The following is a 230,686-nucleotide window of genomic DNA, read 5'->3' as shown; positions in this document are numbered from 1 at the left end:
GCTGGACGTTCGCCGAGGTGGTGCTGATCTACTCGGTCGTGGTGCTCTCCGACGCGGTCGGGCCGCTGCTGTTCGAGGGCGTGTGGCGGCTGCCGTGGCTGGTCAACAAGGGGGAGCTGGACTACAAACTGGTCCGGCCGTACCCGGTGGTGCTGCAGGTGCTCAGTGACGACGTCGGCATCAACGGGCTGGGCAACCTGGTCACCGGTGGGGCGATGTTCGGCTGGGCGCTGTGGCGGGTCGACGTCGCCTGGACCCCGGCGCTGATCATCGGCGGGCTGGGGTTGTTCGCCAGCGGCATGGCGGTCAAGCTGTCGATCAGCCTGGCCACCAACTCGTCGGCGTTCTGGCTGCAGAGTCCGCATTCGATCTTCGCGTACGCGGTGCACCAGATCGGTGACCTGGCCCGTTACCCGGTTTCGGTCTACACGTTCGGGGTGCGGCTGGTGCTGGTGGTCGGGCTGCCGTTCGCCTTCGTCGGATTCTTCCCGGCCAGCGCGGTGCTCGGTGCCGGTGGCGGCGATGCCGTCCGCGCCGGGGTCGGTCCGACCTGGCTGGGCTGGCTCACCCCACTGGTCGCCGCCTACTGTGTCGCCGTGGCGGCGCTGATCTTCCGATCCGGTCTGCGCCGTTACGAGTCCGCCGGCAACTGACCGGCCGGTCGGCTCAGCTCAGGCCCATCGACTCCACGTACCGCTCGGCGGTGTTCGGGTACGGCAACGCCAGCGCGTTGCGGCAGTACCGGCCGTCGGCCCGAGCCATCAGCTCGGCTTCGATCAGGTATCGGCGGACCGTTACGTGGTCCACCGCACCGCCATCACACCAGCGGCGTAACCGTTCGTCGACTGTCGACTCGTCGTAGACCACGTCGCGTTCGAAACACGCCTGCGCGATGTGCGCCAGCACCGCGCGGCGGCGCGCCTGCCGGGCCGGCAACGAGACGAGACGCCCCTCGCGGATAAACGGGCTCAACTCGGCGCTCATGCCGCCGGACGGTACGCAACCCGCCGCCATGGTCGCCATCGGTTTTCGTGTGGACGCAGGACACCGATGGGGCATCAGGCACCGTTTGCGAGGTTCAGCGAGGCGGGGCGGGCGGGTGGCTGAGGTGCCGGGCGCGGGGGAACATCGGCCGGCCGGGCGGCGTTGGATCCCGGCGTTGGACCGAGTAGGCGAGCGCCCGTGGTGCGGGGTCGCCCGGTCTGCCCGGTGCGGAATGCCGGGCACCCCCGGATGGTTGTATCCGGTGCGCCGGTGAGACCGCCTCCCGCCTGGACCGGTGGGTGTGCGCAGGTCGGAGCGCATCATTTGAGTTCGACTTTTTTGTGCGTGTTCTGTTCTGTCCCGTTCGTGACCGGTCATCGACCCGGTGTGGTCTGGCGTCCGGTTCATTCCCCTCGGAACGGAGATTCTGCTATGAACACGATCTTCCGTAATTCTTTGCTGTCGGTTGCTGGTGTGTTGACCGCTGGTGGTGTGGTGGCCGCTCCCGCCGTTGCGGCGCAGGCGGCTGGTCCGGGTGCCGATGGTGGTGCGCGTGAGGTGCGGGTGCAGTACGAGGCGCAGCCGAATTTCTACTACTGCGGGCCGGCGGCGACGCGGATCGCGTTGACGGCGCAGGGTCATGCTCCGTCGCAGGATGAGGTGGCGGGCAAGTTGGGGACGACCGAGGCCGGTACGGATTCGGCTGAGGAGACGACCCGGGTGCTGAACGAGGTGACCGGTGGCGACGAGTACGAGACGGTGTCGATCGGTGCGGCCGCGGCGAAGCCGGAGCATGTGGAGAAGTTGAAGGCTGATGTGCGGGAGGCGGTGGACGACGACCGGGCCGTGGTGGCGAACATCATGGGTACGGCGACCGACGTCGACGGGGTGGCGCACTCGTACGAGGGTGGGCACTACCTGACGGTGACGGGTTACCGCGATGGTGGTGACACGGTGAAGATCGCTGACCCGTACTTCGAGGGCCAGGAGTACTGGATGGACCTCGACGTGCTGGCGGACTGGACCGCCAAGCGCGGCTACTCCGCCTGATCGATGACAGGTGTGCTGGCCGGGTTCCCGTACGGGAACCCGGCCAGCGGCGTGTCGGGGACTGGGCCCTACCGTTGCAGCCGGGCGGGCTCGCCGGGGCCGCTGCGGCGGACGAGCCAGGCTTCGGTGATGTGCGTGAACATCGCCGCTGCTGCGCCTTCCGGGTCGTGTGCGGCGATGCGTTCGTAGATCCGTCGGTGGCCGCGGTTGGATGCCACGCACAGGGCGCGCTCGGTCCGGCCCATGTACCGGGCGGTGTTGACGACCTGGCTCTCCAGCGCCCGGATGACGCCTCGGGCGATGCGGTTCCCGGATGCCTGCATGACCGTGTCGTGGAAGGCCCGGTCATGCTCGTGGTACGTGACGTGGTCGTCGACGAGCTCGTCCATCCGCTCGACCAGGGCGTGCAGCCGGTCGATGGTGTCCTGGTCGGCCAGCCGGGCGGCGACGTTGGCCATGTCCGACTCCAGCACGCGCCGGGTCACGACGAGGTCGTCGAGGATCGCCAGGCTGTCGTCCTCCGCGATGGTCGCCCCGAGGACGTGTTCGTCGAGCATGTCCCACATCGACGTCGGCGTGACGATGGTTCCGCTGCCCTGGCGGATCTGTACCAGCCCTTTCTCCTGGAGGATCTTCACGGCTTCCCGGACGACCGTCCGGCTCACCGAGAAGGTCTCGCAGAGGACCGGTTCGGCCGGCAGCGTCGTACCCGACGGGTGCACCCCGCGCACGATTCGTTGCACGAGTTCCGCGGTCACCGCCGTGGCGAGGTTGGCCGGCCGTCGTGTCCAGGCCGGAGGCGTCGAAGCGTTCAAGGCGGTGTGCTGCGTTGCCGTCATCGTTCCCTCCGGGGTGGCCGCCGTGCCACGACCTCCGTGGTCAGTGTACGTCTCACTCTTGACGTCAGACGTCATACGAGTTACGTTCATGTTTCGCGCCCGATGACCGGTTCCGCCGGCCCCCTCTTCGAAAGCGAGCAGCAATGAAGCACCGAGCAGTGGTGTCGGCCATTCTCCTCGCGGGCCTGGCCCTGGCGGGCTGCGGGAGCGCCACCGGATCGCAATCCTCGTCCGGTGACCCGGACGGCAGACTGGTGGTCTGGGACTGGAAATCCGGCGACGCGAGTGCCGCCGCCTACATCGACAAGGCGAAAGCGGACTTCGCCAGCAAACACCCGGACGTCACCGTCGAGTTCGTCACCCAACCTTTCGACCAGTACTACACCCTGCTCGGTGCGGCCATCCAGGCCGGCAAGGGGCCCGACGTCGTTCTGTTCAACGGCGGCGGCCAGATCCGCGACCGGGTCGACGCGCTGCTACCGCTCGACGAGTACGTGGCCGATGACCGGCAGCGGCTGGCCGGGTGGGAGGCGTTCACCAGCGACGGCCGGACCTACGCCGCACCGGTGACCCTGCAGGGGCATCCGATCTACTACAACAAGGCGCTCTACGAGCAAGCAGGGCTCGACCCGGAGAGTCCGGCCACGACCTGGGACGAGTTCGTCAACGACTGCGCGGCGATCATCGAGTCCACCGGTGCCGACTGCCTCGCACTCGGAAACAAGGAAGGCTACGGCATCCAGTTCTTCATGTCGGGCCTGGCGTCCGGAATCCTCACCCCCGACGAGTACGACGCCTGGATCGACGGCAAGCGCGACTGGGAGTCGCCCAACGTCAAGCGGATCTTCCAACTGTGGAAGGAAGCCGGCGACAAGGGGCTCAACAACGAGGGCGCCAACTCGACGGCGATGTTCAACGACTCCTTCGCGCTCTTCCAGTCCGGCAAGGCCGCCCACGTGATCGGGCTGATGTCCGACGTCGGGCACTGGAAGGACTTCAGCGAGTTCCTGGCGGCCGACGAGCTCGGCGTCATGGCCGCCCCGGTGGCCACCGCCGGAGCCGTCCCGAGCCTGCCGTACGACGGGGGCATCGGCTACGGAGTGGCCAAGTGGACGACGGACCCGGATGCCGCCGCAGCCCTGGTCCGCTCCCTGACCTCGACCGAGGCCCTGAACGCCTTCTACGCCGAGGCCGGTGCGATCGCCTCGGACACCACCATCGACGTGTCGCAGGCCGGGCCGGCCGTCGCCGCGATGGTGCCGCAGCTCAGTTCCGGCAAACCCGCCCTGCACGTGGCGCTCTCCTCGCAGACCCTGGAGCTGATGGGCCGACTGTCCCAGCAGCTCCTCAGCGGCTCGGTCACCGTCGACGAAGCGGTGCGGCAGTTGGCTGACTCCGACCAAGCGGGCTGAGCCCATGGCGACACCCGCCGCGCGTCGGGGCGAACGGCTCGCCCCGTACGTCCTGGTGGCGCCGGCTGTGCTGACCATCGTCGTACTGCGGCTGTGGCCACTGCTGCTCGGGGTCAACTTCTCCTTCACCGGCGACGGCGAGCGAGACGGGACCGCGGTCGGCGTCGACAACTACCTCGAGTTGTTCGGTGATCCGCTGTTCCAGACAGCGCTCGGCAACGTGGTGCTGCTGGTGCTGCTCCTTCCGGTTGCCGTGGCGATTCCCGGCCTGATCGCGACGTTCATCTACCTGCGGGTGCCCGGGCACCGGCTCTACCGCAGCGTCTACTTCTTCCCGGCGGTGCTCTCGCCGGTCATCGTCGGCGCGATCTTCAATCTTCTGCTCGCCTTCGACGGCCCGGTCAACGCGGCCCTGTCGGCGGTCGGCATCGGCCGGATCGACTGGCTCGGTGACCCGGACGTTGCCATGTTCACGGTCGTCGGGGTGCACGTCTGGGCGACCTTCGGAATGGCCCTGGTGGTGTTCCTCGCCGGGTTCGCCACCCTGGACGGATCGCTACTGGACGCGGCCCGGGTCGACGGGGCATCGCTTCCCCAGGCCATCTGGCACGTGATCATCCCCAGTCTCATCCGTACCATCCAGTTCGTCTTCGTGACCACGATGGTCGGGATGCTGACCTCCATGTTCGGGCTGCTGTACGTGATGACCAGCGGTGGCCCGGAGGGCTCGACGTATCTGCCGGAGTACTACATCTGGATTCAGCAGGGGCAGATGAACCGGCCGGCACTCGCGTCGGCCGCGTCGACGGTTCTCTTCCTCATCATGCTCGTGGTGGGGATGCTGCAGATCAGCCTGCTCCGGCGGGCGGGGAGGGAGGACTGATGTCCCGCTTCCGGCTGGCCAGATGGGTGGTCGCCGTACCGATGGCACTGCTCGCCCTGGCGACGATCTACCCACTCGTCTTCACCGCGAACGTCGCCTCGAAGACCCGACGCGAGTACATCCTGGACCGGTTTTCACTGGCCGACGCCGTACGCGTGGAGAATCTTCACACAGCGTGGAGCTCGGTCGGAATGGGCCGCTACTTCGTCAACTCGCTCATCGTCGTGACGTTCTCGGTGGTCCTGCTCCTGCTGATCGGGTCGATGGCCGGGTTCGCGCTGAGCCAGCTGCGGTTCCGTGGGTCTTCGATGATCTTCCTGGGCTGTCTGGCGGCGCTCTTCGTTCCGTTCCAGGTGATCATGGTGCCGCTCGCCAGGACCATGGCGGACAGCGGCCTGATCGACACGTACCCGGGTCTGATTCTCGCCTACGTCGCGCAGTTCCTTCCGTTCACCGTCTTTCTCATGACGAGCTACTACCGGACGATCCCACCGGAGATCGTGGACGCCGCCCGGATCGACGGAAACAGCGTGTACGGCGTGTACCGGCGGATCATGCTGCCGCTCGGCACACCGGCGCTGTTGTCGGTCGGCATCCTCGACGCGTTGTTCTGCTGGAACGATGTGCTCATTTCCCTGCTGATGATGCCGTCGGCCGAGAACCGTACCCTCATGGTGGGAGTCACCTCGCTGCGTGGCCAGTACTCCGACGACATCCCCACCTTCGCCTCGGGAGTGCTGATCGCTGCCGTTCCCGTTCTGGTCGTCTATCTCTTTCTCCAGCGTCAGATCGCCGACGGCGTCGCCGCCGGTTCCACGAAGGGTTGACATGCGGATCACCGGCTATCGGACCCTGACGACAGTCCAGGAATGGGGCCGACCTGTCGGCGATGCCAACGGCGTCTTCGCCGACGGCGTCACCTCGGTGCCGATCGTCGTCGTGGAGACCGACGAGGGGATCTCCGGGGTGGGCATGGGGCCGCACGTCGACATCGAGCGGATCTTCCCGGCCATCGACAACGAGGACCCACGCGCGGTGACGGCGCTGTACGACCGGATGCTGCGCCAGGCGTTCAAAGCGGGCCACGCAGGCCCGGTCTTCGGCACCATCGGTGCCCTCGACACCGCGCTGTGGGACATCAAGGCACAGGCGGCCGGCGAGCCACTGTGGCGGCTGCTCGGCGGGCGCGACCGGCGGGTCCCGGCGTACGCCTCCGGCCTGGACATCGGCCTGACCGACGACGAGCTCGTCGCGGAGTACGCGGTCTACGCCACCCACGGCCTGCGGGCGGCCAAGCTCAAGGGCGGCCTCGACATCGAGCGGGACCGGCACCGCCTGTGCCTGGTCCGGGACGTCCTGACCGAGGCGGCGCACGGGCTGCGACCGGGGCTGATGCTCGACGTGAACGAGGCGTGGACCCGCAAGCAGGCCGTCCGGCACGTCTGCGAGCTCGAGCGCACCCTCGATCTCATCTGGATCGAGGAGCCGGTCCGACGGTGGGACGCGGAAGGTCTCGCCGCCGTCGGTCGGGGGATCCGCGCGTCGGTCGCCACCGGGGAGAACCTCACCGGCCTCGAACAGTTCCGGCCGCTGATCGCGGCGGGAGCGGTCGACGTGGTCCAGACGTCCGCGGTCTGGGGAGTGACCCACTTCCTCCGGGTCAGTGCCCTGGCGCACGCCAACGACCTGCCGGTCAGCCCGATCGGCAACAGCCCGGTCGGGCTGCTGCACGCCGCGACGTCGGTGCCCAACCACATGGCCAGCGAGCTGCAGGATCTGCGCCCGCCGCTCGGGATCGCCCTCGACCTGCACGTCGAGGGCGGGGCGTTCGTCCTGGGCGACGCCCCGGGGCTGGGGGTCCGGCTCGACGAGCACGCGATCACATCCTCGGGCCCGCACCCGAGCCCGCCGACCACCGACGGCCCGCACATCCGGCCGGAACGCGCCGGACGACAGCTGCTGGGGGCGGTCGACGGTACCCCGACCGGACCACGGCACCCCGCCGACCACCGACCGGTCGGACCTCCACCCAGCCGCAACGAGGTGTTCCCCACCGCCGCGAGCTGACCGTCCCGCGCGCCTCGGGGCGACCGGAACACCGACCATTGAGAGGGAGGACCGATGCAGGCAGTGGTCTACCGTACCGCTCGTCACCTCGAGGTCGAGGCACGTGCCGCGCGGCCGCCGGGTCCCGGCGAGCTGAGCATCGCGGTGGCCTACACCGGGATCTGCGGCACCGATCTGCACATCTACCACGGGGACATGGACGCCCGGGTCGGCGCGCCGGCCGTGATCGGGCACGAGATGTCCGGACGGGTCGCCGACGTCGGACCGGGCGTCGACGGCTGGTCCGTCGGCCAGGCCGTCACGGTCATGCCCACCCGGTCCTGCGGGCGGTGTGTCGCCTGCCGGCGCGGAAGTTCCCACGTCTGCCACGGGATGGACTTCCTCGGCATCGACTCGCCGGGCGCCATGCAGTCGTACTGGACGGTGCCGGCGGAGCTGGCCCTGCCGCTGCCGGAAGGGGTGCCACTCGACCACGCGGCGCTGGTCGAGCCGGTCGCGGTCGCCGTGCACGACGTCCGGCGGGCAAAGGTGACCCCCGCCGACCAGGTCGTCGTGGTCGGCGGCGGACCGGTCGGTGTCCTCATCGCCACCGTCGCCCAGCTGCACGGCGCGCGGGTCCTGCTCGTCGAACCGGATCCGTTCCGGCGGGCCGTCGCCGGTGAGATCGGGTTCGCGGTGGTCGATCCGCAGGCGACGGATCCGGTGGCGGTGGTGAACGAGTGGACCGACGGCGCGGGCGCGGACATCGCCTTCGAGGTGTCCGGCTCAGCCGGCGGCGTCGCCACCGCGGTCGACGTCCTGACCACCCACGGCCGGCTGGTGATGGTGGCGATCCACGCCCAGCCCCGGACCGTCGACCTGCACCGGTTCTTCTGGCGTGAGCTGGAGCTGCTCGGTGCCCGCCTGTACCGGCGCGACGACATGGTGGAGGCGATCCGGCTGGTGGCCGCGGGGGACATCCCGGCGCGCGCGCTCATCTCGCGGGTCATGCCCTTCGCATCGGTCGACGCCGCCTTCGCGGCGCTGGAGAACGGCGACGGCGTGCTGAAGGTGCTGCTCGACTGGCAGGCGGCGGCCCGGTGAGCGCCGCGTTCGACCTGACCGGGCGGACCGCGGTCGTCACCGGCGCGCGGCGCGGTATCGGCCTGGCCATGGCCGAGGCGCTCGCCCGGGCCGGCGCCGACATCGTCGGTGTCTCCGCCCGTCTCGAAGCGCGCGGCAGCGAGGTGGAGCGGCGGGTACGCGCCACCGGCCGCCGGTTCACCGCGCTGCGGGCCGACCTGGCCGACCGGGCGGCCGTGCGTCAACTGGCCGACGATCTCACCGCTGCCGGTCCGCCGGACATCCTGGTGAACAACGGCGGCACGATCGCCCGCGCCCCGGCCGTCGAGCATCCCGACGAGATTTGGGACCACGTCATCGAGGTGAACCTGACCAGCCAGTTCGTGCTGAGCCGCGAGATCGGTCGGAAGATGGTCGCCCGGGGGTACGGGAAAATCATTTTCACCGCCTCGCTGTTGAGCTTCCAGGGCGGCCTCAACGTCGCGGGCTACGCGGCGTCGAAGTCCGGCCTGGCCGGGCTCACCAGGGCACTGGCGAACGAGTGGGCGCCGCACGGGGTGAACGTCAACGCGATCGCGCCGGGCTACATCGCCACGGACAACACCCGGGCGCTGCGCGACGACCCGGACCGGAACCAGGCCATCCTGACCCGGATCCCGGCGGGCCGCTGGGGGCGGGCTGACGACATCGGCGGGGCCACCGTCTTCCTGGCGTCGTCCGCCTCGGACTACGTCAACGGGATCGTCCTGCCGGTCGACGGCGGTTGGCTGGGCCGTTGACTTCCTCCCCGCCCTGAAGGAACGGGGATTCCCTGGGTCGCCCCAGGGGGTTCCTGCTTCACCGACGACCGCCCCGTCCGAGAGGAGGACTCCCGGTGAGGTCTTACACCGCCTCCACAGGCAATCACGGAGAGCCCCTCCGCGAGGATGTTGCGGGCCGCGTTGACGTCCCGGTCGTGGGCCTGCCCGCACCGGCAGGTCCACGACCGGACCGCCAACGGCATCCGCTCGGCCAGTACGCCACACGCGGAGCACCGTCGGGTCGACGGGAACCAGCGGTCCACGACCACCAGATCGCGGCCGTACCAGCGCGTCTTGTACTCCAGCATGGTGCGGAACTGCCGCCAGCCCGCGTCGGAGATGGCGCGGGCCAGACGGTGGTTGGCGACCATGTTGCGGACGGTCAGGTCCTCGATCACGATCGTTTGGGTTTCACGAACGAGCCGAGTGGTCAACTTGTGCAGGTGGTCGCGGCGGCGGTCGGCGATCCGGGCATGAATCCGGGCCACCGACAGCCGGGCCTTGGCCCGGTTCGCCGAGCCTCTGGCCTTGCGTGCGAGGTTCCGCTGGGCGCGGGCCAGCCGCCGCCGGTCACGGCGTTCGTGCCTCGGGTTGGGGATCTTCTCCCCGGTGGAGAGGGTGAACAGGCTGTCGAGGCCGGCGTCGACCCCCACCACGGCAGTGGACGCCGGGGCCGGCTCGATCCGGTCGTCGCAGAGCAGGGACACGAACCAGCGGCCCGCCGGATCCTGCGACACCGTCACCGTCGACGGCGCCGCGCCCGGCGGGAGTGGCCGGGACCACACGATGTCCAACGGATCGGACATCTTCGCCAGGGTCAGCCGACCGTCGCGCCACCGGAACGCGCTGGCGGTGTACTCCGCCGACCGACGCGACCGCTTCCTCGACTTGAACGTCGGATACCGGGCCCGTTTGGCGAAGAAGTTCGTGAACGCGGTCTGCAGGTGCCGCAGCGCCTGCTGCAACGGCACCGACGACACCTCGCCGAGGAAGGCGAGGTCGTCGGTCTTCTTCCACGCGGTGAGCATCGCCGAGGTGGCGTTGTAGGTGATCCGTTGCCGGTGTTGGGTCCACGCCTCGCTGCGGGCGGCCAGCGCCATGTTGTAGACCAGCCGGACACAGCCGAACGTCCGGGCGAGCTCGGCGGCCTGCCCGGGGGTGGGGTGGAAGCGGTACTTGAACGCCCGCTTCACGGTCCTGGACACAGTCCACAGTCTAGCGATTCGGTCGTGAGCCGTGGGGTCGCGTGTGGGGTGGACGCCGATCCGCCTCGGCGGCGAACCGGCTTTCCCTGACCTGCTCCGCAGGGGTTCCGTTTCCTCCCCGGCCTGAAGGCCGGAGTATCCACGGAAGGACTCTGATGACGGGCGGTACGGAGCACCTGACGTCGGACCGGTCGCTGCCGCGTCGACCGGCGGTACGCCTGACCGGTATCGGCTTCGGCGCGTCCCAGGGCGGCAATCTGCACCGGGTGACGACCGACGAGGAGTTCGCCGCCGCCATCGACACCGCGTGGGACGGCGGTGTCCGGTACTTCGACACCGCGCCGCACTACGGGCTGGGGCTGTCCGAGCGGCGGCTCGGGGCCGCCCTGCGGTCCAGACCGCGCGACGAGTACGTGGTGTCGACGAAGGTCGGACGGATTCTCGTACCGTCGCCGGAGACCGCGGGTTCGCGCGACCCGGAGGGGTTCGACGTCGCCGCGAGCCACCGCCGGGTCTGGGACTTCAGCCGCGACGGTGTGCGCCGTTGTCTGGAGGCGAGTCTGGAGCGGATGGGTCTGGACCGGATCGACATCGCCTACCTTCACGACCCCGACGACCACTGGGAGCGGGCCGTGGCCGAGGCGTTGCCCGCCCTGACCGAGCTCCGTGACCAGGGCGTCCTGCGCGCGGTCGGGGTCGGCATGAACCAGTCGCGGCTGCTTGCCCGGTTCGTCCGGGAGTCCGACGTCGACCTGGTGATGTGCGCTGGCCGGTACACCCTGCTCGACCAGGCCGCGCTGGCCGACCTGATGCCCGCGGCGCAGGAGCGCGCGGTCGGTGTGGTGATCGCCGGTGTCTACAACTCGGGGCTGTTGTCGCGTGAGCGGCCACCGGACGACGCGCTCTACGACTACCGCCGGGCGGCGCCGGAGCTGATCGAGCGGGCCCGGCGGATCGCGGCGATCTGCGAGCGGCACGGTGTCACGCTTCCGCAGGCGGCACTCGCCTTCGCCCGATCGCATCCCACGGTGGTCTCGACGGTGGTCGGCATGCGCAACAGCCATCAGGTGACCGAGACCCTGCGGCGGGCGGACATCGAGGTTCCGGGCGAGCTCTGGTTGGCGTTGCGGGCGGCTGGCCTGACCGGCACCGGTCGGGCGGCCGGTGACGACCGATGACGATTTCCGACCGGGTGCCGGTGCTGTTTGTGACGGAGCGACCGGAGCCATGTTCATCCGATTCGTAGCAAACCGCGAAACAGTTCAATAACATTGACGCTAATCAACGTATGACGTATGCTCTATTTTTCGCAGGGCCCGCCGGGCAGGGCTCCTGTTAGCGCTAACAACCGTCCTGTTCGCGCACCGCACCGTCCCAAGGGTAAGGAGATCCACCGTGTCCAGATCCGCATCCTCCTCGGCGCGAAGCCGGGTGTTGGCCGGAGGAGTCGCGGCGTTGACCGCCGCAGCCGCAGTGACCGTCGTCGCGGCGGCTCCCGCGATGGCGGCCACCACCACCCTGTACGCGTCCCCGTCCGGCACCGGCACCAGTTGCTCCGCCGCCCAGCCCTGCTCGCTGACCTCCGCCCAGTCGGCGGTGCGCTCACTCAACGGTGCAATGTCCGGTGACATCGTTGTGCAACTGGCCGACGGGGTGTACCGGCTGCCGGCACCGCTGCGGTTCACCGCGGCGGACTCGGGCAACAACGGCTACCGGGTGCTCTGGCAGGCGGCGCCGTCGGCGAACCCGGTGATCAGCGGCGCGCGGGCGGTCACCGGCTGGTCGCTGGTCGACTCCGGACGCAACATCTGGCGCGCGAACGTGGGAGCCGGGACCGAAACCCGGCAGCTGTACGTCGACGGTGCCATCGCCACCAGGGCGCGCACCCAGGTCAACCGCGCCGACTTCACCCCCAGCAGCACCGGCATGAGGTTCAGCAACCCCGCGCTCGGCTACCTGAACAATCTGGCCAACCAGAACCGGATCGAAATGGAAAGCGTCGGCTCCTTCACGGACCGGTACTCTCCGGTGCAGAGCATCGCCGGCAACCTCATCACCATGGCGCAACCGGCGTGGAACAACAACAACTTCGGGTACGACACCTTCACCAGCCCGCACCGCGCCGGCCCGCTCTATCTGACCAACGCGTACGAGTTCCTGGACGCGGCGGGGGAGTGGTATCTCAACCGGACCACCGGCGACCTGTACTATATCCCACCCGCCGGCCGGAACATGAACGGCATCAGCGTCGAACTGCCGACGTTGCAGTCGCTGGTGAACCTGGGCGGCACCTACGACGCCCCCGCGCACCATGTGACATTCAGCGGAATCACCTTCACCGGCACCAGCTGGCTCGGACCCAGCAGCAACCAGGGCTACGTGGACCAGCAGACCGGCGCCTACATCGCCGGCAACTGGAACTGGCCCGGCTTCTCCTCCTGCCACAACGGCTGCCCGCAGTTCGAGGCCGCCCGCCCGAACTGGTACCAGTCGCCCGCCGCCGTGCAGATATCCGCCGCCAACGACATCACGATCACCGACTCGCGGTTCGTCAACCTGGGTCAGACGGCGCTCGGTATCGGCAACGACGCCAACGCCCACGCCAGCGGCGTCGGACTGGGCGCCAGCAACATCACGATCGAAAAGTCCGAGATCGCCCGTACGTCGGCCGGTGGCATCGTGGTCGGCGGGGTGCGGGCGGACGCGCACCACCCCAGCGACCAGCGGATGGTGAACCGGGACATCACCATCAGCGACAACCGGATCCACGACATCGGGGTCGAGCACCGGGGCATCGTCTCGGTCCTGACCACCTACGTCACCAACGCCACTGTCTCCTACAACGAGGTCTACAACATGCCGTACACCGGCATGTCGATGGGCTACGGCTGGGGCGCCAACGACGCGGGCGGCAGCAACCACTACGCCGACCGCGGCCTGTACAACTACCAGCCGCGCTACTCGACGCCCACCACCGCGTCGAACAACCGGCTCATCGGCAACTACGTGCACGACGTGATGCAGCAGATGAACGACGGTGGATGCATCTACACGCTGTCGGCGAACCAGGGCGGGCTGATCAGCGACAACTACTGCCTGCGGACCAACGGGTACTTCGGGGTCTACTTCGACGAAGGATCCCGGTACTGGACCGCCCGGAACAACGTCTTCTCGAACACCGGCACGTGGGCCACCGCCAACTACTGGTTCGCCGAGAACATGGGCAACTTCACCGTCACCAACAACTGGTCGACCAACGGCAGTACCAACGTGACGAACGGCGACCGGGGCAACGTCGTCAACAACAACACCACCGTCACCAACGGCAACTGGCCGGCGGGTGCCCGCGCGGTGATGGCCGCCGCCGGACCCCGCACCGGCGGCGGTGACGAACAGACCGTACAGATCGTCGGAGTCCAGTCCGGACGCTGCCTGGAGGTGCCGAACTCGAGCACCGCCAACGGCACTCAGACCCAACTGTGGGACTGCAACGGTGCCGCCGGCCAACGGTGGACCCACACCTCCGCCGGGCAGCTCATGATCTACGGCGACAAGTGCCTGGACGCGAACGGCCAGGGCACCACCAACGGCACAACGGTCATCATCTGGGACTGCAACGGGCAGACCAACCAGCAGTGGACCGTCGACGCCAACGGGACCATCCGGGGCGTACAGTCCGGGCTCTGCCTCGACGCCAACGGCGCCGCAACGGCCAACGGCACGAAGATGATCCTCTGGACCTGCCACACCGGCACCAACCAGCAGTGGAACCTGCGTAGCTGACCCCGGCCGCCGCCGACGTCGGACCGGTGCCCGCAACCGCCGGTCCGACGTCAACGGGGCAGGGCGACCCGCCACCGAGCTGCCTCAGTTGCCACCCGGTGGCGCAGGGTCGTCACACTCGGTGCCATGGCCGACGTGACGAAGCGAGCCGGCGGCGCCGGCATCGAAACGGAGCCGTCCGGACCGCCACCGCTGCTGGACATCTACGTCCTGACCGACGGAACCGTGCTGCACAGCGGTACGGCGCTGGCCGCAGCCGTCGTCGAGCTGGCCGAGGCCGGCTACCTCGACGTTCACGCCGGCCGGTCCAGCGAGTCGGTCACCCTGGTCCGCTCGGCCCGGCCCGGCGACGGTTTGCCGACCGGGCAGCGCGACATCCTGACCGCCCTGTTCGGACAACTCGACGGCGCCGGCCGGGAACTGACCCTGGACCGACCGGGGGACCGTCCGGTCGCGCCACTCATCGTGGCGACCACCCGGGCCCGACTCACCGAGACCGGATACCTGTCGGCGGTCAAGCCCCAGGAGATCTTCCGCCTCCTTAAGGTCGGGTATCTGTTGTTGTGCCTGTTCGTCCTCGTCCAGGTCTTCGAAGGCAGCGGAAACTTCGCCGCGCTGGTGTTCTCCGTCCTGGTCATGGTGCTCGCCGGGAGCCTGCTCGGCCTGGTGCGGTACGCGCTGCCGAAGCAGGTCATCCGCACCGGGACCGGCCGGGCCGCCTCAGCACGCCAGCGCCGCGCCCGTCGCCGGTACCGCCGGTACGGTCGCCACCGCCGGGGCCGCGCCCCGGCCGCCGTCGGCCTGCCCTACGAACTGCTCTGGCTCGCCGGCTCCCAGCGGGACCTGCCCAGCGCGCCGGTGACCCGTCCCGGGTGGTGGCACGACCACCGGCCGGACCCCGCGTCGGTCGCCGACGCGCTGCGGGCGGCGTTCACCGTGCTCGGCGAGGCGCTCGCCCCACCCCGGGCCGAGCTGCTCGCGATCAGCGCCGGCCAACGGACCGTACGGGACCGCGAGATCGACACCGACCTGTTCGACCCGGCCACCTGGGGGCTCACCGAGGTGGACCGACCGACCCTGCATTTCACCGACTGGTGCGCGGCGGAGGGCAGCGGCGGAACCGGTGACGGTAGCGGTGGTGGCGACGGTGCCGGTGGGAGCGACGGCGGCGGTGACGGTGGCGGTGGCGGTGGCGGTGGCACCGGTGGCTCCGGCGGGGGCGACGGAGGTGGCGGGGGCGGCTGACCCGGCGGCAGCACGTGGCAGGTCAGGACGGCATGCCGCTCGGCGGCGCCCCGCCGGGACCGCCTCCGGCCGGTCCACCACCCGCCGGCCCACCGGACGGGCCGCCACCGCCTGGAGCCGCGCCGCCGCCGGTCGGCTCCGTCGTCGTGTCGACCGGCACCACCAACGTCGCCGCGTAGCCGGCCGAGACGTCCCCGGTCACGGTGGCCAGCTGGCTCGCCCCGCCGTCGTCGCCGAAGACGTTGTCGGTGTCGAGGCTGAGCTGGGCGAGGTTGGTGACCGATGATTCGTAGCCGGGTTCGGCGTACACGGTGTCGCAGACATTCTGGGGGAGGGCGACCTGGGAGGTGGCGATGGCGTTGCCGGCGTCGGTGATGCTGGCCTCGTCGGGGTAGACCTCGAAGTGGATGTGCGGCCAGCGGCCGGTGTAGCAGGCGGGGAAGATGGTGGTGAAGGTGACCTTGCCGTCGGTGTCGGTGATCTGCACGCCGCGGAGGTAGTTCTGGTCGGTGACGCCTTCGGAGTACATGGAGTAGCGGCCTTCGCGGTCGCAGTGCCAGACGTAGACGGCGACGCCGGCGAACGGAGTGCCGCCGTTGGCCAGGTCGGTGACGGTGAGTTCCAGGGTCAGCGGCACTCCTTCGGCCGTACCGCTGGACTCGCCGAAGCTGGAGCGGATGTCGCTGCGGACGACACCGCTCTGTTCGAGGACGTCGGGCCCGTTGGAGCCGTCACCGGGGTACGGCCCGGCGGTCTCGTCCGGGATCTCGCCGGTCGCCGCAGCGGTCGCGGCCGCCGCCGAGGTGCCGCCGCTGGCGCCCGTGTTCGCGCTGCAGGCGGCGAGGCCCAGGGTCGCGGCCCCCAGGCCGAACGCCCGCAGCACCTGCCGGCGACCCAGCAGGGTGCCGAGGTCGAAGCCGAGGCCCTGGTCGACGATTTCCTCGTCCGGCCTGGGCAACGGGCGGCCCTGGTAGCGCGGGGTGGTGTCCCGGCGGGAGTCGCGTCGCATCCGGTTCTCCGTTCGTGCAGATGGCTCACTGTCAGGTGTCGTGCGTATCTGCGACCAACCCTCACCACCGTTGCCCGCAGCCCGCTGGATCCCAGCTGGGAGTTGGCTGTGCCAGTCGGTACGCGAGGATGGGGAACGTGACGACGATGGCGGTACGGGACAGGGTCGAGGCGACGCTGCGGGCGTGGGACGGCTACGAGCGCCGACGTGGCGCCACCCCGGTGATCGACTACGACTGCGCGCCGCTCGACCCGGCCGCTCCACCGCCCACCCCCGCAACCAGCAGGTTCGCCGTACTGGCCGAACTGACCGCCGTCTCCGACAAACTGGCCGCCGTCTCCGACGAGCCGGACTGCCGGGCCGACGACCGGCTGCGGGCCCGGATCGACGCGGACATCACCTACCTGCGGGCCATGCTCGGCGAGCGGCTGCCGCTGACCGACTACATCCGGCGGACCCAGGGCTGCGGCGCGGCGGGCTGGCCGGACGACCACCTGGCGGCGGTCGGCGACCGGGCCCGGACCAGCCTGGCCGACCTCGGGGTGGACTGGGACGACCGACTCCCCGGCCAACTGGCCCGCGCCGAAGGCGTCCTGCGCCGCCAGGACGTCCCGGACGCCATCGAGCAGGCGGCGGCCGACCTGGAACCCCTCGTACGGGCGGCGACCGGCACCACCGCGCCGTACCAGTTGACGATCGAACGGGTCGACGTCGACGCCTACTGGTCGTACTGGCTGGACGGGGCCGGCACCGCCGCCCGGCTGCGACTGAACCGGCAGCGCGCCGAGTTCACCGAGACGCAGGCCCGGGTGTTCGCGCTGCACGAGGTGCTCGGCCACGCCCTGCAGTCGGCCAGCTGGTACGCCCGATGGTCTACCGTGGACGATGGTGCCGTACGCCTGCTGTCGGTGCACACGAACACGCAGGTGCTGCTGGAGGGCTTGGCGCAGGCGCTGCCGCTGTTCGTCATCGGCGACGACCCGGCGGCGGTGGCGCGGGTGCGGCTGACGCACTACACCCAACTGGTCCGGGCCGGGCTGCACCGGGCGATCGACGACGGCGTGCCGGTCGCCGACTGCGTGGCGTGGGCCCGGCAGCGGGTGCCGTTCTGGTCCGACGAGGAGATCGGCGACGCGCTGACCGACCGTGGCGTCGACCCGCAGCTGCGGTCGTACCTGTGGGCGTACCCGGCCGGCGTCGACTGGTTCGTGGCGCTCGCCGACCGGGGCGACCCACAGACCCGTACGGCGGTGCTGCGGGCCGCGTACCAGGGCCCGTTGGCCCCGGCCGACCTGACGGCACTCTGGCCGACCGGCCCGACCATCGGCGGCACAGGTCACCCCGATGCCGTCGACAGGGTGGCACGGCACGTATGATCGGCTAATTATCCTCCGTGGACCGTCGGAATACGCTGGTCCGGTGGCGACAATCGCAGATGCTCTACAGGACGTCGTGGCCGATGTGGCATCCGACGAACTGGATCTTTTGGCAGCCGTGACCCACAGCTTCTACGGCAGCGACATTTCCCGCCGGGCCACCGTGCGCGGCATCCTGCTCGGCAAGGGCCGCGACGCCGCCCTCGGGTTTGGCGCCGTCGAAGCAGGCCAGCTCGTGGCGTCCCTTGCCCTCATCATCCTCAACGGGGTAGCGACCAATGTCCTCAGTGGCTACGCCGAACACCAGATCAACGACCTGGGTCGCTGGCTGGCCAGCCGTCGGCTCGCCCGTCAGCTGACCTCAGCGGCCCCGGCCGCCGAGGCCACGCCGTTGCCGAAGCTCACCCCAGGTGAGGCGGCGGCGGTCGGCGAACTTGCCAGGCAGCTGGCCCACAGCTGCGGTCTGTCCACCGACACCGGCACCCGGCTGTCCATCACCCTGGCAGCCAAACTGATGGAAGATCCAACCGGGCAATGACCGGGAACCCGCCCGGCCGGGCGCTCACCGCCGCCGACGCGTTCCGGCTGCCACCTGCCACCGCCGGCCGGTTCCTGCTGCTGATCCTGACCGCACTGGTCAGCTCCGGCTATGCCTACTACTGGATCGGTGTCGCCTACCAGCCCGACCTCGGCGCGAGTCTCTTCCAGTGCGGCGCCCGCGCCTACGAGACGGTGGAAGCGGTGGAGCCGGCGGCGTTGGTCGCCGCGTTCGACCGCTGCCAGTACGGCGTGAACCTGCGTATCGCCGCGTACCTGGTGGTGCCCGGGGTGCTCCTGGCGGTCGTCACCGCCATCATCTACCTGGCCACCCCCTGGTGGGTGCTCCGCCGGGGAGTCCTGCTACTCGACACGATGGCCGCCACGTCCGCTGCGGCACTGGTCCGCGAGGCCGTCGCCGCATCAGGACATCGGGTACGGGTCCATGTGAGCGTCGCACCACTGGTCGGTCTCGCCCGGACCTTCGGGCGGCTCCGGCACTACCGAATCCTGCTCGACGCACGTCTGCTGCGCGCCACCCCCCAGACACAGCGCACGCTGCGGGCGGTGCTCGATCACGAACTGGGCCACTTGGCGAACCGGGACGTCGACCTGACGTCGATGACCATCGCGGTCTGGTGGGCCTTCCTGGCCGTGGTCGGCGTCCCGTCGGCTGTCGCCGTCGCCCTACGACCAGCCGATCTGATCGGCCTGGTCTGGCCGATGACCGTGCTGATCGTGATGATGTGGCTGATCCGTGTCGCGGTGCTGAGGACCCGTGAGTACTACGCCGATCTGCACGTCGCCCGGTCGGCCCCGCCCGACGACCTGGTGGCGGTGCTGCGGACCATCCCCGACCGTCCCGTCAGCCGCACACCACTCGGCTGGCTGCGCTGGCAACTGCGGTCGGTGCACCACCCGCGCATCCGTAACCGGATCGCCGTACTGCACGGAGCACCCAGGGTGTACCGGCTGAGCCCGGCGTTGGGGGCAGCCGTCGGCCTGCTCCTTGGCTTCGGCTACCCACCCGCCTACTACGTCCTCACGCTGGTGGACGCGAGCAGCAGTGTGCATGTGCGGGGCTGGCTGGTCGCCCTGCTGTTCGGTGGTCTGGTGGCCGCCGTGGTGACTGGCGCGGTGTGGCGGGCGGTGCAGGGCAGCGTCGTGCTCGGCGAACCGCCGCCGCGTACCGGCCGGTTCGCGGTCGCCTTCACCGGCGGCGTCCTGGCCGCACAATATCTTGCCCCGCCGTTCCCGCTCGTGGGCAGCTGGCGCCCGATCGTCCAGTCCGCGCCGCTGATCGGTGTGGCCACCGCCCTGCTGCTGTTGCTGATGACCCTGGTCTACCTGCGCTGGACGGTGCTCGGTGCGTGGACCCGGATGCGGCACGACGCCGGCCGCCGTGCCTACTGGATCGGGGTGATCCAGTCGGCGATCCTCGTCGCGCTGTGGCTGGCGTTCTGGTTCCTCGTCAATGAGATGGTCGTCGTCGGCGTGCCGAGCCTGCGGTCGCTGACCCTGGTCATGTTCACCATTGCGTTGAACCCGGCGCTGCAGCTGACGATCCTGTGGGCGTGCGCCTACCTTGTCGTGGTGTGGCGTGGTCCCCGTACCCCGCTGTTGTCGGCGCTTGTGCTGAGCGGCGTGGTCACCGCCGGATTCGCCGTCGCCGGATGGCCGGTCTATCCGATGCTGAGACGGAGTCTGATCGAGTCGTACGTCACCGGCGAGCAGTCGGCCCTGATCGGTGCGCTGTTGCTGTTGAGTGCCGTGGCCGGTGCGGTCGCTGTCGTCGCCGGAGTAACCGTCGGCTGGACGGCTGGTGGCCGCCGCCGCACCGGTGTCGTCCTGGCAGCGAGTCTGCTGGGGATGGTCATTCCGGCGCTGGCCGCGGTCCCGCTCGTCTACCTGCACGTGGGTCTGGCGCTGTGCGGAGTCGACTCGTCCGGGGTCGACTGCATCTTGTCGTCAGACCTGCCGGAAGTGACCAACGGGGGCATGTCGATGCTCGCGTTCGCCGTGCTGGCGCTCGGCACCGGCACGGCGGTCCTGGCCGGATCTTCGCTGCGGGCGGTCACCGATCGGATGTCCAGCAATCGGCGTCAGGAACCACCGGCCCGTCGTCGAGCAGTGGTCCTCGCGATGTTCCTGCCCGTTCTGACCGCGATGGGGTTCTTTGCCTATGCTGGGACTCCGGTCTGGTTCACCGCCATGTTCACGTCGGCGGCGACGCCCGTCCCACAGGCCGTACTGGACCGGCTGGCGGACCCCGGCACCGAGCCGGTGGCGATGACCCAGGCATGCATCGCGCTGGTCGACGCGACCCGCACCGGAAGTCTCAGCGAGGTGATGGACGGCAGTTACGGCGTCCGGGAAGCCGACGTGACGATGGCCGCGCGGGCAACCCCCGATCTGGTGTTACGGAGCATGTCACGCGAAGCCGAAGCCGGGCTGCGCGCCGGCGACATGACCCGCGCCAGTACCGCGCTGGTGACGATGGCACGCTACTGCACCGCGCTTCCGCCGACCGCGTTCCAACCGGGAGCGTACGGCCCGACACCGCCGCCAGCGGTCGGGGCGCAACCGCCGTCCCCGGTTCCGTCGCCGTCGCCGTCGCCTGCGCCGCCCGATCCGGTCATCGTCGTTATCACCGATCCGGTCATCTTCGCCGCCCCGTCACACAACATCATCTGTCGGCTCGACCCCGCCACCGCGTACGACGGCGAAGCAGCCCGCTGTGACATCGTCGACAAGGAATGGGCGGTGCAGACCCCGCCGGACTGCGAACTCGACTATGGCCGCGCCGTCCAGGTCGAATCCGACGGTGAATCCTACTTCCTATGCGCTGGCGACGGCCCCGGCGGTCAGTACGACTTCGTCCTGGAGTACGGCCACGGGCTGCGGACCGGCGCGGTCGTCTGTATCAGCGAGCCGTCCGGTGTCGAATGCTACAGCGAGTACAGCGGCCATGGATTCCGGCTGTCGCGGGCCGAGTACGACATGTACTGAACACTCGAGTGCGAGAGGGCGCACCGGGCAGGGCCGGACCGAACCGGGTAGGGTGCCGACGTGTCGAAGCGGACAGATGACCTCGGCCAGCGTCGGGCGCGGATCGCCCTGCTGGCCGGCGGTGCCGGGCTGGTCGTCGTCGTGGCGGTGCTGCTGACGGTGGTGCTGTGGCCGGACGATCCCGAGGAGCCCCGCGCCCGCGAGTACCGTGACGTCACCGCCTGCCTGCTCACCGGATCCGCCGGGGTGGCCGACCCGGCCGCCGCACCGGTCTGGGCCGGCATGCAGGACGCCTCGTTGCAGACCCGGGCCAGGGTGCAGTTCCTCGAAGTGAACGGGCCGCAGACCGCCGACAACGCCGCCGGATACCTCGCCAGCCTGGCTGGCAGCCAGTGTCAGCTGGTCCTGGCCGTCGGCGAGGCGCCGACCGCCGCGACGGTCGGGGACGCCACCCGCTACCCGCAGGTCGACTTCGTACTCGTCGCCGAGGGCCAGCCGGCGGGCGACGCCGGCAACGTGACCGTGGTGTCCGACACCGATCCGGCCGCGATTCAGCAGCGGGTACGCGACCTGGTCGCGGCTGCGGTCGGTGACCCGGCTGACGACTGAGCCCGGGATTAAATCGCCGTCGGTTGATCTAAGTCAACCCTCCGTACGGATGCTTGTGCGCTCCGCTAGTGCCGTCGGAGACTGTCCGATGTCGGCGTGATCAACGTCGGACAGTCTTAGTACACGGGGGAGGGCGGCCATGCGCCGTGCCATCAGTCGTGCGTCCCGCCGGATCGCGACCCTGACGCTGCTGCTCTTCGGACTGACCGTGGTGGTGCCGGCCGGTGCCGTACCGGCCGACTCCTGGCCGACGTCGTGGCTGTGGTCGTGGGCCGTCAACCGTCCGCTGTGGTCGGCGGCGGCCGCCGCCCTCGGCGCGCCGGTGATGGCCGGACCGGCACCGTTCACCGGTGAGCACCACGTGCCGGCCGGGGAGACCACCGCAGCCGGCGGCGCGGGTCGCCGGGTCAGCCAGGCAGCCGACACGCTGCCGCCGTACCAGCCGCACGACCCGACGGTGCCGACCACCCCGACCGGTGTCGCCGAGCCCGGATTCGACGCGGCGACCAGCCGCCGGGACGCCGACGAGGCCACCGCCCGCACCGACGTCTACGACAACGCCGACGGTTCCACGACGGTGCGCACCTACAGCCGGCCGGTCAACTACCGGGCCGGCGACGGCAGCTGGCGCCCGATCGACACCGACCTGGTCGAGCGTCGCGACGGGCGGCTGCACATGCGGGCCAACAGCCTGCAGGTGAGCGTTGCCGGCAGCACCGGCGACGCCGACCTCGGGGTGCTGGCGCTGCCCGACGGCAAGCGGGTCGCCTACGAGCTGGACGGTGCCGCCGATGTCGTCGCCGAGACCGACGGCAACACCGCCACCTACCGGGACATCCTGCCGGACACCGACCTGGAGCTGATCACTTTCGACGCCGGGCTCAAGGAGACGTTGGTCCTGCACTCACCGCAGGCCCCGTCGACCTGGACGTTCCCGCTCGACCTGACCGGGCTGACGCCCCGGCTCACCGCCGAAGGCTGGGTGGAGCTGGTCGACGCCGACGGCGACGCCAGGGTCTGGTTCCCGCGCGGGTTCATGGAGGACAGCAACGTCGACCCGCACTCCGGCGCGCCGGCCCAGTCGCCCGACGTCGATTTCGAGCTGGTCGACCAGCCCGGCGGCGGCCAGGCGCTGAAGGTCACCGCCGACCGGGCCTGGCTGGACGACCCGGCCCGGGTCTACCCCGTCCGGGTGGACCCGACCGCCACCACCGGCACCACCGGCGACGTGTACGTCGACAGTGACAACCAGACCACCAACCACAACGGTGACAACCTGCCGGTCGGCACCTACGACGGCGGCGGCGTCAAGGCCCGCTCGTTCATCCACTTCGACGAGTTCGACGACGACGGGTTCATCGGCAAGCGGATTACCGCCGCCAAGCTGAAGCTCTACCTGACCTGGGCCTACAGCTGTTCCGAGCATCGGGCCTTCGCCGTGCACCGGGTCAACCAGGCGTGGACGGTGGCGAACCTGTCCACCGCCAGCCACCCCGGCCCGGCGATCTCCAGCTCGATCGGTTCGCTGACCGTCACCGACAACTATCCGTCCTGCCAGAACACCTCCGGCGACCGCAGTGTCGGCAAGTGGGTGACCGTGCCGCTGAACGTCGCCACCTTCAACGACTGGTCCACCGGAGGGGTCAACGAAGGGCTCGCGCTGACCGCCTCGGAGACCGACTCCAACGGCTGGAAGCGGTTCACCTCGGCCAACTACGGCGGCGGCGCCTACAAGCCGTACGTCGAGCTGACCTACACCGACAACGTCGCGCCGCAGGTCAACGTCCGCTACCCGGCGAACAACGCGGTGACTCCGACGCTGACCCCGGAACTGCTGGTCCGGTCCAAGGACCCGGACGCCTGGCCCAACCAGGGGCTGCGCCACCAGTACGTCGTCTACGACAGCACCGGCACCACCGTGGTGGCCAACTCCGGCTGGGTGACCAGCCCGTCGTGGCGGGTACCGAGCGGCACCCTGGCCTGGAACAAGACCTACCTCTACACGGTCCGGGTGCACGACCAGGTGAGCTACAGCGCCGTATACCCGGCGTACGCGTTCACCACCGGCGTGCCGCAACCGACCCTGGCCGGCAACCTCAGCCAGAACGCCGGCAAGGGCTACGACCCGGGCATCGGCAACTACACCACCTCGGCGACCGACGCGACGGTCGCCACCGTCGGCCCGTCACTGAGTATCACCCGCAGCTACAACAGTCTGGACACCCGGCGTACGTCGGCGTTCGGCACCGGCTGGTCGAGCCTGCTCGACGTGCGGGCCACCGCCGTGCCGGACGCCACCGGCAGCGTCCAGTCGGTGCTGGTCACGTATCCGACCGGGCAGGACATCGCGTTCGGCCGCAACGCCGACGGTACGTTCACCGCACCGTCCGGCCGGTTCGCCACCTTCACCGAGACCCGCAGCGGCACCACCCTGACCGGCTACACGCTGACCGACAAGGACGCCTCCGTCTACACGTTCGGGCAGTCCGCCGGCGGCGGCGTGTTCCGGCTGACCGCGGTCACCGACGCCAACGGCCGCACGCTGACCGTCGACTACACGGGCGGGCTGGCCAGCCGGATCACCAGCGCATCCGGCCGGTCGCTGTGGCTGACCTGGGACACCCCGACCGGTTCGGCGCACCCGCACGTCACCACCGTCGCCACCGACCCGGCCGATCCGGGCACCCCGGCCAGCGCCGAGACCTGGCAGTACGCGTACGGCCCGGACGACACCCTGACGCAGGTCTGCCCGCCGACCGGCCCGAGCGCCTGCCACGGGTACAGCCACACCAGCATCTCCCCGTACGCCAACACGGTGCTGGACACCGGGCCGTACTCGTACTGGCCGCTGTCGGAGCCGGCCGGGGAGACAGTGGCCCGCAGCGCGGTGCTCACCAACGCCGGCATCGACAACGCCCGGTACGCCGCAGTGACCCTCGGCCAGCCGGCGGCCCGCCCCGGCTCGACCGCCACCGTCGCCGCCTTCGACGGCGCCTCGTCGTACCTGCAGCTGCCGGGCGACCTGGTCGCCGACGGCCAGTACCAGACGGTCAGCATGTGGTTCCGCACCACCGCCGTCAACGGCGTGCTGTTCGGCTACAGCGCCGCACCGGTCACCGCCGGCACCACACCCACCACCTACGTGCCGGCCCTGTACGTCGGCAGCGACGGCAAGCTACGCGGCCAGTTCTGGCAGGGCAACGCCGCCGCCGCGATCACCACCGCCGCGCCGGTCAACGACGGCGACTGGCACCACGTGGCGCTCGCCGGGGCCGGCAGCACCCAGACCCTCTACCTCGACGGTGTCGCCCAGGGCAGCCTCGGCGGCATCATCATGCAGCTGCCCGACAACGCCGACAACATCCACGTCGGTGCCGGCTTCATCGGCGGCAACTGGCCCGGCCACCAGAACAGCGGGGTCAGCCCGGCGGCGGCCAGCTACTTCTCCGGCTCGATCTCCGACGTGGCGTTCCACAACCAGGCGTTGCCGGCGGCCACCGTCGCCGCCCTGCACACCGCCGGCACCCGTACCCATCCGGTGCTGTCGACGGTGACCCGGCCGACCGGCGGCGTCACCGCGCAGGTCACCTACCAGGGCACCACCGGCCGGGTCGCCACCGTCACCGACGAGAACGGCGGCGTCTGGACGATGGGCACCCCGACCGTCGCCGGCAGCGCCGACGTGTACGCCGCCTCGGTGCTCGGCGCGAAGCCGGCCGACTACTGGCGTCTCGGCGAGGTAGCGGTGACCGAGGCGGTCAACCAGGTCGACGGTGGCGTCGCCACCTACAACCAGGTGACCCTCGGCGCGGACGGCCCGTTCGCCGGTGCCACCGCCGCCTCCTTCAACGGCACCAGCTCGTACGTCGAGTTGCCACCGGAACGCATCGGCGGCACCGATCCGGCGTCGGTGTCGATGTGGTTCAGGATGCCGACCGGCGGCACCTCCAGCGGTGTTCTCTACAGCTTCCAGACCAACTCGATCACCAGCGGTCTCGTCGCCAACGAGCGGATTCCGGCGCTGTACGTCGGCGCCGACGGCAAACTGCGCGGCAAGTGGTGCTGGTGCGGCAACACCCATCCGCCGATCACCACCACCGGCAGTGTCCGTGACGGCAACTGGCACCACGTCGCGATGACCCTGTCCGCCAGCACCCAGCGGCTCTACCTCGACGGGAACCTCGTCGGCACGCTCAACTACGGAGGCCAGAGCACCCCGGCCGCCTACGCGTACCTCGGTACCGGTTTCACCCCGAGCACCTGGCCGTCGACCTCCGGGGACATCAGCTACTTCCCGGGGCAGATCGCCGAAGCGGCGTTCTTCAGCAGCGAACTCAGCCAGGCGCAGGTCACCGCCCACTACGCCGCGTCGCAGCAGACCGCCCCGGTCGCCGTCACGATGATCTCCGGGGTGGCCACCGCGATCCCGATGCCGGTGTCCCAGGTCGCCGTCACCGGCCCCACCGGCGAGACCCTCTCCTACAGCTACGACCTGGTCAACGGCGGCCGGCCGGTGGCGCAGACCGACGCGCTCGGCAACGTCACCAAGTTCGGCTACGACGTCGGCGGCTACAGCAGCCTCGTCTACGACCCGCGCGGGGTGTGGACGCAGACGTTCCAGGACGTGCGCGGCAACACCAAGCAGAGCGTCAGCTGCCAGGACCAGTCAGCCGACAAGTGCTCGTCGGTGTACTACACCTACTACCCGGACGCGACGACCACGACGCTGACTCCGGACGCCCGCAACGACCTGCTGCTCACCGTCCGCGACGGGCGGTCGGCGTCGGAGACCGACGACACCTACCGTACGTCGTACGGCTACGACACCAGCGGCAACCAGACCACCATCACCGACCCGCTGGGCCGGGTCACCACCACCGGCTACACCGACGGCACCAGCACCGCCGCGTACGGCGGTGGGATCGCCCCGGCCGGCCTGCCGACCCGGGTCACCACCCCGGGCGGCGCGGTGCAGACCGTCGAGTACTACGCCAACGGCGACGTCGCCCAGGTCACCGACCCGAGCGGCAAGATCGACCGGTTCACGTACGACGGGTTGGGTCGCACGCTGACCGAGACGGAGCTCAGCGACACCTTCCCGGCCGGGCTGACCACCACCTACACGTACGACGCGGCCGGGCGGGTGGCGACCGAGACCGGGCCGGCGGTCACCAACCGGGTCACCGGCGCGGTGCACACCGCCCGCACCACCTACACCTACGACGACGACGGCAACGTGCTCACCGAAACCGTCGCCGACCTGACCGGCGGCGACGCGCCGCGCACCGAGCAGCACACCTACAACCAGTACGGCCAGCAGGAGACCTCCACCACCCCGGGCGGCACGGTCACCACCCTCGGCTACGACGCGTACGGCCGGGTGGTCACCGAGACCGACCACGACGGCGGCGTCACCACCAACACGTACGACCACGAAGGCAACCTGCTGACCACGAAGGTGCTCGGCTTCACCGGTGACCCGGACGACCCGCAGCCCGCCACCGACGTGCTGATCTCGGCGAAGTCGTACGACCCGGCCGGGCGGCTGGCCGCCGAGACCGATCCGATGGGCTGGATCACCGAGTACACGTACACCGACAACGGGCTGATCGCCGACGTCACCCGCACCAACGGCAGCTCGTCGTTCGTCGTCGAGTCGAATGAGTACGACGCGGCCGGCAACCTGGTCCGCGAGGTCACCGACGACGGCGCGACTGTCGTCACGTACGCCTACGACGCCGCCGGCCGGCAGACGTCGACCACCGTCGACCCGGACGGGCTGAAGCGCACCACCCACTACGGCTACGACGCCGACGACAACGTGGTCACCGAACGGCAGACCGACGCCGGCGGCGCCACGGTCGGCTTCAGCGAAACCCTGTACGACCCGGCCGGTGAGGTGCTCGCCGAAACCGAGTACCCGTCGATCGCCGACCCCACCCCGGTGCTGCGCTGGCGGCTCGACGAGACCGCCGGGGTCGCCGCCGCCGACTCCGCCGGCAACAGCCCCGGCACGGCCGTCCCCGGCATGTGGTGGACCACCGGCAACGGCGGAGCCGCCGGATTCAACGGCATCAGCTCGGTCATCGAAAGCGACGGCCCGGTCATCGACACCGGACGCAGCTTCACCGTGGCCGCCTGGGTGTACCTGACCGACAAGGGTGACCTGCGCAAGGCGGTCGCCGCCAACGGCGAGCAGCAGACCCCGTTCGACCTGGCCTACGACAAGGCCGCCGACCGTTGGCGGCTGCGGACCAGCACTCTCGACGCGCCGGACGTGACGCAACCGGTCACCGTCGTGTCCACCAGCACCCCGGCGCTGAACACCTGGACCCACCTGGCCGGGACGTACGACGCGGCCACCGGCACCATCAGCATCTACGTCGACGGCACCCTGGAAGGCAGCCAGGGCGGCGCGAAGCCGTTCACCGCCCGCGGCACGTTCGTCGTCGGCGCTGGCATGTGGAACGGATCCCGGGGCAACTTCTGGCCCGGTGAGATCAGCGACGTGCAGGCGTACCAGAAGGCGCTCAGCCCGACCGAGGTCGCCGCCGTGCACGGCGGCACCGCACCGGCAGCCGACGCCCACGTGGTACGGGAGAGCTACCAGGTCGACGCCAACGGCGAGGTCGTCGCGGCCACCGACGCCAACGGCGACACCACGTACATCACGTACGACGAGGGCGGCAACGCGGTCAAGACCACCGCCCCGGCGGCGTACGCCCAGTCGGTCGACAGCCCGTCGCCGGTGCTGGCCAACGCCGCCTCCTGGGTCGGCTACAACACGTTCGATGAGGTCACCGACACCCTCGACCCGTCCGGCAACTGGTCGGTGACCAGCTACGACGCCGACGGCCGGGTGGTCGGTGAGCAGTTGCCGGCGTACACCCCGCCGGGGTCGGCCACCCCGATCACCCCGGAGATCACCTACGCCTACGACGCGTCGGGGCAGGTGGCCTCGGTCACCGACCCGTTCGACGAGACCACCGAGTACACCTACGACCAGCTGGGCCGGCTGACCAAGGTGGTCACCCCGAACGACGGCACCACCCGGTACGCGTACAACCTGGCCGGGGACCTGCTGACCACCACCGACCCGACCGGCGCGGTGGCCAGCTCCACCTACGACTACCTGGGCCGGCAGGAGACCAGCACGGACGTGGTCCGGCAGACCGGCACCAACCACACCACCACGTACAGCTACGGCCCGGGGGGCCGGCTCGCCCAGGTGACCGACCCGACCGGGGTGACCACCGCCGCGACGTACAACGCGGTCGGGCAGCCGCTGACCGTCACCGACGGGGCCGGCAACACCACCGAGTACACCTACGACGGTGCCGGCCGGATGACCCGGACCACCCTGCCCGACGACAGCTACAGCGACGTCGAGCACGATCTGACCGGCCGGGTCCTGGCCACCGCCATGTACGACGCGGCCGGCGTGCAGCTGGTGCGGGAGACCACCAGCTACGACCGGGCCGGCAACGTGACCGCCGCGACCGACGGGCGCGGCACCACCGCCACCTTCGAGTACGACGCCACCGGTGCGCTCACGAAGCACACCCAGCCGATCTCCGGCTCCGACGAGATCGTCACCACGTTCGGCTACGACCTGTCCGGCAACCGGACCCGGTTCACCGACGGGCGCGGCAACGCCTTCTGGACCGGGTACAACCCGTGGCATCTGCCGGAGAAGCAGATCGAGCCGTCGACCACCGCGCACCCGGCGGCGGCCGACCGGACGTTCAGCGTCGCCTACGACGCCGCCGGCCGACCGGTGACCCAGTTCCTGCCCGGCGGGGTCACCATCAGCAGCGAGTACGACGAGATGGGCCAGCTGCTGCGCCAGGAAGGCTCCGGCGCGGAGGCGACCACCGTCGACCGGGTCTTCGACTACGACCTCGGCGGCCGGATGACCGAGTTCTCCGGCGGCGGTGGCACCAACACGATCAGCTACGACGACCGGGACCTGCCGCTGTCGATCAGCGGCCCGGTCGGCAACTCGACGTTCACCTACAACGGCAGCGGGCAGCTGGCCAGCCGGCAGGACGCGGCCGGCACCACCAGCTACGGCTACGACACCGCCGGGCGGCTGGCCAGCCTGACCAACCCGACCGCCGGCGTGACCATGGGGTACGCGTACAACAACCTGTCCCAGGTTTCGCAGATCACCTACGGCGGCACCGGCAACCGTCGGGAGTTCAGCTTCGACGACCTGCACCGGCTCACCGAGGACAGGTTGGAAACCTCCGGTGGTACGCAGATCGCGGCGATCGGCTACGACTGGGACGAAAACGACAACCTGGTCTCGAAGACGACCACCGGGTTCGGTGGTGCCGCTGTCACCAACACTTACAGTTACGACCTGGCCGACCGGTTGACGTCGTGGAACAACGGTTCGGCGACGGTGGTGTACGCGTACGACAAGGCCGGTAACCGGGTGCAGAACGGCGCCAAGCTGTTCACCTACGACCAGCGGAACCGGCTGCTGACCGCCGACGGGACGGCGTACACGTACACCGCTCGTGGCACCCTCGCCGCCGCCGGCACGGTCGCCACGACCGCCGACGCGTTCGGCCAGGTGCACAGCCAGCAGGTGAGCGGTGGTGGGCCGGCCCGCACCTACGACTACGACGGGTTGGGTCGGGCGGTACGGCCGGGGTTCGCGTACACCGGGGTCGGTAACGACCTGGCGGCCGACGACACGGCGACGTATGTGCGGGGGCCGTCGGGTGAGGTGGTGGCCGGTACGGCGGGTGGGACGCAGCGGCTGGTGTGGACGGATCTGCACACCGACGTGGTCGGTCAGTTCACGACGACCGGCACCACCCTGGCCGGGGCGACCACGTACGACCCGCTCGGCAAGGTCCTCGCCAGCACCGGAATCGTGGGGAGTCTGGGCTACCAGTCGGAGTGGACCGACGCGGCCACGTCGCGGGTGAACATGCACGCCCGCTGGTACAACACCGACACCGGGCAGTTCGACACCCGCGACACCGCCGCGAACAGCCCGGTGCCGGACTCGATCGCGGCGAACCGCTACCAGTACGGCGACGGCACGCCGTTGACGACGATCGACCCGACCGGGCACTGGGGCAACCCGTTGAAGGCGGCGGCGAAGCTGGCGTCGAAGGCGACGTCGAAGGTGTCCAGCGTCACCCGCCGGGCGGTGTCCAGCGTGTCGAGTTACGGCAGCGCGGCCTACCAGAAGGCGAAGAAGGTCACGAAGACCGCGGCGAGGAAGGTCACCACCGCCGCGAAGAAGAAGGTCAACCAGGTCAAGGCCAAGGCCGCGAAGGTCAAGAACAAGGTCAAGAAGACGTACGCCAAGGCGAAGAAGAAGGTCAAGAAGAAAGTCAACCAGGCCAAGAAGTACGTGGCGAAGGAGGTCGCCAAGGCGAAACAGAAGGTGAAACAGAAAGTCGCCCAGGTCAAACAGGCGGCGAAGAAGGTCGCAGCGAAAGCGACCCGGGTGGTGAAGAAGACCGTCACCGTGGTGAAGGACGCGGCGAACGCCACCAAGAAGTGGGTGGTGGAACACAAGGACACCATCCTGGAGGTCGCCGCGATCGCCGGCGCCGTCGTCGCCGGGCTGGCGTGCACGGCGGTCACCGCCGGCGCCGGCGCGGTCGCCTGCATGGTCGGCGCGGGCGCGTTGATCAACCTGGCGAAGGACGTCGCGCAGGGCGACATCCACTCCGTCGGTGATGCCCTCGGCTCCCTCGGCACGGGGGCGATCATGGGCCTGGCCGGCGGCGCCGGTGGGGCGATCGCGGCGAAGGTCGGCACCGCGATCGCCGCCAAGGCCGGCTCCGGAGTGACCGCCCGACTGGCCAGCGACGCCGTCGAGAACGGCATCTCCGACGTCATCTCCCAGGCCGCCACCACCGGACGCGTCGACCTGAAAGCCGCCGCCCTCGGGACGGTACCGGGACTCAACCTCATCGGCCGCAAAGGCGGCGGAGCAGGCCCCGCACGCGCCCCACCCGGACGCGGCGGCAGCACCGCCGGTCCGTCCGCCTCAAGTGGTCGTGGCGGGTCGGGTCCGGGATGCCGTACGCACAGCTTCGCCCCCGACACCCGGGTGCTGATGGCCGACGGCACCACCCGCCCCATCACCGACATCAACATCGGCGACCAGGTCATAGCGACCGACCCGGTGTCCGGCACATCGCTGCCGAAACCCGTCACCCAACTGCACCGCAACACCGACCGCAAACTCACCGACGTACGGGTCCGCACCAGCGACGGCACCTCCACCGTGGTGGAGACGACACCGAACCACCCCTTCTGGGACGACAACCGGCAGACGTGGGTCAACGCCGGCGACCTCAAGCCGGGTGCCCGACTGCGGGTAGCCGGCCGCGGCGAGGCCACCGTCGTATCGGTCCAGACACGCCGCGACCAACGGGAGATGCGCGACCTGACAGTCGCCCACACCCACACGTACCATGTCATCGCGGGCGACCACGCCGTCCTCGTCCACAACATCGGCGGAAGGAAGGGCGGGTATGGAGATGCTTGCAAGCTCTTTGTCCCCGGACCCAATGCGCATGAATCGATCTCAGCACGCGGTCCGGAGCGTGATTTCACCGCCCAGGAGATCAGAGACGTCAACGCAATCGGTAACAAACGTGGGTGTCACTCATGTTCGGCGACCTCGTCGGGTTTCCCTAGTGGTACGTGGGTCAAGGACCATCAGCCGGTTTCGGCCTTCATTGTTCCTGCGCGGCCGCAGTTGATTGTCCCGCAGATCCTTCTTCCGCAATGCCGAGCTTGCAGTAGTGCGCAAGGCCGGGCGGCTGCCCAGATGAAGCGCGACGGGTTCAATCCCTATGAAGACTTGTGAGGTGGCTTCATGTCGGGTCAATCTGGGTTTTCTTCCACCTATCGACATGGCGTGCCTTGGAGTACGCTTCGAGTCGAAGGGCTAGGTGCGTCGAAAGATATTCCAGAGATCGATTTTTCTGAATCTTTTATGGCCCACAATGAAGGATGCATTACGCTGGCGGTTGCGCCCGCCGAAGTGGAAGTGGAAATGACGGTTGCGACTGAAGGTCCACCCGCTGACCAGACCATCACTTTCGTTGGATCGTTGTCGGTTCCGGACGGCGTTCTTGAGGTCGGTGACCTGGTCGGCGATGATTTTTCGTACCGGTTCCAAGTTCCGTCAGGCGTGGTCGAAGTGGTCGTGTCGGTTGATGTAGTGGAGGAGGCCACAAGGGTTAGCATCATCGTACCTGCGGTTGTGGGCCGGTTGCCATGACGGGCACCGATAGCATCCTGCGGACAGGAGCGAATTCAGGCTCATCGGTCGGCCGGCCCGTAGAGTTGGGCTGGGCGTTGGAGGTGGGTTCCGCTGACGCAGGTGCCGTTGGTGCGGAGGTGTCGGGTGGGTCAAATGTCGTTACTTATCGCGCACCTGGAGAGCCGGCTCGGAACGATCAGGTCGGGGTGGACGCGTGATCCGAACGGAATCGAGTTGCCTTTCCAGGTTGCTGAGTTTGGCGGTGGCGGGCAGCTTGTAGGATCTACCTCCTATGCCACGCTTGGTGTGAGCCGGCATTCTCTCCCGTCTCCAATTGACCAACGTGGTATTTCCCTGGAACTCGTGATGACGACGCACGCCGCGCTGGCTCCTGCTCGGTTTCCGCAAACTCTGCAGCTGATCGCAAACGATCTGCTGGCGCGCCACGCTCCGATCCTGCGCGGACAAACATTCGCGCTGCCGTGGCCGGTGGCGGAAGGTAGTGAGCTGTCATTTCTATATGCGGCTGTTCCGGGCTACTTTGACGAGGAATTCGATTCGGTTGAGATTGAGGACGGTTCTGGCGTTGCTATAGTGTGGATGGTCCCAATTAGTGTTCCCGAAGCTAATTTTGTGACGAGTAGTGGTTGGGACGTGTTTGAACGTAAGCTGGTTTCGGTGGATCCGGATTTGTTAGACTCGGGTAGGCGGTCGATAGTTTAGCAAGTCCGATTGTATGCGGTTCAGCTGATATGGTTTCGGACCGCAGGCGACTCTTGTGGTGCGGTATCTGTCGGTGTCAGCTCGGAGGTTTGCAGGAATGTGCGGAGGCCTGTGCCGCGCGAAACGTCGGTGGGGATATCGCTGATGTCCGCTTTACGCGGGCGGTGCGCCCGCGCGGATCGGGGAGACCTCCGACTGATCAACCGGTATGTGCCGCTTACTGTGAGCCCGCTTACGGGAGGGGCGCGTTTCCGGATCCCGAGACCAGATTCCAATCGGACTTGTAGGAGATGTTAAGTGTGGTGGGAGGTCTCCAGGTACGACTGGTCAAGCCTGGGCAACGCACAGGTTGGTGTGTGGATTGAAGAGCTCGCGGCGACGGAAGACGAGGCGCGGGCGAATGACCTGATGGTCCTGATCGAGGCCGAGGTTGTTCCTCCTAACGGGCCGATGCGTCAAGGAATTGCGTCTGCTGTGGCTGCTTGCATTGCCCAAGGGCTCGTCAGGGCGACTGTAGCCGCTCGGATCGAGCTGTTGTATCTAGCCTTTCAATTGGCAGGGGAGGCGGCTCGGGACCCTGGTGCGGTTACCGTGCGCCGCGAAGTTGGCAATTGTCTACCGATAGTTGCCGAAATCGCAGAGAGTGGATCGCATCTAGAGAGAATGCAATGCATAGATTTCCTATCTATGTTTGGTCGGCTGGATGATTATTGTTACGGCCGGGCGACGTACCTGCTGGGTATGATTGGGGAGACTGGCCGGGATGCGGCCGATGCTGTTGCGATCGAACTCGATGATCTTCGTAAATCGGTCAGTTTTTCGTCGATGGGTAGCGCTGGATTGCGTAGGTAGCGGTCGTAGGAGCTGAAGCTAACTTGGCTCGTTCCAACTTGCCGTCAGGTGGCCGCTGCTGGTGCGAGGCGGCTTCCCAGAGGAGGTCAACGTTCGCTCTTGCGCGGATCGAAGAGGATGTGGCGTGGGTTTCGGGAGATTTGACTGATGGTGGCGCCGAAGTGACTGACGGCGAAGTCTGTGGTGCTTCGTTTTCCGAGTTTTTGGCTGGAATAGGATGGACCCCCGGTCGGCAGGTAGGCGTTGGGCGGATCGTGTCGGAGTGGTGCGATCGGGGATACGTTCCATCGGCTGCGGCGACCGACTTCGTCGGTGGGTTTGATGGTATTTCATTCGAATATCTCAAACATGTCGTTGTGGGCGGTTTCGATGAGTGTGTGCTCGATGCGGTTCGTGCCACTGGGGCAGTAAGCCCAACCAGGCTTCATGGTTATGAAGGTCGCGTCGGACAAAGACTTGCGCCAGTTGGATTGGCTGCTTCGAACCACGTCATCCTGATGGTTGCCGTTTCTGGTCAGATTTTTGGGGCGTATGATGACTTCTTGGCGCTTTATGGCGAGAACGGAAAGGTGGCATTATGGAAGATTCACCATCGGGTAGAAGTGGCTCACCTGCCGATGGCGTAGTCTGCGAGTTTCGGTGTCGCAGTCACCTCTGCCGTAGCGCAGTGCGACGGTCCTCATTGCCCTTCGAAAGCATGACCGGATTTGCTGGGTTGGCCGGTGCCACGGACCTGTCGAGATTTCGCGAATGAACTCGTTGCCTGCTGATCTTCTTGACATTCTGAGATGTGCCGGTTGGGGACCGGGTCGGAATGCGGATATTGGCGATCTGGTTGATTTGCTGCATTCGTGCGGGTTTGTTCTGTCGGCACCGGCCTTAGATTTCTTGAGAGAGTTTGGGTTTCTAAGGTTGGAGCACGAGCCGAGTATCATCCTTCGCGGCAAGAAGTCGCCGTGTTGGACCACTTTTGATCCGACTGCTGTTGCGACGCATCGCGATGCGCGCATCGCTGATAGATGCTCCTCGGTTGTTGGGAAAAGTCTGTGTCCGGTAGGTGTGGACGGATTTCATTTCACAATCTATATGACCAACGAGGGCTCCTTGCTTGCTGGTCGCGACGCATCGGTATTTCGCTATGCTGAATCGGTTCAAGGATTGCTGAGGGCTATGTTTGACGGGTCTCGCCCCACGAAGATTGCCGATTGGGTGATTGATTAAAATCTGGTTGTGGCCGCTACAGGCTGGGATCTGATCGATCACTGATCGTCTTCTCGGGCCGCAATTCGCGCTGAATCTCGCTGGGCTCGGTTCCAATCGGTGACGCCAGCATCGCTGAGTAAGTAAGGACGGCAGATTGTTGCCAGCGGCGAAGGTGGAGACGCTGGCAGGTGCGAGGTGGCCGGTGGTGCAGCCGGCTCGCCGGCACGGTGTCTGCCACTGCGGGTAGTTCGTCCGCAGGTCGCGGTCAGAGCTGGCGGAACTCGCCCTTTTCTGCGCCGTCGAGGAAGCAGTCCCACTCCTCGGGGGTGAAGATCAGGACCGGACCGTCCGGGTTCTTGGAGTCGCGGAGCGCGTACGCCTGACCCAGGTTGGCGACCTCGACGCAGCCACCGTTCGTGGATGACTTCCTGCTCTTGCGCCAGACGGCGGTGCTGAGGTCGAGGTCGGGGGTCACGTGCTGCTCCTCGTCGGTCAACCCGTGGCGCGGGTCAGGGCGGTGATCAGCTTGGCGCTCTCGGGTGGGCTGAGCGCGGCGGCCGTGATGTGGTTGTACGCCAGGTTACACCGACGCAGGTCCGCGTCACGTTCAAGATAGAGGCCGCCGGCCTGGCCTTCCACGTAGACGACGGGGGAGTGGATGTCCTCCTCGAAGTCGAAGATCGTGAACGCGCCGAGCTCACCCGGGCACCCCCGTGAACGATCGAGGCTAGGAAGGCAGGGTTATCCGACTTCGGTTTTTAGTCGGCGGCCGGGTTCGTAGGGTTGGGCGGGGCGTTGGAAGCAGGCTCCGCTGACGCGCGTGGCGATGGTGCGGATGTGTCGGAATCCTTGGTCGCGGTAGTAGGCGTGTAACCGTTGGTTTGTCGTCCATGCGTCGAGGCGTAGCCAGGTGAGGCCGGCATCGTAGGCTCTGCCGGCTGCCCAGTCGAGGAGCTCGGTGCCAATGCCGTCGCCGGAGCGAGCAAGCGGGAGCATCATTTTCGCGGCGTAGAGCGCGTCGGCCGGGTCATCTTCCGGGTACCAGAGAGCCTCGGGGTCGCGGTCCGGTTTCCAGAGCCCGTCGACGTCGACGTAGGCGGTGAGGGTGATGGTGGCGGCCGGGGTTTCACCGTCGAAGACCATCCAGGTCTGCCCGGCGGAGACGGTCGCGGCGACGGCAGACCGGGGTAGTGGGATCGACCACTGGTCTTCTCCCCGAGCTGCGAGCCATGCCTCTCGTTCGCGTCGCCAGCTCATGATGACGTCGACGTCGCTGAGCTGTGCGGGACGGATGATCATTGCGGGTCCTCGCTGGCACGGATATTGGCGATGACGTCGGGGTCGCCGAGGGTGTAGAGGAGCCGGTTGCGGTCGGCGGCGAAGGTGGAGACGCTGACGCGTACGGGCCGGTCCGGGGTGTAGCCGGTTCGGAGCCAGCGGAGGACGGGTGTGCCGGCGGTCAGGGTGAGTGTCGTCACCTCGTCGGGTGCTGGCATCGCTGCGATGATCTCGTCGTCGTAGGCGACCTGCGGGTGTCCGCGTTCGGCGAGGAGTCTGGTGGTGCCTTGCGGGATGTCACGTGGCGACAGCAGCTCGGGTACCTGGTCGCAGAGGTCCATCGGGTAGTAGGTGTCCTGGATCGAGGACGGCTGGCCGTTGACCGCGCGTACGCAGCGGCGGACGGCTGCTGGTGAGTCGGCGGGCACGCCGAGGCGTTCTGCCAGTCCGTCCGGCACTTCCGCGATGCGTAGCTCGAACGTCTGGGTAGGTTCGTGGCCTTGGTCGCGGACCTCGCTGAACCACGCGTCGGACTCGCTGACCGGTCCGGGCATCTCTGCGCGGCTGGCATGGAAGGCGAGCGTGACTCGGTCGCGGACGATGATGCCGCCGGTACGGCCGGGCATCGACTCGACCAGGCCTTCGTTGATGAGGACCGCGGTGGCGAGTCGCACCGTGTTGCGGGAGACCCGGTGCAGATCCTGCAGCTTGCTCTCGGTCGGCAGGTGGTCGCCTGGCTTGAGCACGCCGTTGATGATCTGTGCGCGTAGCTCGTCTGCGATCTTGCGGTACAGCGGTGGCACGGCCACGGTCTCCTCGATTGGTTCCAACGTATCTCATTCGCAGTCTTGACTGTCGTTGGCTTCACTGCAAAGGTTGGTACCAATCCAACCTTACACAAGGTGCTTGCCTCATGATCAGGTGGTAGTGATGAGCCATGCCCGCGACATGCTCAGGGAGATGGAGCGCGTACACCGTGCCCTTGCCCAGACCCGGCTCCACCTTGCCGGCCTCGACCAGGCCGACGGTGCACGCGACCTAGCGGACCGGGTCCTGCACTCGCCGCTACGGACGTTGGTCGAGCAGGCCGAGGATGCAGCCGTCCGAGTCACCGCCTACCTGCGCGAATCCACGCGCATCTAGGTCCCTCCATTGTGAAGGCCGCCGAGTCCCGCCCACCTTGTCCTTCACCAGCGGCAGGAGAACCGATGTCTGAGATCAGCGAGGGCGACTCTCTGCCGGCGGCGGAAACTAGCCAGCGCCACGCCGGAGACCAGTGGCCGCTACGTGGGGTCCTGGTGTGCGCGGCGTGTGGGCGGCGGATGCAGCCGTTGCGGACCGCTGACGGTGGTCGGGCGTACCGGGGTCCGTGTGGTTGCCGGCTGGGCCCGGTCGACGCGGGCCGGATCGAGCGGCTCGTCGGCCTGTCCATCGCCCGCCGCCGCCCCGACCTGGCCGCTGTGTCGCCGCCGCGCACCGACGCCGACGTGATCGGCGAGGCCATCGATCAGGTGTACGTCGGTGCTGACGCCGACGACCTGCTGATCGTCTGGCGCACCTGAGCCGCCGCCCGTCGTCGCTGCCGAGGTGGGCGTGGCGGCGGGCGGCGTTCCACGCCCTTGTCTGCGCACTTTGCCGAGGAGTCTGCCGAATGTCCACGTACCCGCTGGCCGACGACCTGTTCCGGATGGCCCACCACCGGCTGCACGGCCGACCGTTGCTGCACCCCCGCGCGCTCAGCCACGGCCTGGCCGCCGCGCTGCTGGCCGAACTGCTCTACCCGCAGCGGATCGCCGTGCGCCGCGGCCTGGTCGTCGTCGGCGCGACCGTCGCCCCGCCCGACGACCTGGTGCACGGCATCCTCGCCCAGATCAGCGCCGCGCCGACCCCGCAACCGGTGAAGACCTGGGTCGGTCTGCTCAGCGAGACCGCGGTCCGGCAGGTCGCCACCCGACTGGCCCGCGCCGGCCACGTACGCCGGGAAGTGACCCGCCGCCGCCTCGTCGGGCGCGGCGAACGGTGGGTGCCCACCGACATGAACACCGCCGGCTGGCCCGCCGTCCGGCTGGCCACCGCGCTGCGCGCCCGCCGCCGTCTCCACGTCACCGATCAGGGTCTGGCGGCGTTGACCTGGGCCTGCGGCCTCGACCGGCACATCCTCAACGGTGCGCCGCCGCACGCCTACGACGACCTGCGCACCCTCGTCGACCACGGCTGACCGGGCGGCGGCTGATGATGGTCGACTACCCCGACCCGGCCGGATACCCACTGGCCGCACTGATCCACTGCGCAGACTGCCGGACCCCGATGACCCCGGCCGTCCGTGCCGCCACCCGCGTCTACCGGTGCACCGGTGCGTGCCGCAACGAGATCGACGCCCTGCACGCCGAAACCCTGATGTGGGACCGGGCCGCCGCCCGGCAACCACAGCTGGCCCGGCCGCGCATGCCGGCCGACCGGCGGCGCGAGATCTTCGCATCCCTGCTGACCGAGGTGTACGCCCGAGGCCCGTCGAGCTGGCTGTCGCTGCGTGCCTCCTGGATCGACCGTCGGCGACGGGCTGCCGGCCCGACGCCGCCCCCGGCCGGGTGAGCCGAGCCGTCGCCGCCGAGACGAAGTCATGTCTTGCCCGCCCTGGAGAGAAGGAACAGGTCATGGACGTCTGCGCGTTGACCAGCGCTGCGGTGCTCGGCTACCTGGCCGGGCTGTTCCCGTTCCGGGTCAAGAGCCGCTGGTGCCCCAAGTGCGGCGAGCTGACCACCACCCCGCCACCGCCGAGGGTCTGAGCCCTGCGGTCAAGCTGGTCGGGTGGCACAACGACAAGGGCAGGGAGAGGCGGTGGGCGAGCCGACGACTGCGTACCTGCTGCTCGGCGCCTTCGGCCTGGACCTGTTTCCGGGTCGCCGGACGGGCTACCTGCGCGGGCTCTCCCCGGCAGGTGGTAAGGGCTTGATGAATCGTCGAGACCTGTCCACCGTGTCCTCGTACCCAAGACCCGCGTAGAACCGGTGCGCCGCGTCCCGGTGAACGCTGCTGGTCACCTCCATCATGATGCAACCGGCGGCCCAGGCCCGACGCTCGATCTCGGTCAGCAGCGAATGCCCGACGCCCTGCCCCCGGTATCGGTCGTCGACGACCATGGCGACGACCCGGCCGAACCTGCCGGTCCTCTCCAGAATCGGACACACATGCAGGGCGGCGACTCCGATCAGCTCGCCGGCGTCATCGGCGCCGAGCAGCACGCTCGCCTGGTCGTGCAGCCAGTAGGTCAGACGTTCGTGGACATCGGCGTCATCGGTGGGGTAGCCGAGCTGATCCAGCAGGACGACGAGCCGGGCCGTGTCGTGCCGATCGACGGGACGGATACGGATTGCCATGCCGCGTAGTCTGCCGACGTGCCTGAGCTGATCACACCCACCATCGAGCTGTACGCGTCGTGGCTCGACGCCCGCGACGAGTGGGGACGCGGCACCCACCAGGACGGCAGTGGGCTGCGGCCGCGATGACGGCGGCGACACCGCGTACCGAGCGGGAGGCCGTCGAGATCCAGCGCGAGCTGGCCCGCCGGGTACGGGTCGACCAGCCGATGGCCGATCCGCCGAGGTTCGTCGCCGGCGTCGACGTCGCGTACGAATCGGACTCGTCGGCGGCGGGCCGACTCGCCGGTGCCGTCGTCGTGCTCGACCTGGCGGACAACCTGTCCGTCGTGGCCAGCGCGACCGCGACCGGCGTCTGCGACTTCCCGTACGTTCCCGGCCTGCTCGCGTTCCGCGAGGTTCCGGTCCTGCTCACCGTCCTCGACCGGCTCACCGTCCGCCCGGACCTGCTGGTCTGCGACGGGTACGGCGTCGCGCATCCGCGCCGCTGCGGCCTGGCCAGCCACCTGGGCGTGGTCACCGGCATCCCGGCGTTCGGCGTGGCCAAGACGGCGTTCGTCAGCACCCACGGCGAGGTGCCGCCCGAGCGCGGCGGCTGGGCCGACCTGGTCGACGGCGGTGAGGTGGTCGGCCGGGCGCTGCGCACCCGCACCGGCGTCAAACCGGTGTACGTGTCGGCCGGGCATCTCATCGACATCGCCCAGGCGACCGGGATCACCCTGCGCCTGACGCCTCACTACCGGCTGCCGGAGACGACCCGCCTGGCCGACCGCGCCTGCCGGGAAGTTTCCCGGCACCGCTGAAACCGCGCGCCTCCGCCACACGTCTGGGGGATGTCGGTCGAATCGGGAACATCGACCGGGACCCCGGCGGCAGTGGGCGGGTAGCCGTCGCCGCCGGGTCACCGACAGTCGGATGAGGGTGAGAACGTGGTGACGAGCCGATGGATCACGGGTCTGGGAATCGCCGTGCTGGCCGGCGCGGTGGCGGCGTGCGGCACGACCGCACCGGCCGGTGACACGACGCCGACGTCCGACCCGGACCCGACGACGGTGACCGGGACCCCGACCACCAGCCTGGCACCGCCGCCGGAGCCGACGGCACCCGCGGGCGGTCTGCCGCAGGTGCTGTCCGGCACCCGGCAGGTCACCATCGTGCGGGCCGAGGCGTTCGAGTCCGGGCTGTCGATCACCGACGACGGACGCTTGGCTGAGGTCGACGGAGACGAGGGCCGGCAGTTGTTCGTGGCGGTCCCGTTGCAGGGGCGGCTGTTCCTGATCGAGTCGTACCAGGGGACCGGCGGCGGCCCCGGTGCCGGTGACCCGGTCTGCTGGCGGGTGCACAACCCGGGAGACGGGGGATCGTTGTCGGTCGAGGGTGCGGCCTGCGACGCCGGTGACCCCCGGCAGCGGTTCGCGATCGTCGCGGCCGACACCGGCACCGACGACACCTTCATGATCAGCAACAGGTCGGCGTACCTGCGCACCTCGGCCCGCTCCGGACTGATCCTGGAGGAGCAGGGCGACGGTTCGCCGACCCCGGACGGGTTCCGGTTCACCGACAACGGGCCGGCACCGACCAGGTGACCGGCGGAGGAACAATCAGGTGACGGGTGAAGCACGACCAGGTGACGGGTGGAGCACGACGGATGCGTGACGCCGACGAGTTCGACGCCTTCTACGCCGCGTCCGCCCAACGGGTGCTCGGACACCTGTCCGTGGTGCTCGGCAACCGGGCCGACGCCGAGGACGCGGTCGCGGAGGCGTACGCCCGCGCGTGGGACCGGTGGCGGTCCGTGCGCGACTGTGACAGCCCCGAAGCCTGGGTACGCACGGTCGCGTACCGGATCGCGGTGAGCTCCTGGCGTAAGGCGGTGAACCGGCTGCGTGCCCACCGCCGCGACGCCAACGGCCACCAGGTCGACGAGGTGTCGGCCGACCACGTCGCGATCGTTGACGCGTTGCGCCGTCTCGGCGTCGACCAGCGCCGGGCCGTCGTGCTGCACCACCTGGTCGGCCTGAGCGTCGCCGAGATCGCCGCCGAGACCGGCACCAGCCCGAACACGATCAAGACCTGGCTGGCCCGAGGCCGCAAGGCGCTGGCCGTACACCTGACCACCAGCGGCGACGAAGGGCGGAGCCGTGCCGTCTGACGACCGATTCGACGAGACGCTGCGCGACGTGGCCCGGCGGGCCGGGCAGACCGGCCGGCTTGCCCCGGCGGCGGACATCCGGCGGCGCGGCGAGACGCTGCGCCGACGCCGACGTGCCACCACCGCCGCGCTGGCGGTGACGCTGGTCGGAGCCGTCGGCGCGGGCGTCGCTGCGATCCAGTCGGTGACCGCCGCACCGCAGCTGCCGGTCGGACCGGCCGGCCCGACGGTGAGCGTGCCGTCCGGCTCGCCGACCGGTGCGCCGAATGGATCGCCGACTGGGGCCCCGACTGGGGCGCCGGCCAGCGTCGGGGACGATCCGCTGCTGTCCGGGGACCGCCAGGTCGCGATCGTGCGTACGGACGCGTTCGAGTCGGCGGTGTCGCTGCTCGACGACGGCCCGCTGGGCGAGGTCGACGGGACCGAGGGCCGGCGGCTGTTCGTCATCGAACCGGCCGGGGCGGGCACCTTCCGGATCCGCGCCGCCGAACCGAACCCGGACGGCTCCGACGCGTGCTGGCAGGTCAGGCCATCGGGCTCGGACCCGTTGACCGTCGTCGCGGCGGACTGCGTGGCGTCCGAGCCACGGCAGCACTTCTCGATCAGCGCCGTGGAACGGGACGGTGGGGAACCGTCGTACGCGATCAGCAGCGCCTCGGCGTACCTGCAGCACTCCGCCACCCGGGGCCTGATCCTCGAAGAGCTGGGCGACGCGACGCTCACGACATACTTCCGGCTCGTCGACAATGGTCCTTCGCCGGGCTGACCCGCCCGGTCCGGCGGTGCCGACGGTACGGCTGACTGTCGTGCTTGTACGTACCACTCTCGCCGTCGGGCTTCGTCGTTGAATACCGTCGAGTTGCCAAACGATTCGTTGGCATCCGATGGATGAACGGTTACATCAACTACTGCGCCGGTCTGGCCGCCGGCACCGGCGCCGCCGCCGGGCTCGGCGGCGGAGTGACGCTGGCACTGGGCATCAAGGGTGTCGAGTTTCTCGCCCTACGGGTCGCGCAGGAACTGCTCAAACGGCTCACGGCGCGCACCCTGGGCAAGGCGGTGCCGATCGTCGGAGCGGTGGTCGGCGGAGGGCTGAACTTCGCATTCATCAAGGCCGTCGGCTCGACGCTGCTCGCGTTCGAGGACCAGATCTTCAACGATGTGGCCGAGCGATCGGCGATCGGCGGTTGATCTCCGGTTGATTGGCGGGACGGCGGAATGTCGGCCGCCCTGCTGCGGTTGTTACCCGGTGCGTCCCGTGGCGTACGCGTCGTTGTGATTTCCGCACGCGGGGCGTTCCGCGCGGTCGGGAATGGGCGTCGCATCAGCCCTGACCGCCGTGCTGGGCACCGACTGACCGTATGTCCCGTTCGCGGGGTCCGGGCCTCTGCCAGACGATCAGTGCCCGGATCTTCCGCACCCTCCCGGAACGGAGATCCGCAGATGACCACCGTTCTTCACAGATCCGCACTGTCCGTCGCCGGTCTGCTGGTAGCCGGCGGTGTGGTGGCCGGTCCGGCTGCCGCAGCCCAGGCCGCCCCGGCCTCGGACACCGCCAGGTCCGCCGCCTATGCCGCCAGCTCCGACCGCGGCGAGCGGTCCAGCGAGGGCCGGCTGCTGAACACCCGGTACGAGCGGCAGCCGAACTTCTACTACTGCGGGCCGGCCGCGACCCGGATCGCGCTGACCGCGCAGGGCCGCGAACTGTCGCAGGACGAGGTGGCCAGCAGGCTGGGCACCACCGTGGCCGGCACCGACTCGGCCGAGGACACCACCCGGGTGCTCAACGAGCTCACCGGCGACGACGAGTACCGGACCACCGCGATCGAGGCCGCCAAGGCCAACCAGGCGCAGATCGACCAGCTGCGCGACGACGTGCGCGCGACCGTGGACGACGGCCGGGCCGTGGTGGCCAACATCATCGGTACGGTGAGCGACGTCGACGGCCGGACCCACTCGTACCCGGGCGGGCACTACGTGACTGTCGTCGGCTACGGCGAGGGCGGCGACGCCGTCAAGATCGCCGACCCGGCCTTTCTGGGCGCCGAACACTACTGGGTGAGCACCGAGACCCTGGCGCACTGGATCGCCACCCGCGGCTACTCGCACTGACGCCCTGACCTCGCCCTGACCATGTTGGCCGGGTCTGCCGGGTACCCGGCAGACCCGGCCAACGGTCGTCGTCGGCTGGCCTTGATCCACTGCGGTTCATCGACCCGACACGCCGGGCGGCAGTCCGATGAGCCGAAGTGGATCACTGCTGCGGGGGCGGGCTGAGTCTGCGCCGGACGTGACCCATGCCCATCGCGGTCCGGTCACCGAACCCGGCGTAGCTGGCGAACGCCGCCAGGGCGTCGACCGCCCGCCGCGCGTCGCCGGGCACCCCCGACGCCTCCGCCAACTGGAAGGTCACCGAGCCGACCGTGCCCCGACGGAACCGGTGCTCCGGGTTACGCTGCCCCGGCTCCACCAGATGCGTGGCCATCCGCAGCTGGGCGTCGACCACCTCCAGATGGTCGACGACCGCCGGCTCCGCCGACGTCGGCAACGCCACCTCCCCGGCGAACGCGTCCCAGCGCCGGGTCAGGTTGGTAAACACCCGCTCCGCGTCCGGCCAGGGGCGCTGGCGGCGGGCACCGTCCCCGCGTCCGGTGGCGAACCCGACCGGCGTCAGCAGGTCGTACGCCCAGGTGGTCGCCGTCGGGTCGGCGCCGGTGGCCAGCTCGGCGTACGACACGGCGTGCACGGCGACGTCGACGGTGCGGTAGCGGGTCTGCGCGATCTGGTGCCCGGCGGCGTGGTGCAGCGCGGCGAGCACCGGGGCGGCGTACGCGTCGATCAGCAGGCCGACCACGATCCGGGCCGGCTGTCCCGGTGTCGACGGTGGCCGGCCCTGCTCGTCGAGGACCGGGCTGAGGGTGAACGGCTTGTACCGGGGGCTGTCGTGCATGATCGTGGACAGCTCCGGGTCGACGGCGCGGACCGCTTTGAGGAACGCGGCGTAGACGGCCGGGCCGGTGTGCGGTGGCGGGACCGCCGTGGCGGCGGTCGGCACCAGGGAGACGACGATCTGGGTGGGCATCGGGCCGGCGTACCCTCTCGGTCTGGTGTGGTCGGTGGGTGCACCCCACTCAATCAGACCGGCGCCAGCGGGCCGGGGATCCGCTGCCCGACCCGGTCGGGGTCGGGCAGCGGATCGGGTCCGGATCCGGTCCGCTCCGTAGGCGGTACCGGTGCAGGATCAGGACGCGGTGCAGCTCAGGTCGGTCGGCGTGGTGCTGGGCCCGGAGCCGACGAAGCCGACCGTGGTGGCGGCGTCCGGCGCGAGGGCCCCGTTGTACGGCTCGTTGCGTACCGTGTTGACTCCGCCGGACGTGGTCAACCGGCCGTTCCACAGCGACCCGATCGACGTACCGCTCGGGTTGGTCCAGGTGACCGTCCAGCCGGAGATCGCCGAGGTGCCGGTGTTGCGCACCTCGATGCCGCCCTGGAAGCCGCCCTGCCAGCTGCTGGTCACCGTGTACGTGGCGGTGCAGCCGTCGTCGCCGAGGCCGCCGTCGTCGGCCGCGGTGGTGACCGTCCGCGCCGGCGAGGCCGGTGAGACGTTGCCGGCGGCGTCGCGGGCCCGCACCGTGAACGTGTAGCTGGTCTCGGCGGTCAGGCTGGAGACGGTGTACGTGGTGCCGGAGACCGTGGCGACCAGGGTGGCCGGCGCACCGCCGGTCGACCGCAGCACCTGGTACGAGGTGACGCCGACGTTGTCGGTCGACGCCGCCCAGGTCAACGTCACCGAGTCGGCGGTGACGTCGCTGGCGGTCGGCTGGCCGGGGGCGGTCGGCGCGGTCACGTCGTCGTCCCCGCCGCCGTCGCTGTAGCGCTGCGCGAGGCTGATCCCGGTGGTGGAGCCGGCCCCGCCGAGCGGCACCTGGTGGTCGAGGCTGACAAACTTGCCGTCGTGCTGCCACAACGCCGGCTTGAGCACCTGGTTGTACTTGACCTCGTCCCAGCTGGTCCAGTCGTCGAGCAGCAGGCCACCGGTGTCACCGGAGTTGGGGTTCAGCGACCAGAACGTGTGGTGGATGCCGTAGTCGATCATCAGGTCGCGCAGGGCGTGCAGCCACTTGTCCTGCCGGGCGTCCTGGCCGTACCGGCCGCCCCATTCGCCGATCAGCAGCGGCGCGGTGTCGTCCTCGTGGATGTAGAGCCAGTTGGGCCGCCACACGTCCTCGGTCAGCGACGCCTTGTCGAACTCGCCCTGGAACCACGGCTGCTCGTAGACCAGCGGGCCGTAGTCGTGCGGGGAGTAGACCAGCTGGTCCTGGTTGGTGCCCAGGTCGACCGGGTGCTCGGCGACGCCCCGCAGGTTGCCGCCCCACCAGTTGTAGAAGTAGTTCGGGCTGAGGTCCGGGTTGGTGTTGGGGGAGTCCCAGTCGGCGTGCGGGCGCGGGTAGACCTCGATGCCTTCGCAGAGGATCAGCAGGTCGGGGTTGATCGCCAGGATTCGCCGGCCGGCCGTCTCGCAGGCGTGCTTGAAGTTGTCCTGGTCGGTCGAGGAGTCCCACTTGGCCCGCTGCGGGTCGTTCGGGGTGCCGTGCGGCTCGTTCTCGATGTCCATCGCGACGATCGTGTCGTTGTCGCGGTAGCGCTCGGCCACCCACTCCCAGCCCTGGTAGAAGTCCTCCGGCGTGATCGAGCCCTTGAACCACATCGGGTAGAGGTGGCCGGAGTTGTCCGCCTCGGCGCTGTGCACGTCCAGCATGACCTTCAGGCCGTACTGCTCGCACAGGCCCAGCCAGTAGTCGAAGATCTGCAGGTTGTTCAGCCCGTCGAGCTCCGGGTTGACGTACGCGTTGATGTTGGGGCGGGCCAGCGGCTGGCCGGCCTTCCACTCCAGCAGCAGCTGGGTCGAGATCGGCACCCGGACGATGTTGATGCCACGCTCGGACATGGCGCGGGTGACCGCCTCGATGTTGGCCGACCACAGGCCGTGGAAGACCCGCTCAGTGGCGTTGTAGCCGAACCAGTTGGCCCCGGTGAGCCACACCTGGTTGCCGGCCTCGTCGACGATCGTGTTGCCGTCGGTGTGCAGCCAGTCGTTCGCCGGTACGGCCTGCGCGGCTGCGGCTGGTGCGGTGGCTGTGGCTGATGCGGTGGCTGACGTGCCGGTGCGGGCAGCCGGTGGGGCGGCGGCTGCCGTGGCGGGGGTGGTCGGGACGGCGGCGACCGCCCCGAGCAGCAGGCCGGCCGCCGCTGTGGCGGCCCACCGTGTCCGTATCGACGGCATTTAGCGGTTCTCCTGTCGTGGGTTGGGCAGGCGTGGGAGCGCTTCCATCGACAGAGGTTACGACGTACCAAGGTCGTAATGGAAGGACGTGACCCCCGGCGGGCGTACCGCCGGGGCGTGTCCGGCCGCGACAGATCCATTGACTTCCATTTTGTGGCTCCCGTAGGGTCGCAACGACGGCCTTCGATAGCGACGCGGTGACCTGGAGCCGGCATCGTGTTTCGCCCCGGGCAAAGGTGAGCAGGGTCGCCCTGGCGGGCCCGCCCGTTGTGCGCGCGCGTGGCTCGAGCCTCGCCGGCCAGCGTCCCCGCTCCAGTCGATCCCCCTGCGGCGTGATTCGGCGCACGCCTGTCCGCACCTCACGACAGAAAGCGAGCCCTCGAATCATGTTCCGAAGATTGGCCTTCGGCCTGGTCATGGTGTTGGCCACGATCAGCCTCAGCGCCGTGCCGGCCCAGGCCCAGGCGGACTTCACCGTCCTGGTCTTCAGCAAGACGGCCGGGTTCCGGCACGACTCGATCCCGGCCGGCATCGCCGCCATCGAGCAGCTCGGCGCGCAGCACAACTTCACCGTCGAGACCACCGAGGACGCCGGCCAGTTCACCACCGCCAACCTGTCCCGGTTCCAGGCGGTCATCTGGCTGTCGACCACCGGGGACGTCCTCAACGCCAGCCAGCAGTCGGCGTTCGAGAGCTTCATCCGAGGCGGCGGCGGCTACGCCGGCATCCACGCGGCGGCCGACACCGAATACGACTGGCAGTGGTACGGCGACCTGGTCGGCGCGTACTTCGCCAGCCACCCGGCGAACCAGAACGCCACCGTACGGATCGAGGACAGCTCGCACCCCTCGACCGCCGGGCTGCCGACCGCGTGGAACCGCTACGACGAGTGGTACAACTACCGGACCAACCCACGCTCGGACAACCACGTCCTGGCCACCGTGGACGAGAGCACGTACACCGGCGGCACGATGGGCAGCGACCACCCGATCGCCTGGTGCCGAGGCTACGACGGTGGCCGCTCCTGGTACACCGGCATGGGCCACACCAACGAGAGCTTCAGCGACGCGAACTTCCGCAGCCACGTGCTGGGCGGCATCCAGTACGCCGCACAGGGCGCCGGCAACTGCTCGACCAGCCAGACACCGCCCGGCTACAGCGAGGTCACCCTGGCCAAGGGCGTCGCCGAGGTCGGCGAGCCGATGGGCATGACGGTGCTGCCGAACCGGGGCGTGCTGCACACCTCCCGCGAAGGCACCATCCGCTACACCGACGCGGCCGGCAACACCAAGGTGGCGCTGACCATCCCGGTGTACACCCACGACGAGGAAGGGCTGCAGAGCATCGAGGCGGACCCCAACTTCGCCACCAACCGATGGGTGTACGTGTACTACTCGCCGCCACTGAACACTCCGGGCGGCGACGCGCCGTCGACCGGCTCGGCGTCGCAGTTCGCACCGTTCAACGGACACAACCGGCTGTCCCGCTTCACGGTCAACGCCGACCACACCCTGGACCGGTCGTCGGAGGTGACGGTCCTGCAGGTCCCGACCAGCCGGGGCATGTGCTGCCACGTCGGCGGTGACATCGACTTCGACGCCGACGGCAACCTCTACCTGTCGACCGGAGACGACACGAACCCGTTCGACTCCAGCGGCTACACGCCGATCGACGAACGGTCCAACCGCAACCCGGCGTACGACGCGCAGCGTACCGCCGGCAACAGCAACGACCTGCGGGGCAAGGTGCTGCGGATCCGGCCGACCGCCAACGGCGGCTACACCATCCCGGACGGCAACATGTTCCCGGCCGGCACGGCGAACACCAAGCCGGAGATCTACGCGATGGGCTTCCGCAACCCGTTCCGGATGTCCGTGGACAAGGCGACCGGCGTCGTCTACCTCGGCGAGTACGGGCCGGACGCCAGCACCGCCAACCCCAACCGCGGGCCGGCGAACCACGTCGCGTTCGAACGCATCGCCCAGCCCGGCTTCTACGGCTGGCCGTACTGCTCGAACTACAACACGCCGTACATCGACTACACGTTCCCGTCCGGCCCCTCCGGCGCACCGTTCAACTGCTCCGGCGGGCCGGTGAACAACTCCCCGAACAACTCCGGCATCACCCAACTGCCCCCGTCGCAGCGGGCCTGGCTGCCGTACGGTGGCGAGCAGAACCCGCCGGAGCTGTGCTGCGGCAGCCTGTCACCGATGGACGCCGTGGTCTACAACTACGACGCCTCGCTCGCCTCCGACGTGAAGTTCCCGGCGTCGATGAATGGCAAGGTGTTCATCGGCGAGTTCGGCCGGCGGTGGATCAAGACGGTCACGGTTACCGGCTCCGGCGGGGTGGGCTCGATCGACCCGTTCCCGGACTACACCGGCACCCAGGTGATGGACCTGGAGTTCGGCCCGGACGGCGCCCTCTACGTGCTCGACTACGGCACCGGCTGGGGCAGCGGGGACGCCAGCTCGGCGGTGTACCGCATCGAGTACAGCTCCGGCGGCGGCCGATCGCCGATCGCCGCCGCGTCCGCCGACCCGACCGCCGGCAACGCGCCGCTGACCGTGCAGTTCAGCTCGGCCGGGACCAGCGACCCGGACGGGGACGCCATCACGTACGCGTGGGACTTCACCACGGACGGCAGCACCGACTCGACGCAGGCGAACCCGTCGTACACGTACACCAGCAACGGCGAGTTCACGGCGACGCTCACGGTGCGCGACAGCACCGGCCGCAGCGCCACCGCGAGCGTGGTGATCGGGGTGGGCCGGCCGACGGTCACCCTCGACCTACCGCGCAACGGCCGGTTGTTCGAGTTCGGTGACGCCATCCCGTTCGAGGTGACGGTCACCGACCCGGACGCGTCGACGATCGACTGCAGCCGGGTTAAGGTCAACTATCTGCTCGGGCACGACAGCCACGCCCACGGCATCTCCAGCGCCACCGGCTGCTCGGGCACCCTGCAGACCACCGAGGACGGCGAACACGACCCGAACGCGAACATCTTCGGAGTCATGATCGCCGAGTACACCCCGGTGGGCGAGACCATCCCGGTGACCTCGGCGCAGACGGTGCTGCAGCCCCGGACCCGCCAGGCCGAGCACTACGGCGACCAGCAGGGCACCACCCTGGTGGAGAAGGCCTCCGCACACGGCGGTAGCGCGGTCGGCTACATCGAGAACGGCGACTGGATCTCGTTCACCCCGTACAACCTGGCCGGGGCCACGTCGTTCACCGCGCGGGTCGCCTCCGCCGGCTCCGGCGGCACCATCTCGCTGCGGACCGGCTCGGCGTCGGGGCCGGTCATCGGTACGGCCACCGTGAGCCCGACCGGCGACTGGGAGACCTGGACCACCGTCACCGGCACGCTCACCCCACCCAGCGGTACGCAGAACCTGTTCCTCGTCTTCACCGGTGGCTCCAGCTACCTGTTCGACGTCGACGAGTTCACCTTCCGCGGTGGTGGCACGACCCCGCCGCCCACCACGGCACCGCCTACGACCGCTCCGCCGACCACGGCACCGCCCACTACGGCCCCGCCTACGACCGCTCCGCCGACGACGGCACCGCCCACGACGGCGCCACCGACCACGCCGCCGCCCACCGGGCCGTCGTGTTCGGCGGCGTACTCGGTGATCGGGCAGTGGCAAGGTGGCTTCCAGGGTGAGGTACGGGTCACCGCCGGATCAACGTCGATCAGCGGCTGGACGGTCACCTGGACGTTCAACGGCGGGCAGACCGTCAGCCAGTCCTGGAGCGCTACGGTCACGTCGAGTGGTGCCAACGTGACCGCGCGCAACGTCTCCTACAACGGGTCGCTCGGTGCCGGAGCCAGTACGACGTTCGGCTTCATCGGCTCGGGTAACAGCGGAGCCAACGTGTCTTCGCTGAGCTGCACCGCCAGCTGATCAACGAGCAGCTGCGCGGCACCCATCAGCTGGTGGGTGCCGCGCAGCTTTCGTCTTTCGGCCGTAGCGTCACTCCTTCGGATCAGGGTGCCGCGAGGTGCCAGAGTGGCATCACAATGATGCCAAGATGGCTTGCTGGTGGTGCCATCGTGTGCCATGATGGCGTCGTGGACTTGACGTCGTACGTGAGCAACCTCGGGCGGGAGTTCGCCACCCTCGCCGAAACCGGCGGAGACGAGGCGCGGGCACTGGTCGAGCGCCTGACCGGGTCGCTCGAGTCGGCGATCCGGATGACACTGCTGGACGCGTTGTCGGCCGCCGCCGACGAGATCACCCGCGACCTGGCACCCGGCTCGGTGGAGCTGCGGCTACGCGGCCGCGACCCGCACTTCGTCGTCACCACGCCACCCGCCGAACCGACCGATCCGACCGATCCGACCGGGCCCACCACCACCGGCGACGCCGCGGCGACGGCCGACGGCCCACCCGACAACGACCTGCTGATCACCGAGGACGGCCCGGTCGCGCGGATCAACGTACGCCTGCCCGAGCAGCTCAAGGCCGCGGTCGAGGAGGCCGCCGCCAAAGAGGGGCGTTCGGTCAACGCCTGGCTGGTCCGGGCGGCAGCCGCCGGTCTGCAGCGGTCCGACCGGGACCGGCGTCGCGACGAACGCGGTACCGGGAAACGCAGCACGCAGACCTTCACCGGCTGGGTGCGCTAGCCGCACCGCCCCTCCCGGTCCACCGTCCACCTTCCACACGTCGCGTCCCCGACCTGCGGGGACGGCCCACCAACCCATGATGCGGGGACAACCATGCCTACTTTCGACACACCCGAACCGATCTCCGTCACCCTCGAAATCGGCAGCGGCAACGTACAGATCGCCGCGACCGAGCGCACCGACACCATCGTCGAGGTCCGCCCGAGCGACACAGCCGACGACTCCGACGTGGCCGCCGCCGCCCGGGTACGCGTCGACTACGCCAACGGCACCCTGCGGGTCACTGCCCCGAAATCACCCGCCTTCGACTTCTCCCGCCGGACCCGGTCCGTCGAGGTGTCCATCCAACTGCCCAGCGGTTCCCAGGTCTCCGCCGAGACGCAGTTGGGCGACGTCCGCTGCACCGGACGGCTCGGGCAGTGCCGGGTCAAGACCGCCGCCGGAAGCGCCTGGCTGGAACTGACCGGCCCGCTGCGGGTGGACACCTCGGCCGGCCACGTCACCGTCGACGGCGTCACCGGCGACGCCCGGATCACCACCGGCTCCGGCAAGATCCAGCTCGGCGAGATCGACGGCACCGCCGTGGTCAAGAACTCCAACGGCGAGACCACGATCGACGCGGTCACCGGCGACGTACGGGTGCGCGCGGCCAACGGCGACATCCGCGTCGAACGCGCCGGCGCCGGCGTCGACGCGAAGACGTCCAACGGCAGCATCCGCCTCGGCGAGGTGGTGCGCGGCTCGGTCGTGCTCGGCACCGCCATGGGCAGCCTGGACGTCGGCATCGCCGAGGGCACCGCTGCCTGGCTGGAAGTAAAGACCGACTTCGGGAAGGTCCACAACCTGCTGGAGACCGCCACCCGGCCCGACGACGCCGACGAGACCGTCGAGGTACGCGGCCGCGTCTCCTACGGCGACATCACCATCCGCCGCTCCTGACCCACTCGAAGAGAGGGACACCATGCACTCCACGCAGCGCCGGCCGGCGATCGCCGCCACCGGGCTCCGCAAGGCGTACGGCGATCACGTCGTACTCGACGGCATCGATTTGCACGTACCAGCGGGAACGGTCTTCTCGCTGCTCGGCGCGAACGGTGCCGGGAAGACCACCACCGTCAAGATCCTGTCCACGTTGATCAGCCCGGACGCCGGGGACGTCCGGGTCGCCGGGCACGACCTCACCCGCGACCCCGACGCGGTCCGCGCCACGATCGGCGTCACCGGCCAGTTCTCGGCGGTGGACAACCTGCTCACCGGCGCGGAGAACCTGCGGCTGATGGCCGACCTGCACCACCTCGGCCGGGCCGACCGGCGGCGGCGCGTCGCCGGACTGCTCGACCAGTTCGACCTGACCGAGGCGGCCGGCAAACCGGTGTCGACCTACTCCGGCGGCATGCGGCGACGGCTCGACCTGGCGATGACCCTGGTCGGCGACCCCCGGGTGATCTTCCTCGACGAGCCGACCACCGGGCTCGACCCGCGCAGCCGACACACCATGTGGCAGATCATCCGGGACCTGGTCGCCGACGGTGTCACCATCTTCCTGACCACCCAGTACCTGGCCGAAGCCGACGAACTGGCCGACCGGATCGCGCTGCTCGACCACGGGCGGGTGGTCGCCGAGGGGACCGCCGAGGACCTCAAACGCCGCATCCCCGGCGGCCACATCCGGCTGCGCTTCGCCGACCAGCGACGCCTCGACGCGGCCACCCGCGTACTCGGCGAGACACCCGCAGCGCTCGGCCAGGCCACCCGTGACCACGACCCGCTCGCCCTGCGGGTGCCCAGCGACGGCAGCCTCCAGGCGCTGAAGACCCTGATCGGCCGGCTCGACGCCCAGGCCGTCGAAGTCGATGAACTGTCCGTACACACACCCGACCTCGACGACGTCTTCCTCGCCCTGACCGGCGACCCCACCGACAACGACAAGGTGACCACTCGATGAGCGCCCACGCCCTGACCGGCCCGGCCGCCGCCGCCGCCGGCCGGCGTACCCACCCGCTGCGCGACTCGGTGACGATGCTGCGCCGCAACCTCAGACGCATGCTGCGCTACCCGTCGATGACCGTGACCCTCGTCGGGATGCCCGTCGTTTTCCTGCTGCTGTTCGTCTACGTGTTCGGCGGCACCCTCGGCGCTGGGCTCGGCGAGCTCGGCGCGACGATGTCCGGCGGGCCGCTTCCCGGCGGCGGGGCCGGCGGGCGCGCCGCGTACGTCAACTACGTGGCACCGGCGATCATCCTGATGACCGTGACGGCCACCGTCCAGGGGACGGCGATCTCGATCGCCATGGACATGACCGAAGGCATCATCGGCCGCTTCCGTACGATGTACATCGCCCGCGTCTCGGTGCTGACCGGACACGTCCTGGGCAGCATGATCCAGGCGGTGGTCAGCCTGGCGGTCGTCATCGGCGTGGCCCTGCTGGTCGGCTTCCGGCCCACCGCCGGGCTGGTCGAGTGGCTGGCCGCCGCCGGATTCCTGCTGGTGGTGACCTTCGCGCTCGTCTGGCTGTCCGTCGCGCTCGGCCAGGTGAGCCGCAGCGTCGAGACGGCCAGCAACCTGCCGATGCCGCTGATCCTGCTGCCGTTGCTCGGCAGCGGGTTCGTCCCCACCGACTCGATGCCGGCCGGGCTGCGCTGGTTCGCCGAGTACCAGCCGTTCACCCCGATCATCGAAACCCTGCGCGGCCTGCTGATGGACGAGCCGGTCGGCGACAACGGGTGGATCGCGCTCGCCTGGTGCGCGGCCATCGCGCTCGGCGGGTACCTCTGGTCGAAACGACTGTTCAACCGCGAGCCCTGACCCCTGGCCGGTCGGCCGACCGACCGACCGGTCAAGCTGGGCGGGTCGTCGCGTCAAGTGGTGCGAGCAGCCGCCGAACCTGGGCGGCCTCGGACCGTATCCCGAGGCTCAGGAACAGGCCCAGCGCCTCCTGCCAGTCGTGCCGGGCAGCCGAGAACTGGCCGAGCAGGTGCAGGATCAGGCCGGATTCGCGGAGGCTTTCAGCCAGGCTCTGCCGCCGACCCAGTTCACGCAGGGCAGCGGCTGCGGTGCGTTGGTCGGCCAGCGCCTCCTGGTAGCGCTGCTGGAGCCGGCGCACCATGCCCCGCTCCAGGTGGACCTTGGCCTGGCCGAAGCGATCGCCGACGCTGCGGTACGTCTCCAGACATTCCTGCAGGACGGTGACCGCCGCGTCGTAGCGCTCGGTGTCCCGGTAGAGGCTGGCCAGGTTGGTGAGTCCGATGGCCTGCCCGTAACGGTCGCCGAGCTCCCGGAAGAGTGCCATGCCCCGCTCGTGGGCGCGCTGAGCCTCGTCGTAACGGCCGAGCAGACGCCACACCAGGCCCAGGTTGCCCAGGTTCATGGCCTGGCCGCGCAGGTCGCCGAGCTCTTCGTTGACGGCCAGGCACGCCTGGTAGCACATCAGCGCCTCCTGGCTGCGTCCCTCGGCCTGGTGGACGTTGCCCATCAGCGCCAGCGCCTGGGCATGGCCGTGCCGGTCGCCGATAGCGCGGTGCCGGGCGATTGCGGTACGCAGGTGTTCGGCGGCCTCGTCGAACCGTTCCAGCTGGCACAGCGCCGCGCCCATGTCGGTGTGGGCGACGGCCAGTGCGGAATTGTCGTCGCTGCGGGCGGCCACCTCGAGCACCAGGCTGTTGATGGCCGACACGTCGCCCCAGGAGTTGCGAACCCGGTGGAAGGCATACAGGCCCTGACCGAGCTGGACGACCAGGCTGGCCGGTACAGCCGGATTCGCTGCGGCCTGGTGCAGCGCCACCAGGTGGTTGCTGCGCTCGTCGTCGAGCCACCGCAACGCCGAGTCGGGGTCCGGGAACGCGGTGGCGTCGCCTGTCCACTGGTCTCCCACGGTCTGCGGGCGGCGGTCGCCGGGGCGCAGCAGAGGGTAGGTCCCCCAGACCGTGCCGACGTACCACCCGATGGCCCGGGTGAGTGCGGCGGCCCGCTCCGCGCCACGCAAGGAGATGGTGGCCTGCTCACGGCCGTACAGGCGAATGAGGTCGTGGTGGTGGTAGCGGCCGGGCACCTCGCTGTCCAGCAGGCTCGCGTCGACGAGCCGGTCCAACGCCCGGGCGGCCGCGGTCGGGGGCCGGTCCATCAGCCGGGCGGCGAACAGGTCGCTGACGTCCGGCCCGTCCCAGATGCTGAGGGTCGCGATCGCGGTCGCGGCGTCCCGGTCGACGGGGTCGGCACTGCCGCGCAGCTTCCGGTGGGACAGGGCGATGCTCGCGCGGACGCTGAGGTCGGCCACCTCCAGTTCGTCGAGGCGGCGCTGCTCGTCGGCGAGCCGCGCGGCGAAGTCCCGCACCGTCCACCCGGAGTGGGCCGCCAGTCGCGCGCCCGCGATCCGTAGCGCCAGCGGGAACCGGCCACACCAACGGACCAGCTCACGCGCGGCCTGCGGATCGGCGGCGATGCGCTCGTTCCCGACGGTCCCGGTCAGCTGGGCTAGGCCCTCCTGCTCGGTGAGGGGTTCCAGCTGGATGTGGTGTGCACCGTCGAGAGTGCTCAGCATCCGGCGGCTGGTCACGATCACGCCGCATCCGCCGCCGCCGGGTAGCAGGGGTGCGACCTGGGCGGCGTCGCGTGCGTTGTCGAGCACGACAAGCAGGCGCAGGTCGGCGACTGCTGAGCGGAACATCGCCGCGGCCTCGTCGACGTCCATCGGCAGCCGGACCGGTGCGGCGTCGAGCGCCCGCAGGAACCGGTGCAGGGCGTCGAGTGGGCTCACCGGGGCGAGACCGGCGGTAGCGCCGCGTAGATCGGCGTAGAGGACACCGTCGGGGAACCGGTCGGCGAACCGGTGGGCGGCGTGTACGGCCAGGGCCGACTTGCCGATGCCGCCCACTCCTTGCACCGCGACCACCGCCACGGGTCCGGTGGTGCCGGTGCCGAACAGCCGTCGTATCGTGGCGAGCTCCTGGTGGCGGCCGGTGAAGGTGGGCACGTCGCGCGGCTGCTGTCGTGGTGCTGGCTGTGACGCGGCGGCGGTCGACGCCGGCGCGTCCCGCAGTGCGGCCTGGTGCAGCGCCTGCAGGGCCGCGCTCGGCTCGAAGCCGAGCTCGGAGACGAGGCGTTCGCGAAGCTCCCGGTAGGCGTCCAGGGCCTCGGCCCGCCGGCCGGCGTGAGTCAGGGTGGTGATCAGCAGCCCGGCGAACCGCTCCCGGAACGGGTGCTCGGCGACCAGCCGACGCAGCTCCGGGACGAGCCGGTCGGCCTCGCCACGGGCCAGTTCGCGCTCGATGCAGTCGGCGTGTACGCAGAGGCGCCGCTCGTCGAGTCCGGCCGCCTCCGTTTCGAGGAACCCGCCCCGTAAACCGGCGAGCGCGGGGCCTCGCCACAGTGCGAGCGCCTGCCGGTACATCGAGACGGACCTCGCGTCGTCGGGTGCCGTGGCGGCCTGCCGGACGAGGCTGTCGAACGCGAGGGCGTCGACCTGCTCCGGCGCGACCCGCAGCAGGTAGCCGGCGGTGCGGGTGTCGACGGTGCCCCCGGCGCGGGTGAGCGTGGCCCGGAGGCCGGCGATGCGGTTGAGGACCTGCCGGCGGGCGGTCCTCGGTGGATCGCCGTCCCAGGCGGCTGCGATCAGCGCGTCAACCGAGACCGGGCGGTTGGCGTTGAGCAGCATCGCGGCCAGTAGTCGCTGCGACCGCGGCCCGCCCACCGGTACGTCTCCCTGATCGGCGCATACCTGAAGCGCGCCAAGGATCCGGTACTCCACTTGGCATCCCCCCGAAGCGCCAAAGCGGCGACACGGTATCCGTCCTCTGTGAACGAGTCAATGCTCAGGCCTGTGACATAACAGTGTAGCGTCGATGTTACCGCCGTCGATGCTGAAACGGTCCTGCACGGAGGACCGGCGGCCGCGGTGCGGCTTCGCGTCCCCGTGTTCAGATCCGAGCCCACGGAGGGCCAATGAGCCGCCTTGTCGACGTACCGTTCACCACCGATCTGCACCTGCGCCTGCTGCTGAGCCTCGACCGTGGTCACAACGTGCAGCGCGCGGTGCGGGCGGCCACCCGCTCCGGCGACCGTGTCCTCGATGCCGGAACCGGTAGTGGCCTGCTGTCGTTCGTCGCCCTGCGGGCCGGGGCAGTCAGCGCGGTAGGCGTCGACCGCCAGCACCTGGAGTTGGCCCAGGCGGTGGCGGAGAAGAACGGCCTGGCCGATCGGATGACCTTCCTGCAGGCAGACCTGATGGACCTGGACCTGCCGCCAGCCGTCCTCGAGGCTCGGTTCGACCTGCTGCTCGCCTTCATCTACACCAACCATCCGCTGATCGACGAGGCCCGCTCCCGCATGGTGTTCGAGCTGCGGGACCGCTTCTGCGTGCCCGATGCCCGCATCGTGCCGGGGGCGGTGCGCTACAGCGTCGCCGCGTGCGAGCGCCTGGACTGGGACCTGTTCACCGAGCGGGCCGACCTGGACGCCTCCGCCGACGTGCTCCGCAGCGTGTACGGGTTGGACTTCCAGCCGTTGATCGACAGCACCAAGCAGGAGCTGCCGATCAAGCGGAGCCGGCCTACCGATCCGGCCGCGACGGCCTGGCGGCCACCCACCTCGATGGCGTCGGTCCGCTTCGACCGGCGTAACCTGCGGCTGCTCAGCGACACCGACACCTTCCACATGATCGACTATTCGGCGCCGTCGTTCACCGGCTTCCCCGGCGAGGCACGGCTGCGGGCAGCGGTACCGGGACGGGTCTCAGGTCTGTTGTGGACGCAGGAGCTGCTCTACGACGGGCAGCCTGTGTGGACCACGGAGACGTACAGCCCCCTGGCAGCGCCGCTGGCGGTCTCGACCGGCGACACCATCGTGGCGCGTACCGGCGAGCAGTGGCGGGCCACCAACACCGTGCCTGCCCAGGTCGAGCGCGGATGAGCGTCGCCGTCCCACGCACCGACATCGCCGCGACGGCCGGCCTTAGCCACCACACCGGCTGCCCCGTCGAATGCGTGCTCGGCGCCGTCGCCGCCATCGCGGTCCGCGCCGAGCAGGGCACCGAGACGACCACGGTCGAGGCGACCGTCATCACCGATGGCCTGACCCACCAGCACCGCTACCGGTTGACCGGCGCGCCCTCGCCGCGGGCGCTGCTGGCACAGCGCGGCACGCGCATCGCCGCCGACGACGACGCGGTGCCGATCGTCGTCGAGGTGCATGACGACGGCGACCTGCTGTACGCCACCGCCGGCACGAGCGGGCCGGAGCCGGGCTGGCTGGGGCGGCTGCCGGTGCTGATGCGCGGCTGCGCGGCGAGCCCCGACGCCCCGATCGACTCGCTGAGCCTGCTCGACGACGACGAACGCGCGCTCATCGAGGACAGGTGGAACGACACGGCGCGCCCGTACCCGAGCGGTACCACGGCATCGCACCTGATCGCGGCGCAGGCGCGGCGCACACCGGCCTCCGTCGCGCTGATCTGCGGCGACGAGACGCTGACCTACCGGCAGCTCGACGCCGCCGCCCACCGGCTCGCGGCCCGGCTGCGCCGTACCGGCGCGGGACCCGGCGACATCGTCGGCGTACACCTGCAACGCGGGATGCTGCAGGTGGTGGCCATGTTGGCGGTCTGGAGGGCGGGCGCGGCCTGGCTGCCCCTCGACCCCGCCTACCCCCACCGGCGCCTGGAGTTCATGCTCACGGACAGCGGCGCCATGATCGTGCTCACCGACGCCGAGGCCGCCACCCCGCCCGCCGGGCGCAACGCCGGCCGGGTACTGCTGCCTCTCGACCAGGATCTGCTGCACAGTGACCCGGACGGCGACCCGGCGCCGGACCACGACAGCGACGCCGCCCCGGACGCCACCGCCTACCTGATCTACACCTCCGGGTCGACGGGCACGCCGAAGGGCGTCGACGTGCCGCACTCGGCGCTGCTCAACCTGCTGTACGGGGCCGCGGACCTGATCGGCCTCGGCCCGGCCGACGCGCTGCTGTCGGTGACCTCGCTGTCCTTCGACATTGCCACGCTCGAACTGCTGGCGCCTCTGCTGACCGGCGGACGGGTGGTCATCGCCGGACCGGACGACGTGCGCGACGGCGCCCGGCTCGGGCAGCTGCTGCGCCGCAGCGGGGCCGGCGTGCTGCAGGCCACCCCGACGACCTGGCAGATGCTGCTGGCCGCGACCCCCGACCTGCCGCCGCTGATCGCGCTCTGCGGCGGTGAGCCCATGCCGCCGGCGCTGGCCCGTCGGCTGGTGGCGCGGTCGCGTGCGGTGTGGAACATGTACGGACCGACAGAAACGACGGTCTGGTCGACCGCGGCCCGCATCGGAACCCAGGACGCCGACCGCCCGACGATCGGCCGTCCGCTGCCGAATCAGAGCGTCTACGTCACCGACACCCACCTCCGGCCGGTCCCGGTCGGCTGGGTCGGCGAGCTGTGCATCGGCGGCGCCGGGCTCGCCCGCGGATACTGGAACCGCCCCGAACTGACCGCGCAGCGGTTCCGCGTCGACGCGGCCGGACGCCGGCTCTACCGCACCGGTGACCTGGCCCGCCGGCTGCCGGACGGCCGACTGGAAATCCTCGGCCGGGACGACCAGCAGATCAAGATCGCTGGATTCCGGGTGGAGCCCGGGGAGGTGGAGGCGGCGCTCGCCGGGCTGCCCGGCGTCGAACGCGCCGTGGTCACCGCCGTGGACGGGCCGGACGGCACGAAGGAGCTGGCCGCCTGGGTCGTGCCCGCCGACGACACCGTCACGGTCGCCGACATCCGGGTCCGGCTGGCGCGGGTCCTGCCGCCGTACCTGGTGCCGTCCCGCCTGATCCTCAGCGCAAGCCTGCCGCTGCTGCCCAATGGCAAGATCGACCGTCCGGCACTGCGCCGTACGCCGGTGCTCACCGCGTCCCCGGCGGAGGTGCAACCCTCAGTCACCGCGTCCCCGGCGGAGGTGCAACACTCGGCGGAGGTCGATGGCCCGGCGGCGCACCCCGCCGCGCCTTCCGATGCCCGCGACCACGACGACACTCTGCACACCGCCATGGCCGCCATCTGGGCCGACGTGCTGGGCGTCGACCCGGTCGACCCGGACGACGACTTCTTCAGCATCGGCGGATCGTCCCTGCGCGCGGGCGAACTGATCAACCGTCTTCAGCGGATGAACCCCGCCGGCGACGTGCTCTACGTACGCGCCCTGTTCGACGCTCCGACCCTGCGCGCCTTCTGCACCTACCTGGCCGCGCAGTACCCGGCGCTGGCGGGCCACCTCGCCGGTGCACCGCAGACCACCACCACCACCAGCCGCCCGGACGCGGCGATCACCGGTGCCGACCTGCGACGGTTCCGCGCCATCGTCACGGGCACCGAACCGGCGTCGGTCGCCGGACCGACACTGCCCCGCGCAGCCTTCATCCTGTCCGCCCCACGGTCCGGGTCCACCCTGCTGCGCGTGCTGTTGGCCGGCAGCAGCCGGCTCTTCGCCCCGCCGGAACTGGAGCTGCTCGGCTTCGACACGATGGCCCAGCGCACGGCCGCGCTCGGCGGCAGCCACCGGTACGCCACCGAAGGTCTGCTGCGCGCCGTCATGGACCTCGACGGCGGCACCGCCGCCCAGGCGGCCGAACGCCTCGCCGAACTGGCCGACCGGCCGGTCCGGGACACCTATGACTACCTGCAGTCCGGCGCGCGGGGCAGGCTGCTGGTCGACAAGACATCCACCTACGCCGTGGACGCCGCAGCGATCCGCCGCGCCGAGACGCTCTTCGACCAGCCGTACTACATCCACCTCGTCCGGCATCCGGGCGGCATGATCGACTCGTTCCTGCGGGCCCGGATGGAGCAGGTGTTCCGCCACCCGCACGCGTTCACCCCGCGTGAGCTGGCCGAGCTGACCTGGCTGACCGCCAACGACAACGTCACCGCCGCACTCGCCGACGTGCCGGCCGACCGACGCATCCTCGTCCGCTACGAGGACCTCGTCGCCGACCCGCAGGAAGTGCTGACCCGGCTCGCCAACTTCCTCGGCGTACCCCTCGAACCGGCCATGCTGGACCCGGCTGCTGCCGCCGCCGGTCGGACGACCAGTGGCCTGCACCCGCAGTCGCGCATGCACGGCGACCCGACGTTCGACCCGGACCGCGGCGTCGACGCCACCGCCGCCGGGCGCTGGCGGCACGCGTTCGACCCGGAAACGCTGTCGCCGGCCACGACGGCACTGGCCCGCGCCCTGGGGTACCGGCGCGAGGACCGGCCCGCCGAGTCCCGGACCGCGCCGCTGAGCACCCACCAGCGCGGCATTTACCTGCACGAACAGATCAGCGGCGTGCGTACGCTCTACAACATCTGCAAGGCGTGGCGCCTCGTCGGCGACCTCGACCCGGCCATGCTGCGCGCCGCCGTGCAGCGCGTCGTTGACCGGCACGAGGCGCTGCGTACCGCCGTGACCGATGTGGACGGCGTGCCGACGCAGCGTGCCCACCCCGACGTGGCGGCGTCGTTCACCCAGCGGCGGCTGCCGGCCGCTGCCGGACCCGACGGCCTGCGGGCCGCGCTGGAGGAGTTCGCCGCGCAGACCCTCGACCTCGAAACCGGGCTGGTGCTGCGCGCGGTGCTCATCGGGCTCCGCCCCGGTGAGTGGGCGTTCGGGCTGCTCGTGCACCACGCGATGGTCGACGGTTCGTCGCTGGCCGCCGTGCTGCGCGACATCTCCGCCGAGTACGCCAGGGTCCTGGCCGCCCGCGCGCCGACACCGGCACCGCCGGCACACTTCATCGACGTGCTGCCGGACCCGGCCGGACCCGGCCCCGACCCGGTGGACGTGGCCTACTGGCGCCACACGCTCGACGGTGCGCCGGCGCTGCTGCCGCTGCCCACCGAACGGCCCCGGCCGGCCCGAAAGGCGTACCGCGGCCGCCGGGTGCCGGTGTCGTTCGACGGTCCGGAATGGCAGCAGGTCGGCGAGTTCGCCCGCCGCCACGGCGCGACACGGTTCATCGTCCTGCTGGCGGTCTTCAAGACCCTGCTGCTGCGCTACGTCAACAGCGCCGACTCGGAAGGGATCGGCGTGGGCACCGCCTTCGTGCAACGCCCCGACGACGAGGACCGGGACAATCAGGTCGTCGGCATGTTCACCGGCAACCTGCCGCTCTACACCCGGCTCGCCGGTGACCCCACGTTCGCCGACTTCCTCGCCACAGTGCGGGAAACCTGCCTGGAGGCGTTCGAACACCACCGGATGTCGTTCGAGGACATCGTCCGGGAGCTGGGCGTGCCACGCGATCCCGGATACTCACCGCTGGTGCAGGTACTGTTCACCTCGGAGCCGCCCGAGGCGCAGCAGCTCCGGCTCGCCGGAGTGGGAGCCGAGCGCCTGGACGTGCAGTGGCGTACCGCGAAGTACGACCTCACGGTCAGCCTGATCACCGCCGACGAGGCGCTCGGCGGCTGGTGGGAGTACGACGCGGATCTGTGGGACGAGGCCCAGGTCCAGGGCATGGCCCGGCACTTCGTACGGCTGCTGCGCCAGGTCGTGCGCGATCCCGGCCGGCCGCTCGGCGACTACCGGCTGCTCGACGACGCCCAGACCGCCGAGCTGGTCCGCGCCGGGGCCGGCCCGGCACCGCTACGGCGCTTCCTGCCCGTCGAAGCCGCCGTACGCCGGCACGCCCAGGAGCGCCCGGACGCCGTCGCCGCCCGCGACGGCGACACGACGCTCACCTACGCCGACCTCGACGCGCTGTCCGACCGTTGGGCCTGCCAGCTCATCGAACAGGGCATCGGCGCGGAAACGATCGTCGCCGTGCTGACCGGCCGCAACCCGAACTTCGTCACCGCCTGCCTGGCGGTGATGAAGACCGGCGCGGCGTACCTGCCGATCGACGCCGGCACCCCGGCGGAACGCATCCGGTTCATGCTCCGCGACAGCGGCACCGCCGCGGCGCTGGTCACCACGGCAACGGCCGACCTGGTACCGGACGACGTCGCCACCCTGCTCATCGACGGACCGCAGTCACCCGGGGAAATTGAGGCGCCGGCCCGGAAGCGGGACATCGAGCCGGCCGACCTCGCCTACGTCATCTACACGTCCGGCTCGACCGGGCAGCCGAAGGGCGTGCTGGTCGAACACGCCGCGCTGGACAACTTCGTGGCCTGGTTCACCGAAGAGTACGGACTCGGGCCGCAGGACCAGTGCACACAGACGGTCAACGCAGGCTTCGACGCCTGCGTGATGGAGCTGTGGCCGTCCCTCGCCGCCGGCGCGACACTGCACTTCGCCCCCGCCGCAGTCCTGACCGACCCGGCCGGCATGTGGAACTGGCTGCGGGACATCGCCGCGACCGTGAGCTTCCTGGTCACCCCGCTGGTCGAGACGATGCTGGCCGAGCCGGTGCCCGACGACCTGGCCCTGCGCACCGTCATCACCGGCGGGGACCGGCTGCATCGGCAGCCCGCGCTGGGCGGGTGCGGCTTCACACTGATCAACGGGTACGGCCCGACGGAGAACACGATCCTGTCGACGGTCGCCGTCGTGCAGCCGGACGACCCGTACGACCGGCAGCCGCCGATCGGGCGACCGGTGCCGGGCACCACCGCGTACATTCTGGACGACCGGCACCGGCCGGTGCCGCCCGGCGTCGAAGGTGAGCTCTACGTCGGCGGAGCTCAGATCGCCCGCGGCTACCTGAACCAGGACGAGCTGACCCGCGAGCGTTTCCTGCCCGACCCGTTCGGCCCACCCGGCGGGCGGCTCTACCGGACCGGTGACCGCGTACGCCAGCGCGCCGACGGGCAGATCGACTTCGTCGGCCGGGTCGACGACCAGGTCAAGATCCGCGGATTCCGCATCGAACTCGGCGAGATCGAGGCGGCACTGCGGCAGATCCCCGCGGTCACTGACGCCGCCGTGGTCGTCACCGGCACCGGCACCGGCCGCCGGCTGACCGCCTTCGTCACCGGCGCTATCGGGTCCGCCAGCACCGTCGGCGACCAACTGCGCCGGACCCTGCCCGGCTACATGGTGCCCAGCGTGACCACCGTGCTGGACAGCCTGCCGTTGACCCACAACGGCAAAGTCGACCGCCGGCGGCTGCGGGCGCAGGCAGACGACGGGCCCGCCCACACCGTCACCGAGCCGGCCACGCCGCTGGAAGCTGAACTGCTGCCGCTGTGGCGGCGGGTGCTGGGCACCGAACAGCTCGGCGTCACCGACTCGTTCTTCGAACACGGCGGCCACTCGCTCAACGCCATGCGCCTGGCATCGGTGATCCGCCGCGAGACCGGCCACCACATCCGGCTGCCGCTGCTCTTCCAGGCCCCGACCGTCCGCGACATCGCCCGGGTGCTCACCGCCGAGCAGGACACCCGCCGGCATCTGATCCGACTGCAGGCCGGCGGCCGGCGCACACCGCTGATCTGCGCACACACCTCGGACGGCACAGTACTGCCGTACGCGCCGCTGATTGGCTTCTGCGGGCCGGACCAGCCGGTCTGGGGCGTACAGGCCGAGCCTGTGCCGCCCGGCGGGCACCGGTCGCTGACCGAGATGGCGGCCGCGTACCTCGACGAACTGCGCACCGAGGGTGTGCCGGGCCCGGTCGCCCTGCTGGGCTGGTCGTTCGGCGGGCTGCTGGCGTACGAGATGGCGCGACAGGCCGTCGCGGCCGGCACGCCGGTGCGCCGGGTCGTGCTGCTCGACGCCGAACCGCTGACCGGCGATGTGATCACCGACGAGGAGGCCATGCTGCGGGAGTTCACGCTGCAGCTGCGCCGCCGGGCCGGCGCGGCCGACACCGGTGAACCGCCGGGCACCTGGTCCGAGCTGGTGAGTGCCGCCCAACGTCTCGGATGGATCGACGCGGAGGTCGCCGAGCAGGAACTGCGGGCCACCTACGACACGTTCCGCGCCCACGTCCGGATCGGCCAGGCGTACCGGCCGGAACCCGCCGACCTGCCGCTGCTGCTGGTCACCGCCACCGACCGTGCCCCGGACGTACGACGCGCGCAGGTCCGGGCCTGGCGGCAGCTCACCGGACGGGACGTCGACGTGGTCGAGATCCCCGGCGACCACTTCGACATGGTCGGCGACGCAGCGCTGCGCCGCGTCGCCCAACTGCTGAACATCGAGGAGGAGCCAGCTCCGTGACCACCGCAGAGACCGGGTCGACCGCCCAGCAGCAGACATCGACACGCGCCTGGCTGGGCCTCGCCGTGCTGCTGACCGGCACGTTCGTGGCCCAGGTGGACTTCTTCATCGTCAACGTCGCGATCCCGAGCGTGCAGGCCGACCTAGGCGCGACCCTGTCGCAGGTGCAGCTGATCGCGGTCAGCTACGGCGCCGCCTACGCCGTCGCGGTCATCACCGGCGGCCGGCTCGGCGACCTGTACGGCCGAAAGCGCATCTTCATGATCGGCGTCACCGGCTTCGCCGTCGCGTCCCTGCTGTGCGGCACCGCCACCGACGCCTGGGTGCTCATCGGCGCCCGGGTCGTCCAGGGAGCGGCGGCCGCCCTGCTGATGCCACAGGCGATCGGCTCGCTGCACGCGATGTTCGCCGGCCAGGCCCGGGAACGCGCATTCGCCGTCTTCGGCGTCTCCATGGGAATGGCCTGGGTCAGCGGCATCGTGCTCGGCGGCCTGCTGCTCAGTGCCGACATCGCCGGGCTCGGCTGGCGCGCGATCTTCCTGATCAACGTGCCGCTCGCCGCCGTCGCCCTCACCGGCGCCGCGCTGACGCTCACCGAGTCACGCCGCCCCGCCGCCCCACGGCCGGACCTGCTCGGCATGGCGACCCTGGCCGTGCTCCTCGGCCTGCTCATCGTCCCGCTGATCCTCGGCCGTCAGGCCGGCTGGCCGGCCTGGAGCATCGCCGGGTTCGCCCTCTCCGCAGTGGCCACCGGCGTCTTCGTGGCCGTGGAACGGCGCGTCCTGCGCCGCGGTGACGATCCGGTTCTCTCGCCGGACCTGTTCCGCGACCGCACTTTCCGGCTGGGCCTGACCGTCATCGTGGTGTTCTTTCTCGGCCCGCCCGGCTTCTTCCTGCTCACCACGCTGTACCTGCAGGTAGTCGCGGGTTTCACCGCGTTGCAGGCCAGCCTGAGCCTGCTGCCGTTCGGCGTCACCTTCGTCCTGACCTCGCAGTTCATCAACCCGATCAAACGCCGCCTCGGCGATTGGACGATCGTCCTCGGCTGCGGTGTGATGGCCGTCGCCCTCGTCGGACTCGCCACCGTCGTGCACACGACCGGGGAACAGATCACGTTGGCCGCTCTCGTCCTGCCGGTGCTGCTGCTCGGCACCGGCCAGGCCCTGGTCACCACGCCGCTGTACGAGATGCTGCTGCGCAACGTCCGCAGGGAGATCGCCTCGACGGCGTCAGCCGTGTTCACCACCGTGCAACTGGTCGCCCAGTCGCTGAGCGTCGTGATCGTCACGATCATCTTCGCGGCCTTGGCACAGGCCAGGCTGGATCAGGCGCTGCCCGCCGACGGCGACGGCACCACGCGGCCGGCCGTCGCCGCCTGCGCCGACGAGGGCCTGACCAACTTCACCGCCGGCACCCGCGTCAGCTGCCCCGACGCGCCGCCGACGACACGCGCGGCGGTCGAGGCCGAGGCTCGTACGGTGACCGCCGTGGCCGCCCGGCAGGCGTACGTCGGCACGTTCGCCTTCAATCTGCTGGTGCTGGTGGTGAGCGGTGCCGTCGTCGCCCGCCGTGCCCGCCGGTGACGTTGCGCTCTGGCCGGCGGACGCCGTGTCACCTCACCGGGTCGGGATCGCTGGTCGAGCTTGATGCCTCAGGTGCATCAAGATGCACCTGAGGCATCAAGCCACGGAAGCATCATGGGGTTTCCTGGCTCGGGTACGCGGCACCTGGCTCACGGCCGGTCGCCGGTGTGCGCGTCGGTGGCACAGCGGCGACGAGGACCGCGGCGACCGTGAGCAGCCCGGCCAGCCACGCCATGGGGCGCAGGCCGACCATCGTGAAGCCGAGCCACGGCGGCGCCCACGGGTCGCCGCCGGTGATCGCTGCATGGCTGGTGGCCAGCCCGCCCACCGCCAGAGCGGGCAGGATCAAGACGGCGGAGGCTCCGAGCAAGGAGCCGGTGACGGCCCGGATCCAGGCGCGTCCTCTGGTGTGCGCATCGAGCTGCCGGAGGGTAAGCAACGAGGTGATCAGGGCGACGAGGAATCCGGTGACCGCCAGCGGCCAGACCCACGACGGCCGCGCGCGGCCAACGTCGATCACGAAGCTCGTGGCGTCCCGCGCAAACAGCCGCACGGCGACACCGTCCCGGGTCGCCGTGAAAGCGTCGTAGTCACCTCGGGCGCGGAATCGCTCGGCATCCCAACCGGCAGCCGTGAGCCGGTCGACCGCCTCGCCGACCATACGGCCATCGGAGGTCGACGCCGGACCGAACGGCAACGGCACCGTGACGGTCCCGGCGACGTAGCCGTCACCTCCGACGAGCAGGGTCCAGGCACCGTCGACAGCCGGCGGAAATCCGTGCCGGTCACCGTTTCGGGTCGGCTCACCCGCCTCGACGTCGGGAAACGCGACAGCGACTACCTGTCGGGCTGCCGCCGTGTCGGTGGTCGGCCCTGCCGTCTGCCAGCCCAGCCATGAACCGAATACGGCGCCGACAAGACCGGTCGACGTCGCAAGAATCAGATAAGCGATCTTCACCTTGTGTCCAGCAGGTAGAGGCGCAGGCCGATTGAACTTCTGATAAACAACGTGGCGTCAATTTGGCGCGGTTTTGGTGTACTCGGGGACCCGGTAGGGATGGGTCTTGGCGTTCCGGCGGGAGTTTCAATCCGGTGCGGTTTTCGTGCGTCCGGGACCTTTTCTCGCCATGTACGACAGGATGAGGAAGACCGACAAGTCTCAATCCGATGCGGTTTTCGTGTGTCCGGGGACTCGAGTCCGACGAGCGCTACGGCGACTCGGATGAGTTGTTTTAGTCCGGCGCGGTTTTCGTGTGCTCGGGGACAGATGCGTGATCTTTTTTACAAGATCTCTATAAACCCCCGTTTCAATCCGGTGCGGTTTTCGTGTGCTCGGGGACCGTGTCCGAAATGTCGGGCGGTCTGACCTGCGGAAACAGGGGTGCCTGAGGGCAACCTCCTGTTGGTCATGATCTTGAGAAGTGGCTAGATGATCTCTGGAGACCGTGTTTTCGCAGCTCGGGTTCGCTTTGGGATCTTTCCGCCAACTTACCCGGGATCCCGGGCGTGTCGGAGGTTGTCGCAACGGGCATTCCGGACCAATCACCTCCCTGGGTGGCCCTGGCGGGTCTGCCAGGCTCCAGTCTATTCGCTCGTCCACAGTGACGGAATAGGGGAGTGGGTGGGGCGGCGGTGGGTTTCCGCCGGCCCACCCACTCCCCGGATACCCGGACTATCCGGGCGGTTCCGATAGGAGATCGTCCAGCCACTCGACACCGGCACCGGCGACGAGGACCGCGAGGATTTCCAGTCGCCGACGGGCTGTGCCGGCCGGCAGACGCAGTCGTCGCGCGCAGGACTTCTCCAGGTCGACGGCGGACCGTTCGAGCGCGACATCGCACATCTCGGCGAGCAGCTTCGGCAGCCCGCTGCGGCGTACGACCGGGTTGGCCAGCAGCCGCAGCAGCACCTGGCGCGGCGACGCCGTTGGGGAGTGTCGCCGGGGTCGGCGTACCGCTCGGCCGGGTCACCCGGGACGGTGCCGTGGATCGGCCGGGCACCCGGCAGGTCGTCGCACGGGTCGAGCCGGTCGGCGCGGCGGTGCAGTGCGGCGGCGACGTTCGCCTCGTAGAAGCTCGGGTTGATCCGCCGGAGCAGGTCGACGGCCGCCGTCAGACGCAGGCGTACCTGCTGGTCGGTGAGCCCGTGCTTGGCCGTCGCGTGCGGGATTCGCCACGAGTCGGCGACCTGGTCGCGCAGCCCGATCACGAAGCTGATCAGCAGGTCCAGGCCGACCGGGTCGGCGGCCAGCGGCGCCGCCCAGCGGGCAGTGGTCAGGTCGCGTTCGGGGCGGGCATGCATGCCGCGCGCCGTCGCCGACCGGCGGCGCAGTTCGGCGATGGCCTGGCGCTGGTCCTGGTGCACGAACTGCCAGTAGACGGCGCGTAGCCACGGAGCGATGTCGGCGTTTGGCCGGGTACGGACCCATCCAAGGTGGTGGGTCATGGTGGGGACGACTCCGGCTGCACTTCCCGATCCGGTTGCCGCCGAACTGGTACCTGACGGCTCTACCGGGTGACTGAGGAGATCAACGAGCGTCATCCGCTGGTGTTAAGTGAATCTTCATAAGGCCAGTTCACGCCCTTGATCAAGCAGCCCTATTGACCAAGCAGGCCACGGCACAGTGAGACGGCGGTGATGAGGCTGTGGGGTGACTCGCCCCTGGTCTGTGGCACAAGAACGCAGCGGGCTGTACTGTGATTATGCCCGCCTTGCTGCCGCGACGCTGTTGTTCTTGCGTCTTTCGCCCAATTCGGACACTGTCGCAAACCTGATGGTGAGGTTTCGCGGGAAGGTCTAGCATTGCGGCAGTGGCCAGTTGTCGCACGAGGAGCCGGAGCGTCTCTGTCCATCTCTTCGCTCCTAACTGTATAGTGGGTCCGTGGTGAACGAGAGCGATAAGCCGAATGATTCGAGACCTGCTGCGGATGCTCCTGTCCGGCGTCGTCTAACTGATAACCAGTTGACTGCTGTCATTTCAGGCGCTTTCGCTGTTCTGGTGGCCGTTGTCGCGGGATCGTTTGGTTTAGTGGGCAGCGTTGGTTCATCGGAAACTGCCCAGCCGTCAGTGTCTCAGGTGCCGACAATTCGCGCTACCGAGAGTGTGTCTCCTGATGCTACACCAGTTGTTGATGGTCCTTTAGTTGCCGCCGTCGCTACGGTGGACAACCATTGCAGGCAAACCTGGATTACTGACAAGAGCCCGGCCGAAATTCCTAACCCATCTCTAGGTGGAATTCATGACTGGGTCGAGGCACTGAGTGCTGTCCATGCCGACAGCCGCGGTGTGACGATAACTGTTAACGCTACCAGTGAACCTCAGGTCGTCTTGCGCCAAATTCGCGCAGTTGTTGTGGGTACGCGCGAAATTCCAATTCCCGGTACGCAAATTGGCATCGGCTGCGGAGAGGCAATTTCTTATCGATATATAAGCGCCAATCTCGATGTTGAGCCGCCTGCTATGACGTCGGCGACATTTGGTGAGGCCGAGGACGAGAGTGGTGTCAGTCTTACCCCGATCCGCTTCCCATACGAGGTCGACACATCCGACGCTGAGTCATTTTATATCGAGGCGCAGACGAGTCGCTTCGATGTCTATTGGGAAATCGAGATAGACTGGTCGTGGAACGGTCGGACTGGAACAATTCGAGTCGATGACAACGGACAGCCTTTTCGGGTCAGTGCTGCTGGAAATGTCACTGCCCGGTGCTACTGGAGCGAAACGGGGGTAAAGATTGATTCATTTTCGGAGTCATGTGACCTCTAATTCTACGACCGGAATCGGCGATGAGGCGTAGTATTTTTACCTGGCGTCGAATCGTAATTATGCTTCTTCCTGCCGTGGTAGTTGCAGTAGCGATTGTAGTCGTGACTCGAGCCGGCGACGGCGACGGATTCATGTCGGTGGAAACGCCATCGGCGGGCGATGAGGTGGCGTTCATGCGTCTTGCACTCGAAAATGGTGATCCAGATGGACGCCCATACGATGGCCTCGCGGGCGCACCAACAATCAGCGATGACGGCCGATTTATTGCGTATCAAACGCAATCTGGAGCGCTTGTTCCCACCGATCCTCGGAGTGCTTGGGGAATCGTCCTGCGTGACCGCCTCTCGGGGGCATATCGCCCAGTCCTTTTGCCCAATGCGATTGATGGCGCAATGGTCAACCCGGAGCTTGTTGCTGATGGATCATCCGTAGTGTTCAACGTTACCCAAAGCTTGCCTTATAAGATGAATACAAAGACCGCTCAAGTTGAGCTGTTCCTCGCCAAGGGTCTTGCGGAAAATGTAGTGATTGCAGCGGGTGGTGAGGTGAGGGGTAGCTTGGTGCCGCCGGTCGTTGATAAAGATGCCAGCGTGTTTGTCCTCAACGTTTATGCCGACGATCAGGACATGGTGTTGTTGGGCGATGAAGTGACCGGCCAGATCTCCGCCATCATGCCGCCGTCGCTTGTCGAGCCTGGATCTGACGTATCAATCCGATTTCCGTCAGTATCACGCGATGGTCGGTACATTACTTTTGTCTCACACGAGACCAATTCCGATACCTCCGGTCTAATCGGAGAACGATTGTGGTGGTGGGATCGACAGAAAAACGTCTATGGCATGATTCCGGTGGATGGTGGCGTAGGTGATGGATATTTTGGCAGCTCTTCCATCAGCGACGATGGGCGTTATGTTGCTTTCAGTACAAGCCGTCACCTGGATTCTGTTGACGTAAACGATTTTGTGGATATATATATTTATGACCGAAAAAACAAGAGGATAAAGCTGGTGTCGAGTGCGGTTGGTGGTGGTCAATCAGATGGCGATTCGGGCGGTGCGGTGGTGAGTGCCGATGGGCGACTTGTAGCCTTCACTTCACGGGCGTCTAACCTCATATCGGGTGACTCTAACGCAAAGATCGACGTGTTTGTTCGGGATACTGTGGCTGGCGTGACGCTGCGCCTCTCGGATGGTATGTGCCAAGGTGTTGATGTTGTCCGTCCTTGCGACGATCGAATTGATATGACGGCGGACGGTCGGTTTATTGCATTTATGTCCGAGCAAGCCGGCCGAGAGGTTTCTGGAACTCATCTTCCCCAAGGAATCTACGTCGCGGAGCTTGGCTATCTGCCCCAGGGGGAGAGCATTCCCCCAGTTGTCAGAGTGAGCACGGGAATGGCTGCCACGCAGGATTTGAAAAGCCTAAACGGCGCCTGGCGTGTTGTCGACGGGTTTGGCGACGCCAGCGGCGCGATCCTCGATATCAAAATCATTGGAGATAGGCTTGTTGCGAGAGAACGTGTCGAAGCTACGGATACAGCCTTAGTTTTTGAGGGCCGAAGAGTGCCCGGCAGTCTGCCTCCGCGATGGTTCCAGTCGCGTGAGCCGGTGCGGGAGGGTGAGCCCTACGAGTCGGCGAGCTTTCAAACAGTTGCGCAAGTTGACGAAGCTACAATCGAGTATTGTAGCGCAATTTGCTTTACCTTAGTTCGCGTTGGAGAATAGTAAATGAATACCAAAGGATGATCATTCTGATTCTCGTCATTGAATGAGGTGCCGTCACTGTTACGGGAGTACCCCTTAAGCTTGGCGACAGGAAGTGCAACCTGACCAGTGCGGACGCAGGCCGTGCTGTCCATCGCCGCCGCACCAGCATCTGCTGCACTATCAAACGCCGACGCGATCACGACTGCCAGCACCGACAGCTACGACCGGCCGATGCGGGGCGTCGGTCCGCACACGCAGCACCGGCTCGCCGAGCTGACCGTCGCCGTGGTCGGCCTCGGCGGCGTCGGCAGCCAGGTCGTCCAGTCCCTGGCCCACCTGGGGGTGGGCGGGCTGCTGCTGGTCGACCCGGACACGGTCACCGCCACCAACCTGAACCGTCTGGTCGGTGCGAAGCCGGCCGACGTGCGCGGGCGGCGACCAAGGTCACCGTCGCGTCTCGCACGGTCCGGACCATCAACCCGCAGGTACGGGTACGCGGCATCGCCGGCAGCATCCTCGACCCGGTCGTCTGGCAGCAGGTGCGCCCGGCCGAGGTGATCCTCGGCGCGGTCGACGGGCACGCGCCACGCTGGGCGTTGAACCGGCTGGCCGTGCAGTACGCCCGCTGCTATCTCGACGTCGGGGTCGAGCTGGGGCCGGCACCCCGCCCGGAGCCGCCCGACGACCACAATCAAGAAGCCAATTCCCGGGTACGGCTGGAAGCCGGTGGGCATCTGGCGGTGGTCCGCCCCGGCGGCCCGTGCCTGCTCTGCCTGTCCGGCTACGACCCGCGTCTGGTGGACGCCGAGCTTGACCCGGGGTTGGCTGCTGCGCGCCAGGCGGCCGGATACCGGGTCGACGATCCGGCCGAGCCGACGCCCAGCGTGGTCTTCCTCAACCAGATCATCGCCGGGTACGCCGTCGGCGAGCTGCTGAACTATGTCTCGCCGTGGCGGCCCCCTTCCCGGCTGTTGAGTCGGATGTCTGACCAGCCGACGTTGTGGGCCGCGTGGTCGCGGGTCGCCGCCGGCACCGCACTCGCCGGAGTGGACGGTGTGACCGTCGCCGAGTTCGCCCATCACCTCGGGCCACGGCTGGAGTCGCTGTCCGCGCTGCTGCGCAGCGGCGAATACCTCCCGCAACCCCTTCGACTGATGACCGTCACCCGTGGTGGCGAGCGCCGCGACCGGGGCATTCCGACCGTCGCCGACCGGGTCGCCCAGCGCGCTTTCCTACACGTCGCCGGCGACCGGTGGGAGACCCGCCGCGCCGAGGTCAGTTTCGCGTACCAGCGGGGTCGTTCCTGGGTGGACGCGCTGACGATGGCTCTCGCGTACCGGGACAAGGGGTTGCGCTATGTGGTCCGCGCGGACATCGCCGACTTCTTCGCCAGCGTCGACCACCAGCTCCTCCACGAGATGGTCAGCGGCAGTCTCGCCGACCCGGCGGTCAGCCGGATCGTACGCGGCTGGTTCACCGCGCCGATGCTGACCGCCGCCGGTCTGCGTACCCGGGTCCGGGGTGTTCCCGAAGGCGCGCCGATCAGCCCGACCCTGGCCAATCTCTACCTGCGTGAATTCGACGCCCGGGTCGACGGCCGGCACGGCCGACTGGTGCGCTACGCCGACGACCTGGCGCTGTTCTGCCTCGACCTCGATGCGGCGATCAGCGGCGCCCGGCAGATCGGCGCCGAGTTGGCCGCGCTCAACCTGCGGCTGCACCCGGACAAGACGCAGATCACCACGTTCGACGCCGGGTTCAGCATGCTCGGCTGGGTGTTCGACGGCGAGCACGGCCGGCCCGAGCAGCCCAACGCGGACTGGACCCATCCGCTGCTCAACACGCCGCAGCGGGGCAAGCTGCCGGCCAGCAACGGGAGCCGGCGATGATCGGCAAGGCGTTCCACGTGATCGGCCCGGACTGCGTCCTCGGCCGGCGCGACGGCCGGCTCGTCGTGCACCGCGACGGTGTGCTGCGCGCCTCCGCGCCGCTGACCATGGTCGGCGAGGTCGTCACCACCGGCCGGGTGACCGTCACCCCGCACGCCATGCACAGCATGCTCGCCCACGACATCCCGCTGATCCTGCTCAGCCGCACCGGCCGCCCGCTGGGTCGGCTCGAACCGCCCACCGCCGGGCACATCGCCGCCCGGCTGCGCCAACTCGACCGGCACCGCGATCCGGCCGCCCGGCTCGACCTGGCCCGCGCCGTCATCCCCGCCAAGATCGCCAACCAGGCGACGCTGCTGCGCCGCCGCGCCAAACGCAGCGGCGACCCGGCGACGGTGTGGGCGTCGGTCACCCGGCTCGCCGAGTTCGAGCAGGCCGCCAGCGCCGCGAGCGACCTGGCGCAACTGATCGGCATCGAAGGCGCGGCGGCCGGGGCGTACTTCCGCGCGATCAGGGTGATGACCCCGGCCGAGTACGGCTTCGCCGCCCGCGACCGCAGCCGCCGTGACGTGATCAACGCGCTGATCAACTACTGCTCGGCGCTGCTGCGGGAAACCGTGCACGGGGCGATCCTCGCCGCCGGGCTCGACCCGTACCTGTCGTTCCTGCACACCCCGAGCCGGGGCCGGCCCACGCTCGCCTTCGACCTGATGGAGGAGTGGCGGCCGGCGCTGCTGGAAAGCACCGTACTGGCGATGCTCGGCCTGCGTACCGTGACCGACGCCGACTTCGACGGCACCCACCTGACACCCGGCGCGACGTCCGCGCTGATCTCGCGGTATCAGGCCCGGCTGGCCATGCCGGCCCGCGAATGGCCGGCCCCCGCCGACCAGCCGACCTACCACCAACTGGTACGCCGCCAGGCGCTGCGGCTGCGCGGCTGGCTGCTCGATGAGCAGGCGCAGTACCGGCCGTTCCGCTGGAGGTGACCGTCATGCAGCCCAGCTGGTGGACCGTCACCTTCGACCTGCCCGACGACCGCGACCGCCGGCAGCTGACGACGCTGCTGCGCCGCCACGGCGTACGGGTGCTGTACAGCGTCTTCACCATCCACATCGGTGACGCGCACCTGGACCGGCTGCTCGCCGCCAGCGCCGAACGGTTCACCGGTGGCGGGCACCTGCTGGCCCTGCCGTCCTGCCCGGAATGCGAAACCGCCGGGTACGGCGTACCGCTGGAAGTCCTTCCCGAGCAGGGCTGGGCCGGCTGGTGAACCGGCCGGTGCTCGTCGTCTACGACATCGTGAACGACCGCCGCCGTGCCGAGGTACGTGCCCGGCTCGGCCCGATCGCCGACCGCTTCCAGTACAGCGGGTGGCTGGTGCCACCGGAGGTCAACCTGACCGCGGCGCGGGTCGTCGCCGACCTGGCCGCGGTCGCCGGCCCGGCGGACCGGATCCACGGCCACGCCCCGTGCCCCGACTGCGCCCGCCGGGCCAGGTGGCTGCCGGTCCGCCAGCCACACCGCCTCACCCGCCAACCCGGCTGGACCGCCCACTGAACGTGGCCGCCGATCTACAGGGGTCGCCAACATGGCTGGCAAAGCACCGCGCGGTACGGTTCCCGTGTGGAGCGGATCACGCTGCAAGACCTCCGCGATGACGCGGGCAGGGCGCTGGAATCGGTCGGGCGCACCGGTGAGCCGGTCGTCATCACTCGGTACGAGCGGCCGGTGGCCGTGCTGGTCGGGATCGACGAGTGGGAAGAACTCGAAGCGTTCCGCGACAGCAAGGACGCTGCGGTGATCGCCCGCTCCCGTGCCAAAGGGCTGTTCGTGCTGCTGCCTGCGGCGCTGGAATCGCTCGGCGTCGAACCTCGTGAAGTCGAAGCGTTGCTGGCCGACCGCGCTGACGGTGCGGCGGCGTCAATTCCGGTTCCCGACCTCCGAGAACGTAGAGAGTAGCCCGTTGCTGAACTGCGACAGCCCAATGGGCCCTTTCAGGCGTCAGGTCACGGTATCTTTGGCCCTGCGTCCTTCCCGTTACGTGATCAGCGCCGTTCCATGGTAGACAGGTTCAGGTGGCGCGCCGGGTGACGGTGCGTGACTTGTCGGGCGAGCTGACAAAGGATCATGAGATGGTTGCGCTGCGTTCTCGACGGCTTGAGCGACTCCTCGGCGGACGACTAGAGGAGGTCACACACGCTCAGGTCGCGTCGCTGGTTGGGAGTTTGGTGACGGAGTCGTATGACTTGGACTTCAAGGGTGAGCTGTACGGGCGGAGCGACAAGGACAAGCGGGATCTCGGCGGTGACGTCGCGGCCATGGCGAACACGGCTGGCGGCGCGATCCTGCTCGGCGTTGTTGAGGATGATCAGGCGCGCGCTTCGTCGGCACCAGGGGTGGCTCTAAGCGACGCCGAGGTCGGTCGTATTCGGCAGATCGTAGCGTCACAGGTTTCACCACTGCCGATCTTCGATGTGCTTCAGGTGGAGGATCCGGGCCAGCCTGGCTATGGCTTCATCGTGATCGCCGTACCTCGTAGTCCATCGGCGCCGCATGCAGTGCTCGTAAACGATGCCCTGCGCTTTCCGAAGCGGAATGGAACGACGACGACGTACCTGTCCGAGCCCGAAGTGGCGCAAGCCTACGCGGCTCGCTTAGCGGGAATCGCGAACCGAATCAACGATCTTGAGCGATGCGAAGGCGAGTTCGTTGCGCGGCTCGATGTGGCGCAGCAGGAGGACTTCCCAATAGGCTTCGAGCCGATTGGCACCGAGGTTCGTCGATATTACGTGGGGTGACGGCCTGTGGTGTGACCAAGGTGGGCGTGTCGTTTGTGGAAACGGCGGCCGGCGACGTCTGGATCATCTGGGTTGTGTGGACTCAAACGATCGACGGCCGGCCGCCGCGCTGTGAGCGTATGACCGGACTGGACTCCGATCAACTGGACTGGCTGTACGAGCAGGTGGACGCGCTGGTCGACTGGGACCTGCCGGTGGGGCGCCCTCGGGCGTTGCCGCTGTACACGGCGTTGGTGCTGGTGTTGTTCGGGCTGCGGCACAATCTGGCGCCGGACGTGATCGGTGAGGTTTTCGGCTGCGGTTCGACGACCGTGGAGCGGTATCAGGAGGAGCTGGAGCCGCTGGTGGACGTGGTGTTGACCCCGCTGTACGAGCAGGTCCGTGACCAGGCCCGCCGGGACGCGGTCCTGGTCGATGGTCTGGTCGCGCCGGTCGGGGAACGCGACGACGTCGACGGGCTGTTCTCCGAGAAGAAGGGCTTCTGTGGGCAGAACGTGCAGGTGGTGGCCAATCTCGCCGGGCGGGTGGTCGATGTGGGTGACCCGTGTCCGGGTGGCATGCACGACCGGAAGGCGTTCGACGTGTCCGGGATCGCCGCCGGGTGGGCCGGCCACTACGCCCCCGGCGGGCCCGGGATGATCGGTGACAAGGGGTACCAGGGTGCCGGCATCGTGAGTCCGTACAAGAAGCCTCGGGGTCGGGAGTTGACCGGGGTCCGACGCGCGTGCAACACCGCACTCAACCGGCTCCGCGCCGCCGTCGAACGCGCGATCGCCCATCTGAAGTGTTGGAAGGTTCTCAAGACCGGGTTCCGCAGATCGTTGGAACACTTTCCTGCCACATTACGACGGTAATGAAGTTGGAGATCTTTCGCGTTTACGGATTACGTTGAGAAAGCCCGGTAATAGTTTCGGGAAGTCCTCCAGGTATATGTAGTTATAACGCTGGCTCCGGAGCTACCCGGCGGATTCAGTATCGACACTAAAGTGTGGCGAGATTTCCAGGCGTCGGTCATGGGGAGTAGCCCACTGGTGATTCCTCTTGGCATGTCGTGGCGGCATGCTTCAGTGGCTAGTCGAAGACTGATCGCTGATGCAAGCTTGGGTAATAATGGACTGGCCGGGCGGCTGGCTTGCGAGCTGTACGAGAGCGGGGTCGGGTGTTTTGCCGCGTTGGTAGGTCGATCCCGTGAAGATGAGGCGGGGGATATCGGAGTTGATGACGAGCACGCGGTCAACGCAGTGTGGAGTGGGCTGCGCTTCTTGGCCAGACACGCACGAGATCGCTCAGCCGCTGGTGGGAACGCCTCCGTGCGGGCGACGATCTGGCCCGCTGCTGCTGATCGACCGGTGGTGTTGACCCACAGCCGTCATTACGGTTTCTCGAAACAGCTAGGACAGCAGGCTGTAGTGGTTCCACCTGTGTCGACGGGGCTGTTCGGCATCGATGATATTGCTGAGGACGGTGCCCCGGCTCTGGCGGCAACCTACGAGGTCGTCACCGGACTTTTCCAAGCGTTCGGGCAGCCGGAGGCGCTGCAGGTGAGTCGTGAGGGTGCCCTTCGCATGCGGTACTGGCGTAACGGCAGGGCGGACCTGGAGCGTTGGGCGGCGAGGGTCGGTGTCGAACTATCACAGAAAACGGTGGGTTGATTGGCTCAGTCGGGCTTTGTGTCGTCCAATTGATATTGCCTGAGGGCTGGTTGTAGGCCTGGGCTGGCGCTCTGGTTGCGTAGGTCACATTTTTGTTGTCAGATAAATAAATCAGTTGATGGGTGAGCTGTTGCCCTTCGGAGCGGCGACTGCTCGGTTTTGTATCCCGTGAGGCAGCCGACATTGCTAGCCGTTGGTGAGTACAACCGTATCGGCGGGCGGCGGTGAGTCCGGTGCGGGCGAGTCGTTCAGGGAACGTATCCGGGAAAGGCGCGTTCCCAGAGTTGCCGCAGTTGGGGTGGCAGCCAGAGGGTGGGCCAGAGTCGCCGGAGCAGGTCGGCGTTGAGCCAGGTGTTCAGGTCGTCGACTGTGCCGGCTTCGATGAGCACCACCTTGTACATGCTGGCGAGGCGAGCGGGCCGGCCCAGGTCGTACTCGGCGTTGCCGGACCAGTCCAGATGGTGGGGGAGGGCGAGCACGCCCTCGGTCGGGCCGGTTAGCGCGGTGAGCGTGTCGGCCACGACGTACGGCTTGCGGTCCCCGTACGAAAGGTAGTCGGCTGGTGGCTGCGGACCAGTCGATGGCTGTACGGGCGCGGGCTGGTTCAGGCGTTGAACCCGTCGGTCTTGACCGCGTGGATGAAGGCGGTCCATCCGGTGGTGGTGAAGGTGAGCGTTGGGCCGGTGTGGTCTTTGCTGTCGCGGACTGCGGTGGTGTGGGGCATGCTGGCGACCTCGACGCAGGCACCGCCGTTGTTGTCGCTGCGGCTGGACTTGCGCCAGGTGGGGTGGGGCGTGTTCATGGTCAGCCTCTGGTGTCGTCTGCGATCTGTTGGATGAGGGTGCGGGACTCGACCGGGCCGAGTGCGGCGGCGGTGAGTCGTTCCCAGAGCCGAGTGTATGCCCGGACCGCCTCGGGGCCGTCGAGGTAGTCGGCGTCGGTGAGGGTCTCCAGGTAGACGACTTCGGACGCCGTCTCTTCGCCGAAGCGCAGGATGATGAAGTTGTACGACGAGGTCTCGTAGGTGGGGGCGTCGAACGGGAACACCTGGATCGTCACGTTGGGGCGGTTTGCCAGTGACGCTAGGTGGGTGAGCTGCTGGTGCATGGCGGACGGGTCGCCGAGGGTGCGGCGTAGGGCTGACTCGCTGAGGATCAGGTGGAGGTGGGCTCCGTCGGGCTGGTCGATGACCTTCTGTCGTTCGAGTCGTACGGAGATCTGTCGTTCGAGGTCGTCGGTGTGGGTGCGTTGGTTGAGGGCGCGGATGTAGGGCTCGGTCTGGAGGATGCCGGGGATGACTTCTGGCTGGTACCAGCGGATGTGGGTGGCGTCTGCTTCGAGGTCGAGGTATTGGCGGAACCAGTCGGGGATGACGTTGCGGTAGCCGCTCCATCTTCCGCGTTGGCGGCCGGCGCGTGCGAGGTCGCGGAGGGGTTCGGCGTCGTCGCGGGTGACGCCGTAGTAGTCGAGGAGCAGGGTGAGGTCGGTTTGGCGGATGCCGGACTGGCCGAGTTCGAGTCGGCTGATCTTGCTGGCTGAGGAGTCGATGATCTTGGCGGCGTCGTCCTGGGTTTTGCCGGCGGCTTCGCGGGCGCGTTTGAGGGCGTTGCCGAGGCGTCGGCGTTGGATCGTCGGGTTGACCATGGTGGTGAGTATCTGACGGCTGTCCTGGTGGGTGTGGGACGTGCCGGGTGGGTTCCCAAAGTGTGTCCTCACACGTACCATCGTTTTTGGACTTGCAAATTAGGAGTGCGGTTCGGGCTTGCGGGAGGTCGTGTGTCTGGGCGTGTCACCTACGACTCGTACCTGGTGGCGGTTGCAATGACGCTGGCTCGCCGGCATCGGCCGGTGTGGTCCTGGTCCAGGTGGCGGCGGATCTGCCGGTGCGGGTCGGTGCTGCCCTGCCGGGCGCGGCACCGGATTCCGATCAACCGGGGTCACTGGCCGGGGGAGACCCGGTGACTGTGCACTACCCGTCGCGTCCGACCTGGATGTGCGCTGGTTGCGGGTTGCCGTGGCCGTGTCAGACGCGGCGGCGGGAGCTGTTGGCCGAGTACGCGGGCGCGGTGGTGTCGCTGTCGGTGTACATGGCGACGTGTCTGCTGGATGCGATGGCGGACCTGCCCGACTACCGGTGCGGCTATCTGCACTCGCGGTTCATCGGGTGGTGGCGCTGATGTCGGTCATCCGGCCCGGTGACGAGGACAGGCACTTCGAGGACGCTCGCACCGCCGGTACCCGTTCGACCCGGACGACCACGACCAGCAGGCGTCGGAGGAGCCGGTATGCGAGCACCAACGGCAGCACCGTGAGGAGAACCCGCCCCGGCGGCGGTGGCGACGACGGTCGATCTGACCGCCAATGCCCTGTTGAGCTGGGGTCGGGCCGATGGCGGCAACCACCGGTCCGACCCCTACCCCCGCACCCCTACGAGAAAGGCAGACGATCATGGACATCTGCGCGTTGACCAGCGCCACGGTGCTCGGCTACCTCGCTGGACTGTTCTCATTCCGGGTCAAGCGCCGCTGGTGCCCCAAATGCGGCGAACTCACTACCACTCCGCCGCCGCACTGACGTCCTCGCACCGACTCCCTGCTTGTGGCCAGCGTCGCGGGGGTCGTCGCTGCCTGACCTGTGGCCGGACGTGGGGTCAGCCTGACCGATCCACAGAGGAAGTACGAAGAGGATTACTACACGACTTTTCTCAGGAGGGAAACGTGACCAGGAACCAAGGCCCCGCCAACAGACACCACCTGGCTCCGAACGTCAGGCCCAACTCGGGTCCGACGCCGGATCGACCACCGTTGCCGCGACGGACGCCGGGGGAGACGGACATCGGGCGGGATCCGCGTTTCCGGTTGCTGGCCGCTCGTGGGGTGGCGGCGGCGATGCGGAACCGGCCGGACGCGGATGTCTTGGACCAGGCGCGGGAGACCGTCGTGGGGCACATGCCGAGTCGGTTGGCCGAGTGCCGGGTGTGTGACATGCCGGCCTTCTGTCCACCGTTTACCAGCGCGTTGGCGGTGCTGGATCGGTGGGACCACAGTCGGGCGCGTCGGGTGCGGGCGGTGTTGCATTACGCCGGGCTCTGGCCGGACGGGTACGTCCACGACGGCCGGGACGACTGATGGTCGACCGCGATCTGATCCGGGTGGGCGACACGCTGCATCTCGGTAAGGCCGACTGGGTGTTCGGCGACCGCTCGATGACGGTCCGGGTCTCCGACATCCGGTACGGCCTCGACGACGCCGACTCTCCGGTGGTCGGCATCCTCGCCACGATCACCTCGGCCGGGCGGGACGGGCGGATGGCCGCGATCGGCGTATACAAGTCAGCGCTGACCCGCCCCGGTGTGATGCAACGCCGGCGGCCGCCCAACGGTTTCGACTTCCCTGCCACCGAGCGGCCGTAGACCCCGGGGCGCGTGCCGCCGGAACCCCTGGTGGGCGGTCGGGCACGGGGTACCCGACGGGCGGTGATGCCCCCCCACGTCCGCCCCGACCACGCGAACGGCCGCTCGGCCCGTGCCCGCCGCCATCTACACGGTCACCCCACCGCCACCGCGCTGACACTCAGCACTGAATTCGGGTCGGGTTTTCTCATCCCTGACGTTTTGGGTTTGTTTCATTTCGGCGCGGTTTTCGTGTTTCGGGGACCCGGCCTGATCATCGCCCTCGATGCTGCGCCCAAGTTTCAATCCGTCGCGGTTTTCGTGGATCCGGGAACGGTCATTCTCGATCGTCCTCGTCGGGACGATGATCGTGTTTCAATCCGGCGCGGTTTTCGTGTGTCCGGGACCGGAACAAACAAAGGAGGTGACGTATGTCGCAGAGTTTCAATCCGGTGCGGTTTTTGGTGTGCCCGGGGACCGTGTCCGAAATGTCGGGTGGTCTGAGTTGGGCAAACGGGTGGCTCGGAGGGAAGCCTCGTGATCATCGGATCTTGGTGCCGGCTCAGATGATCTCTGTGAGGCGGGTTTTCGCAGCTCGGGCGTACTTTGGGATCTTTCCGCCAACCTCCCCCCGGATTCCGGGCGTGTCGGAGGTTGTCGCAATCGACATTTCGCCGCAACTCCGGCACCTAATCTTGCGTACATCGATGGCTTGTCCGTCCTCGATGGAGGCCGCTGTGCCCGGCGTGGCCGTCTCACCTCCCGTCCGGTAGTCGCCGACAGGCCGATGTGGAAATTGTCGCTCACCGGATTGGCTCCGGCAAGAGGAAACGACTCGTCCTCGGGCAGTGGATGAGCGAACCGTACGTCGTGCTGCTGTGCAACGAGATACGGGTCGGGAGCTGCTGGCCAGGCGTTGATCGGCCACAGATGCTTCCGAGTCGGGAACTTCAAGCAAGCTGTGTCAGACAACTGACGCTGGTGGAGTCGGAAAGACGGGACCAGAGCAGAGCCTGTCGGCTCCCGTTGTGTCGCAGTACGTCGACGCTCTGGCCGGACGGCTACGTCCACGACGGCCGGGACGGCTGATGGCCGCGATCGGCGTCTACAAGGACGCACTGACCCGCCTCGGTGTGGTGCAGCGGCGGCAGCCACCCACGTATTGGAACGGCTCGGTCAGGCCGCGATCGTTCGTTGACGGCAGGGGTCTGACGCTCAAGCGTCAGGGCTCCCCGTCCCTGCCCCGGTCGGGACGTGCCAGCCCACGCCGGGCACCATCACGGCCAGGTCCTCGGCCGCCAGTGCGTCCATCGCCTTGGAGGCGGTCTCGCGCGCTACTCCGTAGGTCTGGGTCAGCGTCTTTTCGGACGGGAGCCGGCTCCCCGGCGGGTACGCGCCTGCCTCGATCGCGTTGCGCAGGATCGCGGCGAGTTGCCGGTACCGAGGTACCGGTGACATCGGGTCGATCCTGGCAGTCATGCCTTCATCATCGCGGGCAACCGGAGTGCCCACGGCAATAGCGGCGACCTAGGCAACCCCGGCACCGTAGGCAACCTAGGCAGCAAGGCAGTAAAGTCCTGGCTGGAAGCCAGACAAGGCGGCCCCGAGCGGCGCGGACACGCCAACCCGGGGCCTTGATCGGACACAGGAGGTCCGACCCGATGAACAGTTTCCCCGCCCCACCAGACGAACCCGCACCCGCCCGGCTGATGGCGCTCTACCCGCCCGGCAAGAGCCCTGTCATCGACCGCGTGGAGAACGCGCTCCGGGCGTTCGAGGCCACCGACCGACCCAGCGCCGAACGTCTGCTGTCCACGTGGGCGCACACGCCGGAGCTGTCTCGCAGGGAGCGGGCCGCCGTGCTCGCCCGGTTCGATCCCACCGGTTCGAGTGGAGGGCGTACGTCGTGACGATCCTGGTGATCGGCCCGCGTGAGCTGCCGAAGACGGACACGGTCGAGGTGTGGTGTGACGCGGGTTCCGGCGGGACGGGGCAGCGCGTCATGGTCTCCGTGAAGCTGTTGACCCTCTCCGAGCGCGACCGTGGGGTGGGCCAAACGGCGCTGTACGAGTACGAGTCGTACTACTGCCGGGAGTGACCGAACCGGGCCAATTTCTGGCCGAGCGTTCCGTCGTCCGTGTGGGTGAGGCGGCCGGAACTGGCTCGGGCGGTTACGTCGTACGGTGCCCCGGCTCCATGACCGGTCACTGGTGCCAACGCCTCCGCCAACGGGCATCGTACGGCCGGGCGCTCCGGGCTTCCGTTCCGCTTGGGCGACCCGGCGGACCTCGGGGGTCGGGCCGGTGGCGGCAACCACCGACCCGACCCCACCATCCTCATCCGTAGAGAAGGCAGAGGATCATGGACATCTGCGCGTTGACGAGCGCTGCGTTGCTCGGCTTCCTCGCCGGCCTGTTCTCGTTCCGAGTCAAGAGCCGCTGGTGCCCCAAGCGCGGCGATCTGACCAACACCCCACCGCCGCCATGCTGACCACCACCCCACCGCCGTCACGCTGACACCCAGCCCCAAAATCCGGCTCGGGTCTTCTCGTTCCTCGCGTCTTGGGGCCGGTTCCAATCCGGCGTGTTTTTCGTGTGTCCGAGGGCTACCCGCTCGCCTGCCTGTACACCAAGACCGGTTAGTTTCAATCCGGCGCGGTTTTCGTGTGTCCGGGGAGACCTACCGCACCAAGACCATCCGCCGAGTCGTCGGCTTCAATCCGGCGTGTTTTTCGTGTTTCCGGGGACACGGGAAAAGGTGGGAGGCGAAGTGAAGTACGTTCAGGTTTCAATCTGGCGCGGTTTTCGTGTCCGGGGACAGCGCACCCTCGCGGTGGCCCAGGCGGCGTTCGACAAGTTTCAATCCGGTGCGGTTGTCGTGTGTCTGGGGACCGGGGCTCAACGGTAGCCACGGGTTGTGCCGCAGGGTTTCAATCCGGTGCGGTTGTCGTGTGTCTGAGGACCTGGTGAAGATCGCCGCCAGAGCAATCGCGTACGCCGGTTTCAATCCGGTGCGGTTGTCGTGTGTCTGAGGACCTGGTGAAGATCGCCGCCAGAGCAATCGCGTACGCCGGTTTCAATCCGGTGCGGTTGTCGTGTGTCTGGGGACCGTGTCCGAAATGCCGGGCGGTCTGAGCTGGGCAAACAGGTGGCTCCGAGGGCAACCTCATGATCATCGTGATCTTGATGTCGGCTTAGATGATCTCTGTGGGGTGGGTTTTCGCAGCTCGGGCGTACTTTGGGATCTTTCCGCCAACCTCCCTCGGATCCCGGGCGTGTCGGAGGTTGTCGCAATCGACATTTCGCCGCAACTCCGGCACTTAATCTTGCGTACATCGATGGCTTGTCCGTCCTCGATGGAGGCCGCTGTGCCCGGCGTGGCTGTCTCACCTCCCGTCCGGTAGTCGCCCACAGGTCGATGTGGAAATTGTCGCTCACCGGGTCGGCTCCGGCAAGGGAAACGGTTGGTACGAGTGGGTGTCCCGGTCGAACGAAAAGACCGTCCACCGCCCCGGATCCGGTGCCGCCAGGCGGGCACCCAACGCCAGCGAGATCGCCACCGAGCCGCTGAGGAACACCGCGTACCGTCCGGTGCGGGCGGCACTCGGCAACGCGGCGGCCAGCCACTCCCAGCGGGCCTGCTCCACCACCCCGGTATAGGTGGCCGCGTCCTCTGCCAACAACGAACCCGCGCTGCGCAGCACCAGCAGGTGACCGATGCCGTGTTGTCGGCAGGTCTCCCGTACCGGATCGGCGAACTGGCGCCCGAAACCTTGCAGATCCAGCGCGAGCGCCGCCCGCGACGGATCCCCGCCCTCGACGGTCTCCAGGCTCGCCGACAACGGAGCCGCCGCTGACTCGGTGGCCCGCAATGCCGTCGCCGCGAAATACGGGGGAGACCCGTCGGCCTGGCGGACGGCGTGGACCCGCACCTCACGCGAATGGGTGTGACCCAGCCGGGCCCCGAACCAGAACGCCAGATGCAGCGGCATCGTCGGGATCAGATTGACCCGGGTCGCCTCCGGCGTCAGCCGCTGCGCCAGCATCAACGCGTTGAACGTCTCATCCGCCAACTCCTCGACCCGAGCCTTGTCCATCGCCGGATCACCGGACAAGGTGACCGCCGTCGCCACCGTCACCGCACACGTCGACCGGCTGAACTCCTCGGCCTGCTGCTCGTACTGCCGGGCCTTGGCCAGCCCGCGCCCGACGTCGCGCGCGGTCACCACGATCCCCACCTGCACCTGCCGGTGCGCCCGCTCCCGCAGCCCGAACCCGGCCACCAGCAGCGCCACCCCGGCCAGGCAGCCCACCACGAACCACCACCGGCCGGCCGCCTCACCGACCATCACCGACTTGGCCGCCTCGACACCGAACCCGCCGGCCAGCGCACCGCCGACCGCCACCGCCGCCGTCCCGTCCGACAACGCCGCCCGCAGCCCGCCCGCCCAGCCGCCCCGGTCACCGCCCGACCCGCCGCCGGCCCGGCCCGCCCGGCCGCCACCAGCGGTGGCCGAGCCGAACACCGTCAACCCCGGGCCGTCCCAGCGATCGTCCGTCACCGTGCCATCATCGACGCCGTCCGCGCCACTGTGGAATCCACCGCCGGGACACGCCGATGATCGGATTCCCGACACAGCGGGACGGGCCGCTGACTCGCTGGTAACGTCGGCCGGCTCGACGTCATCATCGAATAGTGATCGGGATAGGACGGACCGTGTCCCCTCGCACTGTCTACCTGCTACACGCCGTCGGCCACGCCGACCTGGGCGTACCACCGCCGGACAAGACCGGCGCCAGCGAGCTGCTCGCCCAGCTCGGCCACCTGTCACCCGAGGACGACCGCGTCGCGGAGATTCTGCTGCTGCGTACCCCGGCACAGACCGCCGGCGACGCCGCGCCGCTCGCCGCCGCGCTCGCCGCACTGCGGACCGATGCCGCCGACCCCGACCCGGCCGGCGGCGTCGCCGTACACCTGGTGCTGGTCAGCACCGCGCAGGTCCGCCCGATCGCGGCCGCGATCGCCGCCGCCCTCGACCACCGACCCGACCTGTACGGCGGACCCGTCGCCGCCGTCACGATCGCCGAGGCCGCCAGCCTCGACGAAGCCGACATCGCCGCCAGCGTCACCCGCGTCCTCGACGACCGCGCCGACGCCAGCACCGACACCGCCGCCAGCCCCGGCCCCGGCCCCGACCGGGCGTACGTCGTCTGGGGCAGCGGCGCCACCCAGTCCGCCCTCGGCGCGCTCGACGCCGTCATCGCCTCCGGGCTGCCCTGGTCGCTGATCCGCATCGGGCCGACCGCCCCGCCCCGGCACGCCGTCTACGACCCGACCGCCGACCTGCCGGTCGACCCGGTCGTGCCGCTGCTGCGCCGCTGGCGCTACCACGACCTGCTGCGCGACCTCGCCGACAGCGGCCAACTCGCACTCACCGCCGAGCAGCGGCGGATCATCGACGCCGAAGCCGACCAGTACGGCCAGGCGCACACCGCGCCGACCGCCGGCCGGATCCGCGCCGCGATGGCCGCCGCGTTGATGCGCGGCGACGGCAGCAGCGGATTCGCCGTCCGGGTCTACGTCGTCTACCGCTACCAGGAGCTGCGCGAACACGACGACAGCCCGGTCGACCTGCTCGACTGGGCCCGGCGGCGCAACGGGCGGCGGATCGCCACCCTCGGCGAGATGCTGCGGACCGTCCGAGAGGAACAGCAGGACCCCGACGTGCTCGCCGCAAAAGCCGCCCCCAGCGGCCAGTGGCTCACCTCCCCGGTCGTGGAGCAGCTCAACGAGATGGGCAAGGCCAGCGCCCACGAGCTCGCGCCGCCGCAGCCGCAGATGCTCGCCGCGCTGCGTGAGCATCTCGCCGCGTACGACGCCACCCGCCCCGACGACCCGCCGGCTCTGCCCGGACTTGGACCGGTGCCCCTGGTGCCCGGCGACACCGTCTGCTACCTCACCGTCCTCGGTGACCCACCCCGCGACGGCAGCCCGTTCATCGTCGAACAGGTCGCGGCGGCCGCCGTCGACCCGCAGCGGCGCAACGACCTCGACCCGGCGGTCCGCACCTACCTGGGGGTGCCGGCCGGCCACCCGGTGCCGGTGAGCGCCATCGTGCTCGGCACCACCTCGCGCACCTATTCGCACGCCGAGGCGGTCGCCGGCCGGCTGCAGGCCGCCGGGCACCCCGCCGTCGCAGCGCCGGTCGCCGACGTGGGCACCGCCGCCGACGACCCGGCCGCCTTCACCGAACAGGCCGCCGCCGAGCTGCTCCACCAGCACCTCGGCGAGGACGTCGGGGCGATCGTGCTGATCCCCACCGGCCCGAAGGAACACGTGCTGACGGTGCTCGCCGCCGCGCAGCGGGCCGCCGCCGCCCAGGGCATCCCGCTGTTCCTGCGGCAGCTCGTCACCAGCGACCGCGACGTGCTCACCGCCGGTACCCACCGGCTGCCGCTGCGGTTCGGCACCGACCAGGCCATCCTCACCGCCGCCGGCCACGCCCTGGACATCGCCGAACTCGACACCGCCGCCCGGCTGCTCGGCACCCTCGCCGGGGGAGCGCCGCTGAGCGCCCGCGCGTTGGGCCTGTCCGACGCGCTGCGCTGCGCCAGGGCGCGGCTGCGCAGCTGGCCGGCGCAGATCCAGGCGACGGCCACCGCCACCGAGGATCTCACCATCCGGATGATCGCCGAACGGATCGACGTGTGGGCGGCGCTGCCCGGCGTCGACACCGACACCGCCACCGGGATGCGCGCCGTCGTCGGCGCCTGCGCCAGCTTCGAACACTCCCTGGACAATGAGCAGCTCAAGGCGGGGGTCCGGCAGAAGTTGCTGCGGCCGATGTTCGAGGTCCGCAACCGGTTGACGATCACCCATGGCGGCGGCCCGTTCGACGCGAGGGCGCTGGCCAACCTGATCCGGCAGCGGTCCCAGGAGGCGCAGCACACCGTGAGCGGTCTGCTCACCGCGATGGCCGGCGCGGTCCGGGACGTACTCGGTGACCGGCCCGGCGACGGCCCCCGGCTGGTCGACCTGCTCGACGGGCTGCGCACCGACGTACGGCGGCTGCGCGACGCCGAACAGGCCCGCCGGTCGCGCGACGCCGCCCAGTCAGGACGGGCCGGGGCCGGGCTCCGGTAGCGGGACCTCCACCGGAGCCCGGCAGCCTGTGCGCCGGCTCCCGCTCAGCGACGTCGGTCGTCGCGACCGTTGCGCCGGCCGCCGTCATGGCGGCGGCCGTGCCTGTTGTGGCCGTTGGCTGGTCCACCCGGCTGGCGACCGCGTGGACCCGGCCGGTTGCCAGTCGGATCTCCTGGCCGTCGGTCGGTCGGGTCGTACGGCAGCGGTAGCGAACCTGGATCGGACAGCTCGCCCAGGGACAGCCGCCGGCCGTAGACCGACCCCGGCCGGTTGCCGACCTTGTCGTTGGCCACCCACCAGTCGTAGGTGGTGTTGCGAGGTGCGGCCGGCACGCCCGGCGGGGAGCGGTCCGCCATGCGCGGGTAATGCACCGGGGCGCCGACGAACCCGTACGCGGCGTTGAGGAACTCCTCCCGCACCTGCGGCAGGTGCTCCCGCAGCAGGTCGTCGTATTCGACGACGAGCCGGCGGGCCGCGGTCAGGTCCGGGTCGGCCGTTGGGGGAGTCAGCGATAGGCTGCGGTAGCGGTCCAACAGCCGGTCGCCGGTGAACAACCGGGTGTCGTCCCAGTTGATCTCGACCCGTACCGCGCCGAACCCCAACGGTTTGCCCAGTCCCAGTTTGAGGCAGGCGCTGTCGGGCAGCGACAGTAGCCACAGTAGGGCCCCCAACTCGGTGTCGGTGAGATTGTCGACCTGGATGCTGAGGCAGAAGGTGGTCTGCGGCTTCACCCAGCTCGACACCGACGTGGTGATCTCGGCGTTGTCGTTCGCGTCGGCGTCCACCGGTGGGCGGACGTACTCCCGGAAGCGGGGCCGTCCGTCGACCGGCAGCGGTTCCGGCTGGCCGCCCGCGACCGGCGGTGTCCAGTATGGATGTGAAGCTGATTCGTTTTCCAGCACCTCGGCGTGGGTGAGGTAGACCTTGCGACCCCGAACCCGCCGGATGCCTTCGCGGTCCGGGTAGCCGTGCTCGGCGCGCCTTGCTGGACCTTCCAACGGTGCGCCGTCGGCGTTACCCAGGTAGAACAGAAACTGAGCCGGTTTCGGCCCGTTCAAGGTGACCAGCTTCAGCGGTCTGGCCAACTGTTGGATCCGGTCTTCTCCGGGCACCCCGGTACCGTCCGGTGGCAGCACCCGCAGATGCCCCCGATGGGCGCCGGTAGCGGTGCCAGTGTCGTCGTCGCCTTGGCGGACCCAACCGAACACCCGGTCGGCGGGGGAGAGCGCCGTCCGCTTCACCGCCGGCCGGTGCTTGTCCGGAAGGCTGGCCGACGGCGCACCGGGGAACGGCACCCGACCGATCATCGCTGGATACAACCCGATCGGCGTACCCCGGTCCAGCTCGACGTAGAGCGTGTCACCGACATGCAGCGACCGCCACCGCTTCGCGTCCCACACGTAGCTGCCGTAGTTGCCTTCCAGGTTGCGCTCCGTCTCGTGGGCACGTTGGTAGGAGTCGATCACTGCCCGCCAGCCGTCGACCAGACCCTTGCTGACCGTCCGGGTCGTGGACCGGAGCGTGGCCGGGCCGGTGATCACCTTCGTGACCACGAACCGCTCGAACCTCTTGCGTCCGCCGCCCGCCGGGAAGGTGCTGCCGGTGGCGTGCAGCCGGCCCCGGACCCGCACCAGCGGATGGTCGGTGACGACCAGTCCGGTGTTGCGGCTGTTGCGCCCCCGCCTGGCCGCCTCTGCGGCTCGCTGTCTCGCCCGGTCGCGTTCGTCCCTGCGGTCCGCGTCGCGTCGCAGCCGTGCCGTCGCCTCGTCGCACAGTTGACCTGGTCGGGCGTACATCGCGACCCGCCATAGCGGAAAGACACCGAGCGTGGCGAAGTAGATCCACGCCTCGAATTCGGGGCTGCGCGCCGATGCCTGTTCACCGGCGGCACCATGGCCGACGCGGCCGCTGCACCCGCCGGTGCACTCGCACGGCAGCTCCCGGGGCACCCACACGGCGGTCTGTACCGGCTTTTTCAGCTGTTCGCCCTGCCAGTCCCGGGGATCCAGGGAGGTGACCAGACGTACCTCGGCGCCGCCGTCGCTGTTGACCTTCGTCACCACAGCGGGCCGTGCCCGCAGCGCGTGATCAGTGGTCGCCCGGATCGCCAACTGCTGGTCGTGGCCGGTGAACACGCCGAACCGGGAGTTGGTGATCGCCTCGTACGCCGACCGCAGCGCTCCTTTGACCGCCGAGCCGGCCAGCTGCGGCCGGCCGGCGTGGTCGACCCGTACCGGCAGCGGCGCGTCGGGGCGGTCGCCGTCGGCCGCGCGCCGCCCGTGGTCCGGGATCAACATCGGGGTACGGGTGGTGACCCGCATCCCGATCGTGCCGGTCCACCGGTCCAGGTCGTAGCGGTCGTGGCCGGCGGGCGGCGCGTCGGCCAACTCCGTCGGCAGGTTCTCGCGGTCCGGGATGGACACGAAGCCGTACGGATTGAGGAAGTGCCCATCCGTATCATCCAACTTGATCGGACCGGCCGCGTCGATCGGCAGGTGCTGGTCACTCATCGGGCTTTTCCTCCTGGTCCGCGTTGGGGTGTGGGCTGGCGGTCAGCCCGACAAGCCGTTCGTCGACCACGGCGACGTTGCCGTGCCGGTCCTCCTCGACGTACTCGACGACCCGCAGCCACACGAGATGTCCGTCGGCGGGAGCCGGGCCGTCGACCGGTACGTGCAGCACCCCGATCCGGGCGTCGTGCAACGCCGCCCAGCCCGCACCGGGAGCCGGGCCGACGACCGTGCCCCACAGCAGCCGCCCGTGTTCCGCCAGCCCGTCGCCACCGACACCGGTCGCGGAGCCGGACCCGCCGGAGACGTGCCGCCAGCGCAGCTCCTCGGCGGCGGTGAACGCCCGCAGCTCGAACACCCCGGTCAGGTCGAGCGCCGCTCCGTCGGGGCCGGTCGGCACCCCGTCGACGCCGAACCGGAACCAGCGGACGTCGGCCGGCCGGTAGCAGAACCCGACCCCCGCCGTACCGCCGCTGGCAAAGTCCTTCATGGCCGGGCCGACCGGGCCGTGCCCCCGGTCAGCGACGACCCTTCCGACGGTGCTCATCCGTGCCCTCCTGCCGTCGCCAGCCACGCCGCCGTCAACGGCGCGGTCACCTCGTCGTCGGTCAACACGTCGGCCAACGACCGGCCGTCCAGCGTGGTGCACCAGCCGGCCCGTGGGCCGACCCGGAACGTCACCGCGGCCGGGTCGACCCGGACCCCGCCCGCGCCACGGGTGGTGCCGTGGCCGAAGCCGATCCAGCCGTCGCATAGGTCCCGCAGCACCAGCAGCAGCAACGCCACTGCCGCCCGTCGGTCGTCGTCGGCGGTGGCGCTGGTCGTCGTCGGATCCTGGTCGAGCCGGTCCATCGCCAGGTCGAGCGTGATCGGCTGCCACGCGCCCGCGCCCGCGCCCGCGTCGGTGGCATGCGGCTGGACCGTCGCGAACAGCAAGGAGTCGGCCGCGCCGCCGGTCCAGCGGTCCACCGCCACGTGATGGGCGATGGTGAACCGGATCCCGGCGACGGAGTCGTTCAGTTCGTCGACCGCGCGTTGCAGCGTGCCCAACGCGGCCCGTACCTGATCGGCTGTGCGTCCCGGCCCGTCGTCGCCGGGCGGATCGGAGCCGTCGTCGCCAGGCGGCTCGGCTCCATCGTGGTCGACGGTGTCGGCGAGGCGTCGTTGCAGCAGGCGTACCGCCTCCCACTGTGCCGTCGGCAGGGCGGCGGTGCTGACACAGGTCGCGACCCGCAGGGCACCCCGACGGCCGGCCGGCAGCGTCGGATCGTCGGTGTCGCGGGCGGCGGCGGTGCCGAACAGCGCCGCCACCGGCCCCAGCCCGTCGGCCCGCATCTGGTCGAGAAACTTCTCCGGGGTGGGGGCACCGGTCACCGTACGGGTGATCCGTTCGGCGTGACTGCGCAGCACCCCCTTGATCGAGCTGCCCGGCAGCTCCAGGCGGGTGTGCTCCCCGTCGCGTCCGGTCAGCGGGAACGCGCTGACCACGTCACCGTCCGAACTGACCTGCACCGCCAGCGGCCCGCGCGGACGCCACGGTACGACGATCCGCAGCACCCCGGGCGGCACCTCGTCCGGGTCGGCGGCCGGCAGGTCGACCGGCTCCCCGCCGGTACGCAGCGCGGCGAGCATGCCGGCCCGGCTGGCCAGATCCGATTCCCGCAGTACGGCGTCGACCAGCCGGACCAGACCGAGCCCACGGGTGACGGCCGCGCCGACGCTGATCCCCGGGCCGCGTAACCGCGCCGCGACCGCGTCGACCAGATCCTCCGCCGTGGCGGCGTCGGCGCCCTCCGGCGCGTCGACCACCATCCGGAACGCGAACCGGGTGCCGGCGGCCAGCACCTCGCGGCTGAACAGATGCCCCCGGGCGGCCACCCCGTGCACCCGGTCGATCGACACGTGGTCGCGTACCTCGACGTACGGCGTGCCAACGGCGGGGGCGTCGTCGACCCGGACCCAGGAAGCTTCTCCGCCGGTGCCGTCGCGCTCCGGCGGCAGCCCCCACAACCGATGGTCGGGTACGCCGTCGGCGCGCAGCGCGGAGCGGATCACCCCGGCCAGCGCGGTGCCCGGCAGCAGCGGCCGGCCCGCGCCGTCGCGGGCCTGGACCAGCTGCGCCGGTCCGGCGTCCAGGCCGCCGATGTGCAGCGGCGCCTGCGTCATCAGGGAGCCGGTCAGCTCCCACCGCCTGATCACCCGGCGACTCATGCCGGCACCCCCTCGTGGTGGTTGGCGGTGGGACCGTCCTGCCCCCGGGTGCTGCGGCGCCGCTCGACGGCGGCCCGGACCACCTCGGCGAGCAGCCAGCCGGCCGCCGGCCGGTGCAGTTCGTCGGCGACGTCGGCCGGCGGGTGGACCCCCAGATGCGACCAGAGCACCTCGTCGCCGGACGCCAACCGGTCCAGCAGGTCGAGTCGTTTCGCGCCCCAGGATTCCCGGCGCGGCCGGTTGCGGCGGGTCGCCGCGATCCAGCCGCGCACCTGGGCCGGGTCGTCGCCGGCGGTGAGCCGGTCGGCGAGGGTACGCAGCGCACCGAGCTGCGCCATCGACACGTCCGGCGGCACCAGCAGGTCGCGTAGCGCATCGTCGGCCACCCGTACGGCCGCGGTCCGGTGCAGCTCCCGCCGCCAGCCGCGCCGGACCAGCTCGGTGACCAGCGCCGGCGTGTCGCCAGCGCGCCCGGCGGGCGTGGCCTGACCAGCGCGCGTGTGCGGGTCGGCGGGCGTCCGCCGGCCGGCGGAGCGGGCCTCGTCCGCCGGATCCGTCGCCACCGCGACGGTCGTCCGGTCGAGTAGTACAGGTTGCAGCGCCAACCGGCCGTAGCCTTCGGCGGTGCGTTCCCCGATCCCGGTCGCCTCGATCCGGCGCAACGCCTCCTCGTCGGGGACGCCGATCATGTCGAACCGGACGACGCTGCCGGCGGCCAGCCCGGTCAGCGACGGTCGCGGCATCGACCAGCGGCGCTGCCACGACTCGACGCGGCGGGTGGTGAGGAAACCCACCGGCAGGCGGTCGGGACTGTCGTCGGGCAACGCCAGGTCCACCCGCAGTGCTTCGGCGAGCGTGGCCGCCAGCGCCTGCGGGTCGGTCACCGGCTCACCGGCCGGCCCCCGCAGCAACAGATCCGACAGCAGCCAGACGACCAGTTGCCGGCTGTCGCTCACGGTGCCCCGCGCGACCAGGGCCGGTGTGCCCGGGGCCAGTACGTCGACCCTGACCCGCCCGTAGTCGTCCTTGCGGGACCGTCCGATCGCGTGCTCCCCGTCCAGCCAGTCGGTGTCCAGGTCAGCGTCGGCCGGCAGCCACAACTCGCAGCGCAGCGCCGTGCCGGCGGCGATCGCCTCGTAGACGAACAGGCCGCCGGAGTCCTCGGTCGGCCGTTGCGGCCCGTCGTCGACGACGGCGTGCGCCTGCGTCACCAGGTCCACCTCCGCGATGCGGATGCCACCCGCGCCGTCGGCGCCGCAGAAGCCGACCATCGGCCGCAGTCGCTGACTGTCGTCGGCGCGTGGTCGGAGCAGGTTGACCAACTGCTGGTGCTGGTCGGTGTCCTTGGGCCGGTGCAGGGCACGCGGCAGCGGCAGCGACCGTTCGCCGGCGATCTCGACGGTGGCGTTGGTGACCACCACCCGGCCGCCGGTGATCAGCTCGGTCGACTGCCCGCCTAGTGCCTTCGCCACCATCGGCAGCAGGGAGGTGCCCGGCACGAACCGTTCGGTCAGCACCAGGTTGCCGAGCACCCCTCGGGCCACCAGCAGCGGAGTCAGCGCGGTGATCCGCAGATCGTGCCGGTGCACCGGCGGATCGGACGTACGGGCACCCAGGGTCGCGGCGGCCGGGTCGACGACGGCCGACGGCAGCACCTCGGCTGGGGACCGGGCATCATCGACCCGTTCCAGCAGCGCATCCAGCGGGGAACCGGCCGGCTGGCCGTCCGCGCCGTCACCGTCCGCGCTTTTGCCGGCTGCGTCGTCACCGGCTGCGTCGTCACCGGCGATGGTCACCCGGCAGCGGCCGGCGCCCCGACGACGCTTGCCGCCGATCGCGTCGACCAGCCGGGCCGCGGCCCGCAGCAGCAGCTCCGCCTCCCACGGCACCGGCACGTCGACGGCGAGCCCCGGGAAGGTCAGCTGCCAGTCGGCGGTCACCGTCAACCCGACCGCCGCCCGCTCCTCGACGCGCAACGTGTCGTCGGCGGCGGTGTGCCGGTCGACGTCGATCTGCACACCGGGGCGCAGCAGCACAGCCGCCTCCCGGGCCAGCACCCGGCTGCGTTCGTCGAGCGCGGCGATCGCCGCCCGTACCGGGCCGGGCAGGTGCAGCGGCCGGCCCTGCAGGGCCGCCGGGACCGGGCTGGTGCGTGGCTGCGGCCGGAACTGCCCTGCGGGGTCGGGGCGCTGCCGCGACGACGCGCCCGGCTGGCTGCCGAACACCGCCTCCACCCAGGCGTACCAGATGCCGTCGGTCGCGCCGTCGTCCAGCCCGACGGCGACGGTCTCCGCCGCGTCGCGCAGCACCGCCGTGAGTGCTTTGCCGCGTAGCATCGGTAACCCGTCGGCGTCGCGCTGCACCTCGCGGTCCACCGCGCCGTGCCGGGACGTGCCGGTGCCGCACGCCCAGTCGCTGAGAAACGTCACCTCGACCGGGAACGGTCGGCCGTTGCGTAGGCCGCCGGTGTGGTGGATCGATTCCGGGCCGCCCATCAGGCCGCCACCTCCTGCCGTACCCGTGGGTCGCCGTCGCCGGACCGGCCGGACTCCCGGCCGGCGTGCGGTGCGGTGCCGGCCGCCATGTCGATCAGGTCGACCGCGCCGAGGATCCGGCTGAACGAGACCGGGCGATCCGCCGACGGCTCCGCGACCAGCAGATGTTCGTCCAGGAAGGACCGAGCTGCGGCCGGGTCGGCCGCCCAGACGCTGACCTGGTCTCTGGCCCGGACCGCTTCGGTACGGCCGGTGAGCAGTGCCTGGCGCAACCGGTGCAGGGCACCACGGGCCAGTACGGGCGGGTCGTCCTCGCCGCGCCCGCCGCCCAGCGCCTCGACCACCTCCCGCAGCCGGGTGACGTCGTGCGCCGCAGCCCAGCCACCCGGCTGCGGCGCGCCGATCACCACCGGGCCGGGCCACAGCCGCGACTCGCCCCTGTCGCTGCCGCCATCCTGCACGGTCAGTGGCATCCGGATCCGGTCCAGACTCCGCCCGACCGAGTCGTGCAGCACATGAAAGTCCAGCGCGCCGCAGCTGGGATCGACCTGTTTGACCTGCTTGGCGGAACCGCACAACTGCTCGGCCAGCTCGTACGCCTCACTGAACGGGTAGTGCGGTTTGACGTACGCGATCCCGGCGCACGCGGTCAGTCCCGGGTGCCCGACGTCGGTCAGCACCCGCGCGACGACCGGATGCGCGGCGGCGGTCCGCGCGAACTGCTCCACGAAGGTCGCGGTCACCTCGAACGCCGGCCGGGCGTCCATCACGACGGTCACGTCGTCGCCGCCGACGACCAGCGGCAGCAGCCAGCCGGTCCGGTCGGTGACCTGGTCGACGGCGTACCGAAGGGCGGCGACCGTCACCTCGTCGAGCGCCCGGCTGAAAGCACCCAGGTTGTCCAGGAACTCCGGGCCAGCGTAGGAGTCGGCGATGCTGCGGAACACACCGCCGATGCCGTTGCCGTCGGCGTGCATCACCGCCACCCAGCCGGCGTGGCTCACCCCGTCGGCCAGCTTGGCGGCGTCAACGACCGCCTCGTTGCCGAGTTTCCCGGCCATCCGGTCCCGGCCTGCGTTGCGTCGCCGCCAGGCCGCGTCCACACTGGCCGCCCTCGGGTACGGGGTGCCGCCCTCCTCGCCCATCGCGGTCGACGGCTGCCCCGAGTAGTGACAGGGCCGGGTGAACGGCAGCGTCGGGTGCCGCAGCAGTGGCGACGGTCGGCGGCTGCGCCACGCCGCCTGCCGCTGGTACGCCCGGGTCAGCGCCGGGCTCAGGTCGGCGTCGTCGGCGACCGGATCCGGGTCGACGGTGCCCCAGATCTCCAGGCCAGGCGCCTCGTCGAGCGCCCGACGGGTCACCGCCCGAACGACCGCCCTGCCGGTGTTGGCGTCGTCGGCAAGCAGCAGCGCCTTGCCGGAGGCGGCCACCACGATCTCGACGACGGGCTCAGTACACCCTTCGTTGATCTTGTCGACGGCGGTCTTCACCCACTCGGTGCCGGCCTGAAAGATCAATTCGCTGGCCCCGACGTTCACCGCCTGTTTGTTGCTGGCGAACACGTACGCCTGATTGGCGCCGGTCTCTATCACCACCCAGTGCCGGCGCTTGCCGCTCGCTGGAGACTGGCTGCTCATCCGTTCCCCTCTGTCGTTCCGGTGCCTGTACTTAAGACACGGACGGACAGGTGGACCGTGGATGCCGGCCCACCGCTGCGCCGAGGGCAGCCGGCAAACATATCCGACCCGACTGGCCAGCCGCACCAAACCGGTAGACAGATTTCAGACAACCGCCCGGGTATGGCCAATGGTTCGCCGCCGACGCCGGACAGCCGGCGGTTGATCCACTTCGGCCGATCGACGCGACATGCCGTGCCGCTGTCTGCTGACGCGAAGTGGATCGAGCCGTAGTCTGTCGGACCGGTCCCGTGGTGCGACGCGCCGGCAGGGATGCGGGCGGGCGTTACCGTCGGCCGGGTGTCCCGGATACGAGCGATCGGATGGCGGACTGTCGCCCAGCGGATGAGTGCCGTTGCCGCTGTGCTCGGCTGGTTGCTCCTCTGCGTCTACAGCGGCTCGCTGTACCACAATGGCCAGTACTGGGGAATCTATCTCGGTGCCGCTCTCGTCGGCGGCAGTCTCGGACTGGGACTGCTCATCGTCCGGGCCATCCGCCCTCGGGTCCCGGTGCCGTCACGGGTCGCGCTCGTCGCTGTCGTACTGCTCGGCTGGGTGGTCTTCGTCGGGCTCGGCCCGGTCTATCTGCACCTCGCGGGTGAACGGACACCGGTCGTCGTGACCGACACCTGGCGCGGCAGCGAAACCGAGCGGTACCGGCTGTCGCGGTCGGACACCGGAGCGGACCTCGGCTGGCAGTACCGGCACGACATCGGGGTACGCCGCGACGGTGACCAGTTGACCATGTGGGTGGACCCGAACGGCTGGTACGGCCCGTTGCCGGCCGACCGCAGCGCAGGCCGCTGGGCGATGACGGTGGCGATGTCCGGCCTCCTGGTGGCCGTCACAACGATTTCCAGCTTCCATCTGCTCGCCCGCTGGACGGTGTCGCGCCGGCTGGTCGCTCGACTCACCAGCGGGTGAGCCGATCACCGGCCGCCGACTCCTTTGCTGGCGGCATTGATCCACTTCGGCTGATCGGCGCGACACACCGAGACGCCGATCGACAGCGCGAAGTGGATCACGAGACCGGTCAGTCGGCGACAGCCGGCAGCGGCATCGGCACCGCCGGCCGGGCCGGATACGTTCCCCACGGTTCGACCAGGTACGGGGTGAGAAAGGCCAGCAGCAGACCGAGCGCGACCCCACCGGGCAGATAGCCGATCGGGTCGTAGCTCTGTTGGTACTCCAGCCAGGGAATCAGCTGGCCGAACCCGAACGCGAGGATCATGCCGCAGATCAGGGCCACGTATCCAGCGGTCAGCAGCGCCACGCCGAGCCCGATGCCACCGCCGACGCGGCGCACGACAGCGAGGCGGCGCACGGAACCGACGCTGTGACGGCCGTTGTCGGCAGACCGGGACACTCGGCCTGCCTCCGTCACGCGGCTCACCCCCAGTGCGCGACGTGCTCGTGGTGCGCGGATCGCCGCGATGGTCAGCGCGGCGGCCGGCACGGCCAGCGCCGGCGCGACGGCCGCCAGGGGATAGCTGACCGGCGACGACATGCCGTCGCCGCTGAGCACCGCCGTACCGAACACGGCCGTACCGAACACGGCCACGCCGGCACCGACCGTGAGCGACCAGGCCGCCGCGGTTGTCTCGGGTAGCGTCCTGGGCGACGTCCGTGCCGAGGACGCGGTCACCGCGGCACTGGCGACGATCGCCAGTACGGTCGACAGGCCGACGGTCACGGTGAGCGCGACCGGCGGGACCGACGGCTCGTCGCTGAGGAAGACGCCGTAAACGTACATGCCCGGGACCAGGAACGCGGCCAGCACGGCGAGCCGCGCGATCAGCAACCTGTCGCGTTCCGGGGTGCGTCGACGGGTGGGGGCGAGGCGATCGGTCGTCCACCATGCCACGATCGTGAGCAGCAGCGCCCCGGCGGCCAGCCACGGCAGCGCGACCGGGGTGTGCCAGCCGGACTGGATCACACCGACGGTGGCGGCGAGCAGCACGACCGGACTGGCCAGTGCGGGCAGCAGCGACGCGCGACGGTACGCGGCGGCGGCCGCCAGGCACACCGCGACGCAGCAGATGGCGTACATCTGCAGGTCCTGCATCCAGACCCGGCCGGTCGAGGTGTCCCACTCGGCCCAGCCGGCCGGCACCGCGTCGGTGTGTGGCCACGGCGTCTGCAGCCCGATGTTCGGGGTCAGGTAGGCGAGCGTGACCGCCCAGCCGATCGCCGCGCCCGCCGCCCCGCCCCAGGCGAGGAGCTCGCGCCAGGATCGGCGTAGCGGGACGGACTCCGGCTGACCGGCTGGTACGGCCGCCTGATTCGGTGCGACGGCCGGCTGACCGGGAACGATCTCCGGCCAGATCGGGTCGGGCCGGCTCGCCGGAATCCGGCCGGCCGCCCAGCGTGCCACGGCGAAACAGAACGCGTTCGTGGCGAGGGTGGCGACCGTGACGACCGGTGTGGGCAGCGTCGCCCACCAGGCGTACGGGGTGAACAGGTAGGCGACGAGCAGTCCGCCGCCGGTCACCGCCGTCGTGGCCACCAGCAGGCGCGGTGCCGGTGCCGGTCGAGGTCGCGGTGGCGCTGGCGGTCGGGGCCGGACCGCCCGCACCGTGTACGCCAGCGACAGCGCTACCGCGCCGAGCAGAATCCCGGGCGGGATCGGCAGCGGTGTCCGCGCCCCATCCGGCCCGGCGACAAGCGAGGCCGTGATGGCGCTCGCGGTCAGTGTGATGGCGGCGGTGCCTGGTACGGCGGCGGCGAGCGCCCACCGGGTGGCGCGGCGGGCGAGGGTCGCCACCAGGATGGTCAACGGGATCAGTGTCCCGGCGACGACGGCCGGGCCCGCGACGGTGCCTGCCGGTCCGGTGACAGCGATGGTGAACGTCGGATCGGCGACGATGAGCGCCAGGTGGCGTACGGCCGATTCGGCGACGACCAGCCCGGCCAGCACCGGGACCGTCGCGGCGACGCACCACAGCCGGCTGACCGGTGCTCCCCGCCGTCGGCGCATCCGGTCGGCGAGCAGTACGCCGCAGCCGATCCCGGCGGCGACGTGCCCGGCGCGGTGGAGCAGGGTCAGGACCGCCGGCAGGTCGTCGCCGGTGCTGGTGGCCATCCACAGTGGTCCGTTGGCGAGGATGGTCAGGACGGCCGCCGCCAGCGGGGCGAGGAACAGTGCGACGACGTGCAGCGCGGTCCGCTCGATGCGGTCGACCGGGACCGTGCCGACGGCGCCGATCGGGGATTGCCTGGCACAGGCGAGACTGGCCGCGAACCGGATCTGCCGCCAGGCGCGTACCGGCACCGCAACTCCCGGCTCGTGACCGAGCGTGTACGACTCGGCGAGCCATTCGCGGATCAGTTCGTCGCGGTCGGCGGGCGGCCAGCGGCGGGCCGCGACGACGAACGCGCGGTGGACCAGCCGGCTCAACATGCTGGTCACGTGGTTTCGGGAGCGGCGGTGCCGGGCCGGCCGGTGGCCGGCCCGGCGTGCCCGGGGGCGTGCGGGCGCAGCGTGGCGTAGAGCGCGGCCAACTCGGTGCGGGCGGCGACCAGGCCGTCCGGGGTGAGCTGGTAGTAGCGCCGGGCCGGGCGGCCTTCGGCCACTGGGTCGATCTGCTCCCACTGGGCGTGCACCCAGCCGGCGGCCAGCAGCCGGTTGAGGATCGGGTAGAGGGTGCCGCTGGGCTGCCTGGTGGCCCGCATCAGCTCCAGGCCGTAGCGGCCGGTGCCGGGGTCGTCGAGCAGCGCCGCCAGCACCCGGGCCACTCCGGTGGTGATCTGGACCGGTCGCGTCATGCCGGCAGCATACTCGGACCTCTACATAGGGTCCAGCTTGCCGTCGCTGACCGAGCCGCTGACGACGTCGCTTCACGGACGTGTCGCCCACGTGTCGCTGACGGATATCCGGTTGCCGGCGGCTGAGACGATCATCCGGTGCCGTACCCCACCGCCGAACTGCTCGCCGCCGGAGACCCGCTGACCCACCGGGCCCGGATGTCCGCCCTGGCCGGACACGCCCGCCGGCTGGCCGCCACCGGAGATCTGCCGGCCGTACTGGCCGAGTTGGCGCAAGGCGACTCCCACCAGCGGTTCCTCGGGCTCACCATGGCGGTGATCGTCGGCGACCAGGCGACGGTGCGGGCCGGATTCACCGACCCGGACCGGCGGTTGCGGGCGGTCGCGGTCACCGCGTACCTGAGCTCCGGCTGGGCGGACCCCGACGAGGTGGCGGCGCTGCTGCACGACGCCCCGGCCGACCTGCGGCGTACCGCGTACCGGACGCTGCGCGCCGCCCGCCGCGCCGACCTCGCCGACGCGCTGATCGACCCGGTCCGCGTCCGGTTCGGTGACGGCGAAGCCGCGGTCCTGCTGCCCGCCTGCGGCCCGGAGACCGTCGCCCGGCTGCTGCCACCGCTGTCGTACACCGTCGGCGGCGGCACCGCGCTGGCCCGCCGGCACCCCACCGTGCTGCTCGACTTCGCCGACACGCAGCTCGCCGGCCGGCCCGGCGTCGCCCGCGAGGACTGGTGGTCCGAGTGGGGACGCGCGGTGCTGCACACCGCGCAGCGACATCCGACGCGGGTGTTCGACCTGCTGGAGCGGTACGCCCCGACGACCCGCCTGCCCGGCGAGCTGACCGCGTACGGCGTGCTGGCCGGTGCCGATCCGGCGCGGACCCTGCGGCTGCTCACCGCCCCGGCGCGGGCCGGCTGGCTGCGCGGCCGGACGCTGCCGTCCGGACTGCTGTACCGGCTGCGCGACGCCGACCTGACCGACCTGGTGCCGCTCGGGGTACGGCTGCGCGGCACCGACCACGCCTTCGCCCGGCTGCTCGCCGCGCTGGCCCCGGCCCGTCGCGGCGAGCTGTACGACGCGGTGACGGCCGATGTGGACACCGCCGACCTGCTGCTGTCGGAGCAGCTGCTGGCCGTGCTGCCGCGCCGCTGGCAGCACCGGGAGGCCCGCCGGATGCTCCACATCGACCGGGTGCGGTCCAGCGAGGACCTGACGCTGACGTACACCGCGTTCCTGCCCTGGGCCGAGGCCGAGTCGGCGCTGGTCGCGGCGGCCCGGCGCGCCGACGCCACCGCACGGGGCACCGGCTACACGCTGCTGCTGGCCGCCGCCGGGCGCAGCGCTGACCCGGCGTCCGTCGTCGCCGCCGTCGAGCAGCTGCGCCGGCTGCGCAACGACCAGGATCCGGTACGGGCCCGCGCGTTCACCGCGTTATCGCAGGTCGTCGGCCTGCTCGCCCCGGCGACGGTGCCGGCGCTGACCGACGTCGTCACCCAGGCGGTGGCCGCCCGGGACACCTCGTCGGCCAGTCTGACCGCGATCGGCGGGCTGGCCGGGCAGGTGCTGCGCCGGCACGCGACCGACCCGGCACTGGTCGGCTGGGCGATGCAGACCTTCGACACGCTGTACGACGGCCGGCAACTGCCGTTCCTCGGCCGGCTCGACCAGGTGCTGCGCCGGGGCCAGGAGCACGACCTGTTCACCCGGATCGCACCGTGGATCGAGGGCGCGGCGGCCCGGGACCGGTTCGAGCCGCTGTTCGCCGTCGCCTGGTCGCTCGGTCGGCGCGCCTGGCGGCTGCCGCACCTGCAGCGGCTGCTGCGCCGGGCGATCCACCCCGGCGTGGTGTCGTCGGTGTTCCGCCGGGCGGTGACGCTGTGGCTGGCCGACCCGGCGACCCGGGCCGACCGGGTCGGCGAGGTCCTCGCCGTCGACCCGTCCACAGTGGAGATCCACGAGGTGTGGCAGGCGATCTGCGCCCGCCGCACCGACCTGCTTGACGAGGTGTTCACCACCCCGGCGGACCAGCGGGCCGGCAAGTTCCTCTCCGCCGGTGCCCGCTGGGTGCCCGGCCCGGCGCACCGGGTCGCCCGGTGGCTGCCCCGCCACCAGCAGGCGTACGCCGACCTGCTGGCGTCGATCGCCGCCGACCGGAGCATGGCCAAACACCATCGGGTACGGGCGATCAGCTGCGCCGCCCCGGTGCCCGGTGCCGGCTGGGCGGTCGTCGCCCGGCACCTCGACGCGGCGGACGTCACCCTCGCCGAGGCGGCGCTGGCCGCGCTGGCCTGGACCGACCGGCCGGACGAGGCGCTGCCGGTGCTGCTGCGGCACGTCGACGACGACCGGGCCCGCGTCGCCGTCTACGCGGCCGGCCGTACCGCCCGGCTCGTCGCACCGTCCACACTGGTCGCCACGCTGACCGACGTGGCCCTCGGCACCGGCAAGGTGACCAGCCGCAAGCAGGCCCTGCGGCTGCTCGCCCGGTACGGCCCACCGGAGGCGTTCGACGTGGTCACCGCGGCGTACCAGCGGGTGGACCAGCACCCCGACGTGCGGGCCGCCGCCGTCGCCGCCGCCCGGCAGCGACCCGACGTCCCGGCCAGTTGGACGATCCTGGCCGGTGCGGCTGGGACCGTTGGCGCGGCCGGCACCCCTGGCACGGCTGGCATCGCTGACGCGGCTGGTGTCGCTGACGGAGCCAACGTGGCCGACTCGCCGACACTGTCGCGGGCCGAGGTGTCGGCGCTGCTGGACGCACCGCCGTCGACCATCGCCGAGCCGGACCGCCCCCGGTACGCCGCCCTGGTCGTGGCCGCCACCGGCAACCCGGACCCGGAAGCGGCCCGGCTGGCCTGGGCGGCGTTGCCGGCCTGGGCCCGCTGGGCACCCGACCTGACCGGGTTGACCGTCGCCGCCCTGACCGACCTGGACGACCCGTACCGGTGGGCGTCGGCGATGCGGGTGGTGACCCGGCTGCTCGACGAACCGGCGGCGGCAGCCGATGGATCGCTGTCGGCAGCTGACGGGTCGCCGGCAGCCGCCGACCGGTCGCCGCTGGTGGTCGCGGTGGACGCGCTGGCCCGGCTGGACCGGTCCGACGACCGGCCGGGTGACCCGGCGGGGGACCGGCCGGCCCGGCGCCGCCTCGACCGGCTCGTCGACGCGGCGGTGCGCTGGTGCCGCGACGCCGACCCGGACACCGACCGGGCGGCGGTGCGGGCCGCCGCGCGTACCCTCGTCGGGTTTGCCGATCTGATCCCGCAGGCGGCCCGGCTGCTCACCCACCTGGTGCCGCTGGCCGCACCGACCGCGCCCCCGATCGTGGCAGAGCTGGCCGCGCTCGCCGACCTGGTCGCCGACCGGCCGGTGCTGGCCGGCCGGCTCGCCGAGACGCTGACCGACCAGGTACGCCGGGCCGAGGGCAGCTGGGACCCGGCGGTGCTGACGGCCGTCGTCGGGGCGCTCGCCGAGCGGGGTGACCTGGCCGCCGGGCTGTTCGCGGTGGCGCTGGTCCGGGCCGGTGACCGGTACGGCTGGTCGCCGCCGTGGCGGTCGCCGCTGCACCGGCTGCGCCGCCATCCGGTGCCCGATGTCCGGTCGGCGGCCCTCGACATCGCGATGGCGTCCGGCTGAGTCCGACCGGGCGTTGACCTTGCCCGGCTGCCGCACCATGATCGGCAACCGGCAGGTCGGTGCCGGTCAGGTGTTCGGGAGACGAGGGGTAAGCGTGCAGCGAACGGGGCGATCGCGGCCGTACGGAGGTATCGGGTCGGGCCGGTGGGTCCGGGCGGTGGCCGGGCTCGTCACGGCCGTCGTCACGGTGACCGTCGCCGCCGGCTGCGGTGACGACGAGCGGATGGCCGCCTTCGAGGAGGCGATCATGCCGATCGTCGTCGAGATCGCCAAGGAGTCGGTGGCGGCGCTGCCGGCGCCGTACCGGATCGTCGCCGAGGTCGGCATCTACGCCACCGAGGAGGCGGCCCGCGAGCAGGCGGCCGACCAGGACGCCACCTACCTGTTGATCAACCAGACGATCGACGGTACGCAGCGGGTCAGCGTCTTCCGCATCGACACCACCCGCAAGCTGCGGATCGACATGGACGGGCGGTTCGTCACCGAGATCGAACAGAACCGGATCACCATCACCGCCGACCCCACCGTCGACTCCACGCTCGTGATCACCGACGCACTGGACAGCGAACCGGTGTACGCCGGCGACCGGCTCGTCTTCGACGGTGACGACCTGCACTACGACCTGGACACCGGGCGGTTCGGCGACCCGGAGCAGGATCCGGAATTCGCCGCGGCGGTGGATCTGGTGGAGCCCCGGTTCGCCGGCACGTGGAGCTCGCTGACCGGCGGCCAGGCCGCGCTGCGTAACGGCGCACAGGCCGCAGACTGGGACGAAGGTACGCCCACCCTCGGCGGCTGCTCGTCACTGCCCGACTCGGCCTGGAACGACGAGGAGGTCGTCCAGGGCATGTTCAGCGGCAACCGGTGGCGACGGCTGTTTCCGGTCTACTGCATCCGGACCAGCGACGGGCGGTACGGCACGCTCACCCAGCGCACGTCGGTCGACGGTGAGGAAGGCCCGCTGCAGCTGGAGTACGTGCTGTGGAAGAAGCCGGGCGACTGACCAGGGTCGGCGGCGTCCCGTTTGCGCGGTTGAGGTCCGTCTGGGCGCTTCAGCATGGCGCGGCGGGCGGGTGGCTGAGGCACCGGGCGCGGGGAACATCGGCCGGCCGGGCGGCGTTGGATCCCGGCGTTGGACCGAGTAGGCGAGCGGCCCGGCTGATCTGCCGGGCCTGATCCGCCTGATCTGTCGCCCGGCGCGGGTACGGCCGGATCTGCGACCCCGCCGGGTACGGAATGCCGGGTACCCCCGGATGGTTGTATCCGGTGCGCCGGTGAGACCGCCTCCCGCCTGGGCCGGCGGGTGTGCGCAGGTCGGAGCGCATCATTTGAGTTCGACTTTTTTGTGCGTGTTCTGTTCTGTTCTGTCCCGTTCGTGACCGGTCATCGACCCGGTGGGTCTGGTGTCCGGTTCATTCCCCTCGGAACGGAGATTCTGCTATGAACACGATCTTCCGTAATTCTTTGCTGTCGGTTGCTGGTGTGTTGACCGCCGGTGGTGTGGTGGCCGCTCCCGCCGTTGCGGCGCAGGCGGCTGGTCCGGGTGCCGCTGATGGTGGTGCGCGTGAGGTGGCGGTGCAGTACGAGGCGCAGCCGAATTTCTACTACTGCGGGCCGGCGGCGACGCGGATCGCGTTGACGGCGCAGGGTCATGCTCCGTCGCAGGATGAGGTGGCGGGCAAGTTGGGGACGACCGAGGCCGGCACCGACTCGGCTGAGGAGACGACCCGGGTGCTGAACGAGGTGACCGGTGGCGACGAGTACGAGACGGTGTCGATCGGTGCGGCCGCCGCCAAGCCGGAGCATGTGGAGAAGTTGAAGGCTGATGTGCGTGAGGCGGTGGACGACGACCGGGCCGTGGTGGCGAACATCATGGGTACGGCGTCGGATGTCGACGGGGTGGCGCACTCGTACGAGGGTGGGCACTACCTGACGGTGACGGGTTACCGCGATGGTGGTGACACGGTGAAGATCGCTGACCCGTACTTCGAGGGCCAGGAGTACTGGATGGACCTCGACGTGCTGGCGGACTGGACCGCCAAGCGCGGCTACTCCGCCTGAGCCGTCCCTGAGCTCTGCCCAGGTCGAACCGATGAGGTTGCTTGACCGGTCCGCTGGCCGGGTCCCGTACGCCGGGACCCGGCCAGCGGCGTTTGGCGTGCCTGACGTTGCATTTTCGTCGGTGGCAGGGTGTACTGTGAAGCAGAGGTTAGAACGGGTGTTCGATAACAGGTAGCTCTGCTGGTTGGGTCCGCCGGTCAGCAACGGCACCACCGGAGTCGACACCCGTACTGGCCGCCGGGAGGAGCGATTCGCGGCGCGAGTCCCGGCAGTGCGGCGCCGCGAGCCGCACGCCCCGGCACTGGACTTTCGCGGGTCCAGCGCCACCAGGCAGGACCGCTGCCCGCCGCCCCCGACCCCCGGGCGGCGGGCAGCGGACCCCGCCAGCATCGCCGGTGCGGATGCGGTGTGGGGAAGCATCCGCATCCGCACCGGCGACGCCCCGCCGACGTCTTCCTCCGTGGGCGGGCACCCGAACAGGTGAAACGCGCGGAGGAGGAACCATGCCGACCACTTCGGCACCGGCTCATTCGGCACCAGCCCCGGCCACGACCGCAGTCCCGGCCCAGGCACCCACGGTGCCGGCGCACCTGCTGCCCAACCGCACCCCGGCCCAGTTGCTCGTCCTCGCCCGGCACGGGCTGACCGAAGCGGGCAGCACCCGCCCCGACGGGCTGCGGTACGCGGCGGCCCACCTGTCCGCCCTGCGCGCCGCCGCCGCGATGCTCGCCGCCCGCGCCCGGCCCGCCCCGACCCGCCGCAACCGGGTCACCAGCGTCTGGGCCCTGCTGATGATGGTCGCTCCCGAGATGGCCGAGTGGGCCACCTTCTTCGCCGCCGGTGCCAGCAAACGGGCCGCCGCCGAAGCCGGCATCCCCCGGGTGGTCACCGCCCGGGAAGCCGACGACCTGCTGCGCTCCGCCGGGCAGTTCGTCTCCCTGGTCGAGGACACCCTCGGGCTGGCCCACCAACCAGCTCTCGACCCGGCTCTCGACGGCCTGGCCGCTGCCTGACCAACCAACCCCCGCACCGGCGTGACCTCTGTCGCCGCCGGCACTCGTGGTGCCGGCGGCGACCACGCGCGCACCAACACCAAGACCAACACCAGTGAGCGAAACCCGGGGGAGAGAAGCAGGATGGCGGGGCGAATGGTGGCCGGCACGGCGGCACTGTCCGCGGTCGCCGCCGCCAACCTGGTCCGCCCGGCCAGCGCGCTCGCCGGCGGTGCCGGCTCAGCGGCGACGGCCGGTACGCCGGACCCGACCGGCCTGCCCGGTTCGGCCGGCATCGACCAGGTGCTTCCCGTCCCGACCATGCTCACCGGCCTGCTACCCGGGCGAGGGCTGCGTCGCGGCTCCACTGTCAACGTGCTGCCCCACCGGTCGGCCCGGCTCGGCGCCACCTCGCTGCTGCTCGCCCTGCTCGCCGAGGCGTCCCGGGCCGGCCTGTGGTGTGCCGTCGTCGGAGTGCCGGCGCTGGGTGTGACCGCCGCCGCCGAGCTGGGCATCGCCCTGGACCGGCTGGCCCTGGTGCCCAACCCCGGACCGGACTGGCCGGCGGTGGTCGCCGCGCTGATCGACGGGGTGGACGTGGTGGTCGTCGCCGCCCCCGCCGCCGTGACAGCGCAGGTGACCGGCAGGCTCGCCGCCCGGGCCCGGCAGCGGGGCTGCGTGCTGGTGCCCTGCGGCCGGTGGGACGCCCCCGACGTCACCCTGCAGGTGGTGAACGGCCGCTGGGAAGGGCTCGGGCCGGGCCGGGGCCGGCTCCGCCGGCGGGAAATGGTCGTCTCCGCCCGGGGCCGGGGAGCGCTGAACCGGCCCCGGGAGATCCGGATCTGGTTGCCCGGTGGCCCGCCCCCGGCAGCCGCCGCGCCGACCGGCGGCATCACCCGCCGGGCCCGCCGCGCCGAGCTGACTTTGGTGCGGCGGGGATGAGCCGCACTGAGCTGACCCTGGTGCGGCCCGGATGAACGCGGTCACCCCGGCCGGCCGGCCCGGCTCGCCCACCCGGGCGCTGGTCGTCTGGTGCCCCGACTGGCCGGTGACCGCCGCCGAGATCATCGACGGCGTGCCGGCCACCGGGCCGGTCGCCGTGCTGCACGCCAACCGGGTGGTCGCCTGCTCCGCCGCCGCCCGCGCCGACGGCGTACACCCCGGGTTGCGCCGACGGGAGGCGCAGAGCCGCTGCCCCGGGCTCACCGTGCTCGACCACGACCCGGCCCGCGACGCCCGGGCGTTCGAGCCGGTCGTCGCCGCGATCGAACAGGTCGTCGCCGGGGTCGAGGTGCACCGTCCCGGAGCGTGCGCCGTCGCCGCCCGTGGCCCGGCCCGCTACTTCGGCGGCGAGGAGGCCGCCGCCGAGCAGATCGTCGAACACGTCGCGCAGGCCTGCGAGGTCGAAAGCCAGGTGGGTGTCGCCGACGGGTTCTTCGCCGCCGGGCTGGCCGCCCGTACCGGCCGGATCGTCCCGCCCGGCGACAGCCGCACGTTCCTGGCCGGGCTGCCGCTGCGGGTGCTCGGCCGACCTGACCTGGCCGGCCTGCTGCGCCGGCTCGGTCTGCGTACCCTCGGGGATTTCGCCGCGCTGCCGGCCCGCGACGTGCTCGCCCGGTTCGGCCCCGACGCGGCGCTGGCCCACCGGCTGGCCGCCGGGCGCGACGAACAGCCGTTCACCCCCCGACAGCCGCCGCCCGAACTGTCCGTCACCGCCGACTACGACGAACCGCTCGACCGGGTCGACGCGGCCGCGTTCGCCGCCCGCGCCCTGGCCGAGCAGCTGCACGACCAACTCAGCGGTTACGGACTGGCCTGCACCCGGGTCGGCATCGAAGCGGTCACCGCACACGGCCAGGAACTGCACCGCGTCTGGCGGCACGACGGCATGCTCACCGCTGCGGCGATCACCGACCGGCTGCGCTGGCAGCTCGACGGCTGGCTCACCGGAGCCGCCGCCCGTCGGCCGGGTGGCGGCACCGCCGCGGCACCGCCGGCACCCACCGCCGGGATCGTCCGGCTGCGGCTCGTCCCGGACGGGGTGCTCGCCCGGGTCGCCCTGCAGCCCGGCCTGTGGGGGGAGATCGGCGCGGAGGACGCCCGGGCCCGCCGGGCGTTGACCCGGGTGCAGGGGCTACTCGGGCCGGACGCGGTGGTCACCGCCGTGCTCGGTGGCGGCCGGTCCCCGGTCGACCAGGTCCGACTGGTGCCGTGGGGCGACGAACGGGCCCCGGCCCGGCCCGGTCAGCCGCCGTGGCCCGGCCGGCTGCCGCCACCGGCACCGGCGGTCGTGCTGCCCGCCCCGCTGCCGGCCGAGGTGTACGACGCGGCAGGCGAACCGGTCACGGTCAGCGCCCGGCTGGTGGTCAGCGCCGCGCCGGCCAGGGTCGCCGTCGGTACGGGTGCCCCAGTCGACGTCATCGGCTGGGCCGGCCCGTGGCCGCTCGACGAACGCTGGTGGGCACCGGCCGAGGCGCGCCGCCGGGCCCGGTTCCAGGTCGCGCTCGCCGACGGCAGCGCCCTGCTGATCGCCCGCACCGACGGGCGCTGGGTGGTGGAGGCCGTCTATGACTGACGACCCGATCGTGGTCGACCCGCTCGCGGTCGACGGTGACGGCGGCGACGCGCCGGGCTGGACCCGCAAGCGGGCACCGTACACACCGCCGCCGGCACTGACCGCACCGTCGACCGTGCCGCTGGTCACCGTCGGGGGCGGGCCGGTCACGCCGTACGCCGAACTGCACTGCCACAGCAACTTCAGTTTTCTCGACGGGGCCAGCCACCCGGAGGAACTCGTCGAGGAGGCGGTCCGGCTGGGGTTGACCGCCCTGGCCGTCACCGACCACGACGGCTGCTACGGGGTGGTCCGCTTCGCCGAGGCGGCCGCCGCGTACGGGCTGCCGACCGTGTTCGGTGCCGAACTGACCCTCAGCGCCGTGGACGCCGCAGACCGGCGGGCGGCACCGCGCACCGGGGAGCCGGATCCGGCCGGGCGGCACCTGCTGGCGTTGGCCCGTGGCCCGGCCGGGTACGCCCGGCTGGCCCGCGTCATCTCCCGGGCGCAGCTGCGCGGCGGCGAGAAGGGCCGACCCGACTACGGCAACCTGGAGCAGGTCGCCGCCGAGCTGCGTGACCACGTACTGGTGCTCACCGGCTGCCGCAAAGGGGCGGTGCCGGCGGCGCTGCGTACCGGCGGAACAGCCGCCGCCGACGCGGAGCTGGACCGGCTGGTGGCGCTGTTCGGCACGGACGGCGTGGCGGTCGAGCTGACCGACCACGGGCATCCGGACGACGGCGACCGCAACGACGCCCTCGCCGAGCTGGCCCGCGCCCGCAGGCTGCCGACGGTGGCCAGCGGCAACGTGCACTACGCCACGCCGGCCCGGCACCGGATGGCCGCCGTGCTGGCCGCGATCCGGGCCCGGCGCGGCCTGGACGACATCGACGGCTGGCTGCCCGCCGCCGGCGCCGCGCATCTGCGCTCCGGTGCCGAGATGGCGGCCCGGTTCGCCGACTACCCGGGTGCGGTGGCCCGGGCCGCCGCGTACGGCGCCGAGCTCGCCTTCGACCTGCAGCTGGTCGCCCCCCGGTTGCCCGACCACCCGGTGCCGGCCGGGCACACCGAGATGAGCTGGCTGCGGGAGCTGACCTGGCGGGGCGCGCTGGAGCGGTACGGCCCCCGCGAGGCCCACCCGGAGGCGTACCGGCAGCTCGACCACGAGCTCGACATGATCGAGCGGCTGGACTTCCCCGGCTACTTCCTGGTCGTGCACGACATCGTGGCGTTCTGCCGGGAACAGGACATCTACTGCCAGGGGCGGGGATCGGCGGCCAACTCGGCGGTCTGCTACGCGCTGCGGATCACCAACGTCGACGCGGTCCGCCACCAGCTGCTGTTCGAGCGGTTCCTCGCCCCGGAACGCGACGGCCCCCCGGACATCGACGTCGACATCGAGTCCGGCCGCCGCGAGGAGGTCATCCAGTACGTGTACCGCCGCTACGGCCGGGAACACACCGCCCAGGTGGCCAACGTGATCTCGTACCGGCCCCGGTCGGCGGTGCGCGACGTGGCCCGCGCGTTCGGGTTCTCACCCGGCCAGCAGGACGCCTGGAGCAAACAGATCGACCACTACGGCGCGGTCGCGGCGGCCGGGGAGGACATTCCGGCGCAGGTGGTGGCGTACGCCGACGAACTGCAGACCTTCCCCCGGCACCTGGGCGTGCACTCCGGCGGGATGGTGATCTGCGACCGGCCGGTGATCGAGGTGTGCCCGGTGGAGTGGGCCCGGATGCCAGGGCGCACCGTGCTGCAGTGGGACAAGGACGACTGCGCCAGCGTCGGCCTGGTCAAGTTCGACCTGCTCGGGCTCGGCATGCTGACCGCGCTGCACGACGCGCACGACCTGATCGGCTCCGAACTGGACCTCGGCGCCATGTCGCTGGACGACCCCGAGGTGTACGCGATGCTGTGCCGGGCCGACTCGGTCGGGGTGTTCCAGGTGGAGAGTCGCGCCCAGATGGCCACCCTGCCCCGGCTGAAACCGACCTGCTTCTACGACCTGGTCGTCGAGGTGGCGTTGATCCGGCCCGGCCCGATCCAGGGCGGCTCGGTGCACCCGTACATCCGCCGGCGCAACGGCCAGGACCCGGTGACCTACCCGCATCCGCTGATGCGCAACGCGCTGGAGAAGACCCTCGGCGTGCCGCTGTTCCAGGAGCAGCTGATGCAGTTGGCGATCGACCTGGCCGGCTTCGACGCCGCCGGGGCCGACCAGCTGCGCCGGGCGATGGGGTCGAAACGGTCGGCACAGCGGATGGCCGCCATCCGCGACCGGCTGTACGCCGGGATGGCCGGCCGGGGCATCACCGGCGAGCTGGCCGACGACCTGTACGTGAAGCTGAGCGCGTTCGCCAGCTTCGGCTTCCCGGAGAGCCACGCGATGAGCTTCGCCTACCTGGTGTACGCCAGCGCCTGGCTCAAGCGCTACCACCCGGCGCCGTTCCTGGCCGCGCTGCTCAACGCCCAGCCGATGGGGTTCTACTCGCCGCAGACCCTGGTCGACGACGCCCGCCGGCACGGGGTACGGGTGCACCGGCCGGACGTCAACGCCAGCGGCGCGGCGGCCACCCTGGTCGTCGACGCCCGTACCCGGTGGGGTGGCGCGCCGGGGGAGCCGCCGCACCAGTGGGGGGTCGGCGGCCCGCAGGTGCGCCTCGGCCTGTCGGCGGTCCGCGGCATCGGCGACGACCTGGCCGAGCGGATCGAGGCCGAGCGGGCCGCGCACGGGCCGTACCGGGACATGCCGGACCTGGCACGCCGGGTCGGGCTGACCGCCGCCCAGCTGGAGGCGCTGGCCACCGCCGACGCGTTCGCCTGTTTCGGGCTGACCCGCCGGCAGGCGCTGTGGGCGGCCGGGGCCGCCGCGCAGGAACGCGCCGACCGGCTGCCCGGGATCGCCGTCGGGGTCGCGGCGCCGGCCCTGCCCGGTCTGGACGAGGTCGACGCGCTGATGGCCGACGTGTGGGCCACCGGGCTGTCACCGGACACCCACCCGGTGCGCTTCGTCCGGGACCGGCTGGCCGCCGCCGGGGCGGTGCCGATCGCCGCCCTGGGTCGGGTCGACGCCGGCACCCGGGTCCGGGTCGGCGGCATCGTCACCCACCGGCAGCGCCCGGCGACCGCCGGCGGGGTGACGTTCGTGAACCTGGAGGACGAGACTGGGATGCTCAACGTGACCTGCTCACCCGGGCTGTGGCAGCGCTACCGGACGGTGGCCAGGTCCAGCGCCGCCCTGCTGGTGCGGGGCCGGCTGGAGAAGGCCGAAGGGGTGATCAACCTGGTCGCCGACCGGCTGGACGCGGTGACCACCCCGGTCAGCCCGGCATCCCGGGACTTCCGCTGAATACACAGTCGATGCCGCAGATCAGCTCGGCGACGGGCTGGGGACCGACGGGTCGGGTGCCCGGGTGGTGTCGGGGCTCGGGTTCAGGGCCGGCAGTTGGAACGGGTTCCGCTCGGGACAGAACGGGTAGGTGTACTGCACGTTCGAGTCGCGCAAGATGATCCGGTCGCCCATACGCGAGAGGCTCTGCCCGACCCGCAGCTGTTCCAGGCCTGGCAACTCACACCAGTTCGGGGAGCCGAGGAGGATCGGCTCGCCGTTCTCGTCGAACAGCCGGGCGCCTTCCACCAGCTGTCCCTGACTGTCGTAGACATACACGTCCAGCGGAGCCGCTGTAGACGGTAACGGGGGAGCGAGGTAGGCCGCACCACCGTTCGACTCCAGAACGACGAGCGGACCTTCTGACCTTGATCCGAGGCCGAACAGGAAGTACGAGGCGAACCCAACGAGCGCCAGGGCGGTGGCGACAGTCACCACCAGCCGTGGCCGTCGGGTCGATCGTAGTCCCCGGCGGCCGAGCCAGACCGAGCCGGTCACGGCCACGGTGAGAAGTAGAAGCCCGGCCGGGACGCTGCCACCGGGGGTGGGCAGCGGCGAGGAGATCCCTCCGAAGAGCAGGTGGGTGAGGAGCATCGCGGCGAGGTAGCCGCGCAGCAGCCACCAGGCGGGGCGCAGCGACCGCAGGAACTCGCTGGCGGTGCCGTAGCCGAGGACCGGCCCGATCCGGCGGTCGATCCGGCCCAGCCGGTCGCGGGTGGCCTGCCAGGCGACGGCCGCCCGGTGGCCGACCCCCGGCGTCGCCGCCGGGGCGTCCAGTGCGGCACTGGTACGCAGTTCGGCGGCGTACTCCGTCGGGTCGCCGAGCCGGTCGACCAGCGTGCCGTCGCCTTCGGCGAGCACCTCGGCGAGGTGCTCGGGCAGATCCTCGAGCAGTTCGCCGCGGACCTGGTCCGGCAGGTCGGCCAGCGCGGACCGGACCTGCTCGACGTAGTGCGTGATCTCAGCCTGCGTCGCGGCGTTCACGCCGCCACCCCCCGATCGTCAAGTAGGTTGTCCATCGTCGTGGCGAAGCTGCGCCAGGTCTTGCCGGAGCGGGTCAACTGGTCACGCCCGGCGCCGTTGAGCGAGTAGTACTTGCGGTGCGGGCCCTCCTCGGACGGGACCACGTAGGTGGTGAGCAGACCGGCCTGGAACAGCCGGCGCAGCGTGCCGTACACCGAGGCGTCGCCGACCTCGGTCAGCCCGGCGGTGCGGAGCCGCCGCAGGATGTCGTAGCCGTAGCCGTCCTCGTGCTGCAGCACCGCGAGAACGGCCAGGTCGAGCACCCCTTTGAGAAGCTGGGTGGTATCCACGCTTCGCAGACTACTTCGCAGTGCGATATACCGTCAATCGCGGAGTACCGCGCGATTGACGGCCCGCGCACCCGGGGTGGGCCGCACCGGACCGAGTGGGACCGGGCCGGGCCGATAGGCTCGCGCGGGTGGAACTGACACACATTCCGGCCGGCCAGGCGGCCGGCCCGCGAACCGCCGTGGTCTGGTCCGTACTGCGTCACGAGCTGGATCGGCAGCCTGACCGCAGGCTCACCGTGGTCGACGTCGGCGGCGGCACCGGTGGCTTCGCGGTGCCGTTGGCCGAGGCCGGACACCAGGTGACCGTGGTCGACGCCAGCCCCGACGCGCTGGCCGCGCTCACCCGCCGGGCCGCCGACGCCGGGGTCGGTGACCGGATCACCGCCGCCCAGGGCGACGGCGACGCGCTCGGCGAGCTGATCGCGCCGGCCAGCGCCGATCTGGTGCTCTGCCACGCGGTGCTGGAGGTGGTCGACGAGCCGGCCCGGGTGGTGGAGTCGTTGGCCACGGTGCTGCGGCCGGGCGGGGCGGCCAGCGTACTGGTCGCCGGCCGCGCCGCAGCGGTGCTGGCCCGCGCGGTCAACGGGCATCTCGACCTCGCCGCCGCGCTGCTCGCCGACCCGCAGGGCGCCGCCGGCGCGCGGGACACGCTACGCCGCCGCTACGACGCCGACCGCGCCATCGATCTGCTCGCCGCCGCCGGGCTGCGGGTCGAGCAGATTCACGGGGTACGCGTGCTGTCCGACCTGCTGCCGGCGGCCGTCGCCGAGGGCGACCCGCAGGCCCTGCTCGCCCTGGAGCTCGCCGTCGCCGCCCAGCCGCCGTACCGGGACCTCGCCACCCAGCTGCACCTGTTCGCCCGGCGACCGCTGTGACAGCGCCGGAACCGCCGGCCGCGGAGCTGCTGCGCCCGGTGCGTCCGGAGTACGGCGCGGCCAGCCTCGCCGACGTGCTGCCCAGCGTGCTGGCGGTGCTCGGGGTGCCCGGCGCGAGTGACGTACTCGGCCTCGCCGGGCCGCTCGCCGGGGTGCGGCGCGTCGTGGTGCTGTTGGTCGACGGGCTCGGCTGGCACCAGTTGCCGGCCGCTGGCGAGCACGCCCCGACGCTGGCCGCGCTCGTCGCCGGCCGGTACGCGCGGCGGCTCACCACCGGCTTCCCGTCCACCACACCGACCAGTCTGGTCAGCTTCGGCACCGGTGCCGCGCCGGGGGCGCACGGTGTGCTCGGCTTCCGCAGTCTGGTGCCCGGCACCGACCGGGTGCTCAACCACGTCGACTGGCGGGACGACCCGGACCCGCACCGGTGGCAGCCGGTGCCGACCCAGCTGGAACGGGCGGCGGCCGCCGGGGTGACCGTCACCGTGGTCAGCCGGCCCGAGTTCGCCGGCAGCGGGCTGACGGTCGCCGCCAACCGGGGCGGCGCGTACCGGGGCGCGGCCGACGCCGACGCCCTCGCCGCCGGGCTGCTCGACGCGGTCACCGCCGGCGACGCTCCGGTGCTGGTCTCCGGCTACCACCCCGACCTGGACCGGCACGGCCACCTGTCCGGGGTCGGTTCCCCGCCCTGGCGGGCCGCCGCCGCCGACCTGGACCGGCTGCTGGACCGGGTGCTGGCCGGTCTGCCCCGGGACGCGGCGCTGCTGGTGACCGCCGACCACGGCCAGCTGAACGTGCCGGCCGACCCGCGACACCGGTTCGACCTGGACACCGACCCCCGGCTGCGGGCCGGCGTGCGGGTGGTCGCCGGGGAGCCCCGCGCCCGCTACCTGCACCCGGTGCCGGGTGCGGTGGGCGACGTCATCGCCGGGTGGCGGGCCGTCCTCGGCCCGGCGGCCCGGGTGGCCGAGCGGGACGAGTTGATCGCCGAAGGCTGGTTCGGCCCGGTGCCGTCGGATCATCTGGGCCGGATCGGTGACGTCGTGGTGATCTGTCGGGACCGGTCCGTCGTGGTGGCCACCACGACCGATCCGGTCGGCTCCGCGTTGGTCGGCTTCCACGGTGGAGTGACCGAGGTCGAGATGGCCGTTCCGCTGCTGATCGCCACCGGAGCGGGTCGCGAGTGATTTGCCCGGTTGAGTGTGCTATGAGAGTGAAACTCGCGGTGCGGTGGGCGAGAAAGATCGAGTTCCTGGTGTGACAAGGGCCGGGCAGCGGTGCACTGTCCGGTTGGGCGGCTACTCTGTTACCAGGTGATGACGTCCGCCGGACGGAAAATCAACCTAGGCGGTCCGTCGTCCGGCTTTCCGACCCGCGACCCCCCTCGTAGACTTGCGGGTAAGCAGCCGGTTGGCTGCCACGGTCTGTCGGTCCGACCGGGCTGACCAACGTGACCGGGGAGGAGTGCCGTGCCGCTCTCGGAGCACGAGCAGCGGCTGTTCGAGCAGATCGAGCGGTCGCTTGCCGAGGACCCCAAATTCGCCTCGGCCGTGCGCGCCAGCGACCCGCGTTTCCACGCGCGGCGTCGCCTGCTCGTCGCTGCCGGTGTGATCATCATTGGCCTTGCCCTGGTCGTTTACGGCACAGTGAGCAAAGTGCCGCTGCTCGGTGTGGCCGGCTTCGTGGTCATGCTCGGGGCAGCGGCGTTCGCCATGCAGTCCCAGCGCAAGTCGAACTCGCCCGATCTGCGGGTGGTCGGCGGGACCACGCGTCGGAAGACCCGCAGTGGGCGACGGTCATCGCTGATCGACCGGCTGGACGAGCGCTGGCGCCAGCGGCCGGAGGGCCACCGCTGACCTAGCCGGTGGGCATCAGCCGCCCGGTCCGGCGTGACCGGGCGGCCGCGTCGTGCCCACCTGCCGGCCCGCCACGCCGGGCAGCGGCGGTCGGCCACGGATCCCGTCGACTGACCGTGCTGCTTGACTGACCGCGTTGCGATCGAGCGTCTCGGCACGTGGGCGATTATGCCCGGTGCGCCGACCCGAGGTGGCGGTTTCGCGAAACCCCGGGACGGGTCAGCGCCCCGCCCGGTTGGCCAACAGCCGGCGCGGACTCAACCGCGCCGCCGCGTCGCGCCACCGGCCGACGACCGAGAACACCCGGCTGTACGCCTCGACGACCGCGTCCCGCCAGCGCAGCAGCACCGACAACGGCAGCAGCCGGGCCGCCAACCGGGTACGTCGACCCACCCCGGCCGCCAACGCCACCCGTACCCGCCCCAACGCCTCGACCAACGGCTCGCCCGGCACCGGCTGACGGGCGTACCGGGCCCGCTCCTCCGCCTGGCTGAGCAGCTGGACCGCGTCGGCCGCCGCACCGTGGACCGACTCCAGACCGGCCAGCCGCGCCGCCGTCGCCCGTGGCGTCTCCGACGGGTCGACCGGCATCCGCAGGTCGACCAGGGTGTCGACCAGTTCGCTCCAGACGGCGTGCGCGTGCTGCCGGGCGGCCCCGGCGTCGGCGCCGGTGACCGTCATCAGCGGAGCAGCACCGGCGGCGGCCCCGCTCCTGGCGGGGGAGTCGGTGTCCCGAGCGTCCGTCGGGTCGGTGCCCGCCCGGGTCACCGGAGCCCGGACACGGACCAGCCGCCGACGGCGTACCGTCGCGCGTCGGGCCGCCGGCAGGGCCGCCAGCACGAGCACCGCGACCACCCCGGCGAGGGTCCACCACGGCCAACGCGGACCGGCGGTGGAATCGGCGGCGGATCCGGCGCCCAGCGCACCCGGGTCGAGCTGGCCGGGCCCGGCCTCCGGCAGCGCCGTCGTCGACGGCGCGGCGGACGGGGCCGCGCTCGGTCCGGCGCTCGGGCCGGCGTCCGGCGGGGCGTCCACGTCCGGCGCCCACTCGGAGCGCACCGAGCCGGGGATGCTCGCCGCCGGGGTCGGGTCGAACGGCACCCAGCCGAGCCCGTCGAAGTAGACCTCGGTCCACGCGTGCAGGTTGAGGTTGGTCAGCGTGTACGTGTTCTCCAGCCGCCGGGAGCCGTTGGTGAAACCGAACGCCACCCGGGCCGGCACGTCCGCGGCGCGGACCAGCCACGCCATCGCGGCGGCGTACTGCTGGCAGAAACCGACCCTGTTGTCCAGGAAGTTGACGATGTCCTGGCTGGCCGTGCCGCCCTCGGTGGCCAGGCTGTAGGTGAAGCCGTTGTCCCGGGAGAAGTGCTCGTAGATGGCCAGCACGCGGTCGTAGTCGCTGCGCGCGCCGGCGGTCAGCTCCCCGACCAGCTCGGTCACCTGCGGCACCTGCGGCACCGCGGTGAACGCCTGCCGCAGGTCGTCGTCGGCCGGCAGCGGCTGGGACCGGCGCAGTGCCCCCGGGGTGTAGCTGGTGCGGACGTACTCGAATCCGTAGGTCATGTTGCGGGCCCGGGACCGACCGGAGAAGACGATCTGCGCGGTGCGGTCGTACGCCCAGCTGCCATCCACGTCGCGCATCTGCACCGGCACCGCGTAGGTCGGCAGCAGCGCCATGTTGAAGTTCCCGGTGACCTCGACGGTCGCCTCGTACGCCTGGTGGCTGACCCCGGTGTTGCGGATGTCCGGGTCGGTACGCGGGTCGGGCAGCGACCGGGCCGAGTCCGGCCGCCCGCGTGGCGGGCGACTGGCGAAACCGTCCTCGCGCAGCTCATCGGCGATGCCGATCCGCAGGTACGCCGGGGCCGGGTCGTTGGTCGTCACCCGGATCATCTCGGTGACCTCGCTCTGGTTGAGTTGGCCGCTCAACGCCGCGAACAGGTTCACCTGGCCGGGCCCGTTGCCCAGCCCGTTGCCGCCGGTCCCGCCGCCGCTGAGGTTGGTCAGCAGGCCCGAGGTCATGCCGGGGATGGTCAGCGGGATCAGCACCGCGACGACCACCCCGAGCACGGCGAGTCGCCGTCCGGCGGCGGCCAGCGGCGACGGCTCCCAGACGTCGACGTCCCGGCCGTCGCCGGTGAACCGGCGGCCGAACCGGCGGACCCGGTCGACGTTGTCGGCCATCAGCAGCCACAGGTAGCCGACCGCGCCGACCACGAACGGCACCGCCGGGACGCTGTCGACGTAGATCGCCACCGGCACCGAGTAGATCGCCAGCATCGGCAGGCCGGCCAGCGCCGGCCGGCGCAGGGTCACCGTGAGCACGTCGACGACGACCGCGACCGAACCGATCCCCAGCGCGGTGATGAACAGCAGCGCGTCGCCGTCGGGCACCGGTACGCCGTACGCGTGCACGTCCTGCGCCGACTGGGCCAGCAGCGCACCGAAGTGGCCGATCGTCGCCGGCGACGGCAGCACCGCGAGGAACTCGTCGCCGCTGGGGAACAGCCAGGTCAGGGCGAGGAACAGCGCGCCGATCATGGCCACCGGGTGCAGCCATCCGGGAGCCCGCAACGAGCGGACCAGCATCCCGGCGCCACCGATCATGGTCACGGTGATCGCGCACTGCACCAGCCAGGTCCAGTCCTGGAAGATGGTGGCCATCGGCGCGGCCGCCATCAGGGTGGCTGCCGCCGCGACCAGACCGAGGTGTCTGCGGGTGGTCAATTCACTCCTCCGGCTATCGTCTCGGCCAGCGCGGCCCGCCAGGCGAAGCCCTGGGAACCCCGGGCGAGCTGCGGCCACAGCGACGGCAACTGGTCACCGTGGTTCACGCCGATCACCCGCCAGCCGCTCTGCAGCAGCGACAGCGCGGCGGCACCGTGCGCCCGGTCGGCCTCGGCCCGCTCGTCCGGGCTCAGATTCATCCAGGTCGAGCTGTCGATCAGCAGGCCGACGCAGGTCGATCGGTTGCCCCGCAGCCCGGCCAGCAGCTCCGCCTCGGTCGGGGTGAGCGCCCCGAACAACGCCACCACCAGTGAACTGTCCGAGCGGCGGCGTACCTGATCGACCAGGGTGGCGATGTCGCTGCGCTGGCTGGCGGTGACGTCGGCCAGCCGGTCGAGCAGCAGTCCGTCCCCGTCGGCCTCGGTGGCGTCGGCGTCGATGCCGGTGTCGGTGACCAGCCGCAGCCGGTAGCCGTTCGACCGGAAGTGCACGGCGATGCTCGCCGCCGCCGCCACCGCCCACTCGAAGCTCGCCGTCGGGCCCTCGCCACGGTGCGCGTACGCCCGGGTGTCGAGCACCACGGTCGCCCGGGTCTCCCACGGCTGTTCTTCCCGGCGCACCATCAGTTCACCGGTGCGGGCGGTCGACTTCCAGTGCACCCGGCGCAGGTCGTCACCGCGGCGGTACTCGCGGGTGGCGGAGTCGTCGTCGCCGTGCACCGCCACCGACCGGGCCCGACTGTCCCCGGATCCGGCGTACTCGCCGGCGAGCTGGACCGACGGCAACGCGGTGACCTGCGGGATGACCGTGAGCCGGTCGACGCTGGGGAAGGCCCGGGTCAGCTCGCACAGGCCGAACGGGTCGGTGAGCCGGACCACCAGCGGGCCGACCTCGTAGCGGCCGCGGACCTCGGCCCGCACCGTGTACGCCACCGAACTGGCCTGCTGGGCACCGAGCCGTTCCAGCACCACCCGGGGCCGGCTGCCCAGCGCGTACGGCAGCCGGTCCTCCAGCAGCAGGGTGCCGGTGGGCAGCCGGGACAGGTTCTGCAGCCGCAGCACCACCCGGGCGTTGGAGCCGACCGGCACCCGGTGCGGCTCCAGCGAGCGGGTGCAGGCCAGCTTGTACCGGCTGCGGCCCACGTACAGGGCGGCCAGCAGCGGCAGGACGGCCAGCAGGATGGCGACCCGCAGCAGGTCCTTCTCGCCGAGGATCAGCGCCGAGACGACCGCCGCCGCACCGGCGGCCAGGAACGACCGGCCGCGGGTGGTCAGGCCGCGCAGCGCCGCCCGCATCGGTCACCGCCCTCGCGGCTCGAAGGGGACCGCCGCCACCGCGCCGTCCGCCGGGCCGAACTGGCGGCCGTCGTACGCCGCAGCGGCCGGCCGTTGCCGTTCGTGGGGCAACGGCATCCGGTGCACCAGCTCGGCGATGATCGCGTCGGTGGTCCGCCGGGCCAGCTGGGCCTCGGCGGTCGGGATCAGCCGGTGGGCCAGCACCGGAACGGCGAGCGCCTGCAGGTCGTCCGGGAGCACGTAGTCGCGGCCCTCCAGCGCGGCGACCGCGCGGGCGGTACGCAGCAGCTGCAGGGTCGACCGGGGCGAGGCGCCGAGCCGCAGCTCCGGGGACTCCCGGGTCGCGGTCACCAGGTCCACCGCGTACTGCTTGACCGGGTCGGCGACGTGCACCTCCCGGACGGTGGCGATCAACCGCCGTACCCCGGCCGCGTCGGAGACCGGCTGCAACTGGTGCACCGGGTCTGCCGCGCCGTGCCCGTCGAGCATGGCCAGCTCGGCGCTCGGGTCGGGGTAGCCCATCGCGATCCGGGCGGTGAACCGGTCCCGCTGCGCCTCCGGCAGCGGGTAGGTGCCCTCCATCTCGATCGGGTTCTGGGTGGCGATCACCATGAACGGCGTCCGCAGCTCGTAGGTGGTGCCGTCGACGGTGACCTGCCGCTCCTCCATGCATTCGAGCAGCGCGGCCTGAGTCTTCGGGGATGCCCGGTTGATCTCGTCGCCGACCACCAGGTTGGCGAAGACCGCGCCCGGCTTGAACTCGAAGTCGTGGTTGTCCTGGTTGTAGACGCTGACTCCGGTCACGTCGCTGGGCAGCAGGTCCGGGGTGAACTGGATCCGGCGTACGGAGCAGTCGATCGACCTGGCCAGCGTCTTGGCGAGTTTGGTCTTGCCGACTCCGGGAACGTCCTCGATCAGGAGGTGTCCCTCCGCGAGCAGGACGGCGAGTGCCAGCCGAACCGTGGCGGTCTTGCCCTCTATGACCTGCTCTATGTTGGCCACGATGGCGTCGGACACGGCGCGGAACTCGTCATGGGGCATCGGAGCACCCAGATCGTCCCAGCTGTCTTGGGTCACGATCCTCCTCCTCGTCGTACGGCGTCACGCGGGTCGGTCGGTCCGGCCGCCCGCCGTCGGTCAGGTGGGGGACCGTCGTCTCCCGCCGCAGGGACCCCACATGCCTCTCAGGCTATCCATCTTTCGCATGTCCGCCATCCACGGGATGGCGTGGTCTGCTCACCCGCCCATGCTCACCGTGGGCAACCCGGTCGTAGACGGACGGTCCGGGCACCGCGCGGGAGCGGGCAGGGCGGCACCCGCTCCCCACCGGGAGTACGGGCCGGTGACCGGTCCGGTTCAAGCGCCCGCCCGGACCACTTGCCCCGCCCCGACCGACACCACCCGCCGGGGTGAACCGCCGGGTGATCTGGTACGCCGGGCTTTTCCCGGGTAGTCGGCGACACCAGCGGTGACCAGGCCAGATCGTCGGGCCGGGTCGACCGGTACGTGCAACCGGAGGGAGCTGGATGTCCACAGCCGGCTACATCGTGACCGTCGTCGCCGTCTGGGTACTCTCCGGGATCGTAGCGGTGGCGGTGTTCATCACCCGGCACGGCCAACGCGCCTGGTACTGGTATCCGTTGGGCGCCATGCTCGGCCTGCTCTTCGTCCCGATCGCGGTGGAGCGCGGATCGCGACCGACGGGGCGGTTGGAGACCCATCCGGCTCCGGCCGGCTCCGGGTCGAGCACACCCCGTGCCGGGCCCCGGGTGCTGGTCGGCCTGGACGGCTCCGCCGACTCCGAGCACGCTCTACGTACGGCACACCGGGTGCTCGCCGGTCGCGTCGGCGAGCTGATCCTGACCACCGTGGTCGACGTCGCCGCGGTCGAGCGGGGCGAACGCACCGCCGAGGAGGCCGACCAGCTGGACCGGGCGCGGGACCTGCTCACCGACCGGGCGGCCCGGCTGCGCCACACCGCCGGGCAGCCGCTGCCGAGCAGCATCGAGATCGTCACCGGCCGGCCCGCCCGGGCCCTGCTGGACGTCGCGCAGGCTCGCGACGTGGACATGATCGTGGTCGGGCGGCGGGGCCGTGGACTGTCCAACCGGCTGCTCGGCAGCGTCGCCGACCAGGTGGTCCGGGACGCCACCCGGCCGGTGCTGCTGGCCGCCAGCGAGGACGGTTGAGGTGCGACCGGCGACCGTCGACCGGTGCCGGGCCGGTCCGTACGCCCGGATCACCGCCGCGCCGAGGGGTGCCCGTTGACGATGGTCGCGGTGCTGGCCCTGCTGACCGGGCTCGCCGCCGCCGTACCACTGCTCACCCGCTCGCTCGGCCGTGACACCGGCTATCCGCTCGCGGTCGGCTACCTGATCGGGTGCGGGCTGCTCGCCTCCCGGCTGCCGGTGGTGCTGGACAACGGCGCGGTCGCGGTCTCCGCGCGCTGGCTGCCGTCGCTGGACATCGCGTTCGCGTTGCGGCTCGACGGCCTGGCGATGGTCTTCGGGCTGCTGGTGCTCGGGGTCGGCGCGCTGATCATGATGTACTGCCCGCGCTACCTCGCCCCGCACCGCCCGTGCGCCGCGCTCTACACGCTGCTGACCCTGTTCACCGTGGCGATGCTCGGCCTGGTCTTCGCCGCCGACACCGTACTGCTGTTCCTGTTCTGGGAACTGACCACGGTCTGCTCGTTTTTCCTGATCGGTCTGGCCAGTCCGGCGGCGGCCCGCCCCGCCACCCGGGCGTTGCTGGTCACCGCCGGTGGCGGCCTGGCGCTGCTGGCAGCGGTCGTGGTGATGGTGGTCGAGCTGGGCACCAGTGATCTGACCACCATCCTGGCCTACCCTGACCGGCTACTCGGCTCACCGGTGGCCTGGGTGGTCGGCGGACTGCTGATCGTCGCGGCGTTCACCAAGTCCGCGCAGTTCCCGTTCCACTTCTGGCTGCCCAGCGCGATGGTGGCGATCACCCCGGTCAGCGCCTACCTGCACGCCGCGACGATGGTCAAGGCCGGGATCTACCTGCTGATCCGGTTCTCGCCGATCTACGCCGACCAGGCCGCCTGGACCATCGTGCTGGTCCTCGGCGGGCTCGGCACCGCGGTCACGGGTGCGTTCCTCGCGCTGCGCCAGCACGACCTGAAGGCCATGCTGGCCTACTCGACGGTCAGCCAGCTCGGGCTGCTCGTCGGGGTGATCGGGGTCGGCACCCCGGCGGCGCTGGCCGCGGCGGTGCTGCACACCGTCGCCCACGCGTTGTTCAAGGCCACCCTGTTCATGCTCGTCGGCATCATCGACCGGGAAGCCGGCAGCCGGGACATCCGACAGCTTTCCGGCCTGCGCCACGTGATGCCGGTGACCGCCACCCTGACCGGCCTGGCCGCGATGTCGATGGCCGGCCTGCCGCCGCTGCTCGGCTTCGTCAGCAAGGAAGCGATCTTCGACGCGCTGATCAAGACCGGCGTCGACCCGTGGCTCAGCCCGTCGGCCGAGGTGCTGGCCGTGTCGGCGTCGGCCCTCACCTTCGCGTACGGCGCCCGGATCGTCTACAAGACCTTCGCCGGACCACCGCGGCAGCCGGATCTGTACGAGCCGGCGTGGACGTTTCTCACCCCGGCGGCGATCGCCGCGCTGCTGAGCCTGCTGCTCGGCCCGGCAGCGGCACTGCTCGGCCCGTTGATCTATCAGGCGACCGAGGACGCGTCCCCCGGCGGAGACCCGCCGTACGTGGCGTTCTGGCACGGCTTCACCCCGGCGCTGGCGCTGTCGGCGCTCACCGCGCTGTCAGGTACGGCCCTGTTCGTCGCCCGCGGCCGGGTCGACCGGCTGGTGCAGACGATCCGGCTGCCACCCGCCGGGGCGGTCACCTTCGACCGCTGCTACGGCGCGCTGCTGCGACTGGGCGGTATCGTCGGCCGGCCGACCCGCTACGACTCGCCGGCCGCCCATCTGTTCCGGCCGGTACTGCTGCTGGTGCTGCTCGGGGCGGCCGGCAGCACCGCGCTGGGGTCGATGCCGCCCTGGCCGGCCGCTGGCGCGGCGACCGGCGACTGGCCGCTGCTGGTGCTGCTGGCGGTGGCCCTGGCCGGGCTCGTGCTGGCCAGGTCGGCGCTCGCGGCGGTCGGGCTGCTGAGCCTGGTCGGGCTGATGGTCGCCACCTGGTTCCTGCTCGCCGGCGCGCCGGACGTGGCGTTGACCCTGATGCTCGTCGAGGTATTGACCGCGGTCGTCGCGATGCTCGTCCTGCGCCGGCTGCCGGCCCGGCTGCCGGGCGCCGGCCGCCAGCCGGTCAGCTTCTTCGCCGCCGCGCTGGCCGTCGCCGCCGGTGCCGTCGCGGTGGCCGCGACGGTCGGGCTGACCGGTCGCCGTGAGCTCTCCGCCCCCGGCGGGTACTTTCTGCAAACTGCGGAACCGGCGACCGGGGGCGCCAACGTGGTCAACGTGATCCTGGTCGAGTTCCGGGCGTTCGACACCCTCGGCGAGGCGACCGTCCTCGTCGCCGTGGCGCTCGGGCTGGTCGGGCTGTTCCGCACCACCGGCCGCGACGGCGCCACCGAGCCGGGCGGCGCCGGCGGACGCGGCCGCGCCGGCGGTCCGGCCGTACCGGATCCAGTGTTGCAGTTCGCGTACCGACTGCTCACTCCGGTGATGCTGGTGGTGTCGGGGTGGCTGTTCCTGCGCGGCCACGACGAGCCCGGCGGCGGCTTCGTCGCCGCGCTGGTGGCCGGGATCGCGGCCGGGCTCGGCCAACTGGCGTACGCCGGCCGCCCACCGACGGCGCCCGGCCGGCTGCGGCCCCGGCCGCTGCTCGCCGCAGGGCTGCTGACCTGTCTCGGGATCGGCCTGTCCGCGCTGCTGGCCGGTGAGCCGTTCCTGACGCCGTCGCCCGGACTGAAACTGTCGGTGCTCGGCTTCTCGGTGTCGCCGGTGACCTTCTTCGACCTCGGCGTCTATCTGATGGTGCTGGGTCTGATCACGGCGGCGGTACGGCGGCTCGGCGCGTCCGTCCCGTCCGACACAGCGGTCCCGTCCGACACACCGGTCCCGACCGCCGAGGCGGAGGTGCGGGCACCGTGACCGTCGCGTTGGTGATCGGCCTGTTTACCGCGGCCGGCGTCTATCTGATCCTGCACCGCGGCCTGATCCGGGTCGTGATCGGCTTCGTCCTGCTCGGCCACGCGGTCAACATCCTGCTGCTCGCCTCGGGCGGGCTGTGGCGCCGGCAGCCGCCGTTCGGCGACGTCGACCCGGCGACGACGGCCGATCCACTTCCCCAGGCCTTCGCGCTCACCGCCATCGTGATCACCTTCGGCATCACGATCTTCCTGCTCGCGCTCGCGGTGGTCGACCGGCCGAGACCGGGCCGACCCGACCTTGAGCTGGGCGAGGCCGGCCCGGACGGCAGGGACGGTCCGGACGGCGCGGCGGGACCTCAGCCGGAACCCGGCCCGGAGCCGGTGTTGACCGAGCCGCGGTCGATGTCCGACCAGGTCGCCGAATACGGTCGGACGGCGGCCGGCGGCGACACCGGGGAGCTGCCCCGATGAACACGCCGCTGCCGCTGGTCGGTCCGATCGTGCTGCCGCTGGTCGTGGCCGGGTTGCTGCTGGCCGTGCCGCGTCGGTTGACACTGCATCGGATCGGCTGGCTGGGTACCGGCGTGGCGGTGCTCGCCCAGGGCGGCACGCTGCTGGTCGCGACCAGCCGAGGTGAGGTGCTGACCGAGCGGATCGGTGGCTGGCCGGCCGGCTTCGCGATCACCCTGGCGGCGGACACCTTCAGCGCGCTGATGGTCACGGTCGTGGCGCTGGTCGTGCTGCTGTGCGGGGTCTTCGCCATCGGATCCGGTGACGACCGACGACCGTACCTGGTCCCGCTGGCGCTGATGACGAGCGCCGGAGCGTTCGGAGCGTTTCTGACCGCCGACCTGTTCAACCTGTTCGTGCTGATCGAGGTCATGCTGGTGCCCTCGTACGTGCTGCTGACCGCCGGCGCAGGCCGGGAGCGGACGGCCGCCGGGCGGATCTACGTGACCGTCAATCTGCTCGCGTCCACGATCCTGCTGGCCGGAGTGGGGTTGGTCTACGCCGTCGCCGGCACCGTCGATTTCGGCGAACTGGCCGGGGCGGCCGGCCGCGACGGCGCGCTGGCCCTGGCCGGCACGGTGGTGCTGCTCGCCCTGGCGGTGAAAGCCGCGGTGGTGCCGGTGCACGGCTGGCTGCCCCGCAGCTATCCGTACGCGCCACCGGTGGTCACCGCGCTGTTCTCCGGCATCCTCACCAAGGTCGGCGGGTACGCCATCGTCCGGATCGTGGCGGTGGTCTACGACGGCGCGGTCGACTACCGGTGGGTGATCGGGCTGGCGGCCGTCGTGACCATGGTGATCGGCGTCCTTGGTGCGCTCGGCGAAACCACGATGCGTTCGGTGCTCGCGTTCCACATGGTCAGCCAGATCGGCTACCTGCTGATCGGGCTGGTGGTGTTCAGCCCGGCCGCACTCACCGCGGCGATCTTCTTCCTGGTGCAGTACATCCTGGTCAAGGCAGCGCTGTTCCTCTGCGCCGGGGCGGTGGTAGTCGGCTACGGCACCGATCGGCTGGACCGGCTCGGCGGGCTGGCCACGGCGCACCGGCTGCTCGCCCTGGCCTTCATCGGCGCGGGGCTGTCGCTGGCCGGGATGCCGCCGTTCTCCGGATTCCTGGCCAAGTTCCTGCTGCTGCGGGCTGCGGTCGCCGACGGCAACTATCTGATTTTCGCGGTCGCGGTGCTGGTCAGCCTCGGCACACTCATCTCGATGATCAAGATCTGGGATCTGGCGTTCTGGGGCGAACCCGCGCCCGCACCCGCGGACCCGGCCGGCCACCCGCCCGCCCGTACCACCGACGACGTACCGCCGCGGATCGCCACCTGGCTGACCGGTCCGGCGGTGCTGCTCGCGGCCCTCACCTTGCTGCTGGGACCGGCCGCGCAGCCCCTGCTCGGCCTGGCGGCGACCGCCGCCGACGGATTGATCGACCCGAGTGCCTACGTGGAGGCGGTGACCGGCAGATGACCAGACGACCGCGACGGACGGAAGAGACCAGTACCGGCCGGGGCGCCGGCGGTGGCCGGGCCGGCGGGCCACCCCGGTGGCCGGTCCGGGCACTGCTGCACTGGCCGGTCCGGACGCTGCGCCGGGCCGGGCGGGTGCTGAGCTTCGTCGGGTACTTCACCGGTCGCCTGGTGGTGGCGAACGTCGTCGTCGCCCGGGAGATCGTCACGCCGGGCAGCGGGCTGTCGCCGGGGATCGTCGAGTTCCCGCTGCGGACCCGGACCAGCACCGAGATGGTGTTGATGGCGCTGGCCGTCGGGCTGACCCCGGGCACGCTCACCGTGGCGGTCCAGCCGCAACCGCCGACCCTGTTCGTGCACGGCATGCACGCCGAGGACCCGCAGCGGTTCCGCGCCGAACTCGCCCGGCTGCAGGACCACCTGCTGCCCGCCGCCCGCCCGGCCGACCGGGCTGGCCCGGCGGACCGGGACGACCCGGCCGACCAGCCGGAGGGAGCGCGCCGGTGACCGGACTCGACCTCGTCCTCGCCGTCCTGGCCCTGGCGATGGCGACGGCGATCACCCGTCTGGTGATCGGCCCGACCGACGCCGACCGCGCCGCCGCCGTCGACTTCGGCTTCTTCGTCTTCATCGCCGGGGTGGCGGTCCTCGCCGCCCGGCTGCGGATCGCCGAACTGCTCGACATCGTGCTGACCGCGACCCTGGTCGGGTTCCTCGCCACGGTCGCGCTCGCCCGCCTGGTGCATCGGAGGAGCCGGTGAACGGCTGGAACGTGCTCGCCGGGGTACTACTCGGTGCGGGCACCCTGCTGATCGGGATCACCGGGCTCGGCATGCTACGGCTGCCCGACGTCTACAACCGGATGAACGCGGTGGCGAAGGCGGCCAGCCTGGGCTTGGTGCTCATCCTGCTCGGCGTGCTGACCCTGCTGCCCAGCCCACGGACTGCGGCGGTGGTGACCCTGGCCGTACTGCTGCAGGTGGTCACCGCGCCGGTCGGCGGGTATGCGCTGGCCCGGGCGGCCTACCTGTCCGGTGCGCCGATGAGCCCGCAGAGCAGGTTCGACGCCCTCGCCGAGCAGGGCGAGACACGGCCGGGCGCGGTGCCGGAGGGATCGGGGGAGGCCAGCCGACCGTAGCCGTCGCCGTCGCCGCGGGCGGCGGTGCGGGCGGCGGTGAGGGCGGTCCACCTGGTTCTCCGACCCGGAGTACACTGGCGCCATGGCCGGCGCCTTCCTGCTCCTTCTCCGGCCGTGCTGACCCACCAGGCCGCCTGACCGGCGCAGCGGCCGTCCGGCGGCGGCAGCACGGCGACCCCTCCTGTGGAGGGGTTTTTTCATGCCCACGACCAACACATCACAGCCCACAACCGACCCTGAGGTGGCGACCGACGATGAGCGAGGCAGTCGAGACCGCGGCGGACACCCCACCGTTCCGGTACACCGCCGCGATGGCCGGCGAGATCGAGCGACGGTGGCAGCAGCGGTGGGAACGTGACGGCACGTTCCACGCGCCCAACCCGGTCGGCCCGCTGGCCGACCCGGCCCACCCGCGCGCCGACGCCGAGAAGCTCTTCCTGCTGGACATGTTCCCGTACCCGTCCGGCGCGGGCCTGCACGTCGGCCACCCGCTGGGCTTCATCGGCACCGACTGCTACGGCCGCTACCAGCGGATGGCCGGCCGCAACGTGCTGCACGCGATGGGCTTCGACGCCTTCGGCCTGCCCGCCGAGCAGTACGCGGTGCAGACCGGCCAGCACCCGCGGACCACCACCGAGGCCAACATCGAACGGTACCGGGCCCAGCTGCGGATGCTGGGGCTGGCCCACGACGACCGGCGGTCGGTGGCCACCACCGACGTGGAGTTCTACCGCTGGACCCAGTGGATCTTCCTGCAGGTCTTCAACTCGTGGTACGACACCGAGGCCGGCAAGGCCCGGCCGGTCAGTGAACTGATCGCCGGGTACGAGTCGGGTCGGCGCGCCACCCCGGACGGGCGTGCCTGGTCCGAGCTGACCGACCGGGAACGCCGCGAGCTGGTCGACGCGCACCGGCTGGCGTACGTCTCCGAGGCGCCGGTCAACTGGTGCCCCGGTCTGGGCACCGTGCTGGCCAACGAGGAGGTCACCGCCGACGGCCGGTCCGAGCGGGGCAACTTCCCGGTCTTCAAGCGCAACCTGCGGCAGTGGATGATGCGGATCACCACCTACGCCGACCGGCTGCTGACCGACCTGGACCTGCTGGACTGGCCCGAGCCGATCAAGCTGATGCAGCGCAACTGGATCGGCCGGTCCACCGGCGCGCACATCACCTTCCCGACCGACGCCGCCCCGATCGAGGTCTTCACCACCCGACCGGACACCGTCTTTGGCGCCACCTACATGGTGCTGGCCCCCGAGCATGCCCTGGTCGACGAGCTGGTGCCGGCCGCCTGGCCGGCGGGCACCCGGCCGGCGTGGACCGGCGGGCACGCCACGCCGGCCGAGGCGGTCGAGGCGTACCGCAAGCAGGCGGCCGGCCGCACCGACGCCGAGCGGCAGGCCGAGACCCGCGACAAGTCCGGCGTCTTCGTCGGCGCGTACGCCACCAACCCGGTCAACGGCGCCCGGCTGCCGATCTTCATCGCCGACTACGTGCTGGCCGGCTACGGCACCGGGGCGATCATGGCGGTGCCGGCGCAGGACGAGCGGGACTGGGACTTCGCCGAGGTGTTCGACCTGCCGATCGTGCGGACCGTGACGCCGCCGGAGGACTTCACCGGCAAGGCGTACACCGGCGACGGACCGGCGATGAACAGCGATTTCCTGAACGGCCTGGGCGTGACCGAGGCCAAGGAACGGATCATCGCCTGGCTGGAGGCGGGCGGCCACGGCCGGGGCGCGGTTACCTACCGGCTGCGGGACTGGCTGTTCAGCCGGCAGCGCTACTGGGGCGAGCCGTTCCCGATCGTCTACGACGAAACCGGGCTGCCGATCCCGCTGCCGGAGGAGATGCTGCCGCTGGAGCTGCCCGAGATCGACGACTTCTCGCCGCGTACCTTCGACCCCGACGACGCCGGGTCCGACCCGGAGACCCCACTGTCGCGGGCCACCGACTGGGTCGAGGTGGAGCTGGACCTGACCGGGGTGCCGGGTGCGCCGGCCGGCCGGCGTCGCTACCGCCGGGAGACCAACACGATGCCGCAGTGGGCCGGCTCCTGCTGGTACGAGCTGCGCTACGCCGACCCGGCCAACAGCGACGCCTTCGTCGACCCGGCCAACGAGCGGTACTGGATGGGTCCGGCGTCGTCGGCCGACTGCGGCGGTGTCGACCTGTATGTCGGCGGGGTCGAGCACGCCGTGCTGCACCTGCTGTACGCGCGGTTCTGGCACAAGGTGCTGTTCGACCTGGGGCACGTGTCCAGCGTCGAGCCGTTCCGCCGGCTGTTCAACCAGGGCTACATCCAGGCGTACGCGTACACCGACGGGCGCGGCGCGTACGTCGACGCGGCGGCGGTGACCGAGCGCGACGGCGGCTGGTTCCACGGCGACGTCGCGGTCAACCGCGAGTACGGCAAGATGGGCAAGAGCCTGCGCAACGTGGTCACCCCGGACGAGATGTGCGAGGCGTACGGCGCCGACACGTTCCGGGTGTACGAGATGTCGATGGGCCCGCTGGAGGTGTCCCGCCCCTGGGAGACCCGGGCGGTGGTCGGCTCGTACCGGTTCCTGCAACGGGTCTGGCGGGCCCTGGTCGACGAGCACTCCGGGGCGTCCCGGGTGACCGACGACCCGGCCGGCGACGAGCTGCGCCGGCTGACCCACCGGGTGATCGACGGCGTCCGGTCGGACATGGACGGGCTGCGGTTCAACACCGCGATCGCCAAGCTGATCGAGCTGACCAACGCGTTGACCCGGCTGCCGGCCACCCCCCGCGAGGTGGCCGAACCGCTGGTGCTGATGCTGGCCCCGTTCGCCCCGCACGTCGCCGAGGAGCTGTGGCAGCGGCTCGGTCACACCGGCTCGCTGACCTACGCCGACTTCCCGGCGGCCGACCCGGCGCTGCTGCGGGCCGCGTCGGTGACCTACCCGGTGCAGGTGGCCGGCAAGGTGCGGGGCCGCGTCGAGGTGCCGGCCGAGGCCGCCGAGGACGAGGTACGGGCCGCCGCGCTGGCCGCCGTCGCCGAGCACCTGGCCGGCCGTACGCCGCGCAAGGTGATCGTGGTCCCGGGCCGGATGGTCAGCGTGGTCCCGTGACCCGCAGCGCCGCGCGGTCCGCCCGGACCGCGCGGCGCCAGCGCAGCAGCAGGACGACGGTGGCCGCCGCGCCCAGCCCGGCGGGCGCGGCGGCCAGCCAGTTGACCTCACCGGGGGCGACCACCGCCGCGCCGATCACCGCGTAGCCGACCGCGGTCGGTGCCGACGCCAGCACACTGCCGATCAGGAACGGGGCCAGCCGGGCACCGGTGGTGCCGTAGCCGTAGCTGACCATGCCGAACCCGCTGATCGGCAGCAGCCGGACCATGACCACGCCCAGCACGCTCTGGGTGGCGAACCAGCGGTCCAGCCGGGCCAGCCGCAACCGGATCCGGTCGGTCCGCCCGGCCAGGCCGCCCGGCGGTGCCGCCATCGAGGTCCGGCTGACGACGTACTCCCGGCCGAGCCACCGTCCGACACCGAAGCCGATCAGCGCCGCCAGCGCGGCCGCGGCGAGGCTGTAGCCGGCACCCGCCACCGGGCCGAACAGCGCTCCCCAGGTCAGGGTGATGAACGTGCGGGGGACCAGCACGGTCAGCAGCAGCGCGCCGCCGACCACGGCCAGCACCGGCCCGGCCGCTCCGAGCCGGTCGGGCAGCCCGGTCAGGGCCGCCAGATCGGGCCGGGGGACCAGCAGCACCAGCAGGGCGCAGCCACCGATCAGCGTGAGCAGGGCCGCGAACCGGGCCACCGCCGGCTCGCGCAGTGCCCGGCCCAGCCGCCTCACGTGCGGATCGCGGCCATCCGTTCGGCCCGCAGCCGGTCGGCCCACAGGTCGTTGAGCGGTGGCAGGCTGGCCGCGCCGATCGCCCAGCGCAGCAGCAGATCGGCCAACGAGGGGTTGCGGGCCAGCGCCGGGCCGTGCGCGTAGGTGCCGAGGATGTTGCCCCGCCAGGCGCCCTCGCTGGTCCCGTCGTTGCCGACCCCGGCGGTGACCCGGGCCAGCGGCGAGACGCCGTTGCCGAGATGGGTGCGCCCGCCGTGGTTCTCGAAACCGCTCAGCGGCGGTACGCCGAGCCGCGGGTCGATGTCGCCGGCGAGTTCGCCGACCGCCCGGCTCGGTCCCCGGTCGGAGTACAGGTCCAGCAGCTCCAGACCGGTGCACTGGGTGCCCTTGGCGAAGAACGAGGTGCCCAGCAACTGGTAGCCGGCGCACACCGCGAAGATCACCGAACCCTGGCCGACCGCGCGGTGCAGCCCGGTGTCGGCCCGTAGCCGCTGGGCGGCCAGCGCCTGCGGGCCGTCCTCGCCGCCGCCGATCAGGTAGATGTCGGCCGACTGCGGCACCGGCTGGTCGGAACGGATCTCGGTGAGCTCCACCGGGATGCCGCGCTGCTGGGCCCGCCGGGCCAGGATCAGCAGGTTGCCCCGGTCGCCGTAGGTGGACAGCAGGTCAGGGTAGATCCAGACCAGGCGGAGCACGCTTGGGCCGCCGATCGACGGGCCGATGGCCGGGAACGACTCAGTTGACACGGTCCAGCTCCGCTCGGATGTCCTGGAATGCGGTGTAGTTCGCGATGACCTCCAGCCGGCCGGGCGGCACCGAGGAGATCGCCGCGTTGAGCGACGGGACGTGCAGGAACGGCACGTCGTTGACCTCCAGCCGGACGGCGAGGTCGAAGGCGCGGTCCCCGGTGATCAGCACCTGACGGCCGCGCAACGGCGAGAAGTCGACGTCGAACAGCCAGGAGGTGTCCAACCCGTCGGGGTCGCGGGCGTTGATCGACAGCAGCGTCGGTGCCTGTTCGGCCATGTCGAACGCCTCCAGCCAACTGGCCGGGTTCTTGGCCAGCAGCAGCCGGATGGTCCGCCCGTTGCGGACCACCTGCGCGTACCGGCCGGCCACCGAGGTGACCACCGCCAGCCGGGACACCGCGTCCACCGGGCGTACGCCGAACTCGGCGGCCACCGCCAGCGCGGTGGCGGCGTTGCCGATGTTGACCTGGCCGGGCAGCTGCAGCGTCACCTTGTGCCAGGCGCCGGTCGGGTCGATGACGCCGTCCTCGTCGACCACCCACTCCGGCTCGGGCCGGCGCAGCGGGCAGCCGGCACACCACCACTGGTCGTCGGAGCGTTCGATCGCCGAGCCGCATTCCGGGCAGACCCAGGAGTCGTCGTGCCACCGCTGCCCGGCGCTGAACCAGGAGACCGCGCCGGCGGTCGCGGCCGCCCACACCACCATCGGGTCGTCGGCGTTGGCCACCACCTTGACCTCGGGGTGCTCGGCCAGCGCCACCTGCCACAGCTGGGCCATCATCGCCACCTCCTTGGCTCGGTCCAGCTGGTCGCGGGAGAGGTTGAGCAGGGCGACCACCCGGGGACTGGTGGCCTCCAGCACCTGAGCCAGGTAGTGTTCGTCCACTTCGAGCACCGCGTACGGCGTGGTGCCCGCCTTGGCCAGCGCGGAGGTGTGTCCGGTAGGCATGTTCGCGCCGTACGAGTTCGTCGCGACCCGGCCGAGCACGCCGACCGCCGCCGCGGCGAGCCGGGTGGTGGTGGTCTTGCCGTTGGTGCCGGAGACCAGCGCGACGGCCCGCCCGGCGGCGAGATGCGCCAGCAGCTCCGGATCGATCTTGAGGCCGATCCAACCGCCGATCACCGACCCGTCGCCCCGTCCGGCGGCCCGCGACAGCGCCGCGGCGGTGCGCGACACCGAGCTGGCCACCTTCGCCCGCAAGGGCATTTTCGCGTCCGTCACCCGAGCGAGGTTACCGGACCCTGTCCGGTGCCGATCGCCGCACGGACGCGTTGGTACGGTCGACGACCGATGAGTAGCTCAATGGTCGCTACCGCGCTGCGGGCGTTGGCCGAGCTGGCGCCCGCCGCACCCGAGCGGATGTTGGACGTGACCCGGGGTGGCCAGCCGCTGCTCTGGCTCGCCGATCCGGACCGGCACCAGCGTGATGCCGCCACCGACCGGTTGGCCGCGGTCGACCTGTTGCACCGCGACGAGCGGATCCTGCGACGCGGCCTGGGTCTGGTCGTCGGCACCGTCGAACGGGACGGGGTCCGCCGCCGGGTCCGGCTGCCGTTGCTGTCCGAACCGGTCCGGTTGGAGCGTGCGCTGCGTGGCTACCGGGTGGTGTCGGCCGGGGAGTTGGAGCTGACCTCCCTGGTCACGGATCGCGCCGCGGCGGCGAACCTGGAATCGGTGCCGGGTCTGGGCGGGCCGGGTTGGCTGACGGCGACCGGGACGCAGGCATGGCTGCGGACCGCCGCCGCGGCCGCCGGGCTGCCGTTGACCGAGGTACGGCCGGCACCGACCGGTCGGCGGCCCCGGCTGCCGGCGAGCGGGCTGACCGGCTATCTGGCCGCGGTGCTGTTCACCGTCCGGGATGTCTACGGGGTGGCGCTCGCCGACGGACTACGGGCCTGGGCCGGCCGGGACCTGACCGGCACCGCGCTGGCGGCGGTCTACCAGCCGACACCGACCGGCGCTGACGGCGCTGGCGGCGAGACAGTGGCGGGGGACGCCGCCACGCCCGGCGCCCGGTTCGACGCCGCCGCGGTCGAGTCGCCGTTGCCGCTGACCGCCGCCCAGTCGGACGTGGTCCGGCGGGTCCGGCGGGAACGGCTCACCGTCGTGTCCGGTCCGCCGGGCAACGGCAAGAGCCACGCCGTGGTGGCTGCGGCCCTGGACACGGTCGATCGGGGCGGCAGCGTCCTGGTGGTGACCCAGTCGCCGCATGCCGCAGACGTACTGGTTGATCTCCTGGCCCGCTACCGGGGGCCGACACCGGTGCTGTTCGGCGACGCCCGACGACGGGCGGAGGTCGCCGCCACTCTCGCCGCCGGTGCCGGTTCGGGGGTCCCGGCGGTGCGGGTGTCCGCCGCGGAGGACGCGGTGGCGGTGGCCCGCCGCCGGGTTGCTCGGGAGACCGGACTGATCCGGCTCGCCCTGGAGACCGAGCGGCTGGCCGCCGCCGCGACCGGGTGGGAGCCACTGCTCGGTGCGCTGTCACTGACCGCACCGGGCGCGTTCGTACCCGGGGCCGACCTGTCCGGTGCCACGCGTGCGGTCGGGCTGGCGCGTACCCCGGGTGGCGGGAACTGGTGGACGAGGTGGCGTCGGCGGGCCGCCCGTCGCTGGCTGCGGCGTCGGCTCGGTGTCGCCGTCGACCTCGCCGGGGACACCGACGGTGCGCTGGACCAGGTCGCCGATGCGGTCGAGGCGGCCCGGGCGGTGGCGGCTCGGGCTCGGCTCGCCGCTGCGGGCGGCACTGATCTGGCGGCGTACTGGGACCGGCTCGATGAGGCCGACCGGGAGCTCGCCGAACGGGTCGCGACCGCGATGCGGGACCGCGCCGGCAGCGAGCGTCGATGGGATCCGCCGGCCCGGCGTAACGCCGGGGCGTTGGCGAGCGCGTTGCGGGCGGGGCGCAACCGGCGCCGCGAGCTGCTGACCGCCTTGGACGGTCCGGCCCTGGTCCGGGCGTTGCCGTTGTGGATCGGCACGGTGACCGACGTAGCCGAGCTGTTGCCGCCGTCGCCCGGTCTGTTCGACCTGGTCATCCTCGACGAGGCCTCGCACAGCGACCAGATCCGGGCTGCCCCGGCGCTGGCCCGGGCCCGGCGGGCGCTGGTCGTCGGTGACCCACGGCAGTTGCGCTTCGTTTCCTTCGTCGCGGACGTGGACGTGGCCGACACGCTCGACCGACACGGTCTGGACGACCGGCTCGACGTCCGCCGGGTCAGCGCCTTCGATCTCGCCGCTGCCAGCGCACCGGTAACCTGGCTCGACGAGCACTTCCGCTGCGTACCGCAGCTGATCGAGTTCTCGGCCCGGCGGTTCTACGCCGACCGGTTCGCGGTCACCACCCGCCACCCGGCGAACGAGTCGATCGACGTGATCGCGGTGCGACAGGTGGTGTCGGCGACCACCGTGGACGGGGTGAATCAGGCGGAGGTGACCGCCACCGTCGAAGTGGTGCGGGAACTCGCCACTTCCGGCCAGTCGCAGATCAGCGTGGTCACTCCGTTCCGCGCACAGGCCGACGCGCTGGAGGCGGCACTGGTCGCGGAGTTTCCGGTGGAGCGGATCGAGGAGCTGGGGCTGCGGGTCGGCACTGTGCACGCGATCCAGGGCGGCGAGGCCGAGACGGTGGTGGCGTCGTTCGCGGTGACCGACGACGATCCGCCGGCCAGGTTACGTTTCCTGGCCGATCCGCACCTGTTCAACGTCCTGATCACGCGGGCGCGGCGGCAGTTGGTGGTGGTGACCTCGCTGACCGCCGCCGACGGCCTGGTGGGAGAGTTTCTGCGGTACGCGCGCCAACCGCCGCCTGCGGTGCCGTCCGGGGGCGTGGTGACCACCGCCGGGGTCAGCGGTTGGACTGAACAGCTCGGTGCCCGGCTGACCGAGATCGGCGGCGCGGTGCGGTTCGACTACCCGGTCGGACGGTGGACGGTGGACATCTGTCTCGGTGTCGGCGCCGACGCCGTCGGTCTCAACTGCGTAGTCCATCCGGACGGTCCGCAAGCGCACCTGGCGCGGCAGCGGGCGTTGCGCCGGGCCGGTTGGGCGTTGGTCGACGCTTTCGCCTCCCGCTGGAACGGTGATCCGGTGCGGGCGGCGCTGGAGATCCTCGCCGGGTAGCGGGCCGCCATCGGGAGCGGGCAGCCGCTGCCGCCGTCGCTGCGGGCGGTGTCGGTGTCCGCGCCGGACGGGAGCCGGACGGGAGAGAACGATGTCGCGCTGTCGGAAAGCGGACCGGCGCCCGCCCGCCCTCCACTCGGCACCACCCCCGCTGACGTGCGGTTTTGTCGGTGAATTGGGCGTGTTTCGGTCGCGATTCTGGTTGCAGGTGGAGGGAAGTGGAGTAGAGTGGGGCGCGATGGCGGGGCCGGGAGGGCCCGCCGGCCCCGGGGGATGCGGCACCGCGAATGCCGTACAAGGGCAAGGGGGGTTGGGCCGTGTTTCTCGGCACCCATACTCCGCGCCTGGACGAAAAGGGCCGGTTGATCCTTCCAGCCAAGTTTCGGGACGAGCTGGCGGGAGGTGTCGTGATCACCAAGGGACAGGAACGCTGTCTGTACGTGTTCCCGACGCCGGAGTTCCAGCGGATCGCCGAGCAGTTGCGCGAGCAACCGATGACGCACAAGGCGGCGCGGGCCTACAGTCGGGTCTTCTTCGCCAGTGCGCATGACGAGGTGCCCGACAAGCAGGGCCGGGTGACGATCCCGGCGCATCTGCGGGAGTACGCCGGGCTCGGCCGCGACCTCGTGGTGATCGGGGCGAGCAGCCGGGTGGAGATCTGGGACAAGCAGGCATGGGAGACATACCTCTCCGATAGCGAGGACGACTTCGCGGACATCGAAGAGGGGGTGCTGCCCGGCGGACTGTAGGGCAACGGATGATCGACCGCCCGGCTTTTCGTCGGGTGTCGGTGGCTGACGCGAGAGCCGCCGGTCGGCACCGGTCGTCCGACGTACTGCGAGATCTCCAGCCGCTCCCGCACCTGGCGCCACTTCCCCGGCGCCAGGCGCGTGTTTCGAGCACCGGTCCGGCACGGGCGGTGGGCGGGAGTAGAGCGGATGGGGATCTGGCGGTACGACGAGCGGCAACGCAGCAACCGGGCACGACACGGCAGGCAGGCCACTGGGGGTCGACATGGGGGAGCTTCGCGGTACGCACGTACCGGTGCTGCTCGAGCGGTGTCTCGAGCTGCTCGCCCCCGCGCTGGACCGCGGTGACCGGCCGACCGTGCATGTCGACGCGACTCTCGGCCTGGGCGGTCACGCCCATGCGGTGCTGGCGGCGTTCCCGCTGGTCACCCTGGTAGGGCTGGACCGGGACCGGGAGGCGTTGGCACACGCCCGGGCGAGGTTGGCCGGGTTCGCCGACCGGGTCCACCTGGTCCACGCGGTCTACGACGAGTTGCCCGAGGTCCTCGACCAGCTCGAGCTGTCCGGGGTGGACAGCGTGTTGTTCGATCTGGGGGTGTCCTCACTGCAGCTCGACGCGCCCGAGCGCGGGTTCGCCTACTCCCGGGACGTCGCCCTGGACATGCGGATGGACCAGGGGCGGGGGACCACGGCCGAGGAGATCGTGAACGGCTACCCCCCGGGGGACCTGGTCCGGGTGCTGCGGGAGTACGGCGAGGAGCGGTTCGCCAGCCGGATCGTCTCGGCGATCGTGCGGGAGCGGCAGCGGCAGCCGATCACCTCGTCGACGCGGTTGGCCGAACTGGTCGAGTCGGCGGTGCCGGCGGCTACTCGAAGAACTGGGGGAAACCCCGCGAAGAGGACGTTTCAGGCGTTGCGCATCGAGGTAAACGAGGAGCTGGCGGTGCTCCGCAGGGCGCTGCCGGCCGCGCTGGACGCGTTGCACGTCGGCGGCCGCATGGTGGTGCTGTCCTACCACTCGCTGGAGGACCGGATCACCAAGCAGACGTTGGCTGGCCGGGCGCGTAGCACCGCGCCGGTGGAGCTGCCGGTCGAGCTGCCGGGCACCGGCCCGACGCTGCGGCTGCTCGGCCGGGGTGCCGAGCAGGCTGGCGAGGCGGAGATCGCGGCCAACCCGCGGGCGGCGTCGGTACGGCTGCGCGCGGCGGAGCACATCGGACAGGCGGCGGTGCGCAGTGCCGGCACCGCCGGGCGGGGAAAGGGTGGGGCCGCCCGCGAACGGCCCCACCCGGGGACAGCACCACACCGGCCCGACGCGGCGGCGTCCGGGCCATCCACACCGGACGGGATAGCCGGCCGGCGGAGACGTCACGATCGGGGTCGTGACGAGAAGGAGTAGGGGGAGGGGAGATGAACGTCGAAAAGCGCGACCGCTCGGGGCAGGTCGGTCAGCGCGGCGCCCGGGTGGGCGCACCGCGGTCGGGGGGCCGGACCGCGGCGCGGCGCAGCAACCCGTCAGGGGGCTACGTGACCCAGGGCAGCGCGGCGCTGCAGGAGCAGCCCACGACTCAGGACTCGGTTCGGGTCTGGGACAGCTCGGCGGAGCCGGCGCCGCCGCGACTGCGGGTCGCACCGCCGGCACCGGTGTCGGTGCCCCGGGCACCGTTCATCGCGATGATCCTGGTGGTCGTCGTCGGTGGGGTGCTCGGTGTGCTGCTGGTCAACACCAAGATCAACGAGAACGCGGTGCGGATCGGCACGCTGCAGCAGCAGCAGTCGAACCTGGATCTGCAGGAGCAGCAGCTGGAGAAGGAGATCGCGCAGTACGAGGCGCCGAACAATCTGGCCGCTCAGGCACGCAAGCTCGGCCTGGTCGAGTCCGGTCCGCCGGCGTTCATCCGGCTGCCGGACGGACGGATCATCGGCGTACCGCAGCCGGCCACCGGTGAGCCGGCCATCACCAGCTCGCAGCAGGGGGCGGGGGAGTAAGCCGGGTGGCTGACCGTTCCGATCCGCCGCGCCGGGATCCACGTGGATCCCGGCGCGGCGGCGTCGGTGAACCCGGCCCGATCGGCGGGATCGCCGACGCCCGTGCCTACACCCCCCGGGGTCGGACGGTGCGCGAGTCGGCCGAGCAACGCCGTACCGGCCGTGCCGAACGCAGTCGGGATCCGTTCCGGCCCGCGCTGCAGGTGCTCGACGGGGGTCGGGCCACCAGCGGTCGGCCGCCGGCCCGGACCGGCTCGGCGGACCCCGGCGACCGGGGCACCGAACCGAATACCGGACCACGTCGCGACGCCGACCGGCGGAGCACGTCGCGCCGCGACGTCGACCCGGACCGGAGGGCACGCCGCGACGTCGACCCGGACCGGGCAGCGCGGCGCGGAGCCGACTCCGACCGCCGCCGGTCGACCACCAGCCGTGCCGGGTCGGCCGGCAAGTCCCGGCAGGCGTCGTCCGGCTCCGCCCGGCGTGCCCCGGGCCCGGCCCGACAGGGCACTCGGGGCCGCCCACGGCGGCCCGCCACCCTGCCCCGGCTGGCCGACCCCCGGCGCCGGCTGCGGCTGGGCACCTTTCTCACCCTGACCATGTTCGTGGTGATCGGGATCCGGCTGATCGTGCTGCAGGTCGTCGACGCCCCGGCGTACGCCGACGGCGGCGTCTGGGACCGGGTCGGCTCGCCGGTCGTCGTGCCCGCCCCCCGGGGCAGCATCTACGACCGCACCGGCGCGGTGCTGGCACACAGCGTCGCCGCCCGGTTCGTCTACTCGGACCCGGGTCTGGTCGAGGATCCGCAGGCGACGGCGGAGGCGCTGTCACCGCTGCTCGGCATCCCCCGCTCCACGCTGCTGGAGCGGCTGGTTCCGCAGACCCGCCCGGACGGGCAGGAGTCGCGGTTCGAGTTCCTGGCCCGCGGGGTGGACGTCGAACTCGCCGAACAGGTGATGGATCTCGAACTGGCCGGCATCGGGGTGGACTACGACGAACGGCGCGAGGTGCCCGGCAACGACCTGGCCGCGAACCTGCTCGGCTTCGTCGGCCTGGACATGAACGGGCTGGAAGGCCTCGAGGCGCGCTACGACGAGGTGCTGCGCGGGGTGAACGGGCAGCGGATCGCCGAGCAGGGCAACCGTGACCTGCGGTTGGCCGAGATTCCCGGCGGCTACCGGCAGGAGACCGAGCCGCAGCCCGGCAGTTCGCTGGTGCTCACCATCGACCGGGACCTGCAGTACGAGGTGCAACGCATCCTCAGCGCGACGCTGGAGCAGTGCACCGTCAGCGTGGCCGCCGCGGTGGTACTGGACCCGCGTACCGGGGAGGTGCTCGCCCAGGCCAGCGAGCCCACCTACAACGCCGCCGACGCGTGGTCCAGCGACCCGTCCGACCGGCAGGACATCGCCACCACCTTCACCGCCGAACCCGGCTCGGTGCACAAGCCGCTGGTGCTCGCCGCGGCCTTGGAGGAAGGGCTGATCGAGCCGGACACCACACTCGACCTCGGTCCGACGATCCGCAAGGGCGACACCACCTTCCGGGACACCCGCCCGATCGAGGCGGGTGTCGCGACCAGCCTGGCCGGCATGCTGGCCTACTCGTCGAACGTCGGCACGATCAAGATCGCCGACCAGCTCGGGCCGGAGCGGCTGCACGCGTACCAGCAGGCGTTCGGTCTGGGCAGCCCGACCGGTGTCGGACTGCCCGGCGAGGCCAGCGGCCGGGTGCTGCCGCTGGACGAGTGGAGCGCCTCGTCGTACGGGTCGGTGCCGCTCGGGCACAGCGTCGACGCCACCCCGCTGCAGATGGCCGCCGCGTACGCGGCGATCGCCAACGACGGCGTCTACATACCGCCCCGACTGGTCCGGGAGATCATCGACGAGCACGGGCAGCGCACCCCGACCGAGGAGCCGACCGCCCGCCGGGTGCTCGGCGCCGACAACGCCGCCGCGCTGCGCAGGATCATGGAAGGCGTCACCACCATCCCCGGTGCGACCGGCACCGCGGCGGCGGTCCCCGGCTACCGGGTGGCCGGCAAGACCGGCACCGGTCGGCGGATCGTCAACGGCTCCGTCGCCCCCGGTGAGGTGACGTCGTTCATCGGCATGGCGCCGGCCGACGACCCGCGCTACGTGATCGCCGTGGTGTCGCACACCCCCGGTGGCGGCTGCGGGGACGTCGCCGCCCCGGCGTTCCGCGACATGATGCGATTCACCCTGCTGCACTACCGGGTCCCGCCGACCGGCACCGAGCCACCCGAGTTCGTGGTGCACCCGTGACGGTCCGTCCCGGCCGACGTTCGGGACTCACCCGTACGGACGAAACGCCGCGCGATGCGGAGCGACCGGTACGCCGCTGCGCGGGCCCGGACCGCGGACCGGGTAGGGTCTAGCGCCGTGCCCGGCAATCCACGACCCCGCACCAATCGTCCGATTCCGTTCGCGGAGCTCGCCGCGTCGCTGGCGGTGCCGCCACCGACCGCCGCAGCCCCGCTGATCAGCGGAATCACCCACGCCAGCGGCGACGTCCGGCCCGGTGACCTGTACGCCGCGTTGCCCGGGGCCCGCCGGCACGGCGCCGAGTTCGTCGCCGACGCCGGTGCCCGAGGCGCGGTGGCCGTGCTCACCGATCCGGCCGGCGCCCCGGCGGCCGCGCAAGCCGGGCTGCCCGCCCTGGTGGTCCCCGAGCCGAGGACCGTACTGGGCCGGGTCGCGGCGGTCGTCTACGGCGAGCCGACCCGGCACCTGGCCATGATCGGGTTGACCGGCACCGCCGGCAAGACCTCCACCGCGTACCTGGTCGAGTCGGGGCTGCGGGCCGCCGGCCAGTCGACCGGGTTGATCGGCACGGTCGAGACCCGCCTCGGCGAACTGATCGTGCCCAGCGTGCGGACCACCCCCGAGGCGACCGACCTGCACGCGATGTTGGCCGTGGCCCGCGAGCACGGCGTGGCCAGCGTGGTGATGGAGGTGTCGAGCCACGCGCTGGCCCTGGACCGGGTCGGTGGTGTGCGGTTCGCGGTCGGCGGCTACACCAACTTCGGGTCGGACCACCTCGACTTTCACGCCGACGCCGCCGATTACTTCGCCGCCAAGGCCCGGCTCTTCGACGGCCGCTGCGCGGTCGAGGTGCTCAACCACGACGACCCGGCCCTGGAACCGCTGCGTCGTCCGCACACGGTCACCTACTCGGCTGCCGGGGACGCCGCCGCCACCTGGCGGGCTGCGGCGGTCAGCGACGACGGCTACCGGCAACACTTCATCGCCCTGGGCCCGGACGGGATCTCCATCGAGGCCGCCGTCGGGCTGCCGGGGCGGCACAACGTGGCGAACGCGCTGCTGGCCATCGCGACCCTGGTCGCGCTCGGCGTCGATCCGGCCACGGCCGCCGCCGGGGTGGCCGACTGCCCCGGCGTACCCGGCCGGTTGGAACAGGTCGCCGCCCCCGGCCCGGTGCTCGGCGTGGTGGACTACGCGCACAAGCCGGACGCTATCGTCGCCGTGCTGACCGCGCTGCGCGGTCTCGCCGACTCCCGGCGGGGCCGGCTGATCTGCGTGATCGGGGCCGGCGGCGACCGGGACCGGGGCAAGCGTCCGACGATGGGCGCCGCCGCCGCCCGCGGTGCCGACCTGGTGATCGTCACCGACGACAACCCGCGGACCGAGGACCCGGCGGCGATCCGGGCCGAGGTACGCCACGGGGCCGACGGCGTCGCCGGAGCCGAGGTGGTGGAGGTCGCCGGCCGGCGGGCGGCGATCGACGAGGCGGTCCGCCTGGCCGGGCCCACCGACGTGGTCGCGCTGCTCGGCAAGGGCCACGAGCAGGGACAGGAGATCGACGGCGACGTCCAGCCGTTCGACGACCGGGTGGAGCTCGCGGCGTCACTGACCGCCCGGTTCCCGGCACTGGTGAGGCAGGCATGATCACGATGACGCTGGCCGAGGTGGCCGAGGCGGTCGGTGGGCGGCTGCGGGACGCCGATCCAGCCAGCCGGGTCACCGGCGGGGTGGAGTTCGACTCCCGCAAGATCGGGCCCGGCGGGTTGTTCGTCGCCTTCGCCGGCGAGCGGGTCGACGGGCACGACTTCGCCGGCGCGGCGCTCGCCGCCGGAGCCGTCGCGGTGCTCGGCACCCGCCCGATCGCCGTCGACGGCGGCGCCACCCCGGTGCCGATGGTGCTCGTCGACGACCCGCTCGACGCGATGGCCCGGCTGGCCCGGGCGGTCCTGGACCGACTGCCCCAGCTGACCGTGATCGGCCTGACCGGATCGTCGGGCAAGACCACGACCAAGGATCTGATCGCGCAGCTCGCCGCCGGGCTCGGCCCGACGGTGGCGCCGGCCGGCTCGTTCAACAACGAGCTCGGCCACCCGTACACCGTGCTGCAGGCCGACGCCGAGACCCGGTTTCTGGTGCTGGAGATGGGCGCCCGGGGAATCGGCCACATCCGGCATCTGTGCGAGATCGCGCCGCCCCGGATCGGCGTGGTGATCAACGTCGGGGTCGCGCACATCGGGGAGTTCGGTTCGGTCGACGCCATCGCCACCGCAAAGGGTGAGCTGGTCGAGGCGTTGCCGGCCGACGGCGTGGCGGTGCTCAACGCCGACGACCCCCGGGTACGGCGGATGGCCGACCGCACCGCCGGGCGGGTGGTGCTGGCCGGGGAGGATCCCGCGGCGACGGTGCGTGCCGAGCAGGTCACCGTGGACGCCCGGGGACGCGCGGCGTACCAGCTGGTCACCCCGGCCGGGTCGGCGCCGGTGCGGCTCGCGGTCAGCGGCCGGCATCAGGTGGGCAACAGCCTGCTCGCCGCGGCCGTGGCGATCGAACTGGGGCTGACCGACCCGGCGGAGCTGGCCGCCGCGCTCGGCCGGCTCCGGCTGGTCTCGACCCGTCGGATGGACGTGTTCGACCGGGCGGACGGGATCACTGTCATCGACGATTCCTACAACGCCAACCCCGCCTCCACGGCGGCGGCGCTGCGGGCGTTGGTCGATCTCGGCGCGGGTCGGCGGACCTTCGCAGTGCTCGGCTACCTCGCCGAGCTCGGCGAGTACGAGGAGCAGGGACACGCCGAGGTCGGCCGGTTGGCCGCCGAGCTCGGCGTGCACCGGGTGCTGGTGGTGGGTGAACAGGCCGCGCCGATCCGGCACGCGGCGGCGGCGGTTGCGACGTGGGAAGGGGAGTCGGTGCTGGTCACCGATCAACAGGCGGCGATCGACCTGCTCCGGCGGGAGCTCGCCGACGGGGACGTGGTGCTGGTGAAGGGCTCGCGGTACCGCACCTGGGAGGTCGCTGACGCGCTGCGCGACGGTTCGGCCTCGGACGGTACGCCGGTAACCGGGGCCGGGGAGGCGACGGCGTGAGAGCGGTCATCGTCGCGGCGGCCGTGGCCTTCCTGGTGTCACTGTTCGGCACCCCGGTGGCGATCAAGGTCTTCACCCGGCTCAAGGCCGGTCAGCCGATCCGGGCCGAAGGCCCGGTCATGCACCAGGGCAAGAAGGGCACGCCGACGATGGGTGGCGTGGTCTTCATCGTGGCGACGGTGATCGCGTACGTCGCGGGCCACCTCGCCCTGACCACCCTGCCCGCCCAGCAGATCGCTCAGGTCGGGCCGACCATCACCGCACTCGTCCTGCTCGGTCTGCTGGTCTTCTCCGGGGCGGTCGGCTTCGTCGACGACTTCCTCAAGGTCCGCAAGCGCAACAGCGCCGGGTTGAACAAGCGGGGCAAGCTGCTCGGCCAGATCCTGGTCGGCGCGGTGTTCGGGGTGATCGCACTGTACTTCCCGAGCACGATGGTGGACACCACCGGCGATGCGACCAACACCGAGACGGTCGGGAGCACCACGCTGTCGTTCATCCGCGACATCGACGCCCTCGACGTCGGTAAGGCCGCGTCGGTGGTGATCTTCATCCTGGTGGTGATGGCCACGACCAACGGCGTCAACCTGACCGACGGGCTGGACGGTCTGGCCACCGGCGCGTCGGTGATGGTTCTCGCCACCTACGCGTTGATCGCGTTCTGGCAGTACCGGCACTGGTGCGCCGACCCGAACTACACCGCCGAGTACTGCTACCAGGTCCGCGACCCGTTGGAGATCGCCCTGATCGCCGGGGCGGCCGCCGGAGCCTGCGTCGGCTTCCTCTGGTGGAACACCTCGCCGGCGCGGATCTTCATGGGCGACACCGGCGCGCTCGGGCTCGGCGGGCTGATCGCCGGGATGGCGATGGCCACCCGGACCATGCTGCTGCTGCTGATCATCGGCGGGCTCTTCGTCATCATCACCATGTCGGTGGTGATCCAGATCATCTCGTTCCGGACCACCGGCAAGCGGGTGTTCCGGATGTCGCCGCTGCAGCACCACTTCGAACTGGCCGGGTGGAGCGAGGTCAACATCGTCGTCCGGTTCTGGATCATCGCCGGGATCGGCGTGGCGATCGGCCTCGGCCTGTTCTACAGCGAGTTCCTCGCGGTGATGGGCTAGCCCGGACCAGTCCGCTCCCGCTGTGCGGCGGCCGGCCCGACACGCCGGTGCGGTGTCGATGTCCGGCCGCCGAGGGCGGCAGCGCCGATGATGGACCGATGGCGACGACAGGTGGCGGCCCGGATGAGCGCTGACCCGGGCCGGCCCGTCACTGATCGGCCTGTCACCGCTGCGGACCGGCCGGATTCGGACCGGGCTGCCCCGGACCGCCCGGCTCCGGACCGGCCTGCCCCGGATCGCCCGGCTCCGGACCGGTCGGCCCCGGGGCAGCCTGTCCCAAATCGGCCCGGCCCCGCGGTCCGGCTGGATCCGATCGGCGGACTGGCCGCGTTGCGTGGTCTGCTGGCCCGGCCGCTCGCCTCGTACTACCTGCTGATCTTCAGCAGCGGACTGCTGCTGATGATCGGCCTGACCATGGTCTTCTCCGCGACCAGCATCAAGGCGTACATCGACGACGGCAGTGCGTTCAGCGTGCTGAGCCGGCAGGCGACCTTCGCGGTGATCGGCCTGGTCGCGTTCTGGATCTGTCAACGGCTGCCGGCGGCGACGTTCCGCACTCTGGGCATCGTGGTGCTCGGCGCGGCGGTCGCCCTGCTGCTGCTGCTCAACGGCCTGCTGCTGGTGTCCACGCTGGCGGGCTGGCCGGCCGCCCGGGTCGGTCCGGTCGAGGCGGAGCTGCTCTGGCTCTACTTCGGCTCCTTCCAGCTGCAACCCTCCGAGCTGGCCAAGCTCGGCCTGGTGCTGTGGGGTGCCGACGTCATCGCCCGCAAGGGTGCCGAGCTGGGCCACTGGCGGGAGCTGGCCATCCCGCTGTTCCCCGCCGTCGGCCTGCTGTTCCTCCTGGTCGGCTACAACGACCTGGGCACCATGCTGTGCATCCTGGCCCTGGTCGTCGGGCTGCTCTGGGCGGCCGGCGTACCGCTGCGAATCTTCGCCACGTTGGGCGCGGTCGGGCTGGTCGGCATCGGCCTGCTGATCGCCGCCGCCTGGCAGGGCGCCGGTTCCGGTGCGCAGGACGCGGACAACTACCGGCTGGCCCGGCTGACGTCGTTCTTCACTCCACCGGACCAGTGCGTCGACGACTGCTACCAGGCGCTGCAGGCGAGGTACGCGATCGCCAACGGGGGATGGTTCGGTGAAGGGCTCGGCTCCAGCCGGTTGAAGTGGGGCTACCTGCCGCAGGCCGAGGACGACTTCATCTTCGCCATCGTCGCCGAGGAACTCGGGGTGGTCGGCTGCGTCGTGGTGCTCGCCCTGTTCGCGGTCCTCGCGTACACCGCGTTGCGGATCGCCCGTCGGGTCGACGACCCGTTCCGGCGACTCGCCGCCGCAGCGGCGGCCAGCTGGCTGATCAGCCAGGCGGTGATCAACATTTCCGGGGTGATCGGGCTGCTGCCGATCACCGGTATTCCGCTGCCGTTCATCTCCGCCGGTGGCAGCGCGCTGGTGGTGACGCTCGCCGCGATCGGCATGCTGGCGTCGTTCGCCCGGGCCGAACCCGACGCCGCCCGGGCGCTCAACGCCCGTCCGCCGGCCCGCTGGGTACGGCTGGTCTGGGCTCCGCTGCCGCCGATGCCCCGCAAGCGCCACCCGGCCAAGCCGCGGATGACCGGCGTCGGACCCAGACCGGCCGGCACCGGGCAGCCCGGCCGATCGACCACCCCCGACGGCGGCGGCCGGCCGGCCGGGTCCGCTGCGTCGCGCTCGGGTGGTCGCGGTGCGTCGGGCTCGGGTGGTCGCGGTGCGTCACGGTCGGGCGGCCAGGGCGGGTCGGCGACGCCCCGCGTGCCGAGGCGACGGGACGGGCGTTAACGTACCCCCGCGAAGCGCGCATCCGGGCCGGCGGGCCCCGTACGCACCGCCCGGCGTGCCGCGTGGGCCGTCGGCGGTCCGCCGGGTCCGCCGCGCGGCCACCGAGTCGAGCGAGAGGAGTTGCTGATGGGTCCGCTGCGATCGGTGGTGCTGGCAGGTGGGGGGACCGGCGGGCACATCTACCCGCTGTTGGCATTCGCTGACTGTCTGCGCCGGCACGATCCGAGCGTGCAGATCACCTGTCTCGGTACCCCGAAAGGGCTGGAAAACGAGCTGATTCCGCCGAAAGGGTACGATCTGCGGTTGATCCCCGCACATCAGCTGCCCCGGTCGGTCAACATGGACCTCGTGCGTACGCCAGACCGGATGTTCAAGGCCGCCCGCGCCGCCGGCAAGGTGATCGACGAGGTGCGGGCCGACGTGGTGGTGGGCTTCGGCGGGTACGTGTCCGTACCGGCCTACCTGGCGGCATGGCGTCGCGAGATGCCGATCGTGGTGCACGAGGTGAACGTGCCGCCGGGCGTGGCCAACCGGATGGGTATGAAGTTCACCAAGCACGTCGCGGTGGGCTTCCCGCACCAGCCGGTCCAGGCCGAGTCGCTGCGCGACGCCCGGGTGGTCGGGGTGCCGCTGCGCCGGTCCATCACCGGGCTGGACCGGGCGGCCACCCGGGAAGCCGCCCGAGCGCACTTCGGGCTGCGGCCGGATCTGCCGACGGTCTTCGTCTCCGGTGGCTCCCAGGGCGCCCGGTCGATCAACCTGGCGGTCTCCGGGGCGGCCAAGGAGCTGGCCCGGGCCGGTGTCCAGGTGCTGCACGCGATCGGTGCCCGCAACGAGCCGGTCTCGGTGCCCAGCGATCTGCCGGTGCCGTACGTGACGTTGCCGTACCTGTCGGAGATGGAGCTCGGGTACGCCGCAGCCGACCTGATGGTCTGCCGGGGGGGTGCGATGACCTGCGCCGAGGTCGCCGCGATCGGACTGCCCGCAGTCTACGTGCCCTATCCGCACAGCAACCAGGAGCAGAAGCGCAACGCGCTGCCGGTGGTCGAGGCCGGCGGCGGTCTGCTCGTCGACGACGCCGAACTGACCCCGGCCTGGGTGGAGCAGGTCGTGGTCCCGTTGGCTCGCGACCCGCAGCGGCTGGCCGCGATGGGCTCGGCGGCGGCGGGGTACGGTCGCCGCGACGGCGACGAGGCGCTGCTCGACTTCGTCTACGAGGCGGTGTCCCGATGACCCGCACGGGAAGGTGACCACGTGAACATCACCGAGTTCGCCCCCACCGGCACGCTCGCCGCCGAGGAGCTGGGGACCGTACACCTGATCGGTATCGGTGGGGTCGGGATGAGTGGCCTGGCCCGCCTGCTGCTGACCCGGGGGATCCCGGTGACCGGCAGCGAGCTGCGGGACTGGCCGTCGCTGGCGGTGCTGCGGGCACTCGGCGGCACCATCCACATGAGCCACGAGGAGGCCAACCTCGACGGGGTGGACACGGTGGTCTACTCCACCGCCATCCCGGCCGACCACGTGGAGCTGGCGGCCGCCCGTCGGCGTGGGCTGCGGGTGCTGCACCGGTCGGAGGCCCTGGCGGCGGCGATGACCGGTCGGCGGACCATCGCGGTCGCCGGCACCCACGGCAAGACCACGACCACTTCGATGGTGACCCTGACCCTGCAGCGGGCCGGCGAGGACCCGTCGTTCGTCATCGGTGGCGAGATCTCCGAGGTGGGTTCGAACGCCCACCACGGTACGGGCGAGTACTTCGTGGTCGAGGCCGACGAGAGTGACCGTTCGTTCCTGCTCTACCGCCCGTTCGTGTCGATCATCACCAACATCGACGCGGACCACCTGAACACGTACGGTGACCTGGCCGGGCTCGCAGCGGGTTTCGCCGAGTTCGCCGGATTGACCGATCCGGACGGGTTCGTGGTGACCTGCGCGGACAACCCCGGGACCCGGCAGCTGACCGAGGCGTTGCGCGACGAGGGCCGGACCGTCCACACCTACGGCGAGTCCGCCGACGCCGATCTGCGGCTGTCCGAGATCACGTCGTCCGCGGCCGGGGTCCGCTACCTGGCCACCCTGGACGGCGCGACGCTGGGCGAGATCGCCCTGCCGGTACCCGGCCGGCATCTCGGGCTGAACAGCGCCGCCGCGGTGCTTGCCGCGCTGCGCCTCGGGCTGTCGTTGAGTGACGCGGTCGCCGCGCTGGGCGCGTTCCCCGGAGTTCGGCGACGGTTCGAACGCAAAGGCTCGGCCGGCGGCGTCACCGTCTACGACGAGTACGCCTACCACCCGACGTCGATGACCGCGGCACTGCACACCATGCGGGAGGTCGCCGGTGCTGGCCGGCTGGTGGTGGTGTTCCAGCCCTACCGGGTCTACCGGACCCGGGACCTGCAGGCCGAGCTGGCCGCCGCGCTGGCGATCGCCGACGAGGTGATCGTGATGGAGGTGTTCGGGCCGGGTGAGCTGCGGGAGCCGGGCGAGGGCGGGGTGGCGCTGACGGCGGACGTCCCGTTGCCGGACGATCGTAAGGTGTTCGTACCGTCCTGGGAGGACGTCCCACCGGAGGTGGTCCGCCGCTGCCGGCCGGGTGACCTGGTGGTCACGATGGGCGCTCCACCGATCTCGTTGCTGGGTGACGAACTGCTGTCCGCGCTCGCCGATCCGGCGGCTGGCTCAGGATGACCCCGCCTGGTCGCTCGCCGAGGCCCGGCTCGGGTCGGACCGGTTCCAGCCGCTCCGGCGCCGGTCGGGTGGGCGATGTCCGGCCGGCCGGTCGGACCGGTCGGGCCGGGGTGCCCGCCGCCCGGTCCGGGCCGGCGGGAGCGGAGACCGGGCACACCCGGCGCCAGCCGGGACGCCCGGACGGGTCGACGGGCCGCTGGCGGCTGGTCCGGGCGAGCCGGGAGGCGGTGCCGCCGTCGGTCCGGCGGTTCATGCGCCGGGCCCGGCGACGACGGTTGCGGGCCGCGCTGCCCTGGGCGGTGGCCGGTTGCCTGGCGGCCCTGGCCGCGGTCAGCTGGTGGGTGGTCTCGGCGACCTCGGTGTTCGGCGTGGACCAGGTCCGGGTCGCGGGGGCGGCGCTGGTGACCGAGTCGGACGTACGGCAGGCCGCGCAGATTCCGCCGGGGACCCCACTGGCGCGGGTGGATCTGGCCGCGGTGGCTGGCCGGGTCTCCGGCCTGGCTGCGGTGGAGCGGGCGGTGGCGAGCCGGGACTGGCCGGGTACGGTGGTGATCACCGTGGTGGAGCGGGTGCCGGCCGCCGTGGTGCCCCGGGACGACGCGTTCGTGGTGGTCGACGGGGCCGGGGTGGCCTTCCGGACACTGGCCGTGCGCCCGGACGACCTGGCGGTCGTCCGGCTGGAAACGGTCGAGTTCGATCAGGCGTTGGTCCGTGACGCGGTCGCGGTACTCGACTCGCTGACCGCCCAGCTGCGTGAGGTGCTGGTGGAGGTCGTGGTCAGCGGCCCGGCCGGGATCGAGCTGCGGATCGCCGACGACCGGGTGGTGATCTGGGGTGACGCCACGGAGAATGCGGTCAAGGCCCGGGTCGCCGACGCGTTGCTGGTCCAGGACGGCAGCGTGATCGACGTCAGCGCGCCGGACGTGGTGACCATCCGCTGATCCGGCATGTCGTCTGGGTGATTTCAGGACGGCTCGGTGTAGAAGGTACATTACGGTCTGCCGAGAATGGCTCGGCCCGGTGCGGCCTGCGACACGCCCAGCATGGTCCTTGGATCACGCGGTACGTGCGCATACGTTGCCCGGAGAGGTTCAGTGGTTGACATAACCCTAAGCCTCTAGTAGAGGGTGAGGGTTCGTCCCGCTCTCGTGTACCGACGGGTCTGTCCTCCGTGGTCCCAGTGGGCCGGGTCAGGCCGGCGCCCGCCACTCTCGAAGGGAAGGCACCCCGATGACACCTCCGCACAACTACCTGGCGGTCATCAAGGTCGTCGGCATCGGCGGAGGCGGAGTCAACGCCGTCAACCGGATGATCGAGGTTGGCCTCAAGGGCGTCGAGTTCATCGCGATCAACACCGACGCCCAGGCGTTGCTGATGAGCGACGCGGACGTCAAGCTCGACGTCGGCCGGGAGCTGACCCGGGGCCTTGGCGCCGGGGCGAACCCGGACGTCGGCAAGAATGCCGCAGAGGACCACCGCGACGAGATCGAGGAGGTGCTCAAGGGCGCCGACATGGTCTTCGTCACCTGCGGTGAGGGCGGTGGTACCGGCACCGGCGGGGCGCCGGTGGTGGCCAACATCGCCCGCAAGCTCGGCGCCCTGACGATCGGTGTGGTCACCCGGCCGTTCTCCTTCGAGGGCAAGCGACGCCAGGTGCAGGCCGAGGCCGGTATCGAGGAGCTACGCAACCAGTGCGACACGCTGATCGTCATCCCGAACGATCGGCTGCTGGCCCTCGGCGACCGGGGGATCAGCATGATGGACGCCTTCCGGCAGGCCGACCAGGTGCTGCTCTCCGGTGTCCAGGGCATCACCGACCTGATCACCACGCCCGGCCTGATCAACCTGGACTTCGCCGACGTCAAGAGCGTGATGAGCGGGGCCGGTAGCGCGTTGATGGGGATCGGCAGCGCGCGGGGCGAGAACCGGGCGGTCGAGGCGGCCGAGGCGGCGATCTCCAGCCCGCTGCTGGAGCAGAGCATGGACGGTGCCCGGGGGGTGCTGCTCTCCATCGCCGGTGGATCCGATCTCGGCCTGTTCGAGATCAACGACGCGGCGCAACTGGTCACCGACGCGGCGCACGCCGACGCCAACATCATCTTCGGGGCGGTCATCGACGACGCGCTGGGCGACGAGGTGCGGGTCACCGTCATCGCGGCGGGCTTCGACGGTGGCGCTCCCGCGTACAAGCCGGCCGAGGGCCCGCGTAAGGTCCCGGCCGCACCGGTCTCGCCGGCCGCGCCGGCCGGCCCGGCCGTCGCCCCGGCGCCTCAGACGCCGACCCAGCAGACCCGCCGGGTGCTCTTCGACGACGTCGACGTGCCGGACTTTCTCAAAAACGGATCTTGACAATCCTCCCCGCCCTAAGGACGGGGATTCCCTGGGTCGCCCCAGGGGGTTCCTGCTTCACCGACGACCGCCCCGTCCGAGAGGAGGACTCCCGGTGAGGTCTTACACCGCCTCCACAGGCAGTCACGGAGAGCCCCTCCGCGAGAATGTTCCGGGCCGCGTTGACATCCCGGTCATGGGCCTGCCCGCACCGGCAGGTCCACGACCGGACCGTCAACGGCATCCGGTCGGCCAGTACGCCGCAGGCGGAGCACAGTCGGGTCGACGGGAACCAGCGGTCCACGACCACCAGGTCCCGGCCGTACCAGTCGGCCTTGTAGGCCAGCATGGTGCGGAACTGCCGCCAGCCCGCGTCCGAGATGGCGCGGGCCAGGCGGTGGTTGGCCATCATGTTGCGGACGGTCAGGTCCTCGATCACGATCGTTTGGGTTTCACGAACGAGCCGAGTGGTCAACTTGTGCAGGTGGTCGCGGCGGCGGTCGGCGATCCGGGCATGAACCCGGGCCACCGACAGCCGGGCCTTGGCCCGGTTCGCGGAGCCTCTGGCCTTGCGTGCGAGGTTCCGCTGGGCGCGGGCCAGCCGATCGCGGTCGCGGCGTTCATGTCTCGGGTTGGGGATCTTCTCCCCGGTGGACAGGGTGAACAGGCTGTCGAGGCCGGCGTCGACCCCCACCACAGCGGTGGTGGCCGGGGCCGGTTCGATCCGGTCGTCGCAGAACAGGGAGACGAACCAGCGGCCCGCCGGGTCCTGCGTCACGGTCACCGTCGACGGCGCCGCGCCCGGCGGGAGTGGCCGGGACCAGACGATGTCCAACGGGTCGGTCATCTTGGCGAGGGTGAGGCGGCCGTCGCGCCACCGGAACGCGCTGGCGGTGTACTCCGCCGACCGCCGCGACCGCTTCCTCGACTTGAACGTCGGGTACCGGGCCCGTTTGGCGAAGAAGTTGGTGAACGCGGTCTGCAGGTGCCGCAGCGCCTGCTGCAGAGGGACGCAGGAGACGTCGTTGAGGAACGCCAGTTCGTCGGTCTTCTTCCACCCGGTCAGCATCGCCGACGTGGCGTTGTAGGTGACCCGTTCCCGACGCAGGGTCCACGCCTCGCTGCGGGCGGCCAGGGCCATGTTGTAGACCAGCCGGACACAACCGAACGTCCGGGCGAGCTCGGCGGCCTGCCCGGGGGTGGGGTGGAAGCGGTACCTGAACGCCCGCTTCACGGTCCGCGACACAGTCCACAGTCTAACGATTCGGTCGTGAGCCGTGGGGTCGCGTGTGCGGTGGACGCCGATCCGCCCGGGCGGCGGATCGGCTTTCCCTGACCTGCTCCGCAGGGGTTCCGTTTCCTCCCCGGCCTGAAGGCCGGAGTATCCACGGAAGGAATCCGATGACGGTCGACACCGAACGGCGACGCGCGGAACTGGCCGACCGGCTGACCGCCGTACGGTCCCGGCTTGCCGCCGCCACGGCGGCGGCGGGTCGGCCGGCGGACAGCGTCACGCTGATCGCGGTGACCAAGACCTATCCGGCCGCCGACGTGCGGCTGCTGGCCGAGCTCGGGGTCACCGACGTCGGCGAGAACCGGGACCAGGAGGCGGCGGCCAAGGCTGCCGAGCTGGCCCCCGGACCGTCCGGCGGGCCAGGGCTGCGCTGGCACTTCGTCGGCCAGCTGCAGCGCAACAAGTGCCGGTCGGTGGTGGGCTACGCGGACCTGGTGCACTCGGTCGACCGGGTGCCCCTGGCCCGCGCCCTGGCCGCCGCTGCCGGTCGGCGTGGTCGACCGCTCGACGTGCTGGTCCAGGTCAGTCTGGACGGCGTGACGGGGCGCGGCGGCGCGTTGCCGGACTCGGCGGATGCGGTGACCGGCTTCTGGCCGGTGGTCGAGTGCATCCTGGGCCAGTCCGATCTGCGACTCGCCGGGGTGATGGCGGTGGCTCCGCTCGGCCAGCCGGCGGAGCCGGCGTTCGCCCGGCTGGCGGAGGTGTCTGTCCAGCTCAGAGCCGCCGTGCCGGAGGCGTGGATGGTTTCGGCCGGGATGAGCGCCGACCTGGAGGCGGCGGTGGACGCCGGCGCGACACATGTCCGTGTCGGAAGTGCGTTGCTCGGAAAGCGCCCAACGCTACGGTAGCCTGGCGGCGGATACCAAACTACATCAGTGTTGTTTGAGCCGGACTCCCCGTCGTCGGGGGTCGACGTCCATGACCGCGCACCGGTCATGGCGGGGAGCCGGCTCGGACCGGTGGGCACTGCAGTGTTCACGCGCGACAGTGGCACGGCGGGGGCGCGTGCCGCACGGCGGACGGAGGGGCGCGGCATGGGTGCACTGCGCAAAGCGGGGGTCTGGCTAGGCCTGGTCGAGGAGGACGACGACCAGGGCTACGACGACGGCTACGACAAGGGTGGCTACCGAGAGTCGCGATACCGCGACAACAGGTACGCCGACGAGTTCGCCGACGACGAGGAGCCGGACGACCCGCCACCACGCGCGCGGCCACCGGTGGAGCGGTTGCGGCCGTCGGAGCGGCTGCAGGCCCGGGCCGCCGAGCGGGAGCACCGGGCTGCCGAGCGGGAGCACCGGGGTCCGGATCCCGACCGGGGTGAGCGCGCCAGTGTGCGATCGATCACCCGGGCCGGTGCCGAGGCCGCGCCGGCCAGCTACCCGACCAGGGACAATCTGGCGCTGGCGCCACAGCCTGTGGTGCGGGAGCGGATGGTCGTCGCCGAGGAGGAGCAGCGGTACCAGATCACCACGCTGCACCCGACCACCTACCGGGAGGCCCGGACGATCGGGGAGCACTTTCGCGACGGCACGCCGGTGATCATCAACCTCACCGAGATGGATGAGGCCGACGCCCGCCGTCTGGTTGATTTCGCTGCCGGTCTGGCGTTCGGTCTGCGCGGTACGATCGAACGCGTCACCAACCGGGTGTTTCTGCTCTCACCGGCCAACGTCCAGGTCACCGCGGAGGACAAGGCCAAGATAGCCGAGGGTGGATTTTTCAGCCTGGGCTAGCCCTGACCCGAGGACCTCGCCTGCCGTGTTGTCGATCTTGTTCCAAGTCCTGTATCTGCTGCTGTACGTCTTTCTGCTCACCCTGTTGGCGAGGTTTGTCCTGAGTGCGGTGCTTCAGTACGGTCGACGCTGGCAACCCGGTCGGGGTGCCGCAGCCGGATTGGAATCGGTGTGGAGCGTCACTGATCCCCCCCTTAAGGCGTTGAGGCGGGTGATCCCACCACTGCGAATTGGTACCGTGAGCTTCGACCTGGCCTCCCTTGTGCTCCTGGTTATCCTGTTCGTGCTGATCACGTTCGTGGTGGAGCCGCTGATCAGGGCAACCAACTGACCGGCGCGCTACGCGGCCGCAACTGACCCGAGGAGTTTCGATGCCGCTAACCCCGGCCGACGTCCACAACGTCGCCTTCAAAAAGCCTCCGATCGGCAAGCGGGGGTACGACGAGGAGGAGGTCGACGCCTTCCTGGACGAGGTCGAGCGTGAGCTCGCCCGTCTGATCGAGGAGAACAACGAGCTGCGCGCCCAGGTGGAGCGCGGAGGTCGTGGCGGGCCGGCGGGCCCGGGCGCCGACCCGCGTCTCGCGGCGGAGCTCAACGACATGAAGGCTCAGCTCGACCGCGTACAGCGGGACAAGGCCGCCGCCGAGCAGGCCGCCCGTGCCATGCAGGCCGAGCTGGAGCAGGTCAGGTCGGCCGGTGGCCCGGTCGTCGGTGGCGGCGGCGACGGCGAGCAGCAGGCGCTGCGGGTGCTGATGATGGCCCAGCGGACGGCGGACGACCACGTCTCCGACGCCCGCCGGGAAGCGGACAAGCTGCTTACCGACGCCCGCACCAAGGCCGAGGAGGTCACCCGCGAGGCGCGGGCCAAGGCCGACGCGCTGGAGCGGGACGCGCGGCAGCGCCACCAGGAGGCGATGGGTGGCCTGGACGCCAAGCGCACCGCCCTGCAGAAGCACATCGAGGAGCTCAAGCAGTTCGAGCGGGAGTACCGCACCCGGCTCAAGGCGTACCTGGAGAGCCAGCTGCGCGACCTGGACGGTCGCGGGCAGGGCCTCGAGGCCGAGATGGGGCGGGTCGAGGGCGGCCGCTCAGCGTCGGGTAGTGGTGGTCTGGCGACCGCCGGCCTGGCCAGCTCCTACGGCGGTGGGCGGTCCGGCGCGCTGGAGGCCGGCCGCTGAGGCCGAGCCTCTCGCGGGGGGTACGTCAGCAACGAGGCGGCGGGGGTGAGCCGTGATAGTGGCAAGTCTGGTGCTCATCCTCGTCGCCGTCACTCTGCTCGTGCTCGGCCTGGCGAGCGGGTCCAGCCTGCTGCTGGTCGGCTCGATCGTCGCCAGTCTGCTCGCGGCGGTGGCTCTCGTGGTCGGTGCTCGGCAGGCCGCTGCGGCCCGAGCCGGCAACCTGCGCACCGGCCCGTTCGACCCGGAGCCGGTTTCCCGTCCGGAGTTCGGCGTCGACCCCGATCCGGACCAGTGGGCCGGTCAACGGTCATCCGCCGCGCCGGTCGGTCGGCAGCCGACCGACCCGGCCGACGACCATCTCGGCGGCGGGGCAGCCGACGACGACCCGCCTGACGAACCGGCGGTCGAGGAGACGGGTGAGACCGATCACGCCCGGCTGGCCGGGCTCGATGCCGACGTGATCGTGGTCGACGGTCGGCCCCGCTACCACCGGGCGAGCTGCCTGCACCTGGTGGCCAGGGACGGTGAGCCGCTGCCGGTGCGCGAGGCCCTGGAACTCGGATTCACCCCGTGTGGGCTCTGCCAGCCGAACCGGACCCTGCTGGCCGAGTCCGGCCGCGTCTGAACAGGCGGCGTCTTTCGTGTCCCGTGCGAGCAGTCGCCGGCCCACCCGGTCGGCCGCCGGTGCCAGCGGGCGTCCGGAGACCGACCTGGTGGTCGCCGTCCGGGTCAAGCCCGGTGCGTCCCGCGCCCGGATCGGTGGTTGTCACCCCGGCCCGCAGGGACCAGCGCTGATCGTCGCGGTCACTGCCCCGGCGGTGGACGGCCGCGCGACGGAGGCGGCCCGGCATGCGCTCGCGACAGCGCTCGAGGTGCCGCCCCGGCGGGTCACGCTACGGGCCGGTGCCGCCAGCCGGGACAAGCTGTTCACGGTGGACACCGTGTCCACCGACGAGGCCAAGGCGTTGGACGCCCGGCTGCGGCGGCTGCGGGACGGGTGAACGGTCGACTGCCGACACCCCGACCACACGTCACACTCCTCGACAAGGCGCGGCGACTGTCCTTCTTGAGTGATATGTCGGCCCGCGCCGCGCCGCCGTGTCCTTCGGCTCGATCTGGCCAGTCAAATCGGTGCATCACCGGACGAAAGCTGTGCCATTGTTGTCGGATGTCTTCACGTTCCGTATCCTTGCGAATCTCCGGAGTGTGCAACGGACCCGTTGTACGCCCGTTTTGTGCTTTGGGGGCAGCATGGCCGAGCTGACGGGAGCGAGGTGCCGGACGGGTCGGGTGACCCCGTCCACCGCGCCGCGCCGCGTACCGTCCGGCCTGCCGACGCCGGAGGATCCCGTACAGGCACTGCCGATCGCCGCGGGTGACGCGGCCGAGGGAGCGACGATGGCGAAGCCAGCCGACACGAAGACCGCCGCCCGCGGGCGAGCGGCCCGGGCACCGCGCAGCGCGGCCGAGACCACCAAGATCCAGATTGCCCTGCAGGCCCGTCGGGACGAGTTGCGAGCCGAGTATGATCAGACGCTGAGCGAGATCACCGAGCTGCAGCGGGAACGGCTGACCGACTCGGCCGGCGACGACCAGGCCGACACCGGCACCAAGACGTTCGAGCGGGAGCAGGAGATCTCCCTCGCCAAGAGCATCCTGGACCGCATCAACCAGGTCGAGCGGGCGCTGGAGCGGCTGGACGAGGGAAACTACGGCTGGTGTGAGCGGTGCGGCACGGACATTCCGGTCGAGCGGCTCGCTGCCTTCCCCTCGGCCACGCTCTGCGTGTCCTGCAAGCAGATCGAGGAGCGGCGCTAGCCGGGCAGTGACAGGCCCGACGCGGGCGAGCCGCTCCACTGAGAAGGGAGAGGCGCCTGTCCGCCGACGGCGATCCGCGTCCGGACGTTCCGAACGCCGGTGGCGACGCCCCGCCAGCACCTGAAGCGGGCGACGGCACGCCCGTCACCGGCTCGCCGGTGACGGGCACCGGCCGACGCGCGCTGTGGGTCTTCGCCCTGGTCGCGGCGGCGGCACTGCTCATCGACCTCGGCGCGAAGCAGTGGGCGATCAGCGCCCTGACCGATCGGGAACCGGTCCGCCTGCTGGGCGGTGCCCTCTACCTGACGCTGATCCGCAACAGCGGTGCGGCATTCAGCCTCGGATCCGACTACACCTGGATATTCCCGCTCGTCACCGTGGCGGTCGTCGGCTGGATCGGCTGGTTGACCAGAGGGCTGCGGTCGCTGCCCTGGGCGGTGGCGCTCGGGCTGATCCTCGGTGGGGCGCTCGGCAACTTCCTGGACCGGATGTTCCGCGCCCCCGGGCCCCTCCTCGGCCACGTGGTGGACATGTTCAGCGTCTTCCACCCGTACGGCCAGGTCTTCCCGATCTTCAACGTGGCCGACAGCGCGTTGGTCATCGGCGTACTCCTCGCCGTACTGCTGGAACTGACCGGCCGACAGCGCGACGGCCGCCGGCTGTCCGGAAAGGTGAATCAATGAACACACCTGCCCGCCAGGGGGAGCGACGGTCGCTGCCGGTGCCCGACGGGCTCGACGGTACCCGGCTCGATCAGGCCGTCTCCCGGCTGTTCGGACTGTCCCGCACCGCGGCCGCCGCGCTGGTGGAGTCCGGCGACGCCGCGGTGGACGGGGTGACCCGGCACAAGTCCGACCGGGTGACCGCCGGCGCCTGGCTGGAGGTGGTCCTGCCGGCGCCCGTCGCGGCACCGGTGGTGATCGCCCAACCGGTCGACGGGCTGCGGGTCGAGTACGCCGACGAGGACATCGTGGTGGTGGACAAGCCGGTCGGCGTGGCGGCGCACCCGAGCCCTGGATGGACCGGCCCGACCGTGCTGGCCGGTCTGGCGGCTGCCGGTCACACCATCGCGACCAGTGGCGCGGCCGAACGCCAGGGCATCGTGCACCGGCTCGACGTCGGCACCAGCGGGCTGATGGTGGTGGCCAAGAGCGAGCACGCGTACTCGGTACTCAAGCGTGCGTTCAAGGAACGCGAGGTGGACAAGCGGTACCACGCCGTCGTGCAGGGGCATCTCGACCCGTTGCGCGGGACCATTGACGCCCCGATCGACCGCCACCCCACCCACGACTACCGGTGGGCGGTGGTCTCGGGCGGCAAACCCAGCGTCACCCACTACGAGACGGTGGAGGCATTCCCCGCCGCCAGCCTGGTCGACATCCGCCTGGAAACCGGCCGTACCCACCAGATCCGGGTGCACTTCTCCGCGCTGCGGCACCCGTGCGTAGGTGACCTGACGTACGGTGCGGATCCGACACTCGCCGCCCGACTCGGACTGACCCGCCAGTGGCTGCATGCCCGTGCGCTCAGTTTCCTACACCCCCGTACGGCGGAGGAAGTTCGCTTCCACAGCGACTACCCTGACGACTTGAAGCGTGCCCTGGCCGTGCTCGGCGATTGAGAGCCGGCGGGCACCCGATCACTCAGCGTCCACCCGCCATCGGGGAAGGGGAGTCGCCCGTGCGTGCCGGCGACCTGTTGCGGCGAATCGACAGGCGGCTGCTACCGCTTCTGGTGGACGCCGCCGTCCGGCTCGCGCAGCGTCCGGTCCGCCCCCAGTTGCTCGTCGGGGTGGCCGGGGTGTCGATCAGCGCCGTGCTGGTCGCCGCCGTCTGGGCGGTGGACCACGACGACGGCGGCGTCCGCGCGATGGACGATGTCGTCCAGGTGGGAGTCGCCGAGGGCGAGTCCATACCGGACTACCTCCGGGCGGTACGCGGCGAGCTGGCCACATTGTCGGAGGATCCGACGCCGGCCGGGTCGACCGGCGACAGCTACGCGTTGGTGACTTTCAACGGATACCTGGCACCTGACCGGCTCGCCGCTGTCCTGTCCGGAGTGTCCGCCGTGGAGGTCTACACGCGGGTCCCGCTGGGGCGGGAGAAGACCCAGGTGATCCGGATGCCGGCCTTCCGGCTCCCCGAGGACGTGCTGATCGGGATGGAACAGGTCGCCGAGCGCAAGAGCAGACAGGCGACCGACTACCGGCGCCGGGTCGCCGGACTCGGCCGGGCAGCCGACCTGGACCAGTGGCTGGCCTACGACAAGGGTGCCCGGGTGGCCACCGCCGAGGCCGCCGCCTATCGCGACCACTGTGCCTGCGTGTTCGCGGCGGTGGTCCAGGGCGTCCCGGTAGACCTGCGCAGGCTGGCCCGGCTGGCCGAGATCCGGGCCGTCGATCCCGCGCCCGAGGTCCGCCGCCTGGACCGGGCGGTGTTCCTGCCTCCGCTACCGGAGTACGACGGGGTGGTGCCGGTTGGCGACGCCGCGCTCACCAGCAGCGGGTTGCCGTTCGATGTTCCGGCCGCCGAGCCGAGCGGGGCGGCCGGCAGTGCGGTCCGCGGTGGTCCGACCGGCGTCGCTCCGGCGACCGACGGCGCCCCGCACGTGGGGCCAGGCACGCAGACCGGGTCCGCGCCCGACCACGATTCCGCCCCGGACAGCGCCGATTCCGCCCCGGACGCCGAGGACGGCACCCGAGACGGCGCCGACACGTCGCCGCCCGGTCCTGGAAACTCGGCAGCTTCTGGAAATCCGGCAGCTCCTGGAAATCCGGCGGGTCGGGCCAATCCGTCGGCCGGGTCGGGGAGCCCGACCACGGCTCCGTCGGGCCGATCGACCAGCGGGGCGGGCCGTCCGGCCACGCCGGCTGGCTGTACCCCGTCACGGACCGGCGCGTCGCCGGCCACCGTCGGACCGTCGGGCTGCCCGGAGCACCCCACCGGTGAACCTGGTAGCGGGCCGGTATCGACCACCGGTGTCTCGGTTCCGTACGCTACCCCCGGTGCCGCCACGATCCTCGTCAGGTGACGGCTGCGGTGACCGGACTGGGGGAGTCCGGCAGAGATGGCCGGTCGGGCCGAACAACGGGCCTTTGGCGGTGTGGCCTGAACAGGTCTAGCTTCGTAGCCTGTCAGGCGGGGACCGATAGCGCTGGGAGGGCGAGCCGTGGAGGGCACCGAGTCCGGCTGGGGCCGGCCTGCCGAACCAGCGCCGCGCTGGCGTGCGCTGCTCGACCGGGCTCGACTCGGTGGCCGTACCGGTGAGCATCCCGAGGTGGCGGACCGCAACGGGGCGGCGCCCCGGCCGCGGGAGAACGGTCGCGGTACCGCGCAGGTGCCCAACGGCATCGCACAGGTGCCGGGTCACCACCCGGAGCCGGGGCATTCCACCGGTTCCAGTTGGATGGGCGACTCCGGCCATCCGGCCGATCCCGGTCACCCGCCGACCCTCGGCCACCCCGCCGATCCCGGCTATCCGGCTGATCATGGCTATCCGGCCGATCCCGGCTATCCGGCGGACCCGGGGCCGCCGGCGCCGGCCGCCGGACGGTACGCCGCCCTGGCGCCGCCGCCGGGTCCGGCCGCCCCGGGTGGCTACGCACCCAGCTATCCGGTGATGCCCGGCCACCCTCCGGACCGAGGCGCTCGCCCGGTGCGACCGAGCGTGCCGCCACCTCCGGAGCAGGGCTTCCCGTCCGGCCCCGAGGTCGGCGGCTATCCGCCGGTCGCCGAGCCGCCCCGCCGGGGCGGGCCAGGGCCGGGATACCCGCCGGGTCCGGACGTCGGCGGCGGATACCCGGCGCGGATCGAGTGGCGGGAGAGTCGGCCCGACGCGGAGGTCGACCGGGCCACCGGCATCCTGCGCCGCAACCTCGGCATACCGCGGGTGCTGGCGTTCGCGAATCCGAAGGGCGGGGTGCACAAGACGACGGCGACCGTCCTCGCCGCGGCGACGATCGGTAGCGTCCGTGGCCGTGGCGTGCTCGCCTGGGACGACAACGAGCTGCGCGGCACGCTCGGGCTGCGGGCCGGCAGCGCCCGTCACGCCCGGACGATCCGCCATCTGATCTCCGATCTGGTGGAGATCGAGGGCTCGCACGGCTACGAGTTGACCGACCGGCTCGACGACTACCTCCGGCACGCCTCCGACGGCTCGTACGATGTACTCGCCGGTGAGGAGAGCCCTCGGTTCGCGCAGCGTCTCGACCCGCACACCGTTCGGCGGGTGCTGGAGCTGCTCCGCCGGACCCACGACGTGATCTGTGTGGACACCGGCAACAACGTGGAGAGCGCCAACTGGCAGACCGTCCTGCAGGCCGCCGATCAGCTGGTGGTCACCTGCGTGCCCCGCGAGGACGCGGCGTTCACCGCGGACTGGATGCTGGACCTGCTGGACGACGTCGGCATGGGTGACCTGGTCCGCAACGCCGTGACCTTGCTGTCCTGCCCGAGCCCGGGACCGATGCCGTTGCTCGACGACCTGCGCCGGCACTTCGCCACCCGGACCCGGGCGGTGGCCGTGGTGCCCTACGACCCGGCCCTGGAGACCGGGTCGTCCATCGAGTACGTGCAGTTGCAGCCGGAGACGCGGCAGGCGTGGCTGCAGGCGGCCTCGATGATGCTGGAGCCGTTCGTCCGCTGAGCCGGGTCTCCGTTGGTTGAGGCCGGGTCAGTCGGCCGGCACCCGGTCGGCCGTCGGCTGGCAGCCGTGCGCCACCCCCCAGCGGGAGCACCGGCCGTCCGGGTAGGGCGTCGTGTGCGCGATCCAGGCGAAGTAGCCGGCGTGGTCGGTCCGCTCGTCGGGCAGGTACCGGTCGACGGTGGCCGACCCGGCGGAGGCGAGCACGAACAGCAGCGGCACGAGCAGCAGCCCGACCGGGGCGGTCGGCCCCCGGCTGGCCGGTCCGGTGGTGCCGGTGCGGTCGCGCCAGCGTTGGACGGCGAGCAGCACCCCGAATCCGGTGAGGATCAGCAGGCAGTAGAGCACCACGGCGGTGGTCCGGGGATACAGCCGTACGGTCTGGGTCTCCCACTGCTCGCTGGCCAGCCACATCCGCAGGAACCAGGCACTGGCCGCGCACGCGCCCAGGGCGATCACGATGCTGCGCCGCCAGGCCAGCGCGAGGGCCAGCCCGAGTCCGGCGGCGAGCAGCAGGGTGAACAGCCCGACCCCGCCGAGTTCGCCGACCGGTGGCCAGACCGGGCCGACGTCGGCCGGTCGGTCGTTGCGCCACATCGCGATGTACGCCGGCTCGGTGTCGGTGTCAAAGTAGAAGTAGTCGTCGGAGGTGCCGCCGGTCGGGGCGAGCAGGCCGCGCAGATGCACCCAGCCGACCAGCACGAAGCTGACCACGGTCGCGCCGCCGAGCAGCAGGACCGGCCGCCAGCCGGTCCGCCACGGCGCGGCCAGCGCGACGGCCACCAGCATGCCACCGGCGCACCAGACGAACCATCCGGAGTAGAGCAGGAAGAGCAGCCCGAGGCCGACCCCGGCCAGCGTGCCGGCCAGCAGGGCCCGCCGGGCGGTCATCCGCTCCGCCCGGCGGACCGTCGAGAGGAACTTCACCAGCACCGGGATCAGCATCACCAGGGTGATCTGTGGGTACGGCTTGACCGGTTCGATCATCGGCAGCATCGCCAGCACCCCGATGGTCACCGCCCAGAGCGGACGCAGCACCAGCCGCCAGGCCAGGTAGGCGGCCGGGCCGAACAGGGCGGTACCGGCCAGTTGGAGGTCCTTGAGGGCGAGGACGTGCGGCTGGTCGGTCAGCCGGGCCCAGGCCCCGATCACCCAGAAGACGACCGGTGGGTAGTGGTCGGATATCTCCTGCCCGGACCACAACGCGGCGGTCCATTCGAGGATCCACTGGTAGTCGCCGCCGCCGGCCCACAGCGGCAGCTGGGTGCCGCGCAGCGCCACCGCGATCCCACCGGCGACGAGCCCGGTGGCGAGCCCGGCGACCGCGGCGCAGCCGGCCCGGACGATGTACAGCCGGTGTGCCGGGGCGAGCAGCCGGTGCGTCAGAACCATCGCGACGACCAGCACGCCGGCCAGCACCGCGAACCGGAGCTGGAGTGCTGCCAGGCCGCTCACCTGGCCTTTCCGGTCCAGCGGATCGACATTTATGTCTTTGCTCCAGGCCAGGAACCCGAACGCGGTGCCGATGCTGACCAGCGCCTCGACGCCGATGCCGGTCAGCCTGGAGCGAAATGTGGGTCTCTGTCTGGCTGTGCTCACACAGAGACGGTAAACCCTCACTGACGGTGTTGTCGGGTGGGGCTCGTACTCTCCCGGGAGTGTCGCAAGTCGGGGCGAGTGAAAGTGGTGCCCGCCGTGCGGCTGCGGACCCGCGCGCCTCGGTGCGGCGTCGGTGGCGACACGATAGGGTTCGCTGGTCGTGCCGGGACGGGAGAAGGGGGCCGGGTCGGTGTCCGATAGTTTTGTGCACCTGCACGTGCACACAGAGTATTCGATGCTCGATGGAGCGGCCCGGTTGAAGGAACTGTTCGCCGAGGCCAACCGTCTGGAAATGCCGGCCCTGGCGATGACCGACCACGGCAATCTTTTCGGCGCTTACGATTTCTTCAAGCAGGCGACCGGTGCCGGGGTGAAACCGATCATCGGGTTGGAGGCGTATCTCACACCCGGGACGGATCGGCGGGATCGGACCAGGGTTCGGTGGGCCGACGGCGGGGAGAACGACGTCTCCGGTGGTGGCGCGTACACGCACATGACGATGCTGGCGGCGGACGCGGACGGCCTGCGTAACCTGTTCCGGCTGGGCTCGCGGGCGAGCCTGGAGGGGTACTTCTACAAGCCGCGCGCGGACCGGGAACTGCTGAACGAGTACGGCAAGGGGATCATCGCGACGACGGGGTGCCCGTCCGGTGAGGTCCAGACCTGGTTGCGGATCGGTGACTTCGAGAAGGCGTGCGCGTCGGCGGCCGAATTCCGCGACATTTTCGGTGCCGACAATTTCTACCTGGAGTTGATGGATCACGGACTGGGTATCGAAACCCGGGTCCGGGATGATCTGATCCGGCTCGGTAAGCGGTTGAATCTCAAACCGGTCGCGACCAATGATCTGCACTACACGCATGAACGGGACGCGGACGCGCACGAGGTGCTGCTGTGTGTTCAGTCCGGTTCGACGATGGCGGACCCGAAGCGGTTCAAGTTCGACGCGCGGGACTTCTATCTGAAATCCGCGGCGGACATGCGGAAACTGTGGGACGCCGAGGTGCCGGGAGCATGTGACAACACCCTCGAGATCGCCGAGAAGATCGGCGACTATTCCGCGTTGTTCGCGTCCCGGGACCTGATGCCGCAGTTCCCGGTGCCGGCCGGGGAAACCGAGGAGTCGTTCCTGCGGGCCGAGGTGCTGCGTGGGCTGGAGCGCCGCTTCCCCGGCGGGGTGCCCGACGGGCACCGCCGGCAGGCCGAGTACGAGCTCGACGTGATCCTCAAGATGGGGTTCCCGGGCTACTTCCTGGTAACCGCGGACCTGGTGCACTACGCCAAGCGGGAAGGGATCCGGGTCGGCCCGGGCCGTGGTTCGGCGGCCGGGGCGCTGATCGCGTACGCCCTGGGTATCACCGAGCTGGACCCGATCCCGCACGGCCTGCTGTTCGAACGGTTCCTGAACCCGGACCGGGTGTCGATGCCGGACATCGACATGGACTTCGACGAGCGTCGCCGCGGTGACATGATCCGCTACGCGACCGAGCGGTACGGCGAGGAACGGGTCGCCCAGATCATCACCTACGGCACGATCAAGGCGAAGGCCGCGATCAAGGACGCCGCCCGGGTGCTCGGCTACCCGTTCGCGATGGGCGACCGGATCACCAAGGCGATGCCGCCGCCGGTGATGGGCAAGGACATCCCGCTGACCGGCATCTTCGACCCGAAGCACCCGCGCTACCCGGAGGCGGTGGAGTTCCGGGCGCTGTACGAGTCCGACGGCGAGGTCCGCAAGATCGTCGACACGGCCAAGGGCCTGGAAGGGCTGAAACGGCAGTGGGGGGTGCACGCCGCCGGGGTGATCCTGTCCCGCGACCCGCTCGTCGACGTGCTGCCGATCCAGAAGCGGGAGCAGGACGGGGCGATCATCACCCAGTGGGACATGGGCGCGTGCGAGTCCATCGGCCTGCTGAAGATGGACTTCCTCGGGCTGCGCAACCTGACCGTGATGGACGACTGCCTGGCCGGGATCGCCGACAACCAGAACCTCAACCTGGTCCTGGAGGATCTACCGCTGGACGACAAGCGCGCCTACGAGCTGCTCGCCCGTGGTGACACGCTCGGGGTGTTCCAGCTCGACGGCGGGCCGATGCGGTCACTGCTGCGCTCGATGGTGCCGGACAACTTCGAGGACATCTCCGCGGTCCTCGCCCTGTACCGGCCGGGTCCGATGGGCGCCAACGCGCACAACGAGTACGCCGACCGCAAGAACAACCGCAAACCGGTGGTGCCGATCCACCCCGAGCTGGCCGAACCGCTCGCCGACATCCTGGGCGACACCTACGGGTTGATCGTCTACCAGGAGCAGGTCATGGCGATCGCCCAGCAGCTGGCCGGCTACACGCTCGGCGCCGCGGACCTGCTGCGCCGGGCGATGGGCAAGAAGAAAAAGGAGATCCTGGACAAGGAGTACGTGCCGTTCTCGCAGGGCATGCGGGACAACGGCTACTCCGACGAGGCGATTAAGACGCTGTGGGACATCCTGGTCCCGTTCTCCGACTACGCGTTCAACAAGGCGCACACCGCCGGCTACGGCCTGGTGTCCTACTGGACGGCGTACCTGAAGGCCAACTATCCGGCCGAGTACATGGCCGCGCTGCTGACCAGTGTCGGCGACGACAAGGACAAGGCCGCCGTCTACCTGGCCGAGTGCCGGCGGATGAAGATCAAGGTGCTGCCGCCGGACGTCAACGCCTCCGGGGCCCGGTTCACCGCCGTCGGCGCCGACATCCGGTTCGGCCTGGCCGCCGTGCGTAACGTGGGCACGAACGTGGTCGACGCGATCGCCCGGTGCCGCAAGGACAAGGGCGCCTACACCGACTTCTACGACTTCCTGCGTAAGGTCGACCCGGTGGCCTGCAACAAACGCACCGTCGAGTCGTTGATCAAGGCGGGCGCGTTCGACTCGCTGGGGCACACCCGCCGGGGCCTGCTGACGGTGCACGCCGACGCGATCGACTCGTTCATGGACCTCAAACGCAACGAGGCGGTCGGCCAGTACGACCTGTTCGGCGACGCGTTCGGCGCCGCCGACCCGGCCGGCGGCGGCGCGGGCCCGATGGTGGTCACCCCGCCGATCCCGGACGGCGAGTGGGACAAGACCGACCTGCTCACCTTCGAACGGGAGATGCTCGGCCTGTACGTCTCCGACCACCCGCTGTTCGGTGTCGAGCACGTCCTGGCCGCGGCCGCGGACATGTCCATCGCCGCCCTGGCCGAGGACGGCGCGGTCGCCGACGGCACCGTGGTCAACCTGGCCGGCATCCTCTCCGGGGTGCAGCGGCGGATCACCAAGCAGGGCCGGGCGTGGGCCTCGGCCACCCTGGAGGACCTCGGCGGCGCCGTCGAGGTGCTGTTCTTCCCGAACACCTACGAACTCGTCGGCCAGTACATCGCCGAGGACGCAATCGTCGTGGTGAAGGGCCGGGTCGACCGACGCGACGACCAGCCCCGACTGATGGCGATGGACCTGTCCGTACCGGAGATCACCGCCGCCGACGAGATCAAACCCATCGTGATCGCGCTGTCCCCGGCCCGCTGCACCCCGCCGCTGGTCGACAGCCTCCGCGACGTGCTGACCAGCCACCCAGGTTCGGCCGAGGTGCACGTCAAACTCGTCAACGGCGGCCGCGCCACCCTGCTGCGTCTCGGCCCGCACCGGGTCGCCCCGACGACCGCGTTGATGGCCGACCTCAAGGCGCTCCTCGGCCCTACCGCCGTGGCCGGCTGAGATCTGCGAGAGGATCGACGGGTGAGTTCCACCGCCGACGCCGGCCCACCCGGCGACCCGACCGGCCCGTCCGGGGCGTCGCCGGCACCCCCGCCCGACGTCGGCGCGGCGGCGTCCACCCCGACCGCCGGCCGGCGCCGGATCTGGCGACGGCCAGGGCTGTACGTCGCCGCCGCGATCACCGTGGGCGGTGCTCCGCTCGGCGTCGCCTGGTCGCTGCTGGCCCCCTGGATCCCGGTGGTCAAGACCGAGCAGGGCGCGGCGGTACGGGGCGGCGACCCGGAGGTCTTCGTCGCCGCCGACGGCTGGTTCGCGATGCTCGGCGTCGGCTACGGGATTCTCGCCGGGATCGTCGTGTGGGCGTCGCTGCCCCGGTCCCGTGGCCCGTACGGGCTGGTCGCCGTCACCGTCGGTGGGCTCGGCGCGGCGGCGCTGGCCTGGGCCCTCGGCCGGCAGATCGGCCTGGCCGGCTACCAGCGGGCGATCGAGGCGGCGGCGCTCGGTGCCCAGTTGGAGCGGCCACCGGATCTGCAGGCCGGCGACTTCGACCTGTGGTTCGGCGTGCTGCCGACGGTCACCGGCGCGTTCGGCGCTCCGGCGCTCGGCGCAGTGCTGGCGTACACCATGCTGGCCGGCTGGTCCAGCCACCCGGACCTGCGTCCGGGGCCGGACCGGGGCGAAGCCGGGCCTGACCTTCCGATCCTCCCAGCGGCCCCGGACGTGCGTCCGGCCTCGGACGTCGCCGCCGATTCGCGGATCAGTTCGGACTCGCCGGAACCGCCAACTCGGGCAACGGGACCGGCACCGCCCGCACCCGGCGCAGCAGCGCCACCTCCCGATTGAGCATCCGCAGCTCGGCCCGCAGCCGCCGGGCGGTGTCCAGCTCCGCCAGCAGCGCCTGCCGCTCGCTGATGTGCAACGCGGCGGTCGCCGCCACCAGGTGGGAGAGCACGGTCGGCGTCTCCGGCAGCTGCTCGGTGATCTCGGCCGAGTCGGTCCGGACCAGGTCGAGATACTGCCGGAACACCGCGAGCACCTGCGGGGCCAGCAGGTCGGCCAGCTCCTCGGACCCGGTCGGCTCGGGCAGCCACTGCACCGACGCGGTGAGGTACGGCGTACCTTCGGTGGCCAGGTCGGTGATCCGGAACCGGCGCCGGCCCACCGTCACGATGTCGTACCGTCCGTTCGGCAGCTCGGTGACCTGCCGCAACTGAGCGGTGCAGCCGATCTCGTGCAGGCTCACCGAGGTGGCTGCCGGCGCGCCCGGCGGCCCGGCGCTCGGCAGCACCTCCCAGCCACGCCGGATCGCCACCACCCCGAACTCCCGGGTGACGCCCTCGGGCAGGCTGGTCAGATGCCGGACCAGTGCCCGGTAACGCTCCTCGAAGATGTGCAGAGGCAGCACCAACCCGGGGAAGAGCACCGTCCCGAGCGGAAAGACCGGTAGCCGCTGACCCACTGGTCGAGCCTAGCGTGGTCACGCTCACTGTCCCGTCCGCTGGACGGCCGGCGTCCGGCCAGTGGGAGGACGCCTAGACTCGCAAGCGTGCTGAACCGGATCGACCTGCGAGGCGGGTCACCTGACCCGCGTGGCCTGCTGCCCCGTGCCCAGCTCGACGTCTCCGTGGCGGTCGAGCGGATCCGCCCGCTGGTGGAGGCGGTCCGTGACCATGGCTACCCGGCGATCCGGGAGGCGGCCGAGCGGTTCGACGAGGTCAGCCCGCACCGGCTGCGGGTGCCCACCGAAGCGCTCGCCGCGGCCGAGCGCGACCTCGATCCCGGGGTCCGGGCCGCGCTGCTGGAATGCATCGACCGGGCCCGGCGGGTGCACGCCGACCAGCGCCGGACCGACGTCACCACCCAGGTGGTGCCCGGCGGCACCGTCACCGAACGCTGGGTGCCGGTCGGCCGGGTCGGACTGTACGTGCCCGGCGGGTTGGCGGTGTACCCGTCGACCGTGGTGATGAACGTGGTCCCCGCCCAGGTCGCCGGGGTGGCGTCGCTGGTGGTGACGAGCCCGCCGCAGCGCGACAACGACGGGCTGCCCGATTCGCGGGTGCTGGCCGCCTGTGCCCTGCTCGGCGTCGACGAGGTGTACGCGGTCGGCGGCGCGCAGGCCGTCGCGATGCTCGGCTACGGTGCCGCGGTCGACCCGGACGGGACCGACCGGTGCGCGCCGGTCGACGTGATCACCGGGCCGGGAAACATCTGGGTCACCGCCGCCAAGCGGCTGCTGCGCGGGGTGGTCGGGATCGACGCCGAGGCCGGCCCGACCGAGATCGCCATCCTCGCCGACGACACCGCGGACCCGGTGCACGTCGCCGCCGACCTGATCAGCCAGGCCGAGCACGACCCGTTGGCGGCCAGCGTGCTGGTCACCCCGTCGACCGGGCTGGCCGACGCGGTCGACCGGGAACTGGCCCGGCAGGTGCCGGCCACCCGGCACGCCGACCGGATCGCGACCGCGCTCGGCGGCGAGCAGTCCGGCACCGTCCTGGTCGACGACCTCGACGCCGGTCTGGCCGTGGTTGACGCGTACGCCGCCGAGCACCTGGAGATCCAGACCCGGGACGCCCGGCAGTGGGCGCTGCGGGTCCGCAACGCCGGGGCGGTCTTCGTCGGCGCGTACGCCCCGGTGTCGCTGGGTGACTACTGCGCCGGCTCCAACCACGTACTGCCCACCGGCGGCTGCGCCCGGCACTCCTCGGGCCTGTCGGTGCAGTCCTTCCTGCGCGGCATCCACCTCGTCGAGTACGACGCGGACGCGTTGCGTGACGTCGCCGACCACGTGGTCACCCTGGCCGAGGCGGAGGACCTGCCTGCGCATGGGCAGGCGGTCCGGGCCCGGTTCGCCGACCCGGCCGGCATCGCCGCCCCGGCGACGAACTCACCGGCCGTTTCCCCGACTGCGGGTGGACCGGCGGTGACCAGATGAGCGGCCCGGTCACCCTGGACGACCTGCCGATCCGCGACGATCTGCGCGGGCGCAGCCCGTACGGCGCACCGCAGTTGGACGTTGCGGTGCGGCTCAACACCAACGAGAACTCCTACCCGTTGCCGGACGTCGTGGTCGAGGCGATCGCCGAGGCGGTCACCGCCGAGCTGCGGCAACTCAACCGCTACCCGGACCGCGACGCGGTCGCACTGCGGGCCGACCTGGCCGGCTATCTCGGCCACGGGCTGACCACCGCCGGGGTGTGGGCGGCCAACGGCTCCAACGAGATCCAGCAGCAGTTGCTGCAGGCGTTCGCCGGTCCCGGCCGGGTGGCGCTCGGCTTCACCCCGGCGTACTCGATGCATCCGTTGCTGGCGGTGGGCACCGGCACCCGGTGGGTGGACGGCCGACGCGGACCCGACTTCGACCTGTCCGCCGACGACGCGGCCGGCCAGGTGGTCGAGCATCAGCCGGACCTGGTCTTCCTCTGCTCCCCGAACAACCCGACCGGGACCGCCCTGGACCCGGCGGTGGTGCGGGCGGTGCTGGCCGCCGCGCCGGGCATGGTCGTCGTCGACGAGGCGTACGCCGAGTTCGCCCGTCCGGGTACGGCCAGCGCGGTGCGGCTGCTGTCGACGCATCCACGGCTTGTGGTGACCCGGACGATGAGCAAGGCGTTCGGTTTCGCCGGCGGTCGACTGGGCTACCTGGCCGCGCATCCCGCGGTGGTCGACGCGGTCCAACTGGTCCGTCTGCCCTACCATCTGTCGGCGCTGACCCAGGCGGCGGCCCGGGCGGCGCTGGCGCACCGGGACACCCTGCTCGGTACGGTACGGGTGATCATGCAACAGCGGGACCGGATCGTCACCGAGCTGCGTCGGCTCGGGCTCGCCGTGGCGGACAGCGACGCCAACTTCGTGCTGTTCGGCGTCAACGGCGACGGTGGCGGTGGCGTCGGTGGCGGCGGCGACCAGCGGGCCGTCTGGCAGGCGTTGCTGGAACGTGGGGTGCTGGTCCGTGACATCGGGCTGGCCGGCTGGCTGCGGGTGACGGCCGGGACGCCGCAGGAGACCGACGCGTTCCTCGGCGCGATGACCGAACTGGTCGCCAGGTCCGAGCCGGTCGCCGGGTCCGAACGAGCTACCAAGTCCGAGACAGCCGCGATGACCGAGTCGCGCGCCGGCCTGCGTCCGGCGCGCACCGGCGGAACGGAGTGAAGTGATGAACCGCACCGCGCGGGTCGAACGCACCACGGCCGAGACCAAGGTGCTGGTGGAGCTGGACCTCGATGGCACCGGCACCGCCGACATCGGCACCGGTGTCGGCTTCTACGACCACATGCTGCACCAGATCGCCCGGCACGGCGGCTTCGACCTGACCGTACAGACGGTCGGTGACCTGGAGATCGACGCGCATCACACGATGGAGGACACGGCGATCGCGCTGGGCACGGCGCTGCGCCAGGCGCTGGGCGACAAGGCGGGCATCCGCCGGTACGGCTCGGCCACCATCCCGATGGACGAGGTACTGGTACGGGCGGCGGTCGACCTGTCCGGCCGGCCGTACGTGGTGCACGACGAGCCGGCGCTGGCGCCGTACATCGGGCCGGTCTACCCGACCAGCATGACCCGGCACATCTGGGAGTCGCTCGGCCACTCGGCCATGATCACGCTGCACGTGTCGGTGCTGCGGGCCGCCCGCGACGGCGGCCACCCGGATGCGCACCACGTGGTCGAGGCCCAGTTCAAGGCGGTCTCCCGGGCGTTGCGCGAGGCGGTGGCGATCGACCCCCGGTCGGCCGGCTCGGTGCCCAGCACCAAAGGCGCGCTGTAACGTGGACAGCTTCCTGCCGGTGGCGCTGTTCGCGCTGGCCGGGGTGCTGGTCGGTGGTGCCTGGTCGCTGCATCGTCAGGGTGCCGGGCGCGGTGCCGTCGGCCTGGCCGCCGGTCTCGCCCTGCTGGCGGTCGCCGCCGGTGTGTTCTGGCTGCTACCCGGAGGTGACTGATGGCCACGCCACCGCCGGCCGTCGTGGTGCTCGACTACGGCTCCGGCAATCTGCGCTCCGCCGAACGCGCTTTGGCCCGGGCCGGCGCCCAGGTGACTGTGACCGCCGATCTGGCCGCGGCCGACGCCGCCGCCGGGCTGGTGGTGCCGGGCGTCGGCGCGTACGCGGCCTGTATGTCCGGTATCGACGAGCTGGGTGCGGCGCCGGTGATCGCGCGGCGGGTCGCCGAGGGCCGCCCGGTACTCGGCATCTGCGTCGGCATGCAGATCCTCTTCGAGTACGGCGAGGAGCACGGGGTGGTCACCAAAGGGCTCGGCCTGCTGCCCGGCGGGGTTCGTCGGCTGCCCGCCGAGCGGGTGCCGCACATGGGCTGGAACACCGTGGCCGCGCCGGCCGGCAGCATGCTGTTCGGCGGTCTGCCCGACGATGCCCGGTTCTACTTCGTGCACTCGTACGCGGCGCTCGCCGTCGACCAGCTGACCGCCGCCGACGTCCTGGTCACCACCACCGAACATGGGGCCGGTTTCGTGGCCGCCGCCGAACGTGGTGCGTTGTCGGCGACGCAGTTCCATCCGGAGAAGTCTGCCCAGACCGGGGCGATCCTGCTGGGCAACTGGCTGGCCACGTTGACTCCGCCGACCATGACGGGAGGGGCGGACCGGTGAGCAAGGAACGGGCCCGCCGCCGGGCCGCCCGGCTGGCCGAGGCGGAACGCGAGCGGGCCGCCCGCGCCCGGACCAGCGCCCGCCGGCAGCGGCGTCGGTCCGCGCTGCGCCGGCTCACCCCGCGTCGGCCGGGCGGGCGTACCGGGCGGCTGTTCATCCGGCGTAGCCGCGCCGAACGTGCCGGGATCGCGGTGCTGACCGTGGCGGCGCTGGCGGTCGTCTGGCTGGCCGTGCCGGACATGGCGCTGCGCCTGCTGCTGATCGCCGTACTGCTGCTCGTGGCACCCGCCGTCGTGGTGATCGCGCTCGGCCGACGGACCTGAGACCCACCATCTTCGAGGAGACGATCCGTGACCCTGACCCTGCTTCCCGCTGTCGACGTCGCCGACGGCCAGGCCGTCCGCCTGGTCCAGGGCGCGGCCGGTAGCGAAACCTCCTACGGTGATCCGCTGGAGGCGGCGCTCGCCTGGCAGCGTGACGGGGCGGAGTGGATCCACCTGGTCGACCTTGACGCCGCCTTCGGCCGGGGCAGCAACGCCCACCTGCTCGCCGAGGTGGTCCGGCAGATCGACGTGGCGGTGGAGTTGTCCGGCGGGATCCGCGACGACGAGTCGCTCGCCGCCGCGCTGGGCACCGGCGCGGCCCGGGTCAACATCGGCACCGCCGCGTTGGAGGACCCGGTCTGGTGCGACCGGATCGTCGCCGAGTACGGCGACCGGGTGGCGATCGGCCTGGACGTGCGCGGCCGCACCCTGGCCGCCCGGGGCTGGACCCGCGACGGTGGCGACCTGTTCGAGATCCTCGAACGGCTGGACAAGGCCGGTGCCGCGCGGTACGTGGTCACCGACATCACCAAGGACGGCACCATGCGGGGACCGAACCTGGACCTGCTCCGTGAGGTGTGCTCGCGAACCGACGCGCCGGTGATCGCCTCCGGCGGTGTGTCCACCCTGGATGATCTGCGGGCGCTCGCCACTCTGGAATCGGCCGGGGTGGAGGGAGTGATCGCCGGCAAGGCGTTGTACGCCGGCGCGTTCAGCGTCGCGCAGGCGCTCGCCGCGCTGCGCGACGCCGGCCGATCGGAGGTTTCCGCGTGACCGTCGCGGTCCGGGTGATCCCCTGCCTCGACGTGGACGCGGGCCGGGTGGTCAAGGGGGTCAACTTCGTCGACCTGCGCGACGCCGGGGACCCGGTCGAGTTGGCCGCAGCCTACGACGCGGCCGGCGCGGACGAGTTGACCTTCCTCGACGTCACCGCCTCCTCCGACGCCCGCGGCACCATGCTGGACGTGGTCCGCCGGACCGCCGAGTCGGTCTTCATCCCGCTCACCGTCGGCGGCGGGGTGCGGTCGGTGGAGAACGTGGACACGCTGCTGCGCGCCGGGGCGGACAAGGTCGGGGTGAACACCGCGGCGATCGCCCGACCCGATCTGATCGCCGAGATCGCCGACCGGTTCGGCCGGCAGGTGCTGGTGCTGTCCCTGGACGTGCGCCGCGCCGGGCCGCAGACGGTGGCCAGCGGTGACACGCCCAGCGGTTTCGAGGTGACCACGCACGGCGGTCGGCGGGGGACCGCGATCGACGCGGTGGCCTGGGCGCGGCGCGGCGCCGAACTGGGCGCCGGGGAGATCCTGCTCAACTCGATGGACGCCGACGGCACCAAGGCGGGCTTCGACGTCGAACTCATCGCCGCGGTACGGGCGGTGGTCGACATCCCGGTGATCGCCAGTGGCGGGGCCGGTGCCACCGCACACTTCCCGCCGGCGGTGGCCGCCGGGGCCGACGCGGTCCTCGCCGCGAGCGTGTTCCACTTCGGCGAGCTGACCATCGGCGCGGTCAAACAGGAGCTGCGCGACGCCGGCCACCCGGTGCGCTGACCGCCGTAACCGGCCCTGTCGACCCGCCCGAGGTCAGGCCCGGCCCTGCCGGGCGGCGGCGGAGTTCTCCACCGAACGCCGGGGTGCCGGCGGTAGGAAGCGCCCGGTGTATTCGAGCATCGCGGCGGCGTGGTCCTGGTCGTCCAGCTGCCACTCGGCCTCGGCGGTGGTGTACCGCTGGTCGAGCACCCCGTGCACACTGTCCACGGTGGTGGTCAGACCGCTGCGTGGCCGGTCCCGCCACAGCTGTTCACCGGCCTCGGTCACCTGGAACCAGCCGTCGCTGACCGAGACCAGCCCGGCACCGAGCAGTCGGCGTACCCCGGTCTCGATCTCTTCCCGGGTGGGGATCGCCTGGTTGAGGTGTTCGGCGGTGGTGAGCACGTCGACCAGGCGTACCCCTTCGGGCCGGCGGCTCAGCGGCGACCTGCGGTGCCGACCAACCTTGCCCGCGATGACCGTCGAGACGAAGATCCACGCGTCCGACCAAGCCCACCCCTCGTCCATCATCTGCCCATGATGCCGCGCCGGGCGCGCGGGCGGAACTCCTGTGCTTGGCTGTGGACATGCTTTTGCCGCGTCCCACCCGGCTGATCCGTGAGGCCGGGCATTTCGCCCTCGATGCGACGACCGGTGTGTTCGCGCCGGCCGGCGTCGCCGACCTGCTGCGCGAGCTGCTCACCCCGGCGACCGGGCTGCCGCTGCCGACAGCGGGGGCGCCCGGCGACGGCGTGATCAGTCTGCTGGTGCGCGACGATCCCGAGCTCGGTGCCGAGGGCTACCGGCTGCGGGTCGACCCGTCCGGGGTCCGGGCGGTGGCCGCCGCCGAGGCCGGGCTGCGCTGGGCGGTGCAGACGCTGCGTCAGTTGCTGCCCGACCAGGTGTACGCGGCCGGGCCGGTCCGCGGCGTGCCGTGGCGGCTGCCGACGGTGGAAATCGTCGACGTGCCGGCGTACCCGTGGCGGGGATCGCTGCTCGACGTGGCCCGCTGGTGCCACCCGCTGCCGTTGCTCTACCGCTATGTCGATGTGCTGGCCATGCACAAGCTCAACACCCTGCACCTGCATCTGACCGACGACCAGGGTTGGCGGTTCGAGGTGCGGCGGTACCCCCGGTTGACCGAGGTGGGCGGGTTCCGGGCGGCGTCGCCGGCCGGTCATCTTCGGGACGGCCGCAGCGACGGGGTGCCGCACGGCGGCTGGTACCGGCAGGCAGAGCTGCGTGACCTGGTGGCCTACGCGGCCCGGCGCGGCGTGCGGATCATGCCGGAGATCGACCTGCCCGGGCACGCTCAGGCGGCGATCGCGGCCTATCCCGAGTTCGGCAACGATCCGACCCGCCGGTTGGCCGTCGGGACGACCTGGGGGATCTCCACCCACGTACTCAACCTGGAACCGGCCACCCTGGCCGCCGTGCACCACATCCTCGACGAGGTGGTCGAGGTCTTCCCGTTCGAGTACGTGCACGTCGGCGGGGACGAGGTGCCGACCGCCGAGTGGGCGGCGAACCCGGCGGCCGTCGCCCGGGCCACCGAGCTCGGCCTGCCCCGGGTGGCCGACCTGCAGGGCTGGTGGACCGGGCGGCTGGCCGAGCATCTGGCCGGTCACGGTCGGCGGACCGCAGTCTGGGACGAACTGCTCGACCGGGGAGTTCCGGGCGGGTCCACCGTCTTCGCGTGGCGGGGCATCGACCGGATCGACCTGGCCCGGTCCGCCGGTCTTCCGGTGGTCGCCGCGCCGTACAGCCACACGTACTTCGACTGGGCCGAGTCCGACGATCCGGCCGAGCCGTTGGCCATCGCCGGGGTGCTGCCGCTGCGCACGGTGTACGGGTTCCAGCCCGGCGACGTGCTCGGGGTGCAGGGGCAGTTGTGGAGCGAGTACCTGCCCACCGAGCAGCGGGTGTGGTGGCGGGCCTTCCCCCGGCTGGCCGCGTTGGCGGAGGTGGGCTGGTCCGGGCCGGTGCCGACCGATCACACCGGCGCGGTGCCGCCCGGGGTGTGGGCGGAGTTCCGTGGTCGGCTGACCGGGCAGCTGCGCCGGCTGGACCGGGTCGGCGTCAGCTACCGTCCGCCGGACGACTGACCGCCGCGACCCGCTCGGGCGTCTTCGCGTCGGACCCGGTCGCGTCGGACCCGGTCGCGCCGGTGGGCACGGTGCACAACGGCAGGAAGAACTGCACCAACGGTCCGATGCCCACCGCGTAGAGCACCGTGCCCACCCCGGCGGTGCCGCCGAGCAGCCAGCCGCACCCCAGCACGGTCAGCTCGATCACGGTGCGGACCAGCCGGACCGAACTGCGCGGGTGCCGGGCGACCCAGCCGGTCATCAGCCCGTCACGGGGGCCGGGACCCATCCGTGCCCCGATGTACAGCCCGGTGGCCAGGCCGTTCAGCACGATCCCGGCCAGCAGGAACACGATCCGGGCGGGCAGCTGCGCCGGTGCGGGCAGCAGCGCGAGGCCGACGTCCACCGCGACACCGATGACCACCACGTTGCTGACCGTGCCGAGGCCGGGCCGTTGCCGTAGCGGGATCCACAGCAGCAGCACGGCGCCGCCGACGAGCACCGTGACGGTCCCGAAGCTCAGCCCGGTCAGCTGGGTCAGCCCCTGGTGGAAGACGTCCCACGGGTTCAGCCCGAGATCCGACTCGATCATCAGCGCCATGCTGACGCCGTACAGGGCGAGGCCGGCGTAGAGCTGCCCGAGCCGCCGGGGCAGCCGCCGACCCGGGTGTCGGCCGGGGCGGCCACCGGGGTGGTGACCGGGGTCGAGGTCCGATCTGCGGCGGAGGCCACCGCCGTTGCCAATTTTGGTCATGCATGCCACTCTGAAGGCCAATCGGCGTTCGCGAAACGACCAATCGGAGGCAACTGGTTATGGCGGTGATTGTGCGTGGCAGCCAATTGGCCCGGCTACTCGGCCAGTGGCATGCCCTGCCCGGCCGGCGGCGCAACCCGGACTACGCCGCGTTGGCCGGGGCGGTCCGCGGCCTGCTCGCCGACGGGCGGCTGCCGCTCGGCGTACGGCTGCCGGCCGAGCGGGAACTGGCCGAGGCACTGCGGATCAGCCGGACCACCGTCACCGCCGCGTACCGCAGCCTGCGGGAGACCGGCCACCTGACCAGCCGCCGGGGGGCCGGCAGCTGGACCACGCTGCCCACCGGCCACCAGGTGGCCAGCTCCGGGCTGTGGACCGCGGAGACCGCCCCCGACATGATCGACCTGGGGTACGCGGCGCTGGCCGCCCCGCCCGAGCTGGTACCGGCGGCCCGGGCCGCCGCCGAGGACCTGCCCCGCTACCTGCAGCACGCCGGCTACTACCCGACCGGGCTGGCCGAGCTACGGGCCTCGGTCGCGCACGGCTACACCCGGCGTGGCCTGCCCACCAGCGCGGAGCAGATCATGGTGACCAGCGGCACCCAGCACGCCCTCGACCTGGTGCTACGGCTGCTGCTGCCGGCCGGCGCGCCGGTGCTGGTCGAGTCGCCCACCTACCCGAACGCGCTCGCCGCGCTCGCCGCCCGCCGGGCCCGGATCGCCACCCACGGACTGGCGACCACCGCCGGCGACGGGTGGGACGCCGACCTGCTGCTCGGCGCGATCCGGCAGGACCGGCCCCGGCTGGCCTACCTGATCCCCGAGTTCCAGAACCCGACCGGTCACCTGATGTCGGCAGCGCTGCGGGAACGGGTGGTCGCGGCGGCCCACGCCAGCGGCACCGACCTGGTGGTCGACGAGTCGTTCGTGGACCTGCCGCTGGACGGCACCCCGGTGCCGCCGCCGACCGCGGTCTTCGACCGGCATTCCCGGGTGATCTCCATCGGGGGGATGAGCAAGCCCTACTGGGGTGGGCTGCGGATCGGCTGGGTACGGGCCTCGGCGCCGTTGGTGCAGCGGCTCGCCGCCCTGCGGGTCGGGGTGGACATGGCCGGTCCGGTGCTCGACCAGCTGGTCGGGGTCCACCTGCTGGCCGCGGCGGACACCATCGTGCCGGCCCGGTTGGCGCAGCTCACCGCCCAGCGGGACGCGCTGCTCGCCGAGCTGGCCAACGTGCTGCCCGAGTGGCGGGTCAGCGTGCCGCACGGCGGGGTGACTCTCTGGGCGGAGCTGGACGGCCCGATCTCCAGCGCGCTCGCCCGAGCGGCCGAGGAGTCCGGGGTACGACTGGCCCCTGGTCCCCGGTTCGGCATCGACGGCACCCTGGAGCGGTTCCTGCGGTTGCCGTTCACCCTGCCGGTGCCGGTGCTGACCGACGCGGTACGGCGGATCGCCGCCGTGCGCTACGACCTTGACCGCACCAGCCGCCGCCAGTGGCGGGAGCCCGCCATGATCGCCTGACGGCGGCTGGTGCCCGACCCCACGGTCAGATCTCGGCGAGCTGACCGGCGTACATCCGGTCGATCTCGGCGGCGAAGTTGTTCTCCACGATCCGGCGTTTGATCTTGAGCGACGGCGTCATCTCGCCGTCCTCGATGGTCAGGTCCCGACTGAGGATAGCGAACTTCTTGATTGTCTCCCACCGGTTGAGCTTGCCGTTGAGTTCGGCGACGTAGCCCGCCACCAGAGTCTGCACCTCGGGGGAGGCGACGATCTCGGCGTACGGTCGGCCGGCCAACGGCCCGTCGGCGGCCCAGCCGGTGATGGCGTCCGGGTCCAGGGTGACCAGCATGGTGCAGTAGTTGCGGGCCTGGCCGATCACCACCGCCTGCGAGGTGTACGGGCAGACCGCCTTGAACAGGCCCTCGATGTGCGACGGTGCCACGTACTTGCCGCCGGACGTCTTGACCAGGTCCTTCTTGCGGTCGGTGATGGTCAGGAAGCCCTCGTCGTCGAGGTTGCCGATGTCGCCGGTGCGGAAGAACCCGTCGGCGGTGAACGCCTCGGCGGTCTCCGCCGGCAGGTTGTGGTAGCCACGCATCACCGGTGCGCCGCGCAGCAGCACCTCGCCGTCCTCGTCGATGCGGCACTCCAGATCGCCCAGCGCCTGCCCGACGGTGCCGATCTTGATCTGGACCGGCCGGTTGACGAAGTTGGCCGCGCTCGCCTCGGTCAGCCCGTAGCCCTCACAGATCGGCAGGTTGGCGGCGGCGAAGAACTCGGCGATGTCCGGGCTCAGCGGTGCCGAACCGGAGACCAGCGCGTTGATGTGCCCGCCGAGGCGGGCCTGGAGCTTGCTGAAGACCAGCTTCTCGGCGATCGCGTACTTGAGCTTCAGCCCACCCGGCACCGGCCGGCCGGCCTGTTGCCGGGCGACCCGCTGGCGACCGACGCCGACCGCCCAGTCGAAGATCCGGGCCTTGGCGCCGCCAGCCTCCTGCGCCGTGGTGACCGCCTTGTTGTAGACCTTTTCGAAGATCCGCGGGGCGGCGCACATCAGCGTGGGCCGGACCACCGACAGCATGTCGACCAGCTTGTCCACCCGGCCGTCCACGTAGGTCGGAAGTCCGACGTGGATGATGCTGCAGAGCAGGGTCTTGCCGAACGAGTGCGACAGCGGCAGCCAGAGGTACTGCAGGTCGTCGGGGTTCATGATGCCCAGCTGGGACTGGGCGACGGCCTCCCAGCACCAGCCCCGGTGCAGCAGCTCGACGCCCTTGGGTCGCCCGGTGGTGCCGGAGGTGTAGATCAGGGTGGCCAGGTGCTCCGGCTCGATGGTGGTGGCGATCCGTTCGACCAGGCCGGGTTCCTCGGCGAGTGCCTGGGCGCCGCGTTCCTCCAGCTCGGCCAGGGTGAGCTGGGGGACCGTCGCGGCGGGGTCGGCCGCTCCGTCGATGAGCACCACGTGGGTCAGCGCGGGCAGGTCCGCGCCGGCCATCTTGTCGGCCTGGGTGCGGTTCTCGGCGATCAGGATCTTCGAGCCGGAGTCGCCGACGATGAACGCCGCGTCGGCCGGCTCGGTGGTGGGGTAGACCGTGGTCGTCGCGCCGGCGGCGCACATGATGCCCAGATCGGCCAGCACCCATTCGATCCGGGTGTTGGCCAGGATGGCCACCCGGTCCTCGTTGCCGACGCCCAGCGCGTACAGGCCGGCGGCGATCGCCCTGGTCCGGCCGGCGACCTCGGCCCAGGTCATCCAGATCAGGCCGGAGTCGCCGGGGGCCGGTCCGGCGATCGCGTTCCGGTCCGGCGTGGCAGCCACCCGCTGCAGAAACATGTCGGGAATCGACCGGTATGGGACGTCGAGAGCCATCGGGTCCGTCGCCTCCGCATATGTGATAGTGAGCGCCGTCACGTAAATTCTGTGTTACCGAACAGTAGTGCCAGGGTCGGCTTTCGGCTAGCCCCAAGCATCGCCCAGCGTGGCAAACCCGGCCAGGTCTCGCGGTGCCGTTCCTCGTCAAGGGCTGGTTTGCCGGTGCCCGGCGGTGTCCGGCGGGGGTGCCCGGCTCCGGGTAGGCGGCCCGCGCCCGGCGCCGGGCACCGGAAACCATGGGTCGGCGGTATAGGGATATCGATATATAAACCTGCCAACGCTCCCGCATACGATCCCATCGATCGATATCCCGATCGCCCGCCCGCGACCGAAACGGCCACAAGCCGACGCGGGTGTCCGCATCCAGGAAGGAACAGGGATGACCGTTCTCCGTACCACCGGCCGCCGGCTGCTGCTGGCCGGCTGCGCCGCCGCGGTCGCCACCGCGCTGGTCGGCAACCCGGCGGCCGCCGCTCCGGCCGGGGAGATCAAGCTCGCCGGCGGGGCCACCGCGGTCGCGGGCAGCTACATCGTGGTGTTCACCGACGCCGCCGTCGCGGCCCGGGGTGACGCGGCCCGCGCGGCCGCCGTCGCCGACCGGGCCGACCGCCTCGCCGCACAGTACGGCGGTGCCGTCAACCGTGTCTTCGGCGCCGCGGTCAACGGCTTCGAGGCGCGGCTGTCGGCGTCGGCCGCCCGCCGGCTCGCCGCGCACTCGTCCGTGGCGTACGTGGAGCAGAACCACACCGTGTCGCTCGCCGCCACCCAGACCAACCCGCCGTCCTGGGGTCTGGACCGGATCGACCAGCGCAACCGGCCGTTGAACAACGCCTACACCTACCCCACGACGGCCAGTAACGTCACCGCGTACATCATCGACACCGGCATCCGCACCACGCACAACGACTTCGGTGGGCGGGCCCGCGCCGGCTACGACGCGTTCGGCGGCACGTCGGCGGACTGCAACGGGCACGGCACCCACGTCGCCGGTACGGTCGGCGGCAGCTCGTACGGGGTGGCGAAGGGCGTCCGGCTGGTCGCCGTCCGGGTGCTGAACTGCTCCGGCAGCGGCACCATCGCCGGGGTCGTCGCCGGGGTCAACTGGGTCACCGCCAACGCGGTCAAGCCGGCGGTGGCGAACATGAGCCTCGGTGGCGGGGCCAGCAGCACGCTGGACAGCGCGGTGGCGAACTCCATCTCCTCCGGCGTCAGCTACGCGGTGGCGGCCGGCAACTCGAACGCCAACGCCTGCAACTACTCGCCGGCCCGGGTCTCCAGCGCGATCACCGTCGGCGCCACCACCAGCAGCGACGCCCGTGCGTCGTACTCCAACTACGGCTCCTGCCTGGACATCTTCGCGCCAGGCTCGTCGATCACCGCGCCGTGGTACAACAGCAACACCGCGACCAACACCATCAGCGGCACCTCGATGGCTTCCCCGCACGCTGCGGGTGCCGCCGCTCTGGTGCTCGGCCGGTTCCCTTCCTACAGCCCGTCGCAGGTGGCCAGCTATCTGGTCAGCAACGCCACCACCGGCGTCGTGTCCAGCGCGGGCTCCGGCTCGCCGAACCGCCTGCTCTTCGTGGTCAACTGATTCGGTGATCAGCTGACCGATCCGACGAGTCGAGCAGCGCGCGCGGCCCCCGGGCACCCCAGCGCCCGGGGGCCGCACCCGTTGCTACCGACCAGATGGCGATGGTGCGGAGGGTAGTCGTATGCATACTGCAAGTAGTATGACCCAAGAGATATAGGAAACTGTCAATCAGCTCCGACCTACGATCGGTCCGATCGGCATCGTCGATCGTCCATCTGTTCGCAGTGGGCGCTCCGCTGTGGATCAAAGATCGAAGGAAGGACGGAGATGACACCCTTGCGCACGCACGTCCGGCGGGCCCTGGTACTGGTCGTGGCGGCGGCCGTCGCCACCACCACGGTCACCCCGCCGGCCGCGGCCGCACCCACCGGCGAGATCCGCCAGGCGGGTGGCGCCACCGCGGTGGCGGGCAGCTACATCGTCGCGTTGAAGGCCAGCGCGGTGAGCGGCTCCCGCACCATGCGGACCGCCCGGATCGCGACCCGCGCCGCCGACCTCGCCAGCACCTACGGTGGTGTGGTCAACCGGCTGTACGAGACCGCCTTCACCGGCTTCGAGATCAAACTCTCCGAGGCCGCCGCCCGTCGCCTGGCGGCGCACTCGTCCGTGGCGTACGTGGAGCAGAACCACACCGTCTCGCTGGCCGGCACCCAGGTCAACCCGCCGTCCTGGGGCCTGGACCGGATCGACCAGCGCTACCTGCCGCTGGACCGCTCCTACACCTACCCGAACACCGGTTCGACGGTCACCGCGTACATCATCGACACCGGAATCCGGTTCGACCACACCGACCTCAGCCCCCGGGCCGTCCCCGGGTACGACGCGTTCGGCGGCACGTCGGCGGACTGCAACGGGCACGGCACCCACGTCGCCGGTACGGTCGGCGGGACCCGGTTCGGCGTGGCCAAGCAGGTCCGGCTGGTCGCCGTCCGGGTGCTCAACTGCTCCGGCAGCGGGACCGTCGCCGGGGTCCTCGCCGGGGTCAACTGGGTCACCACCAACGCCGCCGGCCGGCCGGCGGTGGCGAACATGAGCCTCGGCGGCGGGGCCAGCGCCACGCTGGACAGCGCCGTGACCGCCTCGATCGCCTCCGGCGTCAGCTACGCGGTGGCGGCCGGCAACTCGAACGCCGACGCCTGCAACTTCTCGCCGGCCCGGGTGCCCACCGCGATGACCGTCGGGGCCACCGACCGCAACGACAACCGGGCACCGTACTCCAACTGGGGACGCTGCCTGGACCTGTTCGCGCCCGGATCGCAGATCACCTCGGCCTGGCACACCAGCCCGACCGCGACCAACACGATCAGCGGCACCTCGATGGCCGCACCGCACGTGGCCGGCGCGGCCGCCATGGTGCTGCAGGCGTACCCGAACTACACCCCGGCGCAGGTGTCCGCGTTCATCCTGCGGATCGCCACGCCGAACGTGGTGGTCAACCCCGGGCCCGGCTCGCCGAACCTGCTGCTCTACGTCCTGTTCCGCAACGTCATCACTCCGGTACCGACGCTGACCGTCAATCCGACCGTGATCCCGACCCTCACCCCACGCCCGACGCTGACCCCACGCCCGACCGTGGCTCCGTCACTGACCGCGATTCCGACCTTCACCCCGCGCCCGACGTTGACCGCGGTGCCGACGCTGACCCAGCGTCCGCCGCTGCTGCCCGCACCGATCGGCTGATCCGTCCGGCCGCCGGGACGGGCGTCACCTCGTCCCGGCGGCCGGCACGACCGGCCCGCACCGCCGCTCAGCGATCCCGGCGGTCGTCATCCCAGTCGTCGTCCCGGTCGTCGTCGTCCCAGCGGTCGTCGTCATCGTCGTCGCGGTCGACCTTGACGATGTCTCCAGTCACCCGGTCGATGTCGAGGTCCCACTCGACGCCGTCGGCTACGACCTCGACCTCCCAGATCGGCCGGCCGTCCGTGTGGTCCCGCTCGATCTCAGTGACCCGACCGCCGCCCACCTCGTCGACCGCGATCCGGGCCGCCCGGTCCAGGGTGACCTGGTCGGCGGGCCCACTGCCAGTGGCGGCCGCACCGCTCGGCCCGTCGTCGGCGGCCCCGTCCGTGCCGGTACGCGGTACCGACGTCGTTTGCTGTCCCGACTCGCTGGCGACCACGGCCGGGCTGGGTGACCCGGCACCGCCGGTCACGTCCTGCGCCGCCGCGCCGAGCGCGGTGCCCGCGACGGCGAGCGCGGCGACCGCACCCACCCCGATCATCACGATCACCGGTCTGCTGGCCATGTCGAACCTCCTGTCGTCGTGGTACGACCGAAGGTTCGCCCGGCGGCGGATAGCGGCGCGCTGCGTCGTCGATAAAGCGGGGTTAAACCGAACGGGCCGGGCTGATGCAGCCGCCGGTGGGCGGCCCGAACCACAGCGTCACCACCGCGCCGGGGGAGCCGTCAGCCAGCTCGAGCCGACCACCGCTGGCCTGCGCCGCCCGGCGGGCGATGTCCAGACCCAGACCGGTGGAGCCGGCCCCTGAGACGCCACGTAGGACCAGCCCGTGCGGCATGCCGGGGCCGTCATCGGCGACGGACAGCACCGCGCCGCCGGGCGGCGCGGCGGTCAGCGTGACGGTGAATCCGGTGCCGTCCGGGGTGTGCGCGAAGACGTTGCCCAGCACCGCGTCGACGGCGGCGGCCAGCTCCTCGGCGTCGATCCCCACCGGCAGCGGACCGGCCGGCAGATCGAGCCGCACCACCCGGGCGGTGTCCTCGGCCAGCACCGACCAGAACTCGACCCGGTCGCGTACCACTGCCGTGGCGTCGGCCACCACTGCCGCCACCGGTCCGGCCGACCGGCCCGGCGCGGCGCTGCGTCGCCGGGCCTGTTCGATCAGCCCGGTCACCGCCCGCTCCAGCGAGTCGACGCCGGCGGTCACCCGGGCCGCGTCGGCCGGATCGGACAGCGTCTCGGCCTCCAGGCGCAGCGCTGTCAGCGGCGTACGCAGCCGGTGGGACAGATCCGCGACCTGCTCCCGCTCCTCGCGCAACAGCTCCTGGATCCGGCCGGCCAGGTGGTTGAGCGCACCGGCGACCTCGCGGAACTCGGCCGGACCGCTGGGCCGTGCCCGGGCCGACAGTTCGGCGTTCGCCAGTCGGTGCGACACCGCCGACAGCTCGGCGACCGGTGCCGTCAGCCGCCGGGCCAGCCGATCGGCGACGAGCACGCCGAGCAGGATCAGCACCACTCCGAGCCCGGCGAGCACCGCCCAGGCGCGGGCGACGCCCCGGTCGAGTTCGGCGGCGGACACGAAGGTCCGGATCACCGCGGTGCCGTCGTCGCGACCCTGCACCGCGACGAGAATCTCCCGCCCCTGCCCGTCGGTGGCGGTGAGGCTACGGCCGGTACTGGCCAGCCGTACCGCCGGGGTGACGTCGACCTGGTCACCGAGTACGGTGCCGTCCGGCAGGTAGACGGTGACCGGCCGGTCGGCGGTGGCGGACAGCTGGTCGACGGTCAGCCGCAGGCTGTCGGCGTCGGCGGTGCCGACCAGCGCCACGATCGACTGCACGTCGGCGGTCGCCGCGGTGATCGCCCGGTCCTGGGCGACGGTCCGCAGCAGCAGCGCCAGCGGCACCAGGAACGCCACCAGCACCAGCGTCGCGGTGGCGGCGACCAGCGTGGTCAGCCGTCGTCTCACGGCACGGCGTCCGGGTCGTCCAGCCGTACGCCGACGCCGCGCACCGTGTGCAGGTAGCGCGGCGCCCCGGCTGTCTCCCCGAGCTTGCGGCGCAGCCAGGACAGATGCACGTCGACGGTCTTGTCCGCGCCGCCGTAGGGCACCTGCCAGACCTCGGTGAGCAGTTCCCGCTTGGTGACCACCTGCCCGGCCCGGGCCGCCAGGTAGTGCAGCAGGTCGAACTCGCGCGGGGTGAGCTCCAGTCCGGTCCCGGCGAGGCTGACCTGCCGGGCCCGTACATCGATGTGCAGTGCGCCGACGGTCACCGCGCTGTCCACCGGCTCGCCGGCACCGCGCCGCAGCACCGCGCGGATCCGTGCGTCGAGCTGCGCGGCGGTGAACGGTTTGACCACGTAGTCGTCCGCGCCCGCGTCCAGCCCGCGGACGATTTCGCGCTCGTCGTCGCGTGCCGTGGCGATGATCACCGGTACGCGGCTCACCGCCCGCAGCATCCGCAGCATCTCCAGGCCGTCCAGATCGGGCAACCCGAGGTCCAGCACCACCAGGTCGGGGCGGTCGTCCAGGGCATGCTGGAGTCCGTTCATCGCGGTGTGCGCGGCGGCCACGGCGTGCCCGCGTTCCCGCAACGCCCGGATCAACGGGGTACGGATCGACAGGTCGTCCTCGATCAGCAGGAGCCGGGCCACGCCCACGCACGTTACCCGTATCGGCGGGCCGGACCGCCGACGTTAACCCTTACTTAGCACCCCTCGGCGCCGCCGTTAACCCGCCGGGCGGCATAGTCGGGACATGCCGATCAACCGCCGGATGCTGCTGACCGCCGCAGGTTGGGGTCTTGTCGCCGGCCTGGCAACGCTGATCGGGGTGGCCGCGATCCGGGTGGTCGGTGAGGGCCTGACCGGCGGGCCGGCCGGGGAGGTGCTGAGCCAGGCCGAGATCGCCAGTGAGCTGGCGGCCACGTCCGGTCCCACCGTGATTGGTCCGGCGACGCCGAGTCCGGCGACGTCCAGTCCGGCGACGCCGAGTCCGGACCCGACCGGCGGGCCCGACGCCGTACGCCGGGCGGCCGCCACCCCCGGCGGGACGGTGGTCGCCGAGTGCGCCGCAGGCCGGGCCCGGCTGGTGTCCTGGGCCCCGGCGCAGGGCTACACGGCGACCGACGTGGACCGGGGGCCGGACGACGACGTCGAAGTGAGCTTCGTGGGGCCGGCGGGGGAGTACGAGGTCGACGCCGTGTGCGTCGGTGACCAGCCGGAGATCGGCTGGGAGCTGGACGACTGAGAGGCCGCGCGGAATGGTTGGTGGTCATCGGCGGCGGGTGGGGCGGTTGTCCCATCGGTAGAGGGTCCATGCGCGTCGGGTGAGGCTGCGGACGGTGATGATCGCGTCGGCGAGGTCGAAGTACGCGTCGATGACCTTCTCTGTTCGTTCGTAGCAGCGTTGCAGCCGGTTGAACGCGTTGTGCCAGCTGTTCGTCCGTTCAACGTGCCACCGTTGGCTCGCCTGGATGGGTGCCTTGTCGCCCTTGTGGGCGATCTCGCCGGTCAGGCCGCGTTCGGCCAGCAGCGTTCGGGTGGTGGCGGAGTCGTAGCCGGCGTCAAGGTGCACCGTGATGGTCGGCGGTAGTGGGCCGAGGTCGTCGAGGTGATCGAGGGTGGGTGCCAGCAGGGGCGAGTCGTGTCGGTTCGCGCCGGCCAGGACCCGGCCGAGGGGAATGCCGTAGCCGTCGACCATCGTGGAGCGTTTCATGCCCTGCTTGCCCCGATCGACGGGGGACCGTCCGGCGCAGTCACCGCCGCCGGGAGCCTTGGTGATGCAGCCGTCTACGGCGATGTCACTCAAGACCAAGCCGACGAGCCGGTCGTAGGCGTCCACGGCGATCTGCTTGAGCTGGGCGAACACCCCGAGGCGGATCCATTCGTCACGGCGGCCGCGGATCGTGGTGGCCGAACAGGTGGCATCGGCGATCGCCTCGTAGGAGCAGCCGAACCGCAACACCTGAACCAGCTTGTCGAACACGATGCGGTCATCGACCCGTCTACGGTGACAGCCCAACGGGTGTGTCGGTTGGTAGGTCGGCCGATCGGGTAGCAGCGCGGCGAACTGGACCCACAACGGCTCGATCAGCCATGCTGGGATGGCAGGCACAGAACCTCCCGTGATCACGGAGCGTCAGCAACTTCATGATCACTAGTTCTGTGCCTGCATCCGTTCAGGCGCGCCGATCAACCCACCATTACGCGCGACCGCTAAATCCCGTCGAGACCGGCGGCGCGACGCCCGGTCACTGGTACCGGCTGGAGTTCACCGACCAGTCGTAGGTGCCACGGATCCAGTTTCGTCGCGTCGCGACCAGGCGGGCCACCGACGGCGGCGCGTCGGTCAGCACCTCGGCCTGCAGCCGGAGGAACAGCGCGAGACCGTCGTTGAACCGTTCGGCGGCGGTGGCCAGGGCCGCCGCCGGACCGTGGCCGGTCTCGTGGGCGATCACGGTGGCCAGGTTGTGGGGATCCTGGCCATGTTCCTTGCCGTACGAGAACAGGTCGTTGCACCAGCAGACCAGATCCGCCGCCACAGTGTTCAGTCTGGCGAGCGTCGGGTCAACCCGGTGACGGGAATGCGGCAGTCCGCTTTCGGCGAGGTCGGTGAGCGCGAAACTGGGCAGTACCGCGCCGGCGTGCCGGCGCATCTGGATGTACTCGGCGACCGCCGGCACCCGGCCCTGCTGGCGGTTGCCGGCCTCCCAGAGCAGCGCGAAGAGGTACTGGTGCAGCGAAGCGGTGAACCGCAGCAGGACCCCGGGCCGGCCCAGCCGGCGGACCCGGTGGCACAGATCCGCGAGGGTCAGCGCCAGTGGCGACCGGTCGCCCGGGTCGGTCGGTGGCGTGGCACCGGGTCCGTCGAGTGTCCGCATCAGCTGGCTGATCACCGGCGCGACCCGGCCCGGGTCGGTGCCGAGCCCGTCCTCGTCGCAGCGGTCGTCGAGGGCGAACAGCCAGGTGATCAGGTCGCTGAGCAGTTGCACGCGGACGACGTCGGCGTCGGGCGCGACCCGGGCGGCCAACTCGGCGGCGTTGGCGCGGCGCAGCCGGGCGGCACGCTGCGGATCAGCCGTCAGCCCGTGCCGGTCCGCCCAGCTCGCCGACGCCCTGGCGAGCGTCGACCGGTACGGGTTGGCGCGGGGCCGGAACGGTGGGGCGACCACGGACGTCGGTGCGAACGCGCGCATACGGCCTCCAGCCGGCCGCCCAGGGGAGGGATGGCGTACCGGTATGATCATCATCGCGGTCCGGCCGGGCCGCGACGAGGATCACCGCTAGAAGCCGAAGCGGGCGTTACGCAATCGTTCTTCGACCGCAGCGGCGCAGTCCATCTGGACCCGGGCCACCCGCTGTCGGCCGGTCAGGAAGAGCACCAGCTCCCCGGGCGGGGCGCTGATCGACACCCGGTCCCCGCCAACCCCGGTCGCCACGTCCCCGTAGCCGTCGGCGACGACGGTGACCGTGCCGGGGAACCGGCGCAGCCGCAGCCTGGTCAGCGCCGAGACGCGTTTCCACAGCGCGGCCTGCTCGCCGGGCGGCAGGTCCCGGGGCTGCCAGTCCGGCTGGGCCCGTCGGACGTCTTCGTGATGGATGAAGAACTCCATCAGGTTGACCACCTCGTCGGTGATCCGGTTGCTCACCGGACTCCACGCCGGTGGCTGCCGGACCATCCGGACCAGGTCGGGGAACGGACGGGCGGCCAGCTCGAGCCGGACCCGTTCGCTGTAGCCGCGCAGCACCGGCAGCCAGATGCCCGGTGCGGCGTCGGGCCGCTGCTCCCGGACGACCAGGTGCGCGGCGAGGTCCCGGGTGGTCCACCCGTCGTTCACCGTCGGGGCATCCGGACCAACGGCAAGGAACAGGTCGGCCAGGGCATGACGTTCCATCTGTGCGAACCGCGCCATGAACCGATCCTAGGCGGGCGACGGACGGCGCGCCGCGCGAGTCGACGTCGTGGTACCGGGTCGGGTGCCGGGACCGGGGGCGTGCTGTGGCGGTGGCCACAGTCGTCGTACCCCGCTGGCATCGTGGGTCGGTAAGGACGAGATTTGATGATCAGGACTTACAGTCGGGGGTAGCGTGGCCAATCGAACAAGCCGTGACGTCCTGCTCCGCGGCCTGTGGGTGCTCGGCCAGGGCATCCGCGAGCAGCCGGGGCTGTTCACCGTCGGCGTCGGCGGCAGCGTCGTGTTCGGGCTGCTCACCATCGCCAGCGCGTACGTGGTCGGGGCGATCGTGGGCGAGGTGGTGGTCCCGTCGATCGAGTCCGGGCGGGTGGAGACCGGCCTGCTCGGAGCCGGCGCGGCGGCCCTGCTGGCGGTGAGCGTGGTCAAGGTGGTGGGCATCTTCGGCCGGCGGCTCGGCGCCGGCTTCATGCAGTACCGTCTGCAGGCCAGCTACCGCCGCCGGGTCACCCGCCGCTACCTCGACCTGCCGATGTCCTGGCACCAGCGGCACCCCACCGGCACCCTGCTGTCGAACGCGAACTCCGACGTCGAGGCGACCTGGTTCCCGGTCGCCCCGCTGCCGTTCGCCGTCGGCACGGTGGTGATGCTGGTCACGGCGATCGCCGCGCTGTTCGCCACCGACTGGGTGCTCGCGCTGGTCGGGCTTGCGGTGTTCCCGGCGCTGTTCGCCCTCAACGTGGTCTACTCGCGCCGGATGGCCCCCCGGCAGGTCCGGGCACAGCAGCTGCGGGCCGAGGTCAGCGGGATCGCGCACGAGAGCTTCGACGGCGCCCTGGTGGTCAAGACCATGGGGCGGGAGGCCCAGGAGACCGCCCGGTTCGCCGGCCGGGCGGCCGAGCTGCGCGACGCGCTGATCTCCGTGGGCCGGCTGCGCGGGCTGTTCGACCCGTTGCTGGAGACCCTGCCCAGCCTCGGCACCCTCGCCGTACTGCTGGTCGGTGCCGCCCGGCTGCGGCAGGGCGCGGTCAGCGTGGCCGACCTGGTCAGCGTCGCGTTCCTGTTCACCGTGCTGGCCTTCCCGGTCCGGGCGATCGGCTGGGTGCTGGCCGAGCTGCCCCGCAGCGTCGCCGGCTGGGACCGGGTGCGGCACGTGCTCACCGCCACCGGCGAGATGCCGTACGGCGACACCGAACTGCCCGCCGCCGCCACCCCGGCGAGCCTGGTCTTCGACCGGGTCTGGTTCAGCTACCGGCCCCCGGTCGGCGAGCCCGCCGCGTCGGCCACGGCCGACCGGCCGGCCGGCACCGATCAGTCCGCCGCGCCGGCCCCGGCCGACCAGTCCGTCGACCCGACCGCGGTCACCGCGCCCGGCACCGACGCCGCGCTGCCGCCGGTGCTGCGTGACGTGTCGTTCACCGTGCCCGCCGGGCGGACCGTGGCCCTGGTCGGGCCGACCGGAGCTGGCAAGTCGACCATCGCCGCGTTGGCCGCCCGGCTGGTCGATCCGACCGGCGGCCGGGTCGTGCTGGACGGCGTCGAACTGCCCCGGCTGACCGCCGGCTCGCTGGCCCGCACGGTCTCCCTGGTCGCCCAGGTGCCGTTCGCCTTCGACGACACGGTCCGGGCGAACGTCACCCTGGACCGGCCCGGGCTGACCGACGAGGTGGCCTGGTCGGCGCTGCGGCTTGCCGAGGCGGACGGGTTCGTCGCGGCGCTCGACGACGGGCTGGACACCGTCGTCGGTGAGCGCGGCACCACGCTCTCCGGCGGCCAGCGGCAGCGGCTCACCCTGGCCCGCGCGTTGGCCGGGCAGCCCCGGCTGCTGGTGCTCGACGACGCGACCAGCGCCGTCGACCCCCGGGTGGAGGCGGCGATCCTGGCCGCGCTGCGCAACTCCGAGATCGCCACGTCGATCCTGATCGTCGCGTACCGGCGGGCCACCATCGCCCTCGCCGACGAGGTGGTCTACCTCGACCAGGGTCGGGTAGTGGACCACGGCACACATCAGCAACTGCTGGCCCGCTGCCCCGGCTACAACGACCTGGTGACCGCGTACGAGCAGGCGGAAGCGGAGCGGGAGCGGACCCGGTCCGGCACCGACGGCGGCGACGGCGACCCCGGTGGCGGTTCGGCGCGGGCGGCGGAGGTGGTCGCGTGAGCGCGCCCACCGTCGACCGCGCCGGCGGCGAGCGTCGACCCGACCCCGTCGACCAGCCGGGCGGGCCGGCGGCCGGCCCACTGGCGGGCCGACCCGAGTCGACCTGGCAGACGATGCGCCGCGGGCTGGCGCTCTCCCCGGAGCTGCGGACCGGGCTGGCCGGCACCCTGCTGCTGGCGCTGGTGTCGATGATCGGCCGGGCCGCCATTCCGGTCGCGGTCCAGCAGGCGATCGACAACGGCCTGCGCGCGCCGGGCGGCCCCGATCTCGAAGTGGTGGGCACGATCGTCGCGGCCACCGCCGCCGTGCTGGTCGTGACGACCGTCTGCGGCTACTTCATGGTGCGCCGGCTGTTCACGGTCAGCGAGACCGCTCTCGCCGCCGTGCGGACCCGTGCGTTCCGTCACGTGCACGACCTGTCCATGCTGCACCAGCAGTCCGAGCGGCGCGGTTCGCTGGTCAGCCGGGTCACCAGCGACGTCGACCAGATCACCCAGTTCCTGCAGTGGGGCGGGGTCATCCTGCTGATCAGCATGGGTCAGGTGGTGGTGACCGCGGTCGTGATGGCGGTCTACTCGTGGCAGCTGACCCTGGTGGTCCTCGCCGCGTTCGTCCCCGCGCTGCTGATCATCCGGGCGTTCCAGCGTCGGCTCGCGGCCGCGTACGGCGTGGTTCGTCAGCGCACCGGCGCGCTGCTCGCCGCAGTCGCGGAGAGCGTGGTCGGCGCGGCGGTGATCCGGGCGTACGGCGTGTCCCGGCGTACCGCTGGTCGGCTGGACGAGGCGATCGAGGGGCAGCGCCGCGCCCAGCAGCGGGCGTTGCGGACCAGCGTCGTCAGCTTCTCCACCGGGGAGATCGCCGCCGGTCTGGCGTTGGCCGGGGTGGTGGTGGTCGGCGTCCGGATGGGGGTGGACGGCGGGCTGACCGTCGGCCAGCTCACCGCGTTCCTGTTCCTGGTCACCCTGTTCATCCAGCCGGTCCAGATCGCCACCGAGGTGCTCAACGAGGCGCAGAACGCGATCGCCGGCTGGCGGCGGGTGCTCGACGTGCTGGACGTCGCCCCGGATGTGGCCGACCCGGGCGACGACGGGGTGCAACTGCCGGGCGGGCCGCTGGACGTGCGGTTCGAGCAGGTCTGCTTTGCCTACCCGGGCGGGCCGCAGGTGCTCTCCGAGGTGACCCTGGAGATCCCGGCGAAGACCCGGGTGGCGGTGGTCGGCGAGACCGGCAGCGGCAAGACGACCTTCGCGAAGCTGCTCACCCGGCTGATGGACCCGGTGTCCGGGCAGGTGAAGCTCTCCGGCGTACCGCTCGACCGGGTCCGGTTCGAGTCGCTACGGTCCCGGGTGGTGATGGTTCCGCAGGACGGTTTCCTGTTCGACGCGACGGTCGCCGAGAACGTCCGGTTCGCCCGCCCGGAGCTCACCGACGGGCAGTTGTCCGCCGCCTTCGTGGAGCTGGGGCTGGCCGACTGGGTGACCGGTCTGCCGGACGGGGTGCACACCCCGGTCGGTGAGCGGGGCGAGGCGCTCAGCGTCGGTGAGCGGCAACTGGTGGCGCTGGTCCGGGCCTACGTGGCGGATCCGGATCTGCTGGTGCTCGACGAGGCGACCAGCGCGGTGGACCCGGCGACCGAGGTGCGGCTGCAGCGGACCCTGGAGGCGGTGACCCGGGGCCGGACCACGGTGGCGATCGCGCACCGGCTGTCCACCGCCCAGGCCGCCGACGAGGTGATCGTCGTGGACCGTGGCCGGGTGGTGCAGCGCGGCCCGCACGAGGAACTGCTCGCCGACCCGGAGTCGGTCTACGGTCGGCTCTTCGCCTCCTGGCTGGAGCAGACCCGGTGACCTGCGCCCGACAGGCGCAGGTCACCGGGTCCGGCGGGAGCGGCGGCCGGGGTCAGCGGGAGTAGAACTCGACGACCAGCTGCTCGTCGCAGATGACCGGCACCTCGCGGCGGGCGGGCTCGCGGACCAGGGTCGCGGTCAGTTCGGTGAGGCTGACCGACAGGTACGGCGCACCCGGCCCCTCGCCGACGTGCGCCCCTGCGGCGGCGATCTGGAACGGCGGTTTGGTCCGGCTGCGTTCCCGGACCTGGACCAGCTGACCCGGGCGCAGCCGGTACGACGGCCGGTCCACCTTGTGGCCGTCCACGGTGAAGTGGCCGTGGGCGACGAGCTGCCGCGCCTGGTAGATGGTGCGGGCCAGGCCGGCCCGGTGCACGATCGCGTCGAGGCGTCGCTCCAGCAGCGTGACCAGGGCCTCGCCGGTCTTGCCGGTGCCGCGTACCGCGTCGTCGAAGGCGCGCCGCAGTTGGGTCTCGCTGACGTTGTACTGGTGCCGTAGCCGCTGCTTCTCCAGCAGCCGTACCTGGTAGTCGGAGGGCTTGCGGCGGGCGCGGCCGTGCACGCCGGGCGGGTACGGGCGCCGCTCGAAGTACCGGGTGCACTTGCGGGTCAGCGGGATGCCGAGGGCGCGGGAGATTCGCGCCTTGGGTCGTGGGTGGTTCACGTGGACGTCTCCGGGTTCAGTAGGTTAGCCTGCCCTCACTAAGGTGAGCCTAACTGATCTCGGAGGTCCGTGTCATGCAGCCCAGTCCCGCGGAGATCGCCCGGACGATGGCATCCGGCCGGCTGCCCGGCATGGCGCATGTCGCCTGCCGCCCCGGACCGCACGCCGTACGGCACGCGACCGACCCGATGGGGCGGATCCTGCTGCTCGCCGCCGGGTCCGACCTGCTCGACGGCGCGCTGCGACCCGTCGCCGGCACCGACGACACCGCCGTGGTGCTGGAGGTGGCCGACGTACCGCCGGTGGCCGGTTCGCCGACCCACGGCCGGGTCTGGGTGTCCGGCTGGGTCGGCCCACTCGACGGCGCCCCCGCCCGGATGGCCGCGCTGGACTTCGCCGACGTGCACGCCTGCCCCGACCTGCTCGACGTCGGCCGGGGTGCCACCATGTACCGGATGGAGGTGGCCGAGGTCCGGCTGGAACGCTGCGGCGTCACCATCGACGTCGACCCGGACGAGTACGCCGCCGCCGAGCCCGACCCGATCGGCGCCATCGAGTCAGAGCTGCTCGTCGACCTCGCCGACCACCACCGGGCCGAGATGACCGCGTTCATCCGCCGGCAGTTGCGCGACGCCGGTCACCGGTCGCTGGCCGGGGATCCGCAGGTCGTCCGGATGGACCGGTACGGGTTCGTGGTCGCGCTCGGCCCGCACGGACCGCGCGCCCGGTTGGCCTTCCCGGCCCCGGTACGTGACCGCGCCGAACTCGCCCGCCTGCTGCACCCGGTGCTCTGCCGGCGCTGTGCTCCACCGGCCGCCGCCTGACGCGGGCGGCGCGGGCTCAGCCCGACGTCGTCTCGGCCGCCCCGGCCGCTGCGGTCAGCGGCCCCGTCAGGTAGCGCTGGATCGTCGGACCGACCGCTGCGGCGACCTCGTCGGCCGCCATGGTGGACAGCGGTGCCAACCGCAGGATGTACCGGACCACCAGCAGGCCGGCCATCTGCGAGGCCACCAGGGCGGACCGGACCGGCAGCTCCGCCTGGTCCAGGTCGAGTTGACCGAGCACCCGTCGAATGATCTGGGTGGTGACGAACTCGCGCATCAGCCGGGCGGTCCAGTCGTTGGTCAACGCCGACCGCAGCAGCGCCAGGGCAGCCACTCCGGCCGGCGAGTCCCAGACCCCCAGCACCAGTCGGACCAGCCGTTCGCCCACCTCCTCGGGCCCGCCGGCGAACGCCTGTGGAAGCAGCTCACCCGGATCCGCCGGCGCGTCCATCGCGGCCAGGAACAGGTTGTCCTTGGTGCCGAAGTAGTGGTGCACCAGCGCCGGGTCCACGCCGGCCGCCGCCGCGATGGCGCGTACCGACGCCTGGTCGAAGCCGCGTTCACCGAAGACCTGCCGGGCGGCGGTCAGGATCGCCTCGCGGGTGTCCGGGTTGCCCGGTCGCCGGCCGGTGCGTCGTGCCATCGGTCGCGCTACTCCTGTCGCGTCGGGTTCAGCCGCTGCGGCGGCGCAGCGTCGCGGCGGCGAGCACCAACGCGGCCACCACCGCCCCGGCGACCACGGTCAGGTCACGCCAGAGCGTCGCGGTCGGCTCCGGATACGCCCCGACCTCGGTCAACGCCGACACGGCGTAGGACAGCGGCAGGACGTTGCTGACCGCCTCCAGCCAGCCGGCCATCTCGTCGCGGGCGACGAACAGGCCGCAGAGCAGCAGCTGTGGGATCACCACCACCGGCATGAACTGTACGGCCTGGAACTCGGTGCGGGCGAAGGCGCTGCACAGTAGGCCGAGCGCCACGCCGAGCAGGGCGTCGAGCACCGCTATCGCGATTACCAGCGCCGGGCTGCCGGCGGTGGACAGGTCGAACAGCCAGTACGCCACAGCGCTGGCCACGGTGGCCTGCACAGCCGCCGCGAGCCCGAACGCGATGCCGTAGCCGAACAGCAGGTCCAGCCGGCCCAGCGGGGTGGTGAGCAGCCGTTCCAGGGTGCCGCTGGTGCGTTCGCGCAGCATCGCGATGCTGGTCACCAGGAACATGATCACGAACGGGAAGACGCCGAGCATGATCAGCGCGACCCGGTCGAACAGCGCCGGCTGCCCGCCGGTGGCCGGCTGGTCGCCGTACATGTAGTAGAGCAGGGTCAACAGCAGCGCCGGTACGACGACCAGCAGCGCGACGGTACGCCGGTCGTGGCGCAGCTGGCGCAGCACGCGGCCGACGGTGGCGGCCAGGATTCTCGGGTTCACCGGTCTGCTCCTCGGCTCGGGCCGGTCGGCTGGCGGTCCCGGATCAGCCGCAGGAACGCTTCGTCCAGGTCGTCGGTGCCGGCGGCGGCGCGCACCGCCGCGGGGGTGTCGTCTGCGACTAGCCGCCCGTCGCGGATCAGCAGCAGCCGGTCGCACCGGCCGGCCTCGTCCATCACGTGGCTGGAGACCAGCAGGGTGGTGCCGGCGGCGGCGAGGGCGTGGAACCGGGCCCACAGCTCGGCCCGCAGCACCGGGTCCTGGCCGACGGTCGGCTCGTCGAGCACGACCAGTTCGGGGCGGCCGACCAGCGCGCAGGCCAGCGAGGCGCGGCTGCGCTGTCCGCCGGACAGGTCGGCGACCAGCTGCCCGGCGGCGGCCGCCAGGCCGACGTCCGCCACGGCCCGGTCGGCGTCGGCCGCCGGCAGGCCGTACAGCGCGGCGAAGTACCGGGCGTTCTCCCGGACCGTGAGGTCGGCGTAGACGCTGGGCGCCTGGGTCAGATACCCGACGGTACGCCGCAGCTGCGGTGCCCCGGCCGGCTGGCCGAACACCCGGACCTGTCCGGACCGGACGGTCTGCACGCCGACGACCGCCCGCATCAGGGTGCTCTTACCGCTGCCGCTCGGGCCGAGCAGGCCGGTGACGCTGCCGCTGCCCACGGTGCACGAGATGTCGTGCAGCACGCGGCGCCGGCCGCGGTCGACCACGAGGTCGGTGACCTCGACGACAGGGTCCATGGCTGCCTCCGGATAACTCATCAGCTGTAGAACTCAACGATAGATGAATTATCTCGGCAGGTCGACCCGGCCGGGCGGGGCGGGAACCGGACCGCCCCGCCCGCAGCGGTCAGATCGCCAGCAGCCGGTCCAGGAACTCCCGGTACTGCCGCAACGCCATCCGCATCGACTCGGTGTCCGGCGTCTCGCTGTGCCGGTGCGGGTCGAGCTCGACCTGCTCGGCCAGCAGCCGCTCGGCCAGCGTACGGACGGTGTGCCCGACCAGCGACTGAGCCTGCGCCAGGGCGACCTCCGGTTCGTCGACGAACCGGGCCTTGATCTCGTGCCACTCGTCGCGCAACTCGTCGGCGGCGTCCTCGGTCCAGATGGTGATCGGTGGCAGCGTCACGTCGCCCGGTCTCGCCGGCCGGGCCACTGCCGGCTGGTCGTCGTGCCCGGCCGCCGGCCCGGTCGACTCCTCCACTGTGGTCAGCATGGCAGCCCGCTCCTCGTCGTCCTCGTCGTCCTCCGGATCTTCGCCGAAGTCCTCGTCGTCCTCATCGTCGTCGAACTCGTCCTCGTCCTCGTCGTCGAAGTCGTCGTCGGCGGCGGCGTAGAACAGATCACCGGCGTCGCCGTGCGCGGTGACGGTCTCTTCGTCCTCGGCCGGGTCGTCGTCCGTCTCGGCTGTCGGTCCCGACCGCTCGTCGTCATCCGGGTCCGCCGCCGCGGCGGTCGGCCGGTCCGCCTCGTCCGTCCCATCCGGCTGGGCCGTCTCATCGGGCTCGACCGTCTGGTCCGCCGGAACATCGGTGTCGGCCGGCTCGTCGGCCGCGACGGCCTGGCCGTCCGGGCCGTCCGGGCCGTCCGGGCCGGCGGTCGGATCCCCGACGCCGTTCCCGTCCTGGTCGTCAGCTGCGGCCTTCTGGTCGTCGGCTGCGGCGTCCTGCTCGACCGGCCCGGAATCCTCCCCGGCCGGTTCGGCGTCGGTCTCCGCCCGTTGCCCTGCCGACTGGCCGTCCTCCGCCTGGCCTTGCGCCTGGCCGGCTGCCGGTGTCGGCGGGACGCCCTGGGCCGGCGCTGTTGCGGCAGCCGGCGCGTCCCGGTCGTCGTCAGCGGAGTCACCGGAGTCACCGGTAGGTTCGCCGGCCGCCTCGCCGACGCCACCGAGCAGTTGCGTGGCGATCGGCGGCAACGGGCTCGGGCCGTTGCGGTGGGCCGGCTTCGGCACGATCATCGGGATCTCCGTCGTCGCCTCGTTGATCGGATTGTCGTCGAGGGCGGGTCGGGGCGTCGGTACGGGAGTGCCGTGCACGGGACCCGGACCTGTGCCGGTCTCGTCCGGCTTCACCGGCCCGGCGTGCGCAGGGGTGGGGGTGGGCTGCATTGCTGATCCTCCGTCCGCTTCGGCGGGGCGACCCGGTCCCGGGGTGACCGGAGCCGTCCGCACGGGCGTGGTGCTGGGTGGTGCGCCGACTCGCTGCGCCGGCCACGGCCGACAGGCCCGGCGGACACACATCACCGGCTCAGGCGTGGAACCTGAGCGGAAAGGTGCGATCGGCGGGCACCGGGGTCGGGTCCGCCGAGCAGTGGGTGTGCCCGCAGACCTGGACCGTGGCGGCGCACCGCCAAGGTACTCCTGATGCCGCACCGGCACAGCCCCCGAACCGTCGATTCCGGCCGACCGCTGTCGGGCTCACGACACCGCATGCCGGACGCCGCGCCACGGCGGTCCGGGCGTACGGAACAATCGGGCACTGTGTCCGTACCAGATGAACCGGAAGCCGGCCCACCGACCACCGCCCGGCGGCCCACGCCCGGCGACCCGCCACGGCGCTCCGCGCTCGATCCGGCCGTCGCGGCCCGGCTGCGCCGCACCGCCGACGGCCTGGTCGCCGCCGTCGTGCAGCGGCACGGCACCGGCGAGGTGCTGATGATGGCGTGGATGGACGACGAGGCGCTGCACCGCACCCTCACCACCGGGCGGGCCACCTACTGGTCGCGCAGCCGGCAGGAATACTGGGTCAAGGGCGCCACCTCCGGGCACCACCAGTACGTGCGGTCGGTGCGGCTGGACTGCGACGGCGACGCGGTACTGGTCACGGTCGAGCAGGTCGGTGCCGCCTGCCACACCGGCGCCGGCAACTGTTTCTTCGACGATCTGCCGGTGACCGGCACCATCACCGACCCCCAGGAGGATCGATGATCACCGGTACGGTCAGCCCGGACGAGCCGACCTTCCAGACTCTGGCCCGGCAGCGCCGGGTGGTGCCGGTGACCCGGCGGCTGCTGGCCGACGGCGAGACCCCGGTCGGGGTGTACCGCAAGCTCGCCGGCGGACCCGGCACCTTCCTGCTGGAGTCCGCCGAACAGGGCGCCGGGTCGGCCGGCACCGCCTGGTCGCGCTACTCGTTCATCGGGGTACGCAGCGCGGCGACGTTGACCGAGTCCGGTGGCGGTGCGCACTGGCTCGGTGACCCGCCCGACGGGCTGCCCACCGAAGGTGACCCGGTCGAGGTGCTGCGGGCGACCGTCGCCGCGTTGACCGGGCCGCCCCCGGACACCGACCCCGTCGGCGGCCTGCCGCCGCTGACCGGCGGCCTGGTCGGCTACCTCAGCTACGACTTCGTCCGCCGGCTGGAACGGATCCCCGAACACACCGAGGACGATCTCGCGCTGCCCGAGTTCGGGTTGCTGCTCGCCACCGATTTGGTGGTGCTCGACCACTTCGACGGTACGGCGATCCTGGTCGCCAACGCGGTCCTGCCGGCGGCGGCCGACCCGGTCACCACGGCGGCTGCCTACCACCACGCGATCGGCCGGCTCGACGCGATGACCACCGCCCTGTCCCGGCCCAATCCACCGATGGTGTCGATGATGGACGCGCCCGGTGCGCCCGGGCCGGCGGCCCGTAGCCGCACCGCCGCGGGCGCGTACCCCAAGGCCGTCGAGGAGGCCAAGGAGGCGATCCGGGCCGGTGAGTGCTTCCAGATCGTGCTGGCCCAGCGGTTCGAGCGGGACACCACCGCCGACCCGCTGGACGTCTACCGGGTGCTGCGGGCGACCAACCCCAGCCCGTACATGTACCTGCTGCGGTTCGACGACTTCGACGTGGTGGGCTCGTCGCCGGAGGCGCATCTCAAGGTCACCGTCACCGCTGGCGGCAGCCGGCGGGCGATGCTGCACCCGATCGCAGGCACTCGGCGGCGGGGTGCCACCCCGCAGGCCGACGCCGCCCTCGCCACCGAGCTGCTCAACGATCCGAAGGAGCGCGCTGAGCACGTGATGCTGGTCGACCTGGGCCGCAACGACCTCGGCCGGGTCTGCCGGCCGGGCACCGTCGAGGTGCCCGAGTTCGCCACCGTCGAGCGGTACAGCCACGTGATGCACATCGTGTCGACGGTGGTGGGCGAGCTGCGCGAGGACCGGACCGCGTTCGACGCGCTGGCGGCCACCTTTCCGGCCGGCACCCTGTCCGGCGCGCCGAAGGTCCGGGCGATGGAGATCATCGAGGAGCTGGAGCCGACCCGTCGGGGCCTGTACGGTGGCACCGTCGGCTACTTCGGGTTCGGCGGCGACCTGGACATGGCGATCGCGATCCGGACCGCGCTGATCCGTGGCGGCCGCGCCTACGTGCAGGCCGGTGCGGGGATCGTGGCGGACTCGGACCCGGCCGCCGAGGAACGGGAGACGCAGAGCAAGGCGGCGGCGGTGCTGGTGGCGATCGCCGCCGCCGAGACGCTGCGTCCGGCCCGGTGACCGGCCCCGGCGTGTCGGCCGCGCCGGGGCGGGCGTTGGCCGGCGCCGTCGTCACCTGTCTGGCCGGGGCCGGCCTGGTGCTGTACGCGGCCGGGCGGGACTGGGCGGTCGAGGTGACCGGGCGCCCGGCGCCGCTGCCGGCGGTCGAGGTGGCCCGCACCGGTGCCGACGTGCTGCCGTGGCTGCCGGCGGTCGCCCTGGTCGGACTGGCCGGCACCGGCGCGGTGCTGGCCACCCGAGGGCTGGCCCGGCGGCTGGTCGGCGCGCTGCTCGCGGTCCTCGGCGTGGCGATGGCGGCCGGTGGGCTGACGGTGCTGCTCACTGGCGCAGGTCCGGCCGGTCCGACGACGGACAGCACCGTGTCGGCCCCGCAGTGGCCGGTGGCGACGGTGGTCGGTGCGGTGCTGCTCGCCGCCGGTGGGTCGGTCACCGCGCTGCGCTCCCGGCACTGGCCGGCGATGGGCGCCCGGTACGAGCGGAGCCGGTCCGGTGGTGACGGGTCCGGTCCGGGCGCCGACGGCCGGGCGGCCGGTCTGGGCGGCCGGACTAGCCGATCGACGCTGGACGCGTGGAACGCTCTGGACCGGGGCGAGGACCCGACCGACGACGACCCGGTCGCCGACCGGTGACGGCTGCGGTGGCTGCGGCGGCTTCAGCGGCTGCGGCGGCGGCTTCAGCGATGGCGGTTGGCTCATCAGCGGCGTCGGATACCTCGACGGACCGGGCGGCGGTGAGCGTGGCCACCAGCCGGCGGATCTCGTCCCGCTGGTGGGCACGGGCCCGGTCGGCGCAGATCGCCTCCCAGGCATTGCCCTTGGCGGTACGTACCCGGTGATCGCCGATCACGGCGCGTTCCATGGTGTGCACGACCTCGGCGGCCAGCGAGACCACGGCCCGGGGGATGGCGATCAGGTCGACGTTGGCGTCCCGTGGTGTGCTGCTCATGGCGTCCCCCAGGTGGTTGCGCGGCCGGCGGCTACCGCCGACCAGTCTGCCCGAACCCCATGCTGACCGGGGGCTGTTTCACGGTGGTGACCCGCAGGTCAACTATCGCCCAACGGGGCGGGTGGCACCCGTACCGCCGGTGTTGATCTGCGCCACAGCGGAGCCGGCGCCGCCGACACGATATGATCAGCGTCGATGGGGTCCGGTGCTGCCCGGGTGGCCCGGCCCGCTGGGAGCCGTTGGCACGGTGGGTGATGCTCTTCTCACAAAAGATGGGCATTATGCCCCAGCCCAGATGGTGAGGCGCGCCATACCCCCGACTCCAGCTCACCTGCGCCGCCACCTAGCATCGGGCGCATGACACCCGGAGAGGGGAGTCCGTTGGTGACTGCTGACCAGGAGGACAGCGCCGGACCGTCGGCGCCGGCGCTCGGAGTGCTCGACGAGATCATCGCCGGCGTCCGAGCCGAGGTTCAACGCCGCGAAGGGCTGGTCCCGCTGAGCCGGATCCGTGAGCTCGCCGCCGCCGCGCCACCGCCGATCGACGCCTGCGCAGCGCTGCGCAAGCCCGGGGTCGGGGTGATCGCCGAGGTCAAGCGGGCCTCGCCGTCGAAGGGTGCGCTGGCCGACATCCCGGACCCGGCCGATTTGGCCTCGGAGTACGCCGCCGGTGGCGCCCGCTGCATCAGCGTGCTGACCGAGCAGCGCTGGTTCGGTGGTTCACTGGACGACCTCACCGCCGTACGGGCCGCCGTCAACGTGCCGGTGCTGCGCAAGGACTTCATCGTCTCCAGCTACCAGGTGCACGAGGCCCGCGCCTACGGTGCCGACCTGGTCCTGCTGATGGTGGTCGCGCTGGAGCAGAACGTGCTGGTCGGGCTGCTGGAGCGGATCGAGTCGCTGGGCATGACCGCGCTGGTCGAGGTGCACACCGAGGAGGAGGCCGACCGGGCCCTCGAAGCCGGCGCCCAGGTCATCGGGGTCAACGCCCGTGACCTGCGCACCCTGGAGGTGGACCGGTCGGTGTTCGAGCGGATCGCGCCGGGGCTGCCGAACAGCGTCGTCAAGATCGCCGAGTCGGGGGTGCGCGGGCCGCACGACCTGATCCGGTACGCGTCGGCCGGCGCCGACGCCGTCCTGGTCGGTGAGGGCCTGGTGACCCAGAAGAGCCCCCGGGACGCGGTCGCCGAGCTGGTCAACGCCGGCAACCACCCGGCGACGCCGAGGCCGGTGCGATGAGCGCCCCGAACGCCACCGGCGTCGACGCGCCCGGCACCGGTGCGCGGCCCGCCGCGCTGCCCGACGACACCGGCCACTTCGGCCGCTACGGCGGACGGTTCGTGCCCGAGGCGCTGATCGCCGCCCTCGACGAGCTGGACGTCGCGTACCGCAAGGCGATGGCCGACGACGCCTTCCGGGCCGACTTCGACCGGCTGTTGCGCGACTACGCCGGCACCCCGTCGCTGCTCTACCGGGCCGAGCGGCTGTCCGCGCAGGTCGGCGCGACGGTGCTGCTCAAACGGGAGGACCTCAACCACACCGGCGCGCACAAGGTGCGCAACGTGCTCGGCCAGGCGCTGCTGACCCGGCGGATGGGCAAGCCCCGGATCATCGCCGAGACCGGCGCCGGTCAGCACGGGGTGGCCAGCGCCACCGCCGCCGCCCTGCTGGACCTCGAATGCGTGGTCTACATGGGCGAGGTGGACACCGAACGGCAGGCGCTCAACGTGGCCCGGATGCGGATGCTCGGCGCCACCGTGGTGCCGGTGACCAACGGGTCGCGCACCCTCAAGGACGCGCTCAACGAGGCGCTGCGCGACTGGGTGGCCAGCGTCGACCACACCCACTACCTGATCGGCACCGCCGCCGGCCCGCACCCGTTCCCGGCGATGGTCCGCGACTTCGTGCGCGGCATCGGTGACGAGGCCCGCGCGCAGTGCCTGGACAGCCTCGGCGCGCTCCCGGACGCGGTCACCGCCTGCGTCGGCGGCGGCTCCAACGCCATCGGCATCTTCCACGCCTTCGTCGGCGACGACCAGGTCCGGCTGTACGGCTTCGAGGCCGGCGGCGACGGGGTGGCCACCGGCCGGCACGCGGCCAGCATCACCGGCGGGGCGTCCGGGGTGCTGCACGGGGCCCGCACCTACCTGCTGCAGGACGCCGACGGGCAGACCTTGGACTCGCACTCGATCTCGGCCGGCCTGGACTACCCGGCGGTCGGTCCGGAGCACGCCTGGCTGCACGACGTCGGCCGGGCCCGCTACCAGCCGGTCACCGATGCCGAGGCGATGGCGGCGTTCCAGCTGCTCTGCCGCACCGAGGGGATCATCCCGGCGATCGAGAGCGCACACGCGCTCGCCGGCACCCTGCGGATCATCCCGGAACTCACCGCCGAGCTGGGGCGCGAGCCGACCATCGTGGTCAACCTCTCCGGCCGCGGCGACAAGGACGTGCACACCGCCGGCGCCTACTTCGGCATTCTCGACGGGCAGGACCGATGAGCATCTCGGTGGCGTTCGACAAGGCCCGGGCCGAGGGCCGCGCCGTGCTGGTCGGCTGCATGCCGGCCGGCTTCCCCAGCGTCGACGACAGCATCGTCGCGATGCGGGCGATGGTCGACGCGGGGGTCGACGTCATCGAGGTCGAGCTGCCCTACTCCGACCCGGTGATGGACGGCCCGGTGATCCAGCGGGCCAGCGACATCGCCCTGGCCGGCGGGGTCCGCACCGCGGACGCGCTGCGGATCATCGAGGCGGTCGCCGCGACCGGCGCGCCGGTGGTCACCATGACCTACTGGAACCCGATCGAGCGGTACGGCGTGGACGCCTTCGCCCGCGACCTGGCGGCGGCCGGCGGCACCGGGCTGATCACCCCGGACCTGATCCCGGACGAGGCGGACGAGTGGCTGGCCGCCTCGGACGCGTACGGCCTGGACCGGACCTTCCTCGTCTCGCCGTCGTCGACCGACGCCCGGCTGGCGATGACCGTGCGGCACTGCCGGGGTTTCGTCTACGCCACCGCGCTGATGGGTGTCACCGGGGCCCGCGAGCAGTCCTCCGGCGCGGCACCGACTCTGGTCGGCCGGCTGCGCCAGGTCACCGACCTGCCGGTCGGCGTCGGTCTCGGGGTGGGCAACGGCGCCCAGGCGGCCGAGGTCGGTTCGTTCGCCGACGGGGTGATCGTCGGCAGCGCGTTGATCCGGTGCCTGCTGGACGCGACCGATCTGCCCGCCGGGCTGGCCGCACTGCGTTCGCTCAGCGGTGAGCTCGCCGCCGGCGTACGCGCGGTGACCCGGTGAAGCGGCTTCGGCGGCCCGGCGCGGCAGGGCGTGGTGCCCCGGTGAGCCGGCGACACGCCTGACGCTGGCGACCGGGGGTCCCTGGTTCGGGGGTCACGACGGTAGCGTGTGCACCCGTGACACTCGCCGCGATCCCCAGCCCGGCCACCGCTGTCTGGCAACTTGGTCCAATTCCCATCCGGGCGTACGCGCTCTGCATAGTCCTCGGCATCGTGGTGGCCAGCGCGGTCACCGAGTACCGGCTCCGCCAGCGCGGGGTCCGGCCGTGGGCGGTGCTGGACATCGCCATCTGGGCGGTGCCGTTCGGCATCCTCGGTGCCCGGCTCTATCACGTCGTCTCCTCACCGCAGGCGTACTTCGGCGCCAACGGCAACCCGATCGAAGCCTTCTACATCTGGCAGGGCGGTCTCGGAATCTGGGGCGCCGTCGCCGGTGGCGCGGTCGGCGCCTGGCTGGCCGCCCGCCAACTGGGCATCCCGCTCAGCGTGGTCGCCGACGCGCTCGCCCCCGGCCTGCCGCTCGCCCAGGCCGTCGGCCGGTTCGGCAACTGGTTCAACAACGAGCTGTACGGCGGCCCGACCACGTTGCCGTGGGGCCTGCAGGTGCACCAGATGGACCGCAGCAACCCCGGTCAGGCGCTGCGCGACCCGGAGGGCAACCCGGTGCTGGAGCCGGGGCTCTACCATCCGACGTTCCTGTACGAGGCGATCTGGAACGTCGGTGTCGCCGCGCTGGTGCTGCTCGCCGAACGCCGCTGGAAGCTCGGTGCCGGTCGGGCCTTCGCGGTGTACGTGGCGGGCTACACCGCCGGCCGGTTCTGGATCGAGATCATGCGTACCGATCCCGCGAACGAGTTCTTCGGCGTGCGGGTCAACGTGTTCACCTCGGTGCTGATCTTCCTCGGCGCGCTGGTCTATCTCGTCCGGGTACGCGGCCCGCAGCAGTTCCTCGTCCCGTTGGACGCCGAGGGCCGGCCGTTGCCGCCCGTCGGCGCGTCGACGCCGGCCGACGGCGGGTCGACCGACGCCGGGTCGGGCGAGACCGGCTCGGGCACCGCTGGCTCGGGCACCGCCGAGCCGACCGAAAGCGGGGCGGCCGGGTCCGAGGCAACCGGTGGGGTGTCCCAGATCGACGTCTCGGGCAAGAAACCCACCGCCGAGTTGGCCGCCGGCTACCGAGTGGTCACCGAGGAACAGTTCCGGCGGTACGAGAGCACCGGTGAGCTGCCTGCCGAGACCACCGCCGGAACCGACACCGAGACCACCGCCGGAACCGACACCGAGACCACCGCCGGAACCGACACCGAGACCGACACCGGAACCGACGGTGCCGCTGGAGCCGACGCCGGGACCGGAGCCGGCACCGGCACCGGTAAGACCGGAAGCTGACCGCCGGTCGGCGGGCGCCGACCGACCGGGGGAAGAGGGGGCGGGATGCGTACTGCGGTCGTGGTGGGGGCGGGCATCGGCGGTCTGGCGGTCGCCGGTGCCCTGGCCCGCACCGGTTGGCGGGTCACCCTGCTGGAACGTGAGGACCGGGTCCGGTCCGACGGCACCGCCCTGGTGCTCTGGCCCAACGGTGTCCGCGCGTTGCGGGCGTTGGGCCTCGGCGCCGGGCTGGAAGCGATCGCCACCCCGGTGTCGCACACCGGGGTACGCCGCCCCGACGGGCAGTGGCTCGTGCAGCCCCGGCCGCAGCCGGAGGACCGGGCCCCGGTGGTGGTGCACCGGGAGGATCTGCACGACGCGTTGATCGCCGGTCTCGGCGAGCAGGCCGAGATCCGCACCGGGGTGACCGTGAAGGGCCTGCGACCGGCGGTGGACCGGCCGGCGGTGACCATCGGCCGGGGCGTCGTCGAGGCCGACCTGGTGGTGGCGGCGGACGGCGTGCACAGCGCGCTGCGTCCGGCGTTGGCCCCGGGCAGTTCGGTGGTCAGCTCCGGGTGCTCGGCCTGGCGGGCGGTGATTCCCTGGTACCGGGCGCCGCAGCTGGCCGCCGGTCAGGTCGGCGGCGAGATACTCGGCGCCGGCTACCGGTTCGTCTCGGCGTCGTTGGGTGAACGGGGTTCGGCCGGGGGCTCCAGCCGGGGCGGCATCTACTGGGTGGCGACCGCCGCCGGGGCGTCCCGCCCGGAGCCGCCAGCGACCCAGCTGACCCTGCTGCGCCGCTGGTTCGCCGGCTGGCCGGCCCCGGTGGGCGAGCTGCTCGCCGCCACCGAGCCGGCCGACCTGGTCCAGCAGGAGGTCCGCGAGCTGCGGCCGCTGCCCCCGGCGTACGGGTTCCCGGTCGGGTCGGGCGGTGTGGTGCTGCTCGGCGACGCGGCGCACGCGATGCCGCATCATCTCGGGCAGGGCGCGTGCCTGGCGTTCGAGGACGCGGCGACGCTGTGCGCCCTGGTCCGGGACACCGTGCCGGGGCCGGCGCTGGCCGCGGCGGTCGACTCGTACAGCCGGTTGCGCCGGCCGCGAGCGGTGGCGATGGTGCGCCAGACCCGGCGGATGGCGGCGGTGCTGTCGGCGCGGGGCCGGCTGGCGCTGCGGGCCCGGGACGCGACGCTCGGCACGATCAGCCCTCGGCTGATGGGCAGTGTGGCCGCCACCGCCGCGCAGTGGCAGCCGCCGCCGTCCTGACCGTCGCCCGCGGCGAGTGGGCCGGTCGCCCACGGCTGAACGGGCCGGTCGTCCGCGGCGAGTGGGCCGGTCAGCCGCCGGGGTGGGCGGTGGGTTCGGCGATGCAGGAGGTGCCCACCCGGCGGAAGCCGAGTCGGTGGTAGAGCATCGCCACGTCGTCGTCGCCGGCGGCCAGGAAGATCAGGTCGACGCCGGCGGCGAGCGCGTGCCGGGCCAGCGCGGCGGTGACCGCCGATGCCAGGCCCTGGCGGCGGGCCGGTGCCACGGTGCCGACACCGACGATCTCGGCGACGTCGTCGACCCGGTTGAGCGATCCGACGGCGGCCGGCTGCCCACCGGCCGGCAGCCCGGCCAGGGCGATGGTGTGGCTGCCGGCGGCGATCGCCGACCGTTCGTGGTCGACCAGAGCGTCCGGCAGGGCCGGGTCGGCGGCCGCCGCCGCGACAGGTGAGGCCGCCGGGGCTGTCGTGGCCAGCGGTTCGATGCTGTCCGGTGGGGCTGCCGGGGCGGCGGTGGCGAGCCCGCCGGATGCCGGCGCGGGCTGCCCGGCCGGGTCCGACGCACCGCCGCCGGGACCGCCATTGTCGACAGTGGGAAATGTCACTGTAACAATCTCGGGGGTGTCGGCGCCGACGGTCGGCAGTCCGGTGCCGGTGCCGCCGGACGGGGCGAACGCGGCCTGGGCGATGGTGAACCAGGTGGTGAGATCGGCCGCGAAGTCGGGTGAGTCCGGGTCGAGCAGCCGTACCGGCCGGTCGGCGAACCGGTCAACCGGGGGCAGAGCGGTCGGGTCGAGCACCATCAGCGGTGCCTGCCGCACGCCGAGCCCGGCCGACCGGGCCACCGCCAGCAGGTCGGGGTTGATCTCGTGGATCCATTCGAAGGACTCGGGAAGGCCCAGTTCGCGTTGTCGGGCGCGTACGGTGGTGATGTCGGCGGCGGCCGGCGGCGCGGTCACGCCTACCCGGGGGCGGGCGTAGAACGGCCAACCCGCCTCCCCATTCCGCACGAAAAGTACATAGTCACCCAGCTCTTCGGGGCGGGCGGCAGCACGCGGTACGGCATCGCAGAACCGGTCCAGCCGGCCGAGGAGTTCGTTCTCCTGGTTGGCCACCTTGTGAGACTACACGTCCCATACAATGGACGTGTGATCAATTCGCACTGGTGATGTCCGGTGGCCCCTCACGTAGACTCAGAAAACTCTCCAGGGCCGACGTCGTCCCGAAATCTGTTCATGCGCGAGTGACGACAGGAGGCCCGGTGGTTCTTCCGTACCCGCAGGGACCGCACCCCTGCCCGCCGCAGGCATCCCAGCCGCCGGCGCAGGGTCTCTACGACCCCGCCCACGAGCACGACGCGTGTGGTGTCTCTTTCGTGGCGGACCTCAACGGCCGCCGCTCGCACGACGTGGTGGCCAAGGGCCTGGCCGCGCTGTGCCGGCTCGACCACCGTGGTGCGCGGGGTGCGGAGCAGAACACCGGTGACGGCGCCGGCATCATGATCCAGGTCCCGGACGCGTTCCTGCGGGCCGTCGTCGACTTCGACCTGCCGCCGGCCGGGCAGTACGCCACCGGCCTGGTGTTCCTGCCCGCCGACCCGGCCGACGAGGCCCGGGTCCGCCGGATCGTCGAAAAGTACGCCCTGGTCGAGGGCGCCGACGTGCTCGGCTGGCGGGACGTGCCGGTGCAGCCGGACGGGCTCGGCGAGACCGCCGACGCCGCCCGCCCCCGGATCGCGCAGCTCTTCCTGTCCGCGCACCGGCTGACCGACTCGCCGGCCGGCCCGGCCGGCACCCCGTTGGCCGGGCTGGACCTGGACCGGGTGGCGTTCTGCGTACGCAAGCAGGCCGAGCGGGAGAGCGCCGAGCGCGGCGTGACCGCCTACTTCCCGTCGCTGTCCGGCCGGACCATGGTCTACAAGGGCATGCTCACCCCGGACCAGCTGCCGGAGTTCTACCCCGACCTGCGCGACGAGCGGGTGGCCAGCGCGATCGCCCTGGTGCACTCCCGGTTCTCCACCAACACGTTCCCGTCCTGGCCGCTGTCGCACCCGTACCGGTTCATCGCGCACAACGGCGAGATCAACACGATCCGGGGCAACAAGAACTGGATGAACGCCCGCGAGGCGCTGCTCGCCACGCCGGACATCCCCGGCAACATCCGCCGGCTGTTCCCGGTCTGCACCCCGCAGGCGTCCGACTCGGCCAACTTCGACGAGGTCCTCGAACTGCTGCACCTGGCCGGACGCAGCCTGCCGCACGCCGTCCTGATGATGATCCCGGAGGCATGGGAGAACGACCCCGGGATGGAGCCGGCGAAGCGTGACTTCTACCGCTTCCACGCCAGCCTGATGGAGCCGTGGGACGGCCCGGCCTCGGTCGCCTTCACCGACGGTGAGATCGTCGGTGCGGTGCTGGACCGCAACGGGCTGCGGCCGGGCCGCTGGTGGCGCACCAGCGACGGCCTGGTGGTGCTGGGCAGCGAAGCCGGCGTGCTCGATCTCGACCCGGCGACCGTGGTCGCCAAGGGTCGGCTGCGGCCGGGCCGGATGTTCCTGGTCGACACCGCCGCCGGGCGCATCGTCGAGGACGAGGAGATCAAGGCCGAGCTGGCCGCCGCCCACCCGTACGGCGACTGGCTGCACGCCGGCCTGATCGACCTGCGGGACCTACCGGAGCGGGACCACATCGTCTACGCGCACGACTCGGTGCAGCGCCGCCAGCAGACCTTCGGCTACACCGAGGAGGAGCTGAAGATCCTGATCGCGCCGATGGCCCGCAAGGGCATCGAGCCGATCGGGTCGATGGGCACCGACACCCCGATCTCGCCGCTGTCCACCCGGCCCCGGCTGCTGTTCGACTACTTCCACCAGCTGTTCGCCCAGGTCACCAACCCGCCGCTGGACGCCATCCGGGAGGAGATGGTGACCAGCCTGCAGTCGACCATCGGCCCGGAGGCCAACCTGCTCGACCCGGGTCCGGCGTCCTGCCGGCAGATCGTGCTGCCGTACCCGATCATCGACAACGACGAGCTGGCCAAGATCCTGTCCATCGACGAGGACGGCGACCTGCCCGGCTTCAAGGCGGTCCGGGTCTCCGGCCTGTACCCGCTGCGTGACGGCGCCGACGGCATCAAGGCCCGGCTCACCGAGATCTGCCGGCACGTGTCCGAGGCGATCGAGGACGGCGTACGGATCTTCGTGCTGTCGGACCGGGACTCGACCGTCGACCTGGCGCCGATCCCGTCGCTGCTGCTCACCGCCGCCGTTCACCAGCACCTGGTCCGTGAGCAGACCCGCACCCAGGTGGCGCTGCTCGTCGAGTCCGGCGACTGCCGCGAGGTGCACCACGCCGCCGTGCTGATCGGCTACGGTGCCGCCGCGGTCAACCCGTACCTGGCCTTCGAGTCGGTCGAGGACCTGATCGCCACCGGCGCGCTGGCCGGCATCACCTCCACCGAGGCGATCCGCAACTACGTCAAGGCGCTCGGCAAGGGCGTGCTCAAGATCATGTCGAAGATGGGCATCTCGACGGTCTCCTCGTACTGCGGGGCCCAGGTCTTCGAAGCGGTCGGCCTGGACCCCCGGCTGGTCGAGCGCTACTTCGCCGGCACCCCCGGCACCGTCGGCGGGGTCGGGCTGTCCGGCATCCACGCCGAGGTCGCCGCCCGGCACGACCGCGCGTACCCGTCGAACAGCGCCGAACGCTCGCACCGCCGCCTCGACGTCGGCGGCGAGTACCAGTGGCGGCGCGAAGGCGAACTGCACCTGTTCAACCCGGAGACGGTGTTCCTGCTGCAGCACGCCACCCGGTCCGGGCAGTACGACGTGTTCCGCCGCTACACCGCCACCGTCGACGGCCTGGCCGCCGAGGCCGGCTCGCTGCGCGGGCTGTTCACCCTGCGCGACGGGGTCCGCGAGCCGGTGCCGATCGACGAGGTCGAACCGGCCAGCGAGATCGTCAAGCGGTTCTCCACCGGCGCCATGAGCTACGGGTCGATCTCCGCCGAGTCGCACGAGACCCTCGCCATCGCGATGAACCGCCTCGGCGGGCGGTCCAACACCGGCGAGGGCGGCGAGGACGTCGACCGGCTCTACGACCCGGCCCGCCGCTCGGCGGTCAAGCAGATCGCCTCCGGCCGGTTCGGCGTCACCAGCGAGTACCTGGTCAACGCCAACGACCTGCAGATCAAGATGGCGCAGGGGGCCAAGCCGGGTGAGGGCGGCCAGCTGCCCGGCAACAAGGTGTGGCCGTGGATCGCCAAGACCCGCCACGCCACCCCCGGCGTCGGGCTGATCTCCCCGCCGCCGCACCACGACATCTACTCGATCGAGGACCTCGCCCAGCTGGTGCACGACCTCAAGTGCGTCAACCCGGCCGCCCGGGTGCACGTCAAGCTGGTCAGCGAGATCGGCGTCGGCACCGTCGCCGCCGGCGTCGCCAAGCTCAAAGCCGATGTCATCCTGATCTCCGGGCACGACGGCGGTACCGGCGCGTCCCCGCTGAACTCGCTCAAGCACGCCGGCACCCCGTGGGAGCTGGGCCTGGCCGAGACCCAGCAGACGCTGCTGCTGAACAAGCTGCGCGACCGGGTCACCGTCCAGGTCGACGGCCAGCTCAAGACCGGCCGGGACGTGCTGATCGCGGCGCTGCTCGGCGCCGAGGAGTACGGCTTCGCCACCGCTCCGCTGATCGTCTCCGGCTGCGTGATGATGCGCGTCTGCCACCTGGACACCTGCCCGGTCGGCATCGCGACCCAGAACCCGGTGCTGCGGGAACGCTTCACCGGCAAGCCGGAGTTCGTGGAGAACTTCTTCCTGTTCCTCGCCGAGGAGGTCCGCGGCTACCTGGCCGAGCTGGGGTTCCGGTCGATCGACGAGGCGATCGGCCGGGCCGACCTGCTGGACACCACGCCGGCCGTGGAGCACTGGAAGGCCAAGGGCCTGGACCTGTCCGCCGTGCTGCACGTGCCGGCGCTGCCGGCCGGTGCCGCGCTGCGCGGCGTCCGCGCCCAGGATCACGGTCTGGACAAGGCGCTCGACAACGAGCTGATCACCCTGGCCGGGCCGGCGTTGACCGACCGGACCCCGGTGCGGGCGTCGGTGCCGGTACGCAACGAGCACCGCAGCGTCGGCGCGATGCTCGGCGGTGAGGTGACCCGCCGGGTCGGCGGGGCCGGGCTGCCCGACGACACCATCGAGTTCACCCTGACCGGCACCGCCGGGCAGTCGTTCGGCGCGTTCCTGCCGCGCGGGGTGACGCTGCGACTGGTCGGCGACGCCAACGACTACGTCGGCAAGGGCCTGTCCGGTGGCCGGCTGATCGTCCGCCCGGACCCGGCGGCCCCGTTCGCCGCGCCCGGTGGCGTCGGCGCCGAGGAGCAGATCATCGCCGGCAACACCATCCTGTACGGGGCGACCGCCGGTGAGCTGTTCCTGCGCGGGCGGGTCGGCGAACGGTTCGCGGTGCGCAACTCGGGTGCGGTCACCGTCGTCGAGGGCGTCGGCGACCACGGCTGCGAGTACATGACCGGCGGTACGGTCGTCGTGCTCGGCCCGACCGGGCGCAACTTCGCCGCCGGCATGTCCGGCGGTACGGCGTACCTGTGGCGCCTCGACGAGAACCTGGTCAACCGGGAGCTGGTGGATCTGGAGCCGGTGGCCGCCGACGCCGAGCCGATGCTGCGTGAGCTGGTCGAGCGGCACTTCGCCGAGACCGACTCGGCGGTGGCCGAGGGGCTGCTCAAGCGCTGGCCGGAGGCGGTGGAGGAGTTCACCGTGGTGGTGCCGCGCGACTACCGACGGGTGCTGGAGACGATGAGGGCCGCCGAAGCCGCCGGCCGTGACGTGGATGAGGCCGTCATGGAGGTGGCTCGTGCCTGACCCGACCGGATTCCTGCGGATCGACCGGCGGCTGCCGCAACGCCGACCCGTGCCGGTGCGGATCATGGACTGGCGGGAGGTCTACCCGCCGGCCACCGACGAGCTGATCCGCGAGCAGGCGACCCGCTGCATGGACTGCGGCATCCCGTTCTGCCACGACGGCTGTCCGCTGGGCAACCGGATCCCGGACTGGAACGACCTGGTCCGCACCGGTGGCTGGGCGGCGGCGATCGAGTCGCTGCACGCCACCAACAACTTCCCGGAGTTCACCGGCCGGCTCTGCCCGGCGCCGTGCGAGGCGGCCTGCGTGCTGGGTATCGCCGGCGGCGCGCCGGTCACCATCAAGCAGGTCGAGGTGGAGATCATCAACCGGGCGGTCGGCGCCGGCCTGGTCACCCCGCATCCGGTGCCGGAGCCGTCCGGCCGGCGGGTCGCGGTGGTCGGTTCCGGCCCGGCCGGGCTGGCCGCCGCCCAGCAGTTGGCCCGCGCCGGGCACGCGGTCACCGTCTTCGAACGCGACGACGCCATCGGCGGCCTGATGCGGTACGGCATCCCCGACTTCAAACTGGAGAAGGAGCACATCGACCTGCGGCTGGCCCAGTTGGCGGCCGAGGGCGTGCAGTTCCGCGCCGGGGTGAACGTCGGCGTCGACGTGACCGCCGAGCAGCTGCGGGCCGACCACGACGCGGTGCTGCTGGCCTGCGGGGCACTGGCCGGCCGGGACACCCCGGCGACGCCGGGCCGGGCGCTGCGCGGGGTGCACCTGGCGATGGAGCACCTGGTCGAGTCGAACCGGGTGGTGGCGGCCGCGGCGGCACACGCCCGCACCGCCGAGGCGGCCGGCGTGGTGGCCGTCGAGCCGCCGTCCGACGCCGGGTCGTCGCACGTGGACGGCGTACCGGTGGACCGGCCGGCGATCGACGCGGCCGGCCGGCATGTGGTGATCATCGGCGGTGGTGACACCGCCGCCGACTGCCTCGGGGTGGCGCACCGGCAGGGCGCGGCCGGGGTCTACCAGCTGGACCTCTACCCGGAGCCGCCGAGCGCCCGCGACGAGGCCCGGGACCCGTGGCCGACCTGGCCGTGGGTGCTGCGCGAGTACCCGGCGCATGAGGAGGGCGGCGAGCGGGTCTTCGCCGTCGCGGTGCAGGAGTTCGTCGACGACGGCACCGGCGCGGTACGGGCGGTACGGATCGCCGAGGTGACGGTGACCAAGCGTGATGGCGAGCGGATCCTGACCGTGGTGCCGGGCACTGAGCGGGAACTGCCGGCGGACCTGGTGCTGCTGGCGATCGGCTTCGAGGGCACCGAGCAGCAGCCGTTGCTGGAGCAGCTGCGGCTGGTCCGCAACCGGCGCGGGGCGATCGACTCCGACGGTGACTGGCAGACCGCCACCAAGGGGGTCTTCGTCGCCGGTGACATGCACCGGGGGGCGTCGCTGATCGTGTGGGCGATCGCCGAGGGTCGGGCGGCGGCGGCCGCCATCCACTCGTACCTCGGTGGGGTGGGGGAGTTGCCGGCGCCGGTGGTGCCGACCGCGCAACCGCTCGCCGCCCGCTGACCCGGCGCCTGCCCGCTGATCCGGCGTTACCCGCTGCCCCGCGCCTGCCCGCTGCCCCGACGCTGTCCGTTGCCCTGGCGCGGACGGTGACTTTGCGTGACCCGGCCCGGGCGCACCCGCTCGGCAGCCCTGATGCCACAGGTGCATATTGATGCACCTGTGGCATCAAGGCTGAACGGCACAGGTGCCCGGGGCCCCACCGGAGGGATCGGGGTCGCCGCTGCGTACCTCTTTCGGGGATGCAGATGTTTCGATAGCATTACCGGCTAGTAACAACCGTTACTCCCCACGGCCACGCGCGCGGCCACGAGGATCCCCCCATCCTTGTGAGGTCCGTCCATGCCCCTCCGTCCCCTGGCCCGCGCCGCCCTCGCGCTGGCCGTCACCCTCGGCGCCACCGGCGTCGGCGTCGTCGCGGCCACCGCCCCGGCGCAGGCCGCACCCGCCGCCGTGCACTACGTCGCCCTCGGCGACTCGTTCTCGTCCGGCGTCGGCGCCGGCCCCTACGAGACGACCTGCCTGCGCAGCGACCGCTCGTACGCGCCGCTGTGGGCGGCGGCCAACTCACCGGCCAGCTTCCGCTTCGTCGCCTGCGGCGGCGCGGTCACCGACGACGTGCTCGACGACCAACTGTCCGCACTCGACGCCGGCACCACGATGGTCACCATCACCATCGGTGGCAACGACGCCGGATTCGTCGACGTCGTGCTCAACTGCCGGCTGGGCGGCGAATCCGCCTGCGCCAGTGCGGTCGACCGGGCCGAGCGGTACGCCACCACCGAACTGCCCGGCCGGCTCGACGCCACCTACACCGCGATCCGGCAACGGGCACCGAACGCGCAGCTGATCGTGCTCGGCTACCCGCGACTGTTCGACGAGACCCGCTACTGCGGCCTGTTCAGCATGAGCCTGACCAAACGGTCCATCATCAACGACGCGGCGGACCTGCTCGCCGACGTCACCGCCGCCCGCGCGTCGGCCGCCGGCGCCACCTTCGTGGACACCCGGTCGCAGTTCGCCGGCCACGGCGTCTGCGCCGGCAGCCCGTGGATCAACGACTTCTCCGCGCTGATCGCCGCGTACCACCCGAACGCCGCCGGTTACCGCGACGGATACCTGGCCGCGCTCAACACGGTCACCGGCTGACGACTCCGCGTACCTGACGGAGTCGAGTACCTGGCGGTCCGGTCCCCGCCCGCACCACGGGGACCGGGCCGCCCGTCACTGCCCGTCGCCGTCGCCGTCGCCGTCGTCGCCGGGAGCCGGCCGGTTGCTGAGGAAGTAGGCGCCGAGCGCGCCGGCCAGGGTGCCGAAGACGACGACCGAGTACGCGGCCAGGATCAGCTCCAGGCCCTGGGCGAACGGGTCCCGCGCGGCCATCCGCTGACCGGTGATCGTGGTGAGCGTGACGTCGTGCAACGCCTGCGCGTAGCTCGAATAGGAGCCGGAGACCACGAGCAGTTGGCCGGCGGCGAGGATGAGGCTCACCGTCACCGCGAAGAGCCAGGCGAGCCGGTCGGTGAGCAGCCGGCCGGCGGAGCGCGAACCTCGTACGGCGGCGGTGATCGCCGCACCGGCGCGGGCCGTGCGCAGCGCCAACGCCACCCGGGCGAACCGCAGCACCGGTACGGCCAGGAAGAGCAGCTGCCACCAGTTGCGCCGCCAGAACCGGCCGGGGTGGTGCCGGCCCAGCCAGGCCCGCAGCGAGAACTCGGCGACGAAGACCACCCACAACGCCCAGCTGGCCGCGCCCAACACGGCGGCCGTCGGCGGATGGGTGGTGACGAACTGCCCGATCACCAGCAGCAGGAACAGCACACCGAGGACGCCGAGCGGCTTGTCGAGGCGATCGGCGAACCGGCGCAACATCTCGTCGCGCTCGGTCTCGTCGTGCTCCGTACCGTCGCGTTCGGTCTCGTCGCGGGCTTCGTGCCCGGTCTCGCGGCCGTCGGTGCCGTCGTCGGTGCCGTCGTTGTCACCAGGTCGCATCGATCGCACTTCCGACGGTGGTCGGGACACTCCGATTACGAATATTAGGTGCATTTCGGGTGTCCAGTCGCCACTATCGCCCGGTCCGGAGTGTCGGCCCGGTCGCGACGGCCGGGTTAACAGGGGCTGCCCGATTCGGATAGTGTTCCGGTGGCTACCCGAGTGGCAGGTGGGGGTGGGATGAGCTTCGGTGCCGCGTACCGTCGGGCGGTCGCCGCCCACCGGCAGGCCGTGACCCATCTGACCACCGCCCGATCGGCCATAGCGGACAGCCCAGCGCCCCCGCCGCCGGACCTCGGCGACGTCACCGAACGGCTGCGCCACGTCGGCGAAACCCTCACCACCGGCGCGACCAGCGCCACCCAGGACCTGGCCGTCAGCCCGGCGCCGGTGCGGGTCGGCATGGCCCGCCCGGTCGGGCTCGCCGGCACCGGCGACCCGGTCGAGTTCCCCGCGCTGGTGCCGCTCGGCGCCGGCACCCACCTGGCCATCGACGCCGACGCCCGCCAGCCACGGATCGCCGCCCTGCTGCGCAGCCTCGTCGTACGGCTGCTCGCCGCCGCCCCACCCGGCACGGTACGGGTGACCGCGCTGGACACCACCTCGATGGGCGCCACCTTCCTGCCGCTGCGCCCGCTGGTCGAAGCCGGCGTGCTGGCGGCACCGGCCGCCACCGACGCCGAAGCCAAGGAACGCCTCGACGACGCCGACCAGCACGTGCGCGCCGCCCAGGCCCGCACTGGCGGGCAGCCGGGGGAGCTGCTGGTGGTGGTCGCGGCGGCGCTGCCGGACAGCCGCGCCGAGCTGATGCGCCTCGCCGCGCTCACCCACGCTGGCACCGCCGCCCGGGTCTGCGTGATCGTCGCCGGCTACCCGCCGACCGGCACCGGAGCGCAGCCGCCGACGCTCGGCCCGACCACCCAGATCCGACTCGACGGCAACCGGGGCTGGGTCGGCGACCCGCCCGGCCAGCCGTTCAGCTCCGACGGCACCGGGCTGGCCGCCCCCGTCGCCCTCGACGGCGACCCACCGGCCCGGGTCGTGCAGGCCCTCGCCGACCGGCTCGGCGAGATCCACCGGCGCGGCTCCGCACTCGACTTCGCCGACCTGCTGCCGCCCCGGATCTGGACCGAGACCGCCGGCACCGGCCTGCACACCGTCGTCGGCCGCGCCGGCCGGGAGCCGGCGATCCTCGCCTTCGACGACGTCACCCCGCACTGGCTGGTCGGCGGGCGCACCGGCTCCGGCAAGACCGTCTTCCTGCTCGACCTGCTGTACGGCCTGGCCGCCCGCTACCCGCCCGACGAGCTGGCGCTCTACCTGCTCGACTTCAAGGAAGGCGTCAGCTTCACCGAGTTCGTGCCGACCGGCCGCGACCCGTCGTGGATCCCGCACGCCCGCGCCGTCGGCATCGAATCCGACCGGGAGTACGGCGTCGCCGTGCTGCGCGAGCTGCGCCGCGAGCTGAACCGGCGGGCGGCGGCGATGAAACGCCACGGCGTGACGAAGCTGGCCGACCTGCCCCGCGACGGCGCACCGACGCCGCGTACCGTCGCGGTGATCGACGAGTTCCACGTACTGTTCGACGGCAACGACTCGGTCGCCCGGGAGGCCGCCGCCCTGCTGGAGGAGCTGGCCCGCAAAGGCCGGTCGTACGGCGTACACCTGGTGCTGGCCAGTCAGAGCATGTCCGGCATCGAAGCCCTGTACGGCAAGACCGACTCGATCTTCGGCCAGTTTCCGCTGCGGGTGGCGCTGCCCGGCGGCAACGGCGTCCTCGATCCGCTCAACCACACCGCCGGTGGGCTGCCGGTCGGGCAGGCGATCGTCAACGCCTCGGCCGGCATCGCCGGCGCCAACACGGTCGTCCGGTTCCCGGACGCGCACGGCGGGGCCCGGCGGATCGCCGCGCTGCGCCACGAGCTGTGGCAGGCCCGCGCCGCCGGCTCCCGGCCACCGGCGATCTTCAAGGGGTACGAGGCGGCGCACCTCGACGGTGACCCGACGTACCGCTCACTGGCCCCCGGCGGACGGCGACCCCTCGCACTGGTCGGCCGGCAGGTCGACGTGGACCTCAGCTCGGCGGTGTTCCCGCTGGACGCCACCCCGGGCCGGCACATCGCCGTGGTCGGCACCACCGGCCACGCCGCCGACGTGCTGCACGCCGCCACCGTCAGCCTGGCCCGGCAGGAGCCGCCCGGCCACGCCCGGTTCCTGCTGGCACCGCTGGTCGCCTCCGCCGACGAGGTCGCCGATGAAACCGCTGAGGCGCTGCACGCCTTCGGGCATTCGATCACCCGGTTGACCGCCGCCGAGCTGCGCGAGGAGCTGCGCCGACTGGCCAACCCGGACACCGCTACGCCGACCGACGGCGGGCGGACGTACCTGGTGGTGTTCGGAATGGACGCCGCCGCCGGGGTGCTCGGCGCGAAGGACGACATGTTCAAATCCGGGCTGGACGATCTGCAGATGGTGCTGCGCCAGGGGCCCGGCCACGGCGTACACCTGTTGGGTTGGTGGCGTGGGCTGCGCCGGCTCGCCGACGACCTGGGCGGCTCACACAACCGTGACGACCTGGCCTGCCTGGTGGCGATGAACGTCCCCGGCGGTGAGCTCGGCTCCTACCTGGGCACCCACGACCTGGCGTACCGGCCGCGGCCGAACCGGGCGCTGCTGATCGACCGGCACGACCAGCGGACCCGGCTGATCGTGCCGTTCGCGTTGCCCGGCCGCGAGCTGGACGAGGAGGGCTGAGCGCGGTGAGCAGCGACTTCGACGAGTACGCCGCCCTGGCCCGGCACCTGCACGAGCTGCACCGCACCGGCCAGGCCGGCTCGGCGCAGCATCAGACCCGTCGGCAGCGGCTCACCGGCTACGCCGACCAGCTCGGCCAGCGGCTGTCCGCCCAGTGGCAGCGGCTGGCGGCGGTCGCCCAGGCCGCCGGTGTGCCGGCACCGCCCGCGCCGCCGCCGATCGTCGCGACCCCGGCTGCCGGCAACGCGGCGGGCCAGCAACAGTCCGGCGGGTACGGCACCTCGCCGGCCGGTGTCCCGTGGCCACCGCCGCCACCGCCACCGCCTGGCCGGGCGATGCCAGGTCAGGCGATGCCGGGGCCGGTCGGGCTTCCGCCACCGCCACGCCGCCCCGAGCTGGCCACCGGCGAGCAGCGGGTGCCGCTGCCGACCGGGGCCTCCGGGCCGCCTGCCCAGGCCGGGTCGGTGCAGCCGTACGGCGTCGGCCCGGTCTCGGCCGCCCCGGTCTCCGGCGACCCGGCTGCGGCAGGCGGGTTACCACCGGACGCCGAGCAGGAGCTGGAGGCGGCCCGCCGGCAGCTCGACGAGGCCGACGCCGCCGCCACCGAGGCGGAGCAGGCCGCCGGCCGCCCGCCGCTGCTGCCCGGCTGGTCACCGCTGGCCCGGGCGGTCACCGTCTACCTGGGGTTCGCCGCCGCCGTCGCCGTCCTGCAGTTCGGGTTCTTCCTGAACCCGGTGACCGCCGGCGTCGACTACAGCACCAAGTGGATCTGGTCCTGCGCCGGCTTCCCGGCGACCGGCTTCTTCGCCGCGTACTTCGTGATCAGCAAGTGGGGCTCGTCCCGGCTGGAGACCGACGGCGGTCCCCGGTTCCCGAAGCTGGGGTTCCTGATCAGTTTCGCCGGCGCCGCCGCCTCGATCCTCCTGCTGCTGGTCTTCCTCCAACTCGACGAGTTCTGAGGCGATTCGGTCAGGAACTGCCATTTGCGACGGCGAGAAGGTCGTCGGGGTTCCAGACATGCTTGGCGATGGCCTGATAGAGCTTACCTCGCTCGATGATGTCGACTGCCTTGAACTCTTCGTGTGCCCTGAACGGGAGGCTACTGGACTTGATAAAGGAGAGGAAGCCAGGATTCTTGTCGTACGTTTGGGGGTCGAGGCTGGCGGCAAGCAGATTCTGGCTGTAATAGCGGGGCCGCTTCGCGGCGTACGTGTCGTCGCCGTAGCTTGCGTTGAACCGTTTGGGAAGTAGGAGCAGATCGCCGACACGGTTGCGATGGCGAGCGAAATCTGCCTCGTGGGTGAAGTCGTCAGTGTGACGCGCCGGTCGGTTGGCCCACACATGCTCGACCTCGTACATCACCTTCGCGCCGTTGGTCAACTCGATGTAATTGGATGCCTGACCTGAGCTGACTGTGATATAATCGGTGATCCTGGCGAGAATCTTGTGGATTTGGCTGCGGTTCTGCTGGTGGACATAGAGGTCGTTATTGCTGTCGAAGGTCTCGGTGATCCCCGTCAGGTAGGCGTGCAGGGATATCCCGAGCTCCTCGATGTCCAGCCCACGGATATCGCGCATCACAGTGAACATGGCGTACTGCATCGTCGAGTAGGCGGTGGATCGGAAGTTCCAGATGCGCCAGGCGAGCAGGATGTCGGCGAACCGGCCGACCAGTTCCAGTTTGCGATCTATCGTCGTGAGGTCATCGCTGACGCGCAGTGGTGCAAGCAGTAGCTGGTCTTGGAGTGTGAATCGGTGATCGAAATTGTAGCGGATGAAGCGTAGCGGGCTGGTGGGGTCAAACGTGCCCCGGGCGGCGTCGGTGATGCGTTCGTACTGGCGGCTGTAGAAGTCAAAGTCAACGCGAACAAATTTGTAGTAGCTGTCCTTGCTTGTCAACCCGACCTGCTCGCTGTCGCCGCGTAGCCAACGGTGGAACTCGGTGCCGATCCGATCCCAGTTCTCTGGGCGGGCGTTCCTCTTGCGTTCACGGATCTTCGTCGAGTACTGGCTGCGCAGCCAGGTCTTCAGGAAGTCGGAGCTTGCATCCTCGCTCTTCTCATCGAGCTCACGCAAGCGCCTGCGCCAGAGTTCGTTGGCCTTGGCGCGGGGGTCGCCGTCCTCCATGTTGGCAAGCAGGTAGCCCTTGAGCATGTCGGCTGGGGTGAGGCGCAGACCGCGGTCGTTCATGGTCTCGAAGATCGCGTATGCGTCATCGTCGTCGTACGCCGTGATCTGGACCAGCTGCACGCGGTCCTTCAGCCAATCGACGAAGTAAGGTAAGGCTTCGCCGTGTAGCTCCTCGGGGAACAATCCTTCGAGCTCCTGGTAGCGTGCGACAAGGGTATGCACCGATGTCGGGTCGTCGGGCTTGGGATTGTAGGCGCCGTGGCCGAACAGCGCCTCCATGCAGTCGGTACGGTCATCCACGTTGAGGTTGAAAGACTTCTCGCCGTACATCTCTGAGTAAATTAGCGGGTCGACGTCGACCTTGTCGCTGCGGTCAGCCTGGAGGCGACGGAGGAAGGTGAGAAGCAGCGTGAGGCTTGTCAGTCGTTGCTGGCCATCGACGATGAATGGCCCGCTTTTCTTCTGTGAGATGATGATGGAGCCAAGGAAGTATCCGGGGTACTTTGCGACGTCTTTGCGCGTGTGACCGGCATCGTAGAGATCCAGGAACTTGGTTGTCAGGTCCGCGACAAGTTCCGTGATCTGCTTGGATTCCCACCGGTATTCGCGCTGGTAGTAGTCGATTTCGTACTTCTTGTTGGCCAGTACCTCGTTGACGGTCTTTGCTCCACCCTCGATGCTGCGGTCAACGGTAGCCACGATGTATCCTTTCGCCTTCGCCGAGACGAGGTCGTCGATCCAAACTTCCAGGTCACGACCGCCAGACGGCCGTGGTCGGCGTTCTTCGCTGCCAGATTCCACTTCAAGCGATGCGTAAAGCACCATCAGAACGTGTCACGGTCAGAGCAGGCGGGAGGTTACCTGCCGTTGTAGGTATGTATCAAGGGAGGGCTGACAGCGACGTCAGTTGGTGAGTAGGAGGTCCAGCGGTGCTGGCGGGTCGGCTGCCGAGCTGACGTGCGCCGACCGCGACGCACTGTGTCGGTCAGTGTCCTCGGGCGGTTGGTAGGATCGGGACCATGACCGAGCCCGTGCTCGCCTACCGATGGAGCCGGAGCGAGTTTCTGCGCGCCTCGGAAGCGGGGGCGTTCGACCACCGGGTGGAGCTCGTCGAAGGAGAAATCTGGCCGGTAGCGATCGGATCATGGCACGGTGACACGGTCGGTCAGTTGCTGGCGACGCTGCCGCGAGACGGGGTGCGGGTGACGACCGCGACCCTGCCGACCGGGGAGTCGCTTCCCGACCCGGATTGCTGGGTGCGTCGCGTCGACGCTGGTCCGATCGGGATGGTCGGGTCTCGGTTGTCGGTTTGGGCCGCCGTCGATGTGTTGCTCGTGGTCGAGGTCGCCGACGAGACGATGATCCAGGATCTCAACGTCAAGACCAGGCTGTACGGCCAGGCAGGCTACCCGGTGTACTGGGTCGTCACCCAGCGGGCGATCTATGAGCACACGGGGCCGATCTCGTCCGGTTACCGGACTCGGGTCGAGTACCTCCCCGGGGAGCGCATCCCGGTCCCGTACGCCGGCATTGAGCTTGCCGTCGATGACCTGATCGCGCCGCACGCCAGCTGAGCGGATCGCTGTGGTCCGACCGGCCGACGGTGCCGTTCGGTAACGCCGTTGAAAACAACGGCCGGGACCATGGGTGAATGGCCGACGAGCCGGTGCGACTGGAGATCCGGACGCTGGGCGGGTGCCTGTTCGACTCGCCGCTGGCCCGACTGCTGCTCGGGCGCAACACCAGCTGGCACTACGTCGACGAGTCCGACCGGGTGCTGCTCGACGACACCGTCGGGATGCTCACCGGCCGGGGTCTGCCCGTCGACGAGCTGCCCAGTCTCGAACCGGGCGGACCGCGACAGAAGATCTTCTTCGAGCCGGCCCGGACCCGGGTCGGGATCGTCACCTGCGGTGGGCTCTGCCCCGGCCTGAACAATGTCATCCGGGCTCTGGTGCTGGAGCTGACCACCGGCTACGGGGTGCGGCAGATCGTCGGTTTCCGTAACGGCTATCAGGGGCTGGTCGCCCGGTACGGCCACGACCCGGTCCCGCTGACCCCGGCGGTCGTGGACCGGATCGACGAGTACGGCGGCACCATCCTCGGTACGTCGCGGGGCAACCAGGATCCGGAGGAGATCGCCGACACCCTCGACGAGCTCGGCATCGACATCCTGTTCGTGATCGGTGGCGACGGTTCGATGCGGGGCGCGTCGCGGATCACCGAGGTGCTCGCCCAGCGGGGCCGGCCGGTCGCCGTCGTCGGGGTGCCGAAGACGATCGACAAC

Annotated in this window: 183 protein-coding genes and 6 pseudogenes (2 of these 189 cut by a window edge); 134 read left to right on the top strand and 55 right to left on the bottom strand. The window is 71.2% G+C overall.

From position 1 onward, the window contains the following. A protein-coding gene (locus ACN27J_RS09825) for an ABC transporter permease (protein WP_421365335.1) crosses the window boundary here: on the top strand, positions 1–653 show its 3' portion. Its footprint begins 199 nt before the window's first position; 653 of the gene's 852 nt are visible here — the last part of the coding sequence; its start codon lies beyond the left edge, outside the window; the stop codon is at positions 651–653. Between the two features lie 13 nt (positions 654–666). Here ACN27J_RS09825 and ACN27J_RS09820 read toward each other — a convergent pair whose 3' ends face one another. Next, positions 667–984: a DUF2087 domain-containing protein gene (locus tag ACN27J_RS09820; protein WP_421365333.1), complete on the bottom strand. Its 318-nt coding sequence runs from the start codon at positions 982–984 to the stop codon at positions 667–669. 432 nt (positions 985–1,416) lie between these two features. Between ACN27J_RS09820 and ACN27J_RS09815 the strand changes: the two genes are divergently transcribed. Continuing rightward, positions 1,417–2,034 (top strand): C39 family peptidase, encoded by a 618-nt coding sequence (locus ACN27J_RS09815; RefSeq protein WP_421365331.1) that lies wholly within the window; start codon positions 1,417–1,419, stop codon positions 2,032–2,034. Positions 2,035–2,102: 68 nt separating this feature from the next. Here ACN27J_RS09815 and ACN27J_RS09810 read toward each other — a convergent pair whose 3' ends face one another. Beyond that, positions 2,103–2,873: a FadR/GntR family transcriptional regulator gene (locus tag ACN27J_RS09810; RefSeq protein ID WP_421365330.1), complete on the bottom strand. Its 771-nt coding sequence runs from the start codon at positions 2,871–2,873 to the stop codon at positions 2,103–2,105. 143 nt (positions 2,874–3,016) lie between these two features. Between ACN27J_RS09810 and ACN27J_RS09805 the strand changes: the two genes are divergently transcribed. From ACN27J_RS09805 to ACN27J_RS09780, 6 genes are read left to right on the top strand one after another with little or no spacing between them, the layout of a single operon-like run. Further along, entirely contained in the window at positions 3,017–4,285 is a 1,269-nt protein-coding gene (locus ACN27J_RS09805) for an ABC transporter substrate-binding protein (RefSeq protein WP_421365328.1), read from the top strand. A gap of 4 nt (positions 4,286–4,289) precedes the next feature. Further along, on the top strand, positions 4,290–5,168 hold the full coding sequence (locus ACN27J_RS09800) for a carbohydrate ABC transporter permease (protein WP_421365327.1): 879 nt from the start codon (positions 4,290–4,292) through the stop codon (positions 5,166–5,168). Continuing rightward, positions 5,168–5,995: a carbohydrate ABC transporter permease gene (locus ACN27J_RS09795; RefSeq protein WP_421365325.1), complete on the top strand. Its 828-nt coding sequence runs from the start codon at positions 5,168–5,170 to the stop codon at positions 5,993–5,995. Before ACN27J_RS09800 ends, ACN27J_RS09795 begins: the two co-directional genes overlap by 1 nt. Before the next feature lies 1 nt (position 5,996). After that, positions 5,997–7,235 carry a mandelate racemase/muconate lactonizing enzyme family protein gene (locus ACN27J_RS09790; RefSeq protein ID WP_421365323.1) on the top strand — a complete coding sequence of 413 codons (1,239 nt, stop codon included), beginning with the start codon at positions 5,997–5,999 and terminating at the stop codon, positions 7,233–7,235. Between the two features lie 54 nt (positions 7,236–7,289). After that, positions 7,290–8,318 (top strand): zinc-dependent alcohol dehydrogenase, encoded by a 1,029-nt coding sequence (locus ACN27J_RS09785; RefSeq protein WP_421365321.1) that lies wholly within the window; start codon positions 7,290–7,292, stop codon positions 8,316–8,318. Further along, positions 8,315–9,076: an SDR family oxidoreductase gene (locus tag ACN27J_RS09780; protein ID WP_421365320.1), complete on the top strand. Its 762-nt coding sequence runs from the start codon at positions 8,315–8,317 to the stop codon at positions 9,074–9,076. The genes ACN27J_RS09785 and ACN27J_RS09780 overlap by 4 nt, the downstream gene beginning before the upstream one ends. Here the strand turns inward: ACN27J_RS09780 and ACN27J_RS09775 are convergent. Continuing rightward, on the bottom strand, positions 9,025–10,302 hold the full coding sequence (locus ACN27J_RS09775; RefSeq protein WP_421365318.1) for an RNA-guided endonuclease InsQ/TnpB family protein: 1,278 nt from the start codon (positions 10,300–10,302) through the stop codon (positions 9,025–9,027). The two genes, ACN27J_RS09780 and ACN27J_RS09775, sit on opposite strands and share 52 nt — an antisense overlap. 155 nt (positions 10,303–10,457) lie before the next feature. On the opposite strand from ACN27J_RS09775, the gene ACN27J_RS09770 reads away from it, so the two are divergent. The 3 genes from ACN27J_RS09770 (at position 10,458) to ACN27J_RS09760 (ending at position 15,330) form a co-directional block, all read left to right on the top strand. After that, entirely contained in the window at positions 10,458–11,480 is a 1,023-nt protein-coding gene (locus ACN27J_RS09770; protein WP_421365316.1) for an aldo/keto reductase, read from the top strand. 217 nt (positions 11,481–11,697) lie between these two features. Next, positions 11,698–14,085 (top strand): RICIN domain-containing protein, encoded by a 2,388-nt coding sequence (locus ACN27J_RS09765; RefSeq protein ID WP_421365313.1) that lies wholly within the window; start codon positions 11,698–11,700, stop codon positions 14,083–14,085. A 126-nt stretch (positions 14,086–14,211) separates the two neighbouring features. After that, positions 14,212–15,330: a hypothetical protein gene (locus ACN27J_RS09760; RefSeq protein WP_421365312.1), complete on the top strand. Its 1,119-nt coding sequence runs from the start codon at positions 14,212–14,214 to the stop codon at positions 15,328–15,330. Positions 15,331–15,352: 22 nt separating this feature from the next. Here the strand turns inward: ACN27J_RS09760 and ACN27J_RS09755 are convergent, their stop codons facing one another. Then, positions 15,353–16,339, bottom strand: a complete 987-nt coding sequence (locus ACN27J_RS09755) for an intradiol ring-cleavage dioxygenase (protein WP_421365310.1) — start codon at positions 16,337–16,339, stop codon at positions 15,353–15,355. A 137-nt stretch (positions 16,340–16,476) separates the two neighbouring features. On the opposite strand from ACN27J_RS09755, the gene ACN27J_RS09750 reads away from it, so the two are divergent. The 10 genes from ACN27J_RS09750 (at position 16,477) to ACN27J_RS09705 (ending at position 35,914) form a co-directional block, all read left to right on the top strand. Continuing rightward, entirely contained in the window at positions 16,477–17,715 is a 1,239-nt protein-coding gene (locus ACN27J_RS09750; protein WP_421365308.1) for a hypothetical protein, read from the top strand. 43 nt (positions 17,716–17,758) lie between these two features. Further along, on the top strand, positions 17,759–18,253 hold the full coding sequence (locus tag ACN27J_RS09745; protein WP_421365306.1) for a hypothetical protein: 495 nt from the start codon (positions 17,759–17,761) through the stop codon (positions 18,251–18,253). Further along, a complete protein-coding gene (locus ACN27J_RS09740; protein ID WP_421365304.1) occupies positions 18,250–21,261 on the top strand; it encodes a DUF6636 domain-containing protein in 3,012 nt (1,003 codons plus the stop codon). Before ACN27J_RS09745 ends, ACN27J_RS09740 begins: the two co-directional genes overlap by 4 nt. 60 nt (positions 21,262–21,321) lie before the next feature. Further along, positions 21,322–21,870, top strand: coding sequence for a hypothetical protein (locus ACN27J_RS09735; RefSeq protein ID WP_421365302.1), 549 nt, complete (start codon positions 21,322–21,324; stop codon positions 21,868–21,870). 139 nt (positions 21,871–22,009) lie between these two features. Further along, positions 22,010–32,719 (top strand): LamG-like jellyroll fold domain-containing protein, encoded by a 10,710-nt coding sequence (locus ACN27J_RS09730; RefSeq protein WP_421365300.1) that lies wholly within the window; start codon positions 22,010–22,012, stop codon positions 32,717–32,719. A 9-nt stretch (positions 32,720–32,728) separates the two neighbouring features. Continuing rightward, a complete protein-coding gene (locus ACN27J_RS09725) occupies positions 32,729–33,136 on the top strand; it encodes a hypothetical protein (RefSeq protein WP_421365299.1) in 408 nt (135 codons plus the stop codon). Positions 33,137–33,271: 135 nt separating this feature from the next. Continuing rightward, positions 33,272–33,841: a suppressor of fused domain protein gene (locus ACN27J_RS09720; RefSeq protein ID WP_421372173.1), complete on the top strand. Its 570-nt coding sequence runs from the start codon at positions 33,272–33,274 to the stop codon at positions 33,839–33,841. A 297-nt stretch (positions 33,842–34,138) separates the two neighbouring features. Then, positions 34,139–34,693 (top strand): hypothetical protein, encoded by a 555-nt coding sequence (locus ACN27J_RS09715; RefSeq protein ID WP_421365297.1) that lies wholly within the window; start codon positions 34,139–34,141, stop codon positions 34,691–34,693. Positions 34,694–34,854: 161 nt separating this feature from the next. Further along, on the top strand, positions 34,855–35,319 hold the full coding sequence (locus tag ACN27J_RS09710) for an SUKH-3 domain-containing protein (RefSeq protein ID WP_421365295.1): 465 nt from the start codon (positions 34,855–34,857) through the stop codon (positions 35,317–35,319). Between the two features lie 124 nt (positions 35,320–35,443). Next, positions 35,444–35,914: an SUKH-3 domain-containing protein gene (locus tag ACN27J_RS09705; protein ID WP_421365294.1), complete on the top strand. Its 471-nt coding sequence runs from the start codon at positions 35,444–35,446 to the stop codon at positions 35,912–35,914. 247 nt (positions 35,915–36,161) lie between these two features. On the opposite strand, the gene ACN27J_RS09700 is transcribed toward ACN27J_RS09705, so the two are convergent. The 4 genes and pseudogenes from ACN27J_RS09700 to ACN27J_RS09685 all read right to left on the bottom strand — a co-directional run bounded on the left by ACN27J_RS09700 (position 36,162) and on the right by ACN27J_RS09685 (position 37,977). After that, positions 36,162–36,371 (bottom strand): DUF397 domain-containing protein, encoded by a 210-nt coding sequence (locus ACN27J_RS09700; RefSeq protein ID WP_282228286.1) that lies wholly within the window; start codon positions 36,369–36,371, stop codon positions 36,162–36,164. A 17-nt stretch (positions 36,372–36,388) separates the two neighbouring features. Further along, a pseudogene (locus ACN27J_RS09695) lies at positions 36,389–36,589 on the bottom strand (Scr1 family TA system antitoxin-like transcriptional regulator); the annotation flags it as partial. 48 nt (positions 36,590–36,637) lie between these two features. Then, on the bottom strand, positions 36,638–37,195 hold the full coding sequence (locus ACN27J_RS09690; RefSeq protein WP_281550676.1) for a GNAT family N-acetyltransferase: 558 nt from the start codon (positions 37,193–37,195) through the stop codon (positions 36,638–36,640). After that, on the bottom strand, positions 37,192–37,977 hold the full coding sequence (locus tag ACN27J_RS09685) for a GntR family transcriptional regulator (RefSeq protein ID WP_421365292.1): 786 nt from the start codon (positions 37,975–37,977) through the stop codon (positions 37,192–37,194). Before ACN27J_RS09685 ends, ACN27J_RS09690 begins: the two co-directional genes overlap by 4 nt. Positions 37,978–38,134: 157 nt before the next feature. Between ACN27J_RS09685 and ACN27J_RS09680 the strand changes: the two genes are divergently transcribed. The 5 genes from ACN27J_RS09680 (at position 38,135) to ACN27J_RS09660 (ending at position 39,960) form a co-directional block, all read left to right on the top strand. Then, complete coding sequence (locus ACN27J_RS09680) at positions 38,135–38,317, top strand: hypothetical protein (RefSeq protein ID WP_421365291.1); 183 nt, start codon at positions 38,135–38,137, stop codon at positions 38,315–38,317. Positions 38,318–38,382: 65 nt separating this feature from the next. Then, positions 38,383–38,736, top strand: a complete 354-nt coding sequence (locus ACN27J_RS09675) for a zinc ribbon domain-containing protein (protein ID WP_421365290.1) — start codon at positions 38,383–38,385, stop codon at positions 38,734–38,736. An 89-nt stretch (positions 38,737–38,825) separates the two neighbouring features. Beyond that, positions 38,826–39,392, top strand: a complete 567-nt coding sequence (locus tag ACN27J_RS09670; protein ID WP_421365288.1) for a GOLPH3/VPS74 family protein — start codon at positions 38,826–38,828, stop codon at positions 39,390–39,392. A gap of 14 nt (positions 39,393–39,406) precedes the next feature. Further along, positions 39,407–39,766, top strand: a complete 360-nt coding sequence (locus tag ACN27J_RS09665; RefSeq protein ID WP_421365286.1) for a hypothetical protein — start codon at positions 39,407–39,409, stop codon at positions 39,764–39,766. Positions 39,767–39,828: 62 nt separating this feature from the next. After that, complete coding sequence (locus ACN27J_RS09660; protein WP_421365284.1) at positions 39,829–39,960, top strand: hypothetical protein; 132 nt, start codon at positions 39,829–39,831, stop codon at positions 39,958–39,960. A 126-nt stretch (positions 39,961–40,086) separates the two neighbouring features. On the opposite strand, the gene ACN27J_RS09655 is transcribed toward ACN27J_RS09660, so the two are convergent. Then, positions 40,087–40,551, bottom strand: coding sequence for a GNAT family N-acetyltransferase (locus tag ACN27J_RS09655; RefSeq protein ID WP_421365282.1), 465 nt, complete (start codon positions 40,549–40,551; stop codon positions 40,087–40,089). Between the two features lie 125 nt (positions 40,552–40,676). On the opposite strand from ACN27J_RS09655, the gene ACN27J_RS09650 reads away from it, so the two are divergent. From ACN27J_RS09650 to ACN27J_RS09625, 6 genes are all read left to right on the top strand, one after another. Beyond that, positions 40,677–41,354, top strand: a complete 678-nt coding sequence (locus ACN27J_RS09650; RefSeq protein WP_421365280.1) for an endonuclease V — start codon at positions 40,677–40,679, stop codon at positions 41,352–41,354. Between the two features lie 126 nt (positions 41,355–41,480). Continuing rightward, positions 41,481–42,137 carry a hypothetical protein gene (locus tag ACN27J_RS09645; RefSeq protein WP_421365279.1) on the top strand — a complete coding sequence of 219 codons (657 nt, stop codon included), beginning with the start codon at positions 41,481–41,483 and terminating at the stop codon, positions 42,135–42,137. A gap of 62 nt (positions 42,138–42,199) precedes the next feature. Then, positions 42,200–42,703, top strand: coding sequence for a sigma-70 family RNA polymerase sigma factor (locus ACN27J_RS09640; protein ID WP_421365276.1), 504 nt, complete (start codon positions 42,200–42,202; stop codon positions 42,701–42,703). After that, a complete protein-coding gene (locus tag ACN27J_RS09635) occupies positions 42,693–43,469 on the top strand; it encodes a hypothetical protein (protein WP_421365274.1) in 777 nt (258 codons plus the stop codon). The genes ACN27J_RS09640 and ACN27J_RS09635 overlap by 11 nt, the downstream gene beginning before the upstream one ends. A gap of 44 nt (positions 43,470–43,513) precedes the next feature. Then, a complete protein-coding gene (locus ACN27J_RS09630) occupies positions 43,514–43,894 on the top strand; it encodes a hypothetical protein (RefSeq protein ID WP_421365273.1) in 381 nt (126 codons plus the stop codon). A 252-nt stretch (positions 43,895–44,146) separates the two neighbouring features. Further along, a complete protein-coding gene (locus ACN27J_RS09625; protein ID WP_421365271.1) occupies positions 44,147–44,815 on the top strand; it encodes a C39 family peptidase in 669 nt (222 codons plus the stop codon). 142 nt (positions 44,816–44,957) lie between these two features. Here ACN27J_RS09625 and cas6 read toward each other — a convergent pair whose 3' ends face one another. Both cas6 and ACN27J_RS09615 read right to left on the bottom strand, forming a co-directional pair. Then, on the bottom strand, positions 44,958–45,785 hold the full coding sequence (cas6, locus tag ACN27J_RS09620) for a CRISPR system precrRNA processing endoribonuclease RAMP protein Cas6 (RefSeq protein ID WP_421365269.1): 828 nt from the start codon (positions 45,783–45,785) through the stop codon (positions 44,958–44,960). Positions 45,786–45,944: 159 nt separating this feature from the next. After that, the gene (locus tag ACN27J_RS09615; RefSeq protein ID WP_421365267.1) at positions 45,945–47,987 is read right to left on the bottom strand and encodes a cellulase family glycosylhydrolase; all 2,043 of its coding nucleotides are present in this window, start codon (positions 47,985–47,987) and stop codon (positions 45,945–45,947) included. Between the two features lie 386 nt (positions 47,988–48,373). Here ACN27J_RS09615 and ACN27J_RS09610 point away from each other — a divergent pair, with 386 nt between their 5' ends. From ACN27J_RS09610 to ACN27J_RS09590, 5 genes are all read left to right on the top strand, one after another. Then, entirely contained in the window at positions 48,374–51,898 is a 3,525-nt protein-coding gene (locus tag ACN27J_RS09610) for a ThuA domain-containing protein (protein ID WP_421365264.1), read from the top strand. A 167-nt stretch (positions 51,899–52,065) separates the two neighbouring features. After that, positions 52,066–52,620 carry a ribbon-helix-helix protein, CopG family gene (locus tag ACN27J_RS09605; RefSeq protein ID WP_421365262.1) on the top strand — a complete coding sequence of 185 codons (555 nt, stop codon included), beginning with the start codon at positions 52,066–52,068 and terminating at the stop codon, positions 52,618–52,620. A gap of 93 nt (positions 52,621–52,713) precedes the next feature. Further along, on the top strand, positions 52,714–53,559 hold the full coding sequence (locus tag ACN27J_RS09600; protein ID WP_421365260.1) for a DUF4097 family beta strand repeat-containing protein: 846 nt from the start codon (positions 52,714–52,716) through the stop codon (positions 53,557–53,559). Between the two features lie 22 nt (positions 53,560–53,581). Then, positions 53,582–54,565, top strand: a complete 984-nt coding sequence (locus tag ACN27J_RS09595) for an ATP-binding cassette domain-containing protein (RefSeq protein ID WP_421365259.1) — start codon at positions 53,582–53,584, stop codon at positions 54,563–54,565. Beyond that, on the top strand, positions 54,562–55,425 hold the full coding sequence (locus ACN27J_RS09590; protein ID WP_421365257.1) for an ABC transporter permease: 864 nt from the start codon (positions 54,562–54,564) through the stop codon (positions 55,423–55,425). Before ACN27J_RS09595 ends, ACN27J_RS09590 begins: the two co-directional genes overlap by 4 nt. A 31-nt stretch (positions 55,426–55,456) precedes the next feature. Here ACN27J_RS09590 and ACN27J_RS09585 read toward each other — a convergent pair whose 3' ends face one another. Next, entirely contained in the window at positions 55,457–58,306 is a 2,850-nt protein-coding gene (locus ACN27J_RS09585; protein ID WP_421365255.1) for a BTAD domain-containing putative transcriptional regulator, read from the bottom strand. A 251-nt stretch (positions 58,307–58,557) separates the two neighbouring features. Here ACN27J_RS09585 and ACN27J_RS09580 point away from each other — a divergent pair, with 251 nt between their 5' ends. Genes ACN27J_RS09580 through ACN27J_RS09570 form a run of 3 tightly spaced genes read left to right on the top strand, consistent with a single transcriptional unit; the run spans position 58,558 to position 68,311 of the window. Then, the gene (locus tag ACN27J_RS09580; RefSeq protein WP_421365253.1) at positions 58,558–59,523 is read left to right on the top strand and encodes a 50S ribosomal protein L11 methyltransferase; all 966 of its coding nucleotides are present in this window, start codon (positions 58,558–58,560) and stop codon (positions 59,521–59,523) included. Further along, positions 59,520–66,728, top strand: coding sequence for an amino acid adenylation domain-containing protein (locus ACN27J_RS09575; protein ID WP_421365251.1), 7,209 nt, complete (start codon positions 59,520–59,522; stop codon positions 66,726–66,728). The genes ACN27J_RS09580 and ACN27J_RS09575 overlap by 4 nt, the downstream gene beginning before the upstream one ends. Then, entirely contained in the window at positions 66,725–68,311 is a 1,587-nt protein-coding gene (locus tag ACN27J_RS09570; protein WP_421365249.1) for an MFS transporter, read from the top strand. Before ACN27J_RS09575 ends, ACN27J_RS09570 begins: the two co-directional genes overlap by 4 nt. Positions 68,312–68,423: 112 nt before the next feature. Here ACN27J_RS09570 and ACN27J_RS09565 read toward each other — a convergent pair whose 3' ends face one another. Beyond that, a complete protein-coding gene (locus tag ACN27J_RS09565; RefSeq protein WP_421365248.1) occupies positions 68,424–69,014 on the bottom strand; it encodes a hypothetical protein in 591 nt (196 codons plus the stop codon). Positions 69,015–69,895: 881 nt separating this feature from the next. After that, on the bottom strand, positions 69,896–70,756 hold the full coding sequence (locus ACN27J_RS09560) for a hypothetical protein (RefSeq protein ID WP_421365246.1): 861 nt from the start codon (positions 70,754–70,756) through the stop codon (positions 69,896–69,898). 436 nt (positions 70,757–71,192) lie between these two features. Between ACN27J_RS09560 and ACN27J_RS09555 the strand changes: the two genes are divergently transcribed. The 11 genes from ACN27J_RS09555 to ACN27J_RS09505 all read left to right on the top strand — a co-directional run bounded on the left by ACN27J_RS09555 (position 71,193) and on the right by ACN27J_RS09505 (position 80,125). Then, positions 71,193–72,077: a hypothetical protein gene (locus tag ACN27J_RS09555; RefSeq protein ID WP_421365245.1), complete on the top strand. Its 885-nt coding sequence runs from the start codon at positions 71,193–71,195 to the stop codon at positions 72,075–72,077. Between the two features lie 59 nt (positions 72,078–72,136). After that, positions 72,137–73,801: a TolB family protein gene (locus tag ACN27J_RS09550; RefSeq protein WP_421365242.1), complete on the top strand. Its 1,665-nt coding sequence runs from the start codon at positions 72,137–72,139 to the stop codon at positions 73,799–73,801. Between the two features lie 108 nt (positions 73,802–73,909). After that, positions 73,910–74,341, top strand: coding sequence for a ThiF family adenylyltransferase (locus ACN27J_RS09545; protein ID WP_421365241.1), 432 nt, complete (start codon positions 73,910–73,912; stop codon positions 74,339–74,341). After that, positions 74,257–75,672 carry a reverse transcriptase domain-containing protein gene (locus ACN27J_RS09540; protein ID WP_421372172.1) on the top strand — a complete coding sequence of 472 codons (1,416 nt, stop codon included), beginning with the start codon at positions 74,257–74,259 and terminating at the stop codon, positions 75,670–75,672. The genes ACN27J_RS09545 and ACN27J_RS09540 overlap by 85 nt, the downstream gene beginning before the upstream one ends. Continuing rightward, positions 75,669–76,661, top strand: coding sequence for a CRISPR-associated endonuclease Cas1 (gene cas1 / locus ACN27J_RS09535; RefSeq protein WP_421365239.1), 993 nt, complete (start codon positions 75,669–75,671; stop codon positions 76,659–76,661). Before ACN27J_RS09540 ends, cas1 begins: the two co-directional genes overlap by 4 nt. Positions 76,662–76,666: 5 nt before the next feature. Continuing rightward, positions 76,667–76,945: a hypothetical protein gene (locus tag ACN27J_RS09530; RefSeq protein ID WP_421365237.1), complete on the top strand. Its 279-nt coding sequence runs from the start codon at positions 76,667–76,669 to the stop codon at positions 76,943–76,945. Beyond that, positions 76,942–77,232 carry a hypothetical protein gene (locus ACN27J_RS09525; RefSeq protein ID WP_421365235.1) on the top strand — a complete coding sequence of 97 codons (291 nt, stop codon included), beginning with the start codon at positions 76,942–76,944 and terminating at the stop codon, positions 77,230–77,232. Before ACN27J_RS09530 ends, ACN27J_RS09525 begins: the two co-directional genes overlap by 4 nt. Positions 77,233–77,298: 66 nt before the next feature. After that, a complete protein-coding gene (locus tag ACN27J_RS09520) occupies positions 77,299–77,634 on the top strand; it encodes a type II toxin-antitoxin system Phd/YefM family antitoxin (protein ID WP_421365233.1) in 336 nt (111 codons plus the stop codon). Between the two features lie 128 nt (positions 77,635–77,762). Further along, positions 77,763–78,473, top strand: a complete 711-nt coding sequence (locus tag ACN27J_RS09515; RefSeq protein WP_421365231.1) for a helix-turn-helix domain-containing protein — start codon at positions 77,763–77,765, stop codon at positions 78,471–78,473. Between the two features lie 26 nt (positions 78,474–78,499). Beyond that, positions 78,500–79,327, top strand: a complete 828-nt coding sequence (locus ACN27J_RS09510) for a transposase family protein (protein ID WP_421365230.1) — start codon at positions 78,500–78,502, stop codon at positions 79,325–79,327. A gap of 456 nt (positions 79,328–79,783) precedes the next feature. Next, positions 79,784–80,125 (top strand): hypothetical protein, encoded by a 342-nt coding sequence (locus ACN27J_RS09505; protein ID WP_421365228.1) that lies wholly within the window; start codon positions 79,784–79,786, stop codon positions 80,123–80,125. A 248-nt stretch (positions 80,126–80,373) separates the two neighbouring features. On the opposite strand, the pseudogene ACN27J_RS09500 reads toward ACN27J_RS09505, so the two are convergent. The 3 genes and pseudogenes from ACN27J_RS09500 to ACN27J_RS09490 all read right to left on the bottom strand — a co-directional run. Further along, positions 80,374–80,703 (bottom strand): annotated as a pseudogene (locus tag ACN27J_RS09500) (hypothetical protein); the annotation flags it as partial. 26 nt (positions 80,704–80,729) lie between these two features. Then, the gene (locus ACN27J_RS09495) at positions 80,730–80,927 is read right to left on the bottom strand and encodes a DUF397 domain-containing protein (protein ID WP_421365227.1); all 198 of its coding nucleotides are present in this window, start codon (positions 80,925–80,927) and stop codon (positions 80,730–80,732) included. Between the two features lie 2 nt (positions 80,928–80,929). Next, a complete protein-coding gene (locus ACN27J_RS09490) occupies positions 80,930–81,769 on the bottom strand; it encodes a helix-turn-helix domain-containing protein (RefSeq protein WP_421365225.1) in 840 nt (279 codons plus the stop codon). Between the two features lie 314 nt (positions 81,770–82,083). Here ACN27J_RS09490 and ACN27J_RS09485 point away from each other — a divergent pair, with 314 nt between their 5' ends. From ACN27J_RS09485 to ACN27J_RS09475, 3 genes are all read left to right on the top strand, one after another. Continuing rightward, on the top strand, positions 82,084–82,302 hold the full coding sequence (locus ACN27J_RS09485) for a hypothetical protein (RefSeq protein WP_421365223.1): 219 nt from the start codon (positions 82,084–82,086) through the stop codon (positions 82,300–82,302). A 627-nt stretch (positions 82,303–82,929) separates the two neighbouring features. Next, complete coding sequence (locus tag ACN27J_RS09480; RefSeq protein ID WP_421365221.1) at positions 82,930–83,253, top strand: hypothetical protein; 324 nt, start codon at positions 82,930–82,932, stop codon at positions 83,251–83,253. Then, the gene (locus tag ACN27J_RS09475; RefSeq protein WP_421365219.1) at positions 83,253–83,537 is read left to right on the top strand and encodes a hypothetical protein; all 285 of its coding nucleotides are present in this window, start codon (positions 83,253–83,255) and stop codon (positions 83,535–83,537) included. The genes ACN27J_RS09480 and ACN27J_RS09475 overlap by 1 nt, the downstream gene beginning before the upstream one ends. 1,194 nt (positions 83,538–84,731) lie before the next feature. Here ACN27J_RS09475 and ACN27J_RS09470 read toward each other — a convergent pair. After that, positions 84,732–84,995 (bottom strand): GntR family transcriptional regulator, encoded by a 264-nt coding sequence (locus ACN27J_RS09470; RefSeq protein WP_421365216.1) that lies wholly within the window; start codon positions 84,993–84,995, stop codon positions 84,732–84,734. A gap of 182 nt (positions 84,996–85,177) precedes the next feature. Between ACN27J_RS09470 and ACN27J_RS09465 the strand changes: the two genes are divergently transcribed. The 3 genes from ACN27J_RS09465 (at position 85,178) to ACN27J_RS09455 (ending at position 86,006) form a co-directional block, all read left to right on the top strand. After that, entirely contained in the window at positions 85,178–85,426 is a 249-nt protein-coding gene (locus ACN27J_RS09465) for a hypothetical protein (protein WP_421365215.1), read from the top strand. Further along, positions 85,423–85,614, top strand: a complete 192-nt coding sequence (locus ACN27J_RS09460; protein WP_421365213.1) for a hypothetical protein — start codon at positions 85,423–85,425, stop codon at positions 85,612–85,614. Before ACN27J_RS09465 ends, ACN27J_RS09460 begins: the two co-directional genes overlap by 4 nt. Positions 85,615–85,877: 263 nt before the next feature. Next, positions 85,878–86,006, top strand: a complete 129-nt coding sequence (locus ACN27J_RS09455) for a hypothetical protein (RefSeq protein WP_421365211.1) — start codon at positions 85,878–85,880, stop codon at positions 86,004–86,006. Between the two features lie 943 nt (positions 86,007–86,949). Here ACN27J_RS09455 and ACN27J_RS09450 read toward each other — a convergent pair. Then, a complete protein-coding gene (locus ACN27J_RS09450) occupies positions 86,950–88,077 on the bottom strand; it encodes an SAVED domain-containing protein (protein ID WP_421365209.1) in 1,128 nt (375 codons plus the stop codon). 155 nt (positions 88,078–88,232) lie between these two features. Between ACN27J_RS09450 and ACN27J_RS09445 the strand changes: the two genes are divergently transcribed. Then, on the top strand, positions 88,233–90,659 hold the full coding sequence (locus ACN27J_RS09445) for a hypothetical protein (protein WP_421365207.1): 2,427 nt from the start codon (positions 88,233–88,235) through the stop codon (positions 90,657–90,659). Positions 90,660–90,703: 44 nt separating this feature from the next. Here the strand turns inward: ACN27J_RS09445 and ACN27J_RS09440 are convergent, their stop codons facing one another. Genes ACN27J_RS09440 through ACN27J_RS09420 form a run of 5 tightly spaced genes read right to left on the bottom strand, consistent with a single transcriptional unit; the run spans position 90,704 to position 99,512 of the window. Next, positions 90,704–93,169 (bottom strand): TIGR03986 family type III CRISPR-associated RAMP protein, encoded by a 2,466-nt coding sequence (locus tag ACN27J_RS09440; RefSeq protein ID WP_421365206.1) that lies wholly within the window; start codon positions 93,167–93,169, stop codon positions 90,704–90,706. Continuing rightward, positions 93,162–93,716, bottom strand: coding sequence for a type III-D CRISPR-associated protein Csx19 (gene csx19, locus ACN27J_RS09435; RefSeq protein ID WP_421365204.1), 555 nt, complete (start codon positions 93,714–93,716; stop codon positions 93,162–93,164). The genes ACN27J_RS09440 and csx19 overlap by 8 nt, the downstream gene beginning before the upstream one ends. Beyond that, a complete protein-coding gene (locus ACN27J_RS09430; protein WP_421365202.1) occupies positions 93,713–95,368 on the bottom strand; it encodes an RAMP superfamily CRISPR-associated protein in 1,656 nt (551 codons plus the stop codon). Before ACN27J_RS09430 ends, csx19 begins: the two co-directional genes overlap by 4 nt. Before the next feature lie 8 nt (positions 95,369–95,376). After that, the gene (locus ACN27J_RS09425; protein ID WP_421365200.1) at positions 95,377–97,875 is read right to left on the bottom strand and encodes an RAMP superfamily CRISPR-associated protein; all 2,499 of its coding nucleotides are present in this window, start codon (positions 97,873–97,875) and stop codon (positions 95,377–95,379) included. Beyond that, positions 97,875–99,512 (bottom strand): Cas10/Cmr2 second palm domain-containing protein, encoded by a 1,638-nt coding sequence (locus tag ACN27J_RS09420; protein ID WP_421365198.1) that lies wholly within the window; start codon positions 99,510–99,512, stop codon positions 97,875–97,877. Before ACN27J_RS09420 ends, ACN27J_RS09425 begins: the two co-directional genes overlap by 1 nt. A gap of 339 nt (positions 99,513–99,851) precedes the next feature. Between ACN27J_RS09420 and ACN27J_RS09415 the strand changes: the two genes are divergently transcribed. After that, a complete protein-coding gene (locus ACN27J_RS09415; RefSeq protein WP_421365196.1) occupies positions 99,852–100,475 on the top strand; it encodes a hypothetical protein in 624 nt (207 codons plus the stop codon). A 109-nt stretch (positions 100,476–100,584) separates the two neighbouring features. Here ACN27J_RS09415 and ACN27J_RS09410 read toward each other — a convergent pair whose 3' ends face one another. Together ACN27J_RS09410 and ACN27J_RS09405 are read right to left on the bottom strand one after the other, a co-directional pair. Continuing rightward, on the bottom strand, positions 100,585–102,960 hold the full coding sequence (locus ACN27J_RS09410) for a hypothetical protein (protein ID WP_421365194.1): 2,376 nt from the start codon (positions 102,958–102,960) through the stop codon (positions 100,585–100,587). Continuing rightward, positions 102,957–103,316 (bottom strand): PadR family transcriptional regulator, encoded by a 360-nt coding sequence (locus ACN27J_RS09405; RefSeq protein ID WP_421365192.1) that lies wholly within the window; start codon positions 103,314–103,316, stop codon positions 102,957–102,959. The genes ACN27J_RS09410 and ACN27J_RS09405 overlap by 4 nt, the downstream gene beginning before the upstream one ends. Positions 103,317–103,454: 138 nt before the next feature. Here ACN27J_RS09405 and ACN27J_RS09400 point away from each other — a divergent pair, with 138 nt between their 5' ends. The 7 genes from ACN27J_RS09400 to ACN27J_RS09370 all read left to right on the top strand — a co-directional run bounded on the left by ACN27J_RS09400 (position 103,455) and on the right by ACN27J_RS09370 (position 115,908). Then, positions 103,455–106,952, top strand: a complete 3,498-nt coding sequence (locus ACN27J_RS09400) for a hypothetical protein (protein ID WP_421365189.1) — start codon at positions 103,455–103,457, stop codon at positions 106,950–106,952. 157 nt (positions 106,953–107,109) lie between these two features. Then, entirely contained in the window at positions 107,110–107,955 is an 846-nt protein-coding gene (locus ACN27J_RS09395; RefSeq protein WP_421365187.1) for a hypothetical protein, read from the top strand. Positions 107,956–108,392: 437 nt separating this feature from the next. After that, positions 108,393–109,013 (top strand): C39 family peptidase, encoded by a 621-nt coding sequence (locus ACN27J_RS09390; RefSeq protein ID WP_421365185.1) that lies wholly within the window; start codon positions 108,393–108,395, stop codon positions 109,011–109,013. Positions 109,014–109,516: 503 nt separating this feature from the next. After that, a complete protein-coding gene (locus ACN27J_RS09385) occupies positions 109,517–110,026 on the top strand; it encodes an SAV_6107 family HEPN domain-containing protein (RefSeq protein WP_421365183.1) in 510 nt (169 codons plus the stop codon). 123 nt (positions 110,027–110,149) lie between these two features. Next, on the top strand, positions 110,150–110,947 hold the full coding sequence (locus ACN27J_RS09380) for a hypothetical protein (RefSeq protein ID WP_421365181.1): 798 nt from the start codon (positions 110,150–110,152) through the stop codon (positions 110,945–110,947). A 31-nt stretch (positions 110,948–110,978) separates the two neighbouring features. Further along, positions 110,979–112,580, top strand: coding sequence for a DNA polymerase Y family protein (locus tag ACN27J_RS09375; protein ID WP_421365179.1), 1,602 nt, complete (start codon positions 110,979–110,981; stop codon positions 112,578–112,580). Beyond that, a complete protein-coding gene (locus ACN27J_RS09370) occupies positions 112,573–115,908 on the top strand; it encodes an error-prone DNA polymerase (protein ID WP_421365178.1) in 3,336 nt (1,111 codons plus the stop codon). The genes ACN27J_RS09375 and ACN27J_RS09370 overlap by 8 nt, the downstream gene beginning before the upstream one ends. Positions 115,909–115,929: 21 nt before the next feature. Here ACN27J_RS09370 and ACN27J_RS09365 read toward each other — a convergent pair whose 3' ends face one another. Beyond that, positions 115,930–116,931: an HAAS signaling domain-containing protein gene (locus ACN27J_RS09365; RefSeq protein ID WP_421365176.1), complete on the bottom strand. Its 1,002-nt coding sequence runs from the start codon at positions 116,929–116,931 to the stop codon at positions 115,930–115,932. Beyond that, on the bottom strand, positions 116,928–117,260 hold the full coding sequence (locus ACN27J_RS09360) for a PadR family transcriptional regulator (protein ID WP_123602621.1): 333 nt from the start codon (positions 117,258–117,260) through the stop codon (positions 116,928–116,930). Before ACN27J_RS09360 ends, ACN27J_RS09365 begins: the two co-directional genes overlap by 4 nt. Positions 117,261–117,388: 128 nt before the next feature. Between ACN27J_RS09360 and ACN27J_RS09355 the strand changes: the two genes are divergently transcribed. From ACN27J_RS09355 to ACN27J_RS09345, 3 genes are all read left to right on the top strand, one after another. After that, a complete protein-coding gene (locus ACN27J_RS09355) occupies positions 117,389–118,135 on the top strand; it encodes a methyltransferase domain-containing protein (protein ID WP_421365174.1) in 747 nt (248 codons plus the stop codon). Continuing rightward, complete coding sequence (locus ACN27J_RS09350) at positions 118,132–119,322, top strand: alkaline phosphatase family protein (RefSeq protein WP_421365171.1); 1,191 nt, start codon at positions 118,132–118,134, stop codon at positions 119,320–119,322. The genes ACN27J_RS09355 and ACN27J_RS09350 overlap by 4 nt, the downstream gene beginning before the upstream one ends. A 282-nt stretch (positions 119,323–119,604) precedes the next feature. Then, on the top strand, positions 119,605–119,991 hold the full coding sequence (locus ACN27J_RS09345; RefSeq protein ID WP_123602618.1) for a DUF3040 domain-containing protein: 387 nt from the start codon (positions 119,605–119,607) through the stop codon (positions 119,989–119,991). A gap of 219 nt (positions 119,992–120,210) precedes the next feature. On the opposite strand, the gene ACN27J_RS09340 is transcribed toward ACN27J_RS09345, so the two are convergent. The 3 genes from ACN27J_RS09340 to ACN27J_RS09330 are packed head-to-tail and all read right to left on the bottom strand — an operon-like array spanning position 120,211 to position 125,090. Next, the gene (locus ACN27J_RS09340) at positions 120,211–122,718 is read right to left on the bottom strand and encodes a transglutaminase TgpA family protein (RefSeq protein WP_421365168.1); all 2,508 of its coding nucleotides are present in this window, start codon (positions 122,716–122,718) and stop codon (positions 120,211–120,213) included. Then, the gene (locus tag ACN27J_RS09335) at positions 122,715–124,013 is read right to left on the bottom strand and encodes a DUF58 domain-containing protein (protein ID WP_421365167.1); all 1,299 of its coding nucleotides are present in this window, start codon (positions 124,011–124,013) and stop codon (positions 122,715–122,717) included. The genes ACN27J_RS09340 and ACN27J_RS09335 overlap by 4 nt, the downstream gene beginning before the upstream one ends. Before the next feature lie 3 nt (positions 124,014–124,016). Next, a complete protein-coding gene (locus ACN27J_RS09330) occupies positions 124,017–125,090 on the bottom strand; it encodes an AAA family ATPase (RefSeq protein WP_123602615.1) in 1,074 nt (357 codons plus the stop codon). Between the two features lie 449 nt (positions 125,091–125,539). On the opposite strand from ACN27J_RS09330, the gene ACN27J_RS09325 reads away from it, so the two are divergent. From ACN27J_RS09325 to leuS, 8 genes are all read left to right on the top strand, one after another. Beyond that, on the top strand, positions 125,540–126,202 hold the full coding sequence (locus ACN27J_RS09325) for a universal stress protein (protein ID WP_421365165.1): 663 nt from the start codon (positions 125,540–125,542) through the stop codon (positions 126,200–126,202). A 75-nt stretch (positions 126,203–126,277) separates the two neighbouring features. Continuing rightward, on the top strand, positions 126,278–129,091 hold the full coding sequence (gene mbhE / locus ACN27J_RS09320) for a hydrogen gas-evolving membrane-bound hydrogenase subunit E (protein ID WP_421372171.1): 2,814 nt from the start codon (positions 126,278–126,280) through the stop codon (positions 129,089–129,091). Continuing rightward, positions 129,088–129,561: a sodium:proton antiporter gene (locus tag ACN27J_RS09315; RefSeq protein ID WP_421365162.1), complete on the top strand. Its 474-nt coding sequence runs from the start codon at positions 129,088–129,090 to the stop codon at positions 129,559–129,561. The genes mbhE and ACN27J_RS09315 overlap by 4 nt, the downstream gene beginning before the upstream one ends. Then, positions 129,558–131,066 (top strand): monovalent cation/H+ antiporter subunit D family protein, encoded by a 1,509-nt coding sequence (locus ACN27J_RS09310; protein WP_421365159.1) that lies wholly within the window; start codon positions 129,558–129,560, stop codon positions 131,064–131,066. The genes ACN27J_RS09315 and ACN27J_RS09310 overlap by 4 nt, the downstream gene beginning before the upstream one ends. Positions 131,067–131,158: 92 nt before the next feature. Continuing rightward, positions 131,159–131,572 (top strand): Na+/H+ antiporter subunit E, encoded by a 414-nt coding sequence (locus tag ACN27J_RS09305; protein WP_421372170.1) that lies wholly within the window; start codon positions 131,159–131,161, stop codon positions 131,570–131,572. A 38-nt stretch (positions 131,573–131,610) separates the two neighbouring features. After that, entirely contained in the window at positions 131,611–131,826 is a 216-nt protein-coding gene (locus tag ACN27J_RS09300; RefSeq protein ID WP_421372169.1) for a monovalent cation/H+ antiporter complex subunit F, read from the top strand. Then, positions 131,823–132,203: a monovalent cation/H(+) antiporter subunit G gene (gene mnhG, locus ACN27J_RS09295; protein WP_421365157.1), complete on the top strand. Its 381-nt coding sequence runs from the start codon at positions 131,823–131,825 to the stop codon at positions 132,201–132,203. Before ACN27J_RS09300 ends, mnhG begins: the two co-directional genes overlap by 4 nt. 254 nt (positions 132,204–132,457) lie before the next feature. Then, a complete protein-coding gene (leuS, locus tag ACN27J_RS09290; RefSeq protein WP_421365156.1) occupies positions 132,458–135,298 on the top strand; it encodes a leucine--tRNA ligase in 2,841 nt (946 codons plus the stop codon). Here leuS and ACN27J_RS09285 read toward each other — a convergent pair. The 3 genes from ACN27J_RS09285 to ACN27J_RS09275 are packed head-to-tail and all read right to left on the bottom strand — an operon-like array spanning position 135,282 to position 137,981. Continuing rightward, positions 135,282–136,025, bottom strand: coding sequence for a TVP38/TMEM64 family protein (locus ACN27J_RS09285; RefSeq protein WP_421365154.1), 744 nt, complete (start codon positions 136,023–136,025; stop codon positions 135,282–135,284). The two genes, leuS and ACN27J_RS09285, sit on opposite strands and share 17 nt — an antisense overlap. Beyond that, positions 136,022–136,720, bottom strand: coding sequence for a type 1 glutamine amidotransferase (locus ACN27J_RS09280; RefSeq protein ID WP_421372168.1), 699 nt, complete (start codon positions 136,718–136,720; stop codon positions 136,022–136,024). The genes ACN27J_RS09285 and ACN27J_RS09280 overlap by 4 nt, the downstream gene beginning before the upstream one ends. A 40-nt stretch (positions 136,721–136,760) precedes the next feature. Continuing rightward, positions 136,761–137,981: a Mur ligase family protein gene (locus tag ACN27J_RS09275; RefSeq protein WP_278174557.1), complete on the bottom strand. Its 1,221-nt coding sequence runs from the start codon at positions 137,979–137,981 to the stop codon at positions 136,761–136,763. Between the two features lie 84 nt (positions 137,982–138,065). Between ACN27J_RS09275 and ACN27J_RS09270 the strand changes: the two genes are divergently transcribed. The 13 genes and pseudogenes from ACN27J_RS09270 (at position 138,066) to ftsZ (ending at position 156,973) form a co-directional block, all read left to right on the top strand. Continuing rightward, positions 138,066–140,894 carry a DEAD/DEAH box helicase gene (locus ACN27J_RS09270; protein ID WP_421365153.1) on the top strand — a complete coding sequence of 943 codons (2,829 nt, stop codon included), beginning with the start codon at positions 138,066–138,068 and terminating at the stop codon, positions 140,892–140,894. A 317-nt stretch (positions 140,895–141,211) separates the two neighbouring features. After that, positions 141,212–141,643: a division/cell wall cluster transcriptional repressor MraZ gene (gene mraZ, locus ACN27J_RS09265; protein WP_123602607.1), complete on the top strand. Its 432-nt coding sequence runs from the start codon at positions 141,212–141,214 to the stop codon at positions 141,641–141,643. A gap of 265 nt (positions 141,644–141,908) precedes the next feature. Beyond that, the gene (gene rsmH, locus ACN27J_RS09260; RefSeq protein WP_347403672.1) at positions 141,909–143,042 is read left to right on the top strand and encodes a 16S rRNA (cytosine(1402)-N(4))-methyltransferase RsmH; all 1,134 of its coding nucleotides are present in this window, start codon (positions 141,909–141,911) and stop codon (positions 143,040–143,042) included. 11 nt (positions 143,043–143,053) lie between these two features. Continuing rightward, the gene (locus ACN27J_RS09255; protein ID WP_123602605.1) at positions 143,054–143,632 is read left to right on the top strand and encodes a hypothetical protein; all 579 of its coding nucleotides are present in this window, start codon (positions 143,054–143,056) and stop codon (positions 143,630–143,632) included. A gap of 316 nt (positions 143,633–143,948) precedes the next feature. Beyond that, positions 143,949–145,917, top strand: a pseudogene (locus ACN27J_RS09250) (peptidoglycan D,D-transpeptidase FtsI family protein); the annotation flags it as partial. A 54-nt stretch (positions 145,918–145,971) separates the two neighbouring features. Then, a complete protein-coding gene (locus tag ACN27J_RS09245; protein WP_421365150.1) occupies positions 145,972–147,561 on the top strand; it encodes a UDP-N-acetylmuramoyl-L-alanyl-D-glutamate--2,6-diaminopimelate ligase in 1,590 nt (529 codons plus the stop codon). Further along, complete coding sequence (locus ACN27J_RS09240) at positions 147,558–149,003, top strand: UDP-N-acetylmuramoyl-tripeptide--D-alanyl-D-alanine ligase (RefSeq protein ID WP_421365148.1); 1,446 nt, start codon at positions 147,558–147,560, stop codon at positions 149,001–149,003. Before ACN27J_RS09245 ends, ACN27J_RS09240 begins: the two co-directional genes overlap by 4 nt. Next, a complete protein-coding gene (gene mraY, locus ACN27J_RS09235; protein ID WP_278170194.1) occupies positions 149,000–150,124 on the top strand; it encodes a phospho-N-acetylmuramoyl-pentapeptide-transferase in 1,125 nt (374 codons plus the stop codon). The genes ACN27J_RS09240 and mraY overlap by 4 nt, the downstream gene beginning before the upstream one ends. A 321-nt stretch (positions 150,125–150,445) precedes the next feature. Continuing rightward, positions 150,446–151,936, top strand: coding sequence for an FtsW/RodA/SpoVE family cell cycle protein (locus tag ACN27J_RS09230; protein WP_421372167.1), 1,491 nt, complete (start codon positions 150,446–150,448; stop codon positions 151,934–151,936). Between the two features lie 126 nt (positions 151,937–152,062). Beyond that, complete coding sequence (gene murG / locus ACN27J_RS09225; protein ID WP_278170193.1) at positions 152,063–153,169, top strand: undecaprenyldiphospho-muramoylpentapeptide beta-N-acetylglucosaminyltransferase; 1,107 nt, start codon at positions 152,063–152,065, stop codon at positions 153,167–153,169. 21 nt (positions 153,170–153,190) lie between these two features. Beyond that, positions 153,191–154,624 (top strand): UDP-N-acetylmuramate--L-alanine ligase, encoded by a 1,434-nt coding sequence (gene murC / locus ACN27J_RS09220; RefSeq protein ID WP_421365144.1) that lies wholly within the window; start codon positions 153,191–153,193, stop codon positions 154,622–154,624. A 203-nt stretch (positions 154,625–154,827) separates the two neighbouring features. After that, positions 154,828–155,565 carry a cell division protein FtsQ/DivIB gene (locus tag ACN27J_RS09215; protein WP_421372166.1) on the top strand — a complete coding sequence of 246 codons (738 nt, stop codon included), beginning with the start codon at positions 154,828–154,830 and terminating at the stop codon, positions 155,563–155,565. A gap of 289 nt (positions 155,566–155,854) precedes the next feature. Then, the gene (gene ftsZ, locus ACN27J_RS09210) at positions 155,855–156,973 is read left to right on the top strand and encodes a cell division protein FtsZ (protein WP_282231438.1); all 1,119 of its coding nucleotides are present in this window, start codon (positions 155,855–155,857) and stop codon (positions 156,971–156,973) included. On the opposite strand, the gene ACN27J_RS09205 is transcribed toward ftsZ, so the two are convergent. Further along, complete coding sequence (locus tag ACN27J_RS09205) at positions 156,957–158,198, bottom strand: RNA-guided endonuclease InsQ/TnpB family protein (RefSeq protein ID WP_421365142.1); 1,242 nt, start codon at positions 158,196–158,198, stop codon at positions 156,957–156,959. The two genes, ftsZ and ACN27J_RS09205, sit on opposite strands and share 17 nt — an antisense overlap. 155 nt (positions 158,199–158,353) lie before the next feature. Here ACN27J_RS09205 and ACN27J_RS09200 point away from each other — a divergent pair, with 155 nt between their 5' ends. The 11 genes from ACN27J_RS09200 to ACN27J_RS09150 all read left to right on the top strand — a co-directional run bounded on the left by ACN27J_RS09200 (position 158,354) and on the right by ACN27J_RS09150 (position 167,619). Beyond that, a complete protein-coding gene (locus tag ACN27J_RS09200) occupies positions 158,354–159,094 on the top strand; it encodes a YggS family pyridoxal phosphate-dependent enzyme (protein ID WP_421365140.1) in 741 nt (246 codons plus the stop codon). A gap of 186 nt (positions 159,095–159,280) precedes the next feature. Continuing rightward, positions 159,281–159,979: a cell division protein SepF gene (locus ACN27J_RS09195; protein ID WP_278170188.1), complete on the top strand. Its 699-nt coding sequence runs from the start codon at positions 159,281–159,283 to the stop codon at positions 159,977–159,979. 25 nt (positions 159,980–160,004) lie between these two features. Further along, a complete protein-coding gene (locus tag ACN27J_RS09190; protein ID WP_123602596.1) occupies positions 160,005–160,310 on the top strand; it encodes a YggT family protein in 306 nt (101 codons plus the stop codon). 40 nt (positions 160,311–160,350) lie between these two features. Further along, complete coding sequence (locus tag ACN27J_RS09185; protein ID WP_421365137.1) at positions 160,351–161,157, top strand: DivIVA domain-containing protein; 807 nt, start codon at positions 160,351–160,353, stop codon at positions 161,155–161,157. A 52-nt stretch (positions 161,158–161,209) separates the two neighbouring features. Continuing rightward, on the top strand, positions 161,210–161,782 hold the full coding sequence (locus ACN27J_RS09180) for a hypothetical protein (protein ID WP_421365135.1): 573 nt from the start codon (positions 161,210–161,212) through the stop codon (positions 161,780–161,782). Positions 161,783–161,867: 85 nt separating this feature from the next. Then, the gene (locus ACN27J_RS09175) at positions 161,868–162,158 is read left to right on the top strand and encodes a DUF167 domain-containing protein (RefSeq protein ID WP_421372165.1); all 291 of its coding nucleotides are present in this window, start codon (positions 161,868–161,870) and stop codon (positions 162,156–162,158) included. Positions 162,159–162,555: 397 nt separating this feature from the next. Then, positions 162,556–162,975 (top strand): TraR/DksA family transcriptional regulator, encoded by a 420-nt coding sequence (locus ACN27J_RS09170; protein WP_278174555.1) that lies wholly within the window; start codon positions 162,556–162,558, stop codon positions 162,973–162,975. Positions 162,976–163,031: 56 nt separating this feature from the next. After that, entirely contained in the window at positions 163,032–163,658 is a 627-nt protein-coding gene (gene lspA, locus ACN27J_RS09165; RefSeq protein ID WP_421372163.1) for a signal peptidase II, read from the top strand. Next, the gene (locus ACN27J_RS09160) at positions 163,655–164,596 is read left to right on the top strand and encodes an RluA family pseudouridine synthase (RefSeq protein ID WP_421365133.1); all 942 of its coding nucleotides are present in this window, start codon (positions 163,655–163,657) and stop codon (positions 164,594–164,596) included. Before lspA ends, ACN27J_RS09160 begins: the two co-directional genes overlap by 4 nt. Before the next feature lie 59 nt (positions 164,597–164,655). Further along, positions 164,656–166,005, top strand: a complete 1,350-nt coding sequence (locus ACN27J_RS09155; RefSeq protein WP_421365131.1) for a hypothetical protein — start codon at positions 164,656–164,658, stop codon at positions 166,003–166,005. Positions 166,006–166,122: 117 nt separating this feature from the next. After that, entirely contained in the window at positions 166,123–167,619 is a 1,497-nt protein-coding gene (locus ACN27J_RS09150; RefSeq protein ID WP_421372161.1) for a MinD/ParA family ATP-binding protein, read from the top strand. Positions 167,620–167,646: 27 nt separating this feature from the next. Here ACN27J_RS09150 and ACN27J_RS09145 read toward each other — a convergent pair whose 3' ends face one another. Next, complete coding sequence (locus ACN27J_RS09145; RefSeq protein WP_421365129.1) at positions 167,647–169,215, bottom strand: hypothetical protein; 1,569 nt, start codon at positions 169,213–169,215, stop codon at positions 167,647–167,649. Positions 169,216–169,405: 190 nt separating this feature from the next. Here ACN27J_RS09145 and dnaE point away from each other — a divergent pair, with 190 nt between their 5' ends. Together dnaE and ACN27J_RS09135 are read left to right on the top strand one after the other, a co-directional pair. After that, complete coding sequence (gene dnaE / locus ACN27J_RS09140) at positions 169,406–172,948, top strand: DNA polymerase III subunit alpha (protein ID WP_421365127.1); 3,543 nt, start codon at positions 169,406–169,408, stop codon at positions 172,946–172,948. 21 nt (positions 172,949–172,969) lie between these two features. Next, positions 172,970–173,791 carry a DUF2567 domain-containing protein gene (locus ACN27J_RS09135; RefSeq protein WP_421365125.1) on the top strand — a complete coding sequence of 274 codons (822 nt, stop codon included), beginning with the start codon at positions 172,970–172,972 and terminating at the stop codon, positions 173,789–173,791. Here ACN27J_RS09135 and ACN27J_RS09130 read toward each other — a convergent pair. Beyond that, a complete protein-coding gene (locus tag ACN27J_RS09130; protein ID WP_421365123.1) occupies positions 173,706–174,407 on the bottom strand; it encodes an LON peptidase substrate-binding domain-containing protein in 702 nt (233 codons plus the stop codon). The two genes, ACN27J_RS09135 and ACN27J_RS09130, sit on opposite strands and share 86 nt — an antisense overlap. An 87-nt stretch (positions 174,408–174,494) precedes the next feature. Between ACN27J_RS09130 and hisD the strand changes: the two are divergent. From hisD to hisF, 8 genes and pseudogenes are all read left to right on the top strand, one after another. After that, positions 174,495–175,811: pseudogene (gene hisD, locus ACN27J_RS09125) on the top strand (histidinol dehydrogenase); the annotation flags it as partial. Positions 175,812–175,879: 68 nt separating this feature from the next. Next, positions 175,880–176,986 (top strand): annotated as a pseudogene (locus ACN27J_RS09120) (histidinol-phosphate transaminase); the annotation flags it as partial. Between the two features lie 118 nt (positions 176,987–177,104). Beyond that, entirely contained in the window at positions 177,105–177,716 is a 612-nt protein-coding gene (gene hisB / locus ACN27J_RS09115; protein WP_123602584.1) for an imidazoleglycerol-phosphate dehydratase HisB, read from the top strand. Position 177,717: 1 nt separating this feature from the next. Next, positions 177,718–177,888, top strand: a complete 171-nt coding sequence (locus ACN27J_RS09110; RefSeq protein ID WP_281550581.1) for a hypothetical protein — start codon at positions 177,718–177,720, stop codon at positions 177,886–177,888. Beyond that, complete coding sequence (hisH, locus tag ACN27J_RS09105; protein ID WP_421365121.1) at positions 177,888–178,553, top strand: imidazole glycerol phosphate synthase subunit HisH; 666 nt, start codon at positions 177,888–177,890, stop codon at positions 178,551–178,553. Before ACN27J_RS09110 ends, hisH begins: the two co-directional genes overlap by 1 nt. Next, the gene (locus ACN27J_RS09100; RefSeq protein WP_278170174.1) at positions 178,550–178,876 is read left to right on the top strand and encodes a hypothetical protein; all 327 of its coding nucleotides are present in this window, start codon (positions 178,550–178,552) and stop codon (positions 178,874–178,876) included. Before hisH ends, ACN27J_RS09100 begins: the two co-directional genes overlap by 4 nt. 27 nt (positions 178,877–178,903) lie before the next feature. Then, a complete protein-coding gene (gene priA, locus ACN27J_RS09095) occupies positions 178,904–179,650 on the top strand; it encodes a bifunctional 1-(5-phosphoribosyl)-5-((5-phosphoribosylamino)methylideneamino)imidazole-4-carboxamide isomerase/phosphoribosylanthranilate isomerase PriA (RefSeq protein WP_278170173.1) in 747 nt (248 codons plus the stop codon). Then, positions 179,647–180,429: an imidazole glycerol phosphate synthase subunit HisF gene (hisF, locus tag ACN27J_RS09090; protein WP_278170172.1), complete on the top strand. Its 783-nt coding sequence runs from the start codon at positions 179,647–179,649 to the stop codon at positions 180,427–180,429. Before priA ends, hisF begins: the two co-directional genes overlap by 4 nt. 33 nt (positions 180,430–180,462) lie before the next feature. On the opposite strand, the gene ACN27J_RS09085 is transcribed toward hisF, so the two are convergent. Further along, positions 180,463–180,939, bottom strand: a complete 477-nt coding sequence (locus ACN27J_RS09085) for a hypothetical protein (RefSeq protein WP_278170171.1) — start codon at positions 180,937–180,939, stop codon at positions 180,463–180,465. 56 nt (positions 180,940–180,995) lie between these two features. Here ACN27J_RS09085 and ACN27J_RS09080 point away from each other — a divergent pair, with 56 nt between their 5' ends. Further along, the gene (locus ACN27J_RS09080) at positions 180,996–182,513 is read left to right on the top strand and encodes a beta-N-acetylhexosaminidase (protein ID WP_421365118.1); all 1,518 of its coding nucleotides are present in this window, start codon (positions 180,996–180,998) and stop codon (positions 182,511–182,513) included. Here the strand turns inward: ACN27J_RS09080 and ACN27J_RS09075 are convergent. Then, positions 182,488–183,249 (bottom strand): YczE/YyaS/YitT family protein, encoded by a 762-nt coding sequence (locus tag ACN27J_RS09075; protein WP_421365116.1) that lies wholly within the window; start codon positions 183,247–183,249, stop codon positions 182,488–182,490. The two genes, ACN27J_RS09080 and ACN27J_RS09075, sit on opposite strands and share 26 nt — an antisense overlap. A 59-nt stretch (positions 183,250–183,308) precedes the next feature. Between ACN27J_RS09075 and ACN27J_RS09070 the strand changes: the two genes are divergently transcribed. Further along, a complete protein-coding gene (locus ACN27J_RS09070) occupies positions 183,309–184,769 on the top strand; it encodes a PLP-dependent aminotransferase family protein (protein ID WP_421365113.1) in 1,461 nt (486 codons plus the stop codon). A gap of 25 nt (positions 184,770–184,794) precedes the next feature. On the opposite strand, the gene ACN27J_RS09065 is transcribed toward ACN27J_RS09070, so the two are convergent. Next, on the bottom strand, positions 184,795–186,621 hold the full coding sequence (locus tag ACN27J_RS09065; protein ID WP_421365111.1) for an AMP-dependent synthetase/ligase: 1,827 nt from the start codon (positions 186,619–186,621) through the stop codon (positions 184,795–184,797). A 382-nt stretch (positions 186,622–187,003) separates the two neighbouring features. Between ACN27J_RS09065 and ACN27J_RS09060 the strand changes: the two genes are divergently transcribed. Together ACN27J_RS09060 and ACN27J_RS09055 are read left to right on the top strand one after the other, a co-directional pair. Further along, on the top strand, positions 187,004–188,218 hold the full coding sequence (locus tag ACN27J_RS09060) for a S8 family peptidase (RefSeq protein ID WP_278170166.1): 1,215 nt from the start codon (positions 187,004–187,006) through the stop codon (positions 188,216–188,218). Between the two features lie 267 nt (positions 188,219–188,485). After that, a complete protein-coding gene (locus tag ACN27J_RS09055) occupies positions 188,486–189,898 on the top strand; it encodes a S8 family peptidase (protein ID WP_421365110.1) in 1,413 nt (470 codons plus the stop codon). A 67-nt stretch (positions 189,899–189,965) separates the two neighbouring features. On the opposite strand, the gene ACN27J_RS09050 is transcribed toward ACN27J_RS09055, so the two are convergent. From ACN27J_RS09050 to ACN27J_RS09040, 3 genes are all read right to left on the bottom strand, one after another. After that, on the bottom strand, positions 189,966–190,463 hold the full coding sequence (locus ACN27J_RS09050) for a PepSY domain-containing protein (RefSeq protein WP_421365108.1): 498 nt from the start codon (positions 190,461–190,463) through the stop codon (positions 189,966–189,968). Positions 190,464–190,545: 82 nt separating this feature from the next. Next, positions 190,546–191,868: a sensor histidine kinase gene (locus ACN27J_RS09045; protein ID WP_421365106.1), complete on the bottom strand. Its 1,323-nt coding sequence runs from the start codon at positions 191,866–191,868 to the stop codon at positions 190,546–190,548. Beyond that, the gene (locus ACN27J_RS09040; protein WP_421365104.1) at positions 191,865–192,554 is read right to left on the bottom strand and encodes a response regulator transcription factor; all 690 of its coding nucleotides are present in this window, start codon (positions 192,552–192,554) and stop codon (positions 191,865–191,867) included. The genes ACN27J_RS09045 and ACN27J_RS09040 overlap by 4 nt, the downstream gene beginning before the upstream one ends. 103 nt (positions 192,555–192,657) lie before the next feature. On the opposite strand from ACN27J_RS09040, the gene ACN27J_RS09035 reads away from it, so the two are divergent. Further along, positions 192,658–193,149, top strand: a complete 492-nt coding sequence (locus ACN27J_RS09035; protein ID WP_421365102.1) for a septum formation initiator — start codon at positions 192,658–192,660, stop codon at positions 193,147–193,149. Positions 193,150–193,173: 24 nt separating this feature from the next. Here the strand turns inward: ACN27J_RS09035 and ACN27J_RS09030 are convergent, their stop codons facing one another. The 3 genes from ACN27J_RS09030 to ACN27J_RS09020 form a co-directional block, all read right to left on the bottom strand. Beyond that, positions 193,174–194,016, bottom strand: coding sequence for an IS5 family transposase (locus ACN27J_RS09030; RefSeq protein ID WP_421364797.1), 843 nt, complete (start codon positions 194,014–194,016; stop codon positions 193,174–193,176). Between the two features lie 136 nt (positions 194,017–194,152). Then, positions 194,153–195,097, bottom strand: coding sequence for a terpene synthase family protein (locus tag ACN27J_RS09025; RefSeq protein ID WP_421365100.1), 945 nt, complete (start codon positions 195,095–195,097; stop codon positions 194,153–194,155). Positions 195,098–195,184: 87 nt separating this feature from the next. Next, entirely contained in the window at positions 195,185–195,814 is a 630-nt protein-coding gene (locus tag ACN27J_RS09020) for a TIGR03085 family metal-binding protein (RefSeq protein WP_421365098.1), read from the bottom strand. Positions 195,815–195,989: 175 nt separating this feature from the next. Here ACN27J_RS09020 and ACN27J_RS09015 point away from each other — a divergent pair, with 175 nt between their 5' ends. Both ACN27J_RS09015 and ACN27J_RS09010 read left to right on the top strand, forming a co-directional pair. After that, on the top strand, positions 195,990–197,975 hold the full coding sequence (locus ACN27J_RS09015) for an ABC transporter ATP-binding protein (protein WP_421365096.1): 1,986 nt from the start codon (positions 195,990–195,992) through the stop codon (positions 197,973–197,975). A gap of 113 nt (positions 197,976–198,088) precedes the next feature. Continuing rightward, positions 198,089–199,822, top strand: a complete 1,734-nt coding sequence (locus ACN27J_RS09010; protein WP_278174553.1) for an ABC transporter ATP-binding protein — start codon at positions 198,089–198,091, stop codon at positions 199,820–199,822. 52 nt (positions 199,823–199,874) lie between these two features. Here the strand turns inward: ACN27J_RS09010 and rpsD are convergent, their stop codons facing one another. Further along, positions 199,875–200,486 (bottom strand): 30S ribosomal protein S4, encoded by a 612-nt coding sequence (gene rpsD / locus ACN27J_RS09005; protein WP_421365094.1) that lies wholly within the window; start codon positions 200,484–200,486, stop codon positions 199,875–199,877. Positions 200,487–200,560: 74 nt separating this feature from the next. Here rpsD and ACN27J_RS09000 point away from each other — a divergent pair, with 74 nt between their 5' ends. Continuing rightward, complete coding sequence (locus tag ACN27J_RS09000; RefSeq protein ID WP_421365091.1) at positions 200,561–201,310, top strand: DUF2470 domain-containing protein; 750 nt, start codon at positions 200,561–200,563, stop codon at positions 201,308–201,310. A gap of 16 nt (positions 201,311–201,326) precedes the next feature. On the opposite strand, the gene ACN27J_RS08995 is transcribed toward ACN27J_RS09000, so the two are convergent. The 4 genes from ACN27J_RS08995 to ACN27J_RS08980 all read right to left on the bottom strand — a co-directional run bounded on the left by ACN27J_RS08995 (position 201,327) and on the right by ACN27J_RS08980 (position 204,840). Next, a complete protein-coding gene (locus ACN27J_RS08995; protein WP_421365089.1) occupies positions 201,327–201,953 on the bottom strand; it encodes a TetR family transcriptional regulator in 627 nt (208 codons plus the stop codon). Between the two features lie 28 nt (positions 201,954–201,981). Further along, positions 201,982–202,737 carry an ABC transporter permease gene (locus ACN27J_RS08990; protein ID WP_421365087.1) on the bottom strand — a complete coding sequence of 252 codons (756 nt, stop codon included), beginning with the start codon at positions 202,735–202,737 and terminating at the stop codon, positions 201,982–201,984. Further along, positions 202,734–203,474 carry an ABC transporter ATP-binding protein gene (locus tag ACN27J_RS08985; protein WP_421365086.1) on the bottom strand — a complete coding sequence of 247 codons (741 nt, stop codon included), beginning with the start codon at positions 203,472–203,474 and terminating at the stop codon, positions 202,734–202,736. The genes ACN27J_RS08990 and ACN27J_RS08985 overlap by 4 nt, the downstream gene beginning before the upstream one ends. 109 nt (positions 203,475–203,583) lie before the next feature. Beyond that, the gene (locus ACN27J_RS08980; RefSeq protein ID WP_421365084.1) at positions 203,584–204,840 is read right to left on the bottom strand and encodes a hypothetical protein; all 1,257 of its coding nucleotides are present in this window, start codon (positions 204,838–204,840) and stop codon (positions 203,584–203,586) included. Positions 204,841–205,212: 372 nt separating this feature from the next. Between ACN27J_RS08980 and hisI the strand changes: the two genes are divergently transcribed. From hisI to ACN27J_RS08965, 3 genes are read left to right on the top strand one after another with little or no spacing between them, the layout of a single operon-like run. Beyond that, positions 205,213–205,659, top strand: coding sequence for a phosphoribosyl-AMP cyclohydrolase (gene hisI / locus ACN27J_RS08975; RefSeq protein ID WP_421365082.1), 447 nt, complete (start codon positions 205,213–205,215; stop codon positions 205,657–205,659). Beyond that, positions 205,656–207,212 (top strand): anthranilate synthase component I, encoded by a 1,557-nt coding sequence (locus tag ACN27J_RS08970; RefSeq protein ID WP_421365080.1) that lies wholly within the window; start codon positions 205,656–205,658, stop codon positions 207,210–207,212. The genes hisI and ACN27J_RS08970 overlap by 4 nt, the downstream gene beginning before the upstream one ends. Then, the gene (locus tag ACN27J_RS08965) at positions 207,209–207,841 is read left to right on the top strand and encodes a Trp biosynthesis-associated membrane protein (protein ID WP_421365079.1); all 633 of its coding nucleotides are present in this window, start codon (positions 207,209–207,211) and stop codon (positions 207,839–207,841) included. Before ACN27J_RS08970 ends, ACN27J_RS08965 begins: the two co-directional genes overlap by 4 nt. A 73-nt stretch (positions 207,842–207,914) precedes the next feature. Here the strand turns inward: ACN27J_RS08965 and ACN27J_RS08960 are convergent. Next, positions 207,915–208,157, bottom strand: a pseudogene (locus ACN27J_RS08960) (hypothetical protein); the annotation flags it as partial. Positions 208,158–208,592: 435 nt separating this feature from the next. On the opposite strand from ACN27J_RS08960, the gene trpC reads away from it, so the two are divergent. The 5 genes from trpC (at position 208,593) to ACN27J_RS08935 (ending at position 214,085) form a co-directional block, all read left to right on the top strand. Continuing rightward, positions 208,593–209,396 (top strand): indole-3-glycerol phosphate synthase TrpC, encoded by an 804-nt coding sequence (gene trpC, locus ACN27J_RS08955; RefSeq protein WP_421372160.1) that lies wholly within the window; start codon positions 208,593–208,595, stop codon positions 209,394–209,396. Beyond that, a complete protein-coding gene (trpB, locus tag ACN27J_RS08950) occupies positions 209,393–210,658 on the top strand; it encodes a tryptophan synthase subunit beta (protein ID WP_421365077.1) in 1,266 nt (421 codons plus the stop codon). The genes trpC and trpB overlap by 4 nt, the downstream gene beginning before the upstream one ends. Next, on the top strand, positions 210,655–211,455 hold the full coding sequence (gene trpA / locus ACN27J_RS08945) for a tryptophan synthase subunit alpha (RefSeq protein WP_421365075.1): 801 nt from the start codon (positions 210,655–210,657) through the stop codon (positions 211,453–211,455). Before trpB ends, trpA begins: the two co-directional genes overlap by 4 nt. Before the next feature lie 116 nt (positions 211,456–211,571). After that, positions 211,572–212,843, top strand: a complete 1,272-nt coding sequence (gene lgt, locus ACN27J_RS08940; RefSeq protein ID WP_421365073.1) for a prolipoprotein diacylglyceryl transferase — start codon at positions 211,572–211,574, stop codon at positions 212,841–212,843. A gap of 45 nt (positions 212,844–212,888) precedes the next feature. After that, the gene (locus tag ACN27J_RS08935; protein WP_421365071.1) at positions 212,889–214,085 is read left to right on the top strand and encodes an FAD-dependent oxidoreductase; all 1,197 of its coding nucleotides are present in this window, start codon (positions 212,889–212,891) and stop codon (positions 214,083–214,085) included. A gap of 70 nt (positions 214,086–214,155) precedes the next feature. Here ACN27J_RS08935 and ACN27J_RS08930 read toward each other — a convergent pair whose 3' ends face one another. Then, positions 214,156–215,199 carry a GNAT family N-acetyltransferase gene (locus ACN27J_RS08930; protein ID WP_421365069.1) on the bottom strand — a complete coding sequence of 348 codons (1,044 nt, stop codon included), beginning with the start codon at positions 215,197–215,199 and terminating at the stop codon, positions 214,156–214,158. Between the two features lie 146 nt (positions 215,200–215,345). Here ACN27J_RS08930 and gltB point away from each other — a divergent pair, with 146 nt between their 5' ends. The 3 genes from gltB to ACN27J_RS08915 all read left to right on the top strand — a co-directional run bounded on the left by gltB (position 215,346) and on the right by ACN27J_RS08915 (position 222,672). Continuing rightward, the gene (gene gltB, locus ACN27J_RS08925) at positions 215,346–219,965 is read left to right on the top strand and encodes a glutamate synthase large subunit (RefSeq protein ID WP_421365067.1); all 4,620 of its coding nucleotides are present in this window, start codon (positions 215,346–215,348) and stop codon (positions 219,963–219,965) included. Further along, positions 219,958–221,526 carry a glutamate synthase subunit beta gene (locus tag ACN27J_RS08920; RefSeq protein ID WP_421365065.1) on the top strand — a complete coding sequence of 523 codons (1,569 nt, stop codon included), beginning with the start codon at positions 219,958–219,960 and terminating at the stop codon, positions 221,524–221,526. Before gltB ends, ACN27J_RS08920 begins: the two co-directional genes overlap by 8 nt. A gap of 339 nt (positions 221,527–221,865) precedes the next feature. Then, complete coding sequence (locus ACN27J_RS08915) at positions 221,866–222,672, top strand: SGNH/GDSL hydrolase family protein (protein ID WP_421365063.1); 807 nt, start codon at positions 221,866–221,868, stop codon at positions 222,670–222,672. Positions 222,673–222,747: 75 nt separating this feature from the next. Here the strand turns inward: ACN27J_RS08915 and ACN27J_RS08910 are convergent, their stop codons facing one another. After that, positions 222,748–223,515, bottom strand: a complete 768-nt coding sequence (locus ACN27J_RS08910; protein WP_421365062.1) for a hypothetical protein — start codon at positions 223,513–223,515, stop codon at positions 222,748–222,750. Positions 223,516–223,695: 180 nt separating this feature from the next. Between ACN27J_RS08910 and ACN27J_RS08905 the strand changes: the two genes are divergently transcribed. Continuing rightward, positions 223,696–226,269, top strand: a complete 2,574-nt coding sequence (locus ACN27J_RS08905) for an FtsK/SpoIIIE domain-containing protein (protein ID WP_421365061.1) — start codon at positions 223,696–223,698, stop codon at positions 226,267–226,269. Positions 226,270–226,274: 5 nt separating this feature from the next. Continuing rightward, on the top strand, positions 226,275–227,228 hold the full coding sequence (locus ACN27J_RS08900) for a hypothetical protein (RefSeq protein ID WP_421365060.1): 954 nt from the start codon (positions 226,275–226,277) through the stop codon (positions 227,226–227,228). 10 nt (positions 227,229–227,238) lie between these two features. Here ACN27J_RS08900 and ACN27J_RS08895 read toward each other — a convergent pair whose 3' ends face one another. Continuing rightward, positions 227,239–229,221 (bottom strand): DUF262 domain-containing protein, encoded by a 1,983-nt coding sequence (locus tag ACN27J_RS08895; RefSeq protein ID WP_421365059.1) that lies wholly within the window; start codon positions 229,219–229,221, stop codon positions 227,239–227,241. Positions 229,222–229,418: 197 nt separating this feature from the next. Between ACN27J_RS08895 and ACN27J_RS08890 the strand changes: the two genes are divergently transcribed. Further along, on the top strand, positions 229,419–229,973 hold the full coding sequence (locus ACN27J_RS08890; RefSeq protein ID WP_421365058.1) for a Uma2 family endonuclease: 555 nt from the start codon (positions 229,419–229,421) through the stop codon (positions 229,971–229,973). A gap of 77 nt (positions 229,974–230,050) precedes the next feature. Then, positions 230,051–230,686: the 5' portion of an ATP-dependent 6-phosphofructokinase gene (locus tag ACN27J_RS08885; RefSeq protein WP_421365057.1), read on the top strand. Its footprint extends 690 nt past the window's final position; only the first 636 of its 1,326 coding nucleotides appear in the window; the start codon lies at positions 230,051–230,053; its stop codon lies beyond the right edge, outside the window.

The sequence above is a fragment of the Solwaraspora sp. WMMB762 genome (assembly GCF_049179115.1).
GTDB lineage: Bacteria > Actinomycetota > Actinomycetes > Mycobacteriales > Micromonosporaceae > Micromonospora_E.
The sequence above is the reverse complement of the archived record's forward strand: the minus strand, read 5'-3'. Positions and strand labels throughout refer to the sequence as shown.

What these genes read in the sequence shown, in the direction of transcription:
- murG (WP_278170193.1), top strand. Translation starts at nt 152,063, where the DNA reads ATGGGTCCGCTGCGATCGGTGGTGCTGGCAGGTGGGGGGACCGGCGGG.
- ACN27J_RS09240 (WP_421365148.1), top strand. Translation starts at nt 147,558, where the DNA reads ATGATCACGATGACGCTGGCCGAGGTGGCCGAGGCGGTCGGTGGGCGG.
- ACN27J_RS09655 (WP_421365282.1), bottom strand. Translation starts at nt 40,551, where the DNA reads ATGGCAATCCGTATCCGTCCCGTCGATCGGCACGACACGGCCCGGCTC.
- ACN27J_RS09755 (WP_421365310.1), bottom strand. Translation starts at nt 16,339, where the DNA reads ATGCGACGCGACTCCCGCCGGGACACCACCCCGCGCTACCAGGGCCGC.
- ACN27J_RS09160 (WP_421365133.1), top strand. Translation starts at nt 163,655, where the DNA reads ATGAACACACCTGCCCGCCAGGGGGAGCGACGGTCGCTGCCGGTGCCC.
- ACN27J_RS09455 (WP_421365211.1), top strand. Translation starts at nt 85,878, where the DNA reads ATGGACATCTGCGCGTTGACGAGCGCTGCGTTGCTCGGCTTCCTCGCC.
- ACN27J_RS09580 (WP_421365253.1), top strand. Translation starts at nt 58,558, where the DNA reads ATGAGCCGCCTTGTCGACGTACCGTTCACCACCGATCTGCACCTGCGC.
- ACN27J_RS09690 (WP_281550676.1), bottom strand. Translation starts at nt 37,195, where the DNA reads ATGATCATCCGTCCCGCACAGCTCAGCGACGTCGACGTCATCATGAGC.
- ACN27J_RS09660 (WP_421365284.1), top strand. Translation starts at nt 39,829, where the DNA reads ATGGACGTCTGCGCGTTGACCAGCGCTGCGGTGCTCGGCTACCTGGCC.
- ACN27J_RS09075 (WP_421365116.1), bottom strand. Translation starts at nt 183,249, where the DNA reads ATGACCAAAATTGGCAACGGCGGTGGCCTCCGCCGCAGATCGGACCTC.
- ACN27J_RS09325 (WP_421365165.1), top strand. Translation starts at nt 125,540, where the DNA reads ATGTCCACAGCCGGCTACATCGTGACCGTCGTCGCCGTCTGGGTACTC.
- ACN27J_RS09470 (WP_421365216.1), bottom strand. Translation starts at nt 84,995, where the DNA reads ATGACTGCCAGGATCGACCCGATGTCACCGGTACCTCGGTACCGGCAA.
- ACN27J_RS09530 (WP_421365237.1), top strand. Translation starts at nt 76,667, where the DNA reads ATGCAGCCCAGCTGGTGGACCGTCACCTTCGACCTGCCCGACGACCGC.
- ACN27J_RS09425 (WP_421365200.1), bottom strand. Translation starts at nt 97,875, where the DNA reads ATGGGCGGCCCGGAATCGATCCACCACACCGGCGGCCTACGCAACGGC.
- ACN27J_RS09000 (WP_421365091.1), top strand. Translation starts at nt 200,561, where the DNA reads ATGCAGCCCAGTCCCGCGGAGATCGCCCGGACGATGGCATCCGGCCGG.
- ACN27J_RS09705 (WP_421365294.1), top strand. Translation starts at nt 35,444, where the DNA reads ATGAACTCGTTGCCTGCTGATCTTCTTGACATTCTGAGATGTGCCGGT.
- rsmH (WP_347403672.1), top strand. Translation starts at nt 141,909, where the DNA reads ATGGGGGAGCTTCGCGGTACGCACGTACCGGTGCTGCTCGAGCGGTGT.
- ACN27J_RS09760 (WP_421365312.1), top strand. Translation starts at nt 14,212, where the DNA reads ATGGCCGACGTGACGAAGCGAGCCGGCGGCGCCGGCATCGAAACGGAG.
- ACN27J_RS09665 (WP_421365286.1), top strand. Translation starts at nt 39,407, where the DNA reads ATGATGGTCGACTACCCCGACCCGGCCGGATACCCACTGGCCGCACTG.
- ACN27J_RS09640 (WP_421365276.1), top strand. Translation starts at nt 42,200, where the DNA reads ATGCGTGACGCCGACGAGTTCGACGCCTTCTACGCCGCGTCCGCCCAA.
- cas1 (WP_421365239.1), top strand. Translation starts at nt 75,669, where the DNA reads ATGATCGGCAAGGCGTTCCACGTGATCGGCCCGGACTGCGTCCTCGGC.
- ACN27J_RS09795 (WP_421365325.1), top strand. Translation starts at nt 5,168, where the DNA reads ATGTCCCGCTTCCGGCTGGCCAGATGGGTGGTCGCCGTACCGATGGCA.
- ACN27J_RS09740 (WP_421365304.1), top strand. Translation starts at nt 18,250, where the DNA reads ATGACCGGGAACCCGCCCGGCCGGGCGCTCACCGCCGCCGACGCGTTC.
- ACN27J_RS09770 (WP_421365316.1), top strand. Translation starts at nt 10,458, where the DNA reads ATGACGGGCGGTACGGAGCACCTGACGTCGGACCGGTCGCTGCCGCGT.
- ACN27J_RS09440 (WP_421365206.1), bottom strand. Translation starts at nt 93,169, where the DNA reads ATGAGTGACCAGCACCTGCCGATCGACGCGGCCGGTCCGATCAAGTTG.
- ACN27J_RS09270 (WP_421365153.1), top strand. Translation starts at nt 138,066, where the DNA reads ATGAGTAGCTCAATGGTCGCTACCGCGCTGCGGGCGTTGGCCGAGCTG.
- ACN27J_RS08915 (WP_421365063.1), top strand. Translation starts at nt 221,866, where the DNA reads ATGCCCCTCCGTCCCCTGGCCCGCGCCGCCCTCGCGCTGGCCGTCACC.
- ACN27J_RS09730 (WP_421365300.1), top strand. Translation starts at nt 22,010, where the DNA reads ATGCGCCGTGCCATCAGTCGTGCGTCCCGCCGGATCGCGACCCTGACG.
- cas6 (WP_421365269.1), bottom strand. Translation starts at nt 45,785, where the DNA reads ATGCCCACCCAGATCGTCGTCTCCCTGGTGCCGACCGCCGCCACGGCG.
- ACN27J_RS09020 (WP_421365098.1), bottom strand. Translation starts at nt 195,814, where the DNA reads ATGGCGCGGTTCGCACAGATGGAACGTCATGCCCTGGCCGACCTGTTC.
- ACN27J_RS09035 (WP_421365102.1), top strand. Translation starts at nt 192,658, where the DNA reads ATGCCGATCAACCGCCGGATGCTGCTGACCGCCGCAGGTTGGGGTCTT.
- ACN27J_RS09385 (WP_421365183.1), top strand. Translation starts at nt 109,517, where the DNA reads ATGCCGACCACTTCGGCACCGGCTCATTCGGCACCAGCCCCGGCCACG.
- ACN27J_RS09085 (WP_278170171.1), bottom strand. Translation starts at nt 180,939, where the DNA reads ATGATGGACGAGGGGTGGGCTTGGTCGGACGCGTGGATCTTCGTCTCG.
- ACN27J_RS09195 (WP_278170188.1), top strand. Translation starts at nt 159,281, where the DNA reads ATGGGTGCACTGCGCAAAGCGGGGGTCTGGCTAGGCCTGGTCGAGGAG.
- ACN27J_RS09805 (WP_421365328.1), top strand. Translation starts at nt 3,017, where the DNA reads ATGAAGCACCGAGCAGTGGTGTCGGCCATTCTCCTCGCGGGCCTGGCC.
- ACN27J_RS09070 (WP_421365113.1), top strand. Translation starts at nt 183,309, where the DNA reads ATGGCGGTGATTGTGCGTGGCAGCCAATTGGCCCGGCTACTCGGCCAG.
- ACN27J_RS09650 (WP_421365280.1), top strand. Translation starts at nt 40,677, where the DNA reads ATGACGGCGGCGACACCGCGTACCGAGCGGGAGGCCGTCGAGATCCAG.
- ACN27J_RS09675 (WP_421365290.1), top strand. Translation starts at nt 38,383, where the DNA reads ATGTCTGAGATCAGCGAGGGCGACTCTCTGCCGGCGGCGGAAACTAGC.
- leuS (WP_421365156.1), top strand. Translation starts at nt 132,458, where the DNA reads ATGAGCGAGGCAGTCGAGACCGCGGCGGACACCCCACCGTTCCGGTAC.
- ACN27J_RS09610 (WP_421365264.1), top strand. Translation starts at nt 48,374, where the DNA reads ATGTTCCGAAGATTGGCCTTCGGCCTGGTCATGGTGTTGGCCACGATC.
- ACN27J_RS09465 (WP_421365215.1), top strand. Translation starts at nt 85,178, where the DNA reads ATGAACAGTTTCCCCGCCCCACCAGACGAACCCGCACCCGCCCGGCTG.
- ACN27J_RS09420 (WP_421365198.1), bottom strand. Translation starts at nt 99,512, where the DNA reads ATGAGCAGCCAGTCTCCAGCGAGCGGCAAGCGCCGGCACTGGGTGGTG.
- ACN27J_RS09600 (WP_421365260.1), top strand. Translation starts at nt 52,714, where the DNA reads ATGCCTACTTTCGACACACCCGAACCGATCTCCGTCACCCTCGAAATC.
- ACN27J_RS09495 (WP_421365227.1), bottom strand. Translation starts at nt 80,927, where the DNA reads ATGAACACGCCCCACCCCACCTGGCGCAAGTCCAGCCGCAGCGACAAC.
- ACN27J_RS09065 (WP_421365111.1), bottom strand. Translation starts at nt 186,621, where the DNA reads ATGGCTCTCGACGTCCCATACCGGTCGATTCCCGACATGTTTCTGCAG.
- ACN27J_RS09380 (WP_421365181.1), top strand. Translation starts at nt 110,150, where the DNA reads ATGGCGGGGCGAATGGTGGCCGGCACGGCGGCACTGTCCGCGGTCGCC.
- ACN27J_RS09720 (WP_421372173.1), top strand. Translation starts at nt 33,272, where the DNA reads ATGTCGTTACTTATCGCGCACCTGGAGAGCCGGCTCGGAACGATCAGG.
- ACN27J_RS08890 (WP_421365058.1), top strand. Translation starts at nt 229,419, where the DNA reads ATGACCGAGCCCGTGCTCGCCTACCGATGGAGCCGGAGCGAGTTTCTG.
- ACN27J_RS09310 (WP_421365159.1), top strand. Translation starts at nt 129,558, where the DNA reads ATGAACACGCCGCTGCCGCTGGTCGGTCCGATCGTGCTGCCGCTGGTC.
- ACN27J_RS09800 (WP_421365327.1), top strand. Translation starts at nt 4,290, where the DNA reads ATGGCGACACCCGCCGCGCGTCGGGGCGAACGGCTCGCCCCGTACGTC.
- ACN27J_RS09335 (WP_421365167.1), bottom strand. Translation starts at nt 124,013, where the DNA reads ATGCGGGCGGCGCTGCGCGGCCTGACCACCCGCGGCCGGTCGTTCCTG.
- ACN27J_RS09010 (WP_278174553.1), top strand. Translation starts at nt 198,089, where the DNA reads ATGCGCCGCGGGCTGGCGCTCTCCCCGGAGCTGCGGACCGGGCTGGCC.
- ACN27J_RS09200 (WP_421365140.1), top strand. Translation starts at nt 158,354, where the DNA reads ATGACGGTCGACACCGAACGGCGACGCGCGGAACTGGCCGACCGGCTG.
- ACN27J_RS09590 (WP_421365257.1), top strand. Translation starts at nt 54,562, where the DNA reads ATGAGCGCCCACGCCCTGACCGGCCCGGCCGCCGCCGCCGCCGGCCGG.
- ACN27J_RS08985 (WP_421365086.1), bottom strand. Translation starts at nt 203,474, where the DNA reads ATGGACCCTGTCGTCGAGGTCACCGACCTCGTGGTCGACCGCGGCCGG.
- ACN27J_RS09725 (WP_421365299.1), top strand. Translation starts at nt 32,729, where the DNA reads ATGTCGGGTCAATCTGGGTTTTCTTCCACCTATCGACATGGCGTGCCT.
- ACN27J_RS09170 (WP_278174555.1), top strand. Translation starts at nt 162,556, where the DNA reads ATGGCGAAGCCAGCCGACACGAAGACCGCCGCCCGCGGGCGAGCGGCC.
- hisB (WP_123602584.1), top strand. Translation starts at nt 177,105, where the DNA reads ATGAACCGCACCGCGCGGGTCGAACGCACCACGGCCGAGACCAAGGTG.
- ACN27J_RS08970 (WP_421365080.1), top strand. Translation starts at nt 205,656, where the DNA reads ATGATCACCGGTACGGTCAGCCCGGACGAGCCGACCTTCCAGACTCTG.
- hisH (WP_421365121.1), top strand. Translation starts at nt 177,888, where the DNA reads ATGGCCACGCCACCGCCGGCCGTCGTGGTGCTCGACTACGGCTCCGGC.
- ACN27J_RS09670 (WP_421365288.1), top strand. Translation starts at nt 38,826, where the DNA reads ATGTCCACGTACCCGCTGGCCGACGACCTGTTCCGGATGGCCCACCAC.
- ACN27J_RS09790 (WP_421365323.1), top strand. Translation starts at nt 5,997, where the DNA reads ATGCGGATCACCGGCTATCGGACCCTGACGACAGTCCAGGAATGGGGC.
- ACN27J_RS09625 (WP_421365271.1), top strand. Translation starts at nt 44,147, where the DNA reads ATGACCACCGTTCTTCACAGATCCGCACTGTCCGTCGCCGGTCTGCTG.
- ACN27J_RS09785 (WP_421365321.1), top strand. Translation starts at nt 7,290, where the DNA reads ATGCAGGCAGTGGTCTACCGTACCGCTCGTCACCTCGAGGTCGAGGCA.
- ACN27J_RS09575 (WP_421365251.1), top strand. Translation starts at nt 59,520, where the DNA reads ATGAGCGTCGCCGTCCCACGCACCGACATCGCCGCGACGGCCGGCCTT.
- trpB (WP_421365077.1), top strand. Translation starts at nt 209,393, where the DNA reads ATGAGCGCCCCGAACGCCACCGGCGTCGACGCGCCCGGCACCGGTGCG.
- ACN27J_RS09370 (WP_421365178.1), top strand. Translation starts at nt 112,573, where the DNA reads ATGACTGACGACCCGATCGTGGTCGACCCGCTCGCGGTCGACGGTGAC.
- ACN27J_RS09550 (WP_421365242.1), top strand. Translation starts at nt 72,137, where the DNA reads ATGCTTCTTCCTGCCGTGGTAGTTGCAGTAGCGATTGTAGTCGTGACT.
- ACN27J_RS09560 (WP_421365246.1), bottom strand. Translation starts at nt 70,756, where the DNA reads ATGACCCACCACCTTGGATGGGTCCGTACCCGGCCAAACGCCGACATC.
- ACN27J_RS09375 (WP_421365179.1), top strand. Translation starts at nt 110,979, where the DNA reads ATGAACGCGGTCACCCCGGCCGGCCGGCCCGGCTCGCCCACCCGGGCG.
- ACN27J_RS09060 (WP_278170166.1), top strand. Translation starts at nt 187,004, where the DNA reads ATGACCGTTCTCCGTACCACCGGCCGCCGGCTGCTGCTGGCCGGCTGC.
- ACN27J_RS09050 (WP_421365108.1), bottom strand. Translation starts at nt 190,463, where the DNA reads ATGGCCAGCAGACCGGTGATCGTGATGATCGGGGTGGGTGCGGTCGCC.
- ACN27J_RS09615 (WP_421365267.1), bottom strand. Translation starts at nt 47,987, where the DNA reads ATGCCGTCGATACGGACACGGTGGGCCGCCACAGCGGCGGCCGGCCTG.
- ACN27J_RS09025 (WP_421365100.1), bottom strand. Translation starts at nt 195,097, where the DNA reads ATGCGCGCGTTCGCACCGACGTCCGTGGTCGCCCCACCGTTCCGGCCC.
- ACN27J_RS09490 (WP_421365225.1), bottom strand. Translation starts at nt 81,769, where the DNA reads ATGGTCAACCCGACGATCCAACGCCGACGCCTCGGCAACGCCCTCAAA.
- ACN27J_RS09185 (WP_421365137.1), top strand. Translation starts at nt 160,351, where the DNA reads ATGCCGCTAACCCCGGCCGACGTCCACAACGTCGCCTTCAAAAAGCCT.
- ACN27J_RS09595 (WP_421365259.1), top strand. Translation starts at nt 53,582, where the DNA reads ATGCACTCCACGCAGCGCCGGCCGGCGATCGCCGCCACCGGGCTCCGC.
- ACN27J_RS09680 (WP_421365291.1), top strand. Translation starts at nt 38,135, where the DNA reads ATGGAGCGCGTACACCGTGCCCTTGCCCAGACCCGGCTCCACCTTGCC.
- ACN27J_RS08905 (WP_421365061.1), top strand. Translation starts at nt 223,696, where the DNA reads ATGAGCTTCGGTGCCGCGTACCGTCGGGCGGTCGCCGCCCACCGGCAG.
- ACN27J_RS08910 (WP_421365062.1), bottom strand. Translation starts at nt 223,515, where the DNA reads ATGCGACCTGGTGACAACGACGGCACCGACGACGGCACCGACGGCCGC.
- ACN27J_RS09275 (WP_278174557.1), bottom strand. Translation starts at nt 137,981, where the DNA reads ATGCCCTTGCGGGCGAAGGTGGCCAGCTCGGTGTCGCGCACCGCCGCG.
- ACN27J_RS09820 (WP_421365333.1), bottom strand. Translation starts at nt 984, where the DNA reads ATGAGCGCCGAGTTGAGCCCGTTTATCCGCGAGGGGCGTCTCGTCTCG.
- ACN27J_RS09390 (WP_421365185.1), top strand. Translation starts at nt 108,393, where the DNA reads ATGAACACGATCTTCCGTAATTCTTTGCTGTCGGTTGCTGGTGTGTTG.
- ACN27J_RS08980 (WP_421365084.1), bottom strand. Translation starts at nt 204,840, where the DNA reads ATGCAGCCCACCCCCACCCCTGCGCACGCCGGGCCGGTGAAGCCGGAC.
- csx19 (WP_421365204.1), bottom strand. Translation starts at nt 93,716, where the DNA reads ATGAGCACCGTCGGAAGGGTCGTCGCTGACCGGGGGCACGGCCCGGTC.
- ACN27J_RS08935 (WP_421365071.1), top strand. Translation starts at nt 212,889, where the DNA reads ATGCGTACTGCGGTCGTGGTGGGGGCGGGCATCGGCGGTCTGGCGGTC.
- ACN27J_RS09255 (WP_123602605.1), top strand. Translation starts at nt 143,054, where the DNA reads ATGAACGTCGAAAAGCGCGACCGCTCGGGGCAGGTCGGTCAGCGCGGC.
- ACN27J_RS09405 (WP_421365192.1), bottom strand. Translation starts at nt 103,316, where the DNA reads ATGACGCGACCGGTCCAGATCACCACCGGAGTGGCCCGGGTGCTGGCG.
- ACN27J_RS09815 (WP_421365331.1), top strand. Translation starts at nt 1,417, where the DNA reads ATGAACACGATCTTCCGTAATTCTTTGCTGTCGGTTGCTGGTGTGTTG.
- ftsZ (WP_282231438.1), top strand. Translation starts at nt 155,855, where the DNA reads ATGACACCTCCGCACAACTACCTGGCGGTCATCAAGGTCGTCGGCATC.
- ACN27J_RS09080 (WP_421365118.1), top strand. Translation starts at nt 180,996, where the DNA reads ATGCTTTTGCCGCGTCCCACCCGGCTGATCCGTGAGGCCGGGCATTTC.
- trpA (WP_421365075.1), top strand. Translation starts at nt 210,655, where the DNA reads ATGAGCATCTCGGTGGCGTTCGACAAGGCCCGGGCCGAGGGCCGCGCC.
- ACN27J_RS09475 (WP_421365219.1), top strand. Translation starts at nt 83,253, where the DNA reads ATGGTCGACCGCGATCTGATCCGGGTGGGCGACACGCTGCATCTCGGT.
- ACN27J_RS09245 (WP_421365150.1), top strand. Translation starts at nt 145,972, where the DNA reads ATGCGGAGCGACCGGTACGCCGCTGCGCGGGCCCGGACCGCGGACCGG.
- ACN27J_RS09810 (WP_421365330.1), bottom strand. Translation starts at nt 2,873, where the DNA reads ATGACGGCAACGCAGCACACCGCCTTGAACGCTTCGACGCCTCCGGCC.
- ACN27J_RS08995 (WP_421365089.1), bottom strand. Translation starts at nt 201,953, where the DNA reads ATGGCACGACGCACCGGCCGGCGACCGGGCAACCCGGACACCCGCGAG.
- ACN27J_RS09055 (WP_421365110.1), top strand. Translation starts at nt 188,486, where the DNA reads ATGACACCCTTGCGCACGCACGTCCGGCGGGCCCTGGTACTGGTCGTG.
- ACN27J_RS09300 (WP_421372169.1), top strand. Translation starts at nt 131,611, where the DNA reads ATGGCGACGGCGATCACCCGTCTGGTGATCGGCCCGACCGACGCCGAC.